207 protein-coding genes, 1 pseudogene and 1 riboswitch (2 of these 209 only partly in view) are annotated in these 224,314 nt (G+C 71.5%); of the genes and pseudogenes, 101 read left to right on the top strand and 107 right to left on the bottom strand.

The genetic code is table 11. From position 1 onward, the window contains the following. Positions 1-1,219 carry the 5' portion of a coagulation factor 5/8 type domain-containing protein gene (locus ACNYS0_RS39250; RefSeq protein WP_422481069.1) on the bottom strand. The gene continues 563 nt to the left of window position 1, outside the view, so 1,219 of the gene's 1,782 nt are visible here — the first part of the coding sequence; it begins with the start codon at positions 1,217-1,219; its stop codon lies beyond the left edge, outside the window. A gap of 119 nt (positions 1,220-1,338) precedes the next feature. Between ACNYS0_RS39250 and ACNYS0_RS39245 the strand changes: the two genes are divergently transcribed. From ACNYS0_RS39245 to ACNYS0_RS39230, 4 genes are read left to right on the top strand one after another with little or no spacing between them, the layout of a single operon-like run. After that, complete coding sequence (locus ACNYS0_RS39245; RefSeq protein WP_422481067.1) at positions 1,339-1,482, top strand: hypothetical protein; 144 nt, start codon at positions 1,339-1,341, stop codon at positions 1,480-1,482. 21 nt (positions 1,483-1,503) lie between these two features. Then, positions 1,504-1,899 (top strand): hypothetical protein, encoded by a 396-nt coding sequence (locus ACNYS0_RS39240; RefSeq protein ID WP_422481065.1) that lies wholly within the window; start codon positions 1,504-1,506, stop codon positions 1,897-1,899. Continuing rightward, positions 1,896-2,114, top strand: a complete 219-nt coding sequence (locus tag ACNYS0_RS39235; RefSeq protein WP_422481063.1) for a hypothetical protein — start codon at positions 1,896-1,898, stop codon at positions 2,112-2,114. The genes ACNYS0_RS39240 and ACNYS0_RS39235 overlap by 4 nt, the downstream gene beginning before the upstream one ends. Beyond that, the gene (locus tag ACNYS0_RS39230) at positions 2,102-2,398 is read left to right on the top strand and encodes a colicin immunity domain-containing protein (protein WP_422481061.1); all 297 of its coding nucleotides are present in this window, start codon (positions 2,102-2,104) and stop codon (positions 2,396-2,398) included. The genes ACNYS0_RS39235 and ACNYS0_RS39230 overlap by 13 nt, the downstream gene beginning before the upstream one ends. A gap of 64 nt (positions 2,399-2,462) precedes the next feature. Here ACNYS0_RS39230 and ACNYS0_RS39225 read toward each other — a convergent pair whose 3' ends face one another. After that, on the bottom strand, positions 2,463-3,890 hold the full coding sequence (locus ACNYS0_RS39225; RefSeq protein WP_422481059.1) for a dihydrolipoyl dehydrogenase family protein: 1,428 nt from the start codon (positions 3,888-3,890) through the stop codon (positions 2,463-2,465). 152 nt (positions 3,891-4,042) lie between these two features. Here ACNYS0_RS39225 and trxA point away from each other — a divergent pair, with 152 nt between their 5' ends. Beyond that, a complete protein-coding gene (gene trxA, locus ACNYS0_RS39220) occupies positions 4,043-4,456 on the top strand; it encodes a thioredoxin (protein WP_422481057.1) in 414 nt (137 codons plus the stop codon). A gap of 114 nt (positions 4,457-4,570) precedes the next feature. Here trxA and ACNYS0_RS39215 read toward each other — a convergent pair whose 3' ends face one another. Both ACNYS0_RS39215 and ACNYS0_RS39210 read right to left on the bottom strand, forming a co-directional pair. Further along, positions 4,571-5,623, bottom strand: a complete 1,053-nt coding sequence (locus ACNYS0_RS39215; RefSeq protein WP_422481055.1) for a LacI family DNA-binding transcriptional regulator — start codon at positions 5,621-5,623, stop codon at positions 4,571-4,573. Between the two features lie 28 nt (positions 5,624-5,651). After that, on the bottom strand, positions 5,652-6,728 hold the full coding sequence (locus ACNYS0_RS39210) for a glycosyl hydrolase family 18 protein (protein ID WP_422481053.1): 1,077 nt from the start codon (positions 6,726-6,728) through the stop codon (positions 5,652-5,654). A gap of 71 nt (positions 6,729-6,799) precedes the next feature. Here ACNYS0_RS39210 and ACNYS0_RS39205 point away from each other — a divergent pair, with 71 nt between their 5' ends. Then, positions 6,800-7,255, top strand: coding sequence for a type II toxin-antitoxin system PemK/MazF family toxin (locus tag ACNYS0_RS39205; protein ID WP_422481051.1), 456 nt, complete (start codon positions 6,800-6,802; stop codon positions 7,253-7,255). Here the strand turns inward: ACNYS0_RS39205 and ACNYS0_RS39200 are convergent. Continuing rightward, entirely contained in the window at positions 7,240-8,076 is an 837-nt protein-coding gene (locus tag ACNYS0_RS39200; RefSeq protein ID WP_422481049.1) for a TIGR02452 family protein, read from the bottom strand. The genes ACNYS0_RS39205 and ACNYS0_RS39200 overlap by 16 nt on opposite strands. 257 nt (positions 8,077-8,333) lie before the next feature. Here ACNYS0_RS39200 and egtA point away from each other — a divergent pair, with 257 nt between their 5' ends. Genes egtA through egtD form a run of 4 tightly spaced genes read left to right on the top strand, consistent with a single transcriptional unit; the run spans position 8,334 to position 12,704 of the window. After that, the gene (egtA, locus tag ACNYS0_RS39195; protein ID WP_422481047.1) at positions 8,334-9,632 is read left to right on the top strand and encodes an ergothioneine biosynthesis glutamate--cysteine ligase EgtA; all 1,299 of its coding nucleotides are present in this window, start codon (positions 8,334-8,336) and stop codon (positions 9,630-9,632) included. Continuing rightward, positions 9,629-10,978 (top strand): ergothioneine biosynthesis protein EgtB, encoded by a 1,350-nt coding sequence (gene egtB / locus ACNYS0_RS39190; RefSeq protein ID WP_422481045.1) that lies wholly within the window; start codon positions 9,629-9,631, stop codon positions 10,976-10,978. The genes egtA and egtB overlap by 4 nt, the downstream gene beginning before the upstream one ends. Beyond that, on the top strand, positions 10,978-11,733 hold the full coding sequence (egtC, locus tag ACNYS0_RS39185; protein ID WP_422481043.1) for an ergothioneine biosynthesis protein EgtC: 756 nt from the start codon (positions 10,978-10,980) through the stop codon (positions 11,731-11,733). Before egtB ends, egtC begins: the two co-directional genes overlap by 1 nt. Beyond that, the gene (gene egtD / locus ACNYS0_RS39180; RefSeq protein ID WP_422481041.1) at positions 11,730-12,704 is read left to right on the top strand and encodes an L-histidine N(alpha)-methyltransferase; all 975 of its coding nucleotides are present in this window, start codon (positions 11,730-11,732) and stop codon (positions 12,702-12,704) included. The genes egtC and egtD overlap by 4 nt, the downstream gene beginning before the upstream one ends. Here egtD and ACNYS0_RS39175 read toward each other — a convergent pair. Then, positions 12,701-13,567, bottom strand: a complete 867-nt coding sequence (locus ACNYS0_RS39175; protein WP_422481039.1) for a class I SAM-dependent methyltransferase — start codon at positions 13,565-13,567, stop codon at positions 12,701-12,703. The genes egtD and ACNYS0_RS39175 overlap by 4 nt on opposite strands. Before the next feature lie 137 nt (positions 13,568-13,704). Between ACNYS0_RS39175 and ACNYS0_RS39170 the strand changes: the two genes are divergently transcribed. After that, positions 13,705-14,292, top strand: a complete 588-nt coding sequence (locus tag ACNYS0_RS39170) for a TetR family transcriptional regulator (protein ID WP_422481037.1) — start codon at positions 13,705-13,707, stop codon at positions 14,290-14,292. Here the strand turns inward: ACNYS0_RS39170 and ACNYS0_RS39165 are convergent. Beyond that, on the bottom strand, positions 14,289-15,569 hold the full coding sequence (locus tag ACNYS0_RS39165; RefSeq protein WP_422481034.1) for an extracellular solute-binding protein: 1,281 nt from the start codon (positions 15,567-15,569) through the stop codon (positions 14,289-14,291). The genes ACNYS0_RS39170 and ACNYS0_RS39165 overlap by 4 nt on opposite strands. Before the next feature lie 161 nt (positions 15,570-15,730). Between ACNYS0_RS39165 and ACNYS0_RS39160 the strand changes: the two genes are divergently transcribed. Both ACNYS0_RS39160 and ACNYS0_RS39155 read left to right on the top strand, forming a co-directional pair. Then, positions 15,731-15,949, top strand: a complete 219-nt coding sequence (locus ACNYS0_RS39160) for a dodecin (protein ID WP_422481032.1) — start codon at positions 15,731-15,733, stop codon at positions 15,947-15,949. 118 nt (positions 15,950-16,067) lie between these two features. After that, a complete protein-coding gene (locus ACNYS0_RS39155) occupies positions 16,068-17,075 on the top strand; it encodes an LLM class flavin-dependent oxidoreductase (RefSeq protein ID WP_422481030.1) in 1,008 nt (335 codons plus the stop codon). A gap of 8 nt (positions 17,076-17,083) precedes the next feature. On the opposite strand, the gene ACNYS0_RS39150 is transcribed toward ACNYS0_RS39155, so the two are convergent. Beyond that, positions 17,084-18,073: an alpha/beta hydrolase gene (locus ACNYS0_RS39150; RefSeq protein WP_422481028.1), complete on the bottom strand. Its 990-nt coding sequence runs from the start codon at positions 18,071-18,073 to the stop codon at positions 17,084-17,086. A gap of 32 nt (positions 18,074-18,105) precedes the next feature. Next, positions 18,106-19,716, bottom strand: a complete 1,611-nt coding sequence (locus ACNYS0_RS39145) for a phosphodiester glycosidase family protein (protein ID WP_422481025.1) — start codon at positions 19,714-19,716, stop codon at positions 18,106-18,108. 170 nt (positions 19,717-19,886) lie between these two features. On the opposite strand from ACNYS0_RS39145, the gene ACNYS0_RS39140 reads away from it, so the two are divergent. Next, the gene (locus ACNYS0_RS39140; RefSeq protein ID WP_422481023.1) at positions 19,887-22,262 is read left to right on the top strand and encodes an ATP-binding cassette domain-containing protein; all 2,376 of its coding nucleotides are present in this window, start codon (positions 19,887-19,889) and stop codon (positions 22,260-22,262) included. On the opposite strand, the gene ACNYS0_RS39135 is transcribed toward ACNYS0_RS39140, so the two are convergent. The 5 genes from ACNYS0_RS39135 to ACNYS0_RS39115 all read right to left on the bottom strand — a co-directional run bounded on the left by ACNYS0_RS39135 (position 22,235) and on the right by ACNYS0_RS39115 (position 27,538). Then, positions 22,235-23,095 (bottom strand): lysophospholipid acyltransferase family protein, encoded by an 861-nt coding sequence (locus ACNYS0_RS39135; RefSeq protein ID WP_422481021.1) that lies wholly within the window; start codon positions 23,093-23,095, stop codon positions 22,235-22,237. The genes ACNYS0_RS39140 and ACNYS0_RS39135 overlap by 28 nt on opposite strands. Beyond that, a complete protein-coding gene (locus ACNYS0_RS39130; RefSeq protein WP_422481018.1) occupies positions 23,092-23,868 on the bottom strand; it encodes a GNAT family N-acetyltransferase in 777 nt (258 codons plus the stop codon). The genes ACNYS0_RS39135 and ACNYS0_RS39130 overlap by 4 nt, the downstream gene beginning before the upstream one ends. A gap of 261 nt (positions 23,869-24,129) precedes the next feature. Further along, positions 24,130-24,876, bottom strand: a complete 747-nt coding sequence (locus ACNYS0_RS39125; RefSeq protein ID WP_422481016.1) for a succinate dehydrogenase/fumarate reductase iron-sulfur subunit — start codon at positions 24,874-24,876, stop codon at positions 24,130-24,132. Continuing rightward, entirely contained in the window at positions 24,873-26,822 is a 1,950-nt protein-coding gene (locus ACNYS0_RS39120; protein WP_422481014.1) for a fumarate reductase/succinate dehydrogenase flavoprotein subunit, read from the bottom strand. The genes ACNYS0_RS39125 and ACNYS0_RS39120 overlap by 4 nt, the downstream gene beginning before the upstream one ends. Positions 26,823-26,830: 8 nt before the next feature. Then, positions 26,831-27,538, bottom strand: coding sequence for a succinate dehydrogenase (locus ACNYS0_RS39115; RefSeq protein WP_422481012.1), 708 nt, complete (start codon positions 27,536-27,538; stop codon positions 26,831-26,833). A 96-nt stretch (positions 27,539-27,634) separates the two neighbouring features. Between ACNYS0_RS39115 and ACNYS0_RS39110 the strand changes: the two genes are divergently transcribed. Further along, complete coding sequence (locus ACNYS0_RS39110; protein WP_422481010.1) at positions 27,635-28,540, top strand: LysR family transcriptional regulator; 906 nt, start codon at positions 27,635-27,637, stop codon at positions 28,538-28,540. Between the two features lie 93 nt (positions 28,541-28,633). On the opposite strand, the gene ACNYS0_RS39105 is transcribed toward ACNYS0_RS39110, so the two are convergent. From ACNYS0_RS39105 to ACNYS0_RS39085, 5 genes are all read right to left on the bottom strand, one after another. Next, positions 28,634-30,085, bottom strand: a complete 1,452-nt coding sequence (locus tag ACNYS0_RS39105; RefSeq protein WP_422481008.1) for a hypothetical protein — start codon at positions 30,083-30,085, stop codon at positions 28,634-28,636. Between the two features lie 123 nt (positions 30,086-30,208). Then, positions 30,209-30,289 (bottom strand): putative leader peptide, encoded by an 81-nt coding sequence (locus ACNYS0_RS39100; RefSeq protein WP_422482890.1) that lies wholly within the window; start codon positions 30,287-30,289, stop codon positions 30,209-30,211. A 302-nt stretch (positions 30,290-30,591) separates the two neighbouring features. Beyond that, positions 30,592-32,742 (bottom strand): putative bifunctional diguanylate cyclase/phosphodiesterase, encoded by a 2,151-nt coding sequence (locus ACNYS0_RS39095; RefSeq protein ID WP_422482889.1) that lies wholly within the window; start codon positions 32,740-32,742, stop codon positions 30,592-30,594. Between the two features lie 86 nt (positions 32,743-32,828). Further along, positions 32,829-33,644, bottom strand: coding sequence for an SAM-dependent methyltransferase (locus tag ACNYS0_RS39090; RefSeq protein ID WP_422481006.1), 816 nt, complete (start codon positions 33,642-33,644; stop codon positions 32,829-32,831). 295 nt (positions 33,645-33,939) lie between these two features. After that, entirely contained in the window at positions 33,940-34,917 is a 978-nt protein-coding gene (locus tag ACNYS0_RS39085; RefSeq protein WP_422481004.1) for an SCO0930 family lipoprotein, read from the bottom strand. A 250-nt stretch (positions 34,918-35,167) separates the two neighbouring features. Between ACNYS0_RS39085 and ACNYS0_RS39080 the strand changes: the two genes are divergently transcribed. The 5 genes from ACNYS0_RS39080 to ACNYS0_RS39060 all read left to right on the top strand — a co-directional run bounded on the left by ACNYS0_RS39080 (position 35,168) and on the right by ACNYS0_RS39060 (position 38,130). Next, positions 35,168-35,731: a hypothetical protein gene (locus tag ACNYS0_RS39080; protein ID WP_422481002.1), complete on the top strand. Its 564-nt coding sequence runs from the start codon at positions 35,168-35,170 to the stop codon at positions 35,729-35,731. 27 nt (positions 35,732-35,758) lie between these two features. Continuing rightward, positions 35,759-36,520, top strand: a complete 762-nt coding sequence (locus tag ACNYS0_RS39075; protein ID WP_422481000.1) for a bestrophin-like domain — start codon at positions 35,759-35,761, stop codon at positions 36,518-36,520. A 46-nt stretch (positions 36,521-36,566) separates the two neighbouring features. Then, complete coding sequence (locus ACNYS0_RS39070) at positions 36,567-36,821, top strand: hypothetical protein (RefSeq protein WP_422480998.1); 255 nt, start codon at positions 36,567-36,569, stop codon at positions 36,819-36,821. Positions 36,822-36,962: 141 nt separating this feature from the next. Then, positions 36,963-37,463 carry a hypothetical protein gene (locus tag ACNYS0_RS39065; protein ID WP_422480996.1) on the top strand — a complete coding sequence of 167 codons (501 nt, stop codon included), beginning with the start codon at positions 36,963-36,965 and terminating at the stop codon, positions 37,461-37,463. A gap of 16 nt (positions 37,464-37,479) precedes the next feature. After that, positions 37,480-38,130, top strand: coding sequence for a class F sortase (locus ACNYS0_RS39060; protein ID WP_422480994.1), 651 nt, complete (start codon positions 37,480-37,482; stop codon positions 38,128-38,130). Positions 38,131-38,155: 25 nt separating this feature from the next. On the opposite strand, the gene ACNYS0_RS39055 is transcribed toward ACNYS0_RS39060, so the two are convergent. Then, positions 38,156-38,980, bottom strand: a complete 825-nt coding sequence (locus tag ACNYS0_RS39055) for a polysaccharide deacetylase family protein (protein ID WP_422480992.1) — start codon at positions 38,978-38,980, stop codon at positions 38,156-38,158. Positions 38,981-39,079: 99 nt separating this feature from the next. Between ACNYS0_RS39055 and ACNYS0_RS39050 the strand changes: the two genes are divergently transcribed. The 4 genes from ACNYS0_RS39050 to ACNYS0_RS39035 all read left to right on the top strand — a co-directional run bounded on the left by ACNYS0_RS39050 (position 39,080) and on the right by ACNYS0_RS39035 (position 42,415). After that, a complete protein-coding gene (locus ACNYS0_RS39050; RefSeq protein WP_422480990.1) occupies positions 39,080-39,541 on the top strand; it encodes a universal stress protein in 462 nt (153 codons plus the stop codon). A gap of 108 nt (positions 39,542-39,649) precedes the next feature. Beyond that, complete coding sequence (locus ACNYS0_RS39045) at positions 39,650-41,071, top strand: amino acid permease (protein WP_422480988.1); 1,422 nt, start codon at positions 39,650-39,652, stop codon at positions 41,069-41,071. A gap of 129 nt (positions 41,072-41,200) precedes the next feature. Continuing rightward, positions 41,201-41,746: a sigma-70 family RNA polymerase sigma factor gene (locus ACNYS0_RS39040; RefSeq protein WP_422480986.1), complete on the top strand. Its 546-nt coding sequence runs from the start codon at positions 41,201-41,203 to the stop codon at positions 41,744-41,746. A 147-nt stretch (positions 41,747-41,893) separates the two neighbouring features. After that, entirely contained in the window at positions 41,894-42,415 is a 522-nt protein-coding gene (locus ACNYS0_RS39035; protein ID WP_422480984.1) for a hypothetical protein, read from the top strand. Positions 42,416-42,429: 14 nt separating this feature from the next. Here ACNYS0_RS39035 and ACNYS0_RS39030 read toward each other — a convergent pair whose 3' ends face one another. From ACNYS0_RS39030 to ACNYS0_RS39015, 4 genes are all read right to left on the bottom strand, one after another. Further along, on the bottom strand, positions 42,430-43,623 hold the full coding sequence (locus tag ACNYS0_RS39030; RefSeq protein ID WP_422480982.1) for a sensor histidine kinase: 1,194 nt from the start codon (positions 43,621-43,623) through the stop codon (positions 42,430-42,432). Then, positions 43,620-45,182 (bottom strand): sodium/solute symporter, encoded by a 1,563-nt coding sequence (locus tag ACNYS0_RS39025; protein WP_422480980.1) that lies wholly within the window; start codon positions 45,180-45,182, stop codon positions 43,620-43,622. The genes ACNYS0_RS39030 and ACNYS0_RS39025 overlap by 4 nt, the downstream gene beginning before the upstream one ends. After that, on the bottom strand, positions 45,179-45,520 hold the full coding sequence (locus tag ACNYS0_RS39020) for a hypothetical protein (protein WP_422482888.1): 342 nt from the start codon (positions 45,518-45,520) through the stop codon (positions 45,179-45,181). The genes ACNYS0_RS39025 and ACNYS0_RS39020 overlap by 4 nt, the downstream gene beginning before the upstream one ends. A gap of 201 nt (positions 45,521-45,721) precedes the next feature. Then, positions 45,722-46,456, bottom strand: a complete 735-nt coding sequence (locus ACNYS0_RS39015) for a LytR/AlgR family response regulator transcription factor (protein ID WP_422480978.1) — start codon at positions 46,454-46,456, stop codon at positions 45,722-45,724. Between the two features lie 79 nt (positions 46,457-46,535). Between ACNYS0_RS39015 and ACNYS0_RS39010 the strand changes: the two genes are divergently transcribed. Then, entirely contained in the window at positions 46,536-47,192 is a 657-nt protein-coding gene (locus ACNYS0_RS39010) for a zf-HC2 domain-containing protein (protein ID WP_422480976.1), read from the top strand. Positions 47,193-47,196: 4 nt separating this feature from the next. Here ACNYS0_RS39010 and ACNYS0_RS39005 read toward each other — a convergent pair whose 3' ends face one another. Then, positions 47,197-48,060 (bottom strand): Fpg/Nei family DNA glycosylase, encoded by an 864-nt coding sequence (locus ACNYS0_RS39005; protein WP_422480974.1) that lies wholly within the window; start codon positions 48,058-48,060, stop codon positions 47,197-47,199. Positions 48,061-48,073: 13 nt separating this feature from the next. Beyond that, a complete protein-coding gene (locus ACNYS0_RS39000; protein ID WP_422480972.1) occupies positions 48,074-50,176 on the bottom strand; it encodes a SpoIIE family protein phosphatase in 2,103 nt (700 codons plus the stop codon). Positions 50,177-50,251: 75 nt separating this feature from the next. Here ACNYS0_RS39000 and ACNYS0_RS38995 point away from each other — a divergent pair, with 75 nt between their 5' ends. Next, positions 50,252-51,661 carry a lipase maturation factor family protein gene (locus ACNYS0_RS38995; RefSeq protein WP_422480970.1) on the top strand — a complete coding sequence of 470 codons (1,410 nt, stop codon included), beginning with the start codon at positions 50,252-50,254 and terminating at the stop codon, positions 51,659-51,661. On the opposite strand, the gene ACNYS0_RS38990 is transcribed toward ACNYS0_RS38995, so the two are convergent. The 8 genes from ACNYS0_RS38990 to ACNYS0_RS38955 form a co-directional block, all read right to left on the bottom strand. Continuing rightward, the gene (locus ACNYS0_RS38990; protein ID WP_422480968.1) at positions 51,622-52,485 is read right to left on the bottom strand and encodes an amidohydrolase family protein; all 864 of its coding nucleotides are present in this window, start codon (positions 52,483-52,485) and stop codon (positions 51,622-51,624) included. The two genes, ACNYS0_RS38995 and ACNYS0_RS38990, sit on opposite strands and share 40 nt — an antisense overlap. Then, positions 52,482-52,796 (bottom strand): L-rhamnose mutarotase, encoded by a 315-nt coding sequence (locus ACNYS0_RS38985; RefSeq protein WP_422480966.1) that lies wholly within the window; start codon positions 52,794-52,796, stop codon positions 52,482-52,484. Before ACNYS0_RS38985 ends, ACNYS0_RS38990 begins: the two co-directional genes overlap by 4 nt. Then, positions 52,793-53,791, bottom strand: a complete 999-nt coding sequence (locus tag ACNYS0_RS38980; protein ID WP_422480964.1) for an aldo/keto reductase — start codon at positions 53,789-53,791, stop codon at positions 52,793-52,795. Before ACNYS0_RS38980 ends, ACNYS0_RS38985 begins: the two co-directional genes overlap by 4 nt. A gap of 5 nt (positions 53,792-53,796) precedes the next feature. Further along, positions 53,797-54,576 (bottom strand): SDR family NAD(P)-dependent oxidoreductase, encoded by a 780-nt coding sequence (locus ACNYS0_RS38975; protein WP_422480962.1) that lies wholly within the window; start codon positions 54,574-54,576, stop codon positions 53,797-53,799. Further along, positions 54,573-55,916 (bottom strand): L-fuconate dehydratase, encoded by a 1,344-nt coding sequence (locus tag ACNYS0_RS38970; protein ID WP_422480960.1) that lies wholly within the window; start codon positions 55,914-55,916, stop codon positions 54,573-54,575. The genes ACNYS0_RS38975 and ACNYS0_RS38970 overlap by 4 nt, the downstream gene beginning before the upstream one ends. Before the next feature lie 36 nt (positions 55,917-55,952). Continuing rightward, positions 55,953-56,909 (bottom strand): ABC transporter permease, encoded by a 957-nt coding sequence (locus ACNYS0_RS38965; protein WP_422482887.1) that lies wholly within the window; start codon positions 56,907-56,909, stop codon positions 55,953-55,955. A 91-nt stretch (positions 56,910-57,000) separates the two neighbouring features. After that, the gene (locus ACNYS0_RS38960; RefSeq protein ID WP_422480958.1) at positions 57,001-58,533 is read right to left on the bottom strand and encodes a sugar ABC transporter ATP-binding protein; all 1,533 of its coding nucleotides are present in this window, start codon (positions 58,531-58,533) and stop codon (positions 57,001-57,003) included. Continuing rightward, positions 58,530-59,639, bottom strand: coding sequence for a sugar ABC transporter substrate-binding protein (locus ACNYS0_RS38955; RefSeq protein ID WP_422482886.1), 1,110 nt, complete (start codon positions 59,637-59,639; stop codon positions 58,530-58,532). The genes ACNYS0_RS38960 and ACNYS0_RS38955 overlap by 4 nt, the downstream gene beginning before the upstream one ends. A gap of 222 nt (positions 59,640-59,861) precedes the next feature. Here ACNYS0_RS38955 and ACNYS0_RS38950 point away from each other — a divergent pair, with 222 nt between their 5' ends. Then, positions 59,862-60,545 carry a FadR/GntR family transcriptional regulator gene (locus tag ACNYS0_RS38950; protein ID WP_422480956.1) on the top strand — a complete coding sequence of 228 codons (684 nt, stop codon included), beginning with the start codon at positions 59,862-59,864 and terminating at the stop codon, positions 60,543-60,545. Between the two features lie 19 nt (positions 60,546-60,564). On the opposite strand, the gene ACNYS0_RS38945 is transcribed toward ACNYS0_RS38950, so the two are convergent. Both ACNYS0_RS38945 and ACNYS0_RS38940 read right to left on the bottom strand, forming a co-directional pair. Continuing rightward, positions 60,565-60,897 carry a hypothetical protein gene (locus tag ACNYS0_RS38945; RefSeq protein WP_422480954.1) on the bottom strand — a complete coding sequence of 111 codons (333 nt, stop codon included), beginning with the start codon at positions 60,895-60,897 and terminating at the stop codon, positions 60,565-60,567. A gap of 302 nt (positions 60,898-61,199) precedes the next feature. Next, positions 61,200-61,895, bottom strand: coding sequence for a TetR/AcrR family transcriptional regulator (locus ACNYS0_RS38940; RefSeq protein WP_422480952.1), 696 nt, complete (start codon positions 61,893-61,895; stop codon positions 61,200-61,202). Between the two features lie 154 nt (positions 61,896-62,049). On the opposite strand from ACNYS0_RS38940, the gene ACNYS0_RS38935 reads away from it, so the two are divergent. Beyond that, on the top strand, positions 62,050-63,531 hold the full coding sequence (locus tag ACNYS0_RS38935; protein WP_422480950.1) for an APC family permease: 1,482 nt from the start codon (positions 62,050-62,052) through the stop codon (positions 63,529-63,531). Between the two features lie 42 nt (positions 63,532-63,573). Next, a complete protein-coding gene (locus ACNYS0_RS38930; protein ID WP_422480948.1) occupies positions 63,574-65,232 on the top strand; it encodes an amidohydrolase in 1,659 nt (552 codons plus the stop codon). A 62-nt stretch (positions 65,233-65,294) separates the two neighbouring features. Here ACNYS0_RS38930 and ACNYS0_RS38925 read toward each other — a convergent pair whose 3' ends face one another. The 4 genes from ACNYS0_RS38925 to ACNYS0_RS38910 all read right to left on the bottom strand — a co-directional run bounded on the left by ACNYS0_RS38925 (position 65,295) and on the right by ACNYS0_RS38910 (position 67,972). Beyond that, entirely contained in the window at positions 65,295-65,471 is a 177-nt protein-coding gene (locus tag ACNYS0_RS38925; RefSeq protein WP_267072111.1) for a hypothetical protein, read from the bottom strand. Between the two features lie 469 nt (positions 65,472-65,940). Further along, positions 65,941-66,783, bottom strand: a complete 843-nt coding sequence (locus ACNYS0_RS38920; protein ID WP_422480946.1) for a cytochrome c biogenesis CcdA family protein — start codon at positions 66,781-66,783, stop codon at positions 65,941-65,943. Further along, the gene (locus ACNYS0_RS38915; protein WP_422480944.1) at positions 66,780-67,544 is read right to left on the bottom strand and encodes a DsbA family protein; all 765 of its coding nucleotides are present in this window, start codon (positions 67,542-67,544) and stop codon (positions 66,780-66,782) included. Before ACNYS0_RS38915 ends, ACNYS0_RS38920 begins: the two co-directional genes overlap by 4 nt. A gap of 59 nt (positions 67,545-67,603) precedes the next feature. Then, positions 67,604-67,972: a hypothetical protein gene (locus ACNYS0_RS38910; RefSeq protein ID WP_422480942.1), complete on the bottom strand. Its 369-nt coding sequence runs from the start codon at positions 67,970-67,972 to the stop codon at positions 67,604-67,606. Between the two features lie 130 nt (positions 67,973-68,102). Between ACNYS0_RS38910 and ACNYS0_RS38905 the strand changes: the two genes are divergently transcribed. Both ACNYS0_RS38905 and ACNYS0_RS38900 read left to right on the top strand, forming a co-directional pair. After that, positions 68,103-68,666: an HD domain-containing protein gene (locus ACNYS0_RS38905; protein WP_422480940.1), complete on the top strand. Its 564-nt coding sequence runs from the start codon at positions 68,103-68,105 to the stop codon at positions 68,664-68,666. A gap of 80 nt (positions 68,667-68,746) precedes the next feature. Beyond that, positions 68,747-69,595 carry an SDR family oxidoreductase gene (locus tag ACNYS0_RS38900; protein WP_422480938.1) on the top strand — a complete coding sequence of 283 codons (849 nt, stop codon included), beginning with the start codon at positions 68,747-68,749 and terminating at the stop codon, positions 69,593-69,595. Here ACNYS0_RS38900 and ACNYS0_RS38895 read toward each other — a convergent pair. From ACNYS0_RS38895 to ACNYS0_RS38870, 6 genes are all read right to left on the bottom strand, one after another. Further along, positions 69,574-71,088, bottom strand: a complete 1,515-nt coding sequence (locus ACNYS0_RS38895) for an SDR family NAD(P)-dependent oxidoreductase (RefSeq protein ID WP_422480936.1) — start codon at positions 71,086-71,088, stop codon at positions 69,574-69,576. The two genes, ACNYS0_RS38900 and ACNYS0_RS38895, sit on opposite strands and share 22 nt — an antisense overlap. A gap of 197 nt (positions 71,089-71,285) precedes the next feature. Then, positions 71,286-72,650 (bottom strand): wax ester/triacylglycerol synthase family O-acyltransferase, encoded by a 1,365-nt coding sequence (locus ACNYS0_RS38890; protein WP_422482885.1) that lies wholly within the window; start codon positions 72,648-72,650, stop codon positions 71,286-71,288. A 176-nt stretch (positions 72,651-72,826) separates the two neighbouring features. Continuing rightward, positions 72,827-75,175 carry a GH92 family glycosyl hydrolase gene (locus tag ACNYS0_RS38885; RefSeq protein WP_422480934.1) on the bottom strand — a complete coding sequence of 783 codons (2,349 nt, stop codon included), beginning with the start codon at positions 75,173-75,175 and terminating at the stop codon, positions 72,827-72,829. A gap of 62 nt (positions 75,176-75,237) precedes the next feature. Beyond that, a complete protein-coding gene (locus ACNYS0_RS38880; protein ID WP_422480932.1) occupies positions 75,238-77,640 on the bottom strand; it encodes a beta-L-arabinofuranosidase domain-containing protein in 2,403 nt (800 codons plus the stop codon). Positions 77,641-77,703: 63 nt separating this feature from the next. Further along, the gene (locus ACNYS0_RS38875) at positions 77,704-80,490 is read right to left on the bottom strand and encodes a PA14 domain-containing protein (protein WP_422480930.1); all 2,787 of its coding nucleotides are present in this window, start codon (positions 80,488-80,490) and stop codon (positions 77,704-77,706) included. Positions 80,491-80,627: 137 nt separating this feature from the next. After that, positions 80,628-80,789, bottom strand: a complete 162-nt coding sequence (locus tag ACNYS0_RS38870; protein ID WP_422480928.1) for a hypothetical protein — start codon at positions 80,787-80,789, stop codon at positions 80,628-80,630. Between the two features lie 117 nt (positions 80,790-80,906). Between ACNYS0_RS38870 and ACNYS0_RS38865 the strand changes: the two genes are divergently transcribed. Both ACNYS0_RS38865 and ACNYS0_RS38860 read left to right on the top strand, forming a co-directional pair. Then, complete coding sequence (locus tag ACNYS0_RS38865) at positions 80,907-81,887, top strand: ATP-binding cassette domain-containing protein (protein WP_422480926.1); 981 nt, start codon at positions 80,907-80,909, stop codon at positions 81,885-81,887. Next, the gene (locus tag ACNYS0_RS38860) at positions 81,884-82,681 is read left to right on the top strand and encodes an ABC transporter permease (RefSeq protein ID WP_422480924.1); all 798 of its coding nucleotides are present in this window, start codon (positions 81,884-81,886) and stop codon (positions 82,679-82,681) included. The genes ACNYS0_RS38865 and ACNYS0_RS38860 overlap by 4 nt, the downstream gene beginning before the upstream one ends. Before the next feature lie 41 nt (positions 82,682-82,722). On the opposite strand, the gene ACNYS0_RS38855 is transcribed toward ACNYS0_RS38860, so the two are convergent. The 5 genes from ACNYS0_RS38855 to ACNYS0_RS38835 form a co-directional block, all read right to left on the bottom strand. Then, positions 82,723-85,830, bottom strand: coding sequence for an ATP-binding protein (locus ACNYS0_RS38855; RefSeq protein ID WP_422480922.1), 3,108 nt, complete (start codon positions 85,828-85,830; stop codon positions 82,723-82,725). 34 nt (positions 85,831-85,864) lie between these two features. Beyond that, positions 85,865-87,316, bottom strand: a complete 1,452-nt coding sequence (locus ACNYS0_RS38850) for an MFS transporter (protein WP_422480920.1) — start codon at positions 87,314-87,316, stop codon at positions 85,865-85,867. Then, positions 87,313-88,533, bottom strand: a complete 1,221-nt coding sequence (locus ACNYS0_RS38845) for a M20 metallopeptidase family protein (RefSeq protein WP_422480918.1) — start codon at positions 88,531-88,533, stop codon at positions 87,313-87,315. The genes ACNYS0_RS38850 and ACNYS0_RS38845 overlap by 4 nt, the downstream gene beginning before the upstream one ends. Before the next feature lie 66 nt (positions 88,534-88,599). Further along, a complete protein-coding gene (locus tag ACNYS0_RS38840; RefSeq protein WP_422480916.1) occupies positions 88,600-89,799 on the bottom strand; it encodes an acyl-CoA dehydrogenase family protein in 1,200 nt (399 codons plus the stop codon). Positions 89,800-89,817: 18 nt separating this feature from the next. Further along, entirely contained in the window at positions 89,818-91,368 is a 1,551-nt protein-coding gene (locus ACNYS0_RS38835) for an acyl-CoA synthetase (RefSeq protein ID WP_422480914.1), read from the bottom strand. 135 nt (positions 91,369-91,503) lie between these two features. On the opposite strand from ACNYS0_RS38835, the gene ACNYS0_RS38830 reads away from it, so the two are divergent. After that, positions 91,504-92,127, top strand: a complete 624-nt coding sequence (locus tag ACNYS0_RS38830; protein WP_422480912.1) for a TetR/AcrR family transcriptional regulator — start codon at positions 91,504-91,506, stop codon at positions 92,125-92,127. 3 nt (positions 92,128-92,130) lie between these two features. Here ACNYS0_RS38830 and glgC read toward each other — a convergent pair whose 3' ends face one another. Beyond that, positions 92,131-93,348, bottom strand: coding sequence for a glucose-1-phosphate adenylyltransferase (gene glgC / locus ACNYS0_RS38825; protein ID WP_422480910.1), 1,218 nt, complete (start codon positions 93,346-93,348; stop codon positions 92,131-92,133). Positions 93,349-93,365: 17 nt separating this feature from the next. Further along, positions 93,366-94,523 carry a glycogen synthase gene (gene glgA / locus ACNYS0_RS38820; RefSeq protein ID WP_422482884.1) on the bottom strand — a complete coding sequence of 386 codons (1,158 nt, stop codon included), beginning with the start codon at positions 94,521-94,523 and terminating at the stop codon, positions 93,366-93,368. 302 nt (positions 94,524-94,825) lie between these two features. On the opposite strand from glgA, the gene ACNYS0_RS38815 reads away from it, so the two are divergent. Next, a complete protein-coding gene (locus ACNYS0_RS38815; RefSeq protein WP_422480908.1) occupies positions 94,826-95,821 on the top strand; it encodes a DMT family transporter in 996 nt (331 codons plus the stop codon). A 30-nt stretch (positions 95,822-95,851) separates the two neighbouring features. Here ACNYS0_RS38815 and ACNYS0_RS38810 read toward each other — a convergent pair whose 3' ends face one another. After that, on the bottom strand, positions 95,852-96,949 hold the full coding sequence (locus ACNYS0_RS38810) for a transglycosylase family protein (protein ID WP_422480906.1): 1,098 nt from the start codon (positions 96,947-96,949) through the stop codon (positions 95,852-95,854). A gap of 87 nt (positions 96,950-97,036) precedes the next feature. Further along, positions 97,037-98,008, bottom strand: coding sequence for an acetylxylan esterase (locus ACNYS0_RS38805; protein ID WP_422480904.1), 972 nt, complete (start codon positions 98,006-98,008; stop codon positions 97,037-97,039). A gap of 112 nt (positions 98,009-98,120) precedes the next feature. Between ACNYS0_RS38805 and gndA the strand changes: the two genes are divergently transcribed. After that, the gene (gene gndA, locus ACNYS0_RS38800; RefSeq protein WP_422480903.1) at positions 98,121-99,560 is read left to right on the top strand and encodes an NADP-dependent phosphogluconate dehydrogenase; all 1,440 of its coding nucleotides are present in this window, start codon (positions 98,121-98,123) and stop codon (positions 99,558-99,560) included. Between the two features lie 291 nt (positions 99,561-99,851). Here gndA and ACNYS0_RS38795 read toward each other — a convergent pair whose 3' ends face one another. Further along, a complete protein-coding gene (locus tag ACNYS0_RS38795; RefSeq protein WP_422480901.1) occupies positions 99,852-100,649 on the bottom strand; it encodes an NAD(P)-binding domain-containing protein in 798 nt (265 codons plus the stop codon). Between the two features lie 59 nt (positions 100,650-100,708). Beyond that, entirely contained in the window at positions 100,709-101,686 is a 978-nt protein-coding gene (locus tag ACNYS0_RS38790; protein WP_422480899.1) for an alpha/beta hydrolase, read from the bottom strand. A 190-nt stretch (positions 101,687-101,876) separates the two neighbouring features. Here ACNYS0_RS38790 and ACNYS0_RS38785 point away from each other — a divergent pair, with 190 nt between their 5' ends. After that, entirely contained in the window at positions 101,877-102,530 is a 654-nt protein-coding gene (locus ACNYS0_RS38785) for a TetR/AcrR family transcriptional regulator (protein ID WP_422480897.1), read from the top strand. 39 nt (positions 102,531-102,569) lie between these two features. On the opposite strand, the gene ACNYS0_RS38780 is transcribed toward ACNYS0_RS38785, so the two are convergent. The 6 genes from ACNYS0_RS38780 to ACNYS0_RS38755 form a co-directional block, all read right to left on the bottom strand. Next, positions 102,570-103,013 (bottom strand): nitroreductase family deazaflavin-dependent oxidoreductase, encoded by a 444-nt coding sequence (locus ACNYS0_RS38780; protein ID WP_422480895.1) that lies wholly within the window; start codon positions 103,011-103,013, stop codon positions 102,570-102,572. Between the two features lie 67 nt (positions 103,014-103,080). Then, positions 103,081-103,731, bottom strand: a complete 651-nt coding sequence (locus ACNYS0_RS38775; RefSeq protein WP_422480893.1) for an aspartate/glutamate racemase family protein — start codon at positions 103,729-103,731, stop codon at positions 103,081-103,083. Between the two features lie 43 nt (positions 103,732-103,774). Further along, positions 103,775-104,119: a GNAT family N-acetyltransferase gene (locus ACNYS0_RS38770; protein ID WP_422480891.1), complete on the bottom strand. Its 345-nt coding sequence runs from the start codon at positions 104,117-104,119 to the stop codon at positions 103,775-103,777. Positions 104,120-104,150: 31 nt separating this feature from the next. Next, complete coding sequence (gene panD / locus ACNYS0_RS38765; protein WP_422480889.1) at positions 104,151-104,573, bottom strand: aspartate 1-decarboxylase; 423 nt, start codon at positions 104,571-104,573, stop codon at positions 104,151-104,153. Between the two features lie 65 nt (positions 104,574-104,638). Continuing rightward, positions 104,639-105,223 (bottom strand): GNAT family N-acetyltransferase, encoded by a 585-nt coding sequence (locus ACNYS0_RS38760; protein ID WP_422480887.1) that lies wholly within the window; start codon positions 105,221-105,223, stop codon positions 104,639-104,641. Next, a complete protein-coding gene (locus ACNYS0_RS38755) occupies positions 105,220-106,137 on the bottom strand; it encodes a LysR family transcriptional regulator (RefSeq protein ID WP_422480885.1) in 918 nt (305 codons plus the stop codon). Before ACNYS0_RS38755 ends, ACNYS0_RS38760 begins: the two co-directional genes overlap by 4 nt. 123 nt (positions 106,138-106,260) lie before the next feature. On the opposite strand from ACNYS0_RS38755, the gene ACNYS0_RS38750 reads away from it, so the two are divergent. From ACNYS0_RS38750 to ACNYS0_RS38735, 4 genes are all read left to right on the top strand, one after another. Continuing rightward, positions 106,261-106,863 (top strand): hypothetical protein, encoded by a 603-nt coding sequence (locus tag ACNYS0_RS38750; protein ID WP_422480883.1) that lies wholly within the window; start codon positions 106,261-106,263, stop codon positions 106,861-106,863. Positions 106,864-106,873: 10 nt separating this feature from the next. Continuing rightward, entirely contained in the window at positions 106,874-108,265 is a 1,392-nt protein-coding gene (locus ACNYS0_RS38745) for an MFS transporter (protein WP_422480881.1), read from the top strand. A 174-nt stretch (positions 108,266-108,439) separates the two neighbouring features. Further along, positions 108,440-109,714, top strand: a complete 1,275-nt coding sequence (locus ACNYS0_RS38740; RefSeq protein ID WP_422480879.1) for a hypothetical protein — start codon at positions 108,440-108,442, stop codon at positions 109,712-109,714. A gap of 69 nt (positions 109,715-109,783) precedes the next feature. Further along, the gene (locus ACNYS0_RS38735) at positions 109,784-110,977 is read left to right on the top strand and encodes an FAD-dependent monooxygenase (protein WP_422480877.1); all 1,194 of its coding nucleotides are present in this window, start codon (positions 109,784-109,786) and stop codon (positions 110,975-110,977) included. A 233-nt stretch (positions 110,978-111,210) separates the two neighbouring features. On the opposite strand, the gene ACNYS0_RS38730 is transcribed toward ACNYS0_RS38735, so the two are convergent. From ACNYS0_RS38730 to ACNYS0_RS38720, 3 genes are all read right to left on the bottom strand, one after another. Beyond that, positions 111,211-113,973 carry a helix-turn-helix transcriptional regulator gene (locus ACNYS0_RS38730; RefSeq protein WP_422480875.1) on the bottom strand — a complete coding sequence of 921 codons (2,763 nt, stop codon included), beginning with the start codon at positions 113,971-113,973 and terminating at the stop codon, positions 111,211-111,213. A gap of 215 nt (positions 113,974-114,188) precedes the next feature. Next, a complete protein-coding gene (locus tag ACNYS0_RS38725; protein ID WP_422480873.1) occupies positions 114,189-116,084 on the bottom strand; it encodes an ABC transporter ATP-binding protein in 1,896 nt (631 codons plus the stop codon). Positions 116,085-116,146: 62 nt separating this feature from the next. Beyond that, a complete protein-coding gene (locus tag ACNYS0_RS38720) occupies positions 116,147-116,740 on the bottom strand; it encodes a TetR/AcrR family transcriptional regulator (protein ID WP_422480871.1) in 594 nt (197 codons plus the stop codon). A 104-nt stretch (positions 116,741-116,844) separates the two neighbouring features. Between ACNYS0_RS38720 and ACNYS0_RS38715 the strand changes: the two genes are divergently transcribed. From ACNYS0_RS38715 to ACNYS0_RS38705, 3 genes are all read left to right on the top strand, one after another. Next, positions 116,845-117,708 carry an NmrA family NAD(P)-binding protein gene (locus ACNYS0_RS38715; RefSeq protein ID WP_422480869.1) on the top strand — a complete coding sequence of 288 codons (864 nt, stop codon included), beginning with the start codon at positions 116,845-116,847 and terminating at the stop codon, positions 117,706-117,708. Positions 117,709-117,783: 75 nt separating this feature from the next. Continuing rightward, on the top strand, positions 117,784-120,066 hold the full coding sequence (locus tag ACNYS0_RS38710) for a glycoside hydrolase family 3 N-terminal domain-containing protein (protein ID WP_422480867.1): 2,283 nt from the start codon (positions 117,784-117,786) through the stop codon (positions 120,064-120,066). A 40-nt stretch (positions 120,067-120,106) separates the two neighbouring features. Beyond that, positions 120,107-120,892 (top strand): crotonase/enoyl-CoA hydratase family protein, encoded by a 786-nt coding sequence (locus ACNYS0_RS38705; protein WP_422480866.1) that lies wholly within the window; start codon positions 120,107-120,109, stop codon positions 120,890-120,892. A 42-nt stretch (positions 120,893-120,934) separates the two neighbouring features. Here ACNYS0_RS38705 and ACNYS0_RS38700 read toward each other — a convergent pair whose 3' ends face one another. Next, the gene (locus ACNYS0_RS38700) at positions 120,935-121,792 is read right to left on the bottom strand and encodes a GNAT family N-acetyltransferase (protein ID WP_422480864.1); all 858 of its coding nucleotides are present in this window, start codon (positions 121,790-121,792) and stop codon (positions 120,935-120,937) included. Between the two features lie 136 nt (positions 121,793-121,928). On the opposite strand from ACNYS0_RS38700, the gene ACNYS0_RS38695 reads away from it, so the two are divergent. After that, entirely contained in the window at positions 121,929-122,753 is an 825-nt protein-coding gene (locus ACNYS0_RS38695) for an SAM-dependent methyltransferase (protein WP_422480862.1), read from the top strand. A gap of 134 nt (positions 122,754-122,887) precedes the next feature. Continuing rightward, complete coding sequence (locus tag ACNYS0_RS38690) at positions 122,888-123,064, top strand: hypothetical protein (RefSeq protein ID WP_422480860.1); 177 nt, start codon at positions 122,888-122,890, stop codon at positions 123,062-123,064. A gap of 25 nt (positions 123,065-123,089) precedes the next feature. Here ACNYS0_RS38690 and ACNYS0_RS44200 read toward each other — a convergent pair whose 3' ends face one another. From ACNYS0_RS44200 to ACNYS0_RS38680, 3 genes are all read right to left on the bottom strand, one after another. Further along, a complete protein-coding gene (locus tag ACNYS0_RS44200; RefSeq protein ID WP_466231358.1) occupies positions 123,090-123,167 on the bottom strand; it encodes a 50S ribosomal protein bL37 in 78 nt (25 codons plus the stop codon). Positions 123,168-123,297: 130 nt separating this feature from the next. After that, positions 123,298-124,002, bottom strand: coding sequence for a coiled-coil domain-containing protein (locus tag ACNYS0_RS38685; protein WP_422480858.1), 705 nt, complete (start codon positions 124,000-124,002; stop codon positions 123,298-123,300). A gap of 55 nt (positions 124,003-124,057) precedes the next feature. Continuing rightward, positions 124,058-124,435: a winged helix-turn-helix transcriptional regulator gene (locus ACNYS0_RS38680; RefSeq protein ID WP_422480856.1), complete on the bottom strand. Its 378-nt coding sequence runs from the start codon at positions 124,433-124,435 to the stop codon at positions 124,058-124,060. 92 nt (positions 124,436-124,527) lie between these two features. Between ACNYS0_RS38680 and ACNYS0_RS38675 the strand changes: the two genes are divergently transcribed. Both ACNYS0_RS38675 and ACNYS0_RS38670 read left to right on the top strand, forming a co-directional pair. Next, positions 124,528-125,367, top strand: coding sequence for an SDR family oxidoreductase (locus tag ACNYS0_RS38675; protein ID WP_422480854.1), 840 nt, complete (start codon positions 124,528-124,530; stop codon positions 125,365-125,367). Positions 125,368-125,509: 142 nt separating this feature from the next. After that, positions 125,510-125,704 (top strand): CsbD family protein, encoded by a 195-nt coding sequence (locus ACNYS0_RS38670; RefSeq protein WP_422480852.1) that lies wholly within the window; start codon positions 125,510-125,512, stop codon positions 125,702-125,704. Between the two features lie 130 nt (positions 125,705-125,834). On the opposite strand, the gene ACNYS0_RS38665 is transcribed toward ACNYS0_RS38670, so the two are convergent. Further along, positions 125,835-126,428, bottom strand: coding sequence for a TetR/AcrR family transcriptional regulator (locus ACNYS0_RS38665; protein ID WP_422480850.1), 594 nt, complete (start codon positions 126,426-126,428; stop codon positions 125,835-125,837). Between the two features lie 102 nt (positions 126,429-126,530). Between ACNYS0_RS38665 and ACNYS0_RS38660 the strand changes: the two genes are divergently transcribed. Further along, the gene (locus ACNYS0_RS38660) at positions 126,531-127,271 is read left to right on the top strand and encodes a nitroreductase (protein ID WP_422480848.1); all 741 of its coding nucleotides are present in this window, start codon (positions 126,531-126,533) and stop codon (positions 127,269-127,271) included. Positions 127,272-127,302: 31 nt separating this feature from the next. Here ACNYS0_RS38660 and ACNYS0_RS38655 read toward each other — a convergent pair whose 3' ends face one another. Then, positions 127,303-128,214, bottom strand: coding sequence for a YceI family protein (locus ACNYS0_RS38655; protein WP_422480846.1), 912 nt, complete (start codon positions 128,212-128,214; stop codon positions 127,303-127,305). Positions 128,215-128,493: 279 nt separating this feature from the next. On the opposite strand from ACNYS0_RS38655, the gene ACNYS0_RS38650 reads away from it, so the two are divergent. From ACNYS0_RS38650 to ACNYS0_RS38610, 9 genes are all read left to right on the top strand, one after another. Beyond that, positions 128,494-129,747 carry a hypothetical protein gene (locus ACNYS0_RS38650; protein ID WP_422480844.1) on the top strand — a complete coding sequence of 418 codons (1,254 nt, stop codon included), beginning with the start codon at positions 128,494-128,496 and terminating at the stop codon, positions 129,745-129,747. Then, positions 129,744-130,919 (top strand): hypothetical protein, encoded by a 1,176-nt coding sequence (locus ACNYS0_RS38645; protein ID WP_422480842.1) that lies wholly within the window; start codon positions 129,744-129,746, stop codon positions 130,917-130,919. The genes ACNYS0_RS38650 and ACNYS0_RS38645 overlap by 4 nt, the downstream gene beginning before the upstream one ends. Before the next feature lie 135 nt (positions 130,920-131,054). After that, the gene (locus tag ACNYS0_RS38640) at positions 131,055-132,218 is read left to right on the top strand and encodes an ROK family transcriptional regulator (RefSeq protein WP_422480840.1); all 1,164 of its coding nucleotides are present in this window, start codon (positions 131,055-131,057) and stop codon (positions 132,216-132,218) included. A gap of 38 nt (positions 132,219-132,256) precedes the next feature. Further along, positions 132,257-133,525: an ABC transporter substrate-binding protein gene (locus tag ACNYS0_RS38635; protein WP_422480838.1), complete on the top strand. Its 1,269-nt coding sequence runs from the start codon at positions 132,257-132,259 to the stop codon at positions 133,523-133,525. Further along, on the top strand, positions 133,525-134,493 hold the full coding sequence (locus tag ACNYS0_RS38630) for a carbohydrate ABC transporter permease (protein ID WP_422480836.1): 969 nt from the start codon (positions 133,525-133,527) through the stop codon (positions 134,491-134,493). The genes ACNYS0_RS38635 and ACNYS0_RS38630 overlap by 1 nt, the downstream gene beginning before the upstream one ends. Continuing rightward, complete coding sequence (locus ACNYS0_RS38625) at positions 134,486-135,322, top strand: carbohydrate ABC transporter permease (RefSeq protein ID WP_422480833.1); 837 nt, start codon at positions 134,486-134,488, stop codon at positions 135,320-135,322. Before ACNYS0_RS38630 ends, ACNYS0_RS38625 begins: the two co-directional genes overlap by 8 nt. 40 nt (positions 135,323-135,362) lie before the next feature. Further along, the gene (locus ACNYS0_RS38620; RefSeq protein ID WP_422480831.1) at positions 135,363-136,379 is read left to right on the top strand and encodes a Gfo/Idh/MocA family protein; all 1,017 of its coding nucleotides are present in this window, start codon (positions 135,363-135,365) and stop codon (positions 136,377-136,379) included. Continuing rightward, entirely contained in the window at positions 136,376-137,401 is a 1,026-nt protein-coding gene (locus ACNYS0_RS38615) for a Gfo/Idh/MocA family protein (protein WP_422480829.1), read from the top strand. Before ACNYS0_RS38620 ends, ACNYS0_RS38615 begins: the two co-directional genes overlap by 4 nt. A 160-nt stretch (positions 137,402-137,561) precedes the next feature. Continuing rightward, positions 137,562-138,644 (top strand): mechanosensitive ion channel family protein, encoded by a 1,083-nt coding sequence (locus tag ACNYS0_RS38610; protein ID WP_422405118.1) that lies wholly within the window; start codon positions 137,562-137,564, stop codon positions 138,642-138,644. 5 nt (positions 138,645-138,649) lie between these two features. Here the strand turns inward: ACNYS0_RS38610 and ACNYS0_RS38605 are convergent, their stop codons facing one another. After that, positions 138,650-139,546 (bottom strand): aminoglycoside phosphotransferase family protein, encoded by an 897-nt coding sequence (locus ACNYS0_RS38605; protein ID WP_422480827.1) that lies wholly within the window; start codon positions 139,544-139,546, stop codon positions 138,650-138,652. 95 nt (positions 139,547-139,641) lie between these two features. Beyond that, a complete protein-coding gene (locus tag ACNYS0_RS38600) occupies positions 139,642-141,756 on the bottom strand; it encodes a phosphocholine-specific phospholipase C (RefSeq protein WP_422480825.1) in 2,115 nt (704 codons plus the stop codon). Between the two features lie 148 nt (positions 141,757-141,904). Here ACNYS0_RS38600 and ACNYS0_RS38595 point away from each other — a divergent pair, with 148 nt between their 5' ends. Both ACNYS0_RS38595 and ACNYS0_RS38590 read left to right on the top strand, forming a co-directional pair. Then, positions 141,905-142,675, top strand: coding sequence for a DeoR/GlpR family DNA-binding transcription regulator (locus ACNYS0_RS38595; RefSeq protein WP_461859078.1), 771 nt, complete (start codon positions 141,905-141,907; stop codon positions 142,673-142,675). After that, on the top strand, positions 142,672-144,015 hold the full coding sequence (locus ACNYS0_RS38590) for a 6-phospho-beta-glucosidase (RefSeq protein ID WP_422480820.1): 1,344 nt from the start codon (positions 142,672-142,674) through the stop codon (positions 144,013-144,015). The genes ACNYS0_RS38595 and ACNYS0_RS38590 overlap by 4 nt, the downstream gene beginning before the upstream one ends. On the opposite strand, the gene ACNYS0_RS38585 is transcribed toward ACNYS0_RS38590, so the two are convergent. The 7 genes from ACNYS0_RS38585 to ACNYS0_RS38555 all read right to left on the bottom strand — a co-directional run bounded on the left by ACNYS0_RS38585 (position 144,003) and on the right by ACNYS0_RS38555 (position 151,314). Further along, complete coding sequence (locus tag ACNYS0_RS38585; RefSeq protein WP_422480818.1) at positions 144,003-145,463, bottom strand: amino acid permease; 1,461 nt, start codon at positions 145,461-145,463, stop codon at positions 144,003-144,005. The two genes, ACNYS0_RS38590 and ACNYS0_RS38585, sit on opposite strands and share 13 nt — an antisense overlap. A 35-nt stretch (positions 145,464-145,498) precedes the next feature. Continuing rightward, entirely contained in the window at positions 145,499-146,500 is a 1,002-nt protein-coding gene (locus ACNYS0_RS38580) for a proline racemase family protein (protein ID WP_422480816.1), read from the bottom strand. Further along, positions 146,500-147,450 carry a dihydrodipicolinate synthase family protein gene (locus tag ACNYS0_RS38575; RefSeq protein ID WP_422480814.1) on the bottom strand — a complete coding sequence of 317 codons (951 nt, stop codon included), beginning with the start codon at positions 147,448-147,450 and terminating at the stop codon, positions 146,500-146,502. The genes ACNYS0_RS38580 and ACNYS0_RS38575 overlap by 1 nt, the downstream gene beginning before the upstream one ends. Next, a complete protein-coding gene (locus ACNYS0_RS38570; RefSeq protein WP_422480812.1) occupies positions 147,447-148,982 on the bottom strand; it encodes an FAD-dependent oxidoreductase in 1,536 nt (511 codons plus the stop codon). The genes ACNYS0_RS38575 and ACNYS0_RS38570 overlap by 4 nt, the downstream gene beginning before the upstream one ends. Before the next feature lie 79 nt (positions 148,983-149,061). Further along, entirely contained in the window at positions 149,062-149,400 is a 339-nt protein-coding gene (locus ACNYS0_RS38565) for a (2Fe-2S)-binding protein (RefSeq protein ID WP_422480810.1), read from the bottom strand. Beyond that, entirely contained in the window at positions 149,397-150,590 is a 1,194-nt protein-coding gene (locus ACNYS0_RS38560) for an NAD(P)/FAD-dependent oxidoreductase (RefSeq protein WP_422480808.1), read from the bottom strand. The genes ACNYS0_RS38565 and ACNYS0_RS38560 overlap by 4 nt, the downstream gene beginning before the upstream one ends. 103 nt (positions 150,591-150,693) lie before the next feature. Then, positions 150,694-151,314: a helix-turn-helix domain-containing protein gene (locus ACNYS0_RS38555; RefSeq protein WP_422480806.1), complete on the bottom strand. Its 621-nt coding sequence runs from the start codon at positions 151,312-151,314 to the stop codon at positions 150,694-150,696. 154 nt (positions 151,315-151,468) lie between these two features. On the opposite strand from ACNYS0_RS38555, the gene ACNYS0_RS38550 reads away from it, so the two are divergent. Next, positions 151,469-152,911, top strand: a complete 1,443-nt coding sequence (locus ACNYS0_RS38550) for an aminopeptidase P family protein (RefSeq protein ID WP_422480804.1) — start codon at positions 151,469-151,471, stop codon at positions 152,909-152,911. A 165-nt stretch (positions 152,912-153,076) separates the two neighbouring features. Further along, positions 153,077-154,492: an MFS transporter gene (locus ACNYS0_RS38545; RefSeq protein WP_422480802.1), complete on the top strand. Its 1,416-nt coding sequence runs from the start codon at positions 153,077-153,079 to the stop codon at positions 154,490-154,492. Between the two features lie 6 nt (positions 154,493-154,498). Here ACNYS0_RS38545 and ACNYS0_RS38540 read toward each other — a convergent pair whose 3' ends face one another. Genes ACNYS0_RS38540 through ACNYS0_RS38530 form a run of 3 tightly spaced genes read right to left on the bottom strand, consistent with a single transcriptional unit; the run spans position 154,499 to position 157,630 of the window. Beyond that, positions 154,499-155,389 (bottom strand): carbohydrate ABC transporter permease, encoded by an 891-nt coding sequence (locus tag ACNYS0_RS38540; RefSeq protein WP_422480800.1) that lies wholly within the window; start codon positions 155,387-155,389, stop codon positions 154,499-154,501. Between the two features lies 1 nt (position 155,390). Continuing rightward, positions 155,391-156,293, bottom strand: coding sequence for a carbohydrate ABC transporter permease (locus ACNYS0_RS38535; protein ID WP_422480798.1), 903 nt, complete (start codon positions 156,291-156,293; stop codon positions 155,391-155,393). Further along, positions 156,290-157,630 (bottom strand): extracellular solute-binding protein, encoded by a 1,341-nt coding sequence (locus ACNYS0_RS38530; protein ID WP_422480796.1) that lies wholly within the window; start codon positions 157,628-157,630, stop codon positions 156,290-156,292. The genes ACNYS0_RS38535 and ACNYS0_RS38530 overlap by 4 nt, the downstream gene beginning before the upstream one ends. Before the next feature lie 249 nt (positions 157,631-157,879). Here ACNYS0_RS38530 and ACNYS0_RS38525 point away from each other — a divergent pair, with 249 nt between their 5' ends. Then, entirely contained in the window at positions 157,880-160,339 is a 2,460-nt protein-coding gene (locus tag ACNYS0_RS38525) for a glycoside hydrolase family 3 N-terminal domain-containing protein (RefSeq protein ID WP_422480794.1), read from the top strand. Further along, positions 160,323-161,357: a LacI family DNA-binding transcriptional regulator gene (locus tag ACNYS0_RS38520; protein WP_422480791.1), complete on the top strand. Its 1,035-nt coding sequence runs from the start codon at positions 160,323-160,325 to the stop codon at positions 161,355-161,357. Before ACNYS0_RS38525 ends, ACNYS0_RS38520 begins: the two co-directional genes overlap by 17 nt. A 56-nt stretch (positions 161,358-161,413) precedes the next feature. On the opposite strand, the gene ACNYS0_RS38515 is transcribed toward ACNYS0_RS38520, so the two are convergent. Next, the gene (locus tag ACNYS0_RS38515) at positions 161,414-161,620 is read right to left on the bottom strand and encodes a tautomerase family protein (RefSeq protein ID WP_422480789.1); all 207 of its coding nucleotides are present in this window, start codon (positions 161,618-161,620) and stop codon (positions 161,414-161,416) included. Between the two features lie 127 nt (positions 161,621-161,747). On the opposite strand from ACNYS0_RS38515, the gene ACNYS0_RS38510 reads away from it, so the two are divergent. After that, a complete protein-coding gene (locus ACNYS0_RS38510) occupies positions 161,748-162,605 on the top strand; it encodes a helix-turn-helix transcriptional regulator (RefSeq protein WP_422480787.1) in 858 nt (285 codons plus the stop codon). A 27-nt stretch (positions 162,606-162,632) separates the two neighbouring features. Here ACNYS0_RS38510 and ACNYS0_RS38505 read toward each other — a convergent pair whose 3' ends face one another. Continuing rightward, entirely contained in the window at positions 162,633-163,286 is a 654-nt protein-coding gene (locus ACNYS0_RS38505; protein ID WP_422480785.1) for a PAS domain-containing protein, read from the bottom strand. A 192-nt stretch (positions 163,287-163,478) separates the two neighbouring features. On the opposite strand from ACNYS0_RS38505, the gene ACNYS0_RS38500 reads away from it, so the two are divergent. After that, positions 163,479-166,670: a bifunctional cytochrome P450/NADPH--P450 reductase gene (locus ACNYS0_RS38500; RefSeq protein WP_422480783.1), complete on the top strand. Its 3,192-nt coding sequence runs from the start codon at positions 163,479-163,481 to the stop codon at positions 166,668-166,670. A 30-nt stretch (positions 166,671-166,700) separates the two neighbouring features. On the opposite strand, the gene ACNYS0_RS38495 is transcribed toward ACNYS0_RS38500, so the two are convergent. The 3 genes from ACNYS0_RS38495 to ACNYS0_RS38485 are packed head-to-tail and all read right to left on the bottom strand — an operon-like array spanning position 166,701 to position 169,525. Next, complete coding sequence (locus tag ACNYS0_RS38495; protein WP_422480781.1) at positions 166,701-167,759, bottom strand: ABC transporter substrate-binding protein; 1,059 nt, start codon at positions 167,757-167,759, stop codon at positions 166,701-166,703. 37 nt (positions 167,760-167,796) lie between these two features. Continuing rightward, the gene (locus ACNYS0_RS38490; protein ID WP_422480779.1) at positions 167,797-168,663 is read right to left on the bottom strand and encodes an ABC transporter permease; all 867 of its coding nucleotides are present in this window, start codon (positions 168,661-168,663) and stop codon (positions 167,797-167,799) included. Beyond that, complete coding sequence (locus ACNYS0_RS38485) at positions 168,653-169,525, bottom strand: ABC transporter ATP-binding protein (protein ID WP_422480777.1); 873 nt, start codon at positions 169,523-169,525, stop codon at positions 168,653-168,655. The genes ACNYS0_RS38490 and ACNYS0_RS38485 overlap by 11 nt, the downstream gene beginning before the upstream one ends. 222 nt (positions 169,526-169,747) lie before the next feature. Here ACNYS0_RS38485 and ACNYS0_RS38480 point away from each other — a divergent pair, with 222 nt between their 5' ends. Both ACNYS0_RS38480 and ACNYS0_RS38475 read left to right on the top strand, forming a co-directional pair. Next, positions 169,748-171,382 carry a sensor histidine kinase gene (locus ACNYS0_RS38480; protein WP_422482883.1) on the top strand — a complete coding sequence of 545 codons (1,635 nt, stop codon included), beginning with the start codon at positions 169,748-169,750 and terminating at the stop codon, positions 171,380-171,382. Then, positions 171,379-172,077 carry a response regulator gene (locus ACNYS0_RS38475; protein ID WP_422480775.1) on the top strand — a complete coding sequence of 233 codons (699 nt, stop codon included), beginning with the start codon at positions 171,379-171,381 and terminating at the stop codon, positions 172,075-172,077. Before ACNYS0_RS38480 ends, ACNYS0_RS38475 begins: the two co-directional genes overlap by 4 nt. A gap of 28 nt (positions 172,078-172,105) precedes the next feature. On the opposite strand, the gene ACNYS0_RS38470 is transcribed toward ACNYS0_RS38475, so the two are convergent. Further along, positions 172,106-173,017 (bottom strand): SDR family oxidoreductase, encoded by a 912-nt coding sequence (locus tag ACNYS0_RS38470; RefSeq protein WP_422480773.1) that lies wholly within the window; start codon positions 173,015-173,017, stop codon positions 172,106-172,108. Continuing rightward, a complete protein-coding gene (locus tag ACNYS0_RS38465; protein ID WP_422480771.1) occupies positions 173,014-173,625 on the bottom strand; it encodes a TetR/AcrR family transcriptional regulator in 612 nt (203 codons plus the stop codon). The genes ACNYS0_RS38470 and ACNYS0_RS38465 overlap by 4 nt, the downstream gene beginning before the upstream one ends. A 152-nt stretch (positions 173,626-173,777) precedes the next feature. Between ACNYS0_RS38465 and ACNYS0_RS38460 the strand changes: the two genes are divergently transcribed. Next, positions 173,778-174,305: a hypothetical protein gene (locus tag ACNYS0_RS38460; RefSeq protein WP_422480769.1), complete on the top strand. Its 528-nt coding sequence runs from the start codon at positions 173,778-173,780 to the stop codon at positions 174,303-174,305. A gap of 129 nt (positions 174,306-174,434) precedes the next feature. Next, positions 174,435-175,283 carry a DUF3626 domain-containing protein gene (locus ACNYS0_RS38455; protein ID WP_422480767.1) on the top strand — a complete coding sequence of 283 codons (849 nt, stop codon included), beginning with the start codon at positions 174,435-174,437 and terminating at the stop codon, positions 175,281-175,283. 76 nt (positions 175,284-175,359) lie between these two features. On the opposite strand, the gene ACNYS0_RS38450 is transcribed toward ACNYS0_RS38455, so the two are convergent. Continuing rightward, positions 175,360-175,974 (bottom strand): TetR/AcrR family transcriptional regulator, encoded by a 615-nt coding sequence (locus ACNYS0_RS38450; RefSeq protein ID WP_422480765.1) that lies wholly within the window; start codon positions 175,972-175,974, stop codon positions 175,360-175,362. A 260-nt stretch (positions 175,975-176,234) separates the two neighbouring features. Between ACNYS0_RS38450 and ACNYS0_RS38445 the strand changes: the two genes are divergently transcribed. The 6 genes from ACNYS0_RS38445 (at position 176,235) to ACNYS0_RS38420 (ending at position 182,718) form a co-directional block, all read left to right on the top strand. Beyond that, the gene (locus ACNYS0_RS38445) at positions 176,235-177,914 is read left to right on the top strand and encodes an amidohydrolase (protein ID WP_422480763.1); all 1,680 of its coding nucleotides are present in this window, start codon (positions 176,235-176,237) and stop codon (positions 177,912-177,914) included. 260 nt (positions 177,915-178,174) lie between these two features. Then, positions 178,175-178,831, top strand: a complete 657-nt coding sequence (locus tag ACNYS0_RS38440) for a hypothetical protein (RefSeq protein WP_422480761.1) — start codon at positions 178,175-178,177, stop codon at positions 178,829-178,831. Then, the gene (locus tag ACNYS0_RS38435) at positions 178,828-180,165 is read left to right on the top strand and encodes a copper resistance CopC/CopD family protein (protein WP_422480759.1); all 1,338 of its coding nucleotides are present in this window, start codon (positions 178,828-178,830) and stop codon (positions 180,163-180,165) included. The genes ACNYS0_RS38440 and ACNYS0_RS38435 overlap by 4 nt, the downstream gene beginning before the upstream one ends. Positions 180,166-180,230: 65 nt before the next feature. Next, positions 180,231-181,334, top strand: coding sequence for a cupredoxin domain-containing protein (locus tag ACNYS0_RS38430; RefSeq protein WP_422480757.1), 1,104 nt, complete (start codon positions 180,231-180,233; stop codon positions 181,332-181,334). Positions 181,335-181,465: 131 nt separating this feature from the next. Continuing rightward, entirely contained in the window at positions 181,466-182,017 is a 552-nt protein-coding gene (locus ACNYS0_RS38425) for a hypothetical protein (RefSeq protein WP_422480755.1), read from the top strand. Continuing rightward, on the top strand, positions 182,005-182,718 hold the full coding sequence (locus ACNYS0_RS38420) for a cupredoxin domain-containing protein (protein ID WP_422480753.1): 714 nt from the start codon (positions 182,005-182,007) through the stop codon (positions 182,716-182,718). The genes ACNYS0_RS38425 and ACNYS0_RS38420 overlap by 13 nt, the downstream gene beginning before the upstream one ends. Here the strand turns inward: ACNYS0_RS38420 and thiD are convergent, their stop codons facing one another. From thiD to ACNYS0_RS38400, 4 genes are all read right to left on the bottom strand, one after another. After that, positions 182,719-183,540 carry a bifunctional hydroxymethylpyrimidine kinase/phosphomethylpyrimidine kinase gene (gene thiD / locus ACNYS0_RS38415; RefSeq protein ID WP_422480751.1) on the bottom strand — a complete coding sequence of 274 codons (822 nt, stop codon included), beginning with the start codon at positions 183,538-183,540 and terminating at the stop codon, positions 182,719-182,721. Beyond that, complete coding sequence (gene thiE / locus ACNYS0_RS38410) at positions 183,537-184,247, bottom strand: thiamine phosphate synthase (RefSeq protein WP_422480749.1); 711 nt, start codon at positions 184,245-184,247, stop codon at positions 183,537-183,539. Before thiE ends, thiD begins: the two co-directional genes overlap by 4 nt. After that, entirely contained in the window at positions 184,244-185,062 is an 819-nt protein-coding gene (thiM, locus tag ACNYS0_RS38405) for a hydroxyethylthiazole kinase (protein ID WP_422480747.1), read from the bottom strand. The genes thiE and thiM overlap by 4 nt, the downstream gene beginning before the upstream one ends. A gap of 55 nt (positions 185,063-185,117) precedes the next feature. Further along, positions 185,118-186,518, bottom strand: a complete 1,401-nt coding sequence (locus ACNYS0_RS38400) for a purine-cytosine permease family protein (protein ID WP_422480744.1) — start codon at positions 186,516-186,518, stop codon at positions 185,118-185,120. Beyond that, positions 186,508-186,603: riboswitch (TPP riboswitch) on the bottom strand. Its footprint overlaps the gene before it by 11 nt. A gap of 415 nt (positions 186,604-187,018) precedes the next feature. Here ACNYS0_RS38400 and ACNYS0_RS38395 point away from each other — a divergent pair. The 4 genes from ACNYS0_RS38395 to ACNYS0_RS38380 all read left to right on the top strand — a co-directional run bounded on the left by ACNYS0_RS38395 (position 187,019) and on the right by ACNYS0_RS38380 (position 191,958). Continuing rightward, positions 187,019-188,437, top strand: a complete 1,419-nt coding sequence (locus ACNYS0_RS38395; RefSeq protein WP_422480742.1) for a family 2B encapsulin nanocompartment shell protein — start codon at positions 187,019-187,021, stop codon at positions 188,435-188,437. A 53-nt stretch (positions 188,438-188,490) separates the two neighbouring features. Next, on the top strand, positions 188,491-189,786 hold the full coding sequence (locus ACNYS0_RS38390) for a family 2 encapsulin nanocompartment cargo protein terpene cyclase (RefSeq protein ID WP_422480740.1): 1,296 nt from the start codon (positions 188,491-188,493) through the stop codon (positions 189,784-189,786). Positions 189,787-189,802: 16 nt separating this feature from the next. Continuing rightward, a complete protein-coding gene (locus tag ACNYS0_RS38385) occupies positions 189,803-190,693 on the top strand; it encodes a geranyl diphosphate 2-C-methyltransferase (protein WP_422480737.1) in 891 nt (296 codons plus the stop codon). A 161-nt stretch (positions 190,694-190,854) separates the two neighbouring features. Next, entirely contained in the window at positions 190,855-191,958 is a 1,104-nt protein-coding gene (locus ACNYS0_RS38380) for a hypothetical protein (RefSeq protein ID WP_422480735.1), read from the top strand. A 41-nt stretch (positions 191,959-191,999) separates the two neighbouring features. Here the strand turns inward: ACNYS0_RS38380 and ACNYS0_RS38375 are convergent, their stop codons facing one another. Both ACNYS0_RS38375 and ACNYS0_RS38370 read right to left on the bottom strand, forming a co-directional pair. After that, on the bottom strand, positions 192,000-192,689 hold the full coding sequence (locus tag ACNYS0_RS38375) for a response regulator (RefSeq protein ID WP_422480733.1): 690 nt from the start codon (positions 192,687-192,689) through the stop codon (positions 192,000-192,002). Between the two features lie 6 nt (positions 192,690-192,695). Continuing rightward, positions 192,696-193,874 carry a sensor histidine kinase gene (locus ACNYS0_RS38370; protein WP_422480731.1) on the bottom strand — a complete coding sequence of 393 codons (1,179 nt, stop codon included), beginning with the start codon at positions 193,872-193,874 and terminating at the stop codon, positions 192,696-192,698. A 194-nt stretch (positions 193,875-194,068) separates the two neighbouring features. On the opposite strand from ACNYS0_RS38370, the gene ACNYS0_RS38365 reads away from it, so the two are divergent. Both ACNYS0_RS38365 and ACNYS0_RS38360 read left to right on the top strand, forming a co-directional pair. Then, entirely contained in the window at positions 194,069-195,610 is a 1,542-nt protein-coding gene (locus ACNYS0_RS38365; RefSeq protein ID WP_422480729.1) for an alpha/beta hydrolase, read from the top strand. Positions 195,611-195,829: 219 nt separating this feature from the next. Next, the gene (locus ACNYS0_RS38360; protein ID WP_422480727.1) at positions 195,830-196,324 is read left to right on the top strand and encodes a hypothetical protein; all 495 of its coding nucleotides are present in this window, start codon (positions 195,830-195,832) and stop codon (positions 196,322-196,324) included. On the opposite strand, the gene ACNYS0_RS38355 is transcribed toward ACNYS0_RS38360, so the two are convergent. From ACNYS0_RS38355 to ACNYS0_RS38345, 3 genes are read right to left on the bottom strand one after another with little or no spacing between them, the layout of a single operon-like run. Continuing rightward, positions 196,251-196,592, bottom strand: a complete 342-nt coding sequence (locus tag ACNYS0_RS38355; protein ID WP_422480725.1) for a hypothetical protein — start codon at positions 196,590-196,592, stop codon at positions 196,251-196,253. The two genes, ACNYS0_RS38360 and ACNYS0_RS38355, sit on opposite strands and share 74 nt — an antisense overlap. Next, a complete protein-coding gene (locus ACNYS0_RS38350; protein ID WP_422480723.1) occupies positions 196,583-196,921 on the bottom strand; it encodes an SDR family NAD(P)-dependent oxidoreductase in 339 nt (112 codons plus the stop codon). The genes ACNYS0_RS38355 and ACNYS0_RS38350 overlap by 10 nt, the downstream gene beginning before the upstream one ends. Then, positions 196,918-197,931, bottom strand: coding sequence for a LacI family DNA-binding transcriptional regulator (locus ACNYS0_RS38345; RefSeq protein WP_422480721.1), 1,014 nt, complete (start codon positions 197,929-197,931; stop codon positions 196,918-196,920). Before ACNYS0_RS38345 ends, ACNYS0_RS38350 begins: the two co-directional genes overlap by 4 nt. Before the next feature lie 257 nt (positions 197,932-198,188). Between ACNYS0_RS38345 and ACNYS0_RS38340 the strand changes: the two genes are divergently transcribed. The 14 genes and pseudogenes from ACNYS0_RS38340 to ACNYS0_RS38275 all read left to right on the top strand — a co-directional run bounded on the left by ACNYS0_RS38340 (position 198,189) and on the right by ACNYS0_RS38275 (position 215,137). Then, complete coding sequence (locus tag ACNYS0_RS38340; protein WP_422480719.1) at positions 198,189-199,550, top strand: ABC transporter substrate-binding protein; 1,362 nt, start codon at positions 198,189-198,191, stop codon at positions 199,548-199,550. A 158-nt stretch (positions 199,551-199,708) separates the two neighbouring features. After that, on the top strand, positions 199,709-200,473 hold the full coding sequence (locus tag ACNYS0_RS38335; protein ID WP_422480717.1) for a carbohydrate ABC transporter permease: 765 nt from the start codon (positions 199,709-199,711) through the stop codon (positions 200,471-200,473). Positions 200,474-200,478: 5 nt separating this feature from the next. After that, a complete protein-coding gene (locus ACNYS0_RS38330) occupies positions 200,479-201,342 on the top strand; it encodes a carbohydrate ABC transporter permease (protein WP_422480715.1) in 864 nt (287 codons plus the stop codon). An 87-nt stretch (positions 201,343-201,429) separates the two neighbouring features. Beyond that, a complete protein-coding gene (locus ACNYS0_RS38325) occupies positions 201,430-203,514 on the top strand; it encodes a glycoside hydrolase family 2 protein (RefSeq protein WP_422480713.1) in 2,085 nt (694 codons plus the stop codon). Between the two features lie 68 nt (positions 203,515-203,582). Beyond that, entirely contained in the window at positions 203,583-205,238 is a 1,656-nt protein-coding gene (locus ACNYS0_RS38320; RefSeq protein ID WP_422480711.1) for an RICIN domain-containing protein, read from the top strand. A 136-nt stretch (positions 205,239-205,374) separates the two neighbouring features. Continuing rightward, entirely contained in the window at positions 205,375-206,973 is a 1,599-nt protein-coding gene (locus tag ACNYS0_RS38315; protein ID WP_422480709.1) for a hypothetical protein, read from the top strand. Between the two features lie 189 nt (positions 206,974-207,162). After that, positions 207,163-207,546, top strand: a pseudogene (locus tag ACNYS0_RS38310) (PhzF family phenazine biosynthesis protein); the annotation flags it as partial. A 136-nt stretch (positions 207,547-207,682) separates the two neighbouring features. Continuing rightward, the gene (locus ACNYS0_RS38305) at positions 207,683-207,778 is read left to right on the top strand and encodes an Ms4533A family Cys-rich leader peptide (RefSeq protein WP_326015817.1); all 96 of its coding nucleotides are present in this window, start codon (positions 207,683-207,685) and stop codon (positions 207,776-207,778) included. 218 nt (positions 207,779-207,996) lie between these two features. Beyond that, positions 207,997-209,715 (top strand): ABC transporter substrate-binding protein, encoded by a 1,719-nt coding sequence (locus ACNYS0_RS38300; RefSeq protein WP_422480707.1) that lies wholly within the window; start codon positions 207,997-207,999, stop codon positions 209,713-209,715. A 2-nt stretch (positions 209,716-209,717) separates the two neighbouring features. Then, complete coding sequence (locus ACNYS0_RS38295) at positions 209,718-210,752, top strand: ABC transporter permease (RefSeq protein WP_422480705.1); 1,035 nt, start codon at positions 209,718-209,720, stop codon at positions 210,750-210,752. Beyond that, the gene (locus tag ACNYS0_RS38290; protein WP_422480703.1) at positions 210,749-211,738 is read left to right on the top strand and encodes an ABC transporter permease; all 990 of its coding nucleotides are present in this window, start codon (positions 210,749-210,751) and stop codon (positions 211,736-211,738) included. The genes ACNYS0_RS38295 and ACNYS0_RS38290 overlap by 4 nt, the downstream gene beginning before the upstream one ends. Continuing rightward, positions 211,735-213,363, top strand: coding sequence for a dipeptide ABC transporter ATP-binding protein (locus tag ACNYS0_RS38285; protein ID WP_422480701.1), 1,629 nt, complete (start codon positions 211,735-211,737; stop codon positions 213,361-213,363). Before ACNYS0_RS38290 ends, ACNYS0_RS38285 begins: the two co-directional genes overlap by 4 nt. Positions 213,364-213,683: 320 nt before the next feature. Further along, on the top strand, positions 213,684-214,148 hold the full coding sequence (locus tag ACNYS0_RS38280; RefSeq protein ID WP_422480699.1) for a MerR family transcriptional regulator: 465 nt from the start codon (positions 213,684-213,686) through the stop codon (positions 214,146-214,148). 17 nt (positions 214,149-214,165) lie between these two features. Further along, positions 214,166-215,137 carry an SDR family oxidoreductase gene (locus tag ACNYS0_RS38275; RefSeq protein WP_422480697.1) on the top strand — a complete coding sequence of 324 codons (972 nt, stop codon included), beginning with the start codon at positions 214,166-214,168 and terminating at the stop codon, positions 215,135-215,137. Positions 215,138-215,290: 153 nt separating this feature from the next. Here the strand turns inward: ACNYS0_RS38275 and ACNYS0_RS38270 are convergent, their stop codons facing one another. Continuing rightward, complete coding sequence (locus ACNYS0_RS38270; RefSeq protein WP_422480695.1) at positions 215,291-215,947, bottom strand: TetR/AcrR family transcriptional regulator; 657 nt, start codon at positions 215,945-215,947, stop codon at positions 215,291-215,293. A 111-nt stretch (positions 215,948-216,058) separates the two neighbouring features. Here ACNYS0_RS38270 and ACNYS0_RS38265 point away from each other — a divergent pair, with 111 nt between their 5' ends. Then, entirely contained in the window at positions 216,059-217,102 is a 1,044-nt protein-coding gene (locus ACNYS0_RS38265; RefSeq protein ID WP_422480693.1) for an NADP-dependent oxidoreductase, read from the top strand. A gap of 128 nt (positions 217,103-217,230) precedes the next feature. On the opposite strand, the gene ACNYS0_RS38260 is transcribed toward ACNYS0_RS38265, so the two are convergent. Then, entirely contained in the window at positions 217,231-217,989 is a 759-nt protein-coding gene (locus tag ACNYS0_RS38260) for an SDR family NAD(P)-dependent oxidoreductase (protein WP_422480691.1), read from the bottom strand. A 149-nt stretch (positions 217,990-218,138) separates the two neighbouring features. On the opposite strand from ACNYS0_RS38260, the gene ACNYS0_RS38255 reads away from it, so the two are divergent. Then, on the top strand, positions 218,139-218,786 hold the full coding sequence (locus ACNYS0_RS38255) for a TetR/AcrR family transcriptional regulator (protein ID WP_422480689.1): 648 nt from the start codon (positions 218,139-218,141) through the stop codon (positions 218,784-218,786). A 58-nt stretch (positions 218,787-218,844) separates the two neighbouring features. On the opposite strand, the gene ACNYS0_RS38250 is transcribed toward ACNYS0_RS38255, so the two are convergent. Continuing rightward, positions 218,845-219,798: a zinc-dependent alcohol dehydrogenase family protein gene (locus ACNYS0_RS38250; RefSeq protein ID WP_422480687.1), complete on the bottom strand. Its 954-nt coding sequence runs from the start codon at positions 219,796-219,798 to the stop codon at positions 218,845-218,847. A gap of 151 nt (positions 219,799-219,949) precedes the next feature. Between ACNYS0_RS38250 and ACNYS0_RS38245 the strand changes: the two genes are divergently transcribed. Next, entirely contained in the window at positions 219,950-220,882 is a 933-nt protein-coding gene (locus tag ACNYS0_RS38245) for an AraC family transcriptional regulator (RefSeq protein ID WP_422480685.1), read from the top strand. Positions 220,883-220,960: 78 nt separating this feature from the next. Here ACNYS0_RS38245 and ACNYS0_RS38240 read toward each other — a convergent pair whose 3' ends face one another. Beyond that, the gene (locus ACNYS0_RS38240) at positions 220,961-221,266 is read right to left on the bottom strand and encodes a TetR/AcrR family transcriptional regulator C-terminal domain-containing protein (protein WP_422480683.1); all 306 of its coding nucleotides are present in this window, start codon (positions 221,264-221,266) and stop codon (positions 220,961-220,963) included. Here ACNYS0_RS38240 and ACNYS0_RS38235 point away from each other — a divergent pair. Together ACNYS0_RS38235 and ACNYS0_RS38230 are read left to right on the top strand one after the other, a co-directional pair. Then, positions 221,265-222,023 carry an MFS transporter gene (locus tag ACNYS0_RS38235; protein ID WP_422480681.1) on the top strand — a complete coding sequence of 253 codons (759 nt, stop codon included), beginning with the start codon at positions 221,265-221,267 and terminating at the stop codon, positions 222,021-222,023. The genes ACNYS0_RS38240 and ACNYS0_RS38235 overlap by 2 nt on opposite strands. A 189-nt stretch (positions 222,024-222,212) precedes the next feature. Further along, positions 222,213-222,467: a hypothetical protein gene (locus tag ACNYS0_RS38230; protein ID WP_422480679.1), complete on the top strand. Its 255-nt coding sequence runs from the start codon at positions 222,213-222,215 to the stop codon at positions 222,465-222,467. 138 nt (positions 222,468-222,605) lie between these two features. Here the strand turns inward: ACNYS0_RS38230 and ACNYS0_RS38225 are convergent, their stop codons facing one another. Both ACNYS0_RS38225 and ACNYS0_RS38220 read right to left on the bottom strand, forming a co-directional pair. Continuing rightward, positions 222,606-223,697, bottom strand: coding sequence for an LLM class flavin-dependent oxidoreductase (locus ACNYS0_RS38225; protein ID WP_422480677.1), 1,092 nt, complete (start codon positions 223,695-223,697; stop codon positions 222,606-222,608). Next, on the bottom strand, positions 223,694-224,314 hold the 3' portion of the coding sequence (locus ACNYS0_RS38220; protein ID WP_422480674.1) for an ABC transporter substrate-binding protein. 255 nt of this gene lie beyond the right edge of the window; only the last 621 of its 876 coding nucleotides appear in the window; the start codon falls outside the window, past its right edge; the stop codon is at positions 223,694-223,696. The genes ACNYS0_RS38225 and ACNYS0_RS38220 overlap by 4 nt, the downstream gene beginning before the upstream one ends.

Genomic DNA, 224,314 nt, shown 5'->3' with positions numbered 1-224,314 from the left:
TGCGGACGAACACGTCCTGCATGGTGATCGGGTCGCTGGAGTGGTCCGCGGAGGCGCCCTGCGGCCCGATCTCGACGAGGGTGGGAGAGTTGACGGTCCCCGCGTCCACCAGGAACCCGGCGAGCCGCACTCCGTCGACGTCCGCCACCTTCAGCGCCGTGACACCGCCGTCCGGGACGAGGGTGGCGTAGCCGAGACCGAGGACGACGGTGCCCGCGCGCTTCACCTCCACGGGCGCGTCCAGGTGGTAGATGCCGGGTGTGAGAAGCAGATTGAGCCCCTGATCGAGGGCGGCGTTGAGGGTGCTCGCGTCGGCGCCGGGCTGGGCGACGTAGAACTGACTCAAGGGGAGCGAGGTGCCGCGTGGTGTCCCGCTGCCCCAGGTCGTGCCGCGCGCGTTGGTCCGCTTCTCCGGCAGGAACACCTTGTAGTCCGCGCCGTCCAGGTACAGGAAGGGCTTCTCGCGGGAGACGGGGGTGGTGTCGAGGGTGGTGTACGGCGGGTCGGGAAAGCTCTGCGCGGGTGCGCCCTCGACGCCGGAGAACACCATGTTCCAGACGGCGTTCTGCCATCCGCCCACCGAGGAGTCGCGGGTGTACCACTGCTGCTGCGAGTACGGGCCTACGGTGCCGTCGATGCGGCTGTCGGCGATGTAGCCACCGCTGGCCCAGCCGTAGCCGTCCGGGGAGAGGTTGAGGCCGCCGCGCACGTGCATGCGCCGGAAGGGGGCGGCCTGGGCGACCGCCCACCGGTTCGTCCCGTTGACCGGCACCAGCGCGAGGTTCTCGGCGCTGCGCCAGAAGTTCTGCGTGGCGTTGCCGTCGAACCACCCGGCGTCGACGGTGACATCGCCGTTGATGACGGTGTCATCCGGGGACAACCCGAGGCCTGATATCGAGGTGTAGAAGCCGAGTTGCGCGTTGAGCCCGTTGTAGGTGCCCGGCTTGAACAGCAATTGGTAGCGCCCGGCGCCGAACTGGGCGGACTCCTGCTGCTTGAAGATCTCGTCGAGCTTGGCCTGGATGCCGGGCGTGGACGGGTCGAACACGATCACATTGGGCCCGAGGTCACCGCCTGCGGCGAGGCGCTTGCGGCGTGCGGGCGAGGGGGCGGGCGCGGCCGGCGCCGACGTGGCCCCGAGCACGGGCAGCGCGGCGCCGACGGCGGCGGCCGCTCCGAGTACTCTGCGGCGCGACAAGGACAGGGGGAAGCGAGTCACAGCGGCTCTCCTGGTTCAGGAAATGAACGAGTGGGGGGTGTGGGAGCGCTCTCTTGGCGACGCATGTTTCAGGGTTGTGAATGCGGCGTCAAGGGGTGCCGCGGAACTTAGTTCATGAAGTGACGGAAGGGGGTGGCCACGAACTGCGGACGCCGGCCGACGGGTTGACTGCTGGGGCGCACGTCATGGCCTCGCCCTGGTGGGCGCACCCGGGCATGATGGGCGAGCCGTACGCCCAAGACATCAAGAAACAGGGCGAGTGAGCCGAGGATGGAGCGCACCCCATGAAGGAGTGGGAGGACGACGAGTACTGCCTCTTCATCAACGGAGGCGAGGGGTCGGACCTCTGGGCGCTGCTGGCCGACTTCTCGGAGACCGAGGACGAGGAGGAGTGGCGTACGCACATTCCGCGCTTCACATGTCTGATCCGGTGCTGGCAGCGCCTCGGCTTCATCAAGGTGTTCCAGTCGGACGAATGGCCCGCGCACCTCACCAGTGAAGAGGTGACCGGACAGGCCCTCGACGACCTCTTGGCGGACCCGGCCAGCTGGGAGTACGAGGATCCGGTCCGCTGGACCTGCGTCGGATCCGGCGATCGGGACATCCACGAGCTGGAGGAAGGCATGTGCGCCAATCAACGCCATGGCCTCCGGGGCAAGAGTCCCCAGGAAACGAAATGATCCAGGTGGAAACGCTGGGCAGGATCGCTTCGGGCGATGAACAAGGGCGTTACGTATACATCCAGGAACTCCCGGACGACCCTCCGAGCTACTTGGTGCTGACTGCCGCCGACCCAGACTTGAAGGTGGCCGGGGGCGACGAGTGGGTGGAGGACTTCGCCTCGTTGCAGCAGTTCTTCGACGAGGGCAGGTGGGTCGTCGAATGGACCTTGTGAGGGGGCACAGTGCGACGCCTTCGAGCGCACTCGCACCCTACGTTCGCCTGGCTGAACTCTTCGTCTCCAGACGGATCAACGCGCCGCAGTTCGATTCGCGGTTCTGGGAGCTGTTCAGCAGCTTGCAGGAAATCTCGGACACGGACTTCGCCGTACTCAACGAACTGTTCTACGTCGTCGAGGACTTCGTGCCGGATGTCGATGCGCGGGATCCCGGCGATGTGACCGAACCGGAGCTCCTTGCCGCGGCGAGGGCGTTCCTCGACGCCTGCCGTGACAACTGACCTTCGCGGCCCGGCGCGTGTCTCCGGCCGGGCCGCTTCCGCTGGTGGTGCTCGACTGGGCTGCCTAGCCCCGATACGTCTCCAGCAACCTCAACCACACCTCGCTGATCGTCGGATACGCCGGTACCGCATGCCACAGTCGGTCGATGGGGACCTCGCCCGCGATCGCGATCGTCGCCGAGTGGATGAGTTCGCCGACGCCCGGGCCGACGAAGGTGACGCCCAGGAGGATCTCCCGGTCGAGGTCGACGATCATGCGGGCGCGGCCCGTGTAGCCGTCGGCGTAGAGGCCGGTGCCGGCGACGTTCGCCATGTCGTAGTCGACCGCGCGGACGCGGTGGCCAGCAACCTGGGCCTCGGCGAGGGTGAGTCCCGCGCTCGCGGCCTCGGGGTCGGTGAAGACGACCTGCGGGACCGCGTCGTGGTCGGCCGTCGCGGCGTGGGCGCCCCAGCGGTCGGTCTCCAGGAGCGGGACGCCCTGCGCGCGGGCCGTGATCGCGGCGCCCGCGATGCGCGCCTGGTACTTGCCCTGGTGGGTGAGGAGCGCGCGGTGGTTGGCGTCGCCGACCGCGTAGAGCCAGGTGGAGTCCGTGACACGGAGGGAGTCGTCGACGTCGAGCCAGGAGCCGGGCTTCAGGCCCACCGTCTCCAGGCCGATGTCCTCCGTGCGCGGCGCGCGGCCGGTCGCGAAGAGGATCTCGTCGGCTTCGAGGGTCGTGCCGTCGTCGAGGGTCGCCACCACCGAGCCGGAGGCGGAGCGTTCCACCGATTTCACCGAGACACCCGTGCGCAGGTCCGCGCCCGCCTCGCGCAGCGCGTCCGCCACCAGCTCGCCCGCGAACGGTTCCATCCGCTCCAGCAGGCCGCCGCCGCGTACGAGCACGGTGACCTGCGAGCCCAGCGCCTGCCAGGCCGTGGCCATCTCCGTGGCGACCACGCCGCCGCCGACGACGATGAGGCGGCCGGGAACGTGGTCCGCGCTCGTCGCCTCCCGGCTGGTCCATGGTTTGACCGCGTCCAGGCCCGGGAGCGGCGGCAGGGCCGCGCGCGTGCCCGTGCAGACGGCGACCGCGTGGCGTGCCGTGAGGGTGGTCACCGTGCCGTCCTCGGCGGTGACCGTGACGCGGCGCGGTCCGTCGAGGCGGCCGTGGCCGCGGTACAGGTCGATGCCGATGGACTCCAGCCAGCCGACCTGGCCGTCGTCCTTCCAGTGCGAGGTGTAGTCGTCGCGGTGCGCGAGGACCGCCTGGGCGTCGAGCGGGCCCTGGACCGCCTGGCGCAGGCCGGGCACCCGGCGGGCGTCGGCGCGGGCGATCACCGGGCGGAGCAGCGCCTTGCTGGGCATGCACGCCCAGTAAGAGCACTCGCCTCCGACGAGCTCGCTCTCCACGATGGCGGCGCTCAGTCCCCCGGCCCGCGCGCGGTCGGCGACGTTCTCGCCGACGGGTCCCGCTCCGAGCACCACGACGTCGTACGTGTTGGCTTCCGTCATGCGCCCCAGTCTCTCAGTGTGGTCGGATGTGTGCGTGCCGAGCACATGGGTACGAGCGCGGAATACGTCCGACATCCGGACGGTTGTGCACAGCGGCTTTGCCCCCTACGGCTTCGCCCCGAACCCCGGAAGCAGGAAGAGGGAAAAACACCATGAGCAGCACCACCACGGAGCTGACCAAGGAGAACTTCGATCAGACGGTTACGGAGAACGAGTTCGTACTGATCGACTTCTGGGCTGACTGGTGCGGGCCTTGCAAGCAGTTCGCCCCGGTCTACGAGCAGGCCGCAGAGGCCAACCCGGACCTGGTGTTCGGCAAGGTCGACACCGAGGCCCAGCCGGAGCTGGCCGCCGCTTTCGGGATCCAGTCGATCCCGACCCTCATGATCGTGCGTGACCAGGTGGCTGTGTTCGCGCAGCCCGGCGCGCTGCCCAAGGAGGCGCTCGAGGACGTCATCGGCCAGGCCCGCAAGCTGGACATGGACGAGGTCCGCGCGTCGGTCGCCGAGCAGCAGGCGAAGGCCGAGCAGGAGGGCCAAGGGCAGGGGCCGGGCCAGGAGGGCTGAGCCTCCCCCCCCCGTCACTCGAATGCACGCGAGGCGGTCGCCCTCTGATGAGGGCGACCGCCTCGTGGCATTCCGGCCCCGGTCCTGAGACTCGCCCCGGTCCTGAGGCGCGCCTCAGGCCGAGTCGCGCGCCACCACCGTCACCGCAAGCGCCTCCCGCCGCGCCGGCTCCCCGTCCCGGTCCGGGTCCCTGACCAGGCGGTCGACCAGTTCCGCCAGCTCCCGCCCCGACGGCAGGTCGAGCCGCACCGTGCTCAGCCGGGGACGCAGCAGCCGTCCGAGCATCAGGTCGTCGGCGCCCATCACGGCCACGTCGCCGGGGATGTCGACGCCCGCGTCCTGGAGCGCGCGCATCAGCAGCATGGCGTACTCGTCGTTGTACGCGAATACGGAGCCGAGCCCCAACTCCCCCACCTGTGCGGCGACTTGGGCCGCATCCTGCTCGTCGTAGGCGAGCGGCAGCGGCACCGCTTCCGCGCCCGCCCGGCGCACGCCCTCCAGGCGCGGCACCGAGAAGACGTCGAGTCCCGGCTCCTTCGGCATGACCACGCCGATGCGCCGATGGCCGCGGGCCAGGAGGTGTGCGGCGGCGGCACGGCCGACCTGCCGGTGGTCCGTGAGCAGGGCGTGCGCGCCCTCGACCGGCTCCGGGCCGAGCGTGATGACGGCGCGGGCGCCGGAACGGCGGAGCACGGCGATGCCGTCGGCACCCAGGCCTACCGGGCCAAGGACGGCGACCGGGCGCAGCTCGGCCCAGGCGCGGGCGGCGGCGTCGCCGTCCAGGCCCACGCTGCCGTACTGCACGACGGTGTAGTCGAGGCGGCTCAGCGCCCACTGGAGTTCATTGAGGAAGGCGCTGTACAGGGGCCCGATCGGCACGTCGGGGGTCGGCACGAGGACGATCCGGGTGTGTCCCGCGCGCAGGCTGCGGGCGGCGGCGTGCGGGACGTAGCCGAGTTCCTTGGCGGCCTCGTGGACGCGCCGCCGGGTCGGCTCGCTGATGCGGACCGCGCTCGTGTTGTTGAGGACGTAGCTGACGGTGGCGCGCGAGACCCCGGCGAGACGCGCGACGTCGGCGCTCGTGGGCAGGGCGCCGGACTCGGGCCGGGTCGGCACGGACGGCTGGGCGGACTGCTGCTTCGGTATCTGCACCATGACGTACGGCATCCTTGCAGACGGCGTCGGCCGGATGCGCCTACCCCCGTGCCAGGGTCTTCCACAGCTTGGGGTCCTCGAAGTTCAGCGCCCACAGGACCGTGTCGCGTACGCCGTATTTGCGCAGGACGGGGAGGTGTGCGGCGGTGCCGGCGGCGTCCTGGTACCAGACCGTGCGGCGGGTGGCCTTCTTGCCCTTGCCCTCGGTGTACGTGAAGTGGGGGGTGCGGGACTCGGGGTCGAGGGCGTAGCGCGCGCCGACCTTGCGGCGCAGTTCCTCGGCGGACTTGGACGTGACGTGCCGCGCGCGCTCCTTCTTTCCGTCGCCGCGGGCGCCGCCCACCTTCCAGTTCCAGCCGTACGCGGGCAGGCCCATCTCCAGTTTGGCGCGCGGGACTTGGGCAGTCGCGCGGGAGAGGATCTCGTCGTACCACTGGGGTGAGGCCAGCGGTCCCGGCCTGCCCTCCGCGGAGTGCAGGTTGTACGCCATGATGCGCATGCGGTCGGCGGCGGCCCCCAGCTTCTTGTAGTCCCAGATGCGGCCCGTCGAACGGGTCTTGGGCATCACGGTCAGGAAGCACTTCTTGCCGGAGGCGTGCAGGCGTGCGCACAGCTCGGTGGCGAAGGCGGTGTAACCGGCGCGCACCGCGCGGTACTTGTCGTCGGGGGCGGTGGCGATCGTCTCGTAGTCGATGTCGAGTCCGTCGTAGGCGCGGCTGCGGGCGACGTCGAGCAGGGCGTCGATGTGGCGGGTGCGGGACTTCGGGTCGTTGAGGACCTTGGCCAGGGCACCCGGCTTCATCGTTTCCATGACGGTGGGGACGACCTGGATGCCGCGGGCGTGCAGTCCGTTGATGATGCGGCGCTCGCCCGCGCCGGTGTGGCCTGCGACCCGGTCCGCGGATTTCGTCTGGTACCAGAAGGGGCTGATGGTCCGGATCTGTGCGGCGTGGTCGAGGGCGTTCTGGTAGGCGGCCTCCTGGTCCCAGTACGGGAGCCACGCGGAGACGGTGCGCGGGGGTGCGGCCTCGGAGGCGGCGGGGCCCGCGGGCGCCGCGGCGGTGAGGGCGAGGGTCCCGGTGAGGACGCAGAGGGCGGTGCGGTGACGTCGGTTCATGGGGCGAGCCTGCGGCCCATCCGGCGTACCCGCCGCAGGGATTGGGCCGGTCGGCGTCTAACGTGACCCGCGTGACTGCCTATACGGATGACCAAGCGTACGAGCACCCCGGCCGCGGCGGCGCGACGGCCACGGTGGAGGCCGAGCCGACACGGGTCGGCAGGGTGCGCACCGAGTACGCGCCCGCGCACGACGGCGACCCGGATCCCGGCGAGATCGTGTGGACCTGGGTGCCGTACGAGGAGAACGACGGGCGCGGCAAGGACCGCCCGGTGCTCGTGGTCGCCCGGGAGGCGGGCGGCACGCTGCTGGCGGTGCAGCTGTCCAGCAAGCGGCACGACGGCGACCGCGAGTGGGTGGCGCTCGGTTCGGGGCCCTGGGACCGGGACGGCCGGGATTCGTGGGTGGACCTGGACCGGGTGCTGCGCGTGCACGAGAAGGGGATGCGCCGCGAGGCCTGTGCGCTCGACCGCGGCCGGTTCAACACGGTGGTGCTTCGGCTGCGGGAGCGCTACGGCTGGCGCTGATCCGCCCGGTCGAAGGCGCGCTCGAACGCGGAGCGGGTGGGCGCGCCCTTCGCACGGTCGAGGACGGCGCACACCACCTGCTCGAAGTGGTGTGCGAAACGCCCTTCGAGCAAGGTGCGGAAGGCCTCGGCGACCTGTCCCGGATCATTGCGGAACACCCCGCAGCCCCAGGCTCCGAGGACGAGCCTGCGGTATCCCTCGGCCGCGGCGACCTCCAGCACGCGCTCGGCGCGCGAGGCGAGGGCAGCGGGTATCCCGGGCACCCGCTCCGGGGTGCGCTGCGCGATCACTCCCGCGTTCGGCGCGGCCGACGTCAGGAATCCCGCCTCGAACGGTGTGTCGAGCAGCCGGCCCTGGTCGTCACGGAACACCGGGACGGCCGGCGCGTGGATGACACGGTCGGTGTAGAAGGCGTCGCGGTGCTCGCGGTGGTGGGCGTAGAACTCGGGCACCCCGGTCAGGCACGCGTACAGCGCGGAGCAGCGGCAGAGGGCCTCTTCCTGGGCCTGCGCCCCGTTCAGGTAGCCGCCGCCCGGGTTGCGGGCCGAGGCGAAGTTCAGGACGGCGACCGGCCGCGGTCGCTCCCCCGTCATGCGGCGCGCCACCTCCAGGCTGCTCTCGCCCGTGACCTCGATGTCCCTCCGGTCCACCGGCGAGATCGGCGGCACGGGCACCGGGTCGGGCCCGTACATCCTGGTGCCCGCCCGCGCCCGTGCCACCGCGGCGCCGATCGTCACCACGCGGCCCCCGTCGCCCGCGTACTCCCCCGAGTCGACGATCCGCTCCGTGCTCCGCGCGAGCTCGCGCAATCGCGCGCTCACGCCGCGTCCCCCGCCGTCTCCCCCGTCGTGTTCATGAATCCATCGTGTACGCACAGTGACCGAGCGGGCAACAGGTTTTTGTCCTCTTCGACGAAGTCGCGCGGATGTCCAGAGGCACTCTTGTGCGAGCCGCCCGAACCGTCTTGGGTGGAGGGTCTGCGTCGCCCGGAAGGGGCTGTTTGTCGGCGCCCGGCCGAATCGACGGGATGGCCCCCACCGGGGACCATGGAGACGTGCGAACCAGGAGGAATCCCCCCATGAGCGAGGGAGACTGTACGGCGCTCGGTGACCTGGTCACCGAGGCCGAGGCGGAGGCCCTGGTACGGGGCATCTGCTTCAAGACCGGACCACCCCGCAAGGTCGGGGTCGAGCTGGAATGGATCGTCCACGAGCCGCGCCCGCTGCCGAAGCCGTGGCTCCCCTTACCGCCAGAACGACTGGATGCGGCATACGTCGCACTGCGCGCCCTGCCCCTGCGCTCGGCGCTCACCGTGGAACCCGGCGGGCAGCTGGAACTCAGTTCGCTCCCCGCCGCCACCCTCACCGAATGCGTCTCGGCCATGCGGGCCGATCTGGCCGCCGTCCGCTCCGCGCTCCGCGGCCACGGACTCGTCCTCTCCGGGCACGGCACCGACCCCTGGCTGCCGCCGCGACGTGTTCTCCATCAGCCCCGTTACGACGCCCTGGAGGCCTCGCTCGACCGGGCCGGGCGCGCCGGGCGCTCCATGATGTGCTCGTCCGCGTCCGTGCAGGTGTGCCTGGACGCGGGGCACGAGGAGCCGGGACCGCAGGGGCTCGGCCGGCGCTGGCGGCTCGCGCATCTGCTGGGCGCGGTCCTGGTGGCCGCGTTCGCCAACTCACCGATGCTGTCCGGGCGCCCGACCGGCTGGCGCTCCACGCGGCAGCTGCTGTGGGAGCGGATCGACGTGGGCCGCTCGGGCGGCGTGCCCCTCGACTTCGACCCGCGCGAGGCGTGGGCGCGGCACGTGCTCGACGCGCCCGTGATGTGCATACGCGCCGACGACGGCCCCTGGCAGGTTCCGGACGGGCTGTCCTTCCGCGAGTGGGCGCGCACCGGCGCGCCGCGCCCGCCGACCCGATCGGACCTCGACTACCACCTGACCACCCTCTTCCCGCCCGTGCGCCCGCGCGGGCACCTCGAACTGCGCATGATCGACGCGCAGCCGGGCGACGACGGGTGGCTGGTGCCGCTCGCCGTGACGACCGCCCTGTTCGACGACGCGCAGGCCGCCGAGACCGCGTACCGCGCGGTCAAGCCGCTTGCGGAGCGGGCGGGTCCGCTGCCGGCTCCGCACAATCCGCTGTGGCGCGACGCGGCCCGGCTCGGCCTCGCCGATCCCGAGCTGCGCGAGGCCGCCACGGCCTGTTTCACGACGGCGCTGGAGGCGCTGCCGCGACTCGGCGCGGATGCCGACGTGCGGCAGGCGGTCGCCGACTTCACCCACCGCTATGTCATGCGCGGCCGCTGTCCCGCCGACGACGTGCTCGATCAGCTCACGCGAGAACCCGCCCAGGGGAGGACCGTCCGATCATGACCGCCGAGGAGAACGTCACCACGGACCCGGAGGCGCTCCGTGGCCGCGCCGCAAAGGCCCTGGAGGCCGCGCGGCGCCGCACGACGCTGCTGACGAGCTGCGTCGACGAGGGCGAACTCACCGCCCAGCACTCGCCGTTGATGTCGCCGCTCGTCTGGGATCTCGCGCACATCGGGAACCAGGAGGAGCAGTGGCTGCTGCGCGCGGTCGCCGGCCAGGAGGCGATCCGCCCCGAGATCGACCCGCTGTACGACGCCTTCGAGCACCCGCGCTCGGAGCGCCCGAGCCTGCCGCTGCTCGCGCCCGGGGAGGCCCGCGGCTATGCGGCGGACGTCCGCGGCCGGGCCTTCGACGTGCTGGAGAAGGCCTCGTTCGAGGCGGAGGGGACGGAGCGCCTGACCCGCTCGGGCTTCGCCTTCGGGATGATCGCCCAGCACGAGCAGCAGCACGACGAGACGATGCTGATCACTCACCAGCTCAGGAAGGGCGGCGCGGCCCTCACGGCGCCCGATCCCGAACCCCTGGCGCGGCCGTACGACGGTCCCGCCGAGGTGCTCGTCCCCGGCGGCCCGTTCACGATGGGCACGACGGCGGAGCCGTGGGCCCTGGACAACGAGCGGCCCGCGCACACCCGCCTTGTGCCGCCGTTCCACATCGACACGACGCCGGTGACGAACGCCGCGTACCTGGAGTTCGTCGAGGAGGGCGGCTACCGCCAGGAACGCTGGTGGGCTCCGGACGGCTGGGCGATGGTGCGCGAACACGGCCTTGAGGCGCCGCTGTTCTGGCGTCGCGAGGGCGGGCAGTGGCTGCGCAGGCGGTTCGGGGTGACCGAGCCCGTACCGCCGGACGAGCCGGTGCTGCATGTGAGCTGGTACGAGGCCGACGCCTACGCGCGGTGGGCGGGGCGGCGCCTGCCGAGCGAGGAGGAGTGGGAGAAGGCGGCGCGCCACGACCCTGCCACCGGGCGGTCGATGCGCTACCCCTGGGGCGACGCGGACCCGACGCCGGACCGCGCGAACCTGGGCCAGCGGCATCTGCGACCGGCTCCGGCGGGCAGCTACCCGCTGGGCGAATCCCCTTTGGGCGTACGGCAGTTGATGGGCGACGTATGGGAGTGGACGTCCAGCGACTTCCTGCCCTATCCGGGGTTCGTGGCGTATCCGTACCGCGAGTACTCGGAGGTGTTCTTCGGGGGCGACTACAAGGTGTTGCGCGGTGGTGCGTTCGCCGTGGACGCGGTGGCCTGCCGGGGCACGTTCCGCAACTGGGACCATCCGATCCGGCGGCAGATCTTCTCCGGGTTCCGCACGGCCCGTGACGCCGAACCCCTGGAGCGTGCCTGATGTGCCGTCACCTGGCCTATCTGGGGCCGCCCGTACCGCTCGGCGAGGTCGTCGACCGGCCGCCGCACAGCCTGTTCCGGCAGTCCTGGGCGCCGCGCAGACAACAGCACGGCACGGTCAACGCGGATGGTTTCGGGGTGGGTTGGTACGCGGACGACGATCCGGTGCCCGCGCGCTACCGCCGCGCGGGACCCATCTGGGGCGACGCGGCCTACCAGGACCTGGCGCGCGTGGTCCGTTCCGGGGCGCTGCTCGCGGCGGTCCGCGACGCGACACTCGCCGGGGCGGACGGGGAGGCGGCAGCGGCCCCGTACGCGACGGGCCCCTGGCTGTTCAGCCACAACGGCGCGGTGCCGGGGTGGCCGCAGTCCCTGACCTCCCTGACGCCCACGCTGCCGCCGACGGACCTGCTCTCCCTGGAGGCCCGCTGCGACGCGGCATTCCTGTGGGCGCTGGTCCTGCACCGGCTGCGCTCGGGCGACGAGGAGGCTCAGGCGCTCGCCGACACCACCCTGGAGATCGCCGAGGCGGCGCCCACCGCCCGCCTCAACTTCCTGCTCACCAACGGCGAGACGATCACGGCCACGGCCTGGGGCGACACCCTGTGGTACCGCACCGAGCCGGGCCGCTCCGTCGTCGTCGCGTCCGAACCGTACGACGACGATCCGCACTGGATCGAGGTCCCCGACCGCACGCTGCTCGCGGCGAGCCGTACCGACGTCCTGTTGACCCCGCTCAAGGAGCCCTCCGCGTGAGCCCGTTCCGCATGACCCGCACCCTGCCCGAGGACGCCACCGACGCGGCACTCCGGTCCGACGTCCTGCACGGCCTGACACACGACCCCAAAACCCTGCCGCCGAAATGGTTCTACGACGCGCGCGGCAGCGAACTCTTCGACGAGATCACCCGGTTGCCCGAGTACTACCCGACCCGCGCCGAGCGGGAGATCCTCATCGCGCGCGCCCACGAGATCGCCGGGGCGACCGGTGCGCGCACCCTCGTCGAGCTGGGCTCCGGCTCGTCCGACAAGACGCGCCACCTCCTCGACGCGCTGACCGACCTGACGACGTACGTGCCCGTGGACGTGAGCGAGAGCGCGCTGCGCGGCGCGGCGGACACGCTGCTCGCCGAGCGGCCCGCGCTCGACATCCACGCCATGGTCACGGACTTCACCATCGCGTTCGACCTGCCGGAGACACCCGGGCCGCGCCTGGTCGCCTTCCTCGGCGGCACGATCGGCAATCTGCTGCCGGACGAGCGGGCCGCCTTCCTGACGGCGGTGCGGGGCCTGCTGTCGCCCGGCGACTTCTTCCTGCTCGGCACGGACCTGGTGAAGGACGAGGCGACGCTGGTCGCGGCGTACGACGACGCGGCGGGTGTCACGGCCGCGTTCAACAAGAACGTGCTGACCGTGATGGACCGCGAGCTGGGCGCCGACTTCCACCCCGACGCGTTCGAGCACGTCGCCCTGTGGAACGCCGAGTGCGAGTGGATCGAGATGCGGCTGCGCGCCACCACCGCGCAGACCGTCAAGATCCCGGCCCTCGACCTCGAGGTCGACTTCGCGGCGGGCGAGGAGGTGCGCACGGAGGTCTCGGCGAAGTTCCGCCAGGAGGTCGTGAAGGCGGAACTGCATGATGTGGGCCTTGAGTTGGCGCACTGGTGGACGGACACCGAGGGCCGGTTCGCGCTGTCGCTCAGCAGGGCGTCGGCGGGACTGCCCTAGGCGGAGGCCGAGGCGGCGGCCGGGCGGTCGGCGGTGACCAGCCAGCAGGTGCTGCGCAGCCGGACCGTGCCGGCCGCCGTCTCGTGTCCGCGCAGGTGGTCGGTCAGGGCGCGGCGGGCGCGCTCCCGGGCGTCCGCTTCGGCCTGCTCCATCAGGTGGCGGCCTGGCCCCGTCCCCAGCAGGAAGTCCGCCGCGTCCTTGGCCCCGCTCCCCCACGTTCCGTATGCCTGCGTCCGCTGGACGGTGACGCCGGTGAACCCGGCCGCGGCGAGGACTTCGCGGATGCGGTCCGGCGAGGCCAGGGAGAACATGCCGGGGAGTCCCGGCCGCCCGAAATCGCCGACCGGCAGGAACTCGCGCAGGGACGCCATCGCCGCGACCCAGTCGTTGAGCGCGGCGTCGGCCGGGCAGACGAAGGCCAGGCGGCCGCCGGGGCGCAGGGCCCGCCCGACGTTGGCGAAGGCCGCTACGGGGTCGGCGTAGAACATCACCCCGTAGCGGCTGATCGCGGCGTCGAAGGCGGCCGCCTCGAAGGGGTGCGCCTGTGCGTCGCCCTGCGTGAAGGAGGCGTTGGCGACGCCCTCCCGTTCGGCGCGGGCCCGAGCCTCGGCCAGCATGGGTTCCGACAGGTCGAGCCCCAGCGCGTGGCCCCGGGGTGCCCGGAGCGCGGCGAGCCGGGTGGTCTGCCCGGAGCCGCAGCCGAGGTCGAGGATCCGGTCGGCTCCGGTGATGGCCGCGGCGTCCAGGAGCGGCTCGTTGAAGCCCTCGTTGACGGCGTTCCAGCGGTCCTGGTAGCGGGCCCAGTGGACGCCTTCGGGGCCGTTCCACGCCTGCGCCTGCTCGGTGTTGACGATGTCCTGCACGAGTCCCCCTGGGGTGCGGAGCGGAGTATGGGCGCTTGCCCAAACAGTATGGGCGTGTGCCCAAACTGGCAATCCCCGGCTACGATCCGAGGTGTTGTGCCCTGGCGGGCAGCGAGGACGGAACGGAAGAGGGGCCCATGTCACCGCGCGGAGTGGCGACGCCGGACGTGCGCGAGCGGCTGTTCGCGGCCGCCGAGCGCGTCGTGCAGAGAGACGGCCCCGGCGCGCTCACCAGCCGGTCCGTCACCACGGAGGCCGGCTGCGCCAAGGGGCTGCTGCACACACACTTCACGGGGCTCGACGAGTTCGTGGCCGAGCTCTGCCTCGACCGGTTCGCGCGGACCGCGGCGAAGGCGCGGGCGCTGGCGGGGCTCGCGGGGCAGAGCACGGTGGCGGGCAACGTCGAGGCGGTCGCCCTCGCGCTGTTCGACTCCGGCGGCCCCGCGATCTCGGGCCTCGCCATGACCCGCCCCGCCGCCGCGCTGCGCGTGCGCGAGGCCCTGGAGGGCGGGGCGCCCGGCTTCACGGCGATCCAGGAGGCCATCACCGCGTACCTGAAGGCCGAGCGAGGTCTGGGCCGGGTGCCACGGACCCTGGACGCGGACACGGTGGCCCTGGCCGTCGTCGGCACCGCGCACCACCTGCTGATGACCGGCTGGCCGGGCGCTCCCGACCCGCGACCCGCCATGAAGCGCCTGGTCGCGTCGTTGGTGGAAAGCGCCTAGCTCCGCTCGTCGAGTCGGCGGGTGATCTCGCGGGAGGCCCGCTTCGCCTCGGTCGAGGGGTCGCCGCCCGCGAGGACCTTGGACATGTACTCCTTGATGGGATTGGAGCCGGACTCCACGTTCGGCCACAGCGGGGAGCCGGGCGTCGCCTTGCCGTGGGCGGCGCCGACGGCCATCGCGGCCACGCCCGGCTCGCCCGCGACCGCGCCCGCGAGGGTGGTCTTGTTCGGGACGTAGTTCATGGTGCGGGCCAGGTCGGTGTTCCACTTCTCGCCGGCCAGCGCCTTCACGACCTCGACGGCGCCGTCGCGGTCGTCGGTGTTCGCCGGCACGACCAGGTCGGAGCCGCCGGTGAACACCGTGCCCGGCCTGCGTGAGGTCTTGCCGGGGATCGGGAAGTAGCCCAGCTTGCCCTTCAGCTCCGGGTTCTTCTGGAGGATGCGCTGGCTGGCGCCCGGCACCGAGATGATCTGCGCGATGTCGCCGCGGGCGAACTCCTCGGCCTGCGGCGGGTGTTCCTCGTCGGCGTCCCTGGGCCCGCCGCCGAGCGCCTGGAGTTGGCGGTAGAAGGCCATGCCGCGCAGCGCGGCGGGCGTGTCCAGGGTCCCGGACCAGACGCCGGAGGTCTGCTTGGCGAGGTGGCCGCCCTCGTCCCAGATGAAGCCGGAGAGCGTGTACCAGTCCTGCCCCGCGAGGTAGATGCCCTGGGTGCCGCCGGAGTTCAGGGTCCGTGTCGCGTCGAGCCAGTCGGCGCGCGTGGTGGGCGGCCTGTCGATGCCCGCCTGCCGGAAGAGGTCCTTGTTGTAGATGACGACGCGGTTCGCCGCGTACCAGGGGATGCCGTACTGGCGGGAGGAGTCGACGCCGGGCTCGGCGAGGCCGGGCAGCCAGTCGTGCATGCCGAGGTCGCGCGCGGACTCCAGGGAGAGGTCGAGCAGGCCGTCCTGCTCGACGTAGCCCGGTACCTGGGTGTTGCCCACCTCGATGACGTCCGGTGCGCCGGACTCGCCGCCGCGCCGCTCGTCGAGCGCCTTGGTGACCTTGGCGCCGATGCCGGTCCAGTCCTGGATGCGGATGTCGAGGGTGAGGCCGTCGTGCCGGGCCTCGAAGTCCTCCGTGAACCGCTTGAGGAAGTCCTCGGATGCGCTGCCCCGCATCAGCCAGACAGTGACCGGCCCCTTCTCCTCCCCCGTGCCCGGCAGGGCTCCGCACGCGGTGAGCAGCGTGCCGGTGGCGAGGAGGGAAGCGAAAGTCAGGGCAAGGCGGCGGGAGTTCACGTCGGTCACTTTCTGCCTGCGGACAGGGAAGGTCGGCCCGACGTGGGGGATGAGCGCGCGGCTCTTACGGGCGTTCAGGGAGTTTGGTATAGACCAACGGAAGGGTCAAGGGGGATGCCATACGGATGGCGGGTCACGCCCCGCTGGGGCACGGTGGAACCATGTCGAACCACACGTATCGCGTCACCGAGATCGTCGGCACCTCCCACGAAGGCGTGGACGAGGCGGTCCGCAATGGGATCGCGCGCGCCTCGCAGACCGTTCGCAACCTCGACTGGTTCGAGGTCACGCAGGTCAGGGGGCAGATCGTCGAAGGACAGGTCGAGCACTGGCAGGTGGGCCTGAAGCTCGGCTTCCGCCTGGAGGACGACGACACCTGAGCCTCCACCGCCTCGGCTCCGCCCCTCGCGCTCCTGGGCATCCTTCAGTGGTGGACAGCCTGCACGGAAGACCTCCCGCCCCGGGAATCCCTGCGGCGCCACGGCGTTGAACCAAGGTGTGAGCACCGTGATCGAATCGACCCGCTTCTCCGTCCTCGACCGTTCCCGCACCCGCGCGGACCACTCCGACCAGGACGCGCTGCGCGACACCGTCGCCCTGGCCCAGGACCTGGAGCGGCTCGGATACCACCGCCTGTGGGTGTCCGAGCACCACGGTGTGCCGGGTGTCGCCGGTTCCGCGCCGACCGTGCTCGCGGCGGCCGTCGCCGCGGCGACCCGCACCATCCGCGTCGGCACCGGCGGCGTGATGCTGCCCAACCACCAGCCGCTGGTCGTGGCCGAGCAGTTCGGGGTCCTGGAGTCGCTCTTCCCGGGCCGCATCGACATGGGGCTCGGACGTTCCGTCGGGTTCACGGGCGGGGTGCGCAAAGCGCTCGGCCGGAACAAGGACGACGCCGACGACTTCGCGGCGCAGCTCGACGAACTCCTGGCGTTCTTCACCGGCACCTCGGCCACGGGCGTGCACGCCCGCCCCTCCGAGGGCCTGGCCGTGCCGCCGTTCGTGCTCGCGATGGGCTCGGGTGCCACGATCGCCGCCCGCGCCGGTCTGCCGATGGTGATCGGCGATCTCCGCTCCCGCGAGAAGATGCTGCGCGGCATCGACCGCTACCGCACCGAGTTCCGCCCCTCCCCCTGGGCCGCCGAGCCGTACGTCGTGATCTCGGGGACGGTCGCCGTGGCGGGCAGTGAGCCGGAGGCGCGCCGCATCCTCGCCCCCGAGGCCTGGTCGATGGCGCACTCGCGCACGCACGGCACGTTCCCGCCGCTGCCGCCCGTCGAACGCATCGGGGGTTTCGAGATGACCGACAAGGAGCGGGAGCTGTACGAGTCCGGGCTGCGCGGCCACATCTCGGGCACGGAGCAGCAGGTCACCGACGAGCTGGAGACGGTGATCAAGGAGAGCGGGGCGCAGGAGGTACTGGTGACGACCAGCACGTACGACCGCGAGGCGCTGCTGGAGTCGTTCCGCCGGCTGGCCAGGATCGCGCGCCTGACGCCCCGCTAGCCCCTCCCCTATTCCAGCCCGAGACCGCGCAGCAGCATCGGCAGCGACGCGTGCAGTTCGCGCTGCCAGTACGGCCAGGTGTGGGTGCCGGGGCCGTAGAAGTTGGTGGTGAGGTGTTTGGCGCCCACCTTCCTCAACTGGGCGGCCAGCGCGTGGTTCTGGCGGTTGAAGTCGGCCTCCAGGGCATTGGTGGCGCCGGGCGGGTCGAGGGGGCCCGCGGTGCCGTCGCCGCACGAGAGGTACACCGGGACCGACTTGAGGCGCTTGGCCAGGTGGTACGGGTCGTGGGCGGCCCAGATGTCGCGCTGGGCGACGGGGTCGCCCCACACGCGCAGAGGGTCGTTGCCCTGGCCCGCGAAGAAGCCCATGATCCGGCTCGTGGACTCGTCGTTCAGGAGCGGGTGCGCGGAGCCGGAGTAGGCCGCGGCGGCCTTGAACATGCCCGGGTGCCGGGCCGCGTACAGGAGCGCGCCCTGTCCGCCCATCGACAGGCCCGCGACGACGCGGCGGGAGCCCGCGCCCCAGTCGCTCTCCAACAGGCGGCGCAGGTCACGGGTGTGGAAGGTGTCCCAGGCCGGGTCGCCGCCCTCGCCGTAATTCCACCAGTCGCTGTACCAGCCGTTCCAGCCCGCCTCGGGCATCACGACGAGGACGTCGCGCAGACCGTCGGCGGAGGCGACGTCCGTCATGTTCGTCCAGGACGTGTAGTCGCCGCAGCAGCCGTGCAGCAGCCACAGGGTGGGCCAGTGCCTGGCGCGGTCGTTCGGGTTCCAGCCGTCGGGGGTGAGCAGCCGGACCTTGACGGTGCGCCCGCCGAGGGCCGATGCCCGTACGGAGAGGTCCACCTGGCGGTCGGCGACCTGGGTGACGTCGACGACCTCCGCGGCAGGTTTCGCCCGTGTGGCGGCGACGGCCGACGGGGCCGAGCCAAGGGTGAGCAGCAGGGCGGCGAGGACGAGCAGCAGGCGTCTGGTGCGGCGGGTCGGGGCGGCGGTCATGGCGGCTCCCTCGGGTCGTCCGGCGCTTGCGGTCAGTGGGTGCCGGGGAGCACCAACAGGGCGTCCCCGACCGGGCGTTCACCGGTCGCGTCCGACGGGTCGTTGATCACCTGGCCGTCGACAACCATCGTGGTCGAGCCGCCGCCGTCGAGGTTGATGGCGTCCCGCAGGCCGAGGGACCTCGCGACATCGGCGCTCTCGTTGATGCTCAGGCCGAGTGAGCCGGTCCCGCGGCCGTCGGCGGTGACGAGGACGGTGCGGCCCGCGCCGTCCATGCCCGCGAGGGTGCGCGGGTTCCGCTTGTGCACCCAGCCGTAGTAGAAGCTCGGGTTGCCCGGCTGCACCATGCCGTCGGTGGCCGGGGTGACGTGGCGGCGGCCGTCGCGGACGAGTTCGGGGCCGCCGTTGAGGATGCCGGTCGAGCGGGAGGGCGTGACGGCGCGGCCCTTGGCGTCCTTCAACCCGCTCTGGATGCGCAGGGGTTGGCCCACCTTCGCGAGGGCGGTCAGTTGTGCCGCGTACGCTCCCGTGGCCTGGACGCTGCGGCCCCCGGCGGGCAGGGCGCCGCCGCGCGGGGAGCGCACCTCGACGACCCGCCCGGTCCGGTCGAGGACCGCTTCGGCGCCTTCACCCTTCGGCGTCTGCTTACCGAACTCCGGGGTGAACGCGACGAGTTCGTCGGGGTCGGTGCAGGTGGTGTCGTGCAGCGGGCGGGCGGTCGGAGTGTCGTCGGAGGTGCCGCCGCAGTTGCGGATCAGGCCGGGGACGCGGTCGATGCCGTCGAGCGGCAGCTTCGTCCCGCCGGCGCGGACGCTCCCGCGCCAGGTGAACCGCTCCACCCCAGTGCCGCGCGCCGAGTCGTGGACGACGAGGCCGGGGCGTCCGTTGACCGCCTCGCTGAGCAGGCGGCCGTCGTAGACACCGACGCCGGCCGGGTCGCCGGGGGCGCCCGCCTTGGGGTCGAGGACGAAGAAGCCCGCGTTGACCCCGGCCGTCGCGCCCTCCGCCGCGGCGAGCGCGCTGGTGGTCTCGCGGTTCTCCAGGTCGGGCCCGTACGACGCCTTGAGGTCGCCGTCGAACTTCTTCGGGTCGATCGTGAGGACGTCCACGCGCCAGGGGCCGCGGTCCCCCGCGTTCCCGTCCCAGCCGGTGTACCAGGCGGAACCGGTGTATCCGGCGGCGCGCAGGCGGGTGCGTTCGGCGGTGGCGGCGGCCTCGGTCGGGAACGTGCCGACACGGACCCGCCAGCCGAGCGTGCCGCCCGCGTAGTCGGCGGTCGCCGCCGTGGTGACCTTCTCCGAGCGGGCGTCGAAGCCGTCCGCGCGCAGGGCGGAGGCGAGTTCGGCGGCGCTGGCCTCGTCCTTCAGAGCGGTCGGCGGCGCATCCGGGTCGGGCGATCCGGCGCCACCGGGAATGGACACCTCCACGGTCCACGCCATGGCCGGGGCATCCGCGCCGCGCACGATCCGGGTGAGCGTCACGCCCGGCTGGAGGGTGCGCGTGGTGCGGGTCTCGGACAGATCGGAGGCGCCGAGCGGCAGCCCGCCGGGCCGGGCCCCGGAGGAGGTGGCCGGTGCCGGTGTCGCGCCCACGAGGGCGAGGGCGCACAAGGCCGCGCCCACGCCGAGAAGTCTGCCGTTCACGAACCCCCCACTGCTCGAATGACGACCTCCGTAACCGTGGGTGATTCCATGACCACCAGTCAAGGCGTGTGCACATCATTCATCGGGCGTTCTCCGTGCCGCCTCCGGCGCGCCGGTGGTGGATCATGGAGTACGCAGCAGCGACAGCCGCACGACCGGGAGCCCGCCCCATGCACCACCCCACCTCGCCCGACCCCCGCCACGACGGTCTCGTGCGGGTGCGCGGCGCCCGCGAGCACAACCTCAAGGGCGTCGACGTGGACATCCCGCGCGACGTCCTCGCGGTCTTCACGGGGGTGTCGGGCTCGGGCAAGTCCTCGCTCGCCTTCGGGACGATCTACGCGGAGGCGCAGCGCCGCTACTTCGAGTCGGTCGCCCCGTACGCGCGCCGGCTCATCCACCAGGTCGGCGCGCCGAAGGTGGGCGAGATCAGCGGGCTGCCGCCCGCGGTGTCGCTTCAGCAGAGCCGTTCGGCGCCGACCTCGCGCTCCTCGGTCGGCACGGTGACGACGCTGTCGAACTCGCTGCGGATGCTGTTCTCGCGTGCCGGCACCTATCCGGAGGGCGCCGAGCGCCTCGACTCGGACGCCTTCTCCTCGAACACGGCGGCCGGGGCGTGCCCCTCGTGCCACGGCCTCGGTCAGGTGCACCGCACCACCGAGGAACTGCTGGTGCCCGACCCCTCGCTGTCGATCCGCGAGGGCGCCATCGCCGCCTGGCCGGGCGCCTGGCAGGGCAAGAACCTGCGCGACGTCCTCGACGCGCTGGGCCATGACGTCGACCGGCCCTGGCGGGAGCTGGCGCAGGAGGAACGGGACTGGATCCTGTTCACGGACGAGCAGCCGGTGGTGACCGTGCACCCGGTGCGGGACGCGGGCCGCATCCACCGCCCCTACCAGGGCACGTACATGAGCGCGAACCGCTATGTGCTCAAGACGTTCTCGGACTCCAAGAGCCAGTCGCTGCGCGCGAAGGCCGAGAAGTTCCTGGAGAGCACGCCGTGCCCGGTCTGCGGGGGCGCCCGGCTGCGGGCCGAGGCCCTGGCCGTCACCTTCGCGGGGCGTACGATCGCGGACCTCGCCGGTGTCCCGCTCGCGGACCTCGCCGACCTCCTTGCCGCCGAGGGCGACACGTCCGAGACGGCGCGCGTGCTCACCGAGGATCTGCGGGCCCGCATCGCCACGGTCACGGAGCTCGGCCTCGGCTATCTGAGCCTCGACCGCTCGACACCCACGCTGTCGGCGGGCGAGCTCCAACGGCTGCGCCTGGCCACTCAGTTGAGGTCGGGGCTGTTCGGTGTCGTGTACGTACTCGACGAGCCGTCGGCCGGGCTCCACCCGGCCGACACCGAGGCCCTGCTCACCGTCCTCGACCGGCTGAAGGCGTCCGGCAACTCCGTCTTCGTGGTCGAGCACCACCTGGATGTCATGCGGCACGCCGACTGGCTGGTCGACGTCGGTCCGCAGGCCGGGGAGCACGGCGGCCGCGTGCTGCACAGCGGCCCGGTCGACGGGCTGCGCGAGGTCGCGGAGTCGGCGACGGCCCGCTACCTCTTCGACGACGAGCCGGCTCCGGAGCGCCACGTCCGCACGCCCACCGGATGGTTGAAGGTCGGACCCGTCACCCGGCACAACCTGCGCGAGGTGACGGCCGCGTTCCCGCTGGGCGCCTTCACCGCCGTCACGGGTGTCTCCGGTTCCGGCAAGTCGACGCTGATCGGCGAGATCACCGAGGAGGTCGAGGGGGTCGGGCGGCTGGTGGTCGTCGACCAGAAGCCGATCGGGCGCACACCGCGCTCCAACCTGGCCACGTACACGGGCCTGTTCGACGTCGTCCGCAAGGTGTTCGCCGCCACCGACGAGGCGAAGGCGCGCGGGTACGGCGTCGGCCGCTTCTCGTTCAATGTCACCGGCGGGCGCTGCGAGACCTGTCAGGGCGAGGGTTTCGTCAGCGTCGAGCTGCTGTTCCTGCCGAGCACGTACACACCGTGCCCGGACTGCGCGGGCGCCCGCTACAACCCCGAGACGCTCGAAGTGGCCTACCGGGGGCGGAACATCGCCGAGGTCCTCGATCTGACGGTGGAGTCGGCGGCGGAGTTCTTCGAGGCGGCGGACGACGACGCGGCCCGCCCGGTGCTGCGCAGCCTGCGGACACTCCTTGATGTCGGCCTCGGCTATCTGCGGCTGGGGCAGCCGGCCACCGAGCTGTCGGGCGGCGAGGCCCAACGCATCAAGCTGGCCAGCGAGTTGCAGCGGGTGCGGCGCGGGCACACCCTGTACCTCCTCGACGAGCCGACGACCGGGCTGCACCCCGCGGACGTCGAGGTACTGATGCGGCAGCTGAACGGCCTGGTGGACGCCGGGCACTCCGTGGTCGTGGTCGAGCACGACATGTCGGTGGTCGCCGGGGCGGACTGGGTCGTCGACATGGGGCCCGGTGGCGGGGCCGCGGGCGGACAGGTGGTGGTCGCGGGGCCGCCCGCCGCCGTGGCCGCCGAGACCACGAGCCGGACCGGCGGCTACCTGGGGCGCCTGCTGGGGTCCTGAGCGCCGAGGCGCCTGCTGGAGGCCTCAGCGAGGGTGCGGGCCGGCGGCCCGTGCGGTGCGCGCCTCCCCGAGGCGTCCTGTGCCGCCTCGGCCAGCGATCTGCGGTCCGCGTGGCGGCCCGCGGCGAGCACCGGGCGGATCTCCACGTGGGCCACGATCCGCCGCGCCGACACCACCCGCCACAGGGCCGCGAGCAGGGTGTCGTCGCCGACGAACGCGGGGGCGGTGCTGACCGTCCCGTCCGGCAGGCGGTAGCCGAGCCGCACCGGCTGCACCGGTGTGCCCGCGTCCAGGGCGGCCTGGAACGCGGCCCGGCGGAAGGTCCCCCGGGCCCGGCCGCACCAGGTGCTGCCCTCAGGGAACACCGCCACCGCGCCGCCCCGCCCGAGGACCGCGGCGAGCGAGGCCACCGTGCCGGGCAGCGCCCGCAGCCGGTCGCGGTCGATGAAGACGACGCCGGCCCGCGCCGCCAGGAAACCCGCGACCGGCCACCGCCTGATCTCCTTCTTGGCCACCATGCGGGCCGGGCGGACGGCCGCGAGCAGCGGGATGTCGAGCCACGAGATGTGGTTGGCGACCACCAGCACTCCACCGGCGGGCGGCGCCGCGCCGGTCAGGCGCAGGCGCACCCCGGTGGCGCGGACGACGGCCCTGGCGAACAGGCGCACCCCGCGCGCGGGCACCCACCGGCCGAACGGCAGGAACACGACGCCCACGACCAGCACGGCGAGGAGCGCCGCGAGCCGCAGCACCGCACGCGGCACCCGCACACCCGCGCTCTCGTCCCCCACGCACGCGCTGGAACAGGGCGCGGTGGGCAGCCAGATGCTCATCGGGCCGGGGCGAGCGAGAGGAAGTGGTTCAGGTAGCGCGGGTTCATCCGGCGCATCGACAGGAGCACGTACAGGTCGGCGACCCCGAAGTCCGGGTCGTGCGCGGGCGCCCCGCACACCCAGGCGCCGAGCCGCGTGTAGCCGCGCAGCAGGGCCGGGAGCGGGGTGCGTCCGGCGGGGCGGGCGACGTCGTCCGGGCGCCAGGCGCGCAGCGGGGTCACCCGGTACTCCTCGGGCGCGAGGTGGTCGGCGCGCGCCCGGTCCCAGGTCGCCGCGGCGAGCGCGCCACCGTCGGCGAGCGGGATCGAGCAGCAGCCCGCGAGCCATTCGTGGCCGCGGGCGATCATGTAGCGGGCGACGCCCGCCCAGATCAGGCCGATGACGGCGCCGTCGCGGTGGTCGCGGTGCACGCAGGAACGCCCGACCTCGACGAGGTCCGGGCGGATCGCGGCGAGCGACCTGAGGTCGAACTCGCCCTCGGAGTACAGCCTCCCGAGCCCGGCAGCGCGCTCGGGAGGCAGCAGGCGGTAGGTGCCGACCACCTGTCCGGTGGGCACCTCGCGCACGAGCAGGTGGTCGCAGTGGTCGTCGAACGTGTCGACGTCGAGTCCGGGTCGCGGGGTGTCGAGCAGGGCGCCCATTTCGAGGGCGAACACCTCGTGGCGCAGCCGTTGGGCGGCGCGGACGTCGGCCTCGTCCCGGGCGAGAGTGACGGTGTAGCGGGTGGGGGCGACGGATCGTGCGGGGCGGTCGAGCGTACGTGCGCCGGTCATGACTGGCTCCTGGTCACGTGCCTGTCGGCGGAATGGGGGGGCCGACGTGGTGCGGCCTTCCGCCTCAGTTCTTCCGATCCCGGTTGGCGTGTACGTGACCAGCGTGTCGTGCGCGGATGTGGGGAGGTTGAATGCCCGGGGTGGCACGCCGCGCGCCCGGCGTGACCCGGCGTGGCCCGGAAAACGATGACGGGACCGGGGGTTGAGCACCACATCCGGTCCCGCCCACCCCGCGCTTTTCGCGGGACGTTTGTGAAAGGGTCAGCGACTGACCTTCCGGTTCGCGCGCAGCCACTCCTTGTTCATGCTGGTGATGGAGAACAGCGGGATGCCCTTCGGGCAGGCCGTCGCGCACTCACCGGTGAGCGTGCAGCCGCCGAAGCCCTCCTCGTCCATCTGGCCCACCATGTCGAGGACGCGGGTCTCGCGCTCGGGCGCGCCCTGCGGCAGCACGTTGAGGTGGTTGATCTTCGCCGAGGTGAACAGCATCGCCGCGCCGTTCGGGCACGCGGCGACACACGCGCCGCAGCCGATGCACTCGGCGTGCTCGAAGGAGAAGTCCGCGTCCGGCTTGGGCACCGGGGTGGAGTGCGCCTCGGGCGCGGCGCCCGTCGGGGCCGTGATGTAGCCGCCGGCCTGGATGATCCGGTCGAAGGCCGAGCGGTCCACGACCAGGTCCTTCACGACCGGGAACGCCGAGGCGCGCCACGGTTCGATGTCGATCGTGTCGCCGTCCTTGAAGGACCGCATGTGCAGCTGACAGGTGGTGGTGCGCTCCGGGCCGTGCGCGTCGCCGTTGATGACGAGCGAGCAGGCGCCGCAGATGCCCTCGCGGCAGTCGTGGTCGAAGGCGACCGGGTCGTCGCCCTTGAGGATGAGCTCCTCGTTGAGGGTGTCGAGCATCTCCAGGAACGACATGTCCTGGCTGATCCCGTCCACCTCGTACGTGGACATGGCGCCGTCGGCGTCGGCGTTCTTCTGGCGCCAGACGCGCAGGGTGAGCTTCATGCGTAGCTCCGCTGAGTGGGGTGGACGTACTCGAAGACGAGGTCTTCCTTGTGCAGGGTGGGGGCCGCGCCGGTGCCGGTGAACTCCCAGGCGGCGGCGTAGGAGAACTCCTCGTCGACGCGGGCGGCCTCGCCGTCGGGGGTCTGCGACTCCTCGCGGAAGTGGCCGCCGCAGGACTCGGCGCGGTGCAGGGCGTCGAGGCACATCAGCTCGGCGAGCTCGATGTAGTCGACGATGCGGTTGGCCTTCTCCAGGGACTGGTTGAACTCCTCGCCCGTGCCGGGCACCTTGATGCGGCGCCAGAACTCCTCGCGGATCTGCGGGATCCGGTCGAGGGCCTTGCGCAGGCCCTCCTCGGTGCGGGCCATGCCGCAGAACTCCCACATGAGCTCGCCGAGTTCACGGTGGAAGGAGTCGGGTGTGCGGTCCCCGTCGACGGCGAGCAGCTTGGCGAGCCGCTCCTCGGTCTCGCGCACGACCTCGACGGTGGCCGGGTGCTCGGCGTTCACCTCGTCGGTGTGCGGGTGCTTGGCGAGGTAATCGTTGATGGTGGCCGGCAGGACGAAGTAGCCGTCCGCCAGGCCCTGCATCAGCGCGGAGGCGCCGAGCCGGTTGGCGCCGTGGTCGGAGAAGTTGGCCTCGCCGATCGCGAAGAGGCCGGGGATGGTGGTCTGAAGGTCGTAGTCGACCCACAGTCCGCCCATCGTGTAGTGGACGGCGGGGTAGATCCGCATGGGCGTCCTGTACGGGTCCTCGTCGGTGATCCGCGCGTACATGTCGAAGAGGTTGCCGTACTTGGCCTCGACGGCCTTCTTGCCCATGCGCTTGATGGCGTCGGCGAAGTCGAGGTACACACCCTGGCCGCCGGGGCCCACTCCCCTGCCCTCGTCGCACACGTTCTTCGCGGCGCGCGAGGCGATGTCACGGGGCACGAGGTTGCCGAACGCCGGGTAGATGCGCTCCAGGTAGTAGTCGCGCTCGTCCTCGGGGATCTCGTTCGCCGGCCGGGTGTCACCCTTCGCCTTCGGCACCCAGATACGCCCGTCGTTGCGCAGTGACTCACTCATCAGCGTCAGCTTCGACTGGTGGTCGCCGGTGCGCGGGATGCAGGTGGGGTGGATCTGCGTGAAGCAGGGGTTCGCGAAGTAGGCGCCGCGCCGGTGGGCACGCCAGACGGCGGTCGCGTTGGAGTTCATGGCATTGGTCGACAGGTAGAAGACGTTGCCGTAGCCGCCGGAGGCGAGCACGACGGCGTCCGCGAAGTACGTGTCGATCTTGCCGGTGATCAGGTCGCGGGCGACGATGCCGCGGGCCTTGCCGTCGACGATGACGAGGTCGAGCATCTCGGTGCGCGGGTGCAGCTCGATGTTGCCTGCGGCGACCTGGCGGCTGAGCGCCTGGTACGCGCCGAGGAGGAGCTGCTGGCCCGTCTGGCCGCGGGCGTAGAACGTGCGCGACACCTGCACGCCGCCGAAGGAGCGGGTGTCGAGGAGGCCGCCGTACTCGCGGGCGAAGGGCACACCCTGCGCGACACACTGGTCGATGATCTCGACGGAGATCTGCGCGAGGCGGTGCACGTTGGACTCGCGGGCGCGGAAGTCGCCGCCCTTGACGGTGTCGTAGAAGAGGCGGTGCACCGAGTCGCCGTCGTTGCGGTAGTTCTTCGCGGCGTTGATGCCGCCCTGCGCGGCGATCGAGTGGGCGCGGCGCGGGGAGTCCTGGTAGCAGAACTGGACGACGTGGTATCCCTGTTCGGCGAGCGTGGCGCCCGCCGAGCCGCCGGCGAGGCCGGTGCCGACGACGATGACGGTGTGCTTGCGGCGGTTGGCCGGGTTGACCAGCTTGGCCTCGAAGCGGCGGGTGTCCCAGCGCTCGTTGACGGGTCCTGCCGGGGCCTTGGTGTCGACGACGGGTTCGCCGGTGGAGTAGTCCGCGTAGGTGCTCATGTTGTTCCTCAGCTCACCAATCCGGTCATGACGCCCACGGGCACGGCGACGAAGCCGAGCGTGAGCACCACGGCGAGTACGTTGCCGACGGTCTTCAGGACGCGGTCGCGGGTGCGGCTGCCGACGCCGAGAGTCTGCGCGGCGCTCCAGAACCCGTGCTGGATGTGGAAGCCGAGGGCGAGCATCGCGACGATGTAGATGACGTTGCCGTACCAGGTCGAGAACGTGTCGATGATGTTCTGGTACGGGCGCAGGTGCTCGTAGCCGCCCGGGTGCACCGTGCCGGTCGTCAGGTCGAGGATGTGCCAGACGATGAACAGGCCGAGGATGATGCCGCCCCAGCGCATGGTGCGGGTGGCGTAGTCGGCGCGCGGCTTCTTGTGCACGTACTTGCTGGGGCGTGCCTTCTGGCCGCGTCGGCTCAGCTGGTACGCGGAGGTGGCGTGCGCGACGACGGCGACGACCAGCACCACGCGGGCGATCCACAGGCCCCACTCGTAGTGCAGCACCGGGGATCCCATGGTGCGCAGCCAGGCGGCGTAGTGGTTGATCTCCTCGGGACCGAAGAAGATCTTGAGGTTCCCGATCATGTGCGCGACCAGGTAGAGCAGCATGACGAGCCCGCTCACCGCCATCACTGTCTTCTTGCCGACGGAACTGTCCCAGACAGTACGTGCCATGGACGGCCGTCGATCCGTCCGCGTTGCCAGAGCCATGGGTCAAGACGCTAGAGCCCGAGGGCCCGATCGGTCCAAGACATGGTCCGCCTCATTTCGATAGGCATTCGCTATCGAGGGGCTAGGGTGGTCGTCATGCAGTTCCAGCAGCTCCAGTACTTCGTCGCGGTCGCGGAGACCCGGCACTTCACGCGCGCCGCCGAGCTGGTGCATGTCGCGCAGCCCTCGCTGTCCCAGCAGATCCGGGCACTTGAGCGGGAACTCGGCGTCGATCTTTTCCTGCGGGCCCGCGGCAACATCTCGCTGACCGACGCCGGGGAGGCACTGCTGCCGCTCGCCCGCCGGATCCTCGCCGACGCGGACACGGCGCGGCACGAGGTGCAGGAACTGGCTCAGCTCAAGCGCGGGCGGGTCCGGCTCGGCGCGACGCCGTCGCTGTGCACGGGCCTGCTGCCGGACGTGCTGCGCTCCTTCCACGACCGCTACCCCGGCATCCAGCTGATGATCGAGGAGGGCGGCTCCCACGACCTCGTACGGGAGCTGGCGCGCGGTGCCCTCGACCTCGCGCTGGTCGTCCTCCCGCTGCCGGCGCCCGCGCCCGCCCTGACGACGGTGGAGCTGCTGCGCGAGGAGCTGGTGGTCGTGTCGTCGAAGGACGCGCCCGCGCCGGGGCGGGGCCGCAGGTCCGTGCGCATCTCCGACCTGGAGGGCGAGCGGCTCGTCATGTTCCGGCACGGGTACGACCTGCGGGAGCTGACCGTCGCCGCGTGCCGTGGCGAGGGCTTCGAGCCGGACTTCGCGGTGGAGGGCGGCGAGATGGACGCGGTCCTCGGGTTCGTGCGGGCCGGACTCGGGGTGGCGGTGGTGCCGTGGATGGTGGCACACCGGGCCGGGGCGGACCTGCGGGTCACTCCGCTGGCCAAGCCCGGACTCAGCCGCACGATCGCGCTCGCGCACCGCTCCGACGTGGCGCCGCCCCGTGCGGCGCGCGAGCTTCAGCGGATGTTGTTCGAAGGACAGCCCAGCCCCTCCGGCGTTTGAGGAGCGGGGTCCGGGGCGGAGCTCCGGCGGTTAGCCGGCGTTGCGGTCGCGGGGCGCTGTCCCGGGCCCCGCGCCTCAATCGCCGGCGGGGCTTCAATGTGCCCTCACCCGGACCACCCCGGTGATCGTGCCCTGGTAGTAGGTGCCGTCCGGGCCGATCGTGCCGGCCATCTGGAGGCTGTCGAAGAGGGAGCCGATGCCGATCCGCTTGCTGCGGGTCACCTCGCCGGTCGCGGGATCGATCTCGGCGTACCGGTACGGGTCGAGGAGTCCGGTGGAGTCGGTGCCGGGGATCACCGGGTCGCGCAGCACCGTCCGCAGCCGCCCGTCGGCGGTGGACAGGCGGGGCACGGCGGCGGAGCGCAGCGTGTTGTCCCAGACCAGGTCGCAGCCGGAGCCGTCGGCGCGTACGTCGACGCGGCTGAGCCCGCCCTTGAACGCCGCCGAGGACGGGACGGAGTCACCCGCGTCGGCGGGCACGGCCGGGTACGGGTAGCCGTACGTACTGGCCACGAAGACACTGCGTCCCGCCCCGACCGGGGAGTTCTCGCTGCCGGAGCCGCCGGCGAGCAGAACCGGCACGGAGCAGACGGGGGCGCCAGTGGCGGTGGCGTACACCTGGAGGCTGACGCTGGTGTCGGCGTTGTCGACGACGGTCAGGTACTCGGTGCCGGTCTTCGGCCCGAAGAACGTGGGAGTGGAGCCGCTGCCCCAGCTCAGCTGGCCCGGTTTGCGGGCCTGCCCGCGGTCGTAGGAGCGGCGCCAGGTGATGTGCGGGGTGCCGTCGGCGGCGGCGGTGAGCAGGTAGGTGGCGTGGGTGGAGGTGACGGCGGTGCCCTGTGGAGCGGTGGAGATGCTGTTGGAGACGCGCTCGCCCGCGGGCAGCGTCAGCGCCCGCACCGTGCCGGTGCGGTCGTCCGCCGTACCGACGACGCCTCCGCCGGTGGCGAACCAGACCCGGCCCCGCCAGTCCGGGGACAGGCCGGTGACGGCGTCGTCCTCCGGGATCGCGGAGGCCAGCGACAGGCTCTGGTCGATCGTCAGCCGCCACTCGCCGTCGGCGTCGCGGTGGTGTCCGACGCGCAGCAGGGAACGGCTGCCGTCGACGACGGTGAGCCGGTCGCGGTCGTCGATGTACGCGTAGACACCGCCGAGCAACGACCCCTTGGTCAGGGCGAGTTCGGCAAGCGAGTCCCCGGTTTCCGGATCGAGCAGATGCACCGTAGGGACCTGCCCGAAGATCGGTGTGCACAGGGCCACCGGATAGCCGTCCGAGCCGATGAGCACGGTCGGGCAGGCCGAGGCCAGTGCGGTGCGCTCGGCGGTGAGGCCGCCCGCGCCGGGTCCGGCCAGCGGAGTCAGGTCGGAGGAACCGGTGTCACCGTGCATGGTGGCGGTGCCGTCGGGGCCCGCGTACGGGTTGTGCGGCGGGGCCGGCAGATACGCGGAGGCGGCGGCCGCTGCGGGCGGCAGACCGAGAGCGGAGGCGGCGAGAAGGACGGCGGCAAGCGCGACGGAGGCGCCCGCGGTTCTGCGGGAAGACATGAGGTCTCCAGGGCGGGGAGAGGGAGCGCGCCGGGCACGGACGACGGCGTACCGCGCGGGGCGCGGCAGGGAAAGGAGCAGGAGGGGGATCGGCGCGCGGGACTCAGCGCTGGATGCCGACCGTCAGCTCGGGCGACAACAGGCACCGGCGACGCGCACGAGATCGACGTGGAGACGTCGGGTGAGATCGGGTCGCGGATGCACGAGGTTGATCGAAACAGCCCGCCGGATCCCGGTCAAGAGCCGTCCCACGGGCCGGACATGGGGCTCCTGAGCACTCTCGACCGCGCAACCCGGCGGCTACGGGTCACGAGGAGGTTCGCGCCGAGCGACTCGTGGCGCGCGCGGACCGCGGCCGGGTCTGTGCGGCCTTCAGGAGGCGGAACTGCGGGCTTTCGCACGGGCCCTCCGGCCAGCCCGTGGGCGCCGCCCGGCAGGCGTACGCCGCGTCCAGGGCCGCGTGGGGCCGGTCGGGGAAGGCGTACGTCCAGCGGATCACCGGGTGCTCACCCCGTCGCGTCCGCCAGGGCCAGTTCGTGGAGGCGGTCCGGCGGGCCGGGGCGGGCGTAGTACCAGCCCTGCGCCGTGTCGCAGCCCAGGTGGCGCAGCTGCTCCGCCTGGGCCCCGGTCTCGACGCCCTCGACCGTGACCGACAGGTCGAGGCTGTGGGCCAGCGAGACGATGCCCTCGACGATCTTCAGGTCGACGGGGTCCGCGGGGAACTGCTGCATGCCCTGCGTGAAGGAGCGGTCCAGCTTGAGGACGTTCACGGGCAGGCGCCGCAGGTTCGCGAGGTTCGAGTAGCCGGTGCCGAAGTCGTCGAGGGCGATGTCGACGCCCATCTCGGAGAGATTGCGCAGCGGCTTGAGGAGGTCGTCGTCCGCGCCGATCAGGGCCGACTCCGTGACCTCGAGGCACAGCGCGTCCGGTTCGAGGCCGAAGCGCTCCAGGATGTCGACGGTGTCCGCGACCAGACCGGGGTGGGTCAGCTGCATCGGGGACAGGTTGACGTTGATGCGGAACGGGCCCGCCTCCTCGTACCGGTCCTGCCACACCCGCGCCTGCCGGACCGATTCCTCCAGGACCCAGCGGCCGAGCGGCACGATCAGGCCCGTGTGCTCGGCGAGCGGGATGAAGCGGTCGGGGCCGAGCACGCCGTGCTGCGGATGCAGCCAGCGCACCAGGGCCTCGGCGCCACGCACGCTGCCGTCGCCGAGGTGCACCAGGGGCTGGTACTCGATGAAGAACTCGCCGCGGTCCAGGGCGGCGGGCAGCGCCGTCGTCAGGCCGTGCCGGGTGATGGCGCGGGCGTCGGCCTCGGGGTCGGCCAGCTCGTAGCGGTTGCCGCCCGCGGACTTGGCCCGGTACATCGTGATGTCGGCGCTGCGCAGCACCTCCGCGGGGCTGCGCTCGGCCGCCGGGCCCTCGACGATGCCGACCGATCCGCGCACGGTCAGCTCGCGCCCGTCGATGCGGATGGGTGTGGCCAGGGCGTGCATGATGCGCCCTGCCAGCTCGTCGACCTCGGCCTCGGTGTCCTTGCCGGTGGTCAGGGCCACGAATTCGTCGCCGCCGAGCCGTGCGACCATCTCGCCGGGCGCGGTGGCGCAGGCCTGGAGGCGGTCCGCGACCTCGACGAGGAGCCGGTCGCCGGCCGCGTGGCCGAGGCTGTCGTTGATGGTCTTGAAGCCGTCGAGGTCCAGGTAGCACAGCCCGAAGCGCATCCCGTTGCCCGCGCTGAGCACCTTCTCCAGGCGCTCGAAGAACAGGGTGCGGTTGGGCAGCCCGGTGAGCGCGTCGTGGGTGGCCTCGTAGCGCAGCCGCAGGTTCAGCAGGCGGCGCTCGGTCACGTCCTCCATGAGCGCCAGCTGGTACTGCGGGGCGCCGTCCGCGTCGCGCAGCAGCGAGACCGTGAGGTTCGTCCACAGGGCCGTGCCGTCCGGGCGCGAGTAGGCCTTCTCCACCCGGTAGTGCTCGCGCTCCCCCTGCACCAGCTCGTGGTACATGCGCCAGATGTGCGGGGCGTCCTCGGGGTGGGTCAGCTGGTGGGCCTTGCGCTTGAGCAGCTGCTGCCTGCTGCCGCCGAACATCCGCACCATCGTCTCGTTGACCTCGAGGATGGTGCCGTCGAGGTCGGCGATCCCGATGCCGATGGCCGCGCCGTGGAACACCGCGCGGAACTTGGCCTCGCTCGCGTGCAGGGCCTCGGCGACGGCGCTGCGGGCGTCGAGGGCGGCGCGCGATATGGCCTCCTGTTCGGTGCGGGTGCGCTCCCGGAGCGCGGCCGCGAACCCGGCGGCCATCGCGTGCTGGATGCGGGTGCAGCGCGAGCGCAGTTCCTCCGCGCGCTCGGCGGTGGGCGCCGCTTCGCCGCAGTGCCCGACGAGGTGTGTCTCCACCACGTCGAGGGTCTGGGTGAGCGCCTCCGGGTCGGTGCAGTGGGCGTCGACCAGGGCCGCGCCGACGGCCTGTGCCTCCGCCCGGTCGAGGGCCTGCGCGACGAGCACGGTGCGCAGCCGGCGCACGAGCGGCACGAGTTCCGCCTCGAACTCGTGCCGGGTCAGCGAGGTCGCGGTGAGCGGGAAGATCTCCCGGCTCCAGAGCGTGGCGAAGCCGCGCACTCTGTCTTCCGGCCCGGCCGACGCATCACCGCCGATACCGTCGTCGGTCCGTGCCGACCTGTCCGTCCGGCCGGATTTCCCGGCCCGGGGCCCGGGGTTCGTCCCCCGGGAGGATGCAGCAGTCACGCCTTGCGCCCCACTCCCACATAGCCCGCGAAGGTGTACGGGTCCTCGTCCTCAGGGGCGGTGTCGGGCCGCCACACCGGCATCGCCACGATGCCCGGTGCGACCACCTCGTACCCCTTGAAGAACCGTTTGACCTCATCGCGGTTCCGCATGATCAGCGGATTGCGGACATCGTTTCGGTAGACGTCGACCATCCCGTCCGCCCGCTCCGTCTCTATGGACATGCCCTCATTGGAGGCATGCGTCACGATGAGCAGGCTGCCCGGTGCCAGCGCCTCACTGAGTTCGGCCACGGCCGCGTACGGATCGTCGGCCTCCTCGATGAAGTGCAGTACGGCGACGAGGAGCAGCGCCACCGGCCGTTCCAGGTCGAGCAGTTCGGTGACTTCGGGGCTCTCCAGGATCTCCCGCGGCCTGCGGAGGTCCGCCGTGACGACCCCGGTGCGCGGGACGCCCTCGAGGACCGCCCTGCTGTGCGCGACCGCGACCGGGTCGTGGTCGACGTACACCACGCTCGCTCCGGGGCTCTCCTGCTGGGCCACCTCGTGGACGTTGCCGAAGGTCGGGATGCCGGAGCCGATGTCGAGGAACTGCGTGATGCCGGCCCCGGCGGCGTACCGCACGGCGCGGCGCATGAACGCCCGGTTCGCCTGCATGATCTTCGGGAGCCCCGGCAGGAACTCCATGGCCTTGCGGGCGGCCTCCCGGTCGACCTCGAAATTGTGCGAACCGCCCAGGTAGAAGTCGTAGATTCGGGACACACTGGGCACCGAGATGTCGATGCCCTGAGGGGCCCAGGCGGGACGCTGCATCAAGGTCTCCATGGCGTAGGAGTGCCGGTGTTCGAGCCGAGGCTACTGATCCACCGCCAAAGGAGCGAGTCAAAACGGAAATTGACCGTCCGTTCCCGGTCACTGCCTCCGTCACGTGCCAATCGGCAACGATCCGAAACCATCCCGAAACCTTCTCTTTCCCCGACGAAAAGAACCGGCCCGCTCCCTCCACACGGCCTGACCTGGCCATGCGGGGAACGGACCGGCGACGAGCCAATTCCGTTGACGACTCTACTGTGAGCGCCTCACCGGGCGCACTGGACCCTCCCAGTTGTTACTTGGGGGCGCCTACCGGCTTTCCATTCGGAGCCGCCGCGTACCAAGTGCCTCCTACACCCTGACCGTTCGTGTCACCTGGCTTTTTGTCGCCCGAGAAGGTGTAGACGGGCCAGCAGTTCAGGGTCTGCTGCTTGGTTCCGTCGGGCCTTGTGAAGGTCATGTATCCCTTCAGTGGAATGTTCTGCGTGTCGTTCTTCGCAACCGGAGCCAGCGCCGGCCACTTCTCGGCGCAGGCGCCGACGCAGTTCGACTTGATGGGCCACGCCGAGTCCTTGAGGAAGCGGTAGACCGTCATGCCGTTCTTGTCGACGACGATCTCACCGAGCTTCGGGTCCTTGCGCGTGGACAGGCCCGCGAGGTCGGCGGGCTGGGCCCCGGCCTCCTCCTCGGCCTTCTTGTTGGCCTTCTTGCCGTCGGGGGCCGCGGCCCACCAAGTGCCGCCCACGCCCTGGCCCTTGACGTCACCGGCCTTCTTGTCCATCGCGTAGTGGTACATGGGCCAGCCGTCGACCGTCAGCTGCTTCGTGCCGTCGGCGGCCGTCACCTCGCCGAGCAGCGACTTGTCGACCCCGGGCGCGGCCTTGGCGCCGCTCGCCGGGACGGCGGGCCACGCCTTGAGGCAGGCCGCGTCGCAGTTCGACTTGGGCGGCTGCGCGGTGTCCTTGTCGAAGCGGTACAGGGTCATCCCGTCGCTGTCGGTGAGCACCTTGCCGAGTTCCTTGCTGTCCCACGAAGCGAGCTGCCCCGCGGACTTGGACTTCGCCGCGCTCTTGTCGGCGCCCGACGATCCGTAGCCGTCGGAGCCCGATCCATAGCCGTCGGAGGACCCGTAACCGCCCTGCGCGTCGGCCGCGCTGCCCACGTTCTGCCCCGTCGCAGCCTGGTCTCCCTGATCCTGACCGCACGCCGTCGTCAGCGCCAGCAGGGCCGCAGCTGTCGCTACGAGCGAGGCGCTCCGCCAGGAGGTCTTCATCTCAACTCCCGCACATTGCTTGGGTGTTGTGCGAACCCGGGCGGGCCGCACATGGCCCTAGGTACGCGCGGCGGTGACGGCTGTGTTCAATGCGGGGGAAGATTTCTTCGGGTGCCGCAGTGACGTGCGCCGGGGGCGCGGGTCCGGTAGCAGGTCCGCGCACGCGGGCAAACCCGAATGCTCCCGCGCCCCACCATCGGACCATTCCGCGCCCGGGTCGGCGTGCCGGGGCCCGCCGCTGCCGAGGATCATGGTCGTGCATCGAACCAAGCGCCCCGGGTCAAGCCTGGTCACCCGCGTCATCGCGGTGCTCGCCACCGCCTGGCTGTGCGGCGCGCCGAGCGCGGCCGCCATCGCCGCACCGCTCGTCCTCCCGGCCGACAGCTGCGCCTACGCCTCCGTCGACGGCGGCTCGTCGGGCGACGCGGTGGCGGTCTCCGGCAGCGGCGTGATCTGCCGCGCGGGCCCCAGCACACCCCCGCCGAAGAAGCCCGCGCCGAAGCCCCCGCCCCCCAAACCGGCACCCCCGCCGCCGCCTCCACCCCCTCCACCACCGCCGCCTCCGCCTCCCCCGACGCCCACACCGACGCCTCCCCCGCCTCCACCACCGGCCCCCGAACCGCCCCCGAAGCCCGAGCCGAAGCCGACCCCGACCCATACGAAGCCCCCACCGAGCCCCAAGCCGGTGCACTACCCGGCCTACCGCCCCACCGCCCACCGCGCCCCGCCGCGCGGCGGACCGTCCCTGGTCACGCTCACGCTGCTCATCACCGCGCCCGCGGTGCTCGCCGTCGCCGCACTGCGCCCCCGCTGATCCTGTTGAACCCTTGTGGAGCTTTCGATGTCGGAATGGCTTGTTCTCGCCCTCGCGATGCTCGCGGTCTGCGGTGTCGTCCTCGTCGTCCAGGTCCTGCAACAGCGCAGGATCGGCGATGACGACGACCCGTCCGAGACCCCCGACGTCATCGAGTACATGACGATGATGATCGGCGTGGTCTACGCGATCGTCCTCGGTCTCGCCATCGCGGGCGTCTGGGAGGGCCGCAGCGCCGCCGAGGACCACGTACGCAACGAGGCGCAGGCGCTGCACGAGATCCATGAACGCGTCCGGGTCTATCCGGCGGAGGTGCGGGACGACATTCGCGCCGATGTCGACAGGTATGTCAGCCATGTCGTCACCACCGAGTGGGACTCGATGCGCAACAAAGGCGAGCTGACCGCCAAGGGCGACGCGCTCTTGCAGAAGGTGCGCGAGGACGTCACGGACTTCGAGCCGAAGAACGACTTCCAGGCGCAGGCCTACCAGCCGCTGCTCGACCAGGTGACCGCCGCCGACGAGGCGCGCGGCGCCCGCGAGGACTCGACGAGTGCCACGATGCCGGGCGTCGTCTGGTTCGGTCTGATCGTCGGCGCCCTGGTCACCATCGGCATGATCTTCGCGCTGCAAATCAGGCGCACCGCGCGCGAGCTGGTCCTCGCCGGGCTCTTCTCGTCCCTGATCGCGTTCCTGCTCTTCCTGATCTGGGACCTCGACGCGCCCTACAGCCGGGGCGTCGCGGCCACGGCGGAACCGTTCCTGACGCTGTTCCCGGGCGCCCATTGACCGCTTCGTGCTGCGCTCCGCCCCGGCGCGCAGCACTCTGTGGTGCATGACCCGATGGCACGCACCGATCGTCGTCCACCCGCCCGCACCGGCGGGTGGGCGGCATGTCTCCGTGCGCGGCCAGGCGCTCGGCCTGGCGCACAACGACACGGACCTGACCGAACTCCTGCGCCGCGCCGGGTTCGGCGCGTCGGACGTGACGCTCGACGACCCGCACCTCGTGGAGTGGCGCGGCGCGGGTCCGCACGTGTGGCACGCCGGGGGCCCGACGGAGCATCAGCACGGCCCGGAAGCCACCTGACCGGCCCACATGTGTGCCCCGTTCGTACGACACGGATCGCGGCCGTACGGGGGCGTCCCTAGCGTGTCGGGCATCGAGGTGGCTGTCCCCCACGGGCGGAACCGCTCCGCTGCCGCTCCTCGTGAACCCCGGAGGAACCCCATGCACGCGATACGCGCCGCATCCGCCGCCGCTCTCTCGCTCACCGCGCTGGCCCTGACGGCGCCGTCGGCCGCCGCCGAGGACGGCTTCAGGCCGAGCATCTCGCCCACCACCATCGCCGCGGGCGGCAAGGTGACCCTGTCGGCCAGCGGCTGCAAGGGGAAGACCGAGGTGACGGCCGGGATCTTCGACTCCGTCACGATCGCGCCCGGCGAGGGCCCCCGCACCGTCCCCGTCGACTGGGACGCGAAGCAGGGCGCCGCCTACACCGTCACGTTCATCTGCGACGGCGGCCAGCCCCGCAGGGCCGACCTGACCATCGCCACAGGCCGCCCGGACTCCTCCCCCAGCCCCGTCCCCCAGGGCGTCAAGGCCGGGATCGGCGGCAGTGCCGGCGGGTTCGACCTTCAGGAGGTCGCCCTCGGCGGCGCCCTGATCGCGGGTGCGCTCGGCACCGCGTACGTCGTGGCGCGCCGCCGTACCGGCGACAAGAGCGCCTGAGTCGCCCCGCCTGCCCATGTCGATGTGGCGCTTCGCGGACGAGGAACGGCCGAGGCGGCGCGCCCCGTGGGGCGTGCTCGCGCTGGTGCTGCTCACCGGGCTCGCCCTCGTCCGCAGCGGTTCGGGGGAATTCGACACGGGTCCGCCGCAGCCCGCCTCCGTCGAGCGGCGCTCACCGGAACCGGCCGCGGCGAAGGCGGCCCGCCCGCTGCCCTTCTCGCCGGTCGACCGCGTGCGGATACCGGCGATCCGGGTGGACGCCCCGGTGACGCCGGTCGGCCTCGACCCGGACGGCTGGATCGACGCGCCGCCGCCGAAGGAGGCGAACCTGGCGGGCTGGTTCACGGGCGCGGCGGCGCCCGGCGAGCGCGGCACCGCCGTCGTCGTGGGCCACGTCGACAACGCGCGCGGCCCCGCCGTCTTCTACGGCCTGGGCTCGCTGCGCGAGGGCCACCACGTGGAGATCCGCCGCAGGGACGGCAGGACGGCCGTCTTCCGGGTCTACGGGGTCGAGGTGTTCGCCAAGTCCCGCTTCCCGGGCCGCAAGGTCTACCGCTCGCACGGCACACCGGAGCTGCGGCTCATCACCTGCGGCGGCCGCTTCTCGAAGCGCGAGGGCTACGAGGGCAACGTCGTGGCGTTCGCACGCCTGGTGTCGACACGCTGACCTCGCGCCTGCCCCCGGTGCCTCGTCACACGCCGAAGGGGCGCGGCACCGTCATCCGGTACCCGGCGTCGAGCAGGCGTGGCAGATAGCCGCGTACGGCGGTGAGCGTCTGGGAGCGGTCGCCTCCCGCGTCGTGGTTGAGGACGATCACGCCGGGCGCCGCCCGGTTCACGACCCGGGTGATCACCGTGGGGGCGCCGGGGTTGTCCCAGTCGAGCGAGTCCACGGTCCAGGCCAGCGGCTCCATGCCGAGTTCGGTGCCCAGCTCGAACACGTGGCGGTTCCATGCGCCGTAGGGCGCCCGGAACCAGAGCGGCGGCTCGCCGACGGTGCGCGCGATCAGCTCGCTGGTGCGCTCGATCTCGGCGCGGATCCGGGTCCTGTCCAGCTTGAGCAGCAGCGGATGCGTCCAGGTGTGGTTGCCGATGACATGCCCCTCGTCGGCCATTCTGCGCAGCAGGTCGGGGCTCTCCCGCGCCCGGTTCCCGCACACGAGGAACGTCGCGCGCACGTCGTGTGCGCGCAGGAGGCGCAGGATCTCGGGGGTGTACGCGGGGTCGGGGCCGTCGTCGAAGGTGAGCGCCATGGCGCGGTCGCCTGGTGCGGTGTCGAGCCTCAGGACGGGCGCCTTGCGCACCGTCGGCGCGGCGCGGCGCGGGCCGCCGGGTCCGGACAGCGGGCGCAGCCGGTACGTGGACGGCTCGCGCACGGGCCGGGCCGCCCCGCCCGCGGGGGCCGGGGCGGCGTCCTGCCGGCCGGCCCCGGTGCATCCGGTGAGCCCGGCCAGGCCGACGGCGGTGAAGCCGCGCAGCAACGCGCGACGTCCCGTGGTGCCCTGATGCTTTGTCATGATTAATGCGTGACACGGCACGCGGCTGCCGCGCGCGGAACCACCGGATGGGACGCGGGAAAGCACCTGATCGGCGGCTTCTCCGTTAACCTCTGCCGCGTGACCGAAGAGCAGCCCCATCAGTTCGAACGTGGCACCGACGGACCGAAAGTGATCGTCGTCGGTGTCGACGGCTCCGATTCCTCGTTCCGCGCGGCCGCCTACGCGGGGGGCCTGGCCCGCAGGCAGCACGCGCTGCTCGCCGTGGTCTACGTGCAGCCCGTGATGACGGGCGGGGCGGCGCTCGGGGTGCCGGTCGCGGAGACGACGGACGAGATCGCCGAGGGACTCATCAAGGAGATCCGCGCCTCGGCCGCTCGGGTCAAGGGCATATACGACGTGCGCTGGGAGTTCCACACCTTCCGCGGCGACCCGTTCAACGGCCTGGTCACGGCCGCCGACGAGCTGAAGGCGGACGCGGTGGTGGTCGGCGCCTCGGAGCAGGCGGGCCACCGCATCGTCGGCTCGGTCGCGGTACGCCTGGTGAAGGCGGGGCGCTGGCCGGTGACGGTCGTCCCGTAAAGAATTACGTGGGGGTGCCTACGGCGCTGCTGTCTTCCGAACCCGCTGTCCCAGGGGCATCATGATCGGCCGTCAGCCGTCTTCGCAGCAGCCAAGAGGTGAGGTCCCATGTCCGTCCCCCCGAAGATCTCGAGAGGGCAGGGCGTTCTGCGCCGCAAGCCCATCGAGCAGATCGACGACACGGAGTCGGGCGGGAAACTCACCCGCTCCCTCGGTCTGTGGCAGCTCACCGCGATCGGCGTCGGCGGCATCATCGGCGCCGGCATCTTCACCCTCGCCGGCACCGTCGCCAACGGCACGGCCGGGCCCGCGGTCCTCATCTCGTTCCTCATCGCGGGCGTCGCGAGCGCCGCGGCCGCCCTGTCGTACGCGGAGTTCGCCGGGCTCATCCCGAAGGCCGGGTCCGCGTACACGTACGGCTACGCCGTGCTCGGTGAGCTCGTCGGCTGGTTCATCGGCTGGGACCTGCTCCTGGAGTACACGGCGATCGTCGCGGTCGTCGCGATCGGCATCTCCGGCTACTTCAGCTTCCTGCTGGGCGAGATGGGTCTCGACCTGCCCAGCTGGATGCTGGGCGCGCCGGGCACCGGCAGCGGGCACAAGGTCGACCTGTTCGCCGCCGCGCTGTGTCTGCTCATCGCCTGGCTCCTGAACATGGGCATGAAGAACGCGGCCCGCTTCGAGACCTTCGTGGTCGTGCTCAAGGTCCTCGTGGTGCTGCTCGTCATCGGCGTCGGCGTCTTCCACATCAACTCGGACAACTACACGCCGTTCTTCCCGTTCGGCGTCAGCGGCGCGTTCACCGGCGCGGCCACGGTCTTCTTCGCGGTCTTCGGCTACGACGCCATGTCGACGGCGGCCGAGGAGTCGAAGGACGCGCAGCGCCACATGCCGAAGGCGATCATCTACTCGCTGATCATCTCGATGATCCTGTACGTGCTCGCCTGCCTCGTCCTGACCGGCATGCAGAACTACAAGGACATCGACCCGGAGAGCGGCTTCTCGACCGCGTTCAAGTCGGTGGGCCTCAGCGGCCTCGCGGACGTGATCGCGGTGGGCGCGATCATCGGCATCCTCACCGTGATGTTCACGTTCATGCTGGGCGTCACGCGCGTGTGGTTCGCCATGTCGCGCGACGGCCTGCTGCCGAAGTGGTTCGCGAAGACCCACCCGACACGGCACGTGCCGACCCGCGTGACGTGGATCGTCGGCGTCTGCTCCGCGCTCATCGCCGGCTTCCTGCCCATCGGCGAGGCCGCCGAACTCACCAACATCGGCATCCTGTTGGCGTTCGTCGTGGTCTGCGTCGCGGTGATCGTGCTGCGCTACCGTCAGCCGGAGCTGCCGCGCACCTTCCGCACGCCCGCCATGCCGTTCGTGCCCGCGATCGGCATCGTCTTCTCGATCTGGCTCATCACGTTCCTCCAGTGGCAGACGTGGGTGCGGTTCGCCGTGTGGTTCCTGATCGGTCTGGTCATCTACTTCGGCTACTCCTACAGGAAGTCCGAATTGGCCCGCACCTCCGACTGATTCGGCTGATTCCGCACTGGCCGCCGGGGCCCCGTCCGTCCCGCTCACCGCACCGCTCGTCGAGGGCTTCGCCCCGCCCGCCGCAGAGCCCCGCGCGTCCCCTGGGCGCGCGGGGCGGCCTGCGCTGCCATGACGCCCATGACGACGGCGTTCACGGCACCCACGACCACGGAGGAGGACCTCGCCCAGGTCCAGCGGGAGCACGGCGGCCCGCTGTTCTCGTTCCTGCTGCGCCTGTGCGACGGCGACGCCCAGCGGGCGGAGGACCTGGTCCAGGAGACGTACGTACGCGCCTGGCAGCATCCGGAGGCCCTCGACCCGCGCTACGAGTCGGTGCGGCCCTGGCTGTTCACGGTCGGGCGGCGGCTCGCCATCGACGCACGCAGGGCGCGGCTCTCGCGGCCCGCGGAGGTCGGCGACGCCGTCCTGGAGAACGCCCGGGTGTCCGCGGACCACGCGGAGCGCTCGGCGGCCGCGCTCGACGTCCGGGACGCCGTGGCGACCCTCACACCCGAACACCGCGCGGTTCTGCTCGAGGTCTACTTCAGGGGCGCTAGTGTGGCTGAGGCCGCAGACACACTCGGCATTCCCCCCGGTACGGTCAAGTCCCGTGCGTACTACGCGTTGCGGGCGTTGCGTCGTGTCCTTCCGGGTTACGCACCCGACCTGCGGTGAAACCGGAGGCCGGGTCAAGCATCGGTAAAGCGCCTTGCTCCGCACACCCTTTCCTCGGTTGAGTAATCCGCTGTCCTCCCCGGTGAGTTGAGACGGGTGGGTCCGGGGGCCGAAGCAGCACACGGACCGGAGGAAGGCAGGAAGGCGATGCGGTACGGGAGCGATGAGGGCACGGACGGCACGTCCGGCGCCGAGAGCGGACCGGGCGACGGACTCGTCGTCCCCATGGCGTGGTTGTACGCGGAGTACATCGCGGACGAGTTGCTGCGCACGGGCGACCTGATGCCGCCCACGTCCTTCGAGTTCAAGGCGGGCCGTGACGCACTCGCGCTGACGATCTTCCTGTCCGACGCGGGCGACGAGCTCTCCGGGATCCGCGTCGTGTCCCAGCTGGAGAACTGGCTGTCGCTCACGGCGTACGACCAGCCGTGGCAGGCGTGGGTGCGGGACCGCTTCTCGGAGCGGCTCGACCAGGACGCCCGGGCACGGCGTCCCTCGCCCGATCTGCTGCTCGCCGAGGCCGCCTGGAGATGGCTGGAGGAGACCGAGCTGCTCGCCCCCGACCTGGACGCGGTGCCCGTGCCGGACGAGGAGGACGGGCCGCAGGTGTGGACGCCCGCCTGGCAACTGGGGTTACCGCTCGGCCACTTGGCGATCTCGCTGTTCTGAGCGGGCCGCGGGTCCTACGGCGCGTACACGCCCGCCCGGTACTTCGGGATGCGGATGGTGATCTTCATGCCGGCGCCCTCCGCAGTCTCGATCACCAGGCCGTAGGCGTCGCCGAAGACCTGGCGCAGGCGTTCGTCGACGTTCGACAGGCCGATGCCGCGCCCGTGGCCGCCCTCGCCGCGCAGGATCGCGCGGAGTTCGCCGGGATTCATGCCGACGCCGTCGTCCTCGATGACGACCTCGGCCTCGGCGCCCGCGTCGGTGGCGCCGATGGAGATGCGGCTGCGGGTGACGGCGCCCTCCAGGCCGTGCTTGACCGCGTTCTCGACGAGCGGCTGGAGGCACAGGAACGGCAGTGTGACCGGGAGGACCTCCGGGGCGATCTGCAACGTCACGGAGAGCCGGTCGCCGAAGCGGGCGCGTACAAGCGCCAGGTACTGGTCGATGGAGTGGAGTTCGTCGGCCAGCGTGGTGAAGTCGCCGTGGCGGCGGAACGAGTAGCGGGTGAAGTCGGCGAATTCGAGGAGGAGTTCGCGGGCCCGCTCGGGGTCGGTGCGGACGAACGAGGCGATCGCCGCGAGCGAGTTGAAGATGAAGTGCGGTGAGATCTGCGCGCGCAGCGCCTTGATCTCCGCCTCGATGAGGCGGGTGCGGGAGCGGTCGAGCTCGGCCAGTTCGAGCTGGACGGAGACCCAGCGGGCGACCTCGTCGGTGGCGCGGGCGAGGACCGCGGACTCCCGGGCCGCGTAGGCGACGACGGCGCCGAGCACCCGGCCGTCCGCGACCACGGGCGCGGCCACCGCCCACCGCAGCGGGCAGTCGTCGTTCGGGCAGCCGCAGCCGAACGCGGCGCTGCGGCCCCCGGTGAGCACGGGCTCCACCCGCTCCATCACATGCGCGGCGTGGGCGTGTTCGCCCGTCCCGTCCCAGGCGAGGACCGCGGAGCGGTTGGTGACGGCGAGCGCGTCGGTGCCGAGCAGCGTGCGCAGGCGGCGGGCGGACTTGCGGGCGGTGTCCTCGGTGAGGCCCGCGCGCAGCGCCGGGGCGGCCAGCGAGGCGGTGTGCAGGGTCTCGAAGGTGGCGCGCTCCACGGGCGTGCCGACGTCGCTGCGCCCGTCGGGATGGGCGGTGCGCCGCCCGAGCAGGAACCCGGCGCCGAGCAGGAGGGGGCACAGGGCGATGAGGACCGCGGTGACGGTGCCGCTCACTCGGGACCGCCTCCCGTCTCCCCCGCACGCGCCCGCGGCGGCTTCAGGCCCCGCGCGGACGCCTTCAGCGACTCCGGCAGGTGCAGGCGCGTCATCGTCGCGGTCGTGTGCGGCGGGATCGCGTCCCGCGTGGCCAGGGACACCAGGATCATCGCGAGGAAGCCGACCGGCACCGACCACACGGCGGGCCAGGCGAGCAGCGTGTGCAGCCAGCCCGAGGTGACCGGCCCGGCCACCGTCAGCGTCACCGCCACCAGGGCCGAGCCGCCGCCGAGGAACAGGCCCGCAAGGGCGCCCGGCGGGGTGAGGCGGCGCCACCAGATGCCCAGGATGAGCAGCGGGCAGAACGAGGAGGCCGACACCGCGAACGCCATGCCGACCGCGTCCGCGACGGGCACCCCGTCCACTAGGAGCGCACCGCCGAGCGGCATCGCGATCGCGAGCAGCACGGCGAGCCGGAAGTGCCGTACGCCGCGCGCCTGCAACACGTCCTGGCTGACGACCCCGGCCACCGCCATCGTCAGCCCCGAGGCCGTGGACAGGAACGCCGCGAACGCGCCGCCCGCGACGAGCGCGCCCAGGAGGTCGCCCGCCACCCCGTCGAAGACCCGCCCCGGCAGCAGCAGCACGGTGGCGTCGGCGTCCTGGGTGGCGGTGAGTTCGGGCGCGTACAGACGGCCCAGCCAGCCGTACACGGGCGGCAGCAGGTAGAAGAGGCCGATCAGGGCGAGGACCACGACGGTGGTGCGGCGGGCCGCGCGGCCGTTGGGACTGGTGTAGAAGCGGACGACGACGTGCGGCAGGCCCATCGTGCCCAGGAACGTGGCCACGATCAGGCCGTACGTGGCGTAGAGCGGGTGGTCGGCGCGGCTGGTGGCGAGCGGCCGGCCCGCGCCGACCCCGGCGGACGGCGGGGCGAGGGTCGCGGTCTCCGGCGGCGGGGCGCCGTTGCCGCGCCAGGCCAGCAGGAGGAAGAAGGCGGGCACCAGGAGGGCGGTGAGCTTGAGCCAGTACTGGAAGGCCTGGACGAAGGTGATCGAGCGCATGCCGCCCGCCGCGACCGCGAGCACCACGACGGCGGCGACGAGCGTCGCCCCGAACCAGCGGGGAGCGCCGGTGAGGATCTGAAGCGTGAGCCCCGCGCCCTGGAGCTGGGGCAGCAGGTAGAGCCAGCCCGCCCCGACGACGAACAGACTGACCACGCGTCGCACCTGGCGGGACTCGAGCCGCCCCTCGGCGAAGTCGGGCAGCGTGTACGCGCCCGAGCGGCGCAGCGGCGCCGCGACGAAGACCAGGAGGACGAGGTAGCCCGCCGTGTAGCCGACCGGGTACCACAGCATGTCCGGGCCGTGGATGAGGAGCAGCCCGGCGATACCGAGGAAGGAGGCGGCCGAGAGGTACTCGCCGCTGATCGCCGCCGCGTTGAGCCGGGGGCCCACTGTGCGGGAGGCGACGTAGAAGTCGGACGTCGTGCGGGAGACGCGCAGGCCGAAGCCGCCGATGAGGACGGTGGCGAGGACGACGACGGCCACCGCCGGGATCGCGTACGCCTCGTTCACGGCGCTCCGTGGTCGGCGGGGCGGCCGCGCACCAGGTCGGCGAAGTCGCGTTCGTTGCGCTCGGCGCGGCGCACGTACCACCAGGCGATCAGCACGAGGAACGGGTAGCAGCCGAAGCCGAGGACGAGCCATTGGACGGGCGCGTTGCGCAGGGCGCCGAAGAACAGGGGCAGGACGGCGACGGGGACCGCGAGGAGCATGAACGCGGTGATGCCGGCGCGGAGTTGGCCGCGCATGAGGGAGCGGACGTAGGCGGCGCCGAGGGTGGTCTGTTCGTCGATCTCCCACTGCGTACGGAGGCCCTCCGGGCCGGGGACCCGGCGGGGTTCGCCGGTCACGGTTTCGCGTTGCGGGTGATCGGACACGTGGCGGAGTTTAAGCAGGTCGGGTGGGCTGGGGGAAGGGTCTGGGTGCGGTGGGGCGGGGTTGCGGTCGCGGGGCTCTGCCCCGGGCCCCGCGCCTCAATCGCCGGCGGGGCTTGAATTGCTCAGCCGTGATTTGCTCGACCGGCGCCGGGGCTTGAGCGGCAAGCGGACAGCTCACGGTCTGCGCATCAGCAGTTCTCGTACTCGGCTTGCGTGTCTGCGGCTCACCGCGATTTCCGCCTCGCCGACCCGGACCGTCATTCCCGCGCCGTCGAGGCGGAGTTCGTCGATGCGGTGGAGGGCGACGAGGTGGCTGCGGTGGACGCGGACGAAGCCGAGTTCCTGCCAGCGTTCCTCCAGGGTGCTGAGCGGTATCCGCACCAGGTGGCTGACGCCGTCCTGGGTGTGCAGGCGGGCGTAGTCGCCCTGGGCCTCGGCGTAGGTGATGTCGGCGACGGCCACGAGCCGGGTGATGCCGCCGAGTTCGACGGGGATGCGGTCGGCGACGGTGGCCGGCGGCGCGCTGCTCGCGACGCGTTCGGCGACCCGGCCGACGGCCTCCGCGAGGCGCTCGCGGCGCACCGGTTTGAGGACGTAGTCGACGGCCTTCAGGTCGAAGGCCTTGACAGCGAAGTCCTCGTGGGCGGTGACGAACACGACGAGCGGCGGGTTGGCGAAGCCCGCGAGGAGGCGCGCCACGTCGAGGCCGGTCAGGCCCGCCATCTGGATGTCGAGGAAGAGGACGTCGATGGCGCCGTCGCCGCCCTCCAGGGCCCGGCCGATGCGGCGCAGCGCCTCGTTGGCGTCGGTGGCGCCCTCGGCGCTGCGCACGCGCGGGTCGGCCCGCAGGAGGTACAGGAGTTCGGCGAGGGCGGGTTCCTCGTCGTCGACGGCCAGTACGCGCAACATGCGGCGGAGTGTAATCGCGCGGTCGCTTGAATGAATCAGCCGCCTCCTGCGTACCGGTGGGCGACAGACGGAGGAAGGCATGTGGTCCCTGGAACGGCATCGCGACGTAGGCGCCTACGCGCTGGGGGTTCTCGACCCCGCGGAACGCTTCCGCTTCGAGGACCATCTGCCCGAGTGCGCCGCGTGCGCGTCCCTGGTCGGCGAACTGGCGCCCACGACGGGCGCGCTGGCGCTGTACGCGCGGGCGACGCCGCCGTGCGTGGAGGTGCTCGCGCGCCCGGCCCCGACCTTCCTCGACCGCGCGGTGGACCGGCTCGGGGCGCTGCACCGCAGGGCGCGGCGCCGGTTGTGGGGCGCGGCCGTCGCGGCGGCGCTGGTGCTCGCCGCGACGGGGCAGGGGGTCGCGATGCTGACCGGGGGCGGTACCGGTCCTCCCGGGCACACGGCGACCCTGAGCGGGCACGATGCCTCGACCGGCGTGGCGGCGACCGTGACCGCGGACGACCGGGACTGGGGCACCCAAGTGGGTCTGGACGTACGGGACTCGGGCGGGCCCCGGGTGTGCGAGCTGGTCGCGGTCGGGCGGGACGGTTCGGAGCAGACCGTGGCGACGTGGACCGTGCGCGGGGACGCGGTGGCGCTGGACGGCGGGGCGGCGGCGCGGCCCGCGGATCTCGCGCGGTTCGAGGTGCGGGCGGCGGACGGAGTTCCGCTGCTGACGCTCCCCCTGCGGTGACCGGCTACTTCAGCAGCCGCGACATCCGCCGGTCGGCGAGCGGCTTGCCGCCCGTCTGGCACGTCGGGCAGTACTGCAACGCGCTGTCGCTGAAGCTGACCTCGCGGACCGTGTCCCCGCACACGGGGCACGCCTCCCCGGCCCGTCCGTGCACGCGAAGGCCGCTCTTCTTCTCGGCCTTGAGCTTGCCTGCGGCGACCCCGCGCGAGCGTTCGACGGCTTCGGTCAGCGTCGTGCGCATCGCCTCGTACAGCGTGTGCACGTCGTCGGCGTTCAGCCCGGACGTCGGCTTGAACGGGGACATGCGGGCGGCGTGCAGGATCTCGTCGCTGTAGGCGTTGCCGATGCCCGCGATGAGCGACTGGTCGCGCAGGGCGCCCTTGATCTGGCGCCGCTCCCCCTTGAGGAGCCGGGCGAACGCCGCCTCGTCGAAGTCGTCCGCCAGCGGGTCGGGGCCGAGGCGGGCGACGCCCGGCACCTCGCCGGGGTCCCGGACCACGTACACCGCGAGCTTCTTCGTGGTGCCGGCCTCGGTGAGGTCGAAGCCCTCGCCGGTCTCCAGGGCGACGCGCAGGGCGAGGGGGCCCTTGCCGGGTTTGGGCGGGCCGTCGGGCAGCCGGTCCTTCCATTGCAGCCAGCCGGCGCGGGCCAGGTGCGTGACCAGGTGGGGCCCGTCCTCGGTGCTCAGGTCGAGGAACTTGCCGTGCCGTGCCACGGACGTGACCGTGCGGCCCTCCAGGGCGGTGAGCGGCGGGTCGTACGTCTTCAGGACGCTCACCGCCACCGGCAGGACGCGCACGATGTCGTGCCCCACCAGGTGCCCGGTGAGGAAGTCCTTGAGCGCTTCGACCTCAGGGAGCTCCGGCATGCCCACCAGCCTCTCACTCGCGCGCGGGCACCACGAATTCGCACCAGACGCACTTGCCGACGCCACGCGCCTCCACGCCCCACACGTCGGCGAGCTGGTCGACGAGGAACAGGCCGCGCCCCGAGACGCCGTCCTCGCCCGCCTCGCGGCGGCGCGGCAGGGCGCTCGACGTGTCCTCCACGTCGACCCTGAGCCTTCGGTCGGCGCCGGTCAGGACGCGCAGGGTGACGATGGCGGGTCCTTCGGTGTGCATGAGGGCGTTGGTGATCATCTCGTCGGCGACGAGCTCGATCTCGTCGGCGTTGTCCCGCGCTCCCCAGGCGCGGACGGCGTGCCGGATCATGTGGCGGGCCGCCCTCAGCGCGTCCGGGTCTCCGGGCGGCACGTGCTCGGTGAGCCGGCCGCCGCTCTGCACGGCGCCCGCGCCGCGGCGGCGCAGGAGCAGCAGTGCCACGTCGTCCTCGGTGTCGCGGTCCTCGACCGAGGCGACGAGCCGGTCCGCCAGCTGGTCGAGGTCGTCGGGGCCCGTGCCGATGAGCGTGGTGAGGGTCTGGAGCCCGTCGTCGAGGTCGGTGCCGGGCTTCTCGACGAGGCCGTCGGTGCACAGCACCAGCGCCTCACCGGGGTCGAGTTCGGCGGTGGTCACCGGGTACTCGAGGCGCCCGAACTCGGCGGACAGGCCGAGCGGGAGCCCGCCCGCGACCGCGAGCCTGCGGCAGTTCCCGTCCATCAGGCGCAGCAGCGGGTCGAGGTGTCCGGCCCGCACGAGCTGGACGACGCCGGTCGACAGGTCGGCCTCCGCGTACAGGCAGGTCGCGAAGCGGTCGGTGTCGAGTTCGTGCAGGAAGGAGGAGGCGCGGGCCATGACGGTGGCGGGCGTGTGGCCCTCGGCGGCGTAGGCGCGCAGCACGATGCGCAGCTGGCCCATGACGGCGGCGGCGTGCGTGTCGTGTCCCTGGACGTCGCCGATGACCGCGCCGACCCGGCCGCCGGGCAGCGGGATCACGTCGTACCAGTCCCCGCCGATGTCCCGGCCCACGGAGGCGGCGCGGTAGCGGACAGCCAGGTCGGCGCCCGGCACGTCGGGGATGGTCCGGGGCAGCATGGCCTGCTGGAGGCCCTGGGCGAGGTCCTTCTCCTGCTCGTAGAACATGGCGCGCTGGAGGCTCTGCGCGATGCTGCTGCCGAGCGCGACCATGACATTGCGCTCGGAGTCCGTGAAGCCCTGCCGGTCGTGGAAGAGCAGGCCGACCACGCCGATGGGCTTGGCCTGCGCGATGAGCGGCAGGTAGGCGGCCGAGGTGATCTCCATGTGGGCGAGCCGCGGCCACAGCTCGGGGTAGTCGGCGGCGAACTCCTGCGGCGACTCGATGAAGCGGGGCTGGAGAGTGCGCACGGCCTCGCTCATCGGATACGGGTCGTCGACGCGGGTGGTGTGGATGCCCGGCACGAACGTGCCCTGGGGTCCCTCGGCGACGAGGTGAATGCGCCCGGCCCTGACCAGGCCCATGACGAAGCTGGCCGAGCCGCGCTCGTCGACGCCGTGGGTGTCGCGCAGCACGTCGATGACGTCCTGGACGGTGCGGGCGTGCGCGAGGGCGGCCGTGGTGTACTGCACGACGCCGGTGTCGCCGCTGCGCAGGGCCCGCCGGGCCTCGCGCTCGGCGTGCACGGTGGCGTCGTTCAGCTCGTCGGTGGCATCGCGGACGATGCCCACGATGCGGCGCGGGCGGCCGCGCTCGTCCCGCCGGATGTAGCCGCGGGTGTGGGTCCAGCGCATGTCGCCCGTGCGGGTGCGGATGCGGAAGTACGTTCCGTAGGTCTCCTCGCCGCTCTTCAGGGCCCGCGCCACGAGCTCGTCGAGCCGCCCGCCCTCGCTGGGCGGCACCCGCCGGGCGAGGGTCCCGGGGTGGTCGTCGTACTCGTCGGGGCGCAGGTCGAAGACCTCGTGGGCCTGGGCGTCCATGGCCATGAGGCCGGTGTCGAGGTCCCAGTCGAAGCTGCCCATGCGCAGGCCGCGGCCGTAGGCCTCCAGAAATCCGCGTGAGGTGTCCTCCGGGCCCTCCCCGCCTGGGGCGTTCCCGGGCTCCTCGCCGCCCCTGCCACCCGCGCCCATGGGCCCCACGCTAGGCCGAGCCCCCTGTGCCCGCACGTCGTGACCTTGGTGCGGAAGCGGGGACACACTGGAGGGATGGACTGGCTCGGCGATTCGGACCTCTGGCTCGCCCGCCTGGTGTTCCAGCGCGGGCTCGCGGCGCTGTACCTCGTCGCGTTCGTGGCGGCGGCGCTCCAGTTCCGTGCGCTGCTCGGGGAGCGGGGGATGACGCCGGTCCCCCGGTTCGTGGCGCGTGTGCCGTGGCGGGCCGCGCCCTCGCTGTTCCGGCTGCACTACTCGGACCGGTTCTTCGCCGGGTGCGCGTGGGGCGGCGCGGCGGTGGCGGCCGGGCTGCTGGCCGGGGTGGACGGGCTGCTGCCGCTGTGGGCGGCGATGGCGCTGTGGCTGGTGCCGTGGGCGCTGTATCTGTCGATCGTGAACGTCGGGCAGACCTGGTACGGCTTCGGCTGGGAGTCGCTGCTCCTGGAGGTCGGCTTCCTTGCGGTGTTCCTCGGCAACGACGAGGTGGCGCCGCCGGTCCTGGTGCTGTTCCTGCTGCGCTGGGTGCTGTTCCGCCTCGAATTCGGGGCCGGACTGATCAAGCTGCGCGGCGACGAGTGCTGGCGGAAGCTGACCTGTCTCGACTTCCACCACGAGACGCAGCCGATGCCGGGCCCGCTGAGCTGGTTCTTCCACCATCTGCCGCGTCCGCTGCACCGGGTGGAGGTCGCGGCCAACCACGTCACCCAGTTGGCGGTCCCCTTCCTGCTCTTCACCCCGCAGCCGGTCGCCGGCTGGGCGGCCGCCCTCATGATCGTCACCCAGCTGTGGCTGGTCGCCTCGGGCAACTTCGCGTGGCTGAACTGGCTCGCGATCGTCCTGGCCGCCTCCGCCCTCGACCTGTCCTCCCTGCACACACCACCGGCGCTTCCCGGGGCTCCCCTCTGGTACGAGGTGATGGTCATCGTCCTGACGGCGGCGGTCGCGGGGCTCAGCTACCGGCCGGTGCGCAATCTGCTCTCGCGCCGCCAGTCCATGAACCGCTCCTACGACTCCCTGCACCTGGTCAACACGTACGGGGCGTTCGGCTCGGTCGGCCGGGTGCGCCAGGAGATCGTGATCGAGGGCACGGCGGACGAGGTGCCGCGCCCCGAATCGGGCTGGCTGGCCTACGAGTTCAAGGGCAAGCCGGGTGATCCGCGCCGCCTGCCGCGCCAGTTCGCGCCCTACCATCTGCGGCTCGACTGGATGATGTGGTTCGCCGCGTTGTCCCCCGCGTACGCCCGGTCCTGGTTCGAGGTGCTGGTCGAGCGCCTCCTGGAGGGCGACCGGGACACGCTGCGGCTGCTGCGCCACTCCCCCTTCCCGGCCGACGCGCCGCCCGTGCACATCCGGGCGCGCGTGTACCGCTACCGCTTCACGTCGTGGCGGGAGCTGCGGGAGACGGGGGCGTGGTGGGAGCGGACCTACGTACGGGAGTTCCTGCCGCCGACCCGGTTGAGGTAGACGCGGCGGGCGGTCTCCCCGAAGACGTGCGGATCCGCGCCGCCCACCAACTCCCGTGCCGTGTCCACGACGTGCTGGTACGTGGCCGCGAGCGTGCACACCGGCCAGTCGGAGCCGAACATCACACGGGCGGGCCCGAAGGCGTCGATGACCGTGTCCGCGTAGGGCCGCAGCTGGTCCACGGTCCAGCCCGTCCAGTCGGCCTCGGTGACCATGCCGGAGAGTTTGCAGACGGTGTTGGGCAGCGCGGCGAGCGCGCGGACGTCGTCCCGCCAGGGGACGAGCTCCCCCGCCGCGATCGACGGCTTGCCCAAGTGGTCGAGGACGAAGGTGAGTCCTGGGTGTTCTGCCGCGACCTTGACGCAGGCCGGCAGCTGGTGCGGCAGGACCACCAGGTCGTAGACGAGCCCGGCGTCCGCGACGGCGGCGAGCCCGCGCCGTACGTCGGGCCGCAGCAGCCAGCCGGGGTCGCTCTCGCCCTGCACCTGGTGCCGGATCCCCACCAGGTGCCGTCCGCCCGGCAGCTCCCGCAGCCGGTCCACGGTGTCGCGGACGTCGGGCCTGGTCAGATCGGTCCAGCCGACGACCCCGGCGACGAGGTCGCTGCGCTCGGCGAGCGCCAGGAGCTCGGGCGTCTCCTCGGCGACGGTCACCGTCTGCACGAGCACGGTCGCCTCGACACCGGCCGCCCGCAGCTCGGGGGCCAACTCGTCGAGGGTGAACGTGCGTCGGATCGGGGCGAGTTCGGGCCCGGTGATCCAGTCCTGGTCGCGTACGGACAGGTCCCAGACGTGGTGGTGCGCGTCGACGATCCCGGGGGTCACGGCAGCTCCCACACGACGGGAAGCCCGGCGTCCGCGCCTGCGGCGGAGTAGTCGTGGGTGACGTCGAGGAGTTCGTCCATGCGGGCCTGCCAGGCGATGTTCACGGGCAGCTTGTCGAGTTCGGCGAGCATGCGGGCGTAGTCCTCGCACTCGATGACGTGGAACAGGTCGGTGCCGCTGCGCCAGATCGTCCACTGGCGGGCGCCCGCCGCGCGGATCGCGGCGACGAGTTCGTCCGGCACCTCGCGGTGGGCGGCCTCGTACGCGTCGATGAGATCGGCGCGGACCTTGGTGTGCAGGGCGATTCTCACGCGTGCGGCTCCTGTTCAGCGGGGATGGGGACCTCGGCCGGGAGGAGGTGCAGGTCGCGGGCCTCTTTCCAGAGAGCGGCGGGCACCTGCGCGGTGAACTGCCGCTCCATGTCCGTGACTTCGGCTGCCGAGCGGGTGCCGACGAGCACGCTGGTGACGCCCGGGTGACCGAACGGGAAGGCGAGCGCGGCGGCGCGCAAGGTCGTGCCGTGGCGTTCGGCGAGGTCCTGGAAGCGGCGGGCGCGGGAGAGGACCTCGGGCGAGGCGAGGGCGTAGTCGAACGTGCCGCCCTGTGTGGGGTCGGCGAGCAGCCCGGAGTTGAAGACGCCGCCGATGACGACGGACACACCGCGTTCGGCGGCGGCGGGCAGCAACGTCTTCAGGGCGCGCTGGTCGAGCAGCGAGTAGCGGCCGGCGCACAGCACCACGTCCACGTCGGTGTCGCGGACGAAACGGGTCAGCATCGCGGACTGGTTCATGCCCGCGCCGATGGCGCCGACGAGCCCTTCGCCGCGCAGCCGCTCCAGCTCGGGGTAGGCCTCCGCGAAGGCCTCCTTGGCGTGGTCGTCGGGGTCGTGGAGGTAGGCGACGTCGATGCGGTCGAGACCGAGCCGCCCGAGGCTCTCCTCGATGGAGCGGCGCACCCCGGCCGCGCTGAAGTCCCACACCCGGCGCGCCGTGGCGGGAACGGCGAAGCCGTGGGCGCTGTCATCGCCGCCACCCTCGTACGGTTCGAGGAGCCTGCCGACCTTCGTGGACACGGTGTACGCGCCCGTGGGCCGGCTGCGCAGGTACTCGCCGATCCGGCGCTCGGAAAGCCCGAGGCCGTAGTGCGGCGCCGTGTCGAAGTAGCGCAGGCCCGCCTCCCACGCGGCGTCCAGGGCGAGGTGGGCCTCGTCGTCGCGGACCGGTGTGTAGAGGTTGCCGATGGCCGCGCCGCCGAAGCCGAGCGCGGTGACCGGGACGTCGGTGCGGCCGAGCGTGCTGGTACGCATGCGGGTCACTGGTCCACGGGGCGAAGGCGCAGCCCCTGCATGCCGCCGTCCACGGCGATGGACGTGCCGGTCGTCGCGCCGGACAGCGGGCTCGCCAAGTGGGCTATGGCGCCCGCGACTTCGGCGGCGGAGACCAGGCGCCCGGTGGGCTGGCGGGCTTCGAGGGCGGCGCGTTCGGCGGCCGGGTCGTCGGCCTTGTCGAGGAGCCGGCCGACCCAGGGGGTGTCGGCGGTGCCGGGGTTCACGCAGTTGACGCGGATGCCCTCGCGGATGTGGTCGGCGGCCATGGCGAGCGTGAGGGAGAGGACGGCACCCTTGGACGCCGCGTACAGGGCCCGCTGCGGGAGTCCCGCCGTGGCGGCGATGGAGCAGGTGTTGACGATCGCGGCGTGCGCGGAGTCCCTCAGCGCGGGGAGCGCGGCCCGTGCCACGCGGACCATCCCGACGACGTTGACGTCGAGGACGCGGTGCCATTCGGCGTCGTCGTTGTCGGCGACGGTGCCCTGGGCGCCGATGCCCGCGTTGTTGACGAGTACGTCGAGTCCGCCCAGGTCGCCGACGGCCGCGGCCACGGCGGCCCGCACGGCGGCGTCGTCGGTGACATCGGCGGCGTACCCGCGCAGCGGCTTCTCCACGTCGGTGATGTCCCGGTCGAGCACGGCGACGTCGGCGCCGCGCGCGGCGAGCAGCTCGGCGGTGGCCCGGCCGATGCCGGAGGCGCCGCCGGTGACGAGGGCCTTCAGGCCGGCGAAGTCCTGAACACTGCGGACAGGGGTGTCGCTCATGCGGCGGCTCCGTTCGGTTCGGTGGCGAGGTCACGCGCCCAGAACTCGCCGTCCGGGTAGGTGAATTCGGCGATGGACGAGGCGTGCATGGTGGCGGAGAAGCCGGGGGCGGTCGGGGCGGCGTAGTGGCCCTTGCGGACGACGACCGGGTCGACGAAGTGTTCGTGCAGATGGTCGACGTACTCGATGACGCGGTCCTCGGTGGTGCCGGACAGCGCGACGTAGTCGAACATCGACAGGTGCTGGACGAGTTCGCACAGGCCGACGCCGCCCGCGTGCGGGCACACGGGGACGCCGAACTTCGCGGCGAGCAGCAGGATCGCCAGGTTCTCGTTGACACCGCCGACGCGCGCGGCGTCGATCTGAAGGACGTCGATGGCACCGGCCTGGAGGAGCTGCTTGAACACGACGCGGTTCTGCACGTGTTCGCCGGTGGCGACCTTCACCGGGGCGACACCCTCACGGATGGCCGCGTGGCCCAGGATGTCGTCGGGGCTGGTGGGCTCCTCCACCCAGTAGGGCGCGAACTCGGCCAGCGCGTTGGTCCATTGGACGGCGTCGCCGACGTTCCAGCGCTGGTTGGCGTCGACGGCCATGCGGATGTCGGGGCCGACGACCGCGCGGGCGGTGCGGCAGCGGCGGATGTCGTCTTCGAGGTCGGCGCCGACCTTCAGCTTGATCTGGGTGAAGCCGTCGGCGACGGCCTGCCGGGCGAGGCGGGTGAGCTTCTCGTCGCTGTAGCCGAGCCAGCCGGGCGAGGTGGTGTAGCCGGGATAGCCGCGCTCGACGAGGCGCGCGGTGCGGTCGGCGGCGCCCTGCCGCCCCGCCTCCAGCAGCTCCAGTGCCTCTTCGGGGGTGAGCGCGTCGGCGATGTAGCGGAAGTCGACCTGGGACACCAGCCACGCGGGGTCCGCCTCGGCGAGCAGCCGCCACAGCGGCTTGGCGGCACGCTTGGCGGCGAGGTCCCAGGCGGCGTTGACGACGGCGCCGATCGCCATGTGCATCACGCCCTTCTCGGGCCCGAGCCACCGCAGTTGGCTGTCGCCGATCAGGTCGCGATTGAGACTTCCCGGGTCGGCGCACAGCACGTCGAGCGGTCGGCCCACGACGTGCTGGCTCAGCGCGCGGATCGCGGCGACCTGCACGTCGTTGCCGCGTCCGATGGTGAAGGTGAAGCCGTGCCCCTCGTGCCCGTCCGGGTCGTCGGTGCGCAGCACGACGTACGCGGCGGAGTAGTCGGGATCCGGGTTCATGGCGTCGGAGCCGTCCAGCTCCCTGGAGGTCGGGAACCGGATGTCGTACGTGTCGACGGCGGTGACACGGGGCGGAGTGGAAGACACGTGCTGCCTTTCGGGCGGGGGCGTGGTCGGGCGGTGTCAGTCCTGGGCGCGGCCGGTGGTGACACGGGCGACCATGAGGGCGAGCAGGATGATCCCGCCGTAGATGGCCTGGATCCAGAAGGACGGCACCTGGGCGAGGGTCAGCATGTTCTGCACGACACCGAGCAGCAGTACGCCGGTCAGGGCGCCGAACATGGTGCCCTTGCCGCCGTCCAGGCTGATGCCTCCGATGACCGCGGCGGCGAACACCGTGAAGATCATGTTGTTGCCCTGGTTGGCGCTGATGGCACCCACGTATCCGGTCTGCATGATGCCTCCGACGGAGGCGAGGACACCCGCGACCACGAAGACACCGAGCATGACGCGCTCGACGCGGATTCCGGCGGCGCGCGCGGCCTCGGCGTTGCCGCCGATCGCGTACAGGGCGCGGCCCACACGGTGGTACTTGAGGACGAGCCCCGCGATCCCGAACGCGACGGCGGCGAACCACACCGACATCGGGATGCGCAGGAACGTGGAGGTGGCGAGCGCGAAGAACGCGTCGGGCATCCCGAACAGCGTCTTGCCCTTGGTGGCTCCGACGAGCAGCCCGCGCAGCACGATCAGCATCGCGAGCGTCACGATGAACGCGTTGAGCTTCAGCTTGACGACGAGCACACCGTTGAAGGCGCCGATGCACGCCCCGGCCACGAGTACCGCCAACAGCGAGACGGCGACGGGGAATTCGGTCCCGAACCCGGACTGCGCGACGGGCAGCACGAGCAGTGCGCCGAAGGCGGGCGCGATACCGACGACCGATTCGAGCGACAGGTCGAACTTTCCGCTGATGAGCACGAGCGACTCGGCGAGCACCACCATCGCGAGGGCGGCGGAGGAGCCGAGGATGGAGATGATGTTCTGCTCGGTCAGGAACGAGTCGTTGAGCACGGCCCCGAGGATCAGGAGCAGCAACAGGGCGGGCACGAGGGCGAGTTCGCGTGCGCGGCGCAACAGGACGTTCTTGGCGCTTTCAAGCCCCTGCGGCGTTTGAGCAGCGGGGTCCGGGGCGGAGCCCCGAGGCCTGGGCACCGGAGTGACCGCAACCTTACGGGTGGACGTCACTGGAAACCCCCTCGATCGACGCGATCAACGCATGGTCGGCCCACCCCGCCGCGTGTTCCGCGACGACGCGTCCGTGGAACAGCACAAGCACCCGGTCGCAGCGCCGCAGATCGTCGAGCTCGTCCGAGACGACGAGGACCGCCGTACCGTCGTCGCGCGCGCTGTCGACCCTCCTCAGCAGCGACTCCTTCGACTTCACATCGACGCCGGCGGTCGGGTTGATGAGCACGAGCAGCCGCGGGTCGGAGGCCAGCGCACGGGCCATCACCACCTTCTGCGCGTTGCCGCCGGAGAGGTCGGACACCGGCTGGTCGGGCCCCTCCGCATGGATGTCGAGCCGCTCGATCAGCTCACGGGCGAACCGCCGGCGGTTCTCGGTGCCGATGAATCCGTGCCGGCCGAGCCGCCCGAGCACCGACAGCGTGGAGTTGTCGCCGATGGACATCCCGGTGACGAGGCCCTGGTCGTGCCGGTCGCGCGGCACGCACCCCACACCCGCGGCGAGCGCGGCGGACACGTCCCCGAAGGGCAGCGGGCGCCCGTCGAGCCGGGCGGTGCCGGAGGTGGGCGTGTGCAGCCCGGCGAGGGACTCCGCGAGGGCGATCTTGCCGCTGCCGCTGGAGCCCGCGAGCCCGAGGACCTCTCCGCGCCGCACGGTCAGGTCCACGTCCTCGTACGTCTCCGAGGCGAGGCCCGCGACCTCGAGCACGACGGGCTCGACGGCCTCCTCGGCCGCCTGCTCGACGACCGCCTCGGCAGCTGCCGCCGCCTGTTCCGCGACCGCCTCCCCCGCCATGGCCTCGACGAGGGCGGGCCGGGGCAGTTCGGCGACCGGGGCGGTGGTGATCCAGCGGGCGTCGCGGAGCACGGTGACCGTCTGGCACACCTCGTACACCTCCTGGAGGTGGTGCGAGATGAACAGGAAGGTGACGCCGGAGTCCTGGAGGGCGCGCATGCGGGCGAAGAGGCGCTCGATCTCGCGGTTGTCGAGCTGTGCGGTCGGCTCGTCGAGCACGATGAAACGGGCGCCGCCGCTCAACGCCCGCGCGATCTCGACCATTTGCCGGTCCTCGACCTTGAGGTCGGCGGTGCGCGCGCCGGGGTCGACGCGGACGTCCCAGGTGTCGAGCAGTTCGCGGGCCTCGGCGTCGAGCCTCTTCCAGCTGAAGAAGCCGCGCCGGGCGCCCGGCTGCCGGTTCAGGAACAGGTTCTCCGCGACGGTCAACTCGGGTATGACGGTGGGCTTTTGGTAGACGCAGGCGACCTTGGCGCGCCACGCCTCGCGGTCGCCGAGCGGCGGCGCGGGCTCCCCGTCGAAGGTGAGCGTGCCCGCGTCGGCGGCCTGAAGGCCGGTGAGGATCTGGACGAGCGTGGACTTGCCCGCGCCGTTGCGCCCGACGAGCGCGTGGGACTCGCCCGCGTGCACGGTGAGCCGGCCGTCGGCGAGGGCGACCGTGGGCCCGTAGCGCTTGACGATGCCGCGGGCCTCGACCAAGGGCGGGGTGGCGGCGCTCACTTGACCGTGTTTCCCCACAGCTCGGGGTCGTCGACGTTCTTCTTGGTGACCAGCGGGGCGGGCAGCTGGTCCTCCAGGGTGCCGCTGGGCAGCTTCACGATCTTCGAGCCGTGGTCGGTCGGTCCCGGCTCGAACTTCTTCCCCTGCATCGCGGCCTTGATGTAGTACATGCCGTACTTGGCGTAGGTGTCGGCGGGCTGCGAGACCGTCGCGTCGATCTGGCCCTTGCGGATGGCGTCGAACTCCTGCGGGATGCCGTCGTTCGACACGATCGTGATGTGCTTGGCGGACCCCGCCTTCTCCAGCATTCCCTTGGACTTGAGGGTCTGGAGGGTCGGCGCGAGATAGACGCCGCCCGCCTGCATGTAGATGCCCTTGATGTCGGGGTTGGCGTTCAGGAGGGTGTCGAGCTTGGAGGCGGCGGTGTCGGACTCCCACTTCGCGGGGATCTCCAGGACCTTGAGCTTCGGGTACTCCTTCTTCACGCAGTCCCGGAAGGCCTTGGACCGCTCGCGCCCGTTCACGGAGGCGAGGTCACCCATGATCTGGACGACCTTTCCGGACTTCACGTGGTCGCCGAGGTAGGCGCAGGCCTTCTTGCCGTACGCGACGTTGTTGGCGCGGACGACCATGGCGACCTTGCCCTTGTCGGGCGCGACGTCCACGGCGACGACCGGGACGCCCTTGCGCTCCGCCTGGTCGAGTCCCGCGCCGATGGCGGCGCTGTCGAGGGGCGCCACGACGAGGCCCTTCACGCCCTGGTTGAGCTGGTTGTTGATGTCCGTGATCTGCTGCGAGGGGTCGCTGTTGGAATTGACGGTCTTCAGCGCGTCGACACCCTCGGACTTCGCCATCTTCGGCACGTAGTCGTTGTACGACTGCCAGAACGGCGAGGTCAGCAGCGGCAGGACGACGCCCACCTTGCCCTTGCCGTCGCCGCCTCCACCGCCGCCACCACCCGCTCCCGCCGCGGTGTCCTTGGTGCTGCCGCAGGCGGCGAGGGCGAGCGCGGCGCAGCCGAGCAGGGCGACCGCGCTCAGCCCTCGCCTCCGGGAACTCCGGGCGCGCGCCGCCCCGTTCCCCCTGGTCGTCCCCTTCGAGTCCATCGTGGTGCCAGTCATCGGACTGCTCCTCGGCTCCTGAAGTCATGGGCACGGCCGGTCTCCACCCCTCCGGATCCGGCCCGCGCCGAGATATTTATCAGACCACTTCGGCGCCCCAACACCCTTCGTACCCAAGTTTTCTCGGTATTTACTGGTGCCGGTGCGCGGAAGAGGTCCGACTTTCCTGGTAGTGGTCCGACCACCTGGCTGGTTACACTGCGCGGCATGCAGAAGGCCACCGTCACCCAGCGGGCCATTGAACAGCTCAAGGCGATGATCGGCAGCGGAGAGCTGCAACCGGGTCAACGGCTGCCCACAGAGCGGGATCTGGCGACACAGCTGGGCATCTCGCGCAGTTCCATGCGGGAGGCGATCCGGGCGCTCACGGTGCTGGGCGCCCTGGAGGCGCGGCACGGATCAGGCATCTACGTCACGCAGTTGGAGGCCGGCGACCTCCTGGAGACGTTCGGGGTGGTCGCCGACCTGTCGCGGGGACCCGGCCTCGTGGAGCTCCTGGAGGTGCGCCGCATCCTGGAGTCGACGGCCACGGCGCTCGCTGCCGCACGCATCACACGGGCCCAACTGGACGATGTGGCGGACCACTTGGCGGCGATGGAGGCGACCGACGACCCGGAGGAGATCCTCTCCCACGACCTGGCGTTCCACCGGACGATCGCCGCGGCCGCGGGCAACGACACGATGGCGGCGATCCTGGAGGGCCTGTCCTCCCGGACGTTCCGGGCCCGCGTGTGGCGCGGTTACGAGCAGGAGGGCGCCTTCGAGCGCACCCGCCGTGAGCACGCCCGTATCCTTCGCGCCCTGACCGCCCACGACCCGGAGGCCGCGCGGGCCGCTGCCGCGGCGCATGTCGGTGAGGTGGAGGAGTGGCTGCGGGGGCAGTTGGACTGACGCCCCCGCGCCGGCGAGCTCACGAGGTGGCCACCCGCAGGGTGTCGATCTCGTCCCATCCATGCTGGGCCAGCCGCTCGGCGAGGGCGAGTTCGGGCCCTGCCACCAGACACAGGCACTGGGGCGGGTTCAGGTGACGCGCGAGCGCCACAAAGGTTTCCAGCACGCTGTTGGCGAGGTAATCCACGCGCCTGAGATCAACGGTGATCTCTTCGGTCATCTGAGCATGTTCGGTCACGGCAACCGTCAGGGGCGCCTTGTGCGCTCCGACGACTTCGCCGTACAGGCGCACGCCCGCGCTCTGTCGAAGGGGAGCGATCAGGAGGAGTTCGTCTACGAAGAAGCCAGGCATGGGGCGCCCCAAGCGGAGTGCACTGCTCGTGGAGCGGGGTGGCCGACCGCGGTCGGAACGATCCACGCGGCGAGCAGTTCTGTGATGCGGGTCGGATTCCCGCGATAAGCAGCCGCTGGCGTGGGGAGGCCTTCCATCTGGCCCGAAGGTCGCCGGAAGTGCTGCGCCGCGCTGACGGCGCGCATATTCCACGGACTCCTGAACAGGCTACTCGCGCGCGCCCCGGATGGACAGCTTGTCTGTACGTTCATTCCTCCTGGCCGTGACCACGCTCGCCACAGGCGTAAGCCCTTGCCGCATCCTCACTCCGACGCCGCCACCTCCACCGCCGTGAGCAGCAGTTCCAGCGCCACCTCGAACGAGCTCCCCGCCATCAACGGCAAGTACTCCCGCGCCGCCCCGAGTTGAGGGTGTGATTCCGCCGGCAGGTTCGCGTACTCCCCCGTCCACGCCCGGTCGTCCGCCTCCCGCCGCTCCGCGGGCAGTGCCAAGTACGCGGCGTCCAGGGCCGCGTGGCCCAGGACGGTGTCCACGAAGGCGGAGTAGTGACGCACCGCGTCCTCCGCTCCGAAACCGGCGCGTCTGAGCAGGCCGATGCCCGCGTCGACGGCCCGGAACTCGTGCGCGCGCCGCGTCACCCGGTACGCCGCGAGCGCCGCCACCCGCGGGTGCGCGCGATACCCGCGGTGGATGCGCATGCCGAACTCGCGCAGCCCGTCGCGCCAGGCCATCCGCCCGGGCTCGAAGCCGTCCATGGCCTCGCCGATGATCCGGTCGGAGACGGCGAGCAGCAGGTCGTCCGTGCTGTGGAAGTAGCGGTACAGGGCGCTCGGATCGCAGCCCAGTGCCGCGCCGAGGCGGCGCACGCTCAGCGCGTCGGGGCCGTGCTGCCCGACCAGGCGCAACGCACAGTCGACGATCACGTCCTCGGACAGCAGCACCCCCGACTTCGTCGGCTTGCGGCGCCGCCGCTCCACCGGGATCCGCCCTTCGGTCATGGCCGCTCTCCCTCCCTCGCCCAGCGCTTCCGGCTTATGACAACACCATTGACGCAAGCTGACAAGGCCGATTTGATCGCGATCACCGCATCGCGATCACCGCCCCTCACGCACCTTTCTCTCCCCTGCCTCCCCTGCCGTCAGGAGATCGATCATGAGAAGCGAACCACCGGGCCTGCGCCGCTCCCTCGGCGTCGTCGACGGCATCGCCATCGCCGCGTCCAGCACCGCCGCGACCACCAGCATCGGCATCGGGATGGGGTCCCTGGCCGCGACGGTCGGGCTGCACGCGCCGGCGGTCCTGCTGGTGGCGTTCCTGCCGATCCTGGGGATCGCGGTGGCCTACGCGCGCCTGAACCGGCAGGAGCCGAACATGGGCAGCGGCTACGTCTGGGTGGGCCGCTCGCTGGGTCCCTGGCTGGGCTTCCTCACTGGCTGGGTCACCCTCGTCGGCACACTGGTCTTCATGGCGTACACGAGCGCGGTGACGGGCTCGGTCTTCCTCCAGTTCGCCAACAAGGCCGATCTGCACACCCTGTTCGGGCTCGGCCTCGATCCGAACTCGACGGCTCTCTCGACCGTCGTCGGCCTGCTCGTCCTCACCGCCGTCACCGTCACCGCGGTCACCGGCGTCCGCAAGGCGACCCGCCTCCAGGCGTGGCTGCTCGTCTTCGAATACGCCGTGCTGCTCGGCTTCTGCGGCTGGTCCCTGGTCACCGGCCCGCACGCCTTCCAGTGGTCGTGGTTCAACCCCTTCGACATCCATGACGGCACGGCCTTCGCACAGGGGCTGGTCCTCGCGGTGTTCTTCTACTGGGGCTGGGACGCCGCGTTCACCGTCACCGAGGAGACGAAGGACGTCCGGGACGCGGGGCGCGGCGGACTGATCGCCCTGTTCGCGATGCTCGGCCTCTTCCTCTACGGTTCCGTGGCCTTCCAGCGCGAGATGTCACTGCCCGAACTGGTCGAGCAGGGCCCCCAGGCCCTCACCTATCTCGGCGCGAAGCTCGCCGACGAGCCGGTGGCCAGCCTGCCGCTGCTCGCGCTGCTCTTCTCGGCGGTCGCGTCCCTCCAGGCCAGTGTGATCCCGACGGCGCGCGGACTGCTCGCGATGGGCCGGGACCGCACGATGGGGCAGATCTGGACGCGGGTGAGCCCCCGTTACGGTTCCCCGGCCGCAGGCACCGTCGTCGTGATGTCGATCGCGGCGGCGGTCGCCCTGCTCGCCCTGGCGATACCGAAGCTGAACGAGATGATCCTCGCCGCCGTGAACTCCATAGGGCTCACCGTCGCCCTCTACTACGGCCTCACGGCCCTCGCCTGCGCGGTCCGCTTCCGCTCGCTGCTGCGCACCGCGCCCCGGGAGGCGGTGCGGGCGGTCCTCGTGCCCGGACTCAGCGCCCTCGCGCTGCTCGGCATCGGGGCGTACCTGGCGTACTCCTACGCGACGATGAGCGACCACTTCGTACTGTCACCGGACAACGGCTGGTTCATGCTGGCGGTGCCCGCGACCATCGTCCTGACCGGCCTGGCGATGGCCGCCGTCGCCAAGTTCGGGCGCCGCTCCCCGTACTTCGGGACCGGGCGCGGCACGGACGCCGACGCCATCGAACTGGCCGGGCCGACGGCCAACTGACCACACCCCGTAACACCCTTACCTGCACTAGGAGTTGAGACCATGTCCGCACCCGCCGACCTCGTCCTCACCGGCGGTCCCGTCCACACCGGCTCGCCCTCCCGCTCACGCGCCACGACCGTCGCGGTGCGGGGCGAGCGGATCGTCGCCGTCGGCCACGACGAGGTGCGCGAGTTCATCGGCCCGCGCACCGAAGTGGTCGACCTGGCGGGGAAGTTGCTGGTCCCCGGCTTCCAGGACGCGCACGCGCACCCCGTCGGGGCGGGCATGGAGATGGGCCAGTGCGACCTGAGCGGCTCGACGACGCTCGCCGAGTACCGGGAGCGGATCGCCGCGTACGCGAGCGCGCACCCGGACGTCGAGTGGATCACCGGGGGCGGCTGGGCGATGGAGGCGTTCCCGGGCGGCCTGCCGACGGCTGCCGAGCTGGACGCCCTGGTGCCGGACCGGCCGGTGTACCTGGTCAACCGCGACCACCACGGCGCCTGGGTCAACTCGCGCGCCCTGCGGGCCGCCGGGATCGACGCCCGCACCCCCGACCCGTCGGACGGGCGCATCGAGCGCGAGGCGGACGGCACGCCGACGGGGATGCTCCAGGAGGGCGCCGCGAACCTCGTCGGACGGCTGCTCCCGCCGGTCACCCGCGAGGAGAGGATCGCGGGCTTGCTCCGCGCCCAGGAGCACCTGCACTCCCTCGGCGTCACGGCCTGGCAGGACGCCATCCTCGGCGATCACGCCAACCTGACCGACCCCACGGACGCATACCTGGCGTGCGCCGAGGACGGGCGGCTCACCGCGCGTGTCGTGGGCGCGCTGTGGTGGGACCGGGCGCGCGGCACCGAGCAGATCGAGGAACTCCTCGCGCGGCGCACGGCCGGGACCCGTGGCCGGCTCCGCTCGACGACCGTGAAGATCATGCAGGACGGGGTCGCGGAGAACGGCACGGCGGCGCTGCTCGGCCCGTATCTCGACGGCTGCGGCTGCCGCTCGGACAACAGCGGGATCAGCTTCGTACCGCCCGAGGCGCTGAAGAAGTACGTGACCGAACTGGACGCGCACGGATTCCAGGTGCACTTCCACGCGCTCGGCGACCGGGCCGTCCGTGAGGCACTCGATGCCGTCGAAGCGGCACGGGAGGCCAATGGCTGGACGGACACCCGCCCGCACCTCGCGCATCTCCAGGTGGTGCACCCCGACGACATCGGCCGCTTCCGGGAGCTGGGCGCGACGGCGAACATGCAGGCGCTGTGGGCGGCGCACGAGCCGCAGATGGACGACCTGACGATCCCGTTCCTGGGGACGGAGCGCTCGGCGCGGCAGTACCCGTTCGCGTCGCTCCTGCGGGCCGGGGCGACGCTCGCGGCGGGCAGCGACTGGCCGGTGAGCAGCCCGGACCCCTTGCAGGGGATCCATGTGGCGGTGAACCGGGTGCTGACGGACGCGCCCGCCGGGACGCCGGTGTTCCTTCCGGAACAGCGGATCGGGCTTGCGGACGCGCTGACCGCGTACACCTCCGGCAGCGCGTACGTGAACCATCTCGACGCGGAGACCGGGGTGATCGCGGCGGGTTACCTGGCGGACCTCACCGTCCTGAACCGGGACCCGTTCGCCGGCCCGCCGGAGGAGATCGGTTCGACGAGGGTCACCCAGACATTCGTGGGAGGCCAGCGGGTCTATCTTTCAAGCCCCGCCGGCGATTGAGGCGCGGGGCCCGGGGCAGAGCCCCGCGACCCCAGCCACGGCACGGCGCAACCGGACCCGGTTCAATCCACGCTGGGCAGAATGTGCGGCTCCGCCAAATCGTCCTCGTACCCCGCGAGGCGGATCGGCGCCGACCTCGCCCAGACATCGAGACTGCCGAGCTTCTCCGGCCTGCGCCGGCCGGCCCGCTCGGCCCGGTCCTTGGGGCTCTGTTCGCGATTCGTCTTCTCTGGTGTCACCGCGCACTCCTTGTGTGTCGGGTAACCCGCTCCGGCGGCCTGACCCAGCGTCGCGCGGGGTCCGGCGCCCGATGGGCTTGTGTAGAGGGCCAGTTCGGGCGCGGTGGCGCCGGTTGTCGCTGGTGGGGTCGGCCGTGGTTCTCGGTCTCGCCCTGTACGGCCACCATGGGTCAAGGTGTCGGACCCACTTGCGGTAACCGTGCGGCTACAGCCTAACCATATGAGCGGGGGCCCGCTCACTGGGGCTGAAATCTCTGGGTCTTTCGGAGGTCGCCTGGCGTTCATTCAGCCACGGCCACCGGGTCCGGCGCGACAGGTTTTCGCTCGTACGGGGGCACTTCAGGACATCGCGGCGTGTCGCCGCGCGGTGGCGACACGGCCCGAAGCGTCGTCCGGGGCCGGCGGGGCGTGTGGGGCGGGGGCGGCCGACGCGGGAGATTGGCGTCAACTCGCCCCCTGCCCGCGCACGCTATTCGCCCTCGACCGGCACGCTCTCCGCGCGCCCGCGCAGGGCCCGTACGACGAAGTACGCACCCACCAGCACGACGGCCACGACGGGGACGAGCAGGTCCGGCACCCGGTCCCCCATGCCCCGCGCCCACTGCTCGGCGGCGAACGAGTTGTCGACGTCGAGGAGTCCGGGCAGCGCCGTCGTCCCGTCGAAGACGAGGAACAGCGTGCCGAGCGCCAGGAAGAACAGTCCGGACGCGAGCGACGTCGAGTGCGTCTCGAACCGGCCGATCCGGACCGGGCGGCCGCGGAGCCACCGCTTCTTGCCGAGGTCGAAGCGTTCCCACAACAGGGCGAGCAGGAACAGTGGCACCGCCATGCCCAGGGCGTACACGGCGAGCAGCGCCCCGCCGTACACCGGGTGTCCGCCCAGTGCCGCGACCGTCAGGACGCTGCCGAGGATCGGTCCCGCACAGAAACCGGCGAGGCCGTAGACCGCCCCGAGCGCGTACACCGAGACCGCGTTGGTGGGGCGGATACGGCCGGAAAGCTCCGACATGCGGCGCGAGGCGAAGCCGCGTCCGGCGATTTGCAGCACCCCGAGCGCGATGATCAGCCAGCCGCCGACGGAGACCAGCAGATCGCGGTTGCCGTAGAAGAAGCGGCCCGCGTACGAGCCGGCGGCGCCGAGCGGGACCAGAGTGGTGGCGAGCCCCAGGTAGAAGACGCCGGTGCGGGCGACGAGCCGGGTCGGGCTGTCGATGGAGTACGCGAAGAACGCGGGCAGCAACAGCGCGCTGCACGGGCTGAGCAGCGCGAGCAGGCCGCCGAGGAACGCCGCGAAGTAGCCGATGTCGCTCACTTGCCGCCGCCGGACTCCGGGGCGGACTGGGCCTTCGCCGCCTCGATGGCCTGCTCGAACGCGGCCTCGGGCTGGGCGCCCGCGATGGGCTGCCCGTTGATGAGGAACGACGGCGTGGAGGTGGCGCCGAGCGCGTACGCCTCGTCGCTGTCCTGCTTCACCGCGGCCTGCGCCGCCTTGCCCTCGCGGTCGGTGCGGAACCGGTCGAGGTCCTTCACCCCGGCCTCGCGGGCGAGCGCGTCGAGGCGGTCGGCGCCGAAGCCCTTGTCCTTGGCGCCGTCGGCGTAGGCCGCCTTGTGGAACTGCCAGAAGCGGCCCTGCTCCCCGGCCGCCCAGGCGGCGCGCGCGGCGGACTGCGAGTCGGCGCCGAAGATCGGGAAGTTGCGCCACTCGATGCGCAGCGTGCCGTCGTCGACGTACTTCTTCACCAGGTCGGGCTCGGTGTCGCGGGCGAACTTGCCGCAGTAGCCGCATTTGAAGTCGGCGTATTCGATGAGGACCACGGGCGCGTCGGCACGGCCCTGCGCGAGCGGGTCCTTGGCGTCGCGCCGGGCCAGCTTGGTGAGCTTGTCGGTCAGCTCGTCGTTGGCCTCGGCACCGTCCGCCTGCTGATCGGACACGTCCGCCACGTCGGTACGGGCCTCGGGCCTGGTCGCGGTGTACGAGACGGTGCCGAGGAGGATCGCGGCCACCGCGACCGCGGCGGCGATGGCGGCGGAGCGGCGCTGCTTGGTGCGGGTGGTGGTGGTGTTCTTGGGCATGACGAAGTAGTCCTTGCGTGCGTGGGGAATGCGTGATGACGGGTGGGGCGGGGCGTCATCTACACGCGCAGGACGGACAGTTCGACCGGGGTGGGCGGATCGTTGGGCGGCGGCGGGCCGCGGCCCGCCGGGGTCGGCGGCACGATGCCGGTGAGCGGCGCGGTGACGCCGTGCCCGTGCGCGTACGCGAGCGGGGCGAGCAGTTCGTGGGCGCTCGTGCCGCGCGAGGGCACACCCTGACGGCTGTCGGGGGCGTGCTGACCCTGCGGGTCGCAGTCGGTCGTGCCGCCGGGCGCCGACACCTGCTGCACGGACGCGAGGGCCGGGGCCGGTTTCACGGGCGCGCCGCCGAAGTCGCCGCCCCATGCCGCGCCCACCACGGTGACCAGGAGGGTCACCAGGAGAGCAGGGAGGGTGAGGCGGCGCATGCGGGCAATTCTGCACCATGGGTGAAAAGGGACAGCGTTCACGTCCCGTTGACCGGTGGGTCGGCTGGTCCTCGGTTCGCCATGGTCTGCTTCCGGGCAGGCTGCGGAAGAGCTTCGGGAGGAGTCGTCCATGGAACGCGTCGAACTGCGCACCGTCGAGGAACTGATGGCCTCGTTGAACGCCTGCCGGGGCGCCTGGGACACCCCGGACCGCAGCGGTGACCCGGTCGATCTGCACGATCACGCGCTCCAGACGGCGGCGCTGCTGCGCCGCTCCCGGCCCAGCGACAAGGAGTTGCAGGTCGCGGGGCTCGTCCACGACCTCGGGCATCTGCTGTGCCCGGGCGACGACGCGGGGCACGCGGACCGGGCGGCGGACGCGGTGCGCGGGCTGCTCGGCGAGCGGGTGGCCCAGCTCGTCCGGCTCCATGTGCCGGCGAAGCGGTATCTGGCGACGACCGAGCCGGGGCGCGGCCTGTCCGCGCAGAGCGCGCTGACGCTGGGCGTTCAGGGCGGGCCGATGACGCCGTGGGAGGTGGCGGCGTTCGAGGCGGACCCGCACGCCGAGGACGCGGTGACGCTGCGGCAGGCGGACGACGCGGGCAAGGTCGTGGGCCTGGACGCGGGGGTCCTGGAGGACTGGCGCCCGGTCCTCGAACTCGTGGCGGCCGCGAACGCGTCGTACGTGCGCTAGCCCCACCTCTACAAACGGCCCACGAACCGTGCACGGCTGACACATCGTCACGCACGAGCCGCCCATGAGACCGTACGCCCATGGCTGCGTCCTCGATGGCTCCCACGGATCACCCGCGTGTGCTCGACGGCAGGGCGGCCGTCGTGACCGGTGCCTCGCGCGGCATCGGCCGCGCGATCGCGGAGGAACTCGCCGACTGCGGCGCCCTGCTGTGCGTGACCGCCCGGGATCCGCACGGGGTGCGGGAGGCCGTCGCGGCGCTGCGGGCGCGCGGCGCGCAAGCCGTGGGGGTGCCCGGCTCCGTGGCCGATCCGGCGCATCTGTGGGAGGTGACGGAGCGGACGATGGCGGAGTTCGGACGGGTCGACATCGTCGTGAACAACGCCGCGACCAACCAGCCGTACGGCCCGCTCATGGACGCAGATCCGGACGCCTGGCGCACGGCGTTCACGGTGAACGTCGAGGCGCCGCTGCGGCTTGTGCAGTGCGCGTGGCGGGCGTGGATGGGCGAGCACGGCGGCGCCGTCGTCAATGTGTGCACGGAGGGCGCGGGCCATGTCGGCCCGAACGTCGGCGCGTACGGCACCAGCAAGGCGGCGCTTTTGCACCTGACCGCTCAACTGGCGGGCGAGATGGGCCCGTTGGTGCGGGTGAACTCCGTCTCCCCCGGCCTGGTGCGCACCGAGATGGCCCGCTTCGTATGGGAGCGGGCCGAGGAGTCGGTGGCGGCGGGGCTTCCGGCCGGGCGGATCGGGGAGCCGGAGGACGTGGCGCGCGCGGTGCGCTGGCTGGTGTCGGACGAGGCGTCCTGGATCACCGGCGCCGATCTCCTGGTGGACGGCGGCACGCGGGTGCGCGCCGCGTCAGCGGGCGGCGCCGCGAACGACGCCGTCCACCAGCGGCTGCGTCACCACTTGCCGGGCTCGTAGTCCTTCAGGAAGACGCCGTACACGTCGTCGCCGGCCTCGCCGCGCACGACGGGGTCGTAGACGCGGGCCGCGCCGTCGACCAGGTCGAGCGGGGCGTGGAAGCCCTCCTCGGCGAGGCGCAGCTTGTCGTAGTGCGGGCGCTCGTCGGTGATCCAGCCGGTGTCGACGGAGGTCATGAGGATGCCGTCGGCCTGGAACATCTCCTGCGCGCTGGTGCGGGTCACCATGTTCATCGCGGCCTTGGCGGCGTTGGTGTTCGGGTGGCCCGCGCCCTTGTAGCCGCGGCCGAACACGCCCTCCATCGCCGAGACGTTCACGACGTACGCGCGTCCGCTCTCCGCCTTCTTCGCGGCGTCGGACATGGCCGGGCGCAGCGCGCTGATCAGGATGAACGGCGACGTGTAGTTGCACAGCTGGGTCTCGAGGAGCTCGACCGGGGAGATCTGGTCGATGGTCTGCACCCAGGTGTTGGACTCGACGACGTCGGGGACGAGGCCGCCCGCGTCGATCGCGGAGCCGTCGAGGTGCCGCTCGACGCTCGCGTTGCCCGCGACCAGCGCGAGGTCGGCGACCTTCTGGGCGTCGATGCCGCTGGTGCCGAGGGGCAGCGCCTGGATGCCGTCGACGGAGCCCGAGTTGAAGGCGCCGATGACGGTGTGCGGCGGCAGCTCGCCCGCGGGCAGCGGCGCGCTCTCGCCGTCGACGAGGGCGGCGTAGGCGGAGGGCAGCCGGCGCACGGTCTGCGTCGCGTTGTTGATGAGGATGTCGAGCGGGCCCGCGGCGGACACCTGCTCGGCGAGGGCGACGGCCTGGCCCGGGTCGCGCAGGTCGATGCCGACGACCTCGAGGCGGTGGATCCAGTCCGCCGAGTCCTCCATCGCCTTGAAGCGGCGGATGGCGTCCTTGGGGAACCGGGTGGTGATCGTGGTGTGCGCGCCGTCGCGCAGCAGGCGCAGCGCGATGTACATGCCGATCTTGGCGCGGCCGCCGGTGAGCAGGGCGCGCTTGCCGGAGAGGTCGGCGCGGGCGTCGCGCTTGGTGCGGTTCAGGCGGGCGCAGTCGGGACAGAGCTGGTGGTAGAAGTAGTCGACTTCCACGTACCGGGTCTTGCAGGTGTAGCAGGAGCGGGGGCGCTGGAGTATCCCGGCGAGCCGCCCCTCCTCGGTCTGCGAGGACGGCAGGATGCCCTCGGTCTCGTCGTCGATGCGCTGCGCGGACCCGGTCGCCGTCGCCTCGGTGACCGCCTTGTCGTGGGCGGTCTTGGCGGCGCGGCGCTCCTGGCGGCGGCGCTGCTTCACGGTCCGGTAGATGCCGGCGGTGGCGCGGCGGACGGTGATCGCGTCGGGGTGGTCGACGTCGATCTCGTCGAGCTCCTCCAGCACGCTGAGGCAGACGGCGAGCCGCTCGGGGTCGATGCCGGGGCCGTAGACGACGTCGCCGTTCTCGCCGGCCCCCGTGCCGTCGGCGGGCTTGTTGTCCTCTGTCACGGTCATCGCCGCTGCTGTTCCTCGTGTCGCTCGTGCCGCGAGGAATCCTTGAGGGCCGCGCGGCTGCCAAAAGGCGGCACCTTACAGGTCACTCGGTTGATCCCGCCAGATCCGGAGGATACTGGCGGGATCGGGACCGGCCAAATGACGGGCGTCACTCCGCCCTGGACGGATGCCTCACACCCGCGCCTCGCACATGCGTGTCACACACCCGTCTCGCAGACGGCGACCAGCTCGGCGACCTCCTCCCGTACGGCCCGTGCCAGCACGTCGAGGTCCGGCACGGCGGCCGCGTCGGCGACGAGCCCGTAGTGGACCCGACCGCGGTACGTCGACACGGCGACGGCGAGGGACTGGCCCTGGGCCAGCGGCGCCAGCGGGAAGACCTCGGTGAGCGGGCAGCCGCCCAGTTTCAGGCCGAGGCTGGGCAGCGGGACGCTGGTGACGAGCAGGTCGAACAGGAGGCGTGCGTTCTGGCCGACGAGGCCGCCGCCGAGGCGGAGGCCGAGCGGCGGCACATGGTCGGCGAGCAGGGCGACGGCGCCCGCGCCGCGCGAGGGCCCGGCGTCCTTGTGCCGGTCCATGGAGGCGCGGACGGCGCGCAGCCGCTCCACCGGGTCGGGCTCGGCGACGGGGAGGCGGACCAGGTAGCCGGAGAGCCGGTTGCCCTGCGGGTTCGCGGTGCGGGGCCTGCGGCGGGAGACCGGGACGAGGGCGCGGGGCTCGACGCCTTCGCTGCCGTCGCCGCGCTCGTCGAGCCAGCGGCGCACGGCCCCCGCGACCACGGCGATCAGCACATCGTTCACCGTGCCGCCGACCGTCTTGCGGATGCGGTGCACGTCGTCGAGGTCGAGCACGATCCCGGCGGTGCGCCGGGTGCCGCTGGCCTTCGAGGTGAGCGCGGGCGAGGTGCGCACGCCCCAGGTGGCGCGGGCGACGGAGGCGCCGATGGACACGGCCTGCGTGGCGGTGGCCGCCAGCGTGCGCACGTGGTCGGCGTAGCGGCGCGGGTCGAGGTCACCGAGCGTGATCTCGCGCATGCCGGGGACCGGCAGGCGCAGTCCGCGGCGCGGGGCGGGCGCCTCCTTCGGGGCGCGTCCGGTGGGCAGGTCCATGGGGTCCATGACGCCGGCGGCGAGGGTCAGGGCGCGCAGGCCGTCGGCCAGGGCGTGGTGGAACTTGAAGAGCACGGCGAACGACGCGCCGTCGGCGGCGGGCAGGACGTGCGCCTCCCACGGCGGGCGGCCGCGGTCGAGCGGGTGTTCCATGAGCGCGCCGGCGGCGGCGTGGAAGTCCTCCACGGGACCGGTCAGCCACACGTGGTCGAGCGGGTCGAAGTCGGCGGCGGGCACGCGGGCCGCGCCACCGACCGGCACGAGCACCCCGGCGATCCGCATGCGCAGGCCCGGCACCCCCGCGGCGCGGGCGGCGAGCAGCTCGAAGGCGTGCTGGGCGGCGCCGGGTCCTTCGGCCTCGAAGACGCCCAGTGCCCCCAGGTGCATGGGGTGTTCGGCGGTCTCGATGTTCCAGAAGGTCAGGTCGAGTGGAGCGAGCAAGTCCGAACTCAGAGAGGTCATGGAGGGCTCTCGCGTCGACAACGGGAGAGGGCAGTCAACCTCTCCCAGTCGATTACGGTCAAGTACGATCACGCCACTCTGCGTTAACAACTGATGAAGACCCGCCCCTCTGGGAGGGGCGGGCCTCATGTGACGCAGTGGACCACTCAAGTGACGTGTCTTTTACGTCACTTGAGAGCGGGCGGCGCCGCGTCGGCACCGGTCCCCCACACCGAGGGCTCGCCGCCGACGGTGAAGGACAGGTTCCGCAGGCCCCGCAGATCCTCCGTGGTCAGATACGTCTTGTCGTACGCGGCGCCGTCCGTCCGCGCCGACTGGATGTAGCGGTTGTCCTCCGAGGTGCCGGGCGCCCGCACGGTCAGCGCGCCCTTCGGGTAGTAGCGCCGGTCGAGCGTGACGTCGACCCGCTCGAAGACGGGCGTCGACAGGCTCCACGTGTCGGTTCCGGGCTGCACCGGGAAGATCCCGATCGACGACAGGACGTTCCAGGCCGACATCGTGCCCAGGTCGTCATTGCCGGTCATGCCGGTCGGGGTGTCGGTGAACAGGGTCAGCGCGGCGTGCACCACGTCGGTGGTCTTCCACGGCTGGCCGGTGGAGAGATACGTGTACGGCGCGATCAGGTCGGGCTCGTTCTGCGGGTTGTACTTGTCGGCGTTGTAGTAGTCGTACGGCCCGTTGACCCACACCTCGCGGGCGGTCTTCGCCGGGTCCTTGACCAGCTCGTCGTAGGCGAAGAACGAGTCGAGCCGCTTGTTGGCGGCGTCCTTTCCGCCGATCAGGCCGACCATGCCGGGCAGGTCCTGCGGCACGAGCCACTGGTACTGCCAGGACGTCCCCTCGTGGAAGCCCTCGCTCTTGGCCGGGTCGGCGGGCCCGGTGAAGGCACCGGACGCGTCGCGCGCACGGAAGAATCCGGTCGAGTCGTCGAAGATCTTCCGGTAGTTCTGCGCCCGCTCGGCGTACCGCTTCGCGTCGTCCTTGTGGCCCAGCTCCTTCGCCATCTGGCCGAGCATGGCGTCGGACAGGGCGTACTCCAGGGTGGCCGAGGCCCCGTGGTCGTAATCGGAGTCGCCGGGCTTCACGTGTGCGCGGTCCTTGATGTACGGCGCGAAACCGTCGGCGAGGTACTCCTTGTTGGCCTCGCGGCCCACGGGGGCGGAGTCGGCCGGCGGCACGCCGTCGGCGTTCTTCTTCAGCGCCCGGTAGGCGTCCTCCTCGTGCCCCTTGAGCAGGCCCTGCTGATAGGCGTTGGTGAGGAACGGGGTGACCGGGTCGCCGGTCATGATGTTCGTCTCGACCGTGCCGTAGCCCCACTTGGGCAGCCAGCCGCTGTCCTTGTCGATCCGGATCACCGACAGGGCCATGTCCCGCGACTCGCGCGGGGCGAGCAGGGACAGAAGCTGCGCCTGGGTGCGGTACGTGTCCCAGAGCGACCAGTTCTGGTAGTACGTGAACCCGTCGGCGCGGTGGATCTTCTGGTCCCAGCCGGTGTAGCGGCCGTCCACGTCGCTGCCGATGTTCGGCGCGAGGAACGAGCGGTACAGCGAGGAGTAGAAGGTGCGGCGCAGCGTCTCGCTGCCGCCCTGCGCCTTCACGTCGTCGAGCCGGTCCTCCCACGCGGACCGCGCCGCGCCGCGCACCGAGTCGAAGGAACGGCCGCCCTCCTTGGCGAGGTTGAGCGCGGCGCCGTGCGCGTCGACGTAGGAGATCGCGGTGGTCGCCTCGACGGTGCGGTCCTTGCCGGTGTCGAAGCGGACGTACGCGCCGTTGCGCTCGGCGTCCGCGGCCGAGGCCTTGGAGCCCGCGGTGACGGTGTCGCCCTTCCAGGTGCCCGAACTGGTGAAGGGCCGGTCGAACCTGGTGATCGTGTAGAGCGTGTACTGCTTGGTGTCCTGGCAGAAGCCGCTGCCGGTGATGGCGGTGCGCACGGTCCTGCTGTCGAGGATGTCGACCTTGGTGTGCACGGTCTTGTGCAGCGACTGGCCGGCGTTGATCATCACGTTGGCCTTGCCGGTGGCCGGGAACGTGTACTTCTGCACGCCGGTCCGCTTGGTGGCGCTCAGCTCGGCGTCGACCCCGGACTTCAGGCCCACCTTGTAGTAGCCGGGCGAGGCCTGCTCGTCGTCGTGGCTGAACTCGGCCGCGTACTTCGCGTAGTCCGTGCTCCCGATGTCGCCCACGGTCGGCAGCACCGGCAGATCGCCGCCCAACCCGCAGCCCACACCGGACAGATGGACGGCGGAGAACCCGCGGATGTGGTTCTCCGAGTAGTCGTAGCCGGTGTTGTGCCCGGTGTCGGGCGAGAGCTGCACCATCCCGAAGGGCACGGCGGCGCCCGGATAGGTGTTGCCCTCGTTCTCGGTGCCGATGAACGGGTTGACCAGATCGGTCAGTTGGCCGCCCGCGGGCGGGGCGGAGGCCGCGGCGGGCGCCGCGAGTCCGGCACCGAGCAGCGCGACTGCCCCGGCGAGCACCCCCAGCGTGCGGTGGACGGGTCTTCTGCGCCTTCTCATCATGCACCCCTCGACAACGTTGTCAGCATGGCTGGTCATTCTTCGCGCGCCCCAACGGCCCGTCAAGACTCAAGGCGCCACAGATGATCCTCCGTCCCGTTGTCGGAGAACTGGACGACCTGCGCGCTGTCGGCGGTGGACATGCCGTCGACGCCGAGCACCTTGCCGCTGTGCCGGTTGCGCAGCAGGAACCAGCCGTCGCCCTGGTCCTCCCGCTCCCACATGAGGTCCTCCCGGCTGCTGCCGTCGTCCTCGTACTGCACGACCACGGCGCTGTCGGCCGTCGAACTCCCCTTCACCGCGAGGTACTTGCCGCTCTGTCCGTTGCGGATGCGCAGCCCACCGCCGCCGGCCGCGAGGAGCTGCCACGCGTGGTCGCCGGTGCCGGAGTTGCGGAACTGTACGACCCGCGCATCGTTGTCGGTGGACATGCCGTCCACCGCGAGGACCTTTCCGCTGTGCCGGTTCAGCACACGGTGATGGCGCGGTTCCGGTGTCCACGGCCTGCCGTTCGGGGTCGCCGTCGGGAATGCGGTGATCCGCAGCCGGGCAGCCCCCATCGGCACCAGGGTCACGTCCTCCGCCGCCGCGCGGCTGCGCGCGGGGCTCGGCTGGAGAGGTGCGACGACGCCCTCCTCGTCGGAGATCCACTCGGGGACGCGGCGGGCCCGCGCCGTGAGCGTGAGCGGTGTGCCGTCGAGGGTGAAGGGATTGTCCGCGAGCGGCCCTTCCCTGTGGTGTGCGGTGATCGAACCGCCGGGGACCAGGCCGTAGTTCCACGGGGTGGTGGCGTGCACCTCGTACTCGGGGAAGGTGTCGTCGCCGCCCGTGCGCACATACCGCTCACCGATCCTCAGCGAGTACGTGAGCGGGCCGCGGTCGACGCTGACGCTGTCGTGGTTGCCGCTCCAAGTGCGCAGCGCCGTCCTGTGCGGCAGGCGCAGGCGCACCTCGTCGCCGTCCCGCCAGGTGCGGCGGACCTCCGCGAACGAGGGCCCCTTCGCGGCCTTCACCGCACGCCCGTTGACCGTCAGGCGCGGCGCCTCGCACCACCCCGGAATGCGCAACCGCAACGGGAACTCCACCGCCCGTTCCACGCCGATCCGCAGGGTCACCGTCTCGTCGAACGGGTAGTCCGTCTCCTCCCGCACCGTGGCCTCGACCCCGTCGCCCACCTCGGTGCGCACCTCGCACGGCGCGTACATCGCGGCCACGAGCCCGCCGCCGGGGGCCGCGAGCCACAGCTCCTCGGTGAAGTAGGGCCAGCCCATGCCGTAGTTGTGCGGGCAGCACCGGTACTGGTCGACTCCTGGCTGATAGGACTGCATGGCGAAGCCGTTCTGGAACTGCCCGTTGGTCTTGCGGGTGTTGTCGAGATCGATGCCGTTGGCGCTGGTGATGTAGTGGATGCCCTTGCCGGTCGGGTCCAGGGCGGCCGGGAGCATGTTGAAGGCGAGGTCCTCGCAGCGGTCCGCCCACACGGGATCGCCGGTGATCCGGGTCAGCAGCTCGTGGCTGGCCATGAACTCGACGATGCCGCAGGTCTCGAAGCCCTGGCGGGGGTCGCCGAAGCCGGGCCTGGCGTTCTCGTCCCCCGCCATGCCACCACCGGGGAACTGGCCGTACTCCGCGAGCACGTGCTCGTAGGTGCGGTAGGTGGCGCGGCGCAGTTCCTCCTCCCCTTCGGTGGCCCACTGGGCGTACTGGGCGGGTTCACGGAAGCCCTGGGCGATGTTGACGTTGTGCGGGGTGGGGAGCTCGCCCGTCCAGTCGGCGCCGTAGCGGTGCATCTTGTCGACGAGGCCGAGGAGGTGGGCATCACCGGTGCGCTCGTACAGCCAGCGCGCGGTGTCGATGCCGTCGCCCCAGCGCACGGAGACCCAACTGCTGTCGAAGGCGCCCTTGCCCTGGGCCGCCATGTAGGTCATGAACCGTGCCAGGAATGGCACGATGCGCTCGTCGTGCGTGTACTCCTGCCACGTGCGCAGCGCCATGAGCAGGGGCAGGAACGGCCAGAAGTCCGGGCCGCCGTTGAGCGAGGTCCGCAGGGAGCGCGGGCCGAAGAATCCGTCGGACTGCTGGGTGGCGAGGATGGGCTCGATCCAGCGCCGGCACGTGGCGAGCGCGTCGGCGTCGCGCGTGGCGATCGCGAGGGGCACGAACCCCCGCAGCCAGTACGGGACTTCCTCCCAGCCGCCGAGTTCCGGGTGGATCCAGCCGCAGGTGTCCATGTCCAGGAAGTGCGACCGCTTCTCGTACTGCCCGCACAACCCGGCCAGTTCAAGACGCAGTTGGCCGGCGAGCCAGCCGTCGGCGGTGACACTGCCGACCGGCAGGCGCGTGAACGCGTCGGCCGACGGCCCTGTCGCGTCCGCGCGGGCCGTCGCTGTCGTCGCACCGCCCCACGCGGTGGCCGCACAGGCCACCGTCGCCGCCTGTAGCACGCCGCGTCGCGTCACGGTCATGAGCTGCCTCCTACGAGAAAGGGGCGGGCCCACAGGTACGGGCCCGCCCCGGGGGCGTACGGGTCAGGAGCAGTTCGCCACGGTGTCCTGCGAGGCGTCGCGGATCAGCGCCCGCTGGGCGTCGGAGACCCGCTTCACGTCGGGCTTGACGACGCGGCGGTCGTAGGTGAGCAGGCCGTTCAGCTCGCCCTCGACGTCGGAGATCTGCGTGTAGACCGCGCCGTTGCCGCCCTTGCAGGCCAGCTTGTGCACCTCGTCCAGCTTCTTGAGGTAGTCGTCCGTGTACGTCGCCGGGTCCACGTCGACGTAGGACTGCTGGACCGACCAGGCATGCCCTGGCACCGCGAGGCCGAGGCCGCCGTACTCGCCCGCGACCAGGGCACGTTCGCCGTCGGGCTTCGGCGGCAGGGCGGGGCTCGGGTAGCCGTGTTCGTCCATGATGTCGCCGGCGCCGCCGTCACGTCCGAGGTTGAGCCCCGACTGGCCGTTGATCAGCCGCGTCGGGTCCCAGGACTTCGCCTGCTCGGCGATGCGGCCCTCGTCGTACTGGCCCCAGCCCTCGTTGAAGGTGACCCACATGACGACCGACGGGTGGTTGATGTGCTGGTCGATCATGGTCTTCATCTCGCGCTCGTACTCGGCGCGCGCCTCGGTGGACGGGGTCTTCCCAGCCTCCATCGCCGGCATGTCCTGCCAGACCATGAGGCCGAGCTTGTCGGCCCAGTAGAACCAGCGGTCGGGTTCCACCTTGATGTGCTTGCGGACCGAGTTGAAGCCCATCTTCTTGTGCATCTTCAGGTCGTACGCGAGCGCCTCGTCGCTGGGTGCGGTGTGCAGGCCGTCGGGCCAGAACCCCTGGTCGAGGGTGGCCATCAGGAACGTCGGCTTGCCGTTGAGCAGGGTGCGCGGGGTGCCGTTCACCTTCTCGACGGAGATCGAGCGCATCCCGAAGTAGCTGCCGACCTTGTCGCTTCCGACGCTCACCTTGAGGTCGTAGAGGAACGGGTCGTCGGGCGACCACAGGTGCGGCTTGGCGATCTTCAGGGTGACCGGTCCGCCGGAGGTGCCGGTGGCGGTGGCGACCTTCTTGCCGTCCGCGTACGCCGTCGCCGTGACGGGAACGCCGTCACGAACTCCCGTGGCGGACACGGCCACTTCGCCCGTCTTCACGTTCGGCGTCACCTTGAGGTCGGCGGCGTGGTCGGCGGCGACCGGCTCCATCCACACGGTCTGCCAGATGCCCGAGGACGGGGTGTACCAGATGCCGCTGGGGTCCAGGCGCTGCTTGCCCATGGGCGGGTTCTCGGCGTTGTCGGCGTCGGTCGGGTCGTAGACGCCGACGATCAGCTCCTGGGTGCGGCCCGGCTTGAGGGCGTCGGTGACGTCGGCGCTGAACTTGTCGTAGCCGCCCTTGTGATCGGCGACCTTCTTGCCGTTGACGTAGATCTCCGACTTCCAGTCCACGGCGCCGAAGTTGAGCCGCAGCCGCTGCTTGTCGCCGACCTTCCAGTCGGCGGGCACGGTGAAGGTGCGCCGGTACCACATGCGGTCCTCGTGGCGCTCGATGCCGGAGAGCTGGGACTCGACCGGGTAGGGCACGAGGATCTTCTCGCCGAGGTTCTTGCCGACGGGCGGCTGCTCGCCCTCCTTGGCGGCGGCGAACTGCCAACTGCCGTTGAGGTTCTGCCACTTGTCGCGGGTGAGCTGGGGGCGCGGGTACTCGCGGTGGGCGTTGGCCGGGGTGACGTCGTCGCCCCACTTGGTGGTCAGCTCGTGCGTCGAGTGGTTCGGGCCGCTCGACCAGAAGGAGCCGACGGCCGTGCCGTCGCCGCCGGTCAGACCGCCCTTGCCGTCGTACGTGACGTCGGCCTGGCCGGGGGCGTCGCCGTCCTTGTTGCCGACGACCGGCTCGTCGAGGCCCACGAGCAGCGCGCGCGGGTCGTCGGGGTCGGCCTCGACCTTGCCGAGCGGCCAGGTGGCGCCGCCGATGACGGCCTTGAGGTGACCGTCGATGTCACCGGGGACGGCGCCCAGCTTCTGCGCGAAGTCCAGCTTCAGGGTGCGGCCGTCGCCGAGCACGGTGGTGCCGATGGCGCCGTCGTACTTCCAGTCGTCGGGCAGCCGGAACGCGGAGGACGGGATGGCCTCCTTCTGCGCGCCGGGTTCGGTCCAGCGCAGGTGGAGGTTGGAGCCGCCGTAGTGCTCGAAGTACTCGACCTTAATGTCGACCGCCTTGCCCGCGGTCAGGTCGACGGGCTGGGAGGTCTGTTCCTTGTCCCAGTCGTCGACCCAGTGGTCGATGACCAGCTTGTTGTCGACCCAGAGCCGGAAGCCGTTGTCACCGATCATTGACAACGTTGTCGGCCCGGACTTCTCCGGCACCAGCTTTCCGGTCCAGCGGACGCTCGCGTCGTCCGCACGCCCGGTCGCCGACGAGAGCCGGGACTCCAGGCTGTTGAAGTCGATCTGCGGGTCGAAGCCGGTGGCCTTGAGCTGGTCGAAGTCGAAGGCGCCCGCGGCGGACTGGGTGTAGTACTCGCCCTTCAGGCCGTGCGGCACGACGGGCTCGTCGTCCGCGCCCGCGGCCGCGCCGGACGGGGCCACGGCGAGCGCGCTGAGGCCCAGGGCCGCGGTGAGGAGCAGGGACAGGTGCCTTGCGTGACGCCTGAGCGTTCGGGGTTCTCCGGGACTTCTGAGGGTTCTGAAACGTCTGGAGCTTCTCGTGCGCACGGATCCTCCTGTGCTGGAACGCGTCGAGGAAGAGTGGCGGCTCGCCGCTCGGGTCTGTGCAACTGCGGTGTATTGCGTTGGACTTCGTTGAACATTGTTGCCTGGAGGGGCAGTTGGCATCACAGCACGGGCAGGCGCTTCCGGCAAGACTGCGGGAGCAAGGTGGCGGGTGCCGATTCAGGCCACCCGTCAGCACGTAGGGCCCACCGGGACGATCGCCCGGTGGGCCCTACGGAGACGGTGGAACGGGGGGCGGCTCAGCCCCACTGCTGCTGGGCGGCCCTCGCAGCGTCGTCCTGCGCCTGGTGCTGGGCCGCCTTCGCCTCTTCCTCCTGCCGACGGCGGCGGCGAAGCTCGTCGGCCTTCTTCGCCTTCCGGCGGAGGGCGGCCGCTTCGTCGTCACGGGAATCGCTGGGCATGGCGGCTCCTTCACCGTTGTCCTTGCGTCTCAGCATGCCCAGGCCCGTTCATGAGCACCAGACCGCTGAAACCGGGCTGAAGCCATGCTGAGTGCGGCGTGCCGCAGCATCTGCGGCATGACCACCACGACACCCACCTCCCCACCACCGCTCGCCATTGAAGCGCGCGGCCTGAGGAAGGCCTTCGGCGGCAAGACCGTTCTCGACGGGATCGATCTCGCGGTGCCCGCCGGTTCCGTGTTCTCGTTGCTCGGGCCGAACGGTGCGGGGAAGACCACCGCCGTCCGGATCCTTTCCACGCTCGTCACCGCCGACGCGGGCGAGCTGTCCGTCGGCGGGCACGATCTGGCCGCCGACCCGCAGGCCGTGCGCGCGGCGATCGGTGTGACCGGGCAGTTCTCGGCCGTCGACGGGCTGATCACCGGCGAGGAGAACATGCACCTCATGGCGGATCTGCACCATCTGCCCCGGCGCGAGGGCCGTCGGGCGGCCGCCGCGCTCCTCGACCGCTTCGAGCTCACCGAGGCCGCGAAGAAGCCCGCGTCGACGTACTCCGGCGGCATGACGCGCCGCCTCGACATCGCCATGACGCTGGTCGGCTCCCCGCGGATCCTCTTCCTCGACGAGCCGACGACCGGGCTGGACCCGCGCAGCCGCCACACCATGTGGCGCATGATCCGCGAGCTGGTCGCCGACGGGGTCACCGTCTTCCTCACCACGCAGTACCTGGACGAGGCCGATGAACTGGCCGACCGGATCGCCGTGCTGAGCCACGGCCGGATCGCCGCCACCGGCTCCGCCGAGGAGCTGAAGCGGCTGGTGCCGGGCGGCCATGTGCGGTTGCGGTTCACCGATCCGGGCGGCTACCGGGCGGCCGTCGCCGTCCTGCGCGATGTCACCACGGACGACGAGGCGCTGACGGTGCGGATCCCCAGCGACGGCACCCAGCGCGAGCTGCGCTCCGTGCTCGACTGGCTGGACGCGGCGGGCGTCGAGGCGGACGAACTGTCCGTGCACACCCCCGACCTCGACGACGTGTTCTTCGCGCTGACCGGCGACGTCGAGCACACTCCCCGGCCCGAGGGGGCCCTGCGATGAGCGGTACCGCCCTGTCCCTCGCCGTGCGCGACTCGTCCACGATGCTGCGCCGCAACCTCCTGCACGCCCGCCGCTACCCCTCGCTCACCCTGAACATCCTGCTGACACCCATCGTCCTGCTGCTGCTCTTCGTGTACGTCTTCGGCGACGTGATGAGCGCGGGGATCGGCGGCGGCTCCGCCGACCGCGCCGCGTACATCGGCTATCTCGTGCCGGGCATCCTGCTCATGACCATCGGCGCCGTTCCGGCCGGGACGGCGATCTCCGTCACGATGGACATGACGGAGGGGATCATGGCCCGTTTCCGTACGATGGCCATCCACCGCGGGTCCGTCCTGGTCGGGCACGTCGTGGGCAGCGTGTTGCAGGCGGTCGCCGGTGTGCTGGTCGTCGGCGCGGTGGCGGTGGCCATCGGTTTCCGTTCCACGGACGCGACGGTCCTGGAGTGGCTGGCGGCGTTCGGCCTGACGGTGCTGGTGGCCGTGGCGCTGAGCTGGGTGGCCGTCGGTCTCGGCCTGGCCAGTCCGAACGCCGAGGCGGCCGGCAACAACGCGATGCCGCTGATCATCCTCCCGTTCATCTCCAGCGCCTTCGTGCCCATCGACGCGATGCCCGGCTGGTTCCAGCCGGTGGCCGAGTACCAGCCGTTCACACCGCTGATCGAGACGCTGCGCGGACTGCTGCTCGGCTCGGAGATCGGTCACAACGGGTGGCTCGCGGTCGCCTGGTGCCTGGCCCTGACCACGCTCGGGTTCCTCTGGTCGCGGGCGCTGTTCAACCGCGATCCGAAGTAGGGGCAACGCGTCACCGGTCCCCGGCTCAAGGCGTACCCGCCCTACACGGTGGTCGCTCGGGCCGCCTCCCACAGTTCGTCGCGGCCCAGGGCGGCGTACTCGGCCACCGCGGCCGTGTACGCCGCCCGGTCCGCGTGTTCGGCCGCGCGGCGGGCCCGGTCGGGGGCCATCGTGGGCTGGAAGTCGCGGAGCACCCACAGGCGTTCGGCCAGGGCGAGGGCCCGCGCGGACGTGCGGGCGCGGTCCGTGAGGCCGGCCGCGCCGAGCGCGTGCAGCACGGTGCCGAGGACCGGGAGGCCGACGAGGGCGGCGGCCGGCCCGGCGAACACCTCGCGCAGCCGGTCGACCGTGTCGGCGACCGGTGCGAGGCGGCCCGCGTACGCGTGCGCCGTCACCGCCGTCGCCTGGATCTGGAGGGCCCACGGGTCGTGCCAGAGCTCGCCGTCGTACTGTGCGCCGGCGACGGGCAGCCGGTCCACGGCGCGGCGCCACAGGTCGAGCCCGCTCGCGGTGTCGCCGCGGGCGAGCGCGATCTCGGCGCGTACTCCCAGGTCGGGGCTGTAGAAGGGGTCCTTCTGCGCGGTACCGTCGGCCTCCGCGCGGCGCTGCCAGGCCTCGGCCTCGTCCGGGTCCCCGCGTTGCAGGCAGGCGAGCGCGAAGCCCCAGCGGATGCCGACGTAGTCGTTCTCGTCGCCGAACCGGGGCAGTGCCTCGCGGGCCGCCCCGAGATGCCGGTAGGCGGCGTCGCCGTCCCCCGTCGTCAGGCACAGCTGGCTCAGACGTGAGCGGCCCATGACCTCCAGGGGCGGGCTGTCGACCGGCCCGAGGACCTCGACGGCCCGCCGGGCAGAGGCGAGCGTGCGGTCGATGTCGTGCTCGTACTCCCAGACGTACGTGGCGACGCTCTCGGCGACCGAGGCGACCAACGGGTACTCGCTGGCGCAGAGTTCGCGCAGGACGCCGTAGTGGGGAGGCAGCATCTCGGGTACGGCGACCAGCACCACCGCGATGGCGCGCAGCAGCGTGTCCGGTGGGGCCGGGGGCAGTCGGCGCAGGGTGACGAGATGGCGCAGGACGCGCGGAGCGTGGTCCACCATGAGGCTCGCCGCGCACAACACGGCCGCGGCGCGGGCCACTTCGACGTACTCGGGTTCGGGACGGTAGTGCGAGAGCGGGCCGCCGGTGTCGGCAGCGAGGGCGGACAGGCGGGCGAAGTCGGAGTCGGTGGACCACAGGGCGGCGAGCACGGCGGTGACGGCGGCGGTGGTGGCTGCCTCCCCGCGGGCCAGGGCGTACCGGAGGGCGGGCACGAGGTTGTCCTGCTCGGCCTTGATCAGGTCCCGGGTGTCCGGGGAGTGCGGACCGAGGAGGGTGTCGTGATGGGCGACGCCGAACTCTCTTGCCCAGGCGCAGAGTTGGCCGACGGACCGTTCCTCCTCGCCGGATTCCGTGCGCCGGGCCGCGCTGAACTCCCGTACGGTCTCCAGCATCCGGAACCGGACCCCTGACGCCGTGTCGGCGACGGTCAACAGCGACTGTTCGACGAGCTGTTCCAGCACATCCGGCGCGGTGTCGCCGATGACCCGTTCCGCCGCGTCGGCGGTGAACCCGCCGGGGAAGACGGACAGCGTGCGCATGGCGGCGCGGGCCTCGTCGGCGAGCAGGTTCCAGCTCCATTCGACGACGGCGTGCAGGGTGCGGTGGCGTTCGGGCACGTCGCGGACGCCGCCGCGCAGCAGGGCGAAGCGGTCGGCGAGACGGCGCGCGATCTCGGGCACGGACAGGGATCGCACGCGCGCGGCGGCCAGTTCCACGGCGAGCGGCAGCCCGTCGAGGTGTCCGCACAGTTCGGCGACCGCGGCCGGGGGCAGGTCGGCGCCGGGCCTTGCGGCCCTGGCCCGTTGGGCGAACAGCTGGGCGGAGGTGTCGGGGCCCAGTGCGGGCAGCGCGTACACGGCCTCGGAGGTCAACCCCAACGGCGACCTGCTGGTGGCGAGCACGCGCAGGTCGCGGGCGCGGGACAGCAGCGCCTGGACGAGGTCGGCGACGCCCGCGACGACGTGCTCGCAGTTGTCGAGGACCAGCAGCGCGGGTCCGGCGCCGAGGGCCCCGACGATGCCGGACACCGGGTCGCCCGGAGCGTGCCCGCCGACGGCCCCGTGGCGCCCCTCCCCCACGCCCAGCGCGGAGGCGACCGCCGCGGCGATGTCCGCGTCCGCGGGGAGGCCGGCCAACGGCACGGCGTGCACGATCCGTTGGTCCGCCCGGCGGGTCACCGCGTACGCGAGCCGGGTCTTGCCGAGTCCGCCGGGGCCGACGACGGTGACGGCCCGCGCGTCGCCCAGCAGCCGCTCCACCGCGGCGATGTCCTGGTCGCGGCCGATGAGTCGGTTCGGTTCGTGGGGGACGCCGTGCCGCACGACGGCTGGTTCGTCGCGCAGCAACTCGTCGTGGACGGTGCGGAGGCGACTGCCCGGTTCGGCGCCCAGCTCCTCCCGGATCGCGCGGCGGTACGTCTCGTAGCGGGCCAGCGCCGTGGGTGGTCCGGCCGTGGCCGCCTCGGCGCGCAGCAGTTCGGCGAGGACCTCCTCGTCGCGCGGCTGCCGTGCGAGGGTCCGCTCCAGTGGTCCCGTCGCCTGCGCGTACCGGCCGAGCCGGGCGAGTGCGAGGGCCCGTGCGCGGGCGAGGTCCCGGTGGACCGGGGCGCGTTCGGCGCGCAGCGCGGCCACGGGGTCGTCCGTGCCGCCGTCGTCCTCCGGTTCGCCCTCCCACAGGGCGAGCCCGGCCTCGGCCGCGGCCAGCGCGCCGGCGTGGTCCCCTGCCCCGGCCCGCTGTGCGCACACGGCGGCGTTCCGCAGCAGCGCGGAGCTGTCGACCTGGTCCTCGGTGAGGGCGAGCCGGTAGCCGGTCGGTGTGCTCGTGATGAGGTCGGCGCCGAGCTGGGCGCGCGCCCGTGCGACGAGGACCTGTACCGCCTTGCCGGGGCGCTGCGGCAGGTCCTCGGGCCACAGCCCCGCGACGAGCCGTTCCGTGCTGCACCCGGTGCGCGGCTCGCTCGCGAGGAGGGCGAGCAGGCCGCGCAGCCGGGGCGCGGTGACCTCCTGCCCGCGATGGGCGACGCGGGGCAGCAGGGTCAGGTCGGTGCTCATCCGTGCAGGTTAGCCAAGGGCACGGGTGCGGGCCTCAGGCGGACGGGTGCGGTGCCGAGGCGAGCGGGGCGGCGGGCTCCGTGGGAGTGGCGCGGGGCGGGCGCGCCAGGAGTTGGACGCCGACCGCCGCCAGGCAGGCCACCGCGGCGCAGGTCCAGATCGTCACGTACGCCGACAGGGTCGGGGTGGTCGTCGAGCCGATCACGAGGGCGCCGAGGACGACACCGAACACGGCTCCGCCGACGCTGCCGCCGAGTGTCTTGAAGTTGTTGTAGACGGCGGTGGCGCTCGCCGTGCGGTCGGCCGCGCTGCTCTCCACGATCACGGTGGGCAGCCCGCCGAGCGCGAGGCCGACGCCGAAGCCCACCAGGGCGTTGGCGACGGTGAACGGCACCAGACCCGTGTGCAGCGCGATCAGCCCGCCGTATCCGCAGGTCAACAGGGTGAAGGCGAGCAGCAGGAGGCGGCGGTAGCCGATCCGTCCCGCGAGGTTCGCGCACAGCGAGGAGCCGACGAAGGCCATGACGTGCGGGATGATCCCGCACAGGCTGATCTGCCAGGCCGCGAGGCCGAACCCGTAGCCCGTCTCCTTGGGCGCCGTCGCCATGAAGCTGACGGCGACGGTCTGGCCGCCCAGCAGGACGGCGCCGAGCACGAACCCGGAGGCGTAGTACGGGGCGCTCGCGCGGCGGCCGAGGGCGCGCACGTCCACCAGGGCGTCGGGGTTGCGGAGTTGGAGGCGGGCCCAGACGTACAGCAGGGACACGGCCACGGCGAGACCGCCCAGCGTGGGCGCCGACGCCCAGCCCCAGCCGGAGCCCCGGGAGACCGTGCCGAGCAGCAGGACGAGGGCCACGGCCAGCAGGGCCGCCCCCGACCAGTCCATGCGGCCCTTCGCCCGGGTGCGGGACTCGGGGATCGCCATGAACGACAGGGCGACGCACGCGACGGCCAGCCCGGCGAGCGCGAACAGCGTGGGCCGCAGTTCGCCGAGGAGGGCGAGGAGCGGTCCGGCCAGCGCGTGGCCCAGGACGGAGCCGAGGGTGAGCGAGCCGACGAGGAGGCCGACGGCCCGGCGCCCGCCGTCGACGCTGAGCCGGTCGCGCACCAGGCCGATCTCCAGCGGCAGCAGCGCGGCGAGCGGTCCCATCAGGGCGCGGCCGAGCAGCAGTACGCCGAGGTTGGGGGCGCAGGCGACGAGCAGGGTGCCGACGGCGATGGTGGCGAGGGCGATCCTGATCATGCGCCGGTGTCCGTACAGGTCGCCGAGGCGGCCGAGGGCGGGGACGCTGACGGCCGCGGCCAGATACTGCACGGAGGTGATCCACTGGGCCTGTCCCGTGCCGATGCCCTGCCAGTGCTGGAGCTCGGGGACCAGCGGGATGGCGGCGCCCTGGAGGAATCCGCTGATCAGCTCGAAGGCGATGAGCAGGCCGACCACGGCGCGCACCTTGCCGCCCGCGGGCGGTGCGGTCGCCCCGCTCATGCGGCGGCTCCCCGGGTGAGGCGGCCCTCGGCGAGCGCGGCGAGCAGCGCGGCCTGGCGGGGCAGGACGCGGTCGTCGAAGACGGCGCGCGGAGAGTGGTTCCCTGCGGTGCGCGCCGGGTCGGCGCCCTCGGGGGCGGCGCCGACGAGCAGCATCGCGCCGGGGGTGCGCTGGAGGACGAAGGCGAAGTCCTCGGAGCCGTTGGCCGGCTTGGGCGACTCGTGGACCTGCTCGGCGCCGAACAGCTCGCGGGCGGTGTCGAGCGCGAAGGCGGTCTCGTCCGGCGCGTTGACGGTGACCGGGTACTGCACGTCGTACGTCACCTCGGCCTCGACGCCGTGCGCCTCGGCGATGCCGCGCACCAGGCGGGGCAGGCCCTCGATGAGGCGTGCGTGGACGGGCTCGGAGTAGCTGCGCACGGTGGCCTCGAACGTCGCGGTCTCGGGGATGACGTTCTGCTGCGTACCGGCGTGGAAGGTGCCGACGGTGACGACGGCCGGGTCGAAGATGTCGAAGCGGCGGGTCACCCAGGTCTGGATCGCGCCGACGAGCTCGCAGGCCACGGCGATGGGGTCCTTGGCGGCGTACGGGGTGGAGCCGTGGCCGCCCTGTCCGCGGACGGTGACGCTCAGGACGTCGGAGGCGGAGGTGACGGTGCCGGCCCGGCTGGACACCATGCCGCCGGGCAGCCGGTCGGCGGCGACGTGCAGCGCGTACGCCGCGTCGACGGGCTTTCCGGCCGCGTTCAGGAGCCCCTCGTCGAGCACGACGCGGGCGCCGCCGAAGCCCTCCTCGCCGGGCTGGAACATGAACACGACGTCGCCCGCGAGGTGTTCGCGGCGCTCGGCCAGCAGCCGTGCGGCGCCGACGAGTCCGGCGGTGTGCAGGTCGTGGCCGCAGGCGTGCATGGCGCCGGGCAGCTGGGAGGCGTAGTCGACGCCGCTGTTCTCGATGATGGGCAGGGCGTCCATGTCGGCGCGCAGCAGGACGGCGCCGCCGGGCCTGCCGCCGCGCAGGACGGCGGTGACCGAGCTGAGGTCCTTGCCGGTGGTGATCTCCAGGGGCAGTCCGTCGAGGGCGGCGAGGATCTTCTCCTGGGTGCGGGGCAGCTGGAGGCCGAGTTCGGGTTCGCGGTGCAGGGCGCGGCGCAGCGCGACGAGTTCGGGGTGAAGGTCGCGGGCGCGCTCGGTGTACGACGGTGCGGTGACGGACGACATGCGGGACAAACCTCCTGATGGGGTGAGCACAGCGGGACGTGCGGTGGCGCCGTGGTGCCGCGCCTGTCAGCCGGGCATCAGCAGTTGCCGGGCGATCCCGTTCTTCTGGATCTCGGAGGATCCGGTGAGCACGCGGAACATCCGCAGCTTTCGGAAGATGGCCTCGACCTCGGCGCCGCGCACGAGGCCCGCCTTGCCGTGGATCTGCACGGCCTCGTCGGCGATCCGGAAGGCGTTCTCGGCGACGAACAGCTTGCACATGAAGGCCTCGGTGCGCGGTTCCCTGCCCGCGTCGAGGTCGGCGAGCGCGTCGTAGGTCATGCTGCGTGCCGCGTAGTACGAGGTGGCCATGTCGGCGAGCTTGTGCTGGATGGACTGGAGGGCGCCGAGCGGTGCGCCGAAGACCTGCCGGGTGCGGGCGAAGTCGACGGTGAGGGCGAGGGCGCGGCGGGCCTGGCCGAGGACGGTCGGGCAGTGCAGCAGCCGGTTGGTGGTGACGCGGCCGAGCCCGATGCGCAGCCCGTCACCGACCTTGCCGAGCAACTGCCCGGGTTCCACGCGGCAGTTGTCGAGCACGATGTCGCTCTCGATGTGCTCGCCTGACATCGGCGTCTCGCCGGGCAGCACCGTGCAGCCGGGGGAATCGAGGTCGACGAGGAACGCGGAGAACACCGGCTTGGCGTCCTCGGGCGCGCCTGGCTCGGGCGCCATCCGCGCGATGAGGACGGAGAAGTCGGCGAACGGTCCGGCCGACGAGAACACCTTGTGCCCGGTGATCCGCCAGCCGTCGCCCTCGGGCGTGGCGAGGGTACTCATGGCGCGCACGTCGGATCCCGCGTCGGCCTCGGTGAGCGAGAAGCAGCAGGCGCGCTCGCCGCGGATGACCGGTTCCAGGTATGTCTTGATCTGCCGCTCGGTGGCGTACTGGAGGATGGATCCGGCACGCAGCGGGCCGCCCATGTCGCCGAGGACGCTGTGCTGGAGGATCCGCCCGGAGGCGCCGACCTCCTCCTTGAGGGCGGCGAGTTCGGTGTACGTGAGGTCCTGGCCGCCGTGCTCCTTGGGCAGGTGGATGCCGTAGAAGCCGAGTTCGCGGCTGCGCCGCCAGACGGGTTCGAGCTGGGCGCGGGTGTAGCCGCTCTCCGGGGCGAGGCCCAACTCGCGCTCGTAGTCGGCGAGTTCGCCGTCGAGGTACTCGCGCAGTCGGCCCACCAGGCCCTGGAGCCGCGGGTTGTCCTCGTACGTGGGGGTGAGGGTGAAGGTCATGGTGGTGCTCGTCTCCTGTCAGTGGACGCGGCGTTCGGCGCCGGCCCAGTGGCGCGCGCGGACGGCGCGGCGGTCGATCTTCCCGTTGCGGTTGACGGGCAGCGCGTCCACGAACTCCACGGTCCGCGGCTTCTTCACGCGGGCGAGGCGTTCGGCGCAGAAGTCGACGACCTCGTCCTCACTGACCTCGGCACCGGGCCTGCGCACGACGACCGCCTTGACCGCCTCGCCCCACTTCTCGTCGGGGACGCCGACGACGCAGGCCTCCGCGAGGGCGGGGTGGGCGTACAGGACGGCCTCGACCTCGCTGCAATAGACGTTGTAGCCACCGGAGATGATCATGTCTTTCTTGCGGTCGACGATGAACAGGTAGCCGTCCTCGCGCAGATAGCCCAGGTCACCGGTGTGCACCCAGCCGTTCTTGAAGGTCTCGGCGGACAGTTCGGGCTCGTGCCAGTACGCGGTGACGCAGTCGGGGCCGCGGGCGACGACCTCGCCGATGCTCCCGGCGGGCAGCGTGGCGCCCGCCTCGTCCACGACCCGTATCTCGGTGTCGAACACCGGCCGTCCGCAGGACAGCAGCAGGTCGGGGTCGGTGGTGGTGCCCGCGAGGACGTCCTCGCGTGTGAGCACGGTGATGCCGCTGGTCGTCTCGACCTGCCCGTAGCCCTGCATGACGATCGGCCCGAACGCCGCGACGGCCTCGCGCAGCCGCTGCGGCGAGACGGGCGCGCCGCCGACGTGCAGGGACCGCAGGCTGGACAGGTCGGCCGTGGCGGTCTTCGGGTGGGCGAGCAGCATGCCGAGCATGGTCGGTACCAGGAACGTCGCCGTGATGCCCTCGGCCTCCACCGTCCGCAGGAACAACTCGGCGTCCCAGCGCGGCAGGACGACGACGGTGGCGCCGGAGGCGAGGAGCGCGAGCAGCGGCATGCCAGGGGCGTGCGTGATGGGCCCGGCGGCGAGATAGCACTCCGGCGACGAGGGACTGCCGTCCGAACTCATCATCCGCTTGCGCATGTTGGCGAGCCGGTTGCCGTGGGTCTGCACCGCGGCCTTCAGCTTGCCGGTGGACCCGGAGGTGAAGTTGAGGACGGCGGCGTCGTGCTGGTCGACCTCGACGGCGACGGCGTCTTCGGCACCCTCGGCGAGCAACTCCCCGTAACCGAGGGCATCTTGCTCCCCGTAATCAACCAGGAGACAGTCCACGGAAGCGCGCTCCAGGGCGGCACGGGCGACGGCACTGCGCTCACCGTCCACGAACAGCACACGCACATTGGCGTCGTCGAGAATGTGCGCGACCTCGTCGACGGAGAGCCGCGGGCTGATCGGCACCCGCACGAGGCCGCTCTTGGAGAGCGCCATCTCGGTCTCGACGGCCTGCGCGCAGTTGCCCGCGTAGGTGGCGACGGCCTGCCCCGGCGCGAGGCCGCGCCCGATGAGGGCGGAGGCCAGGCGATTGGTGACCCGCTCCAGCTCTCCGTAGGTCAGCCTGCGTTCCCCGCAGATCAGGGCCTCGCGTTCGGGCCAGAAGGTGCTGCTTCGAGTGATGTACGTGCCCAGGTTCAACGGACTGCTCCCACGCTCGTCGGCTCAAATCGCCATGGCGACCAGTTGGAGACAGCGTGTCTACAAACCTTCGGGGTGTCAATGATCGGGTGTACGCTTCCGCAATCGACCGGGGGACGCGAGAGGAGCCGGACCATGCCGCCGGAAGCGGGCGATCGCCGAGTACGCCGCACCCGACGCCTGTTGCGCGACGCGCTGGTGTCACTGTCCCTGGAGCGCGGGTACGCGACCGTGACCGTGGAAGACATCACGGAGCGGGCCGACCTGGGCCGGGCCACGTTCTACAAGCACTACACCGACAAGGACGACCTGCTCGACCGTGTGGTGACCGATCTGCTCGACGAGTTGCAGGACCGGCTGCGCCCCCTCGTCCAGGCCTCCGCGGTGGGTTTCACCGGCAAGCCGGCGCTCGAGATCTTCCGGCACGCCGACGAGGAGCGGGACGCCTACCGGATGATCCTGCGCGGCGAGGGCGACGGCCGGGCGCTGCGCCAGTTCACGCGGGCGCAGGCGGAGGCGACGGCAGGGGTCTTCCGGGCCCGCGCCGAGCACGAGGGCGTCACCCCCCGGATCAGCGTCGACGTCCTCGCACGCGCGTGGGTGGGCGAGCAACTCGCCGTCCTGAGCTGGTGGCTGGAGGAGGACCCCCGCCCGATGTCCCCGGAGGAGGCCACCCGCATGCTCCTCGACCTCTCCCTGCGCGGCCGCTACTGGGCCAACGGCTTCAAGGGCGAACCACCGGTCCCGGATCCGTCATAGCGCTCAGTGCACCGCCTGCCCCTTGCCCAGTGCGATCACGCCCGACTTCGACACCGTGTAGAGCTCCGCGTCACGGCTCGGGTTGACGCCGATGGTGGCGCCGACCGGGACCTCGACGTTCTTGTCGAGGACGGCGCCGCGGACGACCGCTCCCCTGCCGACCCGGACGTTGTCGTGCAGGACCGAGCCCTGGACGACCGCGCCGTCCTCGACGACGACGCCCGGGGAGAGCACGGAGCGGGTGACCTGGCCGCGGATGACGCAGCCGGGGCTGACGATGGACTCCGACGCGATGCCGCCCGCGCAGAACTTGGCCGGCGGCAGCTGGCCCGGGTGGGTGTAGATGGGCCAGCGCCGGTTGTCGAGGTTGAAGACCGGGGTGTCCGAGATGAGGTCCATGTGGGCCTCGTAGTAGGCGTCGAGGGTGCCGACGTCGCGCCAGTAACCGTGGTCGCGGTCCGTCTCCCCCGGCACGTGGTTGCCGTCGAAGTCGTAGAGCTGGGCGACGCCGCGCTCGGTGAGCATCGGCACGATGGAACCGCCCATGTCGTGGGCCGAGTCGTCGTCCTCGGCGTCGGTCTGGAGCGCGTCGACCAACACCTTCGTCGTGAAGAGGTAGTTGCCCATCGACGCGAAGACCTGGTTCGGGGTGCCGGGCAGCGGCGGCGGGTCGGTCGGCTTCTCCAGGAACGCGTCGATGCGCGTGCCGTCGCGGGCCGGGGTGATGACGCCGAAGGACGAGGCCTCCGCGCGCGGCACCCGGATGCCCGCCACCGTGACGCCCGCTCCCGACTCCAGGTGCTGGGCGAGCATCTGCCGCGGATCCATCCGGTACACGTGGTCGGCGCCGAACACCGCGATGTAGTCGGGCTGTTCGTCGTGGACCAGGTTGAGGGACTGGAGGATCGCGTCGGCGCTGCCCGAGTACCAGCGGGGGCCGAGCCGCTGCTGGGCCGGGACCGGCGTGACGTAGTTGCCGAGCAGGCTCGACATCCGCCACGTGGTCGTGACGTGCCGGTCCAGCGAGTGCGACTTGTACTGCGTCAGCACGCAGATGCGCAGGATGTCGCCGTTGACGAGATTGGACAGGGCGAAGTCGACCAGGCGATAGGTGCCGCCGAAGGTCACAGCGGGCTTCGCCCGGTCCGCCGTGAGCGGCATCAGCCGCTTGCCCTCCCCGCCTGCCAGTACGATCCCGAGCACCGAAGGTCCGCCACGCATCCCAACCCCCCTGTGATTCACGTACCGTTGAGGATCTCCTCGTACACGTCGACCGTGCGCCGGGCGATCGCGTCCCAGCCGAACTCCGCCGCCGCCCGCTCCCGGCCCGCCTCGCCCATCTCCCGCGCCGTGCCCGGGTCGGCGACGACCCGGTTCAGGGCCTCCGCGAGCCCCGCCTCGAAGCCGTCCGGGTCCGCGGCCTCGTACGGGACGAGCAGCCCGGTCTCGCCGTCGGCGACGACCTCGGGGATGCCGCCGACCCGCGAGGCGACGACCGCGGTGCCGCAGGCCATCGCCTCCAGGTTGACGATGCCGAGCGGCTCGTACACGGAGGGGCACACGAACGCCGAGGCGTGCGTGAGCAGTTGGATGACCTCCGTGCGCGGCAGCATGGACGGGATCCAGCGCACCCCGTCCCGCGTGGCCTTCAACTCGTCGACCAGTTCCCGGAATTCGCGCCCGATCTCCGGGGTGTCGGGCGCGCCCGCGCACAGGACGATCTGGACGTCCTTCGTCAGCCCCTTTGCCGCGCGCAGCAGATGGGGCACGCCCTTCTGCCGGGTGATGCGGCCGACGAAGAGGATGTAGGGGCGCTGCGGGTCGATGTCGTAGCGGTGCAGCACGTCTGTGCCGGCGTCGGCGTGGTAGAGCGAGACGTCGATGCCGTTGTGCACGACACGGACCTTCTTCGGCTCCAGGGCCGGGTAGCAGGCGAGGATGTCCTTGCGCATCGCGTGCGACACGGCGATCACGCCGTCGGCGGCCTCGATCGCGGTCCGCTCCGCCCACGCCGACAGCGCGTAACCGCCGCCCAGCTGCTCCGCCTTCCAGGGGCGCAGCGGCTCCAGGGAGTGCGCGGTCATCACGTGCGGTATCCCGAGGTGCAGCGCCGCCAGGTGCCCGGCGAGGTTGGTGTACCAGGTGTGGGAGTGGGCGATCTCGCGGCCTTCCAGCGCCGCGGCGATGGCCAGGTCCACGGAGAGCGTGCGCAGTGCGTCGTTCGCCCCGTCGAGCGCGGGCCAGGCCCGGTGCCGGCGCACGCCGTCGGCCGCTCCCTCGCCCCACGTGTGCACCTCGAGGTCGACGAGGGGGCGCAGCTCGCGCGCCAGGAACTCGACGTGCACTCCGGCGCCGCCGTAGACATCCGGCGGGTACTCCCTGGTCAGCAGTCCCACACGCACGCGCGGCCCCCGTAGTCGTCGGTCGGCGACACTCGCTCCTGGATCGCTGTTTCGAAAGCGCACCTCATGGTCACCCATGGAGGGGCCCGCACGGAAGGGCGCGGACGGCAACCGGTGCCCGAGTCTCCCGCGCGTCCCTGCGGCACCCGCCCTGGGGATGAATCAGGATGCGACCTACTCCAACGGGAGTAGGACTCAATGAGTGCTCAAGTCGGACGACGCGAAGGGCCGGAAAGAGCGATCGTGGAGAGTATGAGAAGCGACCGTGTGCCACGCCGCACCTCCAGGGGCTCCACATGAGCGACCTGGTGCTCTCCGTGCTGCTCTCGCTCGTCTCCGCCGTCGCGTACGCGGGCGGGGCGATCGTGCAGGAGCGCGTGGCCGCGACGTCGCCCACGGCGGCGTACGCCCCCTTGCGCAGGCCCGCCTGGTGGGGCGCCGGCTGCCTGAACGGCCTGGGCGCGGTGCTGCACGTCGCGGCACTCGCCTTCGGCCCGCTCAGCGTCGTGCAGCCGCTGGGCGCCCTGACGATCGTGCTGGCGCTGCCGATGTCGGCGCTCCTGGTGGGCCGCAGGGCCGGGGCGACGGCCTGGCGCGGCGCGATCATGGCGACGGTCGGGCTCGCGGGGCTGCTGTCCCTGACCGGGGCGACGACCGAGCAGTCGCTGGACGCGACGCAGCGCCTGTTCGTCGGCCTGATCACGGCGGGTGGTGTGCTGGCCCTCATGTCGTCGGCCCGCGTGGCGCACCGGCACCCCGTGGTACGCGCGGTGCTCCTGGCCGTGGCGGCCGGTGGCGCGTTCGGCATGGCGTCGGTTTTCACGAAGTCCGTGACCGAGAACTGGACCGGGCGGCCGCTGGAGCAGCTCGCCACGCTCCTGGCCATCGCGGGCCTGGCCGTGACCGGGATGCTGCTGTCGCAGGCCTCCTACCGGGGCGCGGGGCTCGCCGCGCCGCTGGCGACCGCGACGGTCGTGAACCCGGTGGTGGCGGCGACCATCGGCCTCACCATGTTCGGGGAATCGTTCCGGTACGGCACGATCGGCACGGTGCTCGCGCTCGGCTGCGGTGTCGTGGCGGCGGGCGGTCTGATCCTGCTGACGACGGAGCGCATCGGACGCGGCCGCCGGGCGGGCGCCTCCGTGGTCGCGCACGCGGGGCCGTCGGCGATCCCACCCGTGGTGCCGGACAGCCCGGCCGGGCTCGACTCGGTACCGCTGCCGTCGCGCGCGCCGAAATCCCGGCAGGAGCCTCCGTGCGGCGGCTGGACGGCCGAGGACATCCGCTCCTGACGCCCGGCCTGCCGCACCGGGCCACCGGGTTCAGATCCTGACGCCGCGGGCCCGCAGATACGCCAGCGGGTCCACGTCGCTGCCGAAGCCGGGCCCCGTCCGCACCTCGAAGTGCAGATGCGGGCCCGTGCTGTTGCCCGTGGAGCCGGAGCGGGCGATGCGCTGGCCCGCGACCACGCGCTGGCCGCTCTTGACCGTCAGCGCCGACAGATGCCCGTACTGGCTGTACTTGCCGTCGGCGTGCCGGATCACCACTTCGTAGCCGTACGAGCCGCCCCACCCCGCCGAAACGACGCTTCCCGCGGAGACCGCCTTCACGGACGTGCCGGTGGGCACCGCGAAGTCGACACCCGTGTGGTAGCCCTTCGACCAGGAGGAACCGGCGGCGCGGTAGGGCGTGCCGAGCGAGGCGGCGACGGGGGCGACGGCGTTGTGCGCGGTGGCCTTCGCCGTGTCGGACTTCTTGGCGGCGGGTTTGGGTGCGGCCTTGGGAGTGGACTTCGGTGCGGCCTTCTTCCCGGCCTGCGGCTGCTTCCCGCCCGGCATCGTCAGGCGCTGCCCGGGGGTGATCAGGTCCGGGTCGGCGCCGATCGTGGCGCGATTCGCCGCGTACAGCGCCCGCCAGCCGCCCTTCACGGACCGCTCGGAGGCGATGCCGGAGAGGCTGTCCCCGCTGACCACGCGGTACATGTGGGCGCGTCCCGCCCGTGACTGCGGCGTGGTCTGCGGCCGTACGTCCGGTGTCACGTCCGAGCGGGTCAGCCCTGCACGCTGCGAGCACACCGGCCAGGCGCCGGGGCCCTGCCCCTTGAGGACCTTCTCCGCCACGGCGATCTGCTGGTCCTTCGTGGCGAGGTCGGCGCGCGCCGCGTAGGCGGTGCCGCCGTACGCGGCCCAGGTGGAGCGGGTGAACTGGAGCCCGCCGAAGAATCCGTTGCCGGTGTTGATGCTCCAGTTCCCGGAGGACTCGCACGCGGCGACCTTGTGCCACGTGTGCGCGTCGGCGGCCTGCGCCGTGCCCGCGCCGACGATCGGGATCGCCATGCCCACGCCGCCCACGGTCACGGTGAGCGACGCCCGGTTGACCCTGCTCGGCTGGTACCGGCGGTGCCGGCCGCGTAACGCCATGAATGCCCCCTCAGCCTTACGTAGGAGCGGCAAATTAGCCGCTCCTACGTAAGGCGACAAGAGCGCCCCGAGCCACCTTGGCGGGATTCAGTCCCTCAAGTGACCAGGAATCCACCGAAGTTGTGCGGCCTGCTGGAAGGGGCCGCCGCCCTCGTGGTCGTTGAAGGCGTACACCTCCATGGACTTCTCGGTGCCCGCCCAGTGGTTGTACGCGCCGAAGACCGTGGACGGCGGGCAGGTCAGATCCTCCAGGGCGGCGGAGAACAGCGTCGGAGCCGTGGCGCGGGCCGCGAAGTTGATGCCGTCGAAGTAGGAGAGCGTGCGGAAGGCGCGCTCGTCCTCGCCGATGTGCGCCTTGAGGTAGAGGGCGATCTCGCGGTACGGGTGACGTTCGGTGAGCGTGGCGGCGCGCCGGAAGTCGCACAGGAACGGCACGTCGGGGGCGGCGGCCCGGAGGTCGGGCACGAGGCCTGCCACGGCGATGGTGATGCCGCCGCCCTGGCTGCCGCCGGTGACGGCGACCCGTGACGCGTCGATCAGCGGGTGCGAGCGGGCGGCGTCGACGGCGCGCACGGCGTCCGTGTAGACGCGCCGGTAGTAGTACTCGTGCGGGTCCTGGATGCCCTTGGTCATGAATCCCGGCTGGGACGGCGTGGAGCCGACCGGGTCGGGGGTGTCGCCGACGCTGCCGCCGCTGCCCTGCCCGCGGGTGTCCATCACGAAGTGCGCGAACCCGGCGGCCGCCCAGCGCAGGTGGGTGTGCGCAAGGCCGCGGCCGCCCCCGTAGCCGATGTACTCGACGACGGCCGGAAGAGGCTCGTTCGTGCCTGCCGGGAGGACCAGCCAGCCCTTCACGGGATGCCCGCCGAAGCCCGCGTACGTAACGTCGAACACGTCGACGGCCGTGTACGGGACGTCGACGGGCTCGAAGCGTGCGTCCAGGTCGTGCTCCCTGGCCTCGACGAGGGTCTTCTCCCAGAAGGCGTCGAAGTCGTCGGCGGCGGTCAACTCCGGCTGGTAGGCACGCAGCGCATCGAGCGACAGGTCGAAATGAGGCACGCACGGCTCCAAATTCGTAGAGAGTCCACGGTGGGGGCGGACGACAACGTAACCCGTCCGCCGACCAGCAATGAACAAAATCCTTCATCTTCCACATACAGGAGCGGCAGACATGAGCACTACAGCCCAGATCGGTGTCACGGGGCTCGCTGTGATGGGGCGCAATCTCGCCCGGAACTTCGCCCGCAACGGCTACACGGTCGCCCTCCACAACCGCACGGCGTCCCGCACGCACGCGCTGGTCGAGGAGTTCGGCGAGGAGGGCATCTTCGTACCGACCGAGACCGCGGAGGAGTTCGTGGCCGCGCTCGAACGGCCGCGCCGCCTGGTCATCATGGTGAAGGCCGGTGACCCGACCGACGCGGTCATCAAGGAGTTCGCGCCCCTCATGGAAGAGGGTGACATGATCATCGATGGCGGCAACGCGCACTTCGCGGACACCCGGCGCCGCGAGAAGGAGCTGCGCGAGCAGGGCATCCACTTCGTCGGCACCGGCGTCTCGGGTGGCGAGGAGGGCGCGCTGCACGGGCCGAGCATCATGCCCGGCGGCAGCGTCGAGTCCTACGCCTCGCTCGGCCCGATGCTGGAGAAGATCTCCGCCAAGGCGAAGGACGGCGCGCCCTGTGTGACGCACGTCGGCCCCGACGGGGCGGGCCACTTCGTGAAGATGGTGCACAACGGCATCGAGTACGCCGACATGCAACTCATCGGCGAGGCCTACCAGTTGCTGCGCGACGTGGCCGGGTACTCCCCCGCGCAGATCGCCGACATCTTCCGCACGTGGAACACGGGCCGCCTCGACTCCTACCTGATCGAGATCACCGCCGAGGTCCTCTCGCACGTCGACGAGGCGACGGGGAAGCCCTTCGTGGACGTCGTCCAGGACCAGGCCGAACAGAAGGGCACCGGCCGCTGGACGGTGCAGATCGCGCTCGACCTGGGCGTGCCGGTGTCCGGCATCGCGGAGGCGGTGTTCGCGCGCTCCCTGTCAGGACACGCGGAACTGCGCAGCGCGTCACGGGAGTTGGCGGGCCCCACGGCCGTGGCGCTGAACGAGTCCGAGGCCGCCGCCTTCGCCGACCGCGTCGAACAGGCCCTGTACGCCTCGAAGATCGTGTCGTACACCCAGGGCTTCCACGAGATCTCCGCGGGCAGCGAGGAGTACGACTGGAACATCGACTCGGGCGCGGTGGCCCGGATCTGGCGCGGCGGCTGCATCATCCGCGCCGCGTTCCTGGACCGGATCACGGCCGCGTACGAGGCCGAGCCGAACCTGGTCTCGCTCCTGTCCGACAAGGGCTTCGCCGACGAGATCGCCGCGGCGCAGGACGACTGGCGCTCCGTCCTGGTCGCGGCGACCATCCAGGGCGTGCCCACGCCGGGCTTCGCGGCCGCGCTCGCCTACTACGACGCGCTGCGCGCCGAGCGCCTGCCGGCCGCGCTCACACAGGGCCAGCGGGACTACTTCGGCGCGCACACGTACCGCAGGGTCGACCGGGAGGGCTCGTTCCACACGCTGTGGGGCGGTGACCGCTCCGAGGTCGACGCCTGACCGCTAAGCGGGTGACGGCTCGGGCTCCGGCGGGTGCGGATCGGGGTCCGGGTCCGGCAGCGGCGGCGTCGGGGACGGCGAGGGCCGCGGCGAGGGCTCGGGCACCGGCGTCGGGAACGGGTCCGGCATCGGGCCGGGATCCGGCCGGTCGGGCCCGGGGCCCGGCCCCGGCGTGGGGGTCGGCGGGACGGGATCGGGAAACGGATGGGTCATCGTTGGTTCCTCCAACGGTTCGGAGGGGACCTTTCCACTGTCTCCCGGCTCGCGTGCCCACGCCCGCCGAGTCCACGCCTACGGCCGGTCGACCGGCCGACCGAGGGCGGCGAGAAGCTCGTCGAGGGCCTTGGTGAGGGCCTCGACGTTGGCCGGGTCGAGCCACGTGGTGCGGATGCGTTCGTTGTTCCCGTTCGGCGTCTCGTGATCAGCCGCGAGCCGGTCCAGGGATCGGGTCCCATCTCTCAGGGAGCGGCCGACGCCCTGGAAGAGGCCGCGGACATAGCGGTCGGCGTCGACGGGGGCGATGCCGTGGTCGGCGGCCCACGAGGCGAGCGTCGCGAGATACGCGTAGTGAGTGGTCAGCGTGCCGGTCAGCGCGGAGAGGACATTGAAGGCGGTCTCGTCCGCGACGGGCAGCGCGCCGCCCATCCGTGCGAAGAAGGCATCCACCTCCGGGTGCGAGGGGTGCACGACAGTGACGGATCGGCGCTCCCGGATGGTCGGCAGGGGGATGGCGCGGACCAGCGGGACATCCGTGCCGAGCGCTCGACGCAGTTCGTCGGTGCCGACGCCGGCCATCACGTTGACCACGATCCTGTCCTCACCAATCCGTACTCCGGCCAGGGACTCGCGCCAGTCCTCGCGGCGCACGGCGAGAAGCACCAACTCGGAGCGGTCCACCACCTGCTGGTTGTCGGCGCAGACGGTGACGCCCGCGTACTGCTCGGCCAGCGTCGCGGCCGTGCGGGCTCCCCGCGTGGAGAGGAACACCTCCGGCGAAGCACCACCCTCGTGACGCAGACCCGTGACGACGGCGCGGCCGATCTCGCCCACCCCGATGATGCCGATGCGCTGCACTGTCTCCTCCTCCATAAATGCGGGATCACGTCGAGGCCGGTGCTGGGCGACCGACCGGTCGCCCAGCACCTCGGTCACTGCGCCAGGGCCGCACGAAGGAAGTCGTGGACCTCCCTGCGGGCGGCCTCGGCCTGCGGTTCCACACCGGGTAGGGAGAGGAACGCGTGCTTGGCTCCCGGGTATTCGGTGAGCCGCACGGGCGTCCCGGCCGCCCGCAGCCGCTCGGCGTAGCGGCGGCCGTGATCGGCCACCGCGTCCTGGGTCGGCACCACCACGAGCGCCGGGGCCAGTCCGTTCAGGTCCTCCGCATACAGCGGCGAGTACGCGCGGGCATCGGTGCACGGCGGGACGGACAGTCGTCGCAGGAGCCGTAGTTGTGGCAGGGCACGGGTCGGGCGGTACGCGTACTCGGCCACCGAGGGGTGGTCGTCCATGGTGTCGGTCACGTCGACCGCGGGGTTGACCAGCACCTGTGCGCGCAGCTGCAGCCCTGCATCCCGGGCCCGGATCGCGCTCAGGGCACTGACCAGGCCGCCGAAGCTCTCACCGAAGACGGCCGTGCGCGACGGGTCGACGCCCCACTGCTCGGCGTGCCGCACCATGTGCCGCAGCACGTCCCAGCAGTCGTCGGCTGCATGCGGGAGCGCGATGCTCGGTGCGACGAGTCGGTGCTCGACCGACACGACGAGCGCAGGCAGCCGGGCGGCGAGGTGACTGTTGGCCCAGTCGCACTGCGCCGCCGTGCCCACGAAACCGCCTCCGTGCACATGGATCACGAGCGGCAGACCGGCTGGGCCACCATCCTTCGTCGACGCCGGCCGGTACACACGGACCGGGAGGTCACGGCCCGGCAGCGCCAATTCCTGCCAGTCGATGACCGCGGCGGCGTCGGGCTCGCCGAGGACCGCCCGGGCCACTCCGGATGCCCTGAAGCGGTTCTCCGCCTCCCGGTAGGCGATGAGTTCCTCGGTCGTGATCGTCGAGAAGTCCGGCTCCGGCGGCCGTTCCACAGCAGCGGTCTCGACCGTGGTCTCAGTGATCGTCTCCCTCATGTCCCGTCTCTCCTTCGCCTCTTCGCTTCCCCCCGGCCGGACATCCCGGCAGGCGCCTGACCTCAGTATGCACGCACTGCGTGCATCAGCAAGCGCTTTGATGGAAGCAATGACGTGCGCTCAATCGCAGGCACCGTCAAGTGCACAGTCGTGTGCGTGAGCTAGACTCGACGAAAACGAGAGGGGAAAAATGGCAGGCCGAAGGCGCTGGTCGACCGAGGAGATCCTGGACACGGCAGCGGAGCTGCTGCGCAAGAGCGACGCCGAATCGTTCAGCGTGCGCAAGCTCGCCACCTCGCTCGGGACGGACTCCTCCAGCCTGTACCGGCACTTCCGCAACAAGACCGAACTGCTGCGCGCGGTCGCCGATCGGATCCTGCTGGCTGCGATGGAGGGCTACCGCCCCGAGGGCGACTGGAAGCAGCGCGTCGCCGCGGTGTCCCTGCGCCTGCGGGAGTCCTTCGGAGAGCACCCGCAACTCGCCGTGGTCTGGGGACGCTACGCATCCGGTGGCGCCGGCTCCCGGCTGGTCATGGAGGAGGTACTACAAGCCCTGCAGACCTCGGGCCTGCCCGATGAGGAGATCCCGGACCACTACCACCGGATCGTGATCCTCATCGCGTCGCTGATCACCTCTGAGGCGGGCATCGGCAGCCTCACCCCCGACGAGTACGAGCAGGGCATGGAGCAGTTCCGCGTCGCGGTCCTTGGCGCCGACCCCGAGCGCTTCCCCGCCCTGGCCCACTTCGCCCGCGAGATCCGCCCCCTGGGGGCCGACCGCGGTGCCGCGTTCGACGAGATCCTCGCCGCCCACCTCGCCCGGGTCGAGGCCGCGATCCCCTGACACGGGCGGGCGGGACGGCGGGAGAAGTCCGGGCCGGCCTCAGCCGTCGATGCGGCGCAGCCGGACCACGGGAATGTCGCGGCTCGTCTTCTTCTGGTACTCCGCGTACGGCGGGAACAGCTCCACCAGCGAGTCCCAGACCCGCGCCTTGTCCTGCGCCGAAAGGGTCTCGGCACGGGCCGTGAACCGCTCGGTCTCCACCCGCAGCCGCACCTCCGGATTGGCCTGAAGGTTGAGGTACCACAGCGGGTGCTCGTCCGCGCCGCCCTTCGACGCCACGATCAGGTAGTCGTCGCCGTCGCGGCCGTAGATCAGGACGGTGCGCCGCCACTGGCCGCTCTTGCGGCCCTGGTAGTCGAGGAGCAGGCACGGGGCGCCCTGCATGGTGGTGCCCTTGGTGCCGCCGGACTCCTCGTAGGTGCGGGCCTGCTCGGCGACCCAGCCGCTGGGGCTGACGACGACGTCGGTGTCGGGGTCGGTCATCTGCGCTGCCTCCTGTTCGGGGTTCCTGCCCGGGACTGCCGTACCGGGGCGGACAACTTCCTTCAACCTAAGCGCTCTTGGCGCCCGCGCATTCCGAGGCGGCCGCGGCGAGTCCGGGGCGGGGGCTGGAGAGCACGGGCAGGGCGGTGTGGGCGCGCTCGGCGGCGTCGGTGAGGGAGGCCTGGGCGAGGACGATCACGTCGGCGCCCGCGATGCCGGTGATGGCCTCGGCGACGAGCGCGAGATACCCGTCCCGGTCACCGGCGAGGAAGAGCTCCCAGGCGCCCTCGACGAACACGGTCCGCACGTCCACCGCGCGCCCGGCCCGCCCGGCCTCCTCCGCGATCAGGTCGAGGGTCGGCCCGAAGGTGCTGCGCACGGTGGCGACCACGGCGATCCGCTCCCCCTCGGCGACGGCCCGCGCCGCCATCGGCCGGTCCACCCGCAGCACCGGCACGCCGGCCTCCGCGGCGAGGCCCTCCGCGACGGCGCCGAGCGTGGAACACGTGCACAGCACGGCGTCCGCCCCGCCGGCGACGGCCGCCGCGAGCAGCGCACGGACCTCGTCGGTGACGGCCTCCGGCCCCTCGGCGCCGGCCCGCGCGAGCAGCTCCTCGCGTACGACGTGACGCAGCTCCAGGCCGGGATGGTCGGCGTCGCGCAGGGCGTCGAAGACCGGCACGTGGACGGGCGAGGTGTGCAGGAGCGTCAGGTTCATGACCGGACCATAGGCGCGGATGATCACCGCGCGCAGGGCCGTCTCACCACTTGTCGGGGTCGGCCTCGAGGGCCGCCTTGGCGGCCAGCAGCAGGTCGGCGGAGGCCTGGGGCGCCTCGCCCGGGTGCCGCTCGGCCCAGCGGACCACGAAGGGGCACAGCGGCGCCACGGCCAGCGACTCGGCCGCGGCGACGCCGTACAGCTCGCGGGTGAGCGAGCCCGCGATGCCCTTGCCCTCGTGCTCCGGCTCGACGACGGTGTGCACCGCGACGAGTGCCCGCTCGGGTTCCTCCAGCACGAAGTACTGGATGTGGCCGACGAGTTCACCGCCGGAGCGGGCCTCCAGGAGGCCCTTGGCACGGTCGTCGCGGATCTCGATGTCGCTCATGGGCTCTCCTGCGTCGTGGCCTGACCGGGTCTCAGCCCGCGGGTACCGCGTGCGGGCCGCGCGTCACCTGCCCGCCGGGGGTCGGCTCGGAGGCGTCGGCGCCGAGCGCCACGATCCGGTTGTCCCGGTCGACGTGCACGATGCTGGGCCGCAGGGCACGCGCTTCCGCGTCCTCAGCCTGACAGTAACCAATGATGATCACGAGGTCGCCCGGGTGCACGAGGTGGGCGGCCGCCCCGTTGATCCCGACGACACCGGACCCGCGCTCCCCCTCGATGACGTACGTCTCCAGACGGGCGCCGTTGTCGATGTCGACGATGTGCACGAGCTCGCCGGGCAGCAGATCGGCGGCGTCGAGCAGGTCGGCGTCGATGGTCACGGAGCCGACGTAGTGCAGGTCGGCGTGGGTGACGGTGGCGCGGTGGATCTTGGACTTGAGCATGGTGCGCAGCATGTCGCTACTCCCTGGAAATCGGCTCCCTGCCTGCCTATTTGCAGGTCAAGGGCTGTTTCTACAACCTACAACGAGTCGCATTCCGAGGGGGCCCGCCCGAGTGGATTCGCCGAGCGCGCGGGCCGGTCGATTCGGTAGAGGCAGTGGGCCCGGTCGTCGACGGGGTTGTCCGGCTCCAGATCGCCCTCGGCGACCCGTTGCAGTCCGGCCTTCTCCAGGGCCCGCCAGGATGCCCGGTTGGCCGTCGGCACCGGCACCAGGACGCAAGGGGCGTCGGGGTGGTCGTTCCAGGTCGCCTGGATGACCGATCGGATCATCCGGGACCCGAGCCCTCGGCCGATCTGTTGTGGCTCACCGATCAGGTAGTCGATGGTCATCGCCCCGGGCGGCACTTCGACCACCGTGGCGAGCTCGGCCAGATAGTCGGGGTAGTCGGACAGCCGACAACGCTGAACCAGGCCGATCGGGCTGTCCCCGAGGTGGACGAGCAGATCCTCCGATGGTTCCTCGCCCCTGGTGGCGGGGCCGAAGTCCCGTGAGACCGCCTCGGGCGAGGTCTCATGGTTCCACCAACGGGCCACGTGCGGCTGTTCCAGCCAGGACTTCAGCAACGGGAAGTCGTGCTCGGTGAGGCGACGCCAGGTCATCATCGGGAAGCAGCGCCCAGGTCGGACGCCGACTCCTTGATCAGGTCCAGTGCCTGCGCCACCACCGGATGCCGTGCCCCGCCCTTGCGGGTGGCGGCGAGGATGCGGCGGGCGGGGGCGGGTTCGCCGGAGAGGGGGATGCGGGCCACCGGCCATTCGGTGTTGATGCGGGCCAGGCGCGGCACCAGGATCACGCCGAGGCCGTGCGCCACCATCGCCGTGCCGGTGTCCCACTCGTCGGACTGGTGGCCCATGTCGGGCATGAACCCGGCGGCCATGCACGCCGTGACCAGCAGGTCGTGGTACGTCGTGCCCGGTGTGCCGACGATCCACGTCTCGCGGGCCGCGTCCGCGAGGACCACCCGCTCGCGCGCCGCCAGCGGATGGTCGGCCGGGACGACCAGGTCGAGCGGGTCGTCGAGGAGCGGCTGCTGCTCGAAGCGCTCGTCGGTCAGCGGCGGCGAGTCGGCCGTGACGACGACCAGGCCGAGGTCCGCCTCCCCGGTGAGCAGCAGCTCGAAGCAGCGGGCGGGCTCGGCCTCCACCAGGCGGACCCCGAGCTGCGGGTGGCGCTCGCGCAGGGTCGCCGCGGTGGACGGCAGCAGGCGCGTGGCGGCCGTCGAGAAGCCGCAGAGTGTGAACGTGCCGGTCTGCACGTCCGCCATCGCCGCGAGGTCGCTGCGCGCCCGCTCCCACTGGGCCTCCAGGACGGCCGCGTGCTGGAGCAGCGTACGAGCCGCGGCGGTCAGCTTGATGCCCCGGCCCGCGGGCTCGATGAGCACCACGCCGACCTGCGCGGCGAGCTGCCTCAGCTGGTACGAGACGGTCGACGGCTTGAGCCCCATGGCCTCGGCGGCCGCGGTCACCCCGCCGTGCTCCTCGACCATCTGGAGCACCTTGAGCTTGGGATCGATCATTCGACCATCTTGCACGGTCCCGTGCAAGATCGCGCAATTGTGTCGATGAGTCATGGGTGGCACCCTTCCCGGGTGTTGTCCAAGAGTCCTTCCCTGCGCCGGAATCAGCGGATCCCGACGGGGATGCGCGCCTTGCTCGTCACGGTCTCGGCCGTCCGTTTTCTCGCCTGGGCCACGGCGGGGCTGTTTCTCGCCGTCGTTCCCGCCGTCCTGATCGTCTCGGGCCGGAGCGATCCGGCCGTCGTCTGCGGTGTACCGCTAACCGTTCTCGTCTGCTCGGCACTCGCGCAGCCGCTCGCCGCCGAAGTCGGCGGCCGCTGCGCGCGGTTCGCCGGCCTCACCGCGCTGCTGGTGAGCCTGGCCGCGCTGTCGCTGACGGCGGGAACGTCGAGCTGGCCGACGCTGGGCGCCGCCGCCTTCGCCGGATGCGGGCACGGGCTCGGCCGCGCAGGAGCGAGCGCCGCCCTCGGCGTGCACACTCCCGCCGCCACCCGCCTGGGCCTCGGCCTCCCGGTTCTCGCCACGGCACTGCTCGCGCCGGTGAGTTCCCCCGCGACCGCGACGGCCCTGGTCGCCTCGGCGCTCGCCCTGCTCGTCTTCCCGGCGGCCGGCCTCGTCCTGGAGACCCGCCGCACCGCACGCCGGCACGGACAGCACCTCCCCGTTCACTGGATCGACCCCAAGCCCCTGTGCGGGCGTCCCACCCGCAGTACCGCGCAATCCTGAGGAGTAGTACGTGCCAGCCGCGCACACCGTTTCCGAGCTTCCCGATACCAAGGCGGGCCCGGCCGGCGAGACATTGGTGACCGACCCCAAGGTGACCAGGCGGGCCGTCGGCGCCGCAGCCATCGGAAACATCACCGAGTGGTTCGACTTCGGCGTCTTCGCCAATCTGACGCCTGTACTCACCGCGGTGTTCTTCACCGGCGCGAGCCGGACCGTCGGCACCATCGGCACCCTCGGCCTGTTCGCGGTCGCCTTCCTGGTGCGCCCGCTCGGCGGCATGTTCTTCGGCCCGCTCGGCGACCGGATCGGCCGCACCAAGGTGCTGTCGATCACGGTCATCATGATGGCCATCGGCACGTTCGTGATCGCGTTCATCCCCGGCTACGCGACGTGGGGCCCCGCCGCCCCGCTGCTCATGCTGCTCGCCCGCCTCGTCCAGGGCTTCTCGACCGGCGGCGAGTACGGCGGCGCGATGACGTTCATCGCCGAGTACGCCCCCGACAAGAAGCGCGGATTCCTCGGCAGCTGGCTGGAGTTCGGCACGCTCACCGGCTACCTCCTGGGCGGCATCGCAGGACTCGTCATCCAGCTGCCGGGCGTCATGTCGCACGAGGACCTGCTGTCCTGGGGCTGGCGCATCCCGTTCCTGATCTCAGGACCGATCGGCATCATCGGGCTCTACCTCCGCCTCAAGCTGGAGGACACCCCCGCGTTCAAGGCCGCCGCCGCCAAGCAGGAGGGCCGTGAGGGCAAGCAGACGCTCAAGGAGATCAAGCGGGTCTTCACCGACCACTGGCGCCCGATGCTGATCTGCATGGGGCTGGTGCTCGTCTTCAACGTCACCAACTACATGCTCACGACGTACATGCTGGAGTACATCGACACGTTCGCCCCGTCGGTGAGCCCCACCTGGGCGCAGCTCCTGGAGATATCGGTCCTCGCGATCGGCATGCTGCTCATCACCTTCGTCGGCCGGCTCTCGGACCGCATCGGGCGCAAGCCCGTGCTGTACTTCGGCTGCGGCATGCTGATCGTGCTCGGCGTCCCTTCGGTGCTGCTGATCAGGCAGAACACCCTGGTGTCGGTCTTCTCCGGCCTGATCCTGATGTCACTGATGCTGCTCTGCTTCAACAGCACCATCCCCTCCACGCTCCCGGCGCTGTTCCCGACGGACATCCGCTACGGCGGTCTGTCGATCGCGTTCAACATCTCGGTCTCGCTGTTCGGCGGCACGACCGCCGTCGTCAACGCGCTGCTGGTGGAGGCCACCGGCGACGTCAATGTGCCCGGGTACTACCTGATGGCGGCGGGCGCCATCGGCGCCGTGGCCGCCTACTTCGCGGCGGAGTCCGCGCGGCGCCCGCTGCCCGGTTCGGCCCCGGCGGTGGAGGCCCGCGCCTGAGGCACACCACGCCCGCGGCCAGGACCCCGGTCACATCTGTTGAAACTTGTGTGAACGGGGTTCTGGTGGTGTCCGGATGATGTCGCGGGGCTGTCACAGCGCCACAATCGCTCACACATTCGTGTCTACGGTGGCCGGGCAGTGGACAGCGATCCCCCACAGAAACGGACAGCAGTGACTCGCCACACCACCTCCCGCCGCATGCTCCTGAGCGTCTCGGGCGCCGCACTCCTGACCGCCGCGTGTTCGCCGTCGACCGATGCCAAATCATCCGGCGCCAAGAAGTCGGACGCGAAAGCCGCGCCGTCGAAGTCGGCCTCCGACTCGGTCGAGGGCAGGGCCGCCGCCGGCGACACCCCGGGCGGCGGGCCCGACGGCGCCCTCGGTGTGAACTTCAACGAGGACCCCACGGGCCTCGGCGCCGCCCAACTGCAAGCGCTCTCGGCCACCTGGGTGCGCGGCTTCGTCCCGGTGACGCCCGGCGACCTCGACGGAGACGTCACGCAGCAGCGCGCGATCAAGGCCCTGCTGACCGCGCACGGCGACGGCCGCAAGACGATCCTCTCGCTCAAGTTCCCCTACGCGCTCGGGCCTACGAAGGGCCCGCTCCCCACGCCGGGCAGCCCCGAGCTGAAGGACCTGCTGGCCCTCGTGGACCGGGTTCTCGCCGCCGTCGTCGGCAAGGTCGACATCCTCACGATCGGCAACGAGCCGTTCCTGGAGACGCTCAAGGAAGAGCGCGACAAGACCCTCAACGTCTTCTACGAGACGCTGGCCCGCCACGTCATCGACTACCGCGAGCAGCACGGCGGCGCGGGCTCCGGAACCAGCCTCTACATGGGCGCGCTCAACAACCTCGACAGCCCCGAGGGCCGCACGCCCGCGACCGAGCGGTGGCTGCGGTTCGTCAACAAGACGCCCGAGATCGCGGGCGTCGACATCCACCCGCACGTCACGTCGTTGCAGAACGCCGCCAAGTACGTCAACTACGTGGTGCCCACGCTGCGTCCGGACCAGAAGTTCCTCGCCACCGAGTTCTCCCTGGTGCAGTTCTGGAAGGCGCACATGAACGACCCGGTCTCCCCCGCGTTCGCCAAGCGCTACGACGTGGACCCGGCCCGCAAGGTCTGGCAGGTGATCGGAGCCGCCATCGAGCAGCCGTTCCCGCAGCAGAAGTGGAACGACTTCGTCTCCATGACCCAGTGGTTCGACAGCAGCAGGAACTACCTCACCGAGCAGATGAAGGCCTTCCGCGACACCGGGAAACTGGCGGTGGCGACCTACGGTGGCCTACAGATCGAGTCGATGGCCACGGGCTGGGGCGCCGGCAAGATGCCGTGGATCCTCAACCCGCTGTACGCCAACCGGACCGTGCGGGCGGGCGCGGGCGGCACCCTCGGCCGCAACGTCTGGTTCGAGCAGTTCAAGGCACTCCAGCAGAACACCTGACCGCGGACCGCCCCGACGCGCCATGCTGAAGCCCGGCCGACGCACGCGACGCAGTCCGGGGAGGAACCAGTGCGCGACAGGCAGCGGACGGGGCCGCGGATCGCGATCGTGGGCGGCGGGATCGGCGGCATGGCCGCCGCGGCCTTCCTGCACCGCGCGGGGCTGACCGCGACCGTCCACGAACAGGCGGCCGCGCTCACCGAGGTCGGCGCCGGTCTGCTCCTCGCCCCGAACGCGGTGCGGCCGCTGCGGGCGCTGGGCGTGGCGGACTCCGCGCTGCGCCGGGCCGTACCGCTCGACTGGGGCTGGGAGTTCCGCCGCTGGCAGGACGGCACCGTACTGTCCGTGGAGCGTCTGGACGGGGAGTGCGAGCGCCTCTACGGGGAGCGCACGTACACCACGCACCGCGCCCAGCTCCTCGACGCCCTCCGCTCGGCGGTGCCGGACGCGTCGGTGCGCCTCGCCGCCCGCTGCACGCGGGTCGAGCCGACCGCCGACGGGGTGCGGCTGACCTTCGCCGACGGGACCCGCGCCGACGCCGACCTGGTGATCGGCGCGGACGGCATGCACTCCGTGGTCCGCGAGGCGGTCGCCGAACCGGAACGCCCCCGTTTCTCCGGCCTGTGCGCCTTCCGCGCGATGGTCCCCGCGTCCGCGGCCCCCGCCTTCGCCCTGCGCCGCGCGCAGACGCTGTGGCTCGGCCCCGATCACCATCTCGTGCACTACCCGATCTCCGGCGGCGCCGCGGTCAACGTGGTCGCGTTCGCCCCGGCGACGGACGACACGGCGGAGTCGTGGAGCGCGACAGCCACGGTCGAGGAGTTCCACGCGGAGTTCGCCGACTGGGACGAGCGGGTGACCGCGCTCGTCACCTCCGGTTCCGTTCCGGGCCGTTGGGCCCTCTACGACCGCCCGCCGCTGCCCACGTGGACCCGCGGCCGGATGACGCTGCTCGGTGACGCCGCGCATCCCATGTTCCCGTTCTACGGCCAGGGCGCGGCACAGGCGCTGGAGGACGCGGCGGTCCTGGCCCGCTGCCTCGCCGCGCACACCGACGCCCTCGACCTGGCCCTCGCCCACTACGAGTCGGAACGCCTCCCCCGCACCACCCGCCTCCAGCAGGTGAGCCACGCCCGCGCCGAGTCCAACCACCTCCCCGACGGAGCGGAGCAGCGGGCACGGGACGCGGCGCTCGGGGACGCGGACCCCCTGCTGCGCAGTGGGTGGATCTACGGGTACGACGCCTCGGCCGCCCCGGCGTGACCTGCGCCTTCGCCGCGTCTACACCGTTCGTCGTAGGCCCCTGGCCCCCGATCCCAGGGTTTTCCCCGTGGCCCAGGGGCCCGGCCGGGTCCATCGTGGAGACACGAAAGCACACGGGGGCTTTCGACACGGGGGATCCGACGGGGGAACAACGGGGAACCCACGGGGGATACGGGGGACGGGGGGTGCCCGGCGCGGGCACCCCCACTGTCTGTGCGCGTCCCGCGAACGCCTCAGGGATGCGCCGACTCGCTGAGCAGGCGCACGAGTTGGGCCCTTCGGTGCACCCCCTCCAGCTTCCGGTAGATGTTGCCGAGGTGGAACTCGACCGTCTTGACGCTGAGGAAGAGCTGCTCGGCCGCTTCGTGGTTGGTGACACCGCGGCCGACCGCCAGGGCCACTCGGAGTTCTTGAGGTGTCAGTCCGTCCAAGGGCGTGGGGCCCGCATCGACGCGGTCGCCGCCCGCGGCGTGCAGTTCGGCGGCGGCGCGGGACGCCCAGCCGGCCGCGCCGAGCCGTTCGAACGTGGTGAGGGCGCGCTGAAGCCGGCGCCGCGCCTCGCTGCGGCGGCCGAGCCGGCGCAGCAGCTCACCGCACGCGAAGTCGGTGCGGCCCCGCTCGAACGGGGCCTGGACGTCGCCGAGATGGGCCAGCGCGCGGTCCATGTGCCGTTCGACATAGGCCGGTTCGAGCATGCCCCGGCAGCGGGCGGCGGCGGCCGCCGTGATGGGGCGCTTCCCGCGGCCCGCCTCGTGCTCCAGGACGCGCAGCACCTCGTACGCCTCGTCGGTGCGGTGCAGGTGGACGTAGGCCTCGGCGAGGTCGGCGGCCCAGGAGAGGTAGAGGCCGTCGCCGCGGCCGTTGGCGAGGGAGAAGGCGCGCACCTCTTCCAGGTGGGACGCCGCCTCCTCGTAGTGGCCGAGGCCGAGTTCGAGGAGGCCGAGCGCGCCACGCGCGCGCGCCGCGTCCATGGGGAGTTCGGCGGCCGCGGACAGGGAGCGGCACTGCGCCTCGTGGGTGCGGCAGTCCGCCTCCCTGCCCAGGACGGCTTCCGTGCGGGCCTGCGCCGCCAGTGCGCGGCACACCTCGATGACGCGTCCGGTGTCCTCGCCGAGCCGGGCGGACTCGTCGGCGTGGGCGAGCGAGGCGTTCCATTCGCCGCGCCAGAACTCGACGACGGAGAGCGTGCCGAGGAGATGGGCGAGCAGGCCGACGGTGCTGGAGGAGCGGGCGGCGTGCACCGCGCGGTCGAGCAGGGCATGGCCCTGGTCCAGTTCCTCCGTGGCCAGGTAGCACAGGCCGCCGACACCCGATACCGGGTACGGGAAGGACAGGTCCGGTGCGGCCAGCGGCTTTTCGAGCTCGTGGAGCAGGTCGCGGCCCTCTTCCGCGTCGCCGCCGAGGAGTTCGACGAGCGCGTGCAGCAGGCGTACGGGCAGGGCCGCCGCCGCGTCGCCGAACGCGTCCACGAGCTGCATCGACTCCGCCGAGGTGGCGCGGGCCGCCGTGAGGTCGCCGATGGCGAGTTCGGTCAGGGTGATACCGCCGAGCATGACGGCGGCGAGCACCGGGTCGACGCGCCGGGCCTCGTCGACGGCGGACCGCAGCTGCTCGCGCGCGCGGGCGGGGCGGCCGCGCTGGATGTCGACGTAGCAGCGCAGTTGGCGCAGGTCCAGGCGGGTGCGCTCGTGGGCGGCGTGCTCCAGGGCGCGGTCCAGAAGGTCGGCGGCCTCGTCCAGGGAACCGGCGGCCTGGGCGGCGCGGGCGGCGGCGAGCAGGCGCCGCGCCTTGCCCTCGTCGTCGGGCGTGAAGCGGGCGGCGTGCGCGTACAGGCGGGCGGCGAGCGGGAAGGTGAGGCTCGCGGGGCCGCCGGAGGCCGCCTTCGCGAGCGCGGCGGCGACGTCCTCGTCGGGGTCGGCGCCCGATTCGGACAGGTGCCAGGCGTAGCGTTCGAGCGCGGCGGGGGCGCGGGCACCCTGGAGGGCCCGCGCGACGGTGCGGTGGGCGCGCCAGCGGCGGACGGCGCTCGCCCCGTGATAGACGCCGGAGCGGACGAGCGGGTGGCGGAAGACGTACGCGCCTTCCTCCACGGTCATCAGGCCGGCCCGCTCGGCCGGTTCGAGGTCCGCGTAGGTCAACTCGTGGGCGCGCAGCACCCGTTCGGTCCCGGCGAGCGGGCGGGGGCCGAGGACGGCGAGCAGCAGCATGGCGTCCCGGGTGGCGTCCGGGAGCCTGGTGATGGCGCTGTGGAAGGTGCGGGCGAGGATGTCGCCGATGGGCAGTGGAGCGCCGCTGTCGGGCCGGTGGCCGCCGTGGGCGAGGAGGGCGGGCAGTTCGACGAGGGCGAGCGGATTGCCGCGGGCCTCGGAAAGCAGCCACTGGACGTCGTGCGGCGCCAGCGGCTGGGCGGCCTCCTCGGCGACGAGTTCGCGGGCCGCCCCCGCGTCGAGCCCCTGGAGGCTCAGGGATTCCACGGGCGCGAGGCGGGACGCGGTCTCGTCGCTGTCACGGGTGGCGAAGAGGGCGACCACGCCCTCCCGGCCCAGGCGGCGGGTCGCGAAGGCGAGGGCGTCCAGGGAGTACGGGTCGAGCCACTGCGCGTCGTCGACGACGACCAGGACAGGACCTGACTCGCTGATCGCGCCCAGCAGGCTGAGCGTTCCGGCGGCGACCGCGAACCGGTCCTGCGCGACGGCCGGACCGAGGGCCAGCGCACCGGTCAGGGCGGCCGCCTGCCGTTCGGGGATCCGGTCCAGATGGTCGGTGACCGGGCGGAACAGGTCCGCGAGCCCCACGTACGGCAGTTCGCTCTCGGCCTCGATGCCCTGTGTGTGCAGCCGGGTGAGATCGTGGGCGACGGACTCGGCGTACTCGAGCAGGCTGGTCTTCCCGATGCCCGCCTCGCCGCGGACGACCAGGGCGGCGCTGTGACCGGTGCGCGCGCCGTCGATGAGGTCCGCGAGGCGCGCGCATTCCGCTGTACGACCCACCAGCATGCGATCAGGGTAACCCGCGGTCACGTTGCGGCGGGAGCGGTCAACTGGCCGTTGCCACGGTCGAGTTGCCTTCACCCGGCACCGTCCCTACGTCATGGGGCTCCGCCCCGGACCCCGCGCCTCAAACGCCGGCGGGGCTTGATATTGCCGACCGAGCCTTGGGCGGCAGGGTGGGCAAGGCGGCCCCCGGTGCCGCGCAACCGTGACCGTGGCCCTCACGCCGCTTCCGCGACCTCGTCCCCGACTCCGCCGAACTGCGTTCGGTACAGCTCCGCATAGCGGCCGTCCCGGACCACCAGTTCCTCGTGCGTCCCCCGCTCCACGACCCGCCCGTCCTCCACCACGAGGATCTGGTCCGCGGAGCGGATCGTGGACAGACGGTGGGCGATGACGACCGCCGTCCGCCCCTCCAGGGCCTCGGCGAGAGCCTCCTGCACTGCCGCCTCCGACGTGTTGTCCAGGTGCGCGGTGGCCTCGTCGAGGATGACGACGCGCTGGCGGGCCAGGAGCAGCCGGGCGATGGTCATGCGCTGCCGCTCCCCGCCGGAGAGGCGGTAGCCGCGTTCGCCGACGACCGTGTCCAGGCCGTCCGGCAGCTCGCGGACGAGGGCGTCGAGCCGGGCGCGGGTCAGCACGTCCCACAGGTCGCTCTCGCTCGCTTCGGGGCGGGCGAGCAGCAGATTCGCGCGGATGCTGTCGTGGAAGAGGTGCCCGTCCTGGGTGACCATGCCGAGCGTGGCGCGCAGCGAGGCAGCGCTGGTGTCGCGTACGTCGAGGCCGCCGATGCGGACGGCCCCGCCATCGGTGTCGTAGAGCCGCGGCAGCAGCGACGCGATGGTGGACTTGCCGGCTCCGGACGAGCCGACGAGCGCGACCGTCTGACCGGGTTCGGCCCGGAAGGAGACGCCGTGCAGCACCTCGGCGCCGCCGCGGGTGTCGAGGGAGGCGACCTCCTCCAGGGAGGCCAGCGAGACCTTGTCGGCGGACGGGTAGCCGAAGCGCACGTCGTCGAACTCGACGGCGACCGGGCCCTCCGGGATCTCCCGGGCGTCGGGCTTCTCCTCGATGAGCGGCTTGAGATCCAGCACTTCGAAGACCCGCTCGAAGCTGACGAGCGCGCTCATGACCTCGACGCGGGCACCGGCGAGCGAGGTCAGCGGCGCGTACAGGCGGGTCAGCAGCAGCGCCAGGGAGACGACGGCGCCCGCCTTCAGGGTGCCGGTCAGCGCGAAGTAGCCGCCGAGCCCGTACACCAGGGCAAGCGCGAGGGCGGAGACGAGGGTGAGCGCGGTGATGAACGCCGACTGCGCCATGGCGGTGCGCACGCCGATGTCCCGGACCCGCCGCGCGCGCTCCGCGAACTCGGCCGACTCGTCGCCCGGCCGCCCGAACAGCTTGATCAGCGTGGCGCCCGGCGCGGAGAACCGCTCGGTCATCCGCGTCCCCATGGCCGCGTTGTGCGCGGCGGCCTCGCGCTGGAGGCGGGCCATGCGGGAGCCCATGCGGCGGGCGGGGAGCACGAAGACCGGCAGGAGGACGAGCGCGAGCAGCGTGATCTGCCAGGACAGCGTCAGCATGACGGCCAGGGTCAGGATCAGCGTGACCACGTTCCCGACCACACCGGACAGCGTGTTGCTGAAGGCGCGCTGCGCGCCGATCACGTCGTTGTTGAGACGGCTGACCAGGGCTCCCGTGCGGGTCCTGGTGAAGAAGGCGACGGGCATGCGCTGCACGTGGTCGAAGACGGCCGTGCGCAGGTCGAGGATGAGGCTCTCGCCGAGGTTCGCCGAGAGCCAGCGGGCCAGCAGCCCGAGGCCCGCCTCCGCGAGCGCGATGACCGCGATGAGGAGGGCGAGCCGGATGACGTGGCCCTCGTCGTGGCCGCCGACGATCGCGTTGACCACCGTGCCCGCGAGCATCGGCGTCGCCACGGCGAGCAGCGCGGTGAGGATGCTCAGGAACACGAACTGGGCGATGCGACGCCGGTGCGGCCGAGCGAAGGCGGCGATCCTGCGCAGGGTCGCGCGGGCGAAGGGACGGCCCTTGGGCCCGCCGTCCTGGGCATTCATGACGCTGTGCAGCTGCGTCCAGGCTGTGGTCTCCATGCTCATGCCGATGACGTTAGAACCTCAACCAATCTTGAGGTCAAGGAATCGGCGAGGACGTCCTTGTGTCACGCCCTCAACAGGCGCAGCACCCGCCCCAGTTGTTCGGCGTAGTCGCGCTGGAAGTCCGGGTCCGCCGGGTCGCCGCCGAAGATCCGCCGCACCGTGTCCGGCATCAGGTGCGGGGCCATGACCAGCGCCTGGGACAGCAGCATGACCATGGCCGGACTGAGCGCGTCGGTCAGCTCGCCCTCGGCCTGCCTGCGTTCGATGTCGGAGAGGTCCTCCTCGGCGAGTTCGGGCACATCGGGGCGCCCCGTCAGCTCCGACCACGCCTCCAGGCGTACGCCCCGCGGGTCCGCGAAGTTGCCGCGCAGATAGCGCAGCACGAGCTCGTCGTACGGGAGTCCGGGGTCCTGGAGCTCGGCCTCGCTCCTCAGCCACGCGCGGCCGAGTTCGGCGTAGATCCCGCTCTTGCCACCGAAGTAGTAGTTGATCAGCTGCTTGTTGACACCCGCCCGGTCGGCGATCTCCTGCACCCGGGCCCCGGCGTACCCCTTCTCGGCGAAGACGTCCTTCGCGGACTCCAGCAGTCGGGTCCGGGAGTCACCGGAGGCGGCACGTGCGGTGTCTGCGGCCCTGCGGCGGGTGGGCTGGTTCATGGGAACCAGGGTATCGACGCAGGCCACCGCGTCAATCAACCGGTTGGTTGACATATTCATCCAGGTGGTTGAATCTGGGGTCCTCACCTCGAACGGAGCGAACCTTGATCCTCGTCACCGCAGCCACCGGCACCGTGGGCCGCCCTCTCGTGGCGGAGCTCGCCGCCACCGGCCACCCCGTGCGCGCCCTCACCCGCACCCCGCACACCGCCCGCTTCCCCGCGGGCGTCGAACCCTGCGACAGCGCACATCCCGACCTGAGCGGCGTCACTGCCCTGTTCGTGAACCCGGCGGCCGTGTGGGACGACGGGCGGTCCCTGCTCGACGCCGCGAAGAGCGCGGGAGTGACACGGGTGGTCACGCTGTCCTCCTCGTCCGTCCTGTCCGGCGACCGCCGGCACGCCGTCGCCAACCGGCACCGCGAGCTGGAGGCCGCCGCCGAGTCCACCGCCCCCGAGTACGTCCATCTGCGGCCCGACGCCTTCGCCGCCAACGCCCGGCAGTGGATCGGCCAGATCAGGACCGGCGACACGGTCGTTGGCCCCTACGCCGACGCCGTCACCGCCCCCGTCCACGAGGAGGACATCGCGGCCGTCGCCGCCCGCGCCCTGACCGGAGCGATCGCCTCAGGCGAGGCGCCGGTGCTGACCGGGCCCGAGCCACTGAGCTTCGCGGAGCAGGTCCGCATCCTCGGCGCCGCCCTCGGGCGCCCGCTGCACTACGAGGAGATCCCCCGCGCCGCCGCCCTCGACGCCATGCTGGCCAGCCCGTGGATGACCAGGGACATGGCCGACTCCCTGCTGCGCTACTTCGCCTCGTGCGTGGAGACGCCGACGCCCGTCTCCCCCGACCTGGAGCGCATCCTGGGCCGCCGCGGGCGCACCTTCGAGAGCTGGGCGGCGGAGCGCGTGGCGGAGTTCCGGCAGATGGATCCGACACCCCGGTCGCACCTCTTGACCCTTGAGTAACCGGAACGTAACTTCGCTTCAATTCTTGTGCCCATTACACGAGTTGTGGGCCCCGTACGATCGGGAAGCGAAGGCATGCCGGAGCTGCGCAGACGTACCCTGCTGTCCGCGATCGGTGTCACCGCAGGCGCGGGCGCCATCACCACCAGCCAGACCGCCACCGCATACGCGGCCACGACCGACACCGCCGCACCGCCCGCGCGCCACGAGGCCAAGGTCCGAAGCCTCCTCGCGCGTATGACTCTCGAAGAGAAGCTGGGCCAGCTCCAGCAGCTCCCCTGGTCCTACGACCTCAATCCGGGCTCCGGCACGACGAAGGCGGTCGAGGACGCGGCGCGCGCCGGCCGGGTCGGTTCGGTGTTCAGCATCTTCGGCGCCAAGACCACGAACGAGTTGCAGCGCCTCGCCGTCGAGGAGTCCCGGCTCGGCATCCCGCTGCTGTTCGGCCTCGACGTCATCCACGGCTTCTGGACCAACTTCCCGATCCCGCTCGCCCAGGCGTCCAGCTTCGACCCGGACGTGGCCCGCTCGGACGCCGAGGTGTCGGCCAAGGAGGCCCGCTCCAACGGCGTGCACTGGACGTTCGCCCCGATGATGGACGTCACCCACGAGCCGCGCTGGGGCCGCATCGCCGAGGGCAACGGCGAGGACCCGTACCTGACCGCGAAGTTCGCGGCGGCCAAGGTCAAGGGCTACCAGGGCTCCGGGTACGGCTCGAAGGACACCGTCGCCGCGTGCGCGAAGCACTTCGTGGCGTACGGGGGCGCGGAGGGCGGCCGCGACTACAACACGGTCGACGTCTCCGAGTCCCGCCTGCGCAACCTCTATCTCCCGCCGTTCAAGGCGGCGTTGGACGCGGGCGTCGCCACGGTGATGGCCTCCTTCAACACCATCAGCGGCGTCCCGGCGCACGGCAATCCGCACACGCTCACCGACATCCTCAAGAAGGAGTGGGCGTTCGACGGGCTGGTCGTCAGCGACTACACGGGCGTGCAGGAGCTGATCGCGCACGGCTTCGCCGAGGACGGCGCGGACGCGGCGCGGCTCGCCCTCAACGCCGGCGTCGACATGGAGATGACCAGCACCAACCTCCTCAGCAACGGCAAGAAGCTGGTGCGCGCGGGGAGGATCGAGGAGCGCCGGATCGACGACGCGGTGGCCCGCGTGCTCCGCCTCAAGTACGAACTCGGCCTGTTCGACGACCCGTACGTGCAGGAGTCGAAGGCGATCGACGAGCCCTCGGCCGACGCCCGCGAGGCCGCGCGCACGGCGGCGTCCCGCTCGATGGTGCTGCTGAAGAACGAGCAGGGCGCGCTCCCGCTGAAGAAGTCGGCCGCGTCCATCGCCGTGGTGGGCCCGTTCGGCGACTCCTCGGACCTGCTCGGTACGTGGGTGGTGCCCGCGTCGGCCGAGAAGTTCCCCTCGGTGAAGGTGCTCGACGCGGTCAAGAAGGCGGCTCCCGGCGCCAAGGTCAGGTACGCGCGCGGCGTCGACCCGGAGGGCAAGGACACCAGCGGCATCCCCGACGCGGTGGCCGCCGCGAAGGCGGCGGACGTCACGGTCGTGGTCGTCGGCGAACCGCCGTCGATGAGCGGCGAGGCGGCGGCCCGCAGCGACATCTCGCTGCCGGGCGCGCAGGAGAAGCTGATCGCGGCGATCGCCGATACCGGCAAGCCGTTCGTCGTGGTCCTGGTGGGCGGCCGTCCGTTCACCGTCGGCGACTGGCTGGACAGCGCGCCGGCCGTCCTGGAGGCGTGGCATCCCGGAATCGAGGCGGGCAACGCGATCGCGGACGTCCTGTTCGGCACGGTGAACCCGGGCGGCAAGCTCCCGGTGTCCTTCCCGCGCACGACCGGCCAGATCCCGATCCACTACAACCACGAGTCGACGGGCCGCCCGTACGACAAGGACAACAAGTACACGTCGAAGTACCTGGATCTGCCGCCCACGCCGCAGTTCCCCTTCGGCCACGGCCTCAGCTACACCACGTTCGCGTTCGGCACGCCGAAGCTGAGCCGCTCCTCGATCCCGGCGGCCGCCCTGCGCAAGGGCGACACGTTCGAGGTGTCGGTGGAGGTCCGCAACACGGGCTCGCGCTCCGGCGACGAGGTCGCGCAGCTGTACGTGCGCGACGTGGCGGCCTCGCTGACCCAACCGGTGCGCAGGCTGCGCGGGTTCAAGCGGGTCACCCTGGACAAGGGCGCGTCGACGACCGTCCGTTTCCAGCTCGGCGCGGAGGACCTGGGCTTCTGGACGAACGACTCCCGTGGCGAATTCCGCGTCGAGGAGGGGTCGTTCGAGCTGTACGTCGGGAACAGTTCGACGGCGGATGCCAAGCTGAAGCTCACCGTCAGCTAGCGGCAGGCCCACCGGCCCGTCGAGACGAAAGGTTCCCTCCATGTCGCCGTCGCCCGTCCGCGTGGAACGCGAAGGTCCGGTCACCACGGTCGTCCTGTCCCGCCCCGAGGCCCGCAACGCGGTCGACGGGCCGACGGCGGAGCGACTGGCCGACGCCTTCCGCGCGTTCGAGGCGGACGAGTCGGCGCGGGTCGCCGTCCTGTGGGGCGAGGGCGGCACGTTCTGCGCGGGCGCCGACCTCAAGGCGATCGGCACGGAGCGGGGCAACCGGGTGGCGGAGGACGGGGACGGGCCGATGGGCCCGACCCGCCTGCGCCTGACCAAGCCGGTGATCGCGGCCGTGGCCGGTCACGCGGTGGCGGGCGGCCTCGAACTCGCCCTCTGGTGCGATCTGCGGGTCGCCGAGGAGGACGCGGTGTTCGGCGTCTTCTGCCGCCGCTGGGGCGTGCCGCTCATCGACGGCGGCACGGTCCGCCTCCCTCGCCTCATCGGCGAGAGCCGCGCGAGCGACCTGATCCTGACCGGCCGCCCCGTCCAGGCGCGGGAGGCGTACGAGATCGGCCTCGCGAACCGTCTCGCCCCACCCGGTGGTTCCCGTGCGGCGGCGCAGGAACTGGCCGCGCAGATCGCCGCCTTCCCGCAGGACTGTCTGCGCAGCGACCGGGCGTCCCTGCGCGAGCAGCACGGCCGGGACGAGGCGGCGGCGATGGACACCGAACTCCGCTACGGGATGGACGTACTGGGCGGGGCGCTGGAGGGCGCGGGCCGGTTCGCGGCGGGAGCGGGGCGGCACGGGACGTTCGAGGACCAGAAGCCGGATTCCTAGCCGGAGCAGGCACGGCCCTGAATCGGCGCGTACTGCCCCGCCTCACCCCAGCTCAAGAGTCGTCACACCGAAGACCCGCTCCTCCGCGAACTTGCGCACGGGCCCCGTGTACATCCGGGCCGTCTCGAACCCCGGCTCCAGGCCCCGCGCCTCGGCGAGGGCGACGGCCGCCGGGTTCGACGCAGGCACATCGAGGCCGACCGGCCGCCCCACCGGAGCGAGCGCGTCGAACAGGGCGCGCGCGTCCTCGGGCGTGTCCGCGAACAGCGGCCCGATCCGCGGCATGTCGTACGCCTCGCGCAGCACGCCGTACCCGGTGACGCGCCCGCCGACGACGCGGGCGCGGACCACATGCCCCTCCGTGGTCAGCCAGGACTCCAGGAAACGGGGCCGGTCCGCCGGACAGCACCCGCCGTCGTACGCGAGGAGGGGCGCGAGGTCCCCTTCGACGGGCACGACGCCGTCGGCGTGCGCGCCCGCGCCGCCGCTCGCGACCCCGGTGAACCGGACGGTGCGGTGGGCGAGTTCGAAGCCCGACTTGCGGTAGTTGCCCTGCTGGGCGACGACGCCGTCGAGCCCGACGGTGCGCCCGCCCGCGTGCGCGAGCCCCGCCTGCCAGGTCGCGATCCCATACCCGAGGCCGCGCAGGTCGGGCCGTACGAGATAGCAGCCCAAGAAGGCGTACGCGTCGCCGTAGTTGACGACGGACACGGCGGACACCGGTTCGCCGTCGATCCGGCCGAGGAAGAACCCGTCGGGATCCTGGGCGAAGAAGCTGACCCCGTCGGCCACACCGGGGTTCCAGCCCTCGTCGGCGGCCCAGCCGCGGATCACCGGCCAGTCGGCGAGCGTGGCCCGGGAGATGTCGAGGCGTGCGGGACGCTGGGGGACGTCACTCATGCGCGGTGCTCCAGTCTCGGATTCCACTACGACCCACCATCCTCGCCGATAGCGGGCGCACACTTCGCCCACATACGGCAGGATGCTCGTGCACACGATCGAACATGCCCGGTCGACAAGGGAGTTGCAGCCACCCATGCCCTCGACGCCCGACACGTCCCCCACTCCACCGCGCATCGACACCAGCAGGCCGCACCCGGCGCGCGTGTACGACTGGTACCTCGGCGGCAAGGACAACTACCCGGTGGACGAGGAACTCGGCCGCCAGATCACCACACTGGAGGCGACCGCCAAGTACGCGGCGCGGCACAATCGCTGGTTCATGCACCGCGCGACGCGGATGCTCGCGGCGCGCGGCGGCGTCACCCAGTTCCTCGACATCGGCACCGGCATCCCGACCGAGCCGAACCTGCACCGCATCGCCCAACTCGCGGCCCCCGAGGCGAGCGTCGTCTACGTCGACAACGACCCGATCGTGCTGCGGCACGCGGAGGCGCTGCTGCGCGGCACTCCGGAGGGCGTGACCCGTTACGTCCAGGCCGATGCCCGCGAACCGGGCCGGATCATCGAACTGGCGCGGGAGATCCTGGACTTCGAGCGCCCGATCGCGGTGTCGCTGATCGCGCTGCTGCACTTCATCCCGGACGACCAGGGCGCGTACGACATCGTGCGCACGTTCGTGGACGCCCTGCCTACGGGCAGTCATCTGGTCCTGTCCCATGTGGCCGCGGACTACGATCCCTCGCGCACCCAGCAGGCGATCGACATGTACGCGGCCGGCGGGGTCACGCTCGCGCCGCGCACGCACGAGGAGATGACGAAGTTCTTCACGGGCTCCGGACTCGAGATCGTGGACCCCGGCGTGGTCTGGCTGCCCGACTGGCACCCGGAGTTGGCCGTCGACGAGGACCGGGACGGTTCCCCTGTGCCGATGTACGGGGCGGTGGGCCGCAAGAACTGAAGTGACGTACGGGTACGGGCGACTTGGGCGGGACAGGTGTCATCACGCCGACAGGCATGACGAAACTCACACATGGCGATAGCCACGTGACGGACCGCAGCGAATAGGCGTACGGATCCCCTACTCTCTTTCACATGTCCGCCATCCGAGCCCCACGCACCGTACGGTCCGCCGACGTGGTCAACGAGCAGATTCGTGACCTGTGGGCGCGCACGGGTGGGCAACTGAACCCCGAGGACCGCGCCGAGTACGAGACGCTGGTCACGGAGTGGGCGGCCGCCATCGGCGGCGGGGTCGCGCAGCGCGCGTGACCCCACCTCCCGGCCGTCCCCGCAGTCAGGACTGCGGACGAGAGCCGTGATTCGCCGCGTGCTTGCGGCGCGCCTTCTTCTTCCGACGACGCTTCGAGGACATGGGACCTCCCGGGAAGGGGTGGGGCGTTTCACCCACAACCCTTCCATAGAGGACATCCGGCCGCGATCCGGAGCGTGCGCCGCGCCGGCCGCCGCGCACGCTTCGGGCCGCGGGGGCGGACGCCTCCTCGTCACGGGGCGGGGTGGGCGTCGGGAGGCGGCTCACGGGGCGGAGCAGCGTGCTCCGGATAGGCGGCCCGGTGGGCCGCGGTACGGATGTGCAGCGCCATCTGGCGGGCTTGACGGGACCGGGTGCGGTGCTCCTCGGCGGCCGATCCGTCACTCTGTGCGAGACGCTCGTGATGCCGGGCCAGCATGTCGTACGCGTCGGCCAGCCTGGCGGCGGCCGTGAGGTACCGCGCGTTCTGCTGCTGCACATAGATGTCCAGGTTGTCCTGGCGCGACACCGACTCGACGTCGAGCAACCGGTCCGACGTGGCGATCTCCTGCTGGATCGCCCAGTCCTCGCGAGCTTTGCGGGCCTCCGCGCGAGCGACATTGGCGTCGGCGCGCGCCATCCGGGCGTGGCTCGCCGCGAGCAGGGCCCGCGCCCTTTCGCTCGCTTCCTGCGAACGCTGGAGCAGGCTGGGGGCCGCCTCGCCGACGATGCGGGCCTGCCGGTCCGAGAGCGCCTCCCGGGCGTTCAGATCCCTTTCGCGCTCGTCGGCGCCGGCCTCGCGCTGGTCAGCGGTGGCCTCACGCTCGTCGGCGGCCTCCTCGCGCGCGTCGGCCTGGCGCTCCCGCTCATCGGCCTGACGCTCGCGCTCGGCTCCGGCGTCCGCCCAGGGGCCGATGACATCACTGAAGGCGGAACGATCTGGAGGATCGGTTGCCACATTCTCAGTATTCCGACGTCGCGCTCCGTATTCAAGGCGCATCCGACGGTCACCTCTACGGGCGCTCGGACCCGTCCGCGGCCAGCCGCTCCGTGATGCGGTCGAACAAGTCCGTCAGCGGCGCGCCGACGTCCCGACCGAACCCGGTCAGCCCGTACGTGACTTGGGGCGGGGTCGTCGGCTCGACCTTCCGCCAGACCAGGTCGTCCTGGACGAGTGCGCGCAGCGTCTGAGCGAGCATCTTCTCGCTGATGCCCTGGATGCTGTCGCGCAGCTCGTGGAACCGAAGGTCGGCACTCCGCAAGGAGATCAGCACCCAGATGCCCCACCTGCTGGTCACGTGGTCGACCACGTCACGGGCAGGGCAGTCGGTGTGAAACACGTCATACCGCTTGCCCGAATCGGCCTGCGTCAACTGCGCGCCTACCTTCATGGCCGGAGCTTACCTCCAGGTATGTTCTTACGAAAAGTAAGCCCGCCTCCTAGCGTCAACTGCCTGAGCACACAACGGACTAGGAGCTGAACATGATCGTGGTGACCGGGGCTACCGGGAACGTGGGCCGGCCTTTGACGCAGGCGCTGGTCGAGGCGGGCGAGCAGGTGACGGCGGTGTCACGACGAGCGGCGGCCGTGCCGGACGGTGCCCGGCACGCGTCGGCGGACTTGACCGATCCACAGAGCCTCCTCCCCGCCCTGAACGGGGCCAAGGCGCTGTTCCTCCTCCTGTCGGGCGACCTGCACGCGTCCGGGGCCAGGCCGGCGGACATCATCGACCTGGCCGCTGCCCGTGGGGTCCACCGAGTCGTCCTGCTGTCCTCGCAGGGCGTGGCGACCAGGCCGCTCGGCCCGTCGCGGATCGCGATGCGTGCGCTGGAGGAAGCGCTGGGCCGGTCCGGCCCGGACTGGGCCGTCCTGCGACCGGGCGGGTTCGCCTCCAACGCCCTCGCGTGGGCGGAGTCCGTCCGCACGCGCGGCACGGTCGCCGCACCCTTCGGCGACGTCGGGGTTCCGGTCGTCGACCCGGCGGACATCGCGGAGGTCGCGGCGGCCTGCCTGCTGGACGACCGCCACACCGGCGGCATCTTCGAACTGACCGGCCCCGAGGTGATCACGCCCCGCCAGCAGTCACAGGCCATCGCCGACGCACTCGGCTCGCCGGTCCGCTTCCACGAACTCACCCGCGCGGAAGCCAAAACCGCGATGACCCGGTCCGTCCCACCGGAACTCGCGGACGACACCCTGGACATCATCTCGGCCCCGACACCCGCGGAACTCCGCACCAGCCCGGCGGTGGAACAGATCCTCGGCCGCGCTCCGCGCTCCTTCGGCGACTGGGTCGCTCGCAACATCGCCGCGTTCCGCTGAGCCGGAACTCGACGGCCACGAGCTCAACGAGCGGCAAGTCGTGTTCGAGTAGGCGCACTCTCTGCGACCGCACAAGATGCGGCCCCCGCCGGGCGCTCATACCGTTGCAGCAATCCCCCGCTCGACCACGCAAGGAGCAGTCATGGGCGACAACAGCGCCATGGACAAGGCCAAGGGCAAGGCCAAGGAGATGACCGGCAAGGTCACCGGCAACGACCGGATGAAGACCGAAGGACAGGCCGACCAAGCCCGCGGCAAGGCCAAGGAAGGCGTCGAGAACGTCCGCGACAAGGCCGAAGGCCTCCGCGACTCCCTGCGCAACGACGACGACAAGTAGACGCCCGCGCACCGTGCCCTCCCGCCGAGCGGGAGGGCACACGCATGCGCATCACCGGCATCGTCGGTGTCGTGCTCCATGCTGTCTTCGCATCGGGTACCAGGCACACCGAGCAACCCGGTGGGGCCTGTCAGATCGCGGTCGGCAGCGCGTTTTCCAGGAGGGTCTCCGCCGCTGCCCGCGCGTGCCGCCCGTAGTTCGAATCGCCCAGCACCATGGCGCGGCTGGCGGCGCCGTCCGCGAGGGTCACGAGTTGCTCGGCGAGGACGGCGGGCTCGCGGCAGCCCAGTTCCGCCACCAGGTCCATCACCAGCCGCACCATCAGTAGCTTCTGTTCGCGGGCGTAGGAGTGGACCGCGTTGTGCGGGTCGGGGAACTCCGCGGCGGCGTCGATGAACGGGCATCCGCGCACGGGATCCGTGCCGGTCGGGGGCGGGTCGAACAGCGCGAGGATTCGCTCCTTGGCAGGGATGTCCTCGCGTGCCAGCACGCCCTCCAGGGTGCGCCCCGTCGAGGAGAGGTCCTTGAGATGGGCGAGGACCAGCTCGTCCTTGGTCCTGAAGTGCGCGTAGAGGGTGCGCTTGGACACCGGCGCCCGCTCCGCGATCTGCTCCATGCCGGTCGCGTTGATCCCCTGGGCCGCGAACAGTCCGGCCGCGGCGGCCAGGATGCGCTCCCGCCCTCCGCGCCCCTGCCGCCGAGTCGCCGTCGTCACCGTGGTCATGACTTAAGTATACGTTCTCGTTTACTTCGGAGGGGGTGACTGCCTATAGTGCGACTCCAGGTAAACGATTGCGTTTACTTCAGCGATCCTGAGGAGTGTTCCATGAGCGGACCGGCCTGCACCCGGACGCGCACGAGCGAGGCGCCCACCGGCGGGACGCGGACGGACTGGACGCGAACGTCGGAGTACGCCGAGCAGCTGATCCGCGGGCGTCGCGCGACCCGCGCGTTCCGTCCCGACCCGGTGCCCGAGGACACTCTGCGCGAGATCTTCTCCCTGGCCGGCGCCGCGCCGTCCAATTCCAACGCGCAGCCGTGGCGGGTCGAGGTGGTCGGTGGCGCACGGCGCGACCGCCTGGCCGACGCCCTGCGAACGGCGCACGCCGAGCGGCGCGTCACGGCCGACTACCCCTACTCCGAGGACATGTACGCCCCCGTCCACCAGGAACGGCGGGCCGCCTTCGGCGCCGGTCTGTACGGAGCGCTGGGCATCGGCCCCGACGACCACCCGGCTCGCGCGGCCTACGACGCGGAGAGCCTGGGCTTCTACGGGGCGCCCCACGCCGCGTTCCTGTTCGTCACCGGCGACGGCGGACCTCGACTGGCGGCCGACGTCGGCGCCTACCTACAGACGCTGCTACTGGCCATGACCGGCTACGGCGTGGCCAGTTGCCCGCAGGGCCTGCTCAGCTTCTACGCCGACACCGTCCGCGATCACCTCGGAGTGGACGAGGGGAAGCTGCTCGTGGGCATCTCCTTCGGTTACGCCGACGAGAATGCACCGGTGAACCGGGCCGCGGCAGGCCGGGCGGCACTGGAGGCGACCACTACATTCCACGCCTAGAGCGGGCCCCGAAAGCGCAGCCCCGCCCCCCCTACTCCGGCGGCGTCGGCGTGTCCGCGCTGCGGTACATCGCCTGGAGGTCCATTTCGAGCTTGACCGTGGGGCCGACGACGGCGATGCCCTTGGCCAGCATGGTGCGCCAGTTGAGGGTGTAGTCCTCGCGGTGCAGCTCCGCCGTCGCGAGGGCGGCGCAGCGCAGCTCCTCCGCGTAGCCGCCGTTGACGACGCCGAGGTAGCCGGTCTCCAGGTCGACCGTGCGGCTCACACCGTGCATGGTCAGGGCGCCCTGGACGGTCCACTTGGAGCCGCCGCGGTAGATGAAGCGGTCCGAACTGAAGTGGAGGTAGGGGTAGTTCTCGACGTCCAGGAAGTCCGCGGAGCGCAGGTGGTTGTCGCGGGTGTTGTTGCCCGTGGTGATCGACGAGGCGTCGATGCGGACCTCGACGCGCGAGTCCGCCATGTCGGGCGCGATCTGGATGCCGCCCTCGAAGCGCGTGAAGCGGCCGTGGACGTGGGCCATGCCGACGTGCTTGGCGATGAAGCGGATCGCGGTGTGCGGCGGGTCGAACATCCAGGTGCCGGGCTGCGGCAGCTCGGGCGAGCGGCCCACGTGCAGCTGGATGCCGGTGAGCGGCAGGGTCTCGCCCGCGGCGACCTCGACGGTCTGCTGGAACGGCTCCAGGCCCTCGGCCGCGATCAACACGCTGTAGCGGCCAGGCTCCAGCGTGACGAAGACCAGGCCGAAGGGGTCGGTCGTGGCCTTCACCGAGACACGCCCGCTCTGCGAGTGCGTGATGGTGACCTCGGCGCCCGGCATGGGCTGACCGAACGGGTCGGTCACCTCACAGTGCACGCCGCCGGCGCCCGCGGGCATGGAGTGGACGGGCCCTCCTCCACGCCCTGCGGAACCGGCGCCTTTCCGGCGGAACAATGCGAGGGGCATGAGGGGCCTTTCTTGGACATCTGAACGAGCGCGCCCACCATGCCATGCACCCCGCCTGCCCAAATCGGACGGAGGCCCGTATTCCGGCAGGGCGGAACCCGCCATTTCACAGGATCCACACGTTTTCGATGCCAACCGCCCCCTGGACGACACCCTCAACCTCTCCCGTCCCGCGGGTGTTCACAGGTTCTCCGTAAAGCGTTGACGAAGCAGGAAGCCCTCTGGCAGGGTCGCGACCCGGCGCCACCCCCACGTGGGACCGAGGAGATCCCCCACCCGATGAAGCCAAGGCCCCCCTCCGCCCGCAGGACCGCGCCCCACGGCCCCGCCCTGCGGCGCTTCGCCGAGACACACTGGGCCAGAGAGCCGGTCGTCGTCACGGACGCCCCACCGCTGGGCCTCGACCGGGCCGACGCCCACGCACTCCTCCTCGCGGCGGCCACGGCGGAGGACACCGCGACGACCGGGCGCCCGAACCCCGAACCTCTGCGCCTGACCACGTCGGACGGCGTGCTGCACCGGCCGGGACCGCTGCTGCCCGGCCGGGCCGACCGGGACCTCGCCGGGTACGTCGCACGCCTCGCCTCCGCCGCACCGCTCGAAGGCGACGGATGGCTGCTGACCGCCACCGACCCGCTGTGCCGCGACTTTTCGGCCTGGTCGCGGGTGCGGGACGCGCTGGCGGGCCTCTGGCGGTACGTCGGGTGGCCCGCGGTCCCGGTGACGGCGGAGCTGGCCGTCGGCGACCGGCACCAGGCCGCCGCCGAGGCGGGCGACCCCGGCTCCGCGTCCCTCACCTGGGTCATCGACGGCGAACTGACCGTACGGGTGCGCCCCGAGCACACCGGCACCGAGTACGAACTCCGGGCCACCGCAGGCGACTTGATGCACTGGCCCGCCGGGAGCCGGCACCTCGACCACCGTACGGGGCCGTGCACGACACTGCGGGTGAGCGTGCCCGCCCGGGCCGTCTCGGCGCTGCCGCTGGTCACGGAGGCGGTCTGTGTGCCGGCACGAAGACGCGGCACGCGCCCGGACACCCCGGCCGCCCTGCCCCACCCGCTGCCCGCGCGGGCCGACGGCCGACTCACGATCCCCGCCCAACTCGCCGATGCGGCAAGCCTGTTCACGGACCGTCTCGCGGGCCCGGACATCGAAGGCGACCTGCTCGCCCGCTGGGCCGGGCTGCGCTCGGCGGCCGGCCTCGATCCGGCGCCGCCGCCACGGCCCGCCGTCCCCCTCACCGTCCGGCACCGATTACTGCGCGTCAGCGAGATCATCCGGGTCGCCACCGGACCGGACGACGCGCTGTGGGCGGCGAACGGGCTGGTGTGGCCGGTGCACGGCCGTGCGGCCGACCGCGTACTCGCCTGTCTGCGCACGACACATCAAGACACCACCGTCACCGACCTGGCCCGCGCGTCGGGGCTCCCCGACCGCTCCCCTCACCTGCACGGACTGCTGCGCGAACTGTGCCGCGCTCGGGCCGTCGCGGTCACACCAGCCGCCACACCACGGGAGCCGCACCCATGAGGGCGGGCGCGGCCACCCCGGTCGACGTGCTCAGACCCGTCGACCGGGCCGTCGACTGGCGACGCCTCGCGCGGGACCACTGGGACCGGCGGCCCGTCCTGCTCCGCCCGAGCCGCACCCCCGGCCACGCCGCCGCGCCCTTCGACCCCCACGAGGTCTTCGAGGGCGCCGTCGCCGCCGCACACCACACCACGTCGTCGGAGTCCGGCGAACGGGTCCGGTTCGCGGTGGGGCCGCGCCGCCTCACCGACCCCGGCGATCTGCTGCCCCGACCGGAGGACGGCTCGTTCGCCGCCTACGACCGCCGGCTCCAACGGCAGCTGGGCGGCGCGCCCTTCGCCCTCGTCGTCCGGGAACTGCACGCGGGACACCATCCGCTGTGGACCAGAGAACGGGCCTTCCTCACCGCGCTGTGGGCCGAGGTCGGCCAGCCCCTCGCCCCCATCGGCACGACGCTGTGCCACGGGACGTCCGGCGCGCCGCACACCACCCCGTCCCGCCACCGGGCAGCAACGTTCCTCTACGTCCTCCGGGGCCGTCAGCGGATCCGCATCGCGGGACCGGAGAACCAGCACTGGTCGGCCACGGCCGCCCCCGGCGACCTGCTCTACTGGCCCGCCGACCACGAACACACCGTCCACCCGCCCCGCTCCCCCGCCACGATCGTGCACATCTCCGTGCCGCGCACCCCCTCGCGCGACCTCACCCCGACTTTCTCGCAGGGGAGTTGGGGCGAGGCCGACACCCTCGTACCGGACGCCGAGAGGGTCGGCGACCTGCCCGGCACCCTCCCGCCGCCCCTCGCCGCCGCGCTCGACCATCTGCGCCAGGAGACGCGCCCAGCACCGCTCCACCGGCGCCTGGCCCACGAGGTGCTGCGGCACGCCACGGACGGCGGCCTGCGCCCGGTGCCGCCGCCCACACGGCCCGGCTACTTCACCGACGACGACACGGTACGGGCCACGGACCACGTGGTGTGGATGTCGGCCGCAGGGCACCGCCTGGTCGCGGCCTGCGGGCACATCACCCGCACCGGCCTGACGACACGCGAACTGTCCGCCCTGATCGGCCGCTTGAACGGCGGCGAGCCACTGCCGGTGGGCGAACTGACACCACCCGCCCGCCGACTGCTCGCGCGGCTGTCCGCGTTCCGTGCGGTGGAGCGGCTGTAGGGGCGTCCGGAACCGGGCTCGGCTCTCAATTCGCAGGAGTTCTGCGAAATACCCGCGCCCGTAGGGTTCCCAGGCCCGTGAGGTTATGCAACAGTCCTGCACAACCGGACCGACGACGCGACGGAGGCACAGCCCATGGCGGGGCACGAGCGGGCGCGCGGGCACGATCTCGCGGCCCTTCGCGGACTGAACACCGCCGTGGTGCTGCGGTCGTTGCGCCAGGAGAGCCCGCAGACGGTCAGCCGGCTCACCGGCTCCACCGGCCTGTCCCGGCCGACCGTCGAGGTCCTGGTCGAAGAACTGGCCGCGCAGGGCTGGATCGCCGAGACGACCGCGCCGCCGGCCGTGCGCTCCCCGGGGCGGCCCGCGCGCCGCTTCCGGTTCCGGTCCGAGGCCGGGCATGTCGTCGGCGTCGACATCGGCCTCAGGAAGCTGGTGCTGCTCCTGGCCCGCCTCGACGGCGAGATCGTCGCACGGCACCGGGAGGAGTTCCCCGCGGAGCTGACCGGCGCTGAGCGCATCGAGCTGCTGCGCACCCGGCTGCGCGCCTTCCTCGCCGATCAGCGGCTCGGCCCGCACGATGTGTGGTCCGTCGGCATCGGCGTGCCGGGCATGGTCGACGACACCGGCCGGATCCGCTCGGTGATCGTTCCGGAGTGGACCGACCTGGACCTGTCGCGCCGGTTCGCGGACGAACTCCCCTGCCCGGTCCTGGTCGAGAACGACGTGAACCTCGCGACGCTCGCCGAGCACTGGCAGGGTGCGGCGGAACTCGCGGACGACGTGGCGTGCGTGCTCGTGGGTCGGCGCATCTCGTGCGGCGTGATGATCGACGGCCGCCTGCACCGGGGCCGCCGCGGCGGCGCGGGCGAGCTGGGCATCCTGCCCCAACTCGGCCTGAACGAGGCCGGGGACGCGCTCGGCTGGGACGGAGACCCGCTGCCCGGCGAGTCGGAGACCGACGCGCTCGCACGGTCCGTACGCGCCAAGGACCCCAAGGCACTCGCCGTCCTGGAACGCTATCTGGCCGGGGTCGCACCCGGCATCGCCGCGCTCGTCCTCGCCCTCGACCCCGAACTCCTCGTCCTGTCGGGCGCGTTGGCCCCGGTCGGCGAGCCGCTGGGTCCACTGCTCGCCGAACACCTCGCCCCCCTCACCCTGCACGTCCCGCGCATCGCGGTCAGCACACTCGGCCGCGAGAGCGTGGCGCTCGGCGCGGTGCGCCGCGCCCTGGACGACGTGGACACCCACCTCCTCGACGGCGCGGGCCCCTCACGCCCACCGTCCCCCGCCCCCTGACACTCCCCTCTCCGCACACCTACCGACCGGAGGCGCACATGCGCAGGAGAAGCCTGCTCGCCGGTGCTCTCGCGGCGGCCCCGCTCGCCGCGGGCTGCGGCGCGGGTGGCGGCGATCCCACCGCCGCCACCGCCCGCGGGGGCCGCACCGCACTCTCGTACGGCATGTGGGACCCGGCCCAGGTCCCCGGCATGCGGCGGATCATCCGGGCCTTCGAGCGCGCGCACCCGGACGTCTCCGTGGAGATCCAGCTGACCCCGTGGAACTCCTACTGGACGACGCTGCGCACGGCGATGCGGGGCGGCACGGCGCCCGACGTGTTCTGGATGAACGCCGTGAACATCAAGCTGTACGCGGCCAACGGCACACTGGTGCCGCTCGACGAGCACATCGCCCGCGCCCGCACCCCCGTCGGCAAGCACCCGAAGGCGCTGGTCGACATCTACACGTACGGCGGCAGGCAGTACGGACTGCCGAAGGACTTCGACACCATCGGGCTCTGGTACAACAAGGAGCTCTTCGACAAGGCGGGCGTCAAGTACCCCGATGCCTCCTGGACCTGGGACGACCTGCGGGACGCGGCGCGCGAGCTGACGGACCCTGGGCGGCGGGTCTACGGGATCGCCGCCGAGATGGACCGGCAGGCCAAGTTCTACCCGTCGATCTTCCAGGCCGGCGGGTACGTGCTCCGCGACGGCCGCTCCGGATTCGCCGATCCGCGCACCATCGAGGGCCTGCGCTTCTGGACGGATCTGGTGGACCGCGGCTGGTCGCCACCGCAGAGCGCCATGTCGGAGGTCCGCTCCCGCAACCTGTATCTGTCCGAGCAGGTGGCGATGAACTACGACATTTCCTCGATGGCCTCGTTCATGTACGGGACGCCCGCCATCAAGGACCACGGCGGGGTCGCGGTCCTCCCCAAGGGGCGCGAGCGGGGGACCGTCATCCACGGCCTCGCGAACTGCGTCAGCGCCAAGTCCCGCAAACAGGAGGCCGCCTGGAAGTTCGTGGACTTCATGGCGCGGAGCCGGGCGGGCGAGATCCAGGCCCAGGGCGGTGTGACCATCCCGTCGTACACGGGGACGCAGGACGCGTGGCTGAAGTCGATGCCCGAGTTCGACCTGCGGTGCTTCCTCGACATGGTCGACTACGCCTCCCCCTACCCGAGTTCGCGGAACACGGCCGTCTGGGAGGACCTCGAGTATCTGCTGCTCGGGGCGCCGTTCAGCGGCAAGGGCGGCATCGAGGGCGCGGCCCGCACGCTCGCGAAGCAGATGGACCGGGCGCTCGACGAGGAGGACAACTGATGGCCGTGTTCCCTTCGACGGCCGCCGCGGAGGCGGAGGGCCGCATCAGGAAGCCGCACAGCAAGGCGGGGCGCGAGGGCAGCGCACGCGGCCCCAACTCCCGTACGCAGAAGTCCGCGTACGTCTTCATCGCGCCGATCGGGCTCGGCTTCCTGCTGTTCTACCTCTGGCCGATGCTTCAGACCTTCGGCTTCAGCTTCACCCACTTCGGACCGTTCGGCGGCAACACCTGGACCGGCGGCGAGAACTACGCGCGGGTGGTGCAGGACGTCACCGTGTGGCGGGCCATCGGCAACACGCTGCTGTACGGGGCGATCGGACTGCTCACGCTGCCCCTGTCGATCGCCGTCGCGGCCCTGCTGAACCGGCGCGGCCTGCGCGGCGTCGCCGTCTACCGGGCCCTGTACTTCATCCCGTTCGTGACGCTCCCGGTCGCGGTGGGCCTGGTGTGGAACTGGCTCTACAACGGCAACTTCGGCCTTCTCAACGAGGTGCTGTCGTGGTTCGGCGTCGCACGGCACTTCTGGGCCTCCGACCCGTCGACCGCGCTGTGGGCCATCGGGGTCGTCTCGGTGTGGCAGAGCGTCGGCTACTACTTGATCATCTTCATCGCGGGCATCAAGGGCATCCCGCAGGACTACTACGAAGCCGCCGAGCTGGACGGCGCGGGGCCCGTGCGCCGGTTCTTCACCATCACGATCCCGCTGCTGAGCCCGAGCATCTTCTTCGCGGCCGTCATCTGCGTCATCAATTCGCTCCAGATGTTCGACCTGATCTACGTGATGATGAGCCCCATGAACCCGGCGCTCGGGTCCACGCAGTCCGTGGTCAGCCTCTTCTACCAGTGGGCTTTCCAGCAGAACAACCAGGGCGCCGCGGCGGCCCTCGCCTTCCTCCTGATGCTGCTCACGGCGGCCCTGACGTTCCTCCAGTTCCGGCTCCAGAAGAAGTGGGTGCACTATGCGTGATTCGCTGCGCCGCGTGAGCGGCGGCTCCGTCGCCACGCACGCGCTCCTCTCGCTCGGCGCGCTCGTGATGGTCTTCCCGTTCCTCTGGCAACTGCTCACGGCACTCAAGACGCTGCCGGAAGCGGTGCACGTGCCGACGACGTTCCTGCCGCAGCAGTGGAACTGGGGCTCCTTCAAGGAGGTGTTCACCGCACTGCCCTACGGGGAGATGCTCGGCAACAGCCTCATCAACACGATCGGGCGCACCGCGGGGCAGCTCGTATTCTGCTCGCTCGCCGCGTACGCGTTCGCCCGGATGCGGTTCCGGGGCAAGAACGTGCTGTTCGCGCTGTTCCTGTCGGTGCTGCTCGTCCCGTCCTCGCTGCTGATCCTGCCGCAGTACGACATCATCCAGCGGCTCGGCCTGCTGAACTCGCCGCCCGCGCTGTTCCTTCCGGGGATGTTCAGCGCCTTCGGGACCTTCATGCTGCGGCAGTTCTTCCTCTCCCTGCCCAGGGAGCTGGAGGAGGCGGCGCGCATCGACGGCGCGGGCCCCTTCCGCATCTTCTGGTCGATCATGCTGCCGCTGATCCGTCCCGCCCTCGCCGCCCTCGCGGTGATCACCGCGATGTGGTCGTGGAACGACCTGCTGTGGCCGCTCGTGGTGAACACCGATCCGGCGAAGATGCCGATCAGTGCCGGACTGACCTCCCTGGAGGGGCAGTTTGAGACCAACTATCCGGTGATGATGGCCGGTTCGCTGATCGCGAGCCTGCCGATGATCGTCCTCTATCTCTTCCTTCAGCGGCACTTCGTGCAGGGCATCGCCCAGAGCGGCACGAAGGGCTGACCCGAAGGCCCCCGGAACCACCCCTCAGCAAAGGAGTTGCATGCCACACCTCGACGTGGGCCTGATCGGCGCAGGCGGTATCGCCCGCGCCCATCTGCCCGCCTGGACCGCCCTGGGCGCGCGCGTCACGATCCTGTCCACCGACGGGAACGCGGAGCAACTGGCCGCCGCATACTCCGAGTTCGACGTGACGGCGGTGCAGAGCCTGGCCGAGCTGCTCGACCGGTGCGCCGTCGTCGACGTGTGCACCCCCACGAACACGCACCGGCGGCTCGTCCTGGAAGCCGTCGCCGCGGGCAAGCACGTGGTGTGCGAGAAGCCGCTCTCGCTCGACGCCGGCGAGGCCCAGGAGATGGCCGACGCGGCGCGGGCGGCCGGTGTGCTGCTGTTCCCCGCTCACGTGGTGCGCTACTTCCCCGCGTACGCGGCACTCGCCGGCGCGGTCGCCGCCGGGGACATCGGGGCCCCGGCGGTGCTGCGGTTCACCCGGTCCGGGTGCTATCCGGTGTGGGCGCCGTGGTTCTCCGACCCCGCGCTGTCGGGCGGGATTCTCGTCGACCAGATGATCCACGACCTGGACTTCGCGCGGCTGCTCGCCGGTGACGTGGTGCGGGTGCACGCGCAGGTGCGCGGCAAGCAGGACGCGGGCGCGGTCGCGGGGGACGTCGCGACCGGCACCGCGGTCCTCACGCACGCCTCCGGCGCGGTCAGCCATGTGCTCGGTGTGTGGGGGCAGCCGGACCTGCCATTCCGGACGACGTTCCGGATCGCCGGGCCCGGCGGCATCCTGGAGCACGACTCGACCGCCCACCCCGGATTCCGGGTCCTCGCGCAGGGGACACGCCCGCTCGGCGAGGGCATCCCGGGCAGCCGGATGACGGAGAGCCCCTATCTGACGGAGCTGCGGGAGTTCGCCGCGGCCGTCCAGGGCGGGCCGCCGCCCCGCGTGACGGCGCGCGACGGCGTCGAGGCGGTGCGGATCGCGTGCGCCGCCGCCGAGTCCGCGCGCGCGGGCACACCCGTCGAACTGAAGGTGACCGAGGAGGCCGGGCTGTGAAGGGCGGGCGGGACATGAAGGTGGGTGTGCTGTCGTTCGCGCATGTGCACGCGGGCGGGTTCGCGCGGCAGCTCGCCGCCATCGACGGGGTGGAGGTGCTCGCGGCCGACCCGGACACGGATCTCGCGGCGCCGGGCGAGGTGCGGGGCAAGGACTTCGCGTCGCGGATCGGCGTCGACCACGTCGATACGTACGAGGAGTTGTTCGCGTGGGGGCCCGACAAGGTCGTGGTCTGCTCGGAGAACGTGCGCCACCGGGGGCTGGTGGAACGCGCCGCCGCGCACGGCGTCGACGTGCTGTGCGAGAAGCCGCTCGCCACGACGCCCGAGGACGGCGCGGCGATGGTCGAGGCCTGCCGGGCCGCCGGGGTGCGGCTCGCGGTGGCGCACCCGGTGCGGTTCAGCCCGGCCTATCTCGCGGTGCGCGAGGCGGTGCGGGCGGGCACGACGGGTGAGGTGCTCACGGTCGCGGGCGCCAACAACGGCTACATGCCCGGAGACAGGAGCCGCTGGTTCACCGATCCCGAACTCTCCGGCGGCGGCGCCGTGATGGACCACACCGTCCACGTCGCGGACCTCCTCGACGACCTCTTCGAAGGCTCCCCCGCGCGCTCCGTCTACGCGCAGACCAACAATCTGCTGTACGAGGGACGAGCCGACGTCGAGACGGCCGGCCTGCTCACCGTGACGTACGCCAACGGGGCCGTCCTCACGCTCGATTGCAGCTGGAGCCAGCCGCAGCACCATCCGGCGTGGGGCGGGCTCTCGATGCAGGTCGTCGGGGAGCGGGCGGCGCTGGAGATGGACGCCTTCGACCAGAAGGTGTACGGCTTCAGCGAGAGCGCGCGGGCGGCAGTGGAACTCCCGTACGGCGTCGACCTGGACGCGCTGATGCTGCGGTCCTTCCTGTTCGGGGAGGGCCCGGTGGACGTGACCGACGGCGCGGCCGGTCTTCGCGCGGTGCGGATCGTCGCGGCGGCGTACGAGTCGGCGCGCACCGGGCGGGTCGTCGACATCACGTAAGGGGGCGGCAACGGAGTTGGGGACCGGGTGCGAGAGAGTTGTGCAGAATAGGTGAGGCTCCGGCCCCCCGCCCCTGTCCCCGACCGAGCAGGTACCACGTGACCACACATCACATATCCGTCCCGACCACGGCGTTCGGCCCTCGTGCGGGAGGTGCCCGATGAATCGCGGCATCGAACTCCACGACCTGATTTTCGCCGGTGTCGCCCTCGTCGGCGGCCTGCTGGCGGGGCTGCTGCTGCGCACCCTGCTGCGCTGGCTCGGCGTGCGCGCCGGGCAGACGCGGTGGGCCGGTGACGATGTGATCGTGGACGCGCTGCGCACGCTGGTGCCGTGGGCGGCGGTCGCGGCGGGCGCCGCCGTGGCCGCCGAGGTGCTGCCGCTCACCCCGCGTACGGGGCGGAACGTGAACATGGCGCTCACGGCGCTGCTCATCGTCGTGGCGACGCTGACGGCGGCGCGGGTGATCACGGGTCTGGTGCGGGCGGTCGCGCAGTCCCGTGCGGCGGTGGCCGGTTCGGCGACCATCTTCGTGAACATCACGCGGGTCGTGGTGCTCGCGATGGGCTTCCTGGTGGTGCTCCAGACGCTCGGGATCTCCATCGCGCCGCTGCTCACCGCCCTGGGTGTGGGGGGTCTCGCGGTGGCGCTCGCGTTGCAGGACACCCTCGCCAACCTGTTCGCGGGCGTGCACATCCTGGCCTCCAAGACGGTGCAGCCCGGTGACTACATCCGGCTGAGCAGCGGCGAGGAGGGCTACGTCGTCGACATCAACTGGCGCAACACGGTGGTGCGGCAGCTCTCCAACAACCTCGTGATCATCCCGAACACGCAGCTGTCGGGCACGAACATGACCAACTTCAGCCGCCCGGAACAGGAGATGACCCTCACCGTGCTCGCCGGGGTCGGCTACGACGTCGACCTGGAGGAAGTGGAGCGGGTGACGGTCGAGGTCGTCACCGAGGTGATGAAGGAAGTCGAGGGCGCGGTGCCCGAGCACGAGCCGCTCGTGCGCTTCCACACCTTCGGCGACTCCCGGATCAGCTTCAACGTGATCCTGGGCGTCGGCGAGTTCAGCGACCAGTACCGGATCAAGCACGAGTTCATCAAGCGGCTGCACGCGCGCTTCCGCGACGAGGGCATCCGCATTCCGTCGCCCGCGCGGACGGTGGCGCTGACGCAGGGCAGCCCGGCGGTCGTCATCCCGCAGCAGCGGGACGCGCCGGTCGCGCCCTCCCGGTAGGCCCGTCAGGTGCGGGCCGCGTCCGCGAGGATCTCAGCGACCACGCGGGACGCCGTCCGCACCATGAACGGGTTGGAGTCCCGGTAGTACGCCAGCTCGTGCACCGCGATGGTCAGCGCCCAGCCGCGCCCGCGCACCCACGCGTCGTCGTCGACCGCCGCGGCCTCCTGGAAGATGTGCCGCTCCGGCCCGCCCAGGACGTACCAGGCGGTGATCAGGTCGACGGCCGGGTCTCCGGTGCCCATGCACCCGAAGTCGATGACGGAGGCGAGCCGGCCGTCGTCCGACACCAGGAGGTTGCCGGGCTGAAGGTCCCCGTGCAGCCATACGTCGCGGGCCGCGCCCGGGGTGCGTACCGCCTCGTCCCAGATCGCGAGGGCCGCCGCGGAGTCGATCGTCCCGTCCAGACGGCGGATCACCTCGCGGGTTCCGTCGGCGCGTTCGGCGAGGGGCCGGCCGCGGTAGGACTCCGGCGCGCCGGTGGTGTCGATGGCGCGCATCGCCGTGACGAAGGCCGCCAGGTCCTCGGCCAGCGCCGCGGGCCGGGCCGGCCGCCCCACGGCCGGGTTCTCGCCGGGCAGCCAGCGGTGCACCGCCCACGGCCACGGGAAGCCGTGTCCGGGCTCCCCCTCGGCCACCTGCTCGGGCACGGGCACCGGCAGCCGGGCCGCGAGGTAGGGCATCCACTGCCGGGCGCCCGCCAGTTCGGGCACGACGCCGGGCACGCGCGGCAGCCGGACCACCCACTCGTCGCCGAGCCGGTACAGGACGTTCTGCGTGCCGTGCGAGTCGACGTACTTCAGGGGCAGCTCCGCCCACCGCGGGAACTGCTCGTCGACCAGCGCGCGGACGAGGCCCTCGTCGATGTCCGGCTCGTCCTGGTGCAGCTTGCGAACGCCCATGGTCACCTTTCGCGGGGACGGACTTCCTGGCCGGGCCGAGCGTAGCCACGCACGCCCGGCCCGGCGATCGGTTTTCCCCGCATGTCTCCCGAGGGTCAGCCGGAGACCGAGGGCCGCCCGTTCTCGATGTGGCCCATCAGGCGGCGCGCGAAGTCGGGCTCGTCCTCGCAGCGCACGATCAGGTCGTACCAGCCGTGGGACTTCGCGGCGGGGTGCGTCACGGTGGTGCTGTCGCCGGGCGCGACGCGGACCTGGCGGGTGAGCGGTGCGGCGTCGGCCGCGCGAACGTAGGCCTGCGGACGGACGGTGAACACCTTGGGCTCGGTGCCGTGGTTGGCCAGGGTGATGCGCAGTTCGCGGGTCTTGGCACGGACGGACGAGGTGACCTCGGCGGTGGACGCGGCGAGGCCCGCGAACTCGCGGCGGAAGCCGCCGGGCCCGGTGACGGTGAACCGGTAGCGGTCCTTGGCCGGTGTCACGCTCAGGGCGCGGGTGCCGGAGACGTCCCGGTGCTGCGGTACGTCGAACTCGCCCTCGTAGGGGTAGAGCGCGAAGTGGGCGCTGGCCGCACCGGTGTTGGAGAGGGTGACCTCGATGTGGCCGTCGTTCAGGCGTGCGTACGCGTCGGTCTGGTACGGCAGCGGGCGCGCGGGCCGGGTGCCGGGCTCCTGCACGGGCATCTTCTGGTCGGCGGGCGGGACCGGCCGCCAGCGGGCGCTCGCCGGCGGCACCGGGCCCGGGTACTCCACGGCGGGCTGCTTCTCGGCGGTGTCGAAGTCGAACGCTGAGGTCAGGTCGCCGCAGATGCGGCGGCGCCACGGTGTGATGTTCGGGTCCTCGATGCCGGTCCACTTCTCCAGGAAGCGGTTGACGGAGGTGTGGTCGAACAGCTCGGAGCACACATAGCCGCCCACCGACCAGGGCGAGATCACGAGCATCGGCACGCGTATGCCGAGCCCGGTGGGCTGTCCCTGCCACCACTCGTCGGGGTCGCCCGGCTCGGGCACGGGCGGCGGGACGTGGTCGAAGAAGCCGTCGTTCTCGTCGTAGTTGATGAGCACGACGGTCTTGCGCCACACGTCGGGGTGCGAGGCCAGTGCGTCGAGCACCTTGTACGGGACGCTGGCGCTCGCGGCGGGCACGGAGACGCTGGGGTGCTCGGAGTCGACGGCGGAGGGCACGAGGTAGGAGACGGCGGGCAGCTTCCCGGCGGCGACGTCGGCGGCGAACCGCTCGGCCAGGGTGCCGGTGGGCACCCGGCGCAGGGCCCGCTCGAACAGGCTGCGCTCGGCCGCCGTGAGGACGTCGACCCCCTCCTCAAGGAGTCCGAGCAGCCGCTCCCGCTCGGCCGTGTCCCCGGCGTCGTCCGCCTTGCGGACCAGGGCGTAGAACGACTCCATGTACGTGTGCCCGCCGGTCCTGGCCAGCGCCTTGCGGGCGACCGCCTTGAAGGAGGCGTAGAACTCGATCTGGTTGTCGGTGAAGTTCTCCCACTCGGTGTACGTCTGCCAGCTGCGGCCCTCCTTCTCCAGGAGTTCCGGATACGTGGGCCAGTCGTAGCCCTTGTGGGTCCCCTCGTCGTAGGCGCCGTTGCCGATGGCGCGCCCGCCGCCCGGCTCGTCGCCGGAGTTGCCGCTCCACAGGTAGTTGCGGTTGGGGCTGGTGGAGCTGTGCATGGAGGAGTGGTAGGCGTCGCAGATGGTGAAGGTGTCGGCGAGCTCGTACTGGAGCGGGATGTCGGAGCGGTCGTAATACGCCATGGTCGCCGCGGTCTTGGCGGAGACCCACTGGTTCATCCAGCCGTTGTTCCAGGCCTTGTGGCCGCCGTTCCAGTCGTGGTTGAGGGCGTCGATGTACTGAAGGTCGTGCTGCTGTGCCTCGGCGGCCGCGCGCACGGAGAACGGCAGGACTCTCTTCAGGCCGTCCGGCTGCTCGAACACCGTTTTGCCGTCGGGGAGTCGGACGGCATTGCGGTCGCCGAAGCCACGGACGCCGCGCAGCATGCCGAAGTAGTGGTCGAAGGACCGGTTCTCCTGCATGAGGATCACCACGTGCTCGATGGCGTCGAGCCCGCCGGCCGGCGGCTCGGCGGCCAGGGCCCGCTGGAGCGAGGGCGGCAGCAGGGATCCGGCAGCCGCGGCGCCGACCGCGCCCGCGCCGAGGGCGAGCGCACGGCGCCGGGACACGGGGCGGGAAAGGGGATCGGTCATGTCGGCGACTCCTGGGTTCGAGGGCGAAGACGGACGGTACGCAGGGACGCTACGAGTGCGGACGGTACGGATGGTGAGCACCGGATGAACTCATGTCGGCACCACACAATCAAGCTCTGGACAAATGTGAGCATGGAATTGCTTGAATGTGACGAGTAGTGTGCGCCGCATGCTGGCAGAGCGACGACACCACCTGATCCTGCGTGCGCTGCGCTCCGGTGGGCCCGCGTCCGTCGCCGAGCTCGCCGAGCAGCTCACCGCGAGCCCGGCGACCATCCGCCGCGACCTGGTGAAACTGGAGGAGGACGGCCTCCTCACCCGCGTCCACGGCGGCGCCGTCGTCGAAGAGGGCGACCAGCCCTTCTCCGAGGTCGCCCAGGTACGGGTCGCCGAGAAGGACACCATCGCCGAGCACGCGGCGTCCCTGATAACCGACGGCCAGTCCGTCCTCCTCGACATCGGTACGACCGCGTACCGGCTCGCCCGGCGGCTGCACGGCCGCCGCCTCACCGTCATCACCAGCAACCTCGTGGTGTACGAGGAGCTGGCCGACGACACCGGCATCGACCTGGTGCTGCTCGGTGGCATGGTGCGCCGCGAGTACCGCTCCCTGGTCGGCTTCCTCACCGAGGACAACCTGCGCCAGCTGCACGCCGACTGGCTGTTCCTCGGCACCAGCGGCGTCCGCCCGGACGGGCAGGTGATGGACACCACCGTGGTGGAGGTCCCGGTCAAACGGGCCATGATCGCGGCGAGCGACCGCACGGTCCTCCTCGCCGACTCCTCCAAGTTCCCCGGCACCGGCATGGCCAAGGTGTGCGGCCCCGACTCCCTCGACGTCCTCGTGACCAACTCCTCCGCCCCGGCGCCGACGTGCGCCGCGCTCACGGAGGCCGGCGTGAAAGTAGTGCACGTATGAAACTGACGATTCTCGGCGGCGGCGGATTCCGGGTGCCGCTCGTGTACGGGGCCCTGCTCACCGACCACGCGGAGGGCCGCGTCACCGAGGTCGCCCTGTTCGACCTCGACGGGCAGCGCCTCGACGCGATCTCCCGGGTCCTTGCCGAGCAGGCCGAAGGGGTGCCGGACGCGCCGAAGGTCACCGTCACCACCGACCTCGACGAGGCGGTGCGCGGCACCGACTTCGTGTTCTCGGCGATCCGGGTGGGCGGCCTGGAGGGGCGCGCGGCGGACGAGCGGATCGCGCTCGCGGAGGACGTCCTTGGCCAGGAGACGGTCGGCGCGGGCGGACTCGCGTACGGGCTGCGCACGCTCCCGGTCGTCGAGGAGATCGCGCGGCGGGTCGCGGAACTCGCCCCGGACGCCTGGTTCATCAACTTCACCAACCCCGCCGGCCTGGTCACGGAGGCGCTCGCGGACCATCTCGGCGACCGCGTGATCGGCATCTGCGACTCCCCCGTCGGTCTCGGCAAGCGCGTGGCGCGCGCCCTCGGTGCCGACCCCCGGAACGCGTGGGTCGACTACGTGGGCCTCAACCACCTCGGCTGGCTGCGCGGGTTGAAGGTGAACGGCCGCGACGAACTCCCCCGCCTCCTGGCCGACGACACACTCCTCGGCTCCTTCGAGGAGGGCAAGCTGTTCGGCACGGAATGGCTGCGCGAACTCGGCTCGATCCCCAACGAGTACCTGCACTACTACTACTTCAACCGCGAGGCGGTGCACGCCTACCAGGAGGCGGAGGCGACCCGCGGCGCGTTCCTGCACGAGCAGCAGTCCCGCTTCTACGACCGGATGCGCGACCCGGCGGCCCCGCCGCTCAAGACGTGGGACGCGACGCGGGCCGAGCGCGAGGCCACGTACATGGCGGAGAACCGGGAGGCGGCGGGCGCGGGCGAGCGCGACGAGCAGTCCCTCACCGAGTCCGGCGGCTACGAGAAGGTGGCGCTCGACCTGATGCGGGCCATCGCCCGCGACGAGCGCACCACGCTGATCCTCAACGTCCGCAACCGCACGACCCTTTCGGCCCTCGACGCCGACGCCGTGATCGAGGTGCCGTGCCTGGTCGACGCCAACGGGGCGCACCCCGTCGCCGTCGACCCGCTTCCGGGGCACGCCACGGGTCTCGTGACCTCGGTGAAGGCGGTCGAGCGTGAGATCCTCGCCGCCGCCCGCTCAGGGTCGCGGGCGACGGCGGTGAAGGCGTTCGCGCTGCACCCGCTGGTGGACTCGGCGAACGTGGCGCGCCGCCTGGTCGACGCGTACCGGGAGGCACATCCGGGCCTCGCCTACCTGCGCTGACCCTCCCGGTGCTCGACCGAGTTCCGGTACCCGTACGCCGCGTAGACACCTACGCCGATCAGCATCCACACCGCGAACCGGACCCAGGTCACCCAGTCCAGGTTGCTGATCAGCCACACGGAGAACGCGACGCCGATCGCCGGAACCCACGGCACCAGCGGCGTACGGAAGGAACGCGGCAGATCGGGCCGGGTCTTCCGCAGCACGACCACGGCAATGGCCACCACGATGAACGCCATCAGGATGCCGATGTTGGTGAGGTCGGCGGCCTCCCGGATGGGCAGGAACCCGGCGATCAGCGCGGACCCGATCCCGACCGGCCAGATCACCCGCGTGGGCACGTGCCTGCGCGGGTGGTTGCGCGCGAAGTAGCGCGGCAGCAGCCCGTCGCGGCTCATCGAGTACCAGACCCGGGACACCGCCAGCATGTTGGCGAACGCCGACGTGGTGATGCCGATGACGGCACCCACCGCCACGACGAGCCCGAGCCCGCCGAGCCCCACCGCCCCCAGCGCACTGGAGAACGGACTGGCCACATCGATGTCCCGATAGTTCTGCATCCCGAGCAGCACCACACACACCGCGAGATAGATGAACGCGGCGATGCCGAGCGAGACGATGATGGCCTTCGGCAGCACCTTCTTCGCCTCGGCGCTCTCCTCGGCGGCCGCGCTCATGGCGTCGTACCCGTAGACGGCGAAGAACGCGGTGGCGGCCCCGGTGAACGCGCCGCCGACCCCGTAGGGCAGAAAAGGCGTGTAGTTACCGGACTTGATGTGAAAGGCCCCGGCGACGACCACGAGCGCGACGATGCCGAGCTTCACGACCACGAGGACGGTCTCGAACCGCGCCGACTCCTTCGTCCCCCGGGACAGCACGAAGGCGAGCAACAGACACAGAAGCAGCGCGAACAGGTCGACGCGATGCCCGGATCCGGTGCCGGGGGCACCGAGCATCCAGGTCGGCACGTCGATGCCCACATGTTCCAGGATGTACGAGAAGTACCCGGACACCGCGATGGCGACCACGGCCACGATCGCGGTGTACTCGAGCAGCAGGTCCCAGCCGATGGCCCAGCCGACGAACTCGCCGAGCGCGGCATAGGAGTAGGTGTAGGCGGAGCCCGCCTTCGGGATGGTGCCGGCGAACTCGGCGTAGCAGAGGGCGGCGGCGCCGCTGGCCACGATGGCGACGAGGAACGAGAGCATCACGCCGGGCCCGGCGTCCTCATGGGCGACGACGCCGGCCAGCGAGAAGACACCCGCGCCGACCAGGCCGCCGAGGCTGAGGGCGACCAGCTGCCACAGGCCCATGGTGCGGCGCAGTCCGCCGCTGGTCTCCTCCTCCGAGTCGTCCACGGGCTTGAGGCGGAAGATCCCGGCGCGCGAGAGGAGTCCCCCGTCGGGCCCGGCCGGGTCGCGGGGTGGGTTGGTTGTCGTACGGGACACGGTGACTCCTGAGAGGTGTGCGCGGCCCTGGCGTGTCAGAGCACGAAGCCGTGCGGGAACGGGTCGCTCGGGTCGAGGAGATAGTTGGCCGTGGCGGTGATCCAGGCACGTCCGGAGAACTCCGGTACGACGGCGTTCAGTCGACCGACCGTCGCATCGCCGACGAGCCGCCCGGTGAACCGGGTCCCGATGAAGGACTCGTTCACGAACTCGGTGTGCAGGGGCAGCTCTCCGCGCGCATGCAGCTGCGCCATGCGGGCCGAGGTGCCGGTGCCGCACGGCGAGCGGTCGAACCAGCCGGGCTGGATCGCCATGGCGTTGCGGGAGTGCCGGGCGGTCGAGTCGGGGGCGAGGAACTGCACGTGCTTGCATCCGCCGATGACCGGGTCGAGCGGATGCCGGGGCCGGTTGTGCTCGTTGATGGCGTCGGAGATGGCGAGCCCGGCCTTGAGGATGTCGTCCTTGCGGGCCCGGTCGAAGGGCAGGCCGAGCTGGTCGAGTTCGGTGATGGCGTAGAAGTTCCCGCCGTACGCCATGTCGTAGCGGACCTCGCCGTAGCCGGGCACCTTCACGGTGGCGTCGAGTTCGAGCGCGAAGGAGTCCACATTGCGCAAGGTGACCTGCTCGGCGACCCCGTCACGCACAGCCACCCGCGCCTCGACGAGTCCGGCGGGGGTGTCGAGCCGTACGACGGTCTCCGGCTCGCTCACTTCCACCATCCCGGTCTCCACGAGCACGGTGGCGACGCCGATGGTGCCGTGACCGCACATCGGTAGGAAGCCGCTGACCTCGATGTACAGGACACCCCAGTCCGCGTCGGGGCGGGTCGGCGGCTGGAGGATGGCACCGCTCATCGCGGAGTGCCCACGCGGCTCGTCGACGAGGAACCGGCGCAGCTCGTCGAGGTGTTCCATGGCATACGTACGCCGCTCGGCCATGGTGTCACCGGGGATGGGCCCCACGCCGCCGGTGACGACGCGGGTGGGCATGCCCTCGGTGTGCGAGTCGACGGCGCTCAGCGTGCGCACGGACCGCATCAGATGTTCCCCTTCTCCAGTGCGGCGACGGCACGGGCCATGTCCGCCTCGACCTGCTCCCTCATCTCGGGCAGCAGCGCACCGCGCGGCGGCCGGCAGGGCCCGCCGAACCGGCCGACCTGCTCCATCCCCAACTTGATGGCCTGCACGAACTCGGTGCGCGAGTCCCAGCGGAAGGCGGCGACCAGCGGCTCGTACAGCGCCCGTGCCTCCTCCAGCTTGCCCGCGAGCGCCAGGTCGTAGAGCCGGGCGGACTCGGCGGGAAACACGTTCGGGAACCCGGCGAACCACCCGGTGGCCCCCATCAGCAGGCTCTCGAGCACCACGTCGTCGGCCCCACTGATGATCTCCAGCGACGGGGCCTTCTCCTTGATCTCCAGCACCCGCCGCACATCACCGGAGAACTCCTTCACGGCGACGATGTTGTCGATCCGCGCGATCTCGGCGAGCAGATCCGGCGTGAGATCGACCTTCGTGTCGAAGGGGTTGTTGTAGACCATGACCGGCAGCCCGACCGAGGCAACGGCTTCGAAGTGGTCGATGACATCACGGGAGTTGGCACGGTAGAGGGTGGGCGGCAGGCACAGCACACCGTCGGCGCCGTCCTCGGCCGCGACCTCGGCCCAGTGCTTCGCCTGATGGGACCCGACACCGTGCACACCGACGATGACGACACCGTCGTCCCCGACGGCCTCGATGGCGGTACGGGCGACCTTCCGGCGCTCCTCGTCCGTGAGGGACGAGTACTCGCCGAGCGACCCGTTCGGGCCGACGCCGCGGCACCCGTTGTCGACGAGCCAACGGCAGTGCTCGGCGTACCGGTCGTAGTCGACGGCGAGCCCGGCGGGCGCGGAGGCGTCCTCGGAGTAGGGCAGGGCGGTGGCGACGACGACGCCACCGAGACCCGGACCAGTGGTGGAGTCCTTCTTCTGCTGCTTGCTGTCACTCATGAACTACTCTCTTCTGTCGGGGAGTTGCTGGGGTCCGTGAAAGTGCTCTCGGGAGTGGTTTCGGGGGTATTGACGGGGGCTGCGGTGGGCGCGGCGGCCGCCAGATCACCCAGCCGGACGGGCCGAGCGATGGGCCGCCGGTGCTCGCTGGCCGGGGGCAGGCCTTCGATGTCACGGTCGCCGCCCCCGGGCCCGCGCAGCCTCGCACCGATCTCGGCGACGGTGGGCCCGCACATCCGGGCCTGGCAGGGCCCGAGTCCGGCGCGGGTGGCGAGCTTGGCGGCGCGCGGGGCGGCGGTGGACTCGTCGGCGGCGGCGCGGCACACGGTGGCGTAGTCCGTCTCCTCGCACCGGCACACCACGGTCTCGGGCCGCATCCATCCGGTCCAGCCCGCCCCGATGGGATGCGCGCGGGCAAGACGGGCGGCGAAGGCGCGCCCCTGGTCACGGCTGGTCCGCAGCCGACGCACCGTGGCGGTGTTCCGGTTTCCGCCCGCGGCCAGCCACCCGGCGAGCGCCCCTTCCACGCGCGCGGCGGGCGCACCCGCGATGCCGGTGATCTCTCCGGCCGCGAACACATCAGGACAGGTGGTGCGCTGGTCACCATCGACGTCGACGAACTCCCCCGCCGGGGTGGCGCGCAACGCGCACCCAGCAGCGACCGGCAGCTCCAGCTGTGGACTGAACCCGTGCGACACGCACACGGCGTCGACGGCCACGGTGCGCTCACTGCCCGGCACGACCGACCAGTCGGCGCGCAGCCGCGCGGTGACGACCTCCTCCACACACCCGTCCCCGCGCGCCTCGACGACCGTACGTCCGGTGCGGCACGTCACGCGCCCCCGGGCCAACAGCCCTGCGTACTCGGCGAGTTCGGCAGCCTTTCCGGCCTGCGCCGCCAGCTCCCAGGGCCGCCGCCCCCAACCGCGTGCGAGCGTGCCTGAGGTATTGGCCTCCAGCACTTCACGCACCCGCGCCCCGGCCTCGATCAGCGACGCGGCCACCGGCAGCAGGAACGGCCCGCTCCCGGCCACGACCACCTGGTCGCCGACCACCACCCGCTCCCCCTTGGCCAGCGCCTGCGCGGCGCCCGCGGTGAACACGCCGGGCAACTCCCAACCGGGGAACGGCAGTACGCGGTCGTGGGCGCCGACCGCGAGCACCAGCGCGTCGGGGTCGAGCGCCTGGCGCTCCCGGCCGCCCCCGTCGACCGGCCCGCGCAGCACGTGCACGCGCGGCGGTCCCGGATCCGCCGGACCGGGCCGTTCCAGGGCCCATACGGCGGTCTCGGACCACCAGGCGCAGCGCGGGTGGGCGAGGACCCGGCGGCGGCGTGCGTCGAAGGCACGCCAGCCGTGGTGGAGGCGCTCGGGCCGTTCGGCGGCGTAGGCCTCGGGGAGCATCCGGTGGTACTGGCCGCCGGGCTGTTCGGCCTCGTCGATCAAGGTGACCCGGGCGCCCGCGCCGAGCGCGGCGTCGGCGGCGGCGAGCCCTGCGGGCCCCGCGCCCACGACCACTACGTGGCGTGTCATGTGGCCTCCGTCGGGGTGGGGTTGGGTGTGTCGGTTCGGGGACTGTGACGTGGGATGACCGTCCGGTGGTCATTGCGTGTCACAGTCGCTCCTCGGCCCCGCCACCGGCCCCGGACCCGGCCTCGCGTGTCTGCGTCCGCACCTCGTCCCCGTCCCGCGCCCGCCTGCGGCAGGCCCGTACGTCGCGTTCGGGGCCGACCGTGACCAGGCAGTCGAAGCAGGCGCCGATGCCGCAGAACACGCCGCGGGGCGCTCCGGAGCGGCCGGTGCGCCAGGCGCGGCGGCCGGAGGCGAGCAGGACGCCCGCGATGGACTGGCCCTCGATCCCGGCGACGGGCTCGCCGTCGACGGTGATCGTGAGCGGTGTCTCGCGCCGCCCGACGGCGTCCGTGGCCGCCGGTACGCGTCGTGGGCTCATGCGGCCCTCCCCTTCTCCGTGGTCCCCAGGACGGCCGGCCGGTCGACCCGGAACGGCGTCGCGTCGATCTCGGTGGGCCGGTCCAGGATCAGGTCCCGCACGAGGCGTGCGGTGCCGACGGACAGGCCGATGCCCGCGCCTTCGTGGCCGCCCGCGTGCCAGAGTCCGGCGAGGCGCGGGTCGGGGCCGATGACGGGCAGGTGGTCGGGCACGTAGGGGCGGAAGCCGCCGTAGGCGCGCATGATCGGTACGTCCGCGAGGGTCGGGAAGAGCCGCAGCGCCTTGGCGGCGATCGCGGAGAGGGCGTCGGGGCGGAGCCGGTCGTCGAAGCCGACGCGGCGGCGTGAGGAGCCGATGAGGACGCTGCCCCCGCGGGTGGCCTCGACGACGGCGGAGGTCTGGAGGTCCTCGGCGCTGCTGCCGACGGCGCCCACGTAGTCGGCGTCGTAGACCTTGTGGAAGACGGTGGGCGGCAGGGGTGTCGTGACGAGGACGTCGCCGCGGCGGGGGCGTACGTCGACGGGGGCGCCGAGGCGGGTGGACAGTTCGCCCGCCCAGGGGCCTGCGGCGTTGAGGAAGAGGTCCGCCTCGATGAGGTCACCGTCGGCCGTGCGGACGGCGGTGAGGCGGCCGGAGCGGGTGACCGCGCCCTGTATCTCGCAGTGGGTGCGCAGGGTGGCGCCTGCGCGGAGCGCGTCGGCGAGCAGGGCGGCGGCCGCGCCGGAGGGCTGGACCTGGGCGTCCTCGGGGTAGTGGATCGCGGCTGTGTGCTCGCGGGTGACGTACGGCTCGGCGGCGGCGAGGGAGGCGGCGTCCAGGGCCTGCGCCCGTACGCCTGCCGCGCGTTGGGACGCGGCGAACCGGGTGAGTTCGCGGGCGCCGTCGTCGGTGGTGGCGACGACGATGCCGCCCTTGGGGTCCCACTCCGTCAACTCGCGTACGTCGGGGGCGCGTTCCGACATTTCGTCGACGATCCGGGGCCACAGGCGTCCGGACAGTTGCGCCAACTCGAGTTCGGGGCCCGGGCCTTTGTCGGACACGAGGATGTTGCCCTCGCCGTGCGCGGTGGTCGCGGCGGCGGGGCGGCCCCGGTCGACGACCGTGACGGCGCAGCCCTCGCGGGCCAACTCCCGCGCACAGGCGGCTCCGACGATTCCGGCCCCGAGAATGACCGCCCGTGTTCCGTGCATCGAACCGCCTCCGTTCGTTTCGTCGAACAGCGAGGAGGCTAGGACGGCCCTTCAGGGAGTGTCAACGGATGTGCTGAGGGTGATCGAAAAATGCTTGCGGGGGTCATTCACCTTCGGGCTCCGCGGCCCCGGGGCGGGGGTGCGGGATTCCCAAGTGGGCGTGCTCGTGCGGGCGGTACTGGAGCAGCAGCACCGAGTGCACGTCGCCGTCGAGCGCCGTGTAGGAGTGCGGGAGCGTCGCGTCGAAGCCGACGTAGTCGCCGGGGCCGAGCTCCACCTCGTCGCCGTCGACGCGGACCTGGAGCCTGCCGGTCTGCACGACGGTGTGCTCGGTGCCGACGTGGCCGAGCGAGTCCTGCCTGCTGTCGGCGCGAACCACCTGGTCGTACACCTCGAGGACCAGGTCGCCGAAGTCCATCCGGCGCAGCGGCCGCAGGTCGACGCCCTCGCCCCTGAGCACCTCGACCTCCTTGGCGCGCACGACGGTGAGGCCGCCGGGCGCCCGCGTCTCCAGGAGGTCGGAGACGGGCATCTCCAGGGCGCGCGAGAGGCTGAACACCGTCTCGATGGTGGGGTTTCCGGTGCCCGACTCGAGCTGGGAGAGTGTCGCCTTGCCGATCTTGGAGCGCCGCGAAAGCTCCGAGATCGACAGGCCGCGCCGCGTCCTCGCGCGGCGGAGATTGGCCGCCACCATGTCACGGACCGACTCCTGAGGAACGTCCATAGCCTCTCCCTGGCTTCCTTGACAGCGTTCGCTTTGCCGAACACTATGCCGCACGAAGCGTTTGGTGTTCCGGACAGTTTCCCGTTCGTGCCCGACGCCGACGCAACGGCACCAGCCAGAAGACGCAACGGCACCAGCAAGAAGTGGAGTCGGCATGACCGACACGGCCCTCGGCAGCTCCGTCCCCCGCCCCGGCACCCCGGACCCGCGCATGCCGCGGCTGGCCGAACTGCCGGACTTCACCGCGTACATGGGGCAGGGCTGGGACGAGGCCGACCGTACGCCGCCGACCGTGCCGGGGGTCGCCGAGGCCGCCGCCGCGCACCGGGCGCGGCTCGGTGCGGAGTTCGCCGGGCGGCCGCTCGTGGTCGCCGCCGGGCGGGCGCCGGTGCGCAGCAACGACACCGCGTACGACTTCCGGCCCGACAGCGACTTCTACTGGCTGACCGGGTGCGCGATCGAGGGCGCCGTTCTGGTGCTGCGGCCCGCGCCCGGTGGTCATGACGCGGTGCTGTATCTGCCGCCGCCGGCCCGCCCCGGCGAGCCCGGCTTCTTCGCGGACGCCGCGCACGGCGAGCTGTGGGTGGGTCCCGCGCCGGGCCTCGCCGACTGGCGCGCGGCGCTGGGACTTGAGACGGCTCCGCTGGGTCCCCTCGACGAGGCGCTGGCCGCGTGTGCCTCACAGGGGCCGCTGCTCACCGGGCCGCTCGATGCCGAGACGGCCCGCCGCCACTCCCTGGCCGCGTCCGCCGACCTCGGCCGCACGCTCGCCGAACTGCGCATGATCAAGGACGCGTGGGAGATCGGGCAGCTGCGCGAGGCCGTGGACCGTACGGTCGAGGGGTTCCGGGCCGTGGTGCGCGAGTTCCCGGCGGCGGTGCGCGGCGGCGGCGAGCGCTGGTTGCAGGGCACCTTCGACCGCTACGCCCGCACGTACGGCAACGGCCCCGGCTACGCCACCATCGTGGGCAGCGGCCGCAATGCCGCGACCCTGCACTGGGTGCGCTGCGACGGGCCGGTGGCGGAGGACGCGGCGGTGCTCCTGGACATGGGCGTCGAGACGCGCAGCTACTACACGGCCGACGTCACCCGCACCTTCCCGGCCTCCGGCCGCTTCACCGAGGCCCAGCGTTCCGTGCACGACCTGGTGGAGCGGGCGCACCGGGCCGGGCTCGACGCCGTGGGCCCCGGGCGGGAGTGGACCGACTTCCACACGGCGGCCATGGAGGTCGTGGCGCGCGGCCTGGACGACTGGGGGATGCTGCCGGTCTCCGTGGACGAGGCGCTCTCCCCCAAGGGCCAGCACCACCGCCGCTATCTGGTGTGCGGCATCGGCCACCACCTCGGCCTCGACGTGCACGACTGCGCCCGCGCCGACTACGCGGCGTACCAGGGCGCCCGTATGGCACCGGGCATGGTGCTCACGGTCGAGCCGGGGCTGTACTTCCACGCCCATGACACGACGGTGCCGCCGGAGCTGCGCGGCATCGGGGCGCGCATCGAGGACGACATCCTGGTGACCGAGGCCGGTTCGGAGGTGCTGTCCGCCGAACTGCCGCTGGACGCTGCGGGCTTGGAGCGCTGGATGACGGCGTAGCCGCGCCGCCCACCCCTTACGTGTCTCATATATCGAACATCGATTACCGGTCAGTGAGACACATGAAAGGGTTGCGATCCTCGTACCGTCCGACCGGTACGAGGGTCGCCGGCGTTCGAGCGCCGGTGGACGCACACCGCAACACGCCCTGGGATTGACCCGAAGATGTCCGCTTCTGCCACCGGCCAGGACCCTGCCACGTCCGCAGCGCCGTCACCCGCCTCCGGCCCGAACCCGGCCGCGCCGGTCAACCCGCGTTCGCGGGTCCTGATCGCCAGCCTCATCGGGACGACGATCGAGTTCTACGACTTCTACGTCTACGCGACCGCGGCCGTACTCGTCTTCCCCGCGCTCTTCTTCCCGAGCAGCGACCCCACCACCGCGCTCCTGTCGTCGTTCGCCGTGTTCGGCGCGGCGATGGTGGCCCGCCCCATCGGCGCGGCCTTCTTCGGGCACCTCGGTGACCGGCTCGGCCGCAAGAAGACACTGGTCGTCTCGCTGCTCACGATGGGCATCGCCACGTTCCTGATCGGCGTGCTGCCCACGTACGGATCGATCGGATGGGTCGCCACCGCGCTCCTCGTGCTGATGCGGCTCGCGCAGGGCTTCGCGCTCGGCGGCGAGTGGAGCGGCGCGGCGCTGGTCGCCACGGAGAACGCGCCGCCGGGCAAGCGGGCGCTGTGGGGCACGTTCCCGCAGCTGGGCGCGCCGCTCGGATTCATCGTCGGCAACGGCCTGTTCCTGGTCATCGCGGCCCTGCTGCCGTCCGCCGCGGGCGCCGACCCCTCGCAGCCCTCCGAGGCGTTCCTGTCGTGGGGCTGGCGGATCCCGTTCCTGTTCTCGGCCGTGATGGTCGCGATCGGCCTGTGGGTGCGGATGCGCCTGGTCGAGGCGGAGGTCTTCACCAAGACGCAGGAGACCAAGCAGGTCCGCAAGCTGCCGCTGGCGACCGTGTTCCGGCACCACTGGAAGCAGCTGATCCTCGGCACCTTCGCGATGCTGGCGACGTACGTGCTCTTCTACCTGATGACGACGTTCTCGCTGAGCTACGGCCGCACCGCGACGGACGCCGCCGTGCCCGGCCTCGGCTACGGCTACACCACCTTCGTCCTGATGCTGATCTTCGGCGTGGTCTTCTTCGCCGCGTTCACGCTCATCTCCGGTCCGCTGGCGGACAGGTTCGGCCGCCGCAAGACGCTCTCCTGGATCACCGCGGGCATCTTCGTCTTCGGCCTGGTGTGGGTCCCGCTGATCGGTCTCGGCACGCTCGGTGTCGTCCTGTGGCTGGTCCTCGGCTTCACGCTGATGGGCCTCACCTTCGGCCCGATGGGCGCGCTCCTCCCGGAGATGTTCCCGACGTCGGTCCGCTACACGGGTTCCGGCATCTCGTACAACGTCAGCTCGGTCCTCGGCGCGGCCGTCGCCCCGTTCATCGCGGTGGCGCTGTGGGAGGCCGGCGACGGCTCGCCGTGGCTGGTCGGCGTCTACCTGTCGGCGATGGCCGTCCTCACCCTCGTCGCGCTGCTGTGCAGCAAGGAGACGAAGGATGTGGAGCTGGAGGCGGGCGAGAGCCCCGCGTAAGCGCCGTCACTTGCCGAACCCGGCCGTCAGGCCGCTGAGCAGTTGGCGGCGGCCGATGGCGTAGAGGATCAGGATCGGCAGCGTGGTGAGGACGACCGCGGCGAGGATGGCCGGGACGTTGGCCTGGTACTGGCCCTGCAAGGTCCACACGGCGAGCGGCAGGGTCCGCTTGTCCGGGCTCTGGGTGAGGATCAGGGGCAGCAGGAAGCCGTTCCAGATGGTCAGCCCGTTGTAGATGGACACGGTGACGATGGCGGGCCGGGTGAGCGGCGCCGCCAGGCGCCACAGGGTCGTCCACTCGGTGGCGCCGTCGACCCGCATCGAGTCGAACAGCTCCTTGGGCACGTCCCGGATGAAGTTGGACAGCACCAGCACGGACAGCGGGATGGCGAAGGCGATCGAGGGGAGGACGAGCGCAAGCAGGCTGTCGTACAGATGCAGCCTGATGATGATCAGGTAGATCGGGATGACCGTCGCCTGGAGCGGGATGGCGAGGCCCATGAGGAAGAGGCCGTTGACCGCGCGCAGGAACCGCAGGCGCCAGCCGCGCACGATCGCGTAGGCGGCCATGAAGGAGAACGTGACCGCGGGCACCACCGCTCCGACGGCGACCAGGACACTGTTCAGGAAGTACTGGCCGAAGTCGGACTCGATGACCAGCCGGTAGTTGGCCAGCGTGGAGTCGCCCGACGGCAGCAGCGCGTTGCCCGCGTAGTAGGTGCTCTGTTCCTTGAGGCTGGTGATCAGCGTCCAGTACAGGGGAACGGCGACGACGGCGAGCCAGAGCCATCCGGCCAGGCCCCCGCCCCAGTTGCGCCGCCCGGTGACCGAGCGGGTACGGCGCCGCTCGCGGCTGTCGGTCTTCTGCGGTTGCGGCTTGGTCAGCATGGTGGTCATGTCAGGCCCCCTCGAGCTGGCTCTCACTGGCGTCCCGGCCCCCGAGCCGCCGCAGCAGCAGGGCGAGGGCGAGACCCACCAGGACGAGGATGACGGCGATGGCGCTGGCCGGGCCCATCAGGTTGGCCTGGAAGCCCCGCTTGTACATGTCGAGCGCGAGCACCCGGGTGGCGTCCCCCGGCCCGCCCTCGGTCAGGACGTAGATCAGGTCGAAGAAGGTCAGCGAGCCGACCACCATCAGCGTCGACGAGGTGATGATGGTGTATTTCAGCTGGGGCAGCGTGACGCTGAAGAACTGCCGGATCCGTCCGGCCCCGTCCAACTCCGCTGCCTCGTAGAGGGACTTCGGGATCTGCTGCACTCCGCCCTGGTAGATCAGCGAGTGGAACGGGACGAACTGCCAGGAGACGATGAAGATGACGACGCCGAACGCGAGTCCCGGCTGTCCCAGCCAGTCCTTGCTGAGCCAGTCGATGCCGAGTCCCGCGCCGAGCCCGAAGGTGGGGTTGAGCAGCGCCTTGTACGCGACGGCGATCGCGGCGGAGCTGAGCAGCAGCGGGATGAAGTACACGACTCCGAGGACCGCCCGGTAGCGCTGGCGGCCCGCCATGAACGTGCCGAGCAGAATGCTGATCGGGGTCTGGAACGCCCAGGACGCGATCATCACTCCGAAGGTCACCAGGACCGCGTGCGGCAGGCCGGGGTTGGTGAGCACCGCCCGCCAACTGGTCAGCCCCGACGGGTGAATGGCGCCGATTCCGTCCCAGGTGGTGAAGGACAGGACGAAGACACCGACGAGCGGGACGACGGCGAACCCGAGGAAGACCACGAGCGCCGGCGCGGTCAGCCAGGGCAGGATGCTGCGCTGACCGCGACGGGGCGGGTGGGCGGTGAGCGAGGTCATTTCCCGATGACCTCGTTGAGGTTGGCGGCGAACTGCTTCGGCGAGATGGACAGTTGGAACAGCTTGACGATGTTGTCGAGCAGTGTCTCCGCCGCCGTCGGGCTGAGTGCCTGGTCCCAGGACTGGCTGAACGACTTCGCCTTGGTGGCGACGTCGTAGGTGAACTGAAGGAAGTCGGCGTCCTTGGAGGCGGCGAGCAGCTTCTCCGTGCCCAGCTTGACCGGGACACCGCCGCCGTCGATCCACGCCTTCACCTCGGCGTCCTGCAGCATGCCCTGGGCGAAGAACTCCTCGGCGATCTTCTTCTCCTTGGCGCTGGCCTTCGAGGAGATGGACAGGTACTCGCCGGGGTTGCCGACGGTGTTGCTCGGATCGCCCTTGCCGCCCTTGACCGGCGGGAAGTTCATGTAGCCCAGGCCGCCGCTGGAGACGAAGTCACCGCCGGCGCTCTTCTGGATGCCGTACGACCACGAGCCGTGCAGCATCATCGCGGCCTTGCCGGTGTACAGGAGGGCCTGGTCGGCGTTGGAGTCCGCGGTGATCGACGAGAAGCCCTTGATGAAGCCCTTGGCCTTGACCAGGTCCTGCACCATACCGAGCGCCTTGATGGCGGCGGGGTTGGACCAGGCGTTCTTCTCGCCGTCGAAGACGGCCTGGAACACCTCGGGGCCGCCGATGCGGTCGAAGAGGAACTCCAGCCACATCATGTTCGTCCACCGGGACTGCCCGCCGAGGGAGAACGGAGCGATGCCCTCGGCGTTGAACTTGGGCACGAGCGCCATGATGTCGTCCCACGACTGCGGCGGCTTCACACCAACCTTGTCGAAGACCTTCTTGTTGTAGTAGAGGAAGATGGGCTGCACCCGCTCGACGGGCATCGCGTAGATCTTGCCCTTCACGGTCGCCGCGGGGAACGCGGTGGGGAAGATCTTCTTCTTGACCTCGGGGTGCTGCTCGAAGAACGGCGTCAGATCCTCGACCTGGCCCGCCTCCACGTAGCTGCGCAGCGTCCCGCCGCCCCAGCTCTTGATGATGGTGGGCGCCTTCCCGGCACCGATCGCGGTCTTGATCTTCGTTTTGAACGCGTCGTTCTGGAACGCGGTGCCGGCGATCTGGCTCTTGGGGTGGGCCTTGTTGAAGGCCTTCACCGCATTGGCCCTGACGCCTTCGTCGGGCTGGCCGCTCAGGTACCAGTACGTGGCCCCCTTGCCGCCCGCTCCGTCCTTGGTCGGCCCCGAAGAGCCGCAGGCCGCGAGCGCCGCCGAGAGCGGGACGCCGGCGGCGACACCGAGCACGGCCCGTCTTGAGACGGGCCGTCGTGAGAGAGGGAATTCCATGTCTGTTCTCCGCACTCGAGAGCCACCGGCTACCCATGAGCCGCCGTGAAAACTTTTCGAAAACCAGCCAACGTTCAGCTCTGTGAATGCAAATTAGGTAGCGGCTACAGGGCTGTCAAGACATCTGCAACAACGTTGTGGCGCACGGAACTTATGCGTAGCGTCGGGCGGACACAACACTCGTGGAAGCCGCGACAGACATCGAAAATGTTTCGAAGTGCTGCGGGCTGAGGGCAGAGGAGGATGCGGATGTCCGCGGCTGATTCACGTGCCGGGACGGGGCAGGTCACGCCCCGCTGGCAGGACCCGGAACTATCCGTGTCCGAGCGGGTCGAGGCGCTGCTCGCCGAGATGACGGTGGCGGAGAAGGTGGCGCAGCTCGGCAGCCGCTGGCTCGGCAACGTCATGGGGCACGAAGCCGGCACCGACGAGTCGGCCGGGCAGGCCGGGCAGGCCGGCGACGGGCGGGCCGAGCAGCCTCAAGTGGCGCCCCTGGAGGACCTGTTCGCGGACGCGGGGGGCGTCTCGCTCGAGGAGGCGGCGCGGGACGGGCTCGGCCATCTCACGCGGGTGTACGGCAGCCGCCCGGTGAGCGCGCGGGAGGGCGCGGACCTCCTGGTCGCGCAGCAGCACACCGTCGTCAAGGGCTCCCGGCTCGGCATCCCGGCCCTGGCCCACGAGGAGTGCCTCACCGGGGTCAACACCTACGGCGCCACCGTCTACCCGGCCCCGCTCGCGTGGGCGGCGGCCTTCGACCCGGACCTGGTGCGCCGCCTCGGCGGGACCATCGGGCGGGACATGCGGGCACTCGGCGTGCACCAGGGGCTCGCTCCGGTCCTGGACGTCGTGCGGGACTACCGGTGGGGCCGGGTCGAGGAGACCATGGGCGAGGACCCCTACCTGGTGTCGGTGCTCGGCGCCGCGTACGTCGGCGGGCTCGAGGGCGCGGGCGTCATCGCCACCCTGAAGCACTTCGCCGGGTACTCGGCGGCCCGTGGCGCCCGCAACCACGGCCCCGTACCGATGGGCCGCCGCGAACTGATGGATGTCATCCTGCCGCCGTTCGAGACGGCGATCGCGGTGGGCGGCGCCCGGTCCGTGATGAACTCCTACTCCGACATCGACGGCGTCCCGGCCGGCGCCGACCCGTGGCTGCTGACCCAACTGCTGCGCGAGGACTGGGGGTTCACCGGTACGGTCGTCTCCGACTACGGGTCGCTCGCGTTCCTCGCCGGCCTGCACGGGGTCGCGGCCGACTTCGACGAGGCGGGTGTGCTGGCGCTCGGCGCGGGCATCGACGTGGAGTTGCCGGACACGCTCACCTTCGGCCCGCACCTGGCAGACCGGGTCCGGCGGGGCGAGCTTGCGGAGTCCCTGCTCGACCGGGCGGTGCGCCGTCTGCTGACCCAGAAGGTCGAGCTGGGCCTGCTCGACCCCGGCTGGACGCCCGAGGACTCGGCAGCCTCCGCCGCATCGAGGGACCTGGACTCGCCGGAGAACCAGGAACTGGCACGCGAGTTGGCCGAGCGGTCCGTCGTTCTGCTCGACGCGGGCAGCGCGCTGCCGCTGCTCGACGCGGAGGCGGGGCGCCGGACGCCGGGCCGCATCGCCGTGGTGGGGCCGTGCGCGGCCGACTCGCGCACCCTCATGGGCTGTTACGCCTTCCCCAACCACGTCCTGCCGCGCCACCCGGGACTGCCGCTGGGGATCTCGGCGCCGACCGTCGTGGAGGCGCTGCGCGGCGAACTCCCCGACACCGAGATCGTCTTCGAGCCGGGCTGCGACGTGCGCGAGGAGGACCGTTCCGGCTTCGCCGCGGCGGCGGCCGCGGCGCGCGGGGCGGAGCTGTGCGTAGCGGTGGTGGGCGACCGCGCGGGCCTGTTCGGCAACGGCACGTCGGGCGAGGGCTGCGACGTGGAGGACCTGCGACTGCCGGGCGTCCAGGACGAGTTGCTCGCGGAGCTGTTCGCCACCGGGACGCCCGTGGTCGTGGTCGTGCTCTCCGGCCGCCCCTACGCCCTCGGCGAGGTGCAGCAGCGGGCCGCAGGCCTCGTCCAGGCGTTCATGCCGGGCCAGGAGGGCGCGGCGGCGATCGCGGGTGTGCTGTCCGGACGCGTCCAGCCGGCGGGCAGGCTGCCGGTACAGATTCCGCGCCGCCCCGGCGGCCAGCCCGGCACCTATCTTCAGCCGCCGCTGGGCGCGCACACGCAGGGCATCAGCAGCGTCGACCCGACACCGCTGTTCCCGTTCGGATACGGCAGGTCGTACACGACGTTCGAGATCGGGGACCTGCGCGTGAGCGCGGACGACGTCCCCACCGACGGCGAGTTCACGGTGTCGGCGCGGGTGCGCAACACCGGTGCCAGACCGGGGCGCGAGACCGTCCAGCTGTATCTGCGTGACCCCGTCGCGCAAGTGACACGCCCGGTACGGCAGTTGACGGGCTTCGCGCAGGTGGACCTCGCTCCGGGGGCGAGCGCACGGGTGAGCTTCCGGGTGCACGCCGACCGGACCGCGTTCACCGGCCGCGACCTCACCCGGATCGTCGAGCCCGGTGCGGTCGAGGTGCAGGTCGGCGCCTCGTCCCAGGAGTTGTCGTGCCGCGCTGTCGTACGATTGACGGGCCCCACCCGGGTGATCGGCCACGACCGGCGGCTCACCACACCGGTGGACGTGACCCTGGAAGAAGCAGATGCCACCGCACGCTAGACGCACCACCCTGGCGACCATCGCCCGCGAGGCGGGGGTCTCCGTGGCCACCGTGTCGAAGGTGGTCAACGACCGCAGTGACGTGGCGCCGCGGACCCGCGCCCGGGTGCAGGAGCTGCTGCGCGAGCACGACTACCTGGCCCCCGTGTTCCGGCACACCGAGGCCGCGAAGAACCCCACCATCGAGGTGCAGTTCAACGGCGACCTGAAGACGTACTCGGCCGAGGCGCTGGAGGGCATCATCGACGCCGCGGCCGAACTGGGCGCCTCCGTCGTGATCAGCAAGTCGTCGCCCGCCCCGCACTGGGCGCGCGATCTCGCGTCCGCGGGGCGGCGCGCCCTCATCGCGGTCACCAGCATGTACACGGCCGCGCATGTGAAGGAGCTGACCAGGGCCGGGCTGCCGCTGGTCGTCCTCGACCCGCTGCATCTGCCGCACAGCCGGGTGCACAGCGTCGGGGCGACGAACTTCGCCGGCGGCCTGGCCGCGACCGAGCATCTGCTCGGCCTCGGCCACCGCCGCATCGGCTACCTCGGCGGACCGACCCTGGCCGTGTGCAACCAGGCCCGAATGCACGGCTACCGTGCCGCCCTGGAGGCGGCCGGCGCCGCCACGCCTGCCGCCTACGTCCGCCACGGAGCGTTCACGAACGAGGCCGGCCGGCTCGGCGCCGCCGCACTGCTCGACCTGGACGAACCACCGACGGCGATCTTCGCCGGCAACGACGAGATCGCCCTCGGCGTCATCGAGGCCACCCGCGCCCGCGGTCTGCGCATCCCCGAGGACCTGAGCGTGGTCGGCTTCGACGACACGCTCCTGGCCAGGATGGCGGCGCCACCCCTGACCACCGTGCGCCAGCCCCTGCGCGAGATGGGCGGCATCGCCCTGCGCACGGCGCTGCGCCTCGCCAACGGCGAGCGGGTCGAGTCCCACCACATCGAACTCGCCACGGAACTGGTCGTACGGGCGTCCACGGCCCCGCCGCAGGAGGCGGCGTCCGCGCGGGCCGCGCCGTAGGTCGAGGGGCGGGGCCCGAAGCGTTCAGTCGGTTCCGGCGAAGGCGCCGCCCCTGCTCAACTGCGGCCCAGCATCTCGGCGTTGAGAAGCGTCCCGCCGAGGCTCCAGCCGCCGTCCGCGACCTCTTCGAGGATCACGAGGGTGTTCGCGCGGGCGCGCTCTCCGTAGACGTCGGCGAACGCGTCGGTGACGGCGTCCCGGAGCTTCTTCTTCGACTCCGCCGTGAGGGTGTCGGCGGGAACCTTGAGGTTGGCGAAGGGCACGAGGTGTTCCTCTCGGAGGCTGAACGGGTCGTGTCCCACGGTGCGCCGCGTCCGGCGCCCGTGCCAGGGGACGGCATCCCCTGGTTCGGCGGCACCACCGCGGGCCGTCATCGCGCAGACTGGGTGCGTGGGTTCTCTCAAGTACACCGAGCTGGGCGCCTTCCTGCGCTCGCGCCGCGAACGCATCCGCCCGCAGGACGTCGGTCTGGTCGCAGGCCCGCGCCGCCGGGTGCCGGGGCTGCGCCGTGAAGAGGTGGCGCAGCTCGCGGGCGCCTCGGTCGACTACTACAACGAGATCGAACGGGGCGCGGGCTCACAGCCGTCGGAGCAGATGCTCGCCGCGCTGGCCCGCGCGCTGCGACTGACATCCGACGAACGGGACTACCTGTACCGCCTCGCCGACCGCCCCCTGCCCAGCGCCGGCGGGCCGCAGGCGCATGTGCACCCGGGGATGACGGACCTGCTCGCGCGGCTGACCTCGACCCCGGCGCAGGTCATCACGGACCTGCACGTCACGCTCGTGCAGAACCCGCTCGCCGTCGCGCTGCTCGGTGACCAGTCGGGGTTCCACGGCAAGAACGCGAGCTTCGTCCACCGCTGGTTCACGGACCCCGACGCGCGGCGCCTGTACCCCGAGGCCGATCACGACGCGCAGTCCCGCACGTTCGTGGCGGACCTGCGGGCCGTCGCGGCGCGCCGCGACGCGAAGGATCCCGAGGCCCGCACCCTGATCGCCGAGTTGAACGACCGCTCTCCCGAGTTCGCCGCCCTGTGGGCCGAGCACGAGGTCAGGGTCCGCCGCAGTGACACCAAGCGCATCAACCACCCGGCGCTCGGCACACTTGAGGTCAACTGCCTCCATCTCTTCAGCGATGACGGCAGGCAGCGGCTGCTCTGGTTCACTCCGGCCCTGGGCACGGACAGCGCCGACAAGCTGGATCTGCTCGCCGTCATCGGAACGCAGCTCACCGACGCCCCGCGCTGACCCGTTGCGGGACCCGGCGGCACCTGGTCACGAGCCGTCCTCCCGTGCCTCCGCCGCGAGCCGGGGCGGCCACTCCCCCGCCACCAGCACTCCCTCCGCGTACGCGCGGGCGACCAGTTCCGTACGGTTCGACGCGCCCCAGCGGCGCGACAGTTGGCGCAGGTGGTAGGTGACGCCGTCGGTCGTCAGGCCGGTCTCGCGGGCCGCGCGGGCCGTCGTGGCGCCCGCGGCGAGCAGGGCCAGGATGCGCGCCTCCTGCGGGTGCGGCGGCGGGGAGGCGGACGGGGTCCGCTCGGGCGCGGCCGCTGTGTCGTACACCCGTACCGTCACCAGCAGGTCGGGCACCCGGTGCGCGCTCTCGCTCACCGTGTCGACGATCAACTCGCCCCGGCGCCCTGTCCCGTCGCCGCCGCGCCAGGCCACCGCGACGGTGTAGCGCGAGCGGCGCCGCGCCTTCAGCGCCTGCGCGATCCGGTCGACCTGCGCGGCGTCGACCGGCACGAACAGGTCGAGGATCGCGCGCCCCTTCAGGCGGCCCGCGGTGGTGCCCCACTCCAGGGCGAACGCGGCGTTGACAAGGCGTACGTTTCCGTACGGGTCGCACACCGCGACCGGCATCGGGATCCGGTCGAACAGGACCATCGCGCGATTGCGCCACAGCACCGCGTCCGAGGTGTCCATGCGCTGATCGCCTCCGTGAGTGTCGCCCGTGCCACGGACGGCGCCCGCGCACAAGTCCGATGCACCGTCAGCCGCTACACAATCATGTAGTGGGGCTGGGCTGGTCGGCAGGGGGAGCGGACCAAGCTGGAAGCCGCAGTTCCCCCACTCCGCGACAGCAGGATCCCCCTCCGCGAAAGGCACCGCCCCACCATGCCGGACTCCGCGCCCGCCCCTTCCCCCACGCCCGACGACAGCGCCTACGTCGCCGCCGGGGTCCCCGTCGTCGATGTCACCGCCACCGGTCTCGGCCCCGGACCGCTTCAGCAGATCATGGGCCTGATGCGGGAGCACGGTCCGCAGCTGGTGCGGCGGGTGCACGGGCGGGACGCCCTGTTCGTCTCCGACCTCGACCTCGTCACCGAGCTCGCCGACGAGACCCGGTTCGCCAAGAGCATCGGGCCCGCGCTGCGCAACGTCCGCGAGTTCGCCGCCGACGGTCTGTTCACCGCCTACAACGACGAGCCGAACTGGGCGCGCGCCCACGACATCCTGATGCCGGCCTTCGCGCTCGGCTCCATGCGGACGTACCACCCCGTGATGTACAAGGTGGCGCGCCGCCTCGTCGAGTCCTGGGACCTGGCGGCGGGTGACGGCAGTCCGGTCGACGTGCCCGGTGACATGACCCGGATGACGCTCGACACCATCGGGCTCGCCGGGTTCGGCTACGACTTCGCCTCCTTCGACAGCAGCGAGCCGCACCCGTTCGTGGAGGCGATGGTGCGCTGCCTGGAGTGGAGCATGAAGCGCCTGGCGCGGGTGCCCGGCGGCGACTACGAGGCCGCCGACGCGGCGTTCCGCGCGGATGCCGACTATCTCGCCCAGGTCGTCGACGAGGTCATCACCGCGCGCGTCGAGAGCGGCGAGCGGCACACCGACGACCTGCTCGGCCTGATGCTGACGGCCGAGCATCCGCAGGACGGCTCCACGCTGGACACCGCCAACATCCGCAACCAGGTCATCACGTTCCTGATCGCCGGGCACGAGACGACGTCGGGCGCGATGTCCTTCGCCCTGTACTACCTCGCCAAGAACCCGGCCGTCCTCGATCTCGTACGCCGCGAGGTGGACGCCCTGTGGGGTGACACCACGGACCCGGAGCCGGACTTCGACGAGGTCGGCCGGCTCACGTACACCCGGCAGGTCCTCAACGAGGCGCTGCGCCTGTGGCCGACGGCCGCCGCGTTCAGCCGGGAGGCCCGCGAGGACACGCTGCTCGGCGGCCGCATTCCGCTGCGCGCCGGGCAGGCTGTGACGGTGCTCGCGCCGATGCTGCACCGGACACCGGTGTGGGGCGACAACCCGGAGCGCTTCGACCCGAACCGGTTCACGCCGGAGGCGGAGGCGGAGCGTTCCCCGCACGCGTTCAAGCCCTTCGGTACGGGTGAACGGGCCTGCATCGGGCGGCAGTTCGCGCTGCACGAGGCGACGATGCTGCTCGCGATGCTCGTGCACCGCTACCGTCTGGTCGACCACGCCGACTACGAGCTGTCGGTGAAGGAGACCCTCACGCTGAAGCCGGACGGCTTCACCCTCACGCTCGCGCCGCGCACCCCGGCCGACCGCCGGCACACCCCGCTGCCCGGCGTCGCCGCGACGCCGGAGCAGGACCTCGTGTCCGACACCCTGCCGACGCGCGTCCTGCCCGGCACCCGGGCCCTGTTCCTGCACGGCAGCAACTACGGCACCTGCACCGGTCTCGCCGCCCAGCTCGCCGACGAGGCCGCCGCGCTCGGCTGCGAGACCGAGGTCGCCCCGCTGGACGCGTACGCGGACGGGCTTCCCACCGACCGCCCCGTGGTGATCGTCGCCGCCTCCTACAACGGCCGGCCGACCGATGACGCAGGACGGTTCGCCGCCCGGCTCCTCGACGCCGGCACACCCACCGAGGGTGTCGCCTACTCCGTGCTCGGCATCGGCGACCGCAACTGGGCCGCCACCTACCAGCACTTCCCCACCCGCATCGACGCGCGCCTGGCCGAGCTCGGCGCCGAGCGGCTGTGCGAGCGGGCCGCCGCCGACGCCTCCGGCGACCTGGGCGGCACCGTCCGCACCTTCACCGCCGACCTGCGCACCGCCCTCCTGGAGCGGTACGGGGACCCGGAGGCCACCGCCGCGAACGCCCCCGCCGGGCCCACCGCCCCGTACGAGATCCGCGAGATCAGCGGCGGGCCGCTGGACACGGCGGCGGCCCGGCACGGGCTCGTTCCGTTCACCGTGACCGAGGCGCGCGATCTGACGGCGCCCGGCCACCCGCGCGTCAAGCGGTTCGTGCGGCTCGCGCTGCCCGAGGGTGTGTCGTACCGGACCGGGGACCACCTCGCCGTCCTGCCCGCGCACGAGGACGGGCTCGTCGAGCGCGCGCTGAAGGCGCTCGGCCTCGACCCCGACGTGCTGCTCGACATCCGTGACGCCCGTCCGCGACGCGACGCCCTGCCGCTCGACCGGCCCGTGACCGTACGCGAACTGCTCACGTTCCACGTCGAGTTGCAGCACCGGCCGGGCCCGGACGAGGTGGCAGCGCTCGCCGCCGCCAACCCCTGCCCGCCGGAGGCCGCCGCGCTGCGGGAGCTTTCCGCCGACGACCCGCGTACCTTCCTGGACCTTGTCGAGGACCACCCGGCGCTGCGCGAGGTCCTGACCTGGGACCTGCTGCTCGGGCTGCTGCCGCGGCTGCGCCCGCGCCACTACTCGATCTCGTCCAGCCCGGCCCAACTCCCGGGCCACGTCGACCTGATGGTGTCCGTCCTCGACGCGCCCGCCGCCTCCGGCACCGGCCGCTACCGGGGCACGGGCTCGCACCACCTGGCGTCCCTGCGCCCCGGAGACACCGTGCTCGGCCGGGTCCAGCCGTGCCGCGACGCCTTCCGTATCGCCCCTGACACCCCCGAGCCGGTCATCATGATCGCGGCGGGGACGGGCCTCGCCCCGTTCCGCGGAGTGGTCGCCGAACGAGCGGCACGGAACGCCCAACTTCCGCCCGCGCTCCTGTACTTCGGCTGCGACCACCCCGAGTTCGACTTTGTGCACGCCGACGAGCTGCGCGCCGCCGACGCGGCCGGGGCGGTCTCACTGCGCCCCGTCTTCAGCGACGCCCCGGTCGACGGCCATGCCTTCGTCCAGCACCGCATCGCCGCCGAGGCCGCCGAGATCGGCCGCCTCCTCGACGCCGGGGCACGGGTGTACGTGTGCGGGGACGGCGCCCGGATGGCACCCGGCGTACGCGCCGCGTTCCGTGCGCTGCACCGCGAGCGCACCCCGGGCGCCGACGAGGCCGCGGCCGAGCAGTGGCTCACCGATCTGATGGCCGAGGGGCGGTACGTGGAGGACGTGTACGGGGGCTGACCCGCACACATCCTCGCGTGGGTGGGCCGCTCAGTTGGCCTTGTCGGCGAACTCGGTCGTGTACGTCTTCTTCAGGTCGATGGTGGCGTTCTTCAGGTTCGGGTTGAAGGACTTCAGGACCCGCTGCACGGTGGCGGGTCCGTCGGCCGGCATCCTGCCGTCCTTGGTGAACATGGGCAGGGTGCTGTCGATGGCCTGGGCGTACAGGCCCTCGCCGCCCTGCGCGTAGTCGCTCGGCATCTTGGCCGCGATCTCCTTGGCGCTGTGCGAGGACATCCACTTGAGGGTGCGCACGAAGACCTTGGCGAGCTTCTGGACGGTGTCCTTGTGCTCGTTCACCCAGTCGGTGTTCATGTACAGGCTGGAGGACGGGTACAGGCCGCCGAGCGCCTTCTTGGAACCCTCCGGGGTACGCATGTCGACCACGGCCCTGCCGAGCTTCTTGTCCAGGATCTGGGCGACGGTGGGGTCGGTGGTCATGCCGCCGTCGATCGAGCCCTTCTTCAGGGCGGAGATGAACGTCTGCCCCGCGCCGACGGCGACGTTGGTGAACTTGTCGGTGGAGACACCGTCGTGGACGCCGAGGTACTTGGTGAGGAAGTCGGTGGACGAGCCGAGTCCTGTGACACCGAGCTTCTTCCCGGCGAAGTCCTTGGGCGACTTGAGCCCGGCGGCCGCCTTGTTGGAAACGACCTCGACCTCGCCGGGGGTTCTGGCGAGCTGGACGACGGACTCGACCTGCTTGCCCTTGGTCTGGAGGTCCAGGGTGTGGTCGTAGAAGCCGACGACACCCTGCACGTTTCCGGCGACGAGCGAGGTGGTGGCGTCGATGCCGGCGGGCTCGCTCAGCAACTCGACGTTGAGGCCCTCGTCCTTGAAGTAGCCCAGGCGCTGGGCCAGCATCGCGGGCAGGTAGATGACCTTGTCGATGCCACCCACCATGATCTTGACCTTGCCGCCCTTGCCGCCTCCCCCGCCGGCGTCGGCCGACTTGGAGGAGACCTCGTCGGCGCAGCCGCTGAGGGCGGCCAGTGCGGCGAGGGCCGCGGTGGCGGCGGTGATCCTGGTGGTGAGGGTGCGACGGGACATGTGCGGCTCCTGACTGATGATGCGGGGACGGGGAGGGTCAGCGGGCGTCGTTACTGGCCGGCTTCCAGCGGAAGAGCCGGTTCTCCAGGAAGGTGAGCAGGCCCTCGGCGAGCAGGGCGACGACGGCGAGGATGACCATGGCCGCGTAGACGCCCGCGGAGTTGAAGGTGCCCTGAGAGGCGGAGACGAGCAGGCCGATGCCCTTGGTGGCACCGATGTACTCGCCGACGATGGCGCCGATGAGCGCGAAGCCGAAGCTGACGTGGAGGCTGGTGAAGATCCACGAGGTGGCGGCGGGGATGACGACCTGGAAGGTGACCTGGCGGTCGCGGGCGCCGAGGATGCGGGCGTGGTCGATGAGGTGCCGGTCGACCTCGCGGGCTCCCTGGAAGGCGTTGAAGAAGACGGGGAAGAAGACCAGGACGACGGCGGAGGCCACCTTGGAGGCAGGTCCGAGGCCGAACCAGATGAGGAAGATCGGGGCGAGGACGATGCGCGGCAGCGCGTTGAGGACCTTGATGTAGGGGCCCATGACGTCGGCGAGGAAGCGGACACGGCCGAGCGCGATGCCCAGGACGACGCCGCCGATGACACCGATCACCCAGCCGAGCAGCGCCTCGTAGAGGGTGTACCAGATCTGTTCGAGGAGCGATCCCTGCGGAGTGCCGTGCAGGGCCCACTGCTGGATCTGGTCCCAGATCTTCGAGGGCATGGAGAAGTTGAACGGGTCGATGATCCCGGCCCGGGAGAACCACTCCCACACACCGAGGACGAAGACGAGCAGCGCGGCCCGCGACAGGAGGACGACGGCGCGGCGTCGGCGCGCGGCCCGGGCGCGTTCCTCGGCGCGGCCCGGCTTGGTGACGACCGCGGCGGCAGGTGCGGTGGTGGTGTCAGGCGACATTCTGCGCGCCCCTCTCCCGCGTGATGCGGACCTCTTCGCCCAGCGAGGACCAGATCTCGCGGTAGATCTCGACGAAGCGCGGCTCCAGGCGGATCGACTCGACGCGGCGGGGCCTCGGCAGGTCGATGGTGAAGATCTCCTTGACGGTGGCCGGGCCCGCGGTCATGACGACGACCTGGTCGGCGAGCGCGATGGACTCCTCCAGGTCGTGCGTGACGAAGACGACCGAGGAGCCGGTGCCCGCCCACAGCTCCATCAGCTCGTCCGACATCAGGGCACGGGTCTGCACGTCGAGGGCGGAGAAGGGCTCGTCCATGAGCAGGATGGACGGGTCGTTGACGAAGGTGGAGGCGAGGGCGACGCGCTTGCGCTGGCCGCCGGACAGCTGGTGCGGGTAGCGGTCCTCGAAGGAGGTCAGGCCGACGCGGGCCAGCCACTCACGGGCACGCTCCTTGGCCTCGGCCTTGGGCACACCGCGGAACCGGGGCCCCGCCATGACGTTCGACAGGACGGTGCGCCAGGGGAAGACGGCGTCCTGCTGGAAGACGAAGCCGACCCGCTCGTCGATGCCCCGCACCGGCGAGCCGGACAGCATGACCTCGCCGTCCGTCGGCTCCTCCAGGCCGCTGACCAGGGTGAGGGTGGTGGACTTGCCACAGCCGGTGGGACCGACGACGGCGACGAACTCGCCCTGCTCGACGGTCAGGTCGAGGTCGTGGACCGCGGTGTGCAGGGCGCCGGAGGGGGTGCTGAAGGCCTTGCAGACGCCGCGCAGTTCGATGGCCGGACTGGATGGGCTGTTCGGTGAGCTTTTCGATGAGCCGTTCGATGAGCCGTTCGATGAGCTGGGCACGCTTGTCATGCCGCGGAACGTTAGGAACGGCGCGGCGGCCTGGGAAGTATTGGCCTGCAACCGCCGCTTGTGCCTGTTGCCCGCGATTTTGCGCATTGTGCCAACGGCTCGCGCACGAGCCTGTGCCCGGGGCCTTCCCCGGTCAAAACACCTGCGGTTACGGTGCGTTCGCCCCGCGAAACGTCCGATCACGCGGGAGAGTTCCCGAAAGCAGGTGTCATCGTGGCCCGCATGCGCATCGGCTGGCCCCGGCAGGTGTTCGCGCAGGTGCTGCTCGCGCAGCTGCTCATCACCACGGGCGTCCTGCTGTTGCTGACGGGGCTGTTCCTGCAACCGTTGCGCACCCAGCTCGACGACCAGGCCGAGCATCAGGCCCTGGCCATCGCGCAGACCACGACGGCCGATCCGGCCATCGCCTCCGGCCTGCTGTCGAGCGAACCCGACCCGCGGGGTCCTGTGCAGCGGCAGGCCGAGCGCACCCGGCAGGCCACGGGCGCCCTGTACGTCGTGGTCATGGACCTGCACGGGACCCGCTGGTCGCACACCGACGTGCGCAAGGTGGGACACCATGTGTCGACGGACCCCTCCCTCGCCCTGCACGGGCATGTGGTGCTCCAGATCGACCGCGGCACCCTGGGCACGTCGGCGCGGGCGAAGGTGCCACTGCGGGACCGGGCCGGAGAGGTGATCGGCGCGGTGTCGGTGGGGATCGCGTACTCCGGTGTGCAGGAACGCCTGATGGCCGCGCTGCCGGGGCTGCTGCGCTACGCGGGCACGGCGCTCGCGGCGGGGGCCTGCGCCGCGTTCGTGGTGGCGCGCGTCCTGCGCAAGCGCACCCATGGTGTCTCGGTCGGTGACATCTCGGCGCTGCTGTCGGAGCGGGAGGCGATGCTGCACGCCGTACGGGAAGGTGTCATCGCCCTCGACGAGGACGAGCGGGTGCGGCTCGTGAACGACGAGGCGGCGCGGCTGCTCGCGCTCGGGGACGACGCGGAGGGCCGCTACCTGGGGGACGTGCTGCCGCCCGGCCGTTCCCGTGATGTCATCACCGGGCAGGTCACCGGCCGCGACCTGCTGACCGTGCGGGAGAACCGGGTGCTGATCGCCAACCGGATGCCGACGCCCGACGGCGGTTCGGTGGTCACCCTCCGGGACCGTACCGAGCTCGAACTCCTGGGCCGCGAACTCGACTCCATCAAGGGCCTGTTGGACGCGCTGCGCGCCCAGGACCACGAGCACGCCAACCGGCTGCACACCGTGCTCGGCTATCTCGACCTCGACATGTCGCAGCGGGCCCGCGCCTACGTCGCCGGTCTCACGAGCGCCCGGCGGGCCTCGGCCGAGGAGGTCGCGGAGCGCATCCGGATGCCCATGGTGTCGGCGCTGCTGGCCGGGAAGTCGGCGATCGCCTCGGAACGCGGGGTGACACTACGGCTCTCGGACCGCACCCACCTGCCCTCGGGCCTGATCGAGGCGCGGGACATCGTGACCGTCCTCGGCAACCTGATCGACAACGCGCTCGACGTGGTCGGCGGCGGGCGTGCGGCCCGCCCCGCCATCGAGGTCGAGGCCTTCGCGGAGGCCGACACGGTGGTGCTCCGCGTCAGCGACAACGGGCCCGGTGTGCCCGTCGACCTGCGCGACACCATTTTCCAGGAGGGCTGGAGCACGAAGGAGTCCCCCGCCCATCGCGGCCGCGGCCTGGGCCTCGCCATGGTCCGCAGCCTCGCCGAGCGCTACGGCGGCACCGCCCGCATCGCCGCGCGGGCCGGCGGCGGCGCGGTGTTCACGGTCGTCCTCCCGGACATCGTGTCGCGATCCGCGCCGCGCGTCCCCGCACTCCAACACCCAGGAGACACCCCGTGATTGACGTTCTGGTGGTCGACGACGACTTCCATGTCGCGGAGATCAACGCCGCCTACGTGGAGAAGGTGGCGGGCTTCCACGTCGTCGGAACGGCCCACACCGCCCTCCAGACCATGCAGCTCCTCGAGCGCCACCACGTCGACCTGCTGCTGCTCGACCACTACCTGCCCGACCGCACGGGCCTCGACCTCGTGCGCGACCTGCGCCGCCGTGGCATGCGCAGCGACGTCATCATGGTGACGGCCGCGCAGGACGTCGAGGTCGTCGAGGCGGCGCTGCGCTACGGCGTGCTGAACTACCTCGTCAAACCCTTCACGTTCGAGGGCCTGCGTGCCCGCCTCGCGGGCTACGCGGAGCTGCGCCGCACCCTGCGGGACGCCGTCAGCGCATCGACACCGGGCCAGCAGCAGATCGACCGCATCTTCGGCGCGGTGCGCACCCCGACGAGTGGCTCCACACCGGCGCCGCCCAAGGGCTGGTCGGGCCCCACGGTGGACCTGATCTGCGAGGTCATCGAGGCGGCGGAGACCCCCTTGTCCGCCCACGACGTGGCCTCCCGCACGGGCATCAGCCGCTCGACGGCGCAACGCTACCTGCGCTACCTCCAGGACAAGGGCGTCCTCCAACTCTCCCTGCGGTACGGGGACGCGGGACGCCCGGAACATCGGTACGCGTGCGCGCCCGGCGGGCGTTAGGGCCTGATCCGAACGACGAGCCCTGGCCTTACAACGGGTCTCCGAGCGGCCCGTACTCCTCTTCCAGGGTTTTGGCCCAATGGGCGGACCAGTCCGGTTGCCTGCCGTCGGCGTCGGTGAAGCCGTATTCCTTGTACAGGCCCCAAGTGGCCAAGGCCTGGCCGGACTTGTCCATGATGTCGGGGTCGGCGGCCAGCGCGGCGACCGCCCGCCCCAGGTAGGCCGGGGTTTCGGAGCGGGCGAAGTTCGGGTCCTTGGCCGCGCCGTCCCGCCAGTTGGCCTCGGTGACGCCGAAGCCCTCCAGCATGGCCTCGGAGCGCAGGAAGCCGGGGGTGATCGCCACGGCCGCGATGCCGTGCGGCCTCAGTTCGGCGGCCTGGGCGACCGCGAGACGGATCACCGCCGACTTGGCGAGGTCGTAGAAGAACGAGCCGCGATAGCGGGCGGTGTTGCCGTCGGTGACCTCCACGACCAGACCGCTGCCGCGAGCGACCATCAGTGGAAGCGCGAACCGGCTGGTGATCACATGGGTCTCCACGGCCTGCCGGAGCAGCCGGAGGCCGGTGTCGAGGTCCTGCTCCCACAGCGGATGCTCCCAGTCGGCCAACGGGTCGCCGCCCCATACGGAGTTGACCAGGATGTCGAGCCGCCCGTCCTGCTCGGCCGCGATCCGGTCGACCAGGGCGCGAACCTCGTCCGGCCGACTGTGGTCGGTACGGACAGGGATACCCAGTCCTCCGGCGGCAGTGACCATGTCGGCGGTCTCCTCGATGGTCTCCGGCCGGCCCATGTCCGAGCGTCCGGCGGTGCTGCTGCGGCCGGTGACGTACACCGTCGCGCCGGCGGCCCCGAGTTCGACGGCGATGCCCCGCCCACCTCCCCGGGTGCCGCCTGCGACCAGGGCCACTTTCCCCGTCAACGTCCGTGCGTCGTTCGTCATGATTCCTCCAGGTCGTGGCGAGAGGGACGGTGCGGGGACAACAGGTTGTCGAGCTCCTGCCGGAGCCGCTGCGCGAGGGTGCCGCGGCGGTCGAGGGCCCAGGTCAGGCCCGCACCGGCGGCGATCGCCTGCACGGACGAGGTCAGGGCCGCGACATCCGTCTCCGCGCGGAGCTCACCCGCGGCCAGGGCCTCCTTGAGCAGCTCCTCGACGGCTCGCCCCTGGGCCCGGTGGATGGACAGGGCATGCCGGCGGAACTCCGGGTCCGTGAGGTCGATGCACAGGAACGCCAGATGGTTGGCGTACGTCTCCGGCGTGGCCATGGGGGCCATCGGCTCCACGATCAGTTCCGCGAGAGCCTCGAGTGCCGTTTCGTGGTCCTCCCGCACGCGCCCGGGCCGCAGGTCGGCGTCCTTCGCGGACTGCTCGGCGAGCGCCAGGAGCAGCCCGCGCTTGGACCCGAACCGCTGCACCAGCGTGCCCGGCACCAGTCCCACCTCACGCGCCACGACGGCCAGCGTCAGCCCCACGGGGCCCACCCGACCGATCACGTCGGCCGCCGCACGCAAGATCACCGCATCCTCGACCCCTCGGGGGCGTCCCGCCATCACGACTCCATCAATTAATAAATGCCTGTTCATTCATAAAAGCGCGCCGGTGGCCGACGGTCAACCCCGCGCAGGGCCGGCGAACGCTCCGAGGGCCCATCCCGACGGGCCGGTGATCCGCAGCCGTCGAGGGCTCGATAGATTGGCATCCCATGGAACTTTGGGGAGCACGCCTCTACGGAAACCCTTGTCGGGACTGCGGATTCGACTGGTCGTCGACCCCGCGCGAAGCCGTCGGACAGGTCGAGGAGCTGCCTGCGCGGTACGCGGCCCTGACGAGGGACCGCCGGGGCGATGAACGGCATCCGGAGCTGGCCTGGAACGTCGCGGCCTACACCAGCCACGTCACCGACAATCTGCGCAACTGGGCCGAGCGACTGGCTGGAGCACGGCTCGCCGGTGTGCGGCACGTCCCCGGCTACGACCAAGACCTTCTGGCGCAGGCCCGCCACTACAACGACGTCCCGCTGGCAGGTGCGTTGTGGTCGCTTCAGCGGGCGGTCGACGCCTGGGCGGAGTCGGTGTCCGCCGCGCTGGAGGAGGACGTGGTGCTTGAGCATGCCGACCGTGGCGCGCAGCGGGCCGAGGACGTGGCGCGCAACAACGCCCACGATGCCGCCCATCACGCCTGGGACATCGAGCGGATCTTGCGGTACGCCGATCGGTCCACCACGAACTGAGCCAGGCATGCCGTTCCTCCGGGGCCGCCGGACAGGTCCTGGAGCCTGCCCCGACCGACGTCCGGCCGGAGGGCCTGTCGGCGGACAATCCGCGTGCGCCGGCCCACCGGCTTGGCGAACACTGTGCGGATGAGCTCCGCAGCCCAACAGACAGCACAGGAACGGGCCCTTGACCATGTCGCCGGACTGGCATCGGGCCCTCCGCTCGACCCGACACTGCGGGTGACCCTCAACTTCCACCCGGACCGGCTGCTGCGCGGCAAGCCGATCCTGGACGCCATGGCGGACGACGGCGTCTACCGTTCGCAGTTCGTCACGGGGACCAGCAACGGCGGCCTGACGGCACACCCTGGCGGCGACCGGTGGCGCTGGGAGAGCAGGATGTTCGGCGGGGCGTACGACGCCGCGCCCGCCCACGAGCGGCCGGTGTACGGGGCCTTGAACTTTCGACGCAGGCCGACCGGCGGCGCGGCACGGTTCGGCTCGGCCCACTTCCGGCTGACCGCCGAGGCACTGGCCCGGACCACGTTCTGCTACCCGGACAGCGCCCTCGAACCCACGGACTTCGGCGTCGCGGCCGGCATGGGGCTCATCGAAGTCGCCCTGGCCGACCATCAGGACGTTCTTGACGACTGCATCGAGGCACACGTGCACGGACCGGTGCGGCTGCGCCGCCACGCGGAGGCACTGGTCCTGGACCCCTGCTACCGAGGCACGAGCGTCGAGGAATCGGCCCTGCGCGTGGGCTGCGCGGTGGAGTGGCACCAGGGCTTCCGGCTCACGGTCGGGGAACTCCGCCGCCATCCCGCCTATCGCGGCCAGGAGTACGTCGACCTGGGCGCGCGGATCGCCGTCGACGACGTCCTCGACCCCCGCATCGTCGGGGATGCCGCACGCACCGGACGCTACGACCCTCAGGCGGTCAAGAAGGTGTGGCACTACCTGGCGCGGTTCGGGGCGCCCGCGGCAGGCCGCTGACCATTCGGCGGGTCCGGCACCTCAGGGAGACGCGCCCGCCGGATCGGACCGCGCCCACCAGCGGGCCCTGGACCGGTCAGCCGCCCGTCGGCACCAGCGCGGCTGCCGCATCGCGTGCCGCCGCCAGCGCCCGGGGACGTTCGCCCGGTTGACCGAGGACGACCCTGGTGCTCAACCCGTCTAGGAGCGCCAGGAGTTGCGCCGCCCGGCCGGGGACGTCGTCGATCGCGAAGGCGCCCCGGTCGACCCCCTTGGCGAGGACGGCCTCCAGGTCGCGCTGCCAGCCCCGGTCCAACTCCTGTTGCGCGGCTCGCAGTTCTTCGTCGGAGCCGGAGCGCGCCCACAGCTCGACCCAGAGCATCCAGCGCGGATCGCGGGGCCCGGCCGCCAGGTACAGGTCCAGATAGAGGTCGAGCCGACGGGCCGGGGTCACCCGGCGGGCCAGCAGCGCCGCCCGTTCCTCGGTGAGCGCGGCCTCGCTGTAGCGCAGGGCCTCGACGAGCAGCAGGTTCTTGGAGCGGAAGTAGTAGAGCAGGTGGCCGCCGCTGGTGCCGAGGCGCTTGGCGAGCGCGGCCATGGTCAGGGAGGCGAGCCCCTGCTCGGCGACGACGGCCGTCGCCTCCTGGAGCGTGCGGGTGCGCAGATCGCCGCCCGACGACCGCCCCGGTCGTGCCGCTGCCGTCCCGGCCATGCGCACCGTCCCTCACCGCTGTTCGTACGGATCGCAGCCTACCTCTTGACGTGGGGCGCCACCTCGCCGCATCTTGAATGCCATTCAAGTTTCTTGAACGGCATTCAAGTCGTTCCCTTGCGACGGGAGACGGGAGAAGACATGGCGCTGCGCCGCTGCCGCTACGACGCCGAGGCCCTGCACACCGGCCGCGCGCGCCCGCACACCCCGTGACCACACCTCCCCCGACACACCCTCGTACGAGAAAGAGCCTCATTCCCATGGCACCCGTACAGCACCGCTCCCCCGAACCGGCCCCCGCCGAGCTCGTCCTGCGCCACGCCCGTATCCACACCGTCGACTCCGAACTGCCCGAGGCCGAGGCGCTCGCCGTGCGTGACGGGCGGATCGTGTGGCTCGGCGACGACGCGGACGCGGACGGCTGGACGGGCCCGGGCACCCGGGTCCTCGACGCGGGCGGGCGGCTCGTGCTGCCCGGGTTCATCGACGCCCACAACCACGTCCGGCTCGGCTCGGACGACGCCTGCGTCCAACTCGCGGGCGCCACAAGCCTGTCGGAGATCCACGACCGCATCGCCGCCTGGCGCGAGCGCAACCCGGACGCCGCCTGGATCGAGGCCGAGGCCTTCGACTACTCGGCACTGCCGGACGGCCGGATGCCCACGGCCGCCGACCTCGACCCGGCCACCGGCGACACCCCGGCCATGGTCCTCAGCTACGACGTGCACACGGCCTGGCTCAACACGGCGGCCCTGGACCGGCTCGGCGTGCGCGCCGACCGCACGGAACTCCCCTTCGGCATCGCGCAGACCGACGCGACGACGGGCCGACCGACCGGCTTCGTACGGGACTTCGCCGTGCGCGGACTGTCCCGCGACGGCCACCGGGCGCTGCGCGAGCTCGGTGTGCCGTGGGCGTCCCCCGAGCGGCAGTACGGGCGACTCGTGAAGTCCCTCGACGACGCGATCCGGTTCGGCATCACCACGGTGGTGGAGCCCCAGAACTCCCTGGACGACCTGGCTCTGTTCGAGCGGGCGAGGGCCGAGGGACGGCTGCGTTCGCGGCTCGTCGCCGCCCTGTTCCACCCGCGGGGCACCTCGGACGCGGACCTCGACGACTTCGAGGCCGCCACCCGCGCGCACCGCGACGAGCACATGCGGCTCGGCCCGCTCAAGCTCTACATCGACGACGTCGTGGAGCCGCGCACGGCCGCTCTCCTCGAACCCTACTCAACCGGCTGCGCAGGCCACCGGGGCGAGACGTTCTACCCGGCCGAGGAGTTCGCCGACCTGCTGACGAAGCTGGACGCGCGCGGCTTCCAGTGCTTCGTGCACGCCACCGGCGACCGGGGCATCCGCACGGTCCTGGACGCCGTCGAACAGGCCCGCTCCGTCAACGGGTCGCGCGACGCCCGCCACCAGGTCGTGCACGTCGAGTGCCTGGACCCGGCGGACGCGCCGCGCTTCGCCGAACTCGGCGTCGTGGCCTGCATGCAGCCGCGGCACTGCGCACCGGAGATCGCGGGCCCCGGACAGGACTGGGCGGCCAACGTCGGCGCGGGCCGCTGGCACAAGGCATGGCCGATGCGCACCCTCGACGCGGCCGGTGCGACGCTCGCTTTCTCCAGCGACTGGAACGTCGCGGAGATGGACCCGATGGTCGGCATCTACACGGCCATCACCCGCAAGCCGCTGGCGGGAGGCCAGTCGTGGATGCCGGAGGAGACGGTCGACGTGACGACGGCCGTGCACGCGTACACGATGGGTTCGGCGTACGCCAACTTCCTTGAGGACGAGCGGGGTTCACTGTCGGTCGGCAAGGTCGCGGACTTCTCCGTCCTCTCCCGCGACATCCTCCGCGCCGCCCCGGAGGACATCCCCGGGACCGTCGCGGAGGTCGTCGTGGTGGGTGGGGACGTGGTGCACGAGGCAGGGGCCTGAGACCGCCCCGTGGCGGCGCCGAAAGTATCGGGCATATGCAAGAGGGCGCATCCGGTGAAGAATTGATGGGCACCCTGTTCTCATTCACCATTTCCCCATGTACGGCAATGCGTGCATTCCAGCGGCGAAGACCTTTCTCACAACGGCCCTGGTCGCAGAAATGAGGTAATGAAACGGCGCATTAACGGACGCGTATCCACCGGGACTCCTGACATCGGTCCACTCCTTGGCATTGCAGGTCCGCCGTCAGGAGGAAATTCATGTCCTTCTTCGCCAGGGCTTCCTGGCCAGGAGACCACCGTGACGAGCTCGTCGCCGGCGCGCTCGCCGCCGCCGTGATCATCGTCCTCGGCTACGCGTCCGGCATCGGCGCCCAGGCCGAACAGACCACGACCGGTTCCGCGCCGCCGTCCGTCGAGGCACCCGCCTCGCCGCCCACGCCCAGCAGCCCGGACCCGACACCGACCGAAGCGCCCGACTCGCATTCCGGGGGCGAAGGAACCGGGAACGCCGGAGCGCTGCCCGTGGGCGGGATTCCCGCCGGTGGCACGGAAGGAACGGGGGAAGCCGCGGGCGACCACGAGCACGACGATTCCGGCGGTTTTCCCGGCGGCTCCGGCCTTCCCGATGACTCAGGCCATTCCGGCCATTCGTCGCCGACCCCCTCGTCGCCGCCGTCCTCCAGTCCGTCCCCCTCGCCGTCCTCCCCCTCCACGTCACCGTCGTGCGAGGACGGCGAAGTCCGGCTCGTACAGCCGCTCCTGAAGGGCGCTCTCACCCCGGTGACCGGGCTCCTGGACGGCCTGACCAAGGGCAGTGACGGGGCTTCCTCATCGGCGGCCGACTCCGGCGAGGAATCCGCTCCCTGCGTCGGCCTGGCCTCCGACCCCGCCCTGCTCACGGAGTTGACGCCGTGAGAACTCGCCCCCTGTACGTCATCGCTCTCGCCCTCGTTGCCCTCCTGTTCACGGCCCCCGCCGCCTCCGCGCACACCGAACTGGAGTCGTCCTCCCCCAAGAACGGAGCTCATCTCTCCGAGCCGCCCAAGGACGTCACGCTCACCTTCAGCGAGCCCGTCGACCTCGCCGACCTCCATGTCGCCTTGGGCAAGGACGAGTTGGCTCTCACACAGGACAAGGGCCGCGACACCGTGGCCGTCTCCGTCCCCCAGCGCGAGGCCAAGAAGGCGGGTGAGCGCCTGACTCTGGATTGGCATGTACGCAGCAAGGAGGACGGGCATCCGTCCTCCGGGTCGCTCTCCTTCGCCCTGCCCGCACCCACCGGCTCGTCCGGCTCCCATGCCTCTGCGGCGGACGACGCCGCGGCCCCCGCCGCCGCCCCGTCCGGCACGGTCCGCGCCGCCTGGGCCGTCGCCCGTTGGGTCGGATATCTCGCGCTGGCGCTGTACGTCGGCGGGCTCGCGTTCCTCGCGATGCTGTGGCCCCAGGGCACCCGGGAGCGCAGGACCCGGCGCATCCTCGCCGCGTCCTGGGCGGCCGGGCTCGTCACCACCGTGGCGGCGGCCGGATTGCAGGGGGCCTACGGCGCCATGGGCTCGATCGGCGACGCGTTCAAGGCCTCCACGTACGTCGACCTGCTGGGCAGTGAGGTCGGCGTCGCGCTGGCCTGCCGGGCCCTGATGTGGGTGCTCGCGGCGGTGGTGCTCGCCGCGCTGCTGCAGAACGGCGAGCGCGCCGCGCTGTCGCCGGGCTGGCGGGTCGGCGCGGCCGTCGTCTGCCTGGGACTGCTGCGCACGACCGGCATGGCGGGGCACAACGCCGAGGGCGGCCACCCGGGTTGGGGCGCCGTCGCCGACCTGGTGCATCTGCTCGGCATCTCGGTGTGGCTGGGCGGGCTCACCCTGCTGCTTGCCGGTGTGCTGCCGCGCCGCCGCCCGGACGAGATGTCGGCCGCTGTCTCCGGCTACTCCGCGCTCGCCGGTGTGTCCGTCGCCGCGATCGCGGCAGCGGGCACCGTACTCACCTGGCAGGTCGTCGGCTCGTTCGACGCTCTCTTCTCCACCGGCTACGGGCAGTTGCTGCTGGTCAAACTCGCCCTGCTGGCCGGGGTGCTGCTCATCGCCCAACGCAGTCGCGGCTGGGTGCGCACCCGGCTCGACATCGCCGTCCTGCTGCGCGGTGACCGCGCGACGGTACGGCCCTTCGTCTACTCGGTCGCGGCCGAGACGGGGCTCGTCCTCGTCGTACTCGCCGCGACGAGTTTGCTGGTCACCGCCGCTCCCGGTCAGTGACCCGCGCACCACGATCAACCCGCTCGAGATCTGATCCGCAAGGATCCGTGAGGAGAAGTTCGTTCATGACCACTGACGTTTCCGATCGCGACACACAGGCGCGGCAGCGACCGCCGTCCCGGCGCGGCAATCGAGTCCTGCTCGCGGCCGGGCTCGGCGCCGCCCTGGCGTCCGTGGGGTGCCTCGGCCTCCTTCAGGCGGCCGACGGGGCAGCGGCTCCCGCCGCCGCGGCGGCCCAACCGGCCGCCGAGGCCCACCCGATGGCCCGGACACAGGAACAGCAGCCCGCGGCGGCCGAGAAGGCGGCCGATCACACCATGAAGATCGCGGACATGAAGTTCGCGCAGAGCAAGATGACCGTCAAGGTCGGCGAGACCGTGAAGTGGGTCAACGAGGACACCGCTCCGCACACGGTCACCGCGACGAAGGGGCCCGCGAAGTTCGACTCGGGCACGATGGAGAAGGGCGACAGCTGGTCGTACACCTTCACGAAGCCGGGCACGTACGAGTACTACTGCGCCGTGCACCCCGACATGGTCGCCTCGATCACGGTGGTGCCTGACGACTCCGGGGGCGGGACGGGCGGTTCCGACACGGGTGGTTCGGGCAGCACGGGCGGCTCCGGCTCCGGAGGTACGAGCGGCGGCGGCAGCGGCAGCGGTGGATCCACGGGCGGCTCGACCGGGGGCTCGTCCGGCGGTTCGTCCGACGGTTCGTCCGGGGGCCACGGGTCCGGCGGCTCCATGGGCGGCGCCAGTGGCGGCTCGTCCGGCGGTTCGAGCGGCGGCGGTGACGGTGACGGCGGTGACGCCGAGCAGTGCCACAACGTCCAGCAGGTCCTCCTGCCCATCCTCCAGCACCTCAACAAGGCGCACCTGGAGGAGTCCCCCGGCCAGCAGGTCCAGGACGCGCTGAAGCTCGACAGCTACATCAAGATGCACACCGTCTGGGTCGAGTCCATCCTCACGCCCACCGTGGAAGGCGGTGGCGCCGTCCTCGACGACACGCTCGGCGTCCTGCTCCAGCACGTGAACTCCGCCCACCTGGAGGAGTCACCGGGTCAGCAGGTGGCGGACATCCTCAACCCCGACGCGTACGTCAAGATGCACACGGTCTGGGCCGAGCACCTTCTCGCGCCGTCGATCAACTACGTCTCGACCTCCTGCTGAACCGAGGTCGCCGACGAGGCGTGTGATGGCGGGCCGGCCGAGTCGCAGTCGGCCGGCCCGCCACCGCCGCCATTTTGCCCGCACGGCCCGCCCAATGCCATGCCCCTCCGCCGTGAACCGAGGTGCCCGCGATGAGCACACCCCTGAGTACTCACACCACTCCGCAGATTCTGCCCACCCCGGACGACCCGCCCACGGAGCCGGGCCATCCGTCCTACCTGCCGCACCCCAGCGCATACAGCGCATCCGGCGACCGCTGCATCGTCGAACTCGCCACCCTGCTCGGCCCGTTGACCACTCTGCGCCGCCGCGTCACCGCCGACGAAGCGACGCTCACCGTCGCACCGTCGCCCGACGACTGCGTACTCACCCTCAAGCTCACCGGTGACGCACTCGGCGGCGACGAGCTCTCCTTCGTCAGTGCCGCCATCGAACCGCCGGCGAACGGCTCCCGGCTGCTCGTCCACGGTGAACTGGCCACGGCCGACCCGACCGTTCCCGGCGTCCCCGCGACGCTGCGCCTGCGCGTCGTCTCCCGCACCGACGACAGCCTCCTCGTCATCGGAACCGCCCGCGTCCCCTGCACGGACCTGCGCCGCACCACCGGCTTCGCCCTGTCCCGCATCCGCCCCGCAGACCAGCTGCGTCTGCTCGTCGCCGCGGAGTTCACATGCCCCGCCTGACCCACCGCGCCGGACGCCTCGCGCTCGCCACCCTGCTCAGCTCCGGCGCCGTCGTGTTCCTGCCCGGCCCCGCCGCGCACGCCGCGGGCCACCAAGTCCTCATGTCTGACTACAAGTTCGGGCCCCGTACGCTGACGATCCCGGTCGGCGACAGTGTCACCTGGGTGAACCAGGACACCGCTCCGCACGACGTCAAGACGACCTCGGGCCCGGCGTCGATCCACTCGCCGATGCTCGACAAGGGCGGCACCTGGAGCCATACGTTCACCAAGGCGGGCTCGTACGGCTACGTGTGCACCGTGCACCCCGGGATGACCGGCGGCATCGTCGTCAAGGCCGCCGCGACGACCCGCGCCCCGGCGCCGAGCACCCCGCCCCCGGCGGCCGCCCACACTCATGGGCAGCAGCACGGCCCGGCCCCCACCAAGACATCGAGCGCGAGCCCCACGCGCACCTCGACGCCCACTCCGTCTCACGACCGCAGCAGCGCGGCCGCCGTGCCGCCAACGGCCCCCGCGTCCCCCACGCCGGAGGCGCGAGCGGAGCAGAGCCCCGCGACCGAGGCCGTCGGCGCCGCCCGCCCGCTCGACCCGCTGCTCGTGCTGGCCGGGATCGTCGCCGGGTTCGCCGTGCTCTGCCTGCTTCTGGTCGGCTCCCGCTCGGCGGCGACCGCCTCCGCGCACACCCCCGAAGGGAAGTGATCACACCGCGCGGAACCGCCACCCATGGTCGACGGGCCCGATCCCGGCACCCAGCGCGAATCCCGCCGCGATGGCCCCGGTGACGTACTCCTTGGCCCGGCGCACCGCCTCCGGCACCTCGTGACCCTGCGCGAGGCCGGCCGCGATCGCCGAGGCGAGGGTGCAGCCGGTGCCGTGGGTGTGGGCGTTGTCGTGGCGCGGCGAGCGCAGCCAGTGCTCGTCCGTGCCGTCGGTGAGCAGGTCGACGGCCTCGCCGGGCAGGTGACCGCCCTTGATGAGCGCCCAGCGGGGCCCGTAGGCGAGCAGGCGCTCGGCGGCGCGCCGCATGTCGGCCTCCGCGGTGTCGGCCTCGACCGCGACGCCGGTGATCTCGGCGACCTCGTCGAGGTTGGGTGTCACCACCGTCGCCACCGGCAGCAACCGGTCCCGTACGGCGTCGATGGCGTCGTCCGCGAGCAGCCGATCGCCGTGCTTGGAGACGCTGACGGGGTCGACGACGACGGGGGCCGGCGCCTCGGCGAGCAGCTCGGCGACCGTGACGACCATGTCGGGGTCGGCGAGCATGCCGGTCTTGAGCGCCTGGACGCCGATGTCGTCGACGACGCTGCGGTACTGGGCGCGCACGGCCTCCAGCGGAAGACTCCACGCGCCTTGCACGCCAAGGGAGTTCTGGGCCGTCACGGCGGTGAGGACGCTCATGCCGTGCGTGCCGAGGGCCAGCATGGTCTTGAGGTCGGCCTGGATCCCGGCGCCTCCACCGGAGTCGGATCCGGCGATGGTCAGCACGCGGGGCGGAGCGACCGCGAGCGGTGTGCCGGTCATACGGTGACGTCCTTTCGGATACGGGAGTGGTGGCTGCTCGACCACGCGTCGGCGTACGAGCGGGCCGCGGCGCGGGGGTCCTCTGCCGCGCAGATTCCGGACACGATCGCGCCTCCCGCCGCCCCCGCGGCCCGCAGGTGCGGCAGGTCGCCGGGGGTGACACCACCGATGGCCACGGCGGGCAGCTCGCTCAGCCGGGCCAGTGCGGCGAAGCCGTCGTGGCCGAGCGGTTCGGGGGCGTCGGCCTTCGTGGCTGTGGCGTGCAGAGCTCCGATACCGACGTGGTCGACGCGTGCGGCGGATGTCGCGGCGGCGTGCAGCTCGGAGACGGTCGCCGCGCTCAGGCCCAATACGGCGTCGTCGCCGATGAGTTGACGTACGGAGGCCGCGGGCAGGTCCGACTGACCCACGTGGACACCGCTGACGCGGGCGCCGCTCGCCCGCGCGGCCAGGAACACGTCGACCCGGTCGTTGACGATCAGCGCGACATGGTCGGGGAGGATCTCGGCGACGTCCAGGACGGTGTGCAGGAACTCCCGGCCGCTCGCGTGCTTCTCCCGGATCTGCACGGCGGTGACACCTCCGGCCACCGCCTGCGCGACGGTCTCGGCCACGGTGCGTCCGCGTGCCGCGCACTGGTCCGGGTCGGTGACCAGGTACACCGACAGGTCGACAGCCGCGTGCCCGGGTCGGGTACGTGCCGTCATGACACCTCAGCCCGCTTGGCCAGCTCCTCCGGGGTGAGCGCGGCGAGCGCGTCCAGGAAGCCGACGGCGAAGCTGCCGGGACCGGCCGCCACCCGTGCCGCGGATTCGGCGGCGACGGTGTAGGCGGTGGCGGCCGCCACCGTCGTCGCGAACCGGTCCTCGTCCACCGCGGCGAACGCGGCCATCACCGCGCCCAGCGCGCAGCCGCCACCGGTCACTCGGGTCAGCAGCGCGTCCCCGTTGGCGATCCGGGCGGTGCGCGTGCCGTCGGTGACGTGGTCCACGGGGCCCGACACCGCGACGATGCTGCCCGCCCTGCGCGCGAGTTCCGCCGCCGCGCCCTCGGCGTCGTCGACACCGTGGGAGGAGTCCACGCCCCGGCCACCGCCGCCCGCGCCCGCGAGCGCGATGATCTCGGAGGCGTTGCCGCGGATCACGGTCGGCCGCAGTGCCAGCAGGTCGGCGGCGAGCGCCGTGCGCACGGGCAGCGCGCCGATCGCCACCGGGTCGAGGACCCACGGCGTGCCCGCCTCGGCCGCGGCCCGCGCCGCCTCCGGCATCGCGGCGCGCTGTTCGGCGCGCGGGGTGCCGAGGTTGACCAGCACGCCCGAGGCGACGCGCGCGAAGGGCCCGGCCTCGTCCGGGATGTCGACCATGGCGGGCGCGGCACCCACCGCGAGCAGGACGTTGGCGGTGAACCCGGTGACCACCGCGTTGGTCAGGCACTGCACCAGCGGTGACTCGCGCTGTACGCGCCCGAGCGCCTGCGCCGCGAAGGCGACGAGGTCGGTGCGAGGGGTGGACGTCGTGGGCATGGGGTCGCTCCAAGTACGGAAGGTGCCGTGGTTCGTACGTGCGGAAAAGGGCAGGTCAGCCGCGTCGCCGCAGCCGCAGTGGCGCGTACACCGCGGCGGCCACCAGGAACGCCACGTAGTACGACACATCCGCGCCGTGCAGGGCTTCGGCGACCGGGCCCACGTACAGGCTGGTGTCCATGAACGGGACCGCCGCGGCGAAGGCCGCCGCGAAAGCGAGCAGGGCGGGCCAGGCGGGCTGCCGTCGCTCGCGTTCGGCGGCGAGGTCGAGCGGGGCGCAGGCCCGGTCCCTGGCCCGGGCGCGCCAGTCGACGAGGACGATCGCGACGAAGCCGGGGATCCAGTACCCGACGAACAGCAGCACGTTCTGGAACCGCGCGGTGGTGTCGGCGGCGTGCATCCACAGCACGAGCGGGAAGCCGAGGACCGCGGCGAGGGCGGCGGCCACCGGGCGCGGGATGCGCACGCCGATGGTCTGGAGGGCGAGCGAGCCGCTGTAGTCGTTCATGGCGTTGCTGCACAGCGCTGCCAGCGCGACGGCGAGCAGCCCGAAGGCGCCGAGCACTCCCCCGCCGAGGATCTTGTCGACCCCGGCCGCGGTCTGGTCGGTGAGCACGGAGGCGCCCCACAGGCCGAGTGCCTGGACGGCCACGAAGGACACCAGCAGGCCGAGCAGCGTGTACCAGAACATCCGGGTGCGGGAGGTGGCTGCGGGCAGGTAGCGGCTGAAGTCGCTGGCGTACGGCGCCCAGGACAGGCTGAGGCTGAGCGCGATGGTACTGGTCAGGACGAAGGCGCCGGCGCGGTCGGCCCCCAGCGCGGAGCCGTGGGCGGCGGGGTGCACGCCGTCGAGCATCCGCCAGGCGATGAGCGCGAAGGCGGCGCCGAGTACGAAGGTCATGACGATCTGGAGCCGGTGGATGGCCTCGTAGCCGAACACACCGAGCAGCCCCTGGGCGAGCAGCATGACGAGGACACCGGCCCAGAACGGCCAGCCGAGCAGCCGGGCCAGCGCGTCGCCGCCGAAGAGGCCGATCAGCGCGTCCCAGGCGATGGACGACAGCCACTGGAGCACGCCGGGCAGCGCGACGCCGCGCCCGAACGCGAGCCCGGCGAGCGGGAGTTGACCCGCTCCGGTCCTGCTCCCCCACGTACCCAGGTACGCGGTCGGCACCGCGCCGATCAGGGTGCCGAGCACGACGGCGGCGAGCGCGGTGGCGAAGTCGAGGCCGAGCGCGATGCCGACGGTGCCGGTGAAGACGCCGGTCATCGTCAGGTTCGGGGCGAACCACACGGTGAACAGGCGCCCGGCGCCGCCGTAGCGGTTGGCTTCGGGGACCGGTTCGATGCCGTGCCCCTCGATGCCGAGGTCGCCGGGTGCCGCGGGCATCCGCCCGTCGAAGGCGCCGCTGCCGCGGTCGGCAGGCAGGCCAGTGGAAACATGCGTCACAGGCATGAGACATCCCTCCGCCAGTACGAACTGGTTCAGGTTCGACGGGTGTGTTCTCAGCCCTCTGGTCGGGGCACCCCGTGTCCGGTTACGGCCGCCAGCGTAACGCGGTGGCGCGCGGTGTCGCACGGGTGGGTTCCGGTTCCGTCGCGTCCGCCCGTACCTCGCGCGATACAGCGCCGGCAATGCGGAGCTCTGTGGCAGCTGGCCGACTTCCGTCGGTTTCGCGGCGTCGCGACGCGCTCCCACCGCGTGACATCGCGGTCGGCACCCGCTCCGGCACACCGGGAAAACCGGCCGAGATCCGTCGGTCACCGGGCAAACACCGACCGGACTTGATCATCGTATCGAGTTAATGTCACCGGCTTTCCTTGGCCGGGCGGCCGAGACGGCCCTTACGGTGATGCTGCTTCTGGACGCATTCCCTCCGAATATTCCACCTTTCCTTCTTCTGTCCCGTAGTTACGGGCATGCGCGCTTTCGCCCGACCAAGGAGAGCTCACTCGATGACCGTTGACTCGACCACCCCGGACACCGCGTCGGTGCCGCCGCAGCAGACCAGCCTCGGCACGGCGGCCGCCCGTAATCTCGCCACGACCACCAAGTCCGCCCCGCAGATGCAGGAGATCACCTCGCGGTGGCTGCTGCGGATGCTGCCCTGGGTGGAGACCAAGGGCGGCGTCTACCGGGTCAACCGCCGCCTGACCTACACCGTCGGCGACGGCACCATCGAGTTCATCCAGGACGGCGGCGACGTCCGCGTGATCCCCCGCGAACTCGGTGAACTGGCCCTGCTGCGCGGCTTCGACGACGTCGAGGTGCTGACCGCGCTCGCCGACCGGTGCGTACAGCGCGACTTCCGGGCCGGCGACACACTGGTCGAGCGCGGGGCACCGGCAGACAAGCTCCATCTGATCGCCCACGGCCGCATCAACCAGTTCTCCGAGGGCGAGTACGGCGACGAGGTCGCGCTCGACGTGCTCGCCGACGGCGACCGCTTCGGCGACAACGCGCTCCTCGACGAGGACGCCCGCTGGGAGCAGACCGTGGTCGCCGAGACCTCGGGCACCCTGCTCACCCTCTCGCGCGCCGACTTCGCGTCCGTGCTGTCCTCGGCGCCGCCCCTTCAGGAGCACATCGACGAGTTCAAGTCGCTCGCGGGCCGCGGCCAGAACCACCGGGGCGAGGCGGAGATCCCGATGTCGGCGGGGCACGTCGGTGAGCACGAACTGCCGGGCGCCTTCGTCGACTACGAGGCGAAACCACGCGAGTACGAGCTCTCGGCCGCCCAGACGATCCTGCGGGTCCACACGCGGGTCGCCGACCTCTACAACGAGCCGATGAACCAGACCAAGGAGCAACTGCGGCTCACCATCGAGGCGTTGCGCGAGCGCCAGGAGCACGAGCTCGTCAACAACCGGGAGTTCGGCCTGCTCCACAACGCCGACTTCAAGCAGCGCCTCCAGCCGCACTCGGGGCCGCCCACTCCGGACGACCTGGACGAGCTGCTGTGCCGCCGCCGCGGCTCGAAGTTCTTCCTGGCGCACCCGCGCACGATCGCGGCGATGGGGCGCGAGTTCAACGCCCGCGGCCTGTACCCCGATCACGTCGACCTCGGCGGCCAGCAGGTCCCGGCCTGGCGCGGGGTGCCGATCCTGCCCTGCAACAAGATCCCGGTCACCAAGGAGCGGACCAGCTCGATCCTCTGCATGCGTACCGGCGAGGACAACCAGGGTGTCATCGGCCTGCACCAGACGGGTCTGCCGGACGAGTACGAGCCGGGCCTGTCGGTCCGGTTCATGGGCGTCGACGACCAGGCCATCACCAAGTACCTCGTCAGCACCTACTACTCCGCCGCGATCCTCGTGCCGGACGCGGTCGGCGTGCTGGAGAACGTGCAGATCGGCCGCTGGCCCAGCAGGTAGCGGGCCAGGACCGCAGCCGCCCACCCCGCCGAGGAGCCCTCAAGGAGACATGGATGCCCCCGCCTGAGCCGACACCTCCGCAGTCGACCCTGCCGGAAGCGGCCGCCCGCTTCGGGGCGCAGGTCCTGGCCGACGCCGCGGCCCGCGCCCGCGACATCGGCGCCGTCACGGGCGGTCCGCCGCGCGTGCCCGCGCAGACCGCGCAGGCCCCGGCCATCGAGGTTCCGGCACCCCACGTGCCGCCTGTGAGCGCGGACTTGGAGCGGCTGCTGCGCGGACCCAGCGGCCTCGGCACCGCGGGACTGCGGCTGACTCCGCGCGAGGAGCCGCCGACACACCGACCGGCGACGCCGACCGGTGTCTCCGCGAAGGGCCGGCCCGTTCCCGGCCTGTACCACCACCCGGCGCCGGAGCCCGATCCCGTACGGGTCGCGGAGGTCAGCCGCAGGATCAAGGCCTGGGCGATGGACGAGGTCGACCTGTACCCCGACGACTGGGAGGAGGAGTTCGACGGGTTCTCCGTGGGCAGCTACATGGTCGGCTGCCACCCCGACGCACCCACCGTCGACCACGTCATGATCGCCACCCGGCTGATGATGGCGGAGAACGCGCTGGACGACTGCTACTGCGAGGACCACGGGGGCTCGCCTGTCGGCCTCGGCTCCCGCCTCCTGCTGGCGCACACCACCCTCGACCCGCTGTACACGACGCAGGAGTACCAGCCGCAGTGGGCCGAGTCGCTCCACGCGGACGCGCCCCGGCGCGCGTACCGCTCGGCCATGGAGTACTTCGTCCGGGCGAGCAGCCCCTCCCAGGCCGACCGGTACCGGCACGACATGGCCCGCCTGCACATGGGCTATCTCGCGGAGGCCGCCTGGTCCGAGCACGACCACGTACCCGAGGTGTGGGAGTACCTGGCGATGCGCCAGTTCAACAACTTCCGCCCCTGCCCGACCATCACCGACACCGTCGGCGGCTACGAACTGCCGGCGGATCTGCACGCCCTGCCGGACATGCAGAAGGTCATCGCGCTCGCCGGGAACGCGACGACCATCGTCAACGACCTGTACTCCTACACGAAGGAACTCGACGCCCCCGGACGGCACTTGAACCTGCCGGTCGTGATCGCCGAACGCGAGGACCTGTCCGACAAGGAGGCCTACCTCAAGTCGGTCGAGGTCCACAACGAACTCATGCACGCCTTCGAGACAGAGGCCGCGGCCCTGGCCGCCGCCTGCCCGCTCCCGAACGTCCAGCGCTTCTTGCGGGGCGTCGCGGCGTGGGTCGACGGCAACCACCAATGGCACCAGAACAACACCTACCGCTACAGCCTGCCCGACTTCTGGTAAGAGATAGGACTCATCAGTGACCAGCACCGAACTCACCGCCACGGCCCACAGCACCGCCACCCCGTTCATCCCCGAGCCGGCCACCCCCTATCAGGGGGACATCGCCCGCTACTGGGACGGCGAGGCCCGGCCGGTCAATCTGCGACTCGGCGATGTCGACGGTCTGTACCACCACCACTACGGCATCGGCGCGGTCGACCATGCCGCGCTCGGCGACCCGGCGGGCGACGCGAGCGAGCAGAAGCTGATCGCCGAGCTGCACCGCCTCGAGTCCGCCCAGGCCGCGTACCTGCTCGGGCACCTCGGTGACATCGGGCGCGACGACACCCTCGTGGACGCCGGCTGCGGGCGCGGCGGCTCGATGGTGATGGCGCACCAGCACTTCGGGAGCAAGGTCGAGGGGGTCACACTCTCGGCCAAGCAGGCCGACTTCGCCAATGGCCGGGCCGAGGAGCTCGGCATCCAGGACCACGTCAGGGCCCGTGTCTGCAACATGCTGGACACCCCTTTCGAGACCGGGCAGATCTCGGCGTCGTGGAACAACGAGTCGACCATGTACGTCGACCTGCACGACCTGTTCGCCGAGCACTCCCGCATCCTGGAGGTCGGCGGCCGCTACGTCACCATCACGGGCTGCTGGAACCCGCGCTACGGGCAGCCCTCGAAGTGGGTGTCCCAGATCAACGCGCACTTCGAGTGCAACATCCACTCGCGCCGCGAGTACCTGCGTGCGATGGCCGACAACCGTCTCGTGCCGCAGGCCGTCATCGACCTGACCCCCGACACCCTCCCGTACTGGGAGCTGCGGGCCACGTCGTCGCTGGTCACGGGCATCGAGGACGCGTTCATCAACTCGTACAGGGACGGCTCGTTCCAGTACCTGCTGATCGCGGCGGACCGCGTGTGATCGTCCGCTGAGCCTGGGAGGCGGGGCCGTTGTCGAACGGTCCCGCCTCCTCCTTGTGTGTCACCCGGCGCTCGCGCCTGTGCCATGATCCGTCGACGGCGACCGGCCCTGGGGAGGGACCGGTCGCCACGGAGACCGCACGGCACAAGGGGAGTTCACAGGTGAATTCGGGTGGGGAGCACAGCGGTTCGTCGCTGTCGGACGAGGATTGGGAGCGCTTCCTCCAGGAGTCCGAGGACGGCGTACGGGACGCGCCCAAGGAACCGTCGGCGCGCGCCCGCATGGTGACGCGCCGCCTGCGGGAGGAGGACGCGCGGGCCGAGCCCTGGCGCGCACACCAGCCGCCCCGGCCGCGCGGGCGCAAGGGCTGGTACGCGCTCGGTGTGGTGGCGGCGGTGGCCGTGGCGCTCGTGGCGCTCAACCCGGGGCGAGTGACGGGCTGGTTCACCGGCGGCTCCGACGCAGACGCGGCACCCCTGGCCGCGGAGACCTCCCGCCCCACGGCTCCGCCGCCGGACGGGTCGGCAGCGCGCCCCACGCTGGACGAGCCGTTCAGGGGCTCACCCGCGGCGCGCTGGGCCTCCGGGGCGGCCGGGATCTCCGTGCCGGTGGCACGGGCCACGGGGTGGATGAGCACATCGCAGGTCGCTCGCACCCTCGACCGCTCCCGTGACTTCCTCACCGCGTCCAGCCTGGACCCGGACGTCCTGCGCGGCGAACGCCCCACCGAGGCCATCGCCCTCATCAATCCCCACCAGCCGAAGGAAGCCGCCTTCCTGAACACCTCGCTGACCGCGCCGAGCGAGAAGTACAACCCGCTCGTGCTGTTCAGCCGCTTCGACACCGCGAAGGTGAAGCTGGTCGGCGATGTGGTCAAGACGCGCGGCCGCATCACGTACGGCGAGGGCGACAAGGGGGCAGTGAAGGTCACGACGGATGTCACGTACGTGTACCCGGTGATGAGCACGGAGGCGGGCGGCGACGACCGTGTCACGCGCGTCATCGTCCGCCGCGAAGTGGTGATGAACTGGCCCGACCCGTCGAGGATCGTCACCGAGCCGGGCACCTTCTCGGTCGTCTCGAACCGCGTGAGCACCACCAACGCGGGCTGCGAGACGTACAACGGCTTCCTCACCCCGTCGTTCACCGACGACCGCGACTCCGGCGAAGGCGCCGTGGTGGATCCTTACGACCGGAGTACCGCGATGGACGAGCGGATGGGCGGCGCCGGGGACGAGAAGTGCGGCACCGCGACACGGTCGTGAGCCGAGCACCGCACAGGTGACTGGCCGTCACGGACAGCGGGTCATTCGGCCGCGTCGCGCACCAGCAGCGCGATCTGCACCCGGTTCTCGACGGCCAGCTTGGTGAACAGGCTGCCGATGTGGGCCTTGACGGTCGCGACGCTGATGTGGAGCCGCTTGGCGATCTCCGGGTTGCCGAGGCCGTCCGCGACGGCCCGCGCGGTGTCGAGTTCGCGTTCGGTCAGGGCCGACAGGCGTTTGCGCGCGGCCTCGCGGGACGCCCCGCGGGTGTCACTGGACCGCGGGCCGGTCGCCGCGGCGATCACCCGCGCGGTGGCCTGCGGGGACAGGACGGGGTTGCCGTCCGCGACCGTGCGCACCGCGTCGGCGATCCGGGCGGGCGGGGTGTCCTTGAGGACGAAGCCGAGCGCTCCGGCCCGCAGTGCGCCGAGCACCATGTCGTCGGAGTCGAACGTGGTGAGCACGAGCACCCGCGGAGGTGTCTCCCCTGCGAGGACCTCCCGGGTCGCGCTGAGACCGTCGCGGCCCGGCATCCGTACGTCCATCAGCACGACGTCGGGCCGGTGTTCGTCCACCGCGCCGATCGCGGCGTCCCCGTCGGCCGCCTCCGCGACGACCGTCAGATCCGGTTCGCCGTCGATGATGAGGCGCAGCGCCATCCGCACCAACTGGTCGTCGTCGACGATGGCGACGCGCACGACACGTCCCGCCGGTTCCCGCTCGCTGTCCACGCGCGCTCATTTCTCGTAGGGGGCGTACGGCCAAGGTAGTTGGGCGGTGAGGACATACCCGCCGTCCGGTGTCGGGCGGTGGTCGAGTCGTCCGCCGGCGAGGGTGACCCGCTCACCGAGGCCGAGCAGGCCGAACCCGGAGGACGGTGTCCGGGCCGGGCGGGACGAGCCCCGGGAATTGCGGATGCCGACGTGCAGTTCGCCGCCTTCCGTTCCTTCGATGGTGACGTGCACGTCGGCGCCGGGGGCGTGTTTGGCCGCGTTGGTGAGTCCCTCCTGCACGACGCGGTAGCAGGTGCGTGCGACGGTCTCGGACGGTGTGCCCGTCACGGTGGTGGTGAGGGTGACATCGAGGCCCGACGTACGGGCGTCGTCGACGAGTGCGGGGACGCCGTCGAGGGAGGGCTGCGGTGCCTCCGGAGAATCCGGTCCCGCGCGGAGCACCCCGAGGACGTCCCGCAGCTCCTCCAGGGCGTGGTGGGAGCCGTCGGCGATGCCGCGGACCAGCATGCGGTGCTCCTCGGGTTCGAGGTCGGCGCGGTGGTCGAGGACTCCGGCCTGCATGGCGACCAGGGAGATCCGGTGGGCCAGCACGTCGTGCATCTCGCGGGCAATGCGGTTGCGCTCCTGGGCCCGCACCTGCGCGGCGCGCGCCGTCTGTTCCCGCTCCAGGCTCGCGGCCCGCTCCCGCAGCGACCGCACCTCCGCCCGGCGCGCCCCGACGGCTGTGCCGACGGCCACCGCGATGCCCGCGGTCAGGGCCGGAAACAGCAGTCGGGCCCAGACCGGGCCATTCGTGACGTCGACCGGGTAGAACTGGGCGGCGAACGTGGACGCGGCCACGTAGAGCACGATGGCGGCACCGATCTCCACCCGGCGGCGGCGCGTGGCGAGCGAGGCCAGGGCCAGGAGCGCGGCGCCGGTGGCGAACCCCGAGGTGGTCGAGGCGGCCACGACGGTGAGTGTCACGGTGCGCGGGAACCGGCGCCGCCACAACAGCAGCACCAGACAGCCGAGCGCCACCAGTGGTTCCCCGGTGCTGAACCAGGAGCCGGTCTCGGCCGCCTTTCCGGGCCGCATCAGCACACCCGCGAAAAGCCATACGGGCACACCCGCCGCCAGCGCGGCCGCCAGCCTCCAGGCCTGCTCCCGCCGTGTGAGCGGCGGCGCCGCGTCCGTGTTCATGCCGCCATTGTCGCGAGACGGCACGGGCCGACGCAGCCGACCAAGGTAGGCAAGACCCCCTACTCCGGTCGAACCGCCGCCCGACCGTGGTCGAAGACGGGTCGGGACGCCGGGCCGATGTGCCGGCGGCGCCCGCTGAACAGACTCGTTCACATGCGGCCGGACAAATGCCGCCTCGTATCGGAGGAGACACCATGCGCAGAAGGAAGAAGCCCCTTTGCCTCGGCCTCGCCGCCACCGCGGTGGTGACTGCCACCATCGCGGGAGTGTCACTGACGGCGACGCCGGACACCGCCGAGGCTTCGTCCGGAGACACTCTGCGGTGGGGTCCGTGCGCCAAGAACCCGAAGGGGCCAGAGGGGCCCCGGAAGTCGAGGAAGTCAACTGGGTCCGGCCAGGATCCTGCCTCCCGGATGGAGTGCGCGACGCTCCAAGTCCCCCTGGACTACGGGGATCCGGACGGCCGGCAGATCGACATCGCCGTCTCCCGGCTGGCGAGCGAGAAGCCCGCGAAGCGGCGCGGCGTGCTGCTGGTGAATCCGGGCGGCCCCGGCATCACGTCGCTCGGCTACCCGTACGCCCTCGCCACCACCGGGCTGCCGCAGGAGGTGCAGGACTCGTACGACCTCATCGGCTTCGATCCGCGAGGCGTCGGCCGCAGCACCCAGGTGACCTGCGACCTCACGGAGAAGCAGCAGGCTCACGGCAACATCCCGCCGTACACGCACGACGCGGCCGACGTCGCCAAGGAGGCGCCTTACGCGCGGAAGGTCGCCGATCAGTGCGCCACCTCGAAGTCGTCCTGGATGCTGCCGCATGTCACCACGGCGAACGCCGCGCGCGACATGGACCGGATCAGGGCGGCGCTCGGCGAGCCGAGGATCTCGTACCTCGGTGCCTCCTACGGCACCCAGCTCGGTTCGGTGTACACGACGCTGTTCCCCCGGCGCGACGACCGGATCGTGCTGGACAGCAACCTGGGCCCCGGCGGCTACGACGTGACGGCGATGCGGATGTTCGCGCGCGGCATGGAGGAACGGTTCCCGGACTTCGCGGAGTTCGCCGCCGCACACCCCGAGTACGGCCTGGGCACCACACCTGGGCAGGTGACGGCGAAGTTCTACGAGCTGGCGCAGCGACTGGATGCCGAACCGGTCCAGGGCTACGACGGCACGGTGTTCCGCGGGAAGACGCTCGACAGCCTCTACACGGATGCGGGCATGGCCACGCTGGCCAAGACCTGGCAGGCCCTCGACACCGACAAGCCGCTGCCCGACGACCCGCCGCTGCCGGACCTCGAGAACGCCATGGCCGCCCGCTTCCACACCATCTGCAACGACAGCCGCTGGCCGCGATCGATCGCCGCGTATCAGCGCAACGCCGGGATCGACCGCGTCCGCTACCCGAAACTGGGCGGCTCCACGGCCGGCATCGGCCCGTGCGCCTTCTGGCCGACCGAGCGGACCGAGCCGCCCGTACGCATCGGCGCCAAGGGCCCGTCGAACGTCCTCATGGTGCAGAACGAACGGGACCCGGGAACACCGCTGGCCGGCGCCGAGAAGCTGCGCCAGGCCTTCGGCCACCGGGCCGTGATGGTGACGGCCGACCAGGGCGGCCACGGCGTCTACCCGACCGGCACCAACGGGTGCGCGAACGACGCGGTGACGACGTATCTGACCACCGGGAAGCGTCCGCCGAAGGACGTCGACTGCCCGGCGGAGCAACCGGCCACATAGCGCGACGACCGTCACCGAGATCGGAACCAACAACAGGCACGGGGAACGGGAGTACGGACATGCTCAAGGAATGGCGACGGGACCGGGCGGTGCGGCGGGTGAAGCCCGGCGACGGCCGGGACCTGGAGCGCTTCCGCTGGTGGCAGCGGCTCTCCCGAGCCCTGTTCCACCTCCACCTGACGGACGGCGACACCGGCCGACTGGTCCGCTACGCCGTGGATGCGGCACGGCCAGAACCAGAGCTCCGGCAACGTCAAGGCGCAGCTCTACCGCGACGGCACACAACTCGCCGTGTCCAAACTCCCCGCCGTCTTCCCCGTCCCCGGCGGCACCGTCGAGGTGGCGACGAGCGCCTTCGGCCTCAAGCGCTGCCACTACGTCACCGCCGAGGGCCATGAGCAGCAGCTCACGCCCGACCCGGCCTCCGCCGAGGGCCACCGCGCGAACCTCGACCGCAAGCATCCGACACTGAGCCGCGCGCTCGGTGTCCTCTCGACGGTGGCACTGGCCGCGGCCCTCGCTCTGCTCCTCTCCCAACTGGCCGAGAAGCTGACGCGTCCACCCGAAATCGCCCACCACATCGGAACGTTCACGTCGCCGGTGCACCTGTCGCCATGGATGAACATCGCGGCCGCCCTCGTCACGGCGACGGCAAGCACGGAACGGGCCCTGCGACTGCGCTACAGCCGCCTTCTGGACGGCGGGGTGGGCTGACGTCCCGGGGCCTGGCTTTCATCATTGGTGAACAGGAGCAGCACGGCGTGGGCGATCTCGTCCTCGGTGCCGAGCCGGTGCAGGACCGGGCCGGACGCTGCGCCCAGAGGTTGCCGTCGATGGTGCTGGGCGAGACGACGTTGACGCGGACCGGTGCGTGTTCGAGGGCCAGCCCTCGCCCGAGCCCCTCGATCGCCGCGTCGCACGCGGCGTAGGTGGGTGCGGGCGCCGGGGGCCGGGCCCCAGCGGCACCGGACATCAGAACCACGGATCCGTCCGCCGCCAGCTTGGGCGCGGCATGGCGCACGGCGTGGTACTGGCCCCAGAACTTGCCACGAGCGAGGAGCTGTCCGTGACGTCCACGGTCCGCCACGTCACCGCACGGCCCACTTGCTCCGCCGCGGCCGCCAGGCGCTCGGGAGTACGGCCTCCCAGGACGACGCGGGCGCCGGCGGCGGCCGCTTGATGCGCGACCCGCAGCCCGATGCCCGAGCCACCTCCGATCAGGGCGACCGTGCGCCCTTCGAGCCGCCCCTCGTGGTGGGCTTCACGCGTGTCCCCATTCCGCTCCTGTCGACCGCCCGTCCTCGAGGTCATCGACTTCGCGTACTACCTCTCACCACCAACCGATACGGCGCTTTCGCGTCGGCCGGTGGCGGCGCCGTGCCCTCGATGACGGCCACCAGCGTGCCCACCGCGGTGCGCGCGAGGGCCCCCTTGTCGGGGGCGATGGTGGTGAGTGTCGGTGAGCTGTACTCGCCTTCCTGGATGCCGTCGACACCAACGACAGCGATGTCCTCGGGCACTCGTACACCACGCTCGGCGAGTACGTGCATCGCACCGATGGCAAGGAGGTCGTTGTAGCAGAAGACGGCATCGGGCGGCTCGGGCAGGGCGAGGAGCTGCCGCATCGCCTGAGCACCGAACTTTCGGTGGAAGTGCGGGGTGGAGACGATGAGGTCCTCGTCGACGGGCAGGCCGGCCCGCTCCAACGCCTGGCGGTATCCCAAGGTGCGCAGTTGGGCGGTTTCGCCGGTGCTGTAGGGCTGGTCACCGATGGCCGCGATGCGTCGGCATCCTGTGGCGGCGAGGTGTGCGGTGGCTTCGCGCGCCGCCGTGATGTTGTCGATGGCCACGTGGTGAAAGCTGCCGTTGAAGATGTGCTCGCCGAGCAGGACGAGGGGGACCCGGTTGGAGCGGGTTTGCAGTTCGTCCTCGGAGATGGACAGTGGGCTGAGCAGCAGTCCGTCGAACATGGTGGCGCGCGACTCGCGGCCGAGCAGCGCACGTTCACGCTCGCCGTCCCCGTCGGTCTGGTCGAGCATCACCACATATCCGTGCGCGCGCGCCGCGGTGATGATCTCCCGGGCCAGTTCGGCGAAGTAGGGGACGTCCAGCTCCGGTACGACGAGGGCGAGCATGCCCGTGCGCCCGTGGCGCAGGTTGCGCGCGACGAGGTTGGGCCGGTAGTCCAGCTCCTCCAACGCCACTTCGACGCGGGTTCGCAGTTCGTCGGAGACGGGCACGGACGCGTTGACCACGTTCGACACCGTACGGATGGAAACTCCCGCGCGCCTGGCGACGTCGCGAAGGGTTGACCCGGCCATCCCACAGGCCCCTCTCTGTCGGTGTTCCGCCCACAGCACCCCTGCACCTGGCTGTTCTGCATGGCGGCAAGCCGAATGTTACCCAGGTATTGCATCGATGCAAAAGCTGCAGCATCATCTCTGCATCGTTGCAATCCGGGCTGTGCACACTGCAGTTCGCGCAGTGGTGACGTCTCGGCGCGGACTCTGAGTTCGCTGCCGGATGACTGTGCCGCCCCCTGTCCCGGTGACCGCTTTCCCTCGGAGGAGCCGCGCCCATGACCCGACCACCCGTTCCGCGCCGCCGTGTTCTGCGCGGCGCCTTGGGCGCCGGCGCCCTCGCCGCCGGCGTCGGTCCGCTCGCCGCCTGCGCGCCAGGGTCCGACCTGAGCAAGCCACGCGCGCTGAAGTCGGCGTCCACCGCCTCGGCCAAGGGTGAGATCACCATCTGGAGCCGCTCGGGAGATCTGTACAAGGTCTTCGACTCGGCCATCGACAAGTTCCGCTCGGCGTATCCGCGGGTGAAGGTGAACCATCAGGCCGTCGACATCGACGCCAAACTCGCCAACACCCTGATCAGCGGGGCGGATCTGCCGGACGGAAGCTTCTGGGACGATGCGAAGATCGGCAGTCAGGCTGAGCACCTCTACGATCTGACCGACCTGATCGAGCCGTACCGCAAGCAGACTTCGGCGTACAAGCTGTCGGTCAACACGGTGGGGGGCCGCATCTACGGCGTCCCCTGGGACCTCGACCCGGGACTGCTCTGGTACCGCGAGGATCTGCTGGAGGACGCGGGGGTCGACCCGGCGGGACTCTCGACGTACGACGATCTGCTGGACGCGGCACGGGCGTTGAAGGAGAAGAACCCGAAGGCGGGCCCGATCCACCTGGACAAGGATCCTTTCCTCGCCCAGTTGTGGCTGGAGATGCTCGCCAACCAGCAGGGCACGAGCCTCGCGGACGCCGAGGGCAAGGTACGTCTCGACTCCAAGGAGTACCGCTCCACCCTCGCCTGGATCCGCTCGGCGGTGCACGAGGGGCTGACGACACACACCGAGTACCTCAAGCAGGGCGACATCGCCGCTCTGGAGGACGGCCGACAGGCGCTGGTCCCCTGGGCGGTGTGGTGGTCGTTCGCTCCCCAGCAATTGCTGAAGAAGACCAAGGGCAGGTGGCGGGCCACCCAGCTGCCGGCCTGGACACCGGGCGGCGCGCGCAGCGGCGCGATGGGCGGCAGCAGTTTCATCATTCCGGCCAAGGCGAAGAACCCCGAACTCGCTTGGCTGCTCTATGAGTTCCTGTGCTTCAAAAAGCCCGGGTACACCGCGGTGTACGGGCCGGGCAGCGTGTACCCCGGCGGCCTCAACACCTCGGTGCCCAGCTATACACCGGCCCGCAGGGCCGACCGGCCGCTGTTCAAGCCGGTGGAGACGCTCGGCGGCCAGGACCTGTGGAAGGTCGCCGTGGATGCCGCCGCTTCCGTCCCGGCGGCCGCACCGATCCCGGCCTGGTGGAGCAAGTCGGTCGACTACCTCGGCAACAATCTCCAGCGACTGATGGAAGGGGACATGACGCCCGACGACGTCATCGACGACTCCACCCGCAAGATCCAGCGGAACCTGGTGGATCGCGCATGACCCAGGCGACCCTCACTCCTCCACGACGTGCGACACACGAAAAGCCCGCGCCGCCTCGTTCCCGCCGCCGGCTTTTCCTCACGCCGTATCTGTTCGTCGCCCCGTTCTACGTCGTGTTCGCAGCGTTCGGACTCTACCCACTCATTTTCGCACTGCAGTTGAGCTTCACCCATTGGAAGGGCACCGGCGCGGCACGCTTCATCGGCCTCGACAACTACACCTACCTGCTGACCAGTCCCGAATTCTGGTCGTCCCTGGGCAACAGCGCGATGATGTGGCTGCTGATCGTGCCCGTGCAGATCGTGGGTGGTCTCGCCGCTGCGGTGCTGCTCGCCAACGCCCGGCTGAGACTGCGGGGCATGTTCCGGGTCGCGTTCATCGCACCCTTCGTCACTCCGCTGGTGGCCATGGCCCAGGTGTGGATCGTGGTCTTCGACACCGACTACGGGCTCGTCAATCACCTCCTGCACCTGGTGGGTCTGCCGGAGGTCGCCTGGCTCACCTCGACCACCTGGGCCAAGCCCACGCTCGCGCTGCTCTTCCTGTGGAAGACCACCGGATTCGCCATCATCATCCTGCTCGCGGGCCTTCAGTCCGTCCCGCCCGACGTGTACGAGGCCGCGGCGCTCGACGGGGCCTCGCGTCGACGGCAGTTCTGGTCACTGACACTTCCGCTGGTCCGTCGCAGCATCGCCTTCCTCGTCGTCATCCAGACCCTCGCGGTGTTCCAGATGTTCGCGGAACCCTTCGTCGTCACCCAGGGCGGGCCGTACGGCTCGACCACCACCGGCGGCCTGTACCTGTACAACCACATCACGTCGTCCGACCTCGGGACCGGTGCGGCCAACTCGTTCCTGCTCGTCCTGCTGGTGTTCGCCCTGTCCCTGCTGTCCGTGCGCATGCTGCGCTCTCGAGACAAGTGACGCATATGAAGCACAAGAGTCTCTCCCAGCCCGGGCCCGGCCCGTTCCAGTACCTCGTCCTGGGCGCCCTGGCCGTGCTGTTCGTCTATCCCATCTGGTGGGCGGTCAGCTCCTCGCTGAAACCGCCGAACGAGATCGTCCGCGCCCCGCTGTCCTTCTCCCCCGGCTCCGCCACTCTCGACAACTACACGTCAATGCTCCACGACGTGCCGATCGGGACCGGGTTCCTCAACACCATGCTGGTTGTCGTGATCAAGGGAGCCCTCACCCTGGGCTTCTGCCCACTGGCCGGCTACGCCTTCGCCAAGTACCGCTTCCCGGGCCGCGATCTGCTCTTCGGCGTCCTCATGCTCACGCTGATGCTGCCGACCCTGGTACTGATCATTCCGCTGCTCCTGGAAATGAGTCAGCTGGGCTGGACCAACACCTACCAGGCGCTGATCCTGCCGGGCAGCATCGACGCCTTCGGCGTCTTCTGGATGAGGCAGACCATCGCCGCCGTCCCGGACGAACTCCTCGACGCGGGACGGGTGGACGGAGCGAGCGAGTTCGGGGTCTTCGCCCGCATCGTGGTGCCCGTCATCCGCCCGGGGCTCGCCGCACTCGGCGTACTCACCGCCATGAACATCTACAACGACTTCGTCTGGCCGGTCGTCGCCGTCAACGACGAGCGCCACCAGACCCTCCAGGTCGTCCTGTCCACCCTCGCCCAGAACGTCACCGGCAACCGCGTCGGCGCCGACTTCGGCACCGTGTGGGGTGAACTGCTGGCCGCGGGCAGCATCGCGATGCTGCCCGTGCTGCTGCTCTTCATCCTGCTGCAGCGGCACTTCATCAACGGGATCCTCGCGGGCAGCGTCAAGGGCTGACACCCCACCGTCGGCGGCAACGGCCGTCCGCCACCGGTTCCACCCTCCCATCAGCACTTCGGCTCACGATTTGGAGCACACCCACGCATGTCCCTTCCCCGCCCCGAATACCCGAACCCGCACTTCGACCGCTCGCACAACTGGCAGAGCCTGAACGGCGCGTGGGATTTCCGGGCCGATCCCGCCCAAGCACACACTGCCGCCGAGACCGCAGGCTACGACCAGCAGATCACGGTGCCGTTCGCCTGGGAGACCCCGGCCTCCGGCATCGCCGCGCACTGGCTGGAGACCGCCTGGTACCGCCGCACGTTCACCGTGCCGACGGCCTGGGACGGTCAGCGCCTGGCACTCCACTTCGGCGCGGTCCACCACGCGGCCACCGTATGGGTCGACGGCACCGAAGTGGTCCGCCACGAAGGCGGCTACACCCCGTTCAGTGCCGATGTGACCGACGCCCTCGACGGACGGGAGGAGCACCTGCTCGTCGTCCGTGTCCACGCACCCGCCGACAAGCTGGACATCGTCCACGGCAAGCAGCGCAGCATGCCCCGGGACGACTACGACGGCGTCTGCTTCACCCCGTCCTCCGGCATCTGGCAGAGCGTCTGGCTGGAGCCTCGCCCCGCCACCCACCTCACCGCGCTCCAGTTGCGCCCGAACCGGGACCTGACGGGCATCACGGTGGAAGCCTCCGTGCAGGGCCCGAACAGCGACGCCGCGGTGCTGCGCCTGCGGGTCCGCGGTGAGGACTCCGCCGCCACCGTGGGCACAGGGCCCGACGGCCGCGTCACTACAGAACTGCGGCTGCCCGACCCGCAGTTGTGGTCACCGGACAACCCCCACCTGTATTACGTCGACGCGGAGTTGACCGGCGCCCACGGCATCGATCGCGTCACCGCCTACACCGGACTGCGCTCGATCACCGTGGACGGCGAGACGCTCCACCTCAACGGACGCCGACTGTTCGTCCGCGGCGTTCTGGACCAGGGGTACTGGCCCGACACCGGGATCACCGCCCCCGACGACGCGGCCCTTCGCAAGGACCTGGAACTCGCGGCGGGGGCCGGGTACAACCTCGTGCGCAAGCATCTGAAGCTGGAGGATCCGCGCTTCGTGCACCACGCCGACACACTCGGCATGCTGCTGTGGGCCGAGCCCGCCTCTCCCGGACGATTCTCCGCACGGTCCACCGCCCGGTTCGTCGAACAGCTCGAGCCGATGGTGGCACGCGACGGCAACTCCCCCGCCATCATCATCTGGGGCCTGTACAACGAGGAGTGGGGCCTGGACTGGGACATCCCCGGCGACCCGGCGAAGCAGCGGGCGGCCATCGACGCCTACGACCGGCTCAAGGCGCTCGACCCGACCCGGCCGGCGGTCGAGAACTCCGGCTGGACGCACGTCAAAACCGACCTCCTGGACTGGCACTACTACGACGAGAGCGCCGCCTCGTGGGCCACCACGGTCGCTGAACTTCTCAGCGGGCGGCGCGACGACTTCCCCGTGAAGCTCGGCCCGGACTGGGTCGTCGACAAGCAGCTCGCGGTCCCCGGACAGCCGCTGCGCGGCCTGCCCAACCTCAACAGCGAATACGGTGGCGGCTTCACCGGCCTGGAGCGGGCCTGGCACCTGCGCTGGCAGACTCAGGAGCTGCGCCGCCACGACCGGCTCGCCGGGTACGTCTACACCGAGTTGTACGACATCGAGCACGAAAGCGCCGGGTTGCTCGACTTCCACCGCTCGGTCAAGGACCTCGCGGGCGTCACCCCGGCCGATGTGAACGCTGCCACTACGCTCGTTCTGGATGTCACGCCGATCGCCCCTGGACGCGATCTGCTCACCACCGCCCGCGAGTTCGCGGTGGGCCTACGGATCTCTCACCACGGCGACGATCCCGTCGAGGGCGCCGTGCACACCGTTTGGACGCCCGTGTACGCGGCCGCACCCGCCTCCCCCGGCATACCTGTGCCCGGCTGCCGCGCCGAGGCCAAGCCCTTCGTCCTCGGCGAGCCCGTCAACATCCCGGCGGTGCTGCCCGACGGCTGGACCAGCGGCCGACTGCACCTTGCCCTGGTGGACCAGGGCGCCGTCGTGGCCCGCACGGCACTCGACGTGGACACCCGGACCGCCCCGCAGCTCGGGGACGATCCCGTGGCCCGGCAGGGCGAGTGATCTCGGCAACCGTACGCCCGACTGTGCACCATTCGTCTTCCCCTTCACGAAGGAGTGGTTCCGTGCGCATGCCCACCCTGAGACACAAGGCACCGGTCTTACTCGGCGTCCTCACGCTGTTGGCCGCACTGATGTCCCTGTGGCCCGCGCCCGCCTTCGCGGCGCCGACCGGCCAGATCCTCGCCTCGCCCGACCTGTCCGCCCATCCTCAGGGCGACGACAGCTATCCCCGGGCCGTCCGCCTCGACCACGACGGTTCCGCGGGCCGGACGATGCTGTCCACTTTCGCCCGCCGCAACCAGGGCGGTCCCTCCTCACTTCCGATCCACCGCAGTACCGACGGAGGCCAGAGCTGGAGCACTTCCCCCCTCTCCACCATCACCTCGCACACGGCCGGCTGGGACTTGGAGGCCCCCGTGCTGTACGAGGTGCCCCGCAGCGCGAACGGCCTGAACGCCGGCGACCTGCTCGCCGCCGGAACCGCCTGGCGCGCCGGTGACTACACGTCGCAGAAGATCGAGGTCTTCAAGAGCACGGACCACGGACAGAGCTGGCAGTACCTGTCCAACTGCACGCAGAGCAGCGGAATGCCGAACACCATCGGCAGCGGCATCTGGGAGCCGTGGTTCCTGCTGGCTCCGAACAACACGCTCGCCTGCTTCATCTCCGACGAACGCCCGGCGAACACACCGACCAACAACCAGGTCATCGGCCACTACACCTCGACCGACGGCGGGCGCAGCTGGAGCGCGTCCCTGACGCAGGACGTGGCGTTCCCCTCCGACAACCTGGCCCGGCCCGGCATGTCGATCGTCGTCCCACTGCCGAACGGCACCTTCATGATGGCCTATGAGATGTGCCGGGATGCCACCGACGCCGACCACGCCTGCGCGGTGTACACGAAGACGAGTCCCGACGGCCTCAACTGGGGACCGGCCGACGATCCGGGCACTCTCGTGCAGACCAGTGACGGTCGCCAGCTCCTGCACACCCCGTACCTGGCCTGGCAATCGGGTGGCGGCCCCAATGGCACCCTGCTGCTCTCCGGCCAGCGCGTGGTGACCGGCCCCACCGGCAACAAGGACGTCATGGCGGAATCCGGCACGGTCCTGTTCGCCAACACCAGCCTCGGCAAGGGCGACTGGACCGAGATCGAAGCGCCCGTGGAGACCAACCCGACCGGCGGCTACAACACCGGCGAGCCGTCCTGCCCCGGCTACAGCTCCCCGATCGTCCCGCGCGCCGACGGCACCGGCTTCCTCTATCTGACCGCCACCTGGCTCAGCACCGGCAACCAGTGCCAGGTCCGCTTCAACACGGGACAGCTGGGTGGCCCCGTCGGCCAGGTCACCACACCCTGGGTGTCCGGCAAGTGCCTCGACGTGGACACCAACACCAACACCAACGGCAATGCCGCACAGCTGTGGGACTGCGGCATCGCGACGGGTCAACGCTGGTCGATCGCCCCGGGAGACACCGTGCGTGCGTTCGGCCGCTGCCTGGACATAGACGCCAACGGCACGGCCAACGGGACCAAGGTGCAGCTGTGGAACTGCAATGGTTCCGGTGGCCAGCGCTGGCAGCACCAGGCCGACGGATCCCTGCGCAACCCGCAGTCCGGCCGCTGCCTCGACATACCCGCGGGTGCCACGGCGAACGGCACCCGCCTGCAGATCTACGACTGCAACGGGCTCGATACCCAGAAGTGGAACCTTCCCTCCTGAGGAGGGCCCGGAGACCGGACGCAGGAGGCGCCGCTTCCTGCGTCCGGAATGTCGGTGGGACGAGGCCGATCGGTGCAGGGTCGAAGCGCCGACTCCGCACTATATTCGGCTTCGTCGGCGACAGGAGGCCGTCATCATGACCACCGACCTCGACCTGGAGATCCAGGCAGAGCCGGTCCCGCCCTACGAAGAGGACATCGCCCGGATTCGCGAAGGTCTGCTCCAACACCCGTCCATCGCCAAGGCATTGGGGAGTGCACGAGCCCGTCTGCTCTCACTCGTCCCCGAACCGGATCCCCGCAGGACCGAGAAACCGCTGCCGTCCGACCGGTTCACCGCACAGATCTACGACTACGACGCGGAACGTGTCCTCGCTGTCACAGGAGACCTGCGAGCAGCAGACCCTGACCTCCCCGGCGAACTGAGCATCACCGCCTACGCCGCGCAGCCTCACCCCACCACCGACGAGTTCGCGGAGGCCGTGGCCGTCGTTCGTGAGGACGCCCAGCTGGGCGATCAGATCCGCTCCGGCCTCGTCACTCCGTTCCGCCCGATGCCACCCCTCGTGGCGCATGAAGATCTGGACGGGCGGACCAGGCGCACATTGGGGGTGGGGTTGCTCCGTACCCATGAGGAGCATGTGCAGGTGGTCGCGGTACTGATGTCCGAGCGGCGCGTCCTGCACGATCTCACCCAGCGGCTGCCCCATGGGGCGGCCCGTTGTGAGCCCACGGCGCCCGACGACCGATGTGCGGCCACGGGCAGCGTCGGACAGGTCAACTTGACCGTCTCCCAAGGCGGGCAGACGCTGTGGCAGCTCCAGGTGGTCAGGCCCGCGGCGTCCTCGGGCACCAACGGTTCCGGGGTGGAACTGCGGCATGTGCGCTACCGGGGCCGGACGGTGCTGTACCGGGCCCATGTCCCGATCCTCAATGTCGAGTACACCCCGGGCACCGCGGCGGGCTGCGGTCCGACCTACCGGGACTGGCAGAACTCGGAAGCATGCTTCCAAGCGAACGGTCAGAACGTCGCACCGGGTTTCCGACTGTGCCCCAGCCCCGCGCGCACGATCCTCGACACCGGCTCGGACTCAGGGAACTTCCGTGGCGTGGCGATCTACCTGCTCGGCCAGGAGGTGGTCCTGGTCAGTGAGTTGATGGCGGGCTGGTACCGGTACGTCAGCCAGTGGCGGCTGCACGCCAACGGCACCATCCGTCCCCGGTTCGGCTTTGCCGGGGTGAACAACCCGTGCACCTGCCGGGAACACCGCCACCATGTGTACTGGCGCTTCGACTTCGACGTGGGAGGAGCCGCACCGAACACAGTGGAGGAGTTCAACGATCCTCCGTTGAACCCCGGAGGGAACAATTGGCACACCAAGATCTGGGAGATCCGCCGTCCCCGCGATCCGGCACGCCATCGTCGCTGGCGCGTGCGCAACACCGCCGGCGGCCAGGCCTACCACTTGACGCCTGGTGCCACCGACGGCACCCAGGACGCGTTCGGCGTCGGTGACCTCTGGGCACTGCGCTACCGGGCGAGCGAACTCGACGACGGCCAGCACTTCACCACCGACCCGCAGTTGTCCCGGGCTCGTCTCGACACTCTGCGTACACCGGCCGAGTCCCTGCTCAATACGGATGTCGTGCTCTGGTACGCAGCTCATTTCACGCACGACGCAGCCCACTCGCACGGTCACATCCTGGGCCCCGACCTGACGCCCGAGAACTGGTGACGTCTTCCCTCTTCCGTCTCCCTGTAGGCACTCGCGGTCACCCCGCACCGCTGAGGTTGAACTCCGTGATGTGGCGCGGTTGTTCGGGCGGTTCTGGTGGTAGCGACTCGACCAATCCACAGGTCTGCCAATCCACTAGTCCGCGATTGGCCTTGGTGGGCCTCCTCCGCCGTCCCCTACCGTCCGGGCATGCGAATCCACATCGTCGACGCGTTCACCGACCGCCCCTTCGCCGGGAACCCGGCCGGAGTGTGCCTGCTGCCCGCCGGGGCGGTGTGGCCGGCGGACACCTGGATGCAGCAGGTCGCAGCCGAGGTGAACCACGCGGAGACGGCGTTCGCGCTGCCCACCCCCGACGACGCCGGGTCCGACTGGGCGATCCGCTGGTTCACCCCGCGTGTCGAGGCCCGGCTGTGCGGTCACGCCACCCTGGCCACGGCCCATGTGCTGCGCACCGAGCGGGCGATCCGCGGCACCGTGCGGTTCCGCAGCCGCTGGCACGGTGTGCTCGTCACACGGTCAGCCGACGCGGAGGGCGGGGGCGGTATCACCCTGGACTTCCCGGCGGCGCCGGCGATCTGCACGCCTGAACGTCCCACCACCGGCACCGTGCACGTCCCACCTCAAGCGCGGCACCCGCGCCAATGCGGTCGCCCCCGGGCTGGGCCCGCGTTGACTTCCCGCTGGTCACCGGGCCATACTCCCCCTCATGTCACGCAGCCCCGTCACCTCCGAGCGAGCCACCATTGAGTTGGCTCTCATCGGCGTGACCGGGCTCAGCGTCGCCGACATCCACTGTTGCTGACGCTTGCCCGAGAGCACGCGAACGCACCGGCCGAGTTCCGCGATCCAGCGGCCCCGGCCCGTACCGAACTGCCGTGCCCGGGCGCATTTTCGTCCGCAGGCGCGGCAGCATCCTTTTTTCCGGCCGGTTCCCGTACTCCGTGACCGCCCCGTGTGATCGCTCATGTCGCCGCCTGCGCAGTTCCCGTTCCAGGCAGCACTCCGAGAGGTCTCCTTCCGATGCGTCAACCCTCCGTCATATCGCGCCGACTGACAGCGGCACTGGCCGTGTCCGCCCTCGCCGTCGGCGCCGCCGCCTGCGGACCCGAGGACGGCAAGGGCGGCGCCTCCGGAGCGGCGGGCGCGCCCAAGAAGGGCGGCACGCTCTCCGTCCTCAACAGCGAACCGCAGTCGGACTTCGACCCCGCCCGGCTCTACACGTCCGGCGGCGGCAACGTCCCCTCCCTCGTCTTCCGTACGCTCACCACCCGCAACCGGGAGGACGGCGCGGCCGGCGCGAAGGTGGTGCCCGATCTGGCCACCGACCTGGGAAGACCCAGCAAGAACGCCACCGTGTGGACGTACACGCTCAAGGACGGCCTCACGTACGAGGACGGGGAGAAGATCACGAGCGCCGACATCAAGTACGGCATCGAGCGCTCGTTCGCGGCCGAGCTGTCCGGCGGCGCCCCGTACCTGCGGGACTGGCTGATCGGCGGCGCCGACTACCAGGGCCCGTACAAGGACAAGAAGGGCCTCGACTCGATCGAGACGCCCGACGCGAAGACCATCGTCTTCCACCTGAACAAGCCGGAGGGCGAGTTCCCCTACCTGGCGACGCAGACCCAGACGACCCCGGTACCCAAGGCCAAGGACACGGGCACCAAGTACGAGGAGCACCCCGTCTCCTCGGGCCCGTACAAGGTCGTCAGGAACGAGAGCGACGGCCAGCGGCTCGTCCTGGCGCGCAACCCGCACTGGTCTGCCGCCACCGACAAGGAGCGCAAGGCCTACCCCGACAGGATCGACGTCCGCTCCGGGCTCGACTCCGCCGTCATCAACCAGCGGCTCTCCGCCTCACGCGGTGCCGACGCCGCCGCCGTCACCACCGACACCAACCTCGGCCCGGCCGAACTCGCCAAGGTCGCCGGGGACAAGGACCTCGCCGCCCGCGTCGGCACCGGCCACTTCGGCTACACCAACTACATCGCCTTCAACCCGAAGGTGAAGCCGTTCGACGACCCGAGGGTGCGCAAGGCGATCTCCTACGCCGTCGACCGCTCCGCCGTCGTCAACGCGGCCGGCGGCTCTTCCCTCGCCGAGCCCGCCACCACTTTCCTGCCCGACCAGAAGTCCTTCGGGTATACGCCCTACGACCACTTCCCGGCGGGCAGGTCCGGCAACGCGGCGAAGGCGAAGAAGCTGCTCAAGGAGGCCGGTTACGCCAAGGGTCTGACCGTCACCCTCGCGCACTCCAACGCGAAGGACTTCGCCACCAGCCCGGAGATCGCCACCGCGCTCCAGGAGGCGCTGAAGAAGGCGGGCATCACCGTCAAGCTCCAGGGCCTGGAGGACAACGACTACAACGACACGATCCACGACGTGAAGAGCGAGCCCGGCTTCTTCCTCTCCGGTTGGGGAGCCGACTGGCCCTCCGGCGGCCCGTTCTTCGCGCCGATCTTCGACGGGCGCCAGATCGTCAAGGACGGCTACAACTTCAACACCGGCCAGCTGAACGACTCCTCGGTCAACAAGGAGATCGACGGCATCAACAAGCTGACCGACCTGAAGGCCGCGGCGAAGCGCTGGGGCGCGCTCGACAAGAAGGTCGGCGAGCAGGCCCTGACCGTGCCGCTGTTCCACCCGGTCTACAAGCGGCTCGTCGGCGGTGCGGTCAAGAACGTCGTCATCAGCGACTGGACGGGCGTCCTCGACATCTCGCAGGTCGCGGTCAAGTAGCCATGGCCGAAGCACTCCTCACCGAGGCGGCCAAGGACGCGGGGGCGGCCGGCGCGGCCGCCCCTGCCTCCGGGGGCCGACCCTTCTGGCGCCGGTTGCGCGCCCGCCGCTCGGCCCTCGTCGCCGCCGCCCTCGTCGCACTCCTGATCCTGGTCGCGCTCGCCGCACCGCTGCTCACCGCCCTCGAAGGGCAGAACCCCACCACCTACCACCCCGGCCTCGTCGACTCCGCCACCGGCGGGGTGCCGATCGGCTCCCTCGGCGGGATGAGCGCCGACCACTGGCTCGGCGTGGAACCCCTCACCGGTCGCGACCTGTTCGCCCGCGTCGTGTACGGGGCCCGGGTCTCGCTCGGTGTCGCGCTCGCCGCGACGCTGGTCCAGGTCGTGCTCGGGGTCGGCATCGGCCTCGCCGCCGGGCTCGGAAACCGGTACGTCGACCAGGTGCTCAGCCGGGTCACCGACGTCATGGTGGCGCTGCCCATCATGGTGATCGCGCTCGGTGCGCTCGCCGTCGTCCCCGCCGGGTTCCCGCGACCGGTCCTGATCGCCGTCGTCATCGGCCTGGTCGGCTGGGCCGGCACGTCGAAGATCGTGCGGGCCCAGACACTCGCCCTGAAGTCCCTCGACCACGTCGCCGCCGCGCGGCTCAGCGGCTGGAGCCCCTGGCAGGTCGCCCGGCGCGAACTGCTGCCCGGCCTCGCCGCGCCCGTCATCACCTACGCCGTCCTGCTCTTCCCGGCGAACATCGTCGTCGAGGCCGCCCTGTCGTTCCTCGGCGTCGGCATCAAGCCGCCCACTCCGTCGTGGGGCCAGATGCTGACCGACGCAGACACCTGGTACCAGGCCGCCCCCACCTATCTGTTGATCCCCGCCGTGCTGCTCTTCGGCACCGTGCTGGCCCTGACCGTCCTCGGCGAGGGCGTCCGCGTCGCACTCGACCCGCGCGCCGAGTCCCGGCTGCGGGTCGGCACCGGCCGCAAGGCCGAGACCGGCGCACGGGCCGGTACCGGTAACAAGGAGGAGACCGAGGCATGAGAGGTTTCCTGATCCGCCGCGCCGCAGGAGCGCTCTTCGTCCTGTTCGCGCTCAGCGTCGTCGTCTACACGGCCTTCTACGTCGCTCCCGGCGACGTCGCGCAGATCGCCTGCGGCCCGCGCTGCTCACCCGCGCAGGTCGCCCAGGTCAGCGCGCAACTCCACCTGGGCGACCCGCTGTACGTGCAGTACGCGCACTTCGTCGAGGCGCTCTTCGCCGGCCGTGACTACTCCACCGGCACCGGCGTCCTGCACTGCCCCGCGCCCTGCCTCGGACTCTCGTACCAGAGCGATCAGCAGGTCACCGCGCTGATCCTGACGAAGCTCCCGGCCACCGCCTCGCTCGTCGCCGGCGCCTTCGTGCTGTGGATGCTGCTCGGCGTCGGCACCGGACTGCTGTCGGTGTGGCGGCGTGGCCGGCCGACCGAGCGGATCCTCACCTGGATCACCCTCGCGGGACTCGCCACGCCGGTCTTCGTGATCGGGCTGCTGCTCATCATCATCCTGGTCACGGCGCTTCAGATCCTGCCGTTCCCGGACTACGTGCCGCTCACCGACGACCCCGAACAGTGGGCCTGGAACCTGCTGCTGCCGTGGATCTCGCTGGCCCTCGTCTCCGCGGCCCCGTACGCGCGGATGACGCGCTCGGCGATGCTGGAGACCCTCGCCGAGGACCACGTGCGCACCTTCCGCGCGTACGGGGTCGGCGAGCGCACCCTGGTCGGGCGGCACGCCCTGCGCGGCGCCCTCGCTCCCGTGATCGCGCTCGGCGCGCTGGACATCGGCTCGATGTTCGGCGGGGCCGTGCTGACCGAGTCGCTCTTCGGGATCCCGGGGGTGTGCCGCGAACTCGTCGCGGCCGTCAAGAACGTGGACCTTCCGGTCGTCGTCGGCCTTGTGCTCGTCACCGGGTTCTTCGTCGTCCTCGCCAATGCCGTCGCGGACGTCCTCCAGGCGATGGCCGACCGACGGGTGGTGCTCGCATGAGTCTGGTCGAAGTCACCGATCTCTCCCTCTCCTTCGGCCCCGTGCGGGCGGTGGACCGGCTGTCGTTCTCGCTGGAGCCCGGCCGCGCCCTCGGCGTCGTCGGCGAGTCCGGATCCGGCAAGAGCGCCACGGCCCAGGCACTGCTCGGCCTCCACCGGGGAACCGGTGCCGAGGTCACCGGATCGATCAACGTCGCGGGCGTGGACGTGCAGGCCGCCGACGACCGGGAGCTGCGGGCCCTGCGGGGCGCGAAGGCCGCGATGGTCTTCCAGGACCCGCTGTCCTCGCTCGACCCGTACTACGCGATCGGCGACCAGATCGCCCAGGTGTACCGGGTGCACCACCGCGTCTCCCGGCGGGCGGCCAGGGCCCGCGCCGTCGAGGTCCTCGACCGGGTCCGGATCCCCGACGCGGCCCGGCGCTCCCGCGCGCGGCCGCACGAGTTCTCCGGCGGCATGCGGCAGCGGGCGCTGATCGCGATGGCGCTGGCCTGCGAGCCGCAGCTGCTCATCGCCGACGAGCCGACCACCGCCCTGGACGTCACGGTGCAGGCCCAGATCCTGGACCTGCTCCACCAGTTGCGCCGCGAGACGGGGATGGGCCTGCTGCTGGTCACCCACGACGTGGGCGTCGCGGCCGAGTCCGTCGACGATGTGCTGGTCATGCGGTCGGGGCGGGCCGTCGAACGGGGGCCGGTCTGCGAGGTGCTGGGCGCTCCCCGGGAGCCGTACACCCGCGCCCTGTTGGCGGCGGTGCCCCGCATCCCGGACACGGGCGGCGCGCCGGCCGGAGAGGCTCCGCGGGAGGCCGAGGTGCCCGACGCCGGTGAGCCGCTCGTCGAGGCTGTCGACGTACGGCAGGTGTTCGGCAGGGGCGGCCGCACCGTAGCGGCCGTAGACGGTGTCTCACTCACGGTCCGGCGGGGCGAGACACTCGGCATCGTCGGCGAGAGCGGAAGTGGCAAGACCACCCTCGGCCGCATGCTCGTCGGCCTCCTCGCCCCCACCTCAGGCACCCTCACCCGCCACGCCCGTGTGCAGATGGTGTTCCAGGACCCCGTCTCCTCGCTCAACCCGCGCCGCTCGATCGGGGAGGCCGTCGCCGATCCGCTCCGGGCCTCGGGCCGGCGCGACGAGGCGAGGATCCGGGAGCGGGTCGGGGAGCTGCTGCGCCGGGTGGGCCTCGACCCCGGGCAGTACGGGCGCTATCCGCACGAGTTCAGCGGCGGCCAGCGCCAGCGCGTCGGCATCGCGCGGGCGCTGGCCGCCGAGCCGGAACTCCTCGTGTGCGACGAGGCCGTCTCCGCACTCGACGTCACGACGCAGGCCCAAGTCACCTCGCTGCTGGCCGAGTTGCAGAAGGAGCTCGGCCTCGCCCTGGTCTTCATCGCCCACGACCTCGCGGTCGTCCGCCAGGTCAGCGACCGGGTCGCCGTCATGCGCCAGGGCCGCATCGTCGAGGAGGGCTCGGTGGACCAGGTGTACGCCGCGCCCCGCGACGCCTACACCAAGGAGCTGCTGGCCGCCGTGCCCACCCTCGACCCCGACCTGGCCGCGGCGCGCCGCACCGGGCGCGCCAAGCTGCGGTCAGGGCTTGGTGGTGGCGACCTGGTCGGCGTGCGCTGACGGCTCGGGGGTGGCCGAGACGGCCCCTCGAGGCTTTCGACCACGCCGGGGAGCAGTACGACGGCCTCCGTGCTGCTCCACTCGCTGGATCGCTACCGCCATTTCCGCTGACCCCGGGCGCCGGACCGGTGCTCCTCCCCCGGACCTCGAGCCGGGGCGTCTCCCCCTGTACGGACCTGACCGGGGCACCCCGGCTTCACGCACGATTTCAGCCACCGTCGGGCGCCGCCCCACGGCTCCCCCGGGGCACCCGTGATCCCCTGGCCCGGCTCGTCGGCACGGTTTGACTTCAAGCGCTTGAAGTGTCGCAGGCTGGAGTCATGACAGCGACGGACCAGGTGGCCGACGGCTCCCAGTTGACGATTCAGCAAGTGTCGAGGCTGAGCGGACTCTCGGAGCCCACTCTGCGCTATTACGAGAAGATCGGCCTGATCGATGCCGTGGACCGGGACGAGAGCAGTGGGCACCGGCGCTACGGGTCCGCCGTTGTGGAGACGATCGAGGCACTGGCCTGCCTGCGCTCGACCGGCATGAGCGTGCGTGACATGCGCACCTACCTTCTTCACCTCGACAGCCGGGACGCTCCCCGGCTGCGCGAGCTCTTCCGGGTCAACGCCGAGCGCGTCACCCAGGAGATCGATCGCATGCGCGTCCGGCAGCAGTATCTGGACCTCAAAGCCGATCTGTGGGACGCACGGGACCGCGGCGACACCGCTGCCGAAGACCGAGCCATCACTGCCCTTACGGCGATCACCGCCGACCTCACCGGCGCAGCCACCCCTTGAACCCGCAGGAGATGAACATGGACAACAGCCTCGTCCTCGTCACGGGCGGCAGCGGCCATCTCGGCTCGCACATGGTCACCAGCCTGCTCGCGCGGGGACATCAGGTGCGCACGACCGTCCGCTCACCGGACCGGGCTGCCGATGTCCGCGCGATGGTGCCGCAAAACACCGCCGACCGGCTGGAAGTGGTGACTGCGGACCTGTCCGCGGACGCGGGCTGGCCCGACGCCGTTGCGGGCTGCACGCACATCGTGCACGTCGCCTCTCCGTTCCCGGCCACGCAACCGGACGACCCCGATGAACTGATCGCCCCAGCGCGTGACGGTGCGCTCCGCGTCCTGCGCGCGGCCTGCGGCGCCGGCGTCAAGCGCACCGTGCTGACCTCGTCGTTCGCCGCGATCGGCTACAGCCCCAAACCGGATGCCGCTCCCTACGACGAAAGCGACTGGACCGACCCAGAGGCCCCCAACACCCCCTACGTCCGCTCCAAGACCATCGCCGAGAGTGCCGCCTGGGAATTCGTCGCCCGTGCGGGCAACGGGATGGAGCTGTCGGTCATCAACCCCACCGGCATCTTCGGTCCCCTCCTCGGACCACATCTGTCCGCCTCCACCGGCCTGGTAAAGGCGATGCTGGACGGCACGATGCCGGCGGTTCCCGAGCAGTACTTCGCCGTGGTCGATGTGCGGGACCTCGCCGACCTCCACGTGCGGGCCATGACGCATCCCGCCGCCGCGGGCGAGCGGTTCCTCGCCGCCGGAGGCGAGGCCATCAGCCTCCTTCGGATGGCCAGAATCCTCGCTGCGAACATGGGCGAAGCCGCGGCGAAGGTCCCGGCCCGCGAGCTCCCGAGCGGCCAAAAGGCCTCCGTCCCGGTGCTGAACACCGGCAAGGCCCGCTCCGTCTTCGGCTGGATGCCTCGCGACACATCAACCACGATCGTCGACACCGCGACCAGCCTCATCCGCCTGAACCTGGTGGAGAACTGAGCCGAGGAGGGCGAGATACGTGTTTCGCTCTGTGTTGTGTTCTTGACCCCGGGTCAGGTTCCGCCCCAGTTGGGGGTGGCTTCGTGAACCCCTGGGTGCCGGGCGGGCGTTGGGCGGGGTGGACGCCGATGCCCAGACTGGCGCCGTGTTCGTTCAGCTGTGCCGCGCGGGACGAGGTTCCGCTTCGGCACCGCCGTTCCCTGCCGCCTGCGCCTTCTCCACCTTCTCCGCCTTCTCCGCCTCCTCCGCCGCCTCCGCCTCCTCCGCCTTGACCAGGATCGCGCTCGCGACCACGTCGAAGAGGTGGTCGGCGCGGGGCGCGAGCGAGGGCTGGTCGCCGAGCCATGCGAGCGCCGCCACCAGCGCGAACAGATCGGTGCCGTCGATGTCGGCGCGGGCCGCGCCCGCGGCCTGGGCGCGCGTGAGGAGTCGCGCGCCGGCCGCGCGCAGGGTGACACACGAGGCGTGGAGCGCGGATTCGGTGTCCTCGATGGCCGCGGCCATCAGCACGGTCACACCCCGGTACTCGGTCGTCCACGCGACACAGTCGCGCAGCCACGAGACGAGAGCCTCCCGGGGGTCGCTCACCCTCTCCAGCTCGTCCGCCTTGGCCGTCAACTCGTCGAAGCTCGTGCGGAGAAGGGCATCGAGCAGCGCCTCGCGGGTCGGGAAGTGCCGCAGCAGCGTGGCGAGCCCGACGTCCGCCCTGCGGGCGATGTCGCGCAGCGACACGTCGACACCCTGCTCGGTGATGGCGGCGCCCGCTACGGCGAGCAGGTGGTCGCGGTTCTTTCTGGCGTCGGCCCGCATGTGTCCCTCTTGACTATCCGGATCAGTGGTCCATATATTCGGATCAGTGGTCCAGTTATGTGGATCGCCGATCCGAATCAGCGTATCCCGCGGTCCAGGCAGGGGAAGAAGATGTCGACACACACGATGCGGGCGGTCCGGCTCCACGAGCACGGCGGCCCCGAAGTTCTGCGCTACGACGAGGTACCCGTTCCCGAGCCGGGCCCTGGCGAGGTGCTCGTCCGCGTGCACGCCATCGGTGTCAATCCTCCTGACTGGTACCTGCGCGGCGGGCTGACCACGATGCCCGGCGAGCCGGACTCGACGGTCACCCTGCCGGTGATTCCGGGAACGGACGTGTCGGGCGTGGTCGAGGCCGTCGCCCCGGACGTGGACAACCTCTCCGTGGGCGACGAGGCCTTCGGCCTCCTGCGCTTTCCCAGCTTCAACGGCAGCGCCTACGCCGAATACGTCGCCGCCCCCGCCTCCGACCTCGCCGTCAAACCGGCCGGCATCGACCACGTGCACGCCGCCGGGGCACCCATGGCCGGCCTCACCGCGTGGCAGTTCCTGATCGAACTCGGCCACGATCACCCTTCACCCTTCCAGGAGGCACGGCATCGTCCCAGGGCACTCGACGCCGACACCACGGCCCTCATCAACGGCGCCGCGGGCGGCGTGGGGCACTTCGCCGTGCAGCTCGCCAAGTGGAAGGGCGCGCAGGTCATCGCGGTGGCATCCGGCGCGCACGAACCGTTCCTGAAGGATCTCGGCGCCGACCGGTTCATCGACTACACCAAGAACCGGCCCGAGGAACTCACACACGACCTCGACCTCGTCCTGGACACCGTCGGCGGACCCCACAGCAGCCGCTTCCTGCGCACGCTCAAGCGCGGCGGCGCCCAATTCCAGGTATTTCCCGGGGACTTCGACGCAGAAGAAACCGCGAACCTGGACGTCACGGTCTCCACCGCCCAGGTCCGGTCGAGCGGCGTGCAGCTCGCCCAGCTGGGGCACCTGCTCGACACCGGCGTCGTCCGCGTCGCGATCGACAGCACCTTCCCGCTGGCGGACGCACGAGCCGCACACGAGCGCGCCGCACGGGGCCACATCCGCGGCAAGATCGTGCTCACGGTCGACCAGGAAAACGCCCCCTCTCCCACTTCTGCCAGATGACGGGCGCGACACACGGTGTGCCGCTCCATCTCCCGCTTCTGCCAGATGACGGGCGCGACACACGGCGTGCCGCTCCCTCTCCCGCTTCTGCCAGGTGACGGGCGCGGCACACGATGTGGGCAGGGGCCCTACAGCAAGGCGCCGCCCGATACTTCGAGGCGCTGAGCGGTGACCCACCGCAGGTCCTCGGAGGCGAGCGCGGCGATGGCGTCGCCGATCTCCTGCGGTTCGCCGACGCGGCCGAGCGCGGTCTGCGCGCTCAGACTCTCGCGCATCTGCGCGTCGTCGCGCATGGCACCGCCGTTGAAGTCGGTGGCGGTCGGCCCCGGCGCGATGGCGTTGACGCGGATCTTGCGCGCCCCCAGCTCCACGGCCAAGGTCCGGCTGAGGGCCTCGACCGCCGCCTTGGAGGCCGAGTAGACCGAGGTGCCTGCACTGGTGTGGCGGCTGAGGGATGAGGAGACGTTGATGATCCGGCCCCCGTCGGCCAGTACGGGCGCGAGCGCCTGGACGAGGAAGAACGTGCCGCGCACGTTGGTGTCCATGATCGCGTCGTAGTCGTCGACCGTGACCGCTTCCAGCGGTCCGAACAGCCCGATCCCGGCGTTGTTGACCAGGACGTCCAGCCGGGTCGCCTCCCAGCGCTCCAGTTGCGCGGCCAAGCGGGAGACGAAGGCGGGGAACGACGCGACGTCGCTGATGTCCAGCCGCAGCGCGGCGGCCGTGGCGCCGGCTTCCTGAACGTTCTTGACCGTCTCCTCGGCCTCCTGCGCGTCGCCGCGGTAGGTGACGATGACGCGCAGCCCGTGCCGGGCCAGCGCCTGGGCCGTGGCCCGGCCGAGGCCGCGATTGCCGCCGGTCACCAATGCGACCTTGCCTGACTCCATGAGTGCTTCTCCTTGGGGAACGGGACGACGCCGGGCGGGAGCGCTTCCGCCGACCAGAGGCGAGTCACACGACTCGCCTCCCTTTCGAGGTAACCACCCACCCAGTGGCGAGTCAAGTGACTCGCCTCACCATGGGGCATACTGGGCCGATGACCGCAGGACTCTCCGCGCACCATCAACGACTCGCTCAGCGCAAGCGCGAGGCGATCACCGCAGCGGCCACGAAGCTGTTCCTGGAGCGGGGCTACGACGGGACCTCGCTGGCGAAGATCGCGCAGGAAGCCGTCGTCTCGAAGTCCACGCTGTTCAAGCAGTTCCCCACCAAGGCGGCGCTCTTCGAGGCCATCGTCACCGAGTACTGGAAGGGCGGTCCCGACCCGACGGCGCCCGCGACGCAGCCCGGTGACCTGCGCGCCGGCCTGAGCGCGATCGGCCGCCAGTACGCCGATCTGATCGGCCGGCCCGCGATGGCGGCCCTCTTCCGCATCGTCATCGCCGAACTGCCGCGCTTCCCGGAACTGGGACGGGCTCAGTTCGAGCTGGGCAAGCTGCCCTACTTCGTCTCCGTCCAGCACTACCTGGAGGCCCAGCACGCCGCCGGCACCGCGGTGGTACCCGACGCGGAGAGCGCCACCAACCAGTTTCTCGGCATGATCGCCAACTACGTCCTGTGGCCGCGGATGCTGCTCGCCGACTGGAGCCCCGCGCCTGCCGACGTCGACCAGGCTGTCGACGAAGCGGTCACGACGATGCTCGCCCGTTACGGCCATGGCGCCGACGACCGGCAGCGCTCCTGACGACCGGCAGCGCTCCCGAGGGCTCCGGCACCGCCGCAAGTGCGCCGCCGCCACCGCATCAGCCGTGGCTGATGACAACCTTGCCGAACCGCCCCCGCTCCGCATCGTGGGCGAACGCCTCCGGCGCCTCGTCGAACGCGAAGACGCGATCGATGACCGGGGTCAGGCGGTGGCGGGAGATGTCCCTGTTCATCTGCTCGAACTCGCTTCGGCTGCCGACGCTGACGGACCTCAGAGTCGCCGCGCGCCGAAAGAAGCGTGTCAGTTCCATGCCGCCGCCCGACGCGAGGTTGCCGACCAGGGCGATCTGCCCTCCGTGGGCGATGGCCTCGACGGACTGCGCCACGGTTTCGGCGCCGCCGCCGATTTCGACGATGCGGTCGACGCCGCCGTCCGTCAGCGTGTGCACCCGCGCGCCCCACTCCCGGGTGCTTGTGTAGTCGACGACATCGGACGCGCCGAGGGCGCTGAGGCGGCGGGCCTTCTCGGTGCTGGACGTCGTGGCCAGCACACGTGCGCCCTGCGAGCGGCCGAATTGCAGCGCGAAGAGCGACACGTTCCCCGAACCCTGGACCAGCAATGTGTCCTCCGGACCCACACCGCGCACGGCCGACCACGCCGTGAGGGCGGCGCAGGGCAGCGTGGCCGCCTCCTCGAAGGACAGCAGGTCCGGCACCGCCACGAGACTCTGCTCGTCAACCGCGAGGTACTGAGCCAGCCATCCGTCACGTTGCGTGCCACGCAGCTCGCCCCACCCCGGGAACCGGCCCTGCACCCAGTCCGGATGGAAGGTACCCATGACACGGTCCCCGACCCGGAACCGCGTGGCCCCCTCGCCCACGGCCTCCACGACGCCCGCGCCGTCGGAGAGCGGGATGCGTCCTGTCGGCACGGGGACGGAGTATGTGCCCGCGACGATGAGGCGATCGCGTGCGTTCACGGAAGTGGCCATCACGCGTACGAGCACCTGGCCCGTCGACGGACGCGGTGTCGGGCGCTCGGCCGAGGCCATCAGCCCTCCGCCCGCTTTTATGTGAAAGGAGCGCATATCTTCCTTCTCCACCCTTTCGTTCGGTGATGATCACCAGGCTAGAAGGGCGTTGCTGGACGCGTTGTATCTTGAGATCCGCCATTTAGTGCAGATCGTCCAGGAGGGCGGCCGGATGGACCCGATCGACGATCTCCTCGCCACGATGAAGGTCGAGGACGCCCGCTACGTGTGCGTGGACGCCCACGCCCCGTGGGGCATCTCGTTTCCCCCGCGACACCTCGCACGGTTGGTGCTGGTCGCCGACGGCTCGTGCCTGTTGGAAGCGGACTCACTGGATCAACCTCAGTGGCTGGAGAAGAACGACTGCATTCTGGTTCGCGCCGGTGTGGGGTTCACACTCCAGGACGCTCCGGGCCGCGAGGTCGTCGACTGCGACGGTCTCACCTTCCAGGAGTCGGGCCACTCGGCGAGAGCCGGCGGCGAGGGCGAGCCGACCCGCGTCGTGTCCACGCGGTTCGCCTTCGACGCGGTGGCGGCCGAGCCCCTCTTCGCGCTCCTGCCACCACTGTTCAGGCTGAACCTGGACGACGCCGCGAGCCGGCTCCTGCACACGACCTTCGACCTGATCGCCCGAGAGAACGCGGCGGACGGCCTCGGCAGTGGCTTCATCATGAGTCGCCTGTCCGACGTGCTCTTCGTCCAGGCACTGCGCACCTGTTGCGCGGATGTCAGGAGCGGCACCGTCGGCTGGATCGCCGCGCTGCGCGATCCCCGCCTGGCGTCCGCCGTACGGCAGTTGCACGCGGACCTGTCCCACCCCTGGACGGTCGAGGAACTCGCCCACGCGGCAGGAATGTCGCGTTCGGCGTTCGCCGCCCTGTTCAAGGAGAAGACGGGGGACACTCCGCTGGGCCACCTCACCGCATGGCGCATGTACCGGGTGAAGGTCCTGCTCCGCGACACGGACCTGAGCATCCAGGAGATCGCCGTCCGGGTCGGCTACGACACCGGAACCTCGCTGAGCCGCGCCTTCGCCAAACGCGAAGGCGTCTCCCCCGGGGCCTGGCGGGCACAGACGGAACCGAAGGCTCTGCCCCGGACATAGCGCGAACGCCGCTGTGCCGTCGCCATCTCCGCTTGCCTACGCCTCAGTTGACGCCCATCGCCCGAAGAGAGCCATGGGTCAGTCCGCCGCGGGAGTCTCGGCCCCGTAGGCGTGCAGGAAGGTGTCGACCGCGGCGTCGGCGAGCTCGCGCAGTTCCGCGGGGCCGATCGTGCGGGTGCCGAGCCGTGAGCGGACTTCCAGCGGGCCGGTGATCAGGGCGAGGAACTGCTCGGCCGCGAACTCGGGGTCGCAGGGGCGCAGTCGGCCCGAGACGGTGAGGCGGGACAGCCGGTCCGCCAGAGCCTCGCCGACCCGCAGCACGGCCTGGGCCGTCGACAGGGTCGGCGGCAAGAAGCTGTGGCTGTCCGGCCTGGGGCTGTTCATGGTCGGCTCCGTCGCCTCGGGGTTCGCCTGGGACATCGGGAGCCTCATCGCCTTCCGTGTCCTTCAGGGCTTCGGCGCCGGGCTCCTGGATCCGCTGATGCTCACCCTGCTGGCGCGCGCCGCGGGTCCTGCCCGGGTCGGCCGGGTGATGGGACTGATGGGCGTCGTCAGCTCGACAGGACCCGTCCTCGGCCCGATCGTCGGCGGTGTCATCCTCCAGGGCCTCGACTGGCGCTGGATGTTCTTCGTGAACGTGCCGATCGTGATCGCCGCGTTCCTGCTCGCCCGCCGCGATCTGCCCGCCGACTCCCCCGGCGAGCAGGCCTCCGTGGGCAGGCTCGACGTGGTCGGGGTCGCCCTCATCGGCCCGGGTGTCGCCGTCGGTGTGCTCGCCCTGTCGGAGGTCGCGCTGCGCGGCACGTTCGCCACCTGGCAGGTGCTGCTGCCGCTGGCCGCCGCCGTCCTGCTCCTGGCCGGTTACGCGGTGCACGCACTGCGCAAGCGCGAGACACCACCGCTGATCGACCTGCGACTGTTCCAGCGCGCCAGCTTCACCGCGAGTGTCGTCGCCGCGGCCGTCCTGGGCCTCGCCACGTTCGCCGGCATCTTCGTGATCCCGCTCTACTACCAACAGGTGCGCGGCACCGGCGTGTTGGAGGCCGGTCTCCGACTCGCCCCGTTCGGCGTCGGATCCGCGCTGGTGATCCGCTGGCGGGTCGGCTGTCCGACCGCTGGGGCTCGCGCAATCCGGCCCTGACCGGTGCGGTGACGGCGCTCCTCAGTTCGCTGGCGTTCTCCCGGTTCGACGCGGAGACCGGTCAGTTCCGGCCGCTGCTGGCCGCGTTCACCCTCGGTGTCGGCACGGGCTCGGCCGGAGCGCCGGTCATCGGCTCCGTACCGGACGCTGCCTCCCGCGCTCGTCCCGCAGGGCAGTTCCGTGCTGTACATGCTCAATCAGCTCGGGGCGTCACTTGGTATCGCTCTGGTGGCGCTGCTCATGCAGAACGCAGGTCCGGACCGTCCCGTCGCCGGGTTCCAGCACGCGTACACGGCCGTCGTCGCGGCGCTGCTCGTCATGATCGTCGCGGCCTTCTTCATCCCGGGGAGGGCCACTCCCACGCCCACGCCACCCGCGGGACCGGGCGCCGCGGAGGCTCCGCCGTCCGCCGCCCAGGGCGGCGGAGAACAGCCTGCCAGGTGAGCGGCGGGGTGCCTCACCGGAACACTGGGCGGGCCCACCCGCTGCGTCGCGTCCGGCGTCCGCCACCAGGTCACCGGCAGCCTGCTCACGCCGACCAACAGGGCCTCCTCGCGGGTGCGTCGCGAGGAGGCCGGACCGTCACCTTCGTCCGCCCACCCCCAGAGCGGGGAGAATCGTCTCCGCCACCCGATAGGCCTCTTCGAGGAGGGGGTTTCCGGAGAGGATGAAGGTGTCGACGCCCAGGCCCCTGAACTCCCGCAGGCGCTCGATGACTTGGGCCGTCGACCCGACGACGGCGGTGCCGGGGCCCGGGCGGAACAGGCTCATGCCCGGCCACAGGTTCGGGTGGGTCTCCAGTTCGCGGGCGCGCGCGGGGACGCGGCCGCCGTGCTGGCGGAACTGGCGCTGCCAGCCCGTCCCGTCCTCGCCGTCCTTCGCACCGAGCCGACGTGCGTACGTGGCCTCGCTCGTGACGTCGAGGAGTCGGTCGGCGGCGGCCCATGCCTCGTCCTCCGTGTCGCGGACGATGAGGTGCAGGCGCAGTCCGATGCGCAGGGTCCGCCCGTACGCTGCGGCGCGGGCGCGGACCCGGTCGAGCTTTTCCCTGAGGAGGTGCGGGGGTTCGGCCCAGGTGAGGTAGACGTCGACGTGTTCAGCCGCCATCTCGATGCCCGGCTCCGAGGAGCCGCCGAACCACAACGGCACGTGCGGGGTCTGCACCGGCTTCAGGTCGCGGAAGGAGGCGCCCGCGTCTCTGAGGTCGTAGAAGCGGCCCTTGTGGTCGAAGACCTCGCCCGCCGTGAGGCGTTTGACGACTCCCCAGTATTCGGCGCTGAGCTCGTAGCGTTCGTCGTGCTCGACGTGCAGCCCGTACTCGCGCAGCGACGTGGTGGAGCCATTGACGACGTTGAAGCGCAGGCGGCCGCCGAAGAGGGTGTCGAAGCTGAGAGCCATCTTCGCGAGCAGGGTCGGCGAGATCAGGCCCGGGTGGACCGCGAGCAGCGGCTGGAAGGCGGGGCTGGTCGAGGCGGCCAGGGCGCTGCCCAGCGGCCACACGTCGTAGAGGTCGGTGGCGAGCAGGGCCCCGCTGTAGCCGAGGCGTTCGACGGTTCCGGCGAGTTGCTGGAGGTAGCCGAGGTCGACCGGTCGGCGGCCGTCCGGCTCCCAGGGGTACGCGCCCTCGCGGGGGATGATGTACCAGAGGACTTCGGGGGCGTCGGTGGTCGTCACGGCCGGTGCTCCCCCGCGCCCGCGACGGCGTCCGCCACTACGACGGCCCGCTCGATGAACCCTGTGCGTACGAAGATGTCCGCCGCCTCCTGCTGTTCGGCGAGGAAGGCCGCCGTGACGTCCTCGATGTGCCAGGGCAGTGACTTCAGGGCGGTCTCCCAGTCGTCGACGCCGCCGCCCTGGTGGTCTGCGGCGATCTCGGAGGCCTCGCGGGGGTGCGTCCTGGCCCAGTCGTCCGCCCGCCGCAGCGCGCGGACCAGGGCGGCGATGATGTCGGGGCGCTGTTCGGCGAGGTCACGGCGGGCGAAGAAGACGGAGCGGTCCGTGATGACGTCGGCGGTGCGCAGCAGGACGCGCACGCCTCCGGTGCGCAGCGCGGCGACGAGGTCGGGGCCCTGTGCCACCCAGGCGTCGATCTCGCCCGCGCGCAGCCGCTGTTCGCTGTCGTCGGCGGAGCGTTCGGCGGTGATGTCGGTGGCGTAGGAGAGCCCGGCCTCGTCGAGGGCCTTGGCCACCAGGTGGGTCTGCCAGGAGCCGATCGCGAGGTGCACGGTGGTGCCCTTGAGGTCGGCGGCGCTCTGGTGCGGGCTGTCGGCCAGGACGAGCAGTGCGCCGTG

The organism is Streptomyces anthophorae, from assembly GCF_049310305.1.
GTDB lineage: Bacteria > Actinomycetota > Actinomycetes > Streptomycetales > Streptomycetaceae > Streptomyces.
Note: the sequence above shows the minus strand (reverse complement) of the source record. Positions and strands in the feature narration are given on the sequence as shown.

Coding starts and splice junctions, on each gene's coding strand:
- ACNYS0_RS38980 (WP_422480964.1), bottom strand. CDS start 53,791: ATGCGTACCAGCACGCTCGGCCGCACCGACGTCCCGGTCACCGCGCTC.
- ACNYS0_RS38300 (WP_422480707.1), top strand. CDS start 207,997: ATGCGTCAACCCTCCGTCATATCGCGCCGACTGACAGCGGCACTGGCC.
- ACNYS0_RS38340 (WP_422480719.1), top strand. CDS start 198,189: ATGACCCGACCACCCGTTCCGCGCCGCCGTGTTCTGCGCGGCGCCTTG.
- ACNYS0_RS38445 (WP_422480763.1), top strand. CDS start 176,235: ATGGCACCCGTACAGCACCGCTCCCCCGAACCGGCCCCCGCCGAGCTC.
- ACNYS0_RS38305 (WP_326015817.1), top strand. CDS start 207,683: ATGTCACGCAGCCCCGTCACCTCCGAGCGAGCCACCATTGAGTTGGCT.
- ACNYS0_RS38935 (WP_422480950.1), top strand. CDS start 62,050: ATGAGAAGCGAACCACCGGGCCTGCGCCGCTCCCTCGGCGTCGTCGAC.
- ACNYS0_RS38270 (WP_422480695.1), bottom strand. CDS start 215,947: ATGCGGGCCGACGCCAGAAAGAACCGCGACCACCTGCTCGCCGTAGCG.
- ACNYS0_RS38975 (WP_422480962.1), bottom strand. CDS start 54,576: ATGAGCGACACCCCTGTCCGCAGTGTTCAGGACTTCGCCGGCCTGAAG.
- ACNYS0_RS38760 (WP_422480887.1), bottom strand. CDS start 105,223: ATGATGACCTGGCGTCGCCTCACCGAGCACGACTTCCCGTTGCTGAAG.
- ACNYS0_RS38750 (WP_422480883.1), top strand. CDS start 106,261: ATGCGCGCCTTGCTCGTCACGGTCTCGGCCGTCCGTTTTCTCGCCTGG.
- egtB (WP_422481045.1), top strand. CDS start 9,629: ATGACCGCCGAGGAGAACGTCACCACGGACCCGGAGGCGCTCCGTGGC.
- ACNYS0_RS39225 (WP_422481059.1), bottom strand. CDS start 3,890: ATGACGGAAGCCAACACGTACGACGTCGTGGTGCTCGGAGCGGGACCC.
- egtA (WP_422481047.1), top strand. CDS start 8,334: ATGAGCGAGGGAGACTGTACGGCGCTCGGTGACCTGGTCACCGAGGCC.
- ACNYS0_RS38780 (WP_422480895.1), bottom strand. CDS start 103,013: ATGACCGACCCCGACACCGACGTCGTCGTCAGCCCCAGCGGCTGGGTC.
- ACNYS0_RS38605 (WP_422480827.1), bottom strand. CDS start 139,546: ATGGGCGTTCGCAAGCTGCACCAGGACGAGCCGGACATCGACGAGGGC.
- ACNYS0_RS38495 (WP_422480781.1), bottom strand. CDS start 167,759: ATGTCCCGTCGCACCCTCACCACCAGGATCACCGCCGCCACCGCGGCC.
- ACNYS0_RS38775 (WP_422480893.1), bottom strand. CDS start 103,731: ATGAACCTGACGCTCCTGCACACCTCGCCCGTCCACGTGCCGGTCTTC.
- ACNYS0_RS38345 (WP_422480721.1), bottom strand. CDS start 197,931: ATGGCCGGGTCAACCCTTCGCGACGTCGCCAGGCGCGCGGGAGTTTCC.
- gndA (WP_422480903.1), top strand. CDS start 98,121: ATGAGCACTACAGCCCAGATCGGTGTCACGGGGCTCGCTGTGATGGGG.
- ACNYS0_RS39045 (WP_422480988.1), top strand. CDS start 39,650: ATGTCCGTCCCCCCGAAGATCTCGAGAGGGCAGGGCGTTCTGCGCCGC.
- ACNYS0_RS38315 (WP_422480709.1), top strand. CDS start 205,375: ATGACCACCGACCTCGACCTGGAGATCCAGGCAGAGCCGGTCCCGCCC.
- ACNYS0_RS39130 (WP_422481018.1), bottom strand. CDS start 23,868: ATGACCGGCGCACGTACGCTCGACCGCCCCGCACGATCCGTCGCCCCC.
- ACNYS0_RS38720 (WP_422480871.1), bottom strand. CDS start 116,740: ATGAACCAGCCCACCCGCCGCAGGGCCGCAGACACCGCACGTGCCGCC.
- ACNYS0_RS38580 (WP_422480816.1), bottom strand. CDS start 146,500: ATGCGGTCCGTGCGCACGCTGAGCGCCGTCGACTCGCACACCGAGGGC.
- ACNYS0_RS38430 (WP_422480757.1), top strand. CDS start 180,231: ATGACCACTGACGTTTCCGATCGCGACACACAGGCGCGGCAGCGACCG.
- ACNYS0_RS39040 (WP_422480986.1), top strand. CDS start 41,201: ATGACGCCCATGACGACGGCGTTCACGGCACCCACGACCACGGAGGAG.
- ACNYS0_RS38470 (WP_422480773.1), bottom strand. CDS start 173,017: ATGACGAACGACGCACGGACGTTGACGGGGAAAGTGGCCCTGGTCGCA.
- ACNYS0_RS39240 (WP_422481065.1), top strand. CDS start 1,504: ATGAAGGAGTGGGAGGACGACGAGTACTGCCTCTTCATCAACGGAGGC.
- ACNYS0_RS39070 (WP_422480998.1), top strand. CDS start 36,567: ATGACCCGATGGCACGCACCGATCGTCGTCCACCCGCCCGCACCGGCG.
- ACNYS0_RS38795 (WP_422480901.1), bottom strand. CDS start 100,649: ATGGAGGAGGAGACAGTGCAGCGCATCGGCATCATCGGGGTGGGCGAG.
- ACNYS0_RS38540 (WP_422480800.1), bottom strand. CDS start 155,389: ATGACCACCATGCTGACCAAGCCGCAACCGCAGAAGACCGACAGCCGC.
- ACNYS0_RS38650 (WP_422480844.1), top strand. CDS start 128,494: ATGAAGCCAAGGCCCCCCTCCGCCCGCAGGACCGCGCCCCACGGCCCC.
- ACNYS0_RS38295 (WP_422480705.1), top strand. CDS start 209,718: ATGGCCGAAGCACTCCTCACCGAGGCGGCCAAGGACGCGGGGGCGGCC.
- ACNYS0_RS38640 (WP_422480840.1), top strand. CDS start 131,055: ATGGCGGGGCACGAGCGGGCGCGCGGGCACGATCTCGCGGCCCTTCGC.
- ACNYS0_RS39210 (WP_422481053.1), bottom strand. CDS start 6,728: ATGAACCGACGTCACCGCACCGCCCTCTGCGTCCTCACCGGGACCCTC.
- ACNYS0_RS38245 (WP_422480685.1), top strand. CDS start 219,950: ATGGACCCGATCGACGATCTCCTCGCCACGATGAAGGTCGAGGACGCC.
- ACNYS0_RS38620 (WP_422480831.1), top strand. CDS start 135,363: ATGCCACACCTCGACGTGGGCCTGATCGGCGCAGGCGGTATCGCCCGC.
- ACNYS0_RS38570 (WP_422480812.1), bottom strand. CDS start 148,982: ATGACACGCCACGTAGTGGTCGTGGGCGCGGGGCCCGCAGGGCTCGCC.
- ACNYS0_RS38320 (WP_422480711.1), top strand. CDS start 203,583: ATGCCCACCCTGAGACACAAGGCACCGGTCTTACTCGGCGTCCTCACG.
- ACNYS0_RS38610 (WP_422405118.1), top strand. CDS start 137,562: ATGAATCGCGGCATCGAACTCCACGACCTGATTTTCGCCGGTGTCGCC.
- ACNYS0_RS38260 (WP_422480691.1), bottom strand. CDS start 217,989: ATGGAGTCAGGCAAGGTCGCATTGGTGACCGGCGGCAATCGCGGCCTC.
- ACNYS0_RS38350 (WP_422480723.1), bottom strand. CDS start 196,921: ATGACCTCGAGGACGGGCGGTCGACAGGAGCGGAATGGGGACACGCGT.
- ACNYS0_RS38680 (WP_422480856.1), bottom strand. CDS start 124,435: ATGAAGGTAGGCGCGCAGTTGACGCAGGCCGATTCGGGCAAGCGGTAT.
- ACNYS0_RS38560 (WP_422480808.1), bottom strand. CDS start 150,590: ATGCACGGAACACGGGCGGTCATTCTCGGGGCCGGAATCGTCGGAGCC.
- ACNYS0_RS39125 (WP_422481016.1), bottom strand. CDS start 24,876: ATGAAGCTCACCCTGCGCGTCTGGCGCCAGAAGAACGCCGACGCCGAC.
- ACNYS0_RS38875 (WP_422480930.1), bottom strand. CDS start 80,490: ATGCCAACTGCCCCTCCAGGCAACAATGTTCAACGAAGTCCAACGCAA.
- ACNYS0_RS38440 (WP_422480761.1), top strand. CDS start 178,175: ATGTCCTTCTTCGCCAGGGCTTCCTGGCCAGGAGACCACCGTGACGAG.
- ACNYS0_RS38675 (WP_422480854.1), top strand. CDS start 124,528: ATGATCGTGGTGACCGGGGCTACCGGGAACGTGGGCCGGCCTTTGACG.
- ACNYS0_RS38485 (WP_422480777.1), bottom strand. CDS start 169,525: ATGACAAGCGTGCCCAGCTCATCGAACGGCTCATCGAACGGCTCATCG.
- ACNYS0_RS38450 (WP_422480765.1), bottom strand. CDS start 175,974: ATGGCCGGGACGGCAGCGGCACGACCGGGGCGGTCGTCGGGCGGCGAT.
- ACNYS0_RS38885 (WP_422480934.1), bottom strand. CDS start 75,175: ATGAGAAGGCGCAGAAGACCCGTCCACCGCACGCTGGGGGTGCTCGCC.
- ACNYS0_RS39140 (WP_422481023.1), top strand. CDS start 19,887: ATGCACCACCCCACCTCGCCCGACCCCCGCCACGACGGTCTCGTGCGG.
- ACNYS0_RS39170 (WP_422481037.1), top strand. CDS start 13,705: ATGTCACCGCGCGGAGTGGCGACGCCGGACGTGCGCGAGCGGCTGTTC.
- ACNYS0_RS39115 (WP_422481012.1), bottom strand. CDS start 27,538: ATGGCTCTGGCAACGCGGACGGATCGACGGCCGTCCATGGCACGTACT.
- ACNYS0_RS38330 (WP_422480715.1), top strand. CDS start 200,479: ATGAAGCACAAGAGTCTCTCCCAGCCCGGGCCCGGCCCGTTCCAGTAC.
- ACNYS0_RS38420 (WP_422480753.1), top strand. CDS start 182,005: ATGCCCCGCCTGACCCACCGCGCCGGACGCCTCGCGCTCGCCACCCTG.
- egtC (WP_422481043.1), top strand. CDS start 10,978: ATGTGCCGTCACCTGGCCTATCTGGGGCCGCCCGTACCGCTCGGCGAG.
- ACNYS0_RS38945 (WP_422480954.1), bottom strand. CDS start 60,897: ATGCCTGGCTTCTTCGTAGACGAACTCCTCCTGATCGCTCCCCTTCGA.
- ACNYS0_RS38845 (WP_422480918.1), bottom strand. CDS start 88,533: ATGTCGTCCGTCACCGCACCGTCGTACACCGAGCGCGCCCGCGACCTT.
- ACNYS0_RS38705 (WP_422480866.1), top strand. CDS start 120,107: ATGTCGCCGTCGCCCGTCCGCGTGGAACGCGAAGGTCCGGTCACCACG.
- ACNYS0_RS44200 (WP_466231358.1), bottom strand. CDS start 123,167: ATGTCCTCGAAGCGTCGTCGGAAGAAGAAGGCGCGCCGCAAGCACGCG.
- ACNYS0_RS38755 (WP_422480885.1), bottom strand. CDS start 106,137: ATGATCGATCCCAAGCTCAAGGTGCTCCAGATGGTCGAGGAGCACGGC.
- ACNYS0_RS38645 (WP_422480842.1), top strand. CDS start 129,744: ATGAGGGCGGGCGCGGCCACCCCGGTCGACGTGCTCAGACCCGTCGAC.
- glgC (WP_422480910.1), bottom strand. CDS start 93,348: ATGCGTGGCGGACCTTCGGTGCTCGGGATCGTACTGGCAGGCGGGGAG.
- ACNYS0_RS38600 (WP_422480825.1), bottom strand. CDS start 141,756: ATGACCGATCCCCTTTCCCGCCCCGTGTCCCGGCGCCGTGCGCTCGCC.
- ACNYS0_RS38940 (WP_422480952.1), bottom strand. CDS start 61,895: ATGACCGAAGGGCGGATCCCGGTGGAGCGGCGGCGCCGCAAGCCGACG.
- thiM (WP_422480747.1), bottom strand. CDS start 185,062: ATGCCCACGACGTCCACCCCTCGCACCGACCTCGTCGCCTTCGCGGCG.
- ACNYS0_RS38850 (WP_422480920.1), bottom strand. CDS start 87,316: ATGAGCGGGGCGACCGCACCGCCCGCGGGCGGCAAGGTGCGCGCCGTG.
- ACNYS0_RS38285 (WP_422480701.1), top strand. CDS start 211,735: ATGAGTCTGGTCGAAGTCACCGATCTCTCCCTCTCCTTCGGCCCCGTG.
- ACNYS0_RS38255 (WP_422480689.1), top strand. CDS start 218,139: ATGACCGCAGGACTCTCCGCGCACCATCAACGACTCGCTCAGCGCAAG.
- ACNYS0_RS38955 (WP_422482886.1), bottom strand. CDS start 59,639: ATGGACTCGAAGGGGACGACCAGGGGGAACGGGGCGGCGCGCGCCCGG.
- ACNYS0_RS38275 (WP_422480697.1), top strand. CDS start 214,166: ATGGACAACAGCCTCGTCCTCGTCACGGGCGGCAGCGGCCATCTCGGC.
- ACNYS0_RS38915 (WP_422480944.1), bottom strand. CDS start 67,544: ATGCCCAAGAACACCACCACCACCCGCACCAAGCAGCGCCGCTCCGCC.
- ACNYS0_RS38860 (WP_422480924.1), top strand. CDS start 81,884: ATGAGCGGTACCGCCCTGTCCCTCGCCGTGCGCGACTCGTCCACGATG.
- ACNYS0_RS38550 (WP_422480804.1), top strand. CDS start 151,469: ATGACCGACACGGCCCTCGGCAGCTCCGTCCCCCGCCCCGGCACCCCG.
- ACNYS0_RS38810 (WP_422480906.1), bottom strand. CDS start 96,949: ATGGCGTTACGCGGCCGGCACCGCCGGTACCAGCCGAGCAGGGTCAAC.
- ACNYS0_RS38390 (WP_422480740.1), top strand. CDS start 188,491: ATGCCCCCGCCTGAGCCGACACCTCCGCAGTCGACCCTGCCGGAAGCG.
- ACNYS0_RS38865 (WP_422480926.1), top strand. CDS start 80,907: ATGACCACCACGACACCCACCTCCCCACCACCGCTCGCCATTGAAGCG.
- ACNYS0_RS38500 (WP_422480783.1), top strand. CDS start 163,479: ATGCCGGACTCCGCGCCCGCCCCTTCCCCCACGCCCGACGACAGCGCC.
- ACNYS0_RS39005 (WP_422480974.1), bottom strand. CDS start 48,060: ATGCCGGAGCTCCCTGAGGTCGAAGCGCTCAAGGACTTCCTCACCGGG.
- ACNYS0_RS38700 (WP_422480864.1), bottom strand. CDS start 121,792: ATGAGTGACGTCCCCCAGCGTCCCGCACGCCTCGACATCTCCCGGGCC.
- ACNYS0_RS39105 (WP_422481008.1), bottom strand. CDS start 30,085: ATGTCTTCCCGCAGAACCGCGGGCGCCTCCGTCGCGCTTGCCGCCGTC.
- ACNYS0_RS39010 (WP_422480976.1), top strand. CDS start 46,536: ATGTGGTCCCTGGAACGGCATCGCGACGTAGGCGCCTACGCGCTGGGG.
- ACNYS0_RS38535 (WP_422480798.1), bottom strand. CDS start 156,293: ATGACCTCGCTCACCGCCCACCCGCCCCGTCGCGGTCAGCGCAGCATC.
- ACNYS0_RS38575 (WP_422480814.1), bottom strand. CDS start 147,450: ATGAGTGACAGCAAGCAGCAGAAGAAGGACTCCACCACTGGTCCGGGT.
- ACNYS0_RS38265 (WP_422480693.1), top strand. CDS start 216,059: ATGTCGACACACACGATGCGGGCGGTCCGGCTCCACGAGCACGGCGGC.
- ACNYS0_RS39060 (WP_422480994.1), top strand. CDS start 37,480: ATGTCGATGTGGCGCTTCGCGGACGAGGAACGGCCGAGGCGGCGCGCC.
- ACNYS0_RS38665 (WP_422480850.1), bottom strand. CDS start 126,428: ATGACCACGGTGACGACGGCGACTCGGCGGCAGGGGCGCGGAGGGCGG.
- ACNYS0_RS38235 (WP_422480681.1), top strand. CDS start 221,265: ATGGTCGGCTCCGTCGCCTCGGGGTTCGCCTGGGACATCGGGAGCCTC.
- ACNYS0_RS39015 (WP_422480978.1), bottom strand. CDS start 46,456: ATGTTGCGCGTACTGGCCGTCGACGACGAGGAACCCGCCCTCGCCGAA.
- ACNYS0_RS38695 (WP_422480862.1), top strand. CDS start 121,929: ATGCCCTCGACGCCCGACACGTCCCCCACTCCACCGCGCATCGACACC.
- ACNYS0_RS38250 (WP_422480687.1), bottom strand. CDS start 219,798: ATGGCCTCGGCCGAGCGCCCGACACCGCGTCCGTCGACGGGCCAGGTG.
- ACNYS0_RS38670 (WP_422480852.1), top strand. CDS start 125,510: ATGGGCGACAACAGCGCCATGGACAAGGCCAAGGGCAAGGCCAAGGAG.
- trxA (WP_422481057.1), top strand. CDS start 4,043: ATGAGCAGCACCACCACGGAGCTGACCAAGGAGAACTTCGATCAGACG.
- ACNYS0_RS38710 (WP_422480867.1), top strand. CDS start 117,784: ATGCCGGAGCTGCGCAGACGTACCCTGCTGTCCGCGATCGGTGTCACC.
- ACNYS0_RS39080 (WP_422481002.1), top strand. CDS start 35,168: ATGGTCGTGCATCGAACCAAGCGCCCCGGGTCAAGCCTGGTCACCCGC.
- ACNYS0_RS38520 (WP_422480791.1), top strand. CDS start 160,323: ATGCCACCGCACGCTAGACGCACCACCCTGGCGACCATCGCCCGCGAG.
- ACNYS0_RS38635 (WP_422480838.1), top strand. CDS start 132,257: ATGCGCAGGAGAAGCCTGCTCGCCGGTGCTCTCGCGGCGGCCCCGCTC.
- ACNYS0_RS38630 (WP_422480836.1), top strand. CDS start 133,525: ATGGCCGTGTTCCCTTCGACGGCCGCCGCGGAGGCGGAGGGCCGCATC.
- ACNYS0_RS38895 (WP_422480936.1), bottom strand. CDS start 71,088: ATGACCGTGACAGAGGACAACAAGCCCGCCGACGGCACGGGGGCCGGC.
- ACNYS0_RS38880 (WP_422480932.1), bottom strand. CDS start 77,640: ATGACCGTGACGCGACGCGGCGTGCTACAGGCGGCGACGGTGGCCTGT.
- ACNYS0_RS39235 (WP_422481063.1), top strand. CDS start 1,896: ATGATCCAGGTGGAAACGCTGGGCAGGATCGCTTCGGGCGATGAACAA.
- ACNYS0_RS38790 (WP_422480899.1), bottom strand. CDS start 101,686: ATGAGGGAGACGATCACTGAGACCACGGTCGAGACCGCTGCTGTGGAA.
- ACNYS0_RS38325 (WP_422480713.1), top strand. CDS start 201,430: ATGTCCCTTCCCCGCCCCGAATACCCGAACCCGCACTTCGACCGCTCG.
- ACNYS0_RS38400 (WP_422480744.1), bottom strand. CDS start 186,518: ATGCCTGTGACGCATGTTTCCACTGGCCTGCCTGCCGACCGCGGCAGC.
- ACNYS0_RS38290 (WP_422480703.1), top strand. CDS start 210,749: ATGAGAGGTTTCCTGATCCGCCGCGCCGCAGGAGCGCTCTTCGTCCTG.
- ACNYS0_RS38725 (WP_422480873.1), bottom strand. CDS start 116,084: ATGAGCATGGAGACCACAGCCTGGACGCAGCTGCACAGCGTCATGAAT.
- ACNYS0_RS39160 (WP_422481032.1), top strand. CDS start 15,731: ATGTCGAACCACACGTATCGCGTCACCGAGATCGTCGGCACCTCCCAC.
- panD (WP_422480889.1), bottom strand. CDS start 104,573: ATGCTGCGCACCATGCTCAAGTCCAAGATCCACCGCGCCACCGTCACC.
- ACNYS0_RS38840 (WP_422480916.1), bottom strand. CDS start 89,799: ATGACCTTCACCCTCACCCCCACGTACGAGGACAACCCGCGGCTCCAG.
- thiD (WP_422480751.1), bottom strand. CDS start 183,540: ATGACCGGCACACCGCTCGCGGTCGCTCCGCCCCGCGTGCTGACCATC.
- ACNYS0_RS38230 (WP_422480679.1), top strand. CDS start 222,213: ATGCTCAATCAGCTCGGGGCGTCACTTGGTATCGCTCTGGTGGCGCTG.
- ACNYS0_RS39035 (WP_422480984.1), top strand. CDS start 41,894: ATGCGGTACGGGAGCGATGAGGGCACGGACGGCACGTCCGGCGCCGAG.
- ACNYS0_RS39120 (WP_422481014.1), bottom strand. CDS start 26,822: ATGAGCACCTACGCGGACTACTCCACCGGCGAACCCGTCGTCGACACC.
- ACNYS0_RS38455 (WP_422480767.1), top strand. CDS start 174,435: ATGAGCTCCGCAGCCCAACAGACAGCACAGGAACGGGCCCTTGACCAT.
- ACNYS0_RS39230 (WP_422481061.1), top strand. CDS start 2,102: ATGGACCTTGTGAGGGGGCACAGTGCGACGCCTTCGAGCGCACTCGCA.
- ACNYS0_RS38240 (WP_422480683.1), bottom strand. CDS start 221,266: ATGAACAGCCCCAGGCCGGACAGCCACAGCTTCTTGCCGCCGACCCTG.
- ACNYS0_RS39075 (WP_422481000.1), top strand. CDS start 35,759: ATGTCGGAATGGCTTGTTCTCGCCCTCGCGATGCTCGCGGTCTGCGGT.
- ACNYS0_RS38950 (WP_422480956.1), top strand. CDS start 59,862: ATGCAGAAGGCCACCGTCACCCAGCGGGCCATTGAACAGCTCAAGGCG.
- ACNYS0_RS39090 (WP_422481006.1), bottom strand. CDS start 33,644: ATGCAGCGTCCCGCCTGGGCCCCTCAGGGCATCGACATCTCGGTGCCC.
- ACNYS0_RS39000 (WP_422480972.1), bottom strand. CDS start 50,176: ATGGGCGCGGGTGGCAGGGGCGGCGAGGAGCCCGGGAACGCCCCAGGC.
- ACNYS0_RS38655 (WP_422480846.1), bottom strand. CDS start 128,214: ATGCCCCTCGCATTGTTCCGCCGGAAAGGCGCCGGTTCCGCAGGGCGT.
- ACNYS0_RS38995 (WP_422480970.1), top strand. CDS start 50,252: ATGGACTGGCTCGGCGATTCGGACCTCTGGCTCGCCCGCCTGGTGTTC.
- ACNYS0_RS38530 (WP_422480796.1), bottom strand. CDS start 157,630: ATGGAATTCCCTCTCTCACGACGGCCCGTCTCAAGACGGGCCGTGCTC.
- ACNYS0_RS39085 (WP_422481004.1), bottom strand. CDS start 34,917: ATGAAGACCTCCTGGCGGAGCGCCTCGCTCGTAGCGACAGCTGCGGCC.
- ACNYS0_RS38370 (WP_422480731.1), bottom strand. CDS start 193,874: ATGAACACGGACGCGGCGCCGCCGCTCACACGGCGGGAGCAGGCCTGG.
- ACNYS0_RS38425 (WP_422480755.1), top strand. CDS start 181,466: ATGAGCACACCCCTGAGTACTCACACCACTCCGCAGATTCTGCCCACC.
- ACNYS0_RS38545 (WP_422480802.1), top strand. CDS start 153,077: ATGTCCGCTTCTGCCACCGGCCAGGACCCTGCCACGTCCGCAGCGCCG.
- ACNYS0_RS38460 (WP_422480769.1), top strand. CDS start 173,778: ATGGAACTTTGGGGAGCACGCCTCTACGGAAACCCTTGTCGGGACTGC.
- ACNYS0_RS38625 (WP_422480833.1), top strand. CDS start 134,486: ATGCGTGATTCGCTGCGCCGCGTGAGCGGCGGCTCCGTCGCCACGCAC.
- ACNYS0_RS38395 (WP_422480742.1), top strand. CDS start 187,019: ATGACCGTTGACTCGACCACCCCGGACACCGCGTCGGTGCCGCCGCAG.
- ACNYS0_RS38465 (WP_422480771.1), bottom strand. CDS start 173,625: ATGGCGGGACGCCCCCGAGGGGTCGAGGATGCGGTGATCTTGCGTGCG.
- ACNYS0_RS38360 (WP_422480727.1), top strand. CDS start 195,830: ATGCGGCACGGCCAGAACCAGAGCTCCGGCAACGTCAAGGCGCAGCTC.
- ACNYS0_RS38505 (WP_422480785.1), bottom strand. CDS start 163,286: ATGGACACCTCGGACGCGGTGCTGTGGCGCAATCGCGCGATGGTCCTG.
- ACNYS0_RS38480 (WP_422482883.1), top strand. CDS start 169,748: ATGCGCATCGGCTGGCCCCGGCAGGTGTTCGCGCAGGTGCTGCTCGCG.
- ACNYS0_RS38785 (WP_422480897.1), top strand. CDS start 101,877: ATGGCAGGCCGAAGGCGCTGGTCGACCGAGGAGATCCTGGACACGGCA.
- ACNYS0_RS38565 (WP_422480810.1), bottom strand. CDS start 149,400: ATGAGCCCACGACGCGTACCGGCGGCCACGGACGCCGTCGGGCGGCGC.
- ACNYS0_RS38855 (WP_422480922.1), bottom strand. CDS start 85,830: ATGAGCACCGACCTGACCCTGCTGCCCCGCGTCGCCCATCGCGGGCAG.
- ACNYS0_RS38690 (WP_422480860.1), top strand. CDS start 122,888: ATGTCCGCCATCCGAGCCCCACGCACCGTACGGTCCGCCGACGTGGTC.
- ACNYS0_RS38910 (WP_422480942.1), bottom strand. CDS start 67,972: ATGCGCCGCCTCACCCTCCCTGCTCTCCTGGTGACCCTCCTGGTCACC.
- ACNYS0_RS38590 (WP_422480820.1), top strand. CDS start 142,672: ATGAAACTGACGATTCTCGGCGGCGGCGGATTCCGGGTGCCGCTCGTG.
- ACNYS0_RS38660 (WP_422480848.1), top strand. CDS start 126,531: ATGAGCGGACCGGCCTGCACCCGGACGCGCACGAGCGAGGCGCCCACC.
- ACNYS0_RS39215 (WP_422481055.1), bottom strand. CDS start 5,623: ATGCCGTACGTCATGGTGCAGATACCGAAGCAGCAGTCCGCCCAGCCG.
- ACNYS0_RS39150 (WP_422481028.1), bottom strand. CDS start 18,073: ATGACCGCCGCCCCGACCCGCCGCACCAGACGCCTGCTGCTCGTCCTC.
- ACNYS0_RS38365 (WP_422480729.1), top strand. CDS start 194,069: ATGCGCAGAAGGAAGAAGCCCCTTTGCCTCGGCCTCGCCGCCACCGCG.
- ACNYS0_RS38490 (WP_422480779.1), bottom strand. CDS start 168,663: ATGTCGCCTGACACCACCACCGCACCTGCCGCCGCGGTCGTCACCAAG.
- ACNYS0_RS38730 (WP_422480875.1), bottom strand. CDS start 113,973: ATGCTGGTGGGTCGTACAGCGGAATGCGCGCGCCTCGCGGACCTCATC.
- ACNYS0_RS39065 (WP_422480996.1), top strand. CDS start 36,963: ATGCACGCGATACGCGCCGCATCCGCCGCCGCTCTCTCGCTCACCGCG.
- ACNYS0_RS38930 (WP_422480948.1), top strand. CDS start 63,574: ATGTCCGCACCCGCCGACCTCGTCCTCACCGGCGGTCCCGTCCACACC.
- ACNYS0_RS38905 (WP_422480940.1), top strand. CDS start 68,103: ATGGAACGCGTCGAACTGCGCACCGTCGAGGAACTGATGGCCTCGTTG.
- thiE (WP_422480749.1), bottom strand. CDS start 184,247: ATGACGGCACGTACCCGACCCGGGCACGCGGCTGTCGACCTGTCGGTG.
- ACNYS0_RS39110 (WP_422481010.1), top strand. CDS start 27,635: ATGCAGTTCCAGCAGCTCCAGTACTTCGTCGCGGTCGCGGAGACCCGG.
- ACNYS0_RS38900 (WP_422480938.1), top strand. CDS start 68,747: ATGGCTGCGTCCTCGATGGCTCCCACGGATCACCCGCGTGTGCTCGAC.
- ACNYS0_RS38830 (WP_422480912.1), top strand. CDS start 91,504: ATGCCGCCGGAAGCGGGCGATCGCCGAGTACGCCGCACCCGACGCCTG.
- ACNYS0_RS38870 (WP_422480928.1), bottom strand. CDS start 80,789: ATGCCCAGCGATTCCCGTGACGACGAAGCGGCCGCCCTCCGCCGGAAG.
- ACNYS0_RS38280 (WP_422480699.1), top strand. CDS start 213,684: ATGACAGCGACGGACCAGGTGGCCGACGGCTCCCAGTTGACGATTCAG.
- ACNYS0_RS39135 (WP_422481021.1), bottom strand. CDS start 23,095: ATGAGCATCTGGCTGCCCACCGCGCCCTGTTCCAGCGCGTGCGTGGGG.
- ACNYS0_RS38815 (WP_422480908.1), top strand. CDS start 94,826: ATGAGCGACCTGGTGCTCTCCGTGCTGCTCTCGCTCGTCTCCGCCGTC.
- ACNYS0_RS38770 (WP_422480891.1), bottom strand. CDS start 104,119: ATGAGCGACATCGAGATCCGCGACGACCGTGCCAAGGGCCTCCTGGAG.
- ACNYS0_RS39055 (WP_422480992.1), bottom strand. CDS start 38,980: ATGACAAAGCATCAGGGCACCACGGGACGTCGCGCGTTGCTGCGCGGC.
- ACNYS0_RS38555 (WP_422480806.1), bottom strand. CDS start 151,314: ATGGACGTTCCTCAGGAGTCGGTCCGTGACATGGTGGCGGCCAATCTC.
- ACNYS0_RS38525 (WP_422480794.1), top strand. CDS start 157,880: ATGTCCGCGGCTGATTCACGTGCCGGGACGGGGCAGGTCACGCCCCGC.